176 protein-coding genes, 2 tRNA genes and 2 pseudogenes (1 of these 180 running past the window's edge) are annotated in these 203,711 nt (G+C 70.5%); 106 read left to right on the plus strand and 74 right to left on the minus strand.

Going from position 1 to position 203,711, the window contains the following annotated elements; translation table 11 throughout:
* The 3 genes from BLQ50_RS03825 to BLQ50_RS03835 form a co-directional block, all read right to left on the minus strand.
* On the minus strand, positions 1–795 hold the beginning of the coding sequence (locus BLQ50_RS03825) for an AAA family ATPase (protein WP_093181284.1). 1,209 nt of this gene lie to the left of the window's left edge; the window shows 795 of its 2,004 coding nt (coding positions 1–795); the start codon lies at positions 793–795; the stop codon falls past the left edge of the window.
* An 833-nt stretch (positions 796–1,628) separates the two neighbouring features.
* Positions 1,629–2,288: a hypothetical protein gene (locus BLQ50_RS03830; protein ID WP_093181285.1), complete on the minus strand. Its 660-nt coding sequence runs from the start codon at positions 2,286–2,288 to the stop codon at positions 1,629–1,631.
* A 363-nt stretch (positions 2,289–2,651) separates the two neighbouring features.
* Positions 2,652–2,724, minus strand: a tRNA-Lys gene (locus BLQ50_RS03835).
* A gap of 398 nt (positions 2,725–3,122) precedes the next feature.
* Between BLQ50_RS03835 and BLQ50_RS03840 the strand changes: the two genes are divergently transcribed.
* Positions 3,123–3,407 carry an iron-sulfur cluster biosynthesis family protein gene (locus BLQ50_RS03840; protein WP_093181286.1) on the plus strand — a complete coding sequence of 95 codons (285 nt, stop codon included), beginning with the start codon at positions 3,123–3,125 and terminating at the stop codon, positions 3,405–3,407.
* 150 nt (positions 3,408–3,557) lie between these two features.
* On the opposite strand, the gene BLQ50_RS03845 is transcribed toward BLQ50_RS03840, so the two are convergent.
* Positions 3,558–4,286: a M50 family metallopeptidase gene (locus BLQ50_RS03845; RefSeq protein WP_245700856.1), complete on the minus strand. Its 729-nt coding sequence runs from the start codon at positions 4,284–4,286 to the stop codon at positions 3,558–3,560.
* Between the two features lie 535 nt (positions 4,287–4,821).
* On the opposite strand from BLQ50_RS03845, the gene BLQ50_RS03850 reads away from it, so the two are divergent.
* Together BLQ50_RS03850 and msrB are read left to right on the plus strand one after the other, a co-directional pair.
* On the plus strand, positions 4,822–6,342 hold the full coding sequence (locus BLQ50_RS03850; RefSeq protein WP_342672047.1) for a DEAD/DEAH box helicase: 1,521 nt from the start codon (positions 4,822–4,824) through the stop codon (positions 6,340–6,342).
* Between the two features lie 157 nt (positions 6,343–6,499).
* Positions 6,500–6,904 (plus strand): peptide-methionine (R)-S-oxide reductase MsrB, encoded by a 405-nt coding sequence (gene msrB, locus BLQ50_RS03855; protein ID WP_093181289.1) that lies wholly within the window; start codon positions 6,500–6,502, stop codon positions 6,902–6,904.
* Between the two features lie 68 nt (positions 6,905–6,972).
* On the opposite strand, the gene BLQ50_RS03860 is transcribed toward msrB, so the two are convergent.
* The 3 genes from BLQ50_RS03860 to BLQ50_RS03870 all read right to left on the minus strand — a co-directional run bounded on the left by BLQ50_RS03860 (position 6,973) and on the right by BLQ50_RS03870 (position 10,740).
* Positions 6,973–8,682 carry an MDR family MFS transporter gene (locus BLQ50_RS03860; protein WP_425424074.1) on the minus strand — a complete coding sequence of 570 codons (1,710 nt, stop codon included), beginning with the start codon at positions 8,680–8,682 and terminating at the stop codon, positions 6,973–6,975.
* The gene (locus BLQ50_RS03865; RefSeq protein ID WP_093181290.1) at positions 8,679–9,167 is read right to left on the minus strand and encodes a MarR family winged helix-turn-helix transcriptional regulator; all 489 of its coding nucleotides are present in this window, start codon (positions 9,165–9,167) and stop codon (positions 8,679–8,681) included. Before BLQ50_RS03865 ends, BLQ50_RS03860 begins: the two co-directional genes overlap by 4 nt.
* 97 nt (positions 9,168–9,264) lie before the next feature.
* The gene (locus BLQ50_RS03870; protein ID WP_093181694.1) at positions 9,265–10,740 is read right to left on the minus strand and encodes a sugar porter family MFS transporter; all 1,476 of its coding nucleotides are present in this window, start codon (positions 10,738–10,740) and stop codon (positions 9,265–9,267) included.
* A gap of 220 nt (positions 10,741–10,960) precedes the next feature.
* Between BLQ50_RS03870 and BLQ50_RS03875 the strand changes: the two genes are divergently transcribed.
* From BLQ50_RS03875 to BLQ50_RS03885, 3 genes are all read left to right on the plus strand, one after another.
* Entirely contained in the window at positions 10,961–11,560 is a 600-nt protein-coding gene (locus BLQ50_RS03875; RefSeq protein ID WP_093181291.1) for a hypothetical protein, read from the plus strand.
* A gap of 327 nt (positions 11,561–11,887) precedes the next feature.
* The gene (locus BLQ50_RS03880; protein ID WP_093181292.1) at positions 11,888–12,508 is read left to right on the plus strand and encodes a DUF47 domain-containing protein; all 621 of its coding nucleotides are present in this window, start codon (positions 11,888–11,890) and stop codon (positions 12,506–12,508) included.
* 5 nt (positions 12,509–12,513) lie between these two features.
* Positions 12,514–13,518, plus strand: coding sequence for an inorganic phosphate transporter (locus BLQ50_RS03885; RefSeq protein ID WP_093181293.1), 1,005 nt, complete (start codon positions 12,514–12,516; stop codon positions 13,516–13,518).
* A gap of 106 nt (positions 13,519–13,624) precedes the next feature.
* Here BLQ50_RS03885 and BLQ50_RS03890 read toward each other — a convergent pair whose 3' ends face one another.
* From BLQ50_RS03890 to mshD, 4 genes are all read right to left on the minus strand, one after another.
* Complete coding sequence (locus tag BLQ50_RS03890) at positions 13,625–14,242, minus strand: L-threonylcarbamoyladenylate synthase (protein WP_093181298.1); 618 nt, start codon at positions 14,240–14,242, stop codon at positions 13,625–13,627.
* Between the two features lie 96 nt (positions 14,243–14,338).
* A complete protein-coding gene (locus tag BLQ50_RS03895; RefSeq protein ID WP_093181300.1) occupies positions 14,339–15,373 on the minus strand; it encodes an NUDIX hydrolase in 1,035 nt (344 codons plus the stop codon).
* The gene (locus BLQ50_RS03900; RefSeq protein ID WP_093181302.1) at positions 15,370–17,694 is read right to left on the minus strand and encodes an RNA degradosome polyphosphate kinase; all 2,325 of its coding nucleotides are present in this window, start codon (positions 17,692–17,694) and stop codon (positions 15,370–15,372) included. Before BLQ50_RS03900 ends, BLQ50_RS03895 begins: the two co-directional genes overlap by 4 nt.
* Positions 17,691–18,656 carry a mycothiol synthase gene (mshD, locus tag BLQ50_RS03905; protein WP_093181303.1) on the minus strand — a complete coding sequence of 322 codons (966 nt, stop codon included), beginning with the start codon at positions 18,654–18,656 and terminating at the stop codon, positions 17,691–17,693. Before mshD ends, BLQ50_RS03900 begins: the two co-directional genes overlap by 4 nt.
* A 149-nt stretch (positions 18,657–18,805) precedes the next feature.
* On the opposite strand from mshD, the gene BLQ50_RS03910 reads away from it, so the two are divergent.
* From BLQ50_RS03910 to BLQ50_RS03920, 3 genes are read left to right on the plus strand one after another with little or no spacing between them, the layout of a single operon-like run.
* On the plus strand, positions 18,806–19,606 hold the full coding sequence (locus BLQ50_RS03910; RefSeq protein WP_093181305.1) for an ATP-binding cassette domain-containing protein: 801 nt from the start codon (positions 18,806–18,808) through the stop codon (positions 19,604–19,606).
* Positions 19,607–19,650: 44 nt separating this feature from the next.
* Positions 19,651–22,152, plus strand: coding sequence for a YhgE/Pip domain-containing protein (locus BLQ50_RS03915; protein WP_093181306.1), 2,502 nt, complete (start codon positions 19,651–19,653; stop codon positions 22,150–22,152).
* Positions 22,153–22,165: 13 nt separating this feature from the next.
* Positions 22,166–22,846 carry a TetR/AcrR family transcriptional regulator gene (locus tag BLQ50_RS03920; protein ID WP_245700857.1) on the plus strand — a complete coding sequence of 227 codons (681 nt, stop codon included), beginning with the start codon at positions 22,166–22,168 and terminating at the stop codon, positions 22,844–22,846.
* On the opposite strand, the gene BLQ50_RS03925 is transcribed toward BLQ50_RS03920, so the two are convergent.
* Positions 22,830–23,312 (minus strand): hypothetical protein, encoded by a 483-nt coding sequence (locus tag BLQ50_RS03925; protein WP_139185722.1) that lies wholly within the window; start codon positions 23,310–23,312, stop codon positions 22,830–22,832. The two genes, BLQ50_RS03920 and BLQ50_RS03925, sit on opposite strands and share 17 nt — an antisense overlap.
* Before the next feature lie 94 nt (positions 23,313–23,406).
* Positions 23,407–26,841, minus strand: coding sequence for a proline dehydrogenase family protein (locus BLQ50_RS03930; RefSeq protein ID WP_093181320.1), 3,435 nt, complete (start codon positions 26,839–26,841; stop codon positions 23,407–23,409).
* 235 nt (positions 26,842–27,076) lie between these two features.
* On the opposite strand from BLQ50_RS03930, the gene BLQ50_RS03935 reads away from it, so the two are divergent.
* The 5 genes from BLQ50_RS03935 to BLQ50_RS03955 all read left to right on the plus strand — a co-directional run bounded on the left by BLQ50_RS03935 (position 27,077) and on the right by BLQ50_RS03955 (position 33,696).
* Positions 27,077–28,315 carry an efflux RND transporter periplasmic adaptor subunit gene (locus tag BLQ50_RS03935; RefSeq protein ID WP_245700859.1) on the plus strand — a complete coding sequence of 413 codons (1,239 nt, stop codon included), beginning with the start codon at positions 27,077–27,079 and terminating at the stop codon, positions 28,313–28,315.
* A 7-nt stretch (positions 28,316–28,322) separates the two neighbouring features.
* Positions 28,323–29,147 (plus strand): ABC transporter ATP-binding protein, encoded by an 825-nt coding sequence (locus BLQ50_RS03940; RefSeq protein ID WP_245700860.1) that lies wholly within the window; start codon positions 28,323–28,325, stop codon positions 29,145–29,147.
* Positions 29,144–30,376 carry an ABC transporter permease gene (locus BLQ50_RS03945; RefSeq protein ID WP_093181324.1) on the plus strand — a complete coding sequence of 411 codons (1,233 nt, stop codon included), beginning with the start codon at positions 29,144–29,146 and terminating at the stop codon, positions 30,374–30,376. Before BLQ50_RS03940 ends, BLQ50_RS03945 begins: the two co-directional genes overlap by 4 nt.
* 83 nt (positions 30,377–30,459) lie before the next feature.
* The gene (locus BLQ50_RS03950) at positions 30,460–31,479 is read left to right on the plus strand and encodes a DUF5666 domain-containing protein (protein WP_093181329.1); all 1,020 of its coding nucleotides are present in this window, start codon (positions 30,460–30,462) and stop codon (positions 31,477–31,479) included.
* Positions 31,480–31,509: 30 nt separating this feature from the next.
* A complete protein-coding gene (locus tag BLQ50_RS03955) occupies positions 31,510–33,696 on the plus strand; it encodes an efflux RND transporter periplasmic adaptor subunit (protein ID WP_093181331.1) in 2,187 nt (728 codons plus the stop codon).
* A 70-nt stretch (positions 33,697–33,766) separates the two neighbouring features.
* Here the strand turns inward: BLQ50_RS03955 and BLQ50_RS03960 are convergent, their stop codons facing one another.
* From BLQ50_RS03960 to BLQ50_RS03970, 3 genes are all read right to left on the minus strand, one after another.
* On the minus strand, positions 33,767–34,648 hold the full coding sequence (locus tag BLQ50_RS03960; protein WP_093181332.1) for a hypothetical protein: 882 nt from the start codon (positions 34,646–34,648) through the stop codon (positions 33,767–33,769).
* A gap of 7 nt (positions 34,649–34,655) precedes the next feature.
* Positions 34,656–36,656 (minus strand): acetate--CoA ligase, encoded by a 2,001-nt coding sequence (gene acs, locus BLQ50_RS03965; protein ID WP_093181333.1) that lies wholly within the window; start codon positions 36,654–36,656, stop codon positions 34,656–34,658.
* Between the two features lie 275 nt (positions 36,657–36,931).
* The gene (locus BLQ50_RS03970; RefSeq protein ID WP_093181334.1) at positions 36,932–37,891 is read right to left on the minus strand and encodes a formate/nitrite transporter family protein; all 960 of its coding nucleotides are present in this window, start codon (positions 37,889–37,891) and stop codon (positions 36,932–36,934) included.
* 179 nt (positions 37,892–38,070) lie between these two features.
* Here BLQ50_RS03970 and BLQ50_RS03975 point away from each other — a divergent pair, with 179 nt between their 5' ends.
* The gene (locus BLQ50_RS03975; RefSeq protein ID WP_093181335.1) at positions 38,071–39,150 is read left to right on the plus strand and encodes an NADH:flavin oxidoreductase/NADH oxidase; all 1,080 of its coding nucleotides are present in this window, start codon (positions 38,071–38,073) and stop codon (positions 39,148–39,150) included.
* Between the two features lie 106 nt (positions 39,151–39,256).
* Entirely contained in the window at positions 39,257–39,979 is a 723-nt protein-coding gene (locus BLQ50_RS03980; RefSeq protein ID WP_093181336.1) for an AAA family ATPase, read from the plus strand.
* Between the two features lie 63 nt (positions 39,980–40,042).
* Here the strand turns inward: BLQ50_RS03980 and BLQ50_RS03985 are convergent, their stop codons facing one another.
* The 5 genes from BLQ50_RS03985 to BLQ50_RS04005 all read right to left on the minus strand — a co-directional run bounded on the left by BLQ50_RS03985 (position 40,043) and on the right by BLQ50_RS04005 (position 46,280).
* Positions 40,043–41,428 carry an NAD-dependent malic enzyme gene (locus BLQ50_RS03985; RefSeq protein WP_093181699.1) on the minus strand — a complete coding sequence of 462 codons (1,386 nt, stop codon included), beginning with the start codon at positions 41,426–41,428 and terminating at the stop codon, positions 40,043–40,045.
* Between the two features lie 230 nt (positions 41,429–41,658).
* The gene (locus BLQ50_RS03990; protein WP_093181337.1) at positions 41,659–43,032 is read right to left on the minus strand and encodes an ABC transporter substrate-binding protein; all 1,374 of its coding nucleotides are present in this window, start codon (positions 43,030–43,032) and stop codon (positions 41,659–41,661) included.
* Positions 43,033–43,071: 39 nt separating this feature from the next.
* The gene (locus BLQ50_RS03995) at positions 43,072–43,917 is read right to left on the minus strand and encodes a carbohydrate ABC transporter permease (protein WP_175559004.1); all 846 of its coding nucleotides are present in this window, start codon (positions 43,915–43,917) and stop codon (positions 43,072–43,074) included.
* An 8-nt stretch (positions 43,918–43,925) separates the two neighbouring features.
* Positions 43,926–44,960, minus strand: coding sequence for a carbohydrate ABC transporter permease (locus tag BLQ50_RS04000; protein ID WP_093181339.1), 1,035 nt, complete (start codon positions 44,958–44,960; stop codon positions 43,926–43,928).
* Between the two features lie 486 nt (positions 44,961–45,446).
* The gene (locus BLQ50_RS04005; RefSeq protein WP_093181340.1) at positions 45,447–46,280 is read right to left on the minus strand and encodes an HAD family hydrolase; all 834 of its coding nucleotides are present in this window, start codon (positions 46,278–46,280) and stop codon (positions 45,447–45,449) included.
* 163 nt (positions 46,281–46,443) lie between these two features.
* Here BLQ50_RS04005 and ssd point away from each other — a divergent pair, with 163 nt between their 5' ends.
* The 5 genes from ssd to BLQ50_RS04030 all read left to right on the plus strand — a co-directional run bounded on the left by ssd (position 46,444) and on the right by BLQ50_RS04030 (position 51,543).
* Positions 46,444–47,250, plus strand: a complete 807-nt coding sequence (ssd, locus tag BLQ50_RS04010) for a septum site-determining protein Ssd (protein WP_093181341.1) — start codon at positions 46,444–46,446, stop codon at positions 47,248–47,250.
* Positions 47,247–48,485, plus strand: coding sequence for a TadA family conjugal transfer-associated ATPase (locus BLQ50_RS04015; RefSeq protein ID WP_093181342.1), 1,239 nt, complete (start codon positions 47,247–47,249; stop codon positions 48,483–48,485). The genes ssd and BLQ50_RS04015 overlap by 4 nt, the downstream gene beginning before the upstream one ends.
* Complete coding sequence (locus BLQ50_RS04020; protein ID WP_245700861.1) at positions 48,482–49,276, plus strand: hypothetical protein; 795 nt, start codon at positions 48,482–48,484, stop codon at positions 49,274–49,276. The genes BLQ50_RS04015 and BLQ50_RS04020 overlap by 4 nt, the downstream gene beginning before the upstream one ends.
* Positions 49,273–49,923 carry a type II secretion system F family protein gene (locus BLQ50_RS04025; protein ID WP_245700862.1) on the plus strand — a complete coding sequence of 217 codons (651 nt, stop codon included), beginning with the start codon at positions 49,273–49,275 and terminating at the stop codon, positions 49,921–49,923. The genes BLQ50_RS04020 and BLQ50_RS04025 overlap by 4 nt, the downstream gene beginning before the upstream one ends.
* A 135-nt stretch (positions 49,924–50,058) precedes the next feature.
* Positions 50,059–51,543, plus strand: a complete 1,485-nt coding sequence (locus BLQ50_RS04030; RefSeq protein ID WP_093181344.1) for a mannitol dehydrogenase family protein — start codon at positions 50,059–50,061, stop codon at positions 51,541–51,543.
* 110 nt (positions 51,544–51,653) lie between these two features.
* Here BLQ50_RS04030 and BLQ50_RS04035 read toward each other — a convergent pair whose 3' ends face one another.
* Complete coding sequence (locus BLQ50_RS04035; RefSeq protein WP_245700863.1) at positions 51,654–52,616, minus strand: sugar-binding transcriptional regulator; 963 nt, start codon at positions 52,614–52,616, stop codon at positions 51,654–51,656.
* 215 nt (positions 52,617–52,831) lie between these two features.
* Here BLQ50_RS04035 and BLQ50_RS04040 point away from each other — a divergent pair, with 215 nt between their 5' ends.
* From BLQ50_RS04040 to BLQ50_RS04075, 8 genes are all read left to right on the plus strand, one after another.
* Positions 52,832–54,169 carry an ABC transporter substrate-binding protein gene (locus BLQ50_RS04040; protein ID WP_093181345.1) on the plus strand — a complete coding sequence of 446 codons (1,338 nt, stop codon included), beginning with the start codon at positions 52,832–52,834 and terminating at the stop codon, positions 54,167–54,169.
* 237 nt (positions 54,170–54,406) lie between these two features.
* The gene (locus BLQ50_RS04045; RefSeq protein WP_245700864.1) at positions 54,407–55,243 is read left to right on the plus strand and encodes a carbohydrate ABC transporter permease; all 837 of its coding nucleotides are present in this window, start codon (positions 54,407–54,409) and stop codon (positions 55,241–55,243) included.
* A complete protein-coding gene (locus BLQ50_RS04050; RefSeq protein ID WP_245700865.1) occupies positions 55,240–56,055 on the plus strand; it encodes a carbohydrate ABC transporter permease in 816 nt (271 codons plus the stop codon). Before BLQ50_RS04045 ends, BLQ50_RS04050 begins: the two co-directional genes overlap by 4 nt.
* 441 nt (positions 56,056–56,496) lie before the next feature.
* On the plus strand, positions 56,497–56,664 hold the full coding sequence (locus BLQ50_RS18965; protein ID WP_342672044.1) for a DUF4244 domain-containing protein: 168 nt from the start codon (positions 56,497–56,499) through the stop codon (positions 56,662–56,664).
* 2 nt (positions 56,665–56,666) lie between these two features.
* The gene (locus tag BLQ50_RS04060) at positions 56,667–57,077 is read left to right on the plus strand and encodes a TadE family type IV pilus minor pilin (protein ID WP_093181355.1); all 411 of its coding nucleotides are present in this window, start codon (positions 56,667–56,669) and stop codon (positions 57,075–57,077) included.
* Positions 57,074–57,499 carry an Rv3654c family TadE-like protein gene (locus BLQ50_RS04065; RefSeq protein WP_093181356.1) on the plus strand — a complete coding sequence of 142 codons (426 nt, stop codon included), beginning with the start codon at positions 57,074–57,076 and terminating at the stop codon, positions 57,497–57,499. The genes BLQ50_RS04060 and BLQ50_RS04065 overlap by 4 nt, the downstream gene beginning before the upstream one ends.
* A 222-nt stretch (positions 57,500–57,721) precedes the next feature.
* Entirely contained in the window at positions 57,722–58,459 is a 738-nt protein-coding gene (locus tag BLQ50_RS04070; RefSeq protein WP_093181357.1) for a sigma-70 family RNA polymerase sigma factor, read from the plus strand.
* A gap of 83 nt (positions 58,460–58,542) precedes the next feature.
* Positions 58,543–59,823, plus strand: a complete 1,281-nt coding sequence (locus BLQ50_RS04075; protein WP_093181358.1) for an aspartate aminotransferase type Ic — start codon at positions 58,543–58,545, stop codon at positions 59,821–59,823.
* A gap of 113 nt (positions 59,824–59,936) precedes the next feature.
* On the opposite strand, the gene BLQ50_RS04080 is transcribed toward BLQ50_RS04075, so the two are convergent.
* The 3 genes from BLQ50_RS04080 to BLQ50_RS04090 are packed head-to-tail and all read right to left on the minus strand — an operon-like array spanning position 59,937 to position 61,426.
* Positions 59,937–60,395, minus strand: coding sequence for a GNAT family N-acetyltransferase (locus tag BLQ50_RS04080; protein WP_093181359.1), 459 nt, complete (start codon positions 60,393–60,395; stop codon positions 59,937–59,939).
* Positions 60,396–60,416: 21 nt separating this feature from the next.
* A complete protein-coding gene (locus BLQ50_RS04085) occupies positions 60,417–60,911 on the minus strand; it encodes a hypothetical protein (RefSeq protein WP_139185724.1) in 495 nt (164 codons plus the stop codon).
* Entirely contained in the window at positions 60,908–61,426 is a 519-nt protein-coding gene (locus BLQ50_RS04090; RefSeq protein WP_093181361.1) for a hypothetical protein, read from the minus strand. Before BLQ50_RS04090 ends, BLQ50_RS04085 begins: the two co-directional genes overlap by 4 nt.
* 123 nt (positions 61,427–61,549) lie before the next feature.
* Between BLQ50_RS04090 and dapA the strand changes: the two genes are divergently transcribed.
* A complete protein-coding gene (dapA, locus tag BLQ50_RS04095) occupies positions 61,550–62,530 on the plus strand; it encodes a 4-hydroxy-tetrahydrodipicolinate synthase (protein ID WP_093181366.1) in 981 nt (326 codons plus the stop codon).
* Here dapA and BLQ50_RS04100 read toward each other — a convergent pair.
* The 6 genes from BLQ50_RS04100 to BLQ50_RS04125 form a co-directional block, all read right to left on the minus strand.
* Complete coding sequence (locus tag BLQ50_RS04100) at positions 62,505–63,389, minus strand: oxygenase MpaB family protein (protein WP_245700866.1); 885 nt, start codon at positions 63,387–63,389, stop codon at positions 62,505–62,507. The two genes, dapA and BLQ50_RS04100, sit on opposite strands and share 26 nt — an antisense overlap.
* A 39-nt stretch (positions 63,390–63,428) precedes the next feature.
* Entirely contained in the window at positions 63,429–64,547 is a 1,119-nt protein-coding gene (locus tag BLQ50_RS04105) for a DNA alkylation repair protein (RefSeq protein WP_093181367.1), read from the minus strand.
* A 29-nt stretch (positions 64,548–64,576) separates the two neighbouring features.
* Positions 64,577–65,335 (minus strand): iron ABC transporter ATP-binding protein, encoded by a 759-nt coding sequence (locus BLQ50_RS04110; protein ID WP_093181369.1) that lies wholly within the window; start codon positions 65,333–65,335, stop codon positions 64,577–64,579.
* Positions 65,332–66,420: an iron chelate uptake ABC transporter family permease subunit gene (locus BLQ50_RS04115; protein WP_093181371.1), complete on the minus strand. Its 1,089-nt coding sequence runs from the start codon at positions 66,418–66,420 to the stop codon at positions 65,332–65,334. Before BLQ50_RS04115 ends, BLQ50_RS04110 begins: the two co-directional genes overlap by 4 nt.
* A complete protein-coding gene (locus BLQ50_RS04120) occupies positions 66,407–67,372 on the minus strand; it encodes an ABC transporter permease (RefSeq protein ID WP_093181706.1) in 966 nt (321 codons plus the stop codon). The genes BLQ50_RS04115 and BLQ50_RS04120 overlap by 14 nt, the downstream gene beginning before the upstream one ends.
* A gap of 95 nt (positions 67,373–67,467) precedes the next feature.
* Positions 67,468–68,445 (minus strand): siderophore ABC transporter substrate-binding protein, encoded by a 978-nt coding sequence (locus BLQ50_RS04125; protein ID WP_093181372.1) that lies wholly within the window; start codon positions 68,443–68,445, stop codon positions 67,468–67,470.
* A gap of 190 nt (positions 68,446–68,635) precedes the next feature.
* Here BLQ50_RS04125 and BLQ50_RS04130 point away from each other — a divergent pair, with 190 nt between their 5' ends.
* A complete protein-coding gene (locus BLQ50_RS04130) occupies positions 68,636–69,724 on the plus strand; it encodes a matrixin family metalloprotease (protein WP_175559007.1) in 1,089 nt (362 codons plus the stop codon).
* 54 nt (positions 69,725–69,778) lie between these two features.
* On the opposite strand, the gene BLQ50_RS04135 is transcribed toward BLQ50_RS04130, so the two are convergent.
* The 3 genes from BLQ50_RS04135 to BLQ50_RS04145 are packed head-to-tail and all read right to left on the minus strand — an operon-like array spanning position 69,779 to position 73,834.
* Entirely contained in the window at positions 69,779–72,376 is a 2,598-nt protein-coding gene (locus BLQ50_RS04135) for a DEAD/DEAH box helicase (protein ID WP_093181374.1), read from the minus strand.
* A 60-nt stretch (positions 72,377–72,436) separates the two neighbouring features.
* Positions 72,437–73,582 (minus strand): RNA polymerase sigma factor, encoded by a 1,146-nt coding sequence (locus tag BLQ50_RS04140; protein ID WP_093181375.1) that lies wholly within the window; start codon positions 73,580–73,582, stop codon positions 72,437–72,439.
* Positions 73,583–73,588: 6 nt separating this feature from the next.
* Positions 73,589–73,834, minus strand: coding sequence for a hypothetical protein (locus BLQ50_RS04145; RefSeq protein ID WP_093181708.1), 246 nt, complete (start codon positions 73,832–73,834; stop codon positions 73,589–73,591).
* A gap of 137 nt (positions 73,835–73,971) precedes the next feature.
* Here BLQ50_RS04145 and BLQ50_RS04150 point away from each other — a divergent pair, with 137 nt between their 5' ends.
* Positions 73,972–74,472, plus strand: coding sequence for a DUF2087 domain-containing protein (locus BLQ50_RS04150; RefSeq protein ID WP_175559008.1), 501 nt, complete (start codon positions 73,972–73,974; stop codon positions 74,470–74,472).
* 4 nt (positions 74,473–74,476) lie between these two features.
* Here the strand turns inward: BLQ50_RS04150 and BLQ50_RS04155 are convergent, their stop codons facing one another.
* Positions 74,477–75,661 carry an ROK family transcriptional regulator gene (locus tag BLQ50_RS04155; protein WP_093181378.1) on the minus strand — a complete coding sequence of 395 codons (1,185 nt, stop codon included), beginning with the start codon at positions 75,659–75,661 and terminating at the stop codon, positions 74,477–74,479.
* A gap of 202 nt (positions 75,662–75,863) precedes the next feature.
* Between BLQ50_RS04155 and BLQ50_RS04160 the strand changes: the two genes are divergently transcribed.
* From BLQ50_RS04160 to BLQ50_RS04180, 5 genes are all read left to right on the plus strand, one after another.
* A complete protein-coding gene (locus BLQ50_RS04160) occupies positions 75,864–78,059 on the plus strand; it encodes an alpha-galactosidase (RefSeq protein WP_093181379.1) in 2,196 nt (731 codons plus the stop codon).
* A 67-nt stretch (positions 78,060–78,126) separates the two neighbouring features.
* Positions 78,127–79,452, plus strand: coding sequence for a galactose-1-phosphate uridylyltransferase (gene galT, locus BLQ50_RS04165; RefSeq protein ID WP_093181709.1), 1,326 nt, complete (start codon positions 78,127–78,129; stop codon positions 79,450–79,452).
* Entirely contained in the window at positions 79,449–80,687 is a 1,239-nt protein-coding gene (gene galK / locus BLQ50_RS04170) for a galactokinase (protein ID WP_175558952.1), read from the plus strand. Before galT ends, galK begins: the two co-directional genes overlap by 4 nt.
* 252 nt (positions 80,688–80,939) lie before the next feature.
* Positions 80,940–82,790: a ribonucleoside triphosphate reductase gene (locus BLQ50_RS04175; RefSeq protein WP_093181380.1), complete on the plus strand. Its 1,851-nt coding sequence runs from the start codon at positions 80,940–80,942 to the stop codon at positions 82,788–82,790.
* On the plus strand, positions 82,787–83,488 hold the full coding sequence (locus BLQ50_RS04180) for an anaerobic ribonucleoside-triphosphate reductase activating protein (protein WP_245700868.1): 702 nt from the start codon (positions 82,787–82,789) through the stop codon (positions 83,486–83,488). Before BLQ50_RS04175 ends, BLQ50_RS04180 begins: the two co-directional genes overlap by 4 nt.
* On the opposite strand, the gene BLQ50_RS04185 is transcribed toward BLQ50_RS04180, so the two are convergent.
* Positions 83,481–85,139 carry a hypothetical protein gene (locus BLQ50_RS04185; RefSeq protein ID WP_093181381.1) on the minus strand — a complete coding sequence of 553 codons (1,659 nt, stop codon included), beginning with the start codon at positions 85,137–85,139 and terminating at the stop codon, positions 83,481–83,483. The genes BLQ50_RS04180 and BLQ50_RS04185 overlap by 8 nt on opposite strands.
* Positions 85,136–85,669, minus strand: coding sequence for a sigma-70 family RNA polymerase sigma factor (locus BLQ50_RS04190; RefSeq protein ID WP_093181382.1), 534 nt, complete (start codon positions 85,667–85,669; stop codon positions 85,136–85,138). Before BLQ50_RS04190 ends, BLQ50_RS04185 begins: the two co-directional genes overlap by 4 nt.
* Before the next feature lie 203 nt (positions 85,670–85,872).
* On the opposite strand from BLQ50_RS04190, the gene BLQ50_RS04195 reads away from it, so the two are divergent.
* From BLQ50_RS04195 to BLQ50_RS04215, 5 genes are all read left to right on the plus strand, one after another.
* Complete coding sequence (locus tag BLQ50_RS04195; RefSeq protein WP_093181383.1) at positions 85,873–88,329, plus strand: sodium-translocating pyrophosphatase; 2,457 nt, start codon at positions 85,873–85,875, stop codon at positions 88,327–88,329.
* A 62-nt stretch (positions 88,330–88,391) separates the two neighbouring features.
* A complete protein-coding gene (locus BLQ50_RS04200) occupies positions 88,392–88,850 on the plus strand; it encodes a hypothetical protein (RefSeq protein WP_139185728.1) in 459 nt (152 codons plus the stop codon).
* Positions 88,851–89,564, plus strand: a complete 714-nt coding sequence (locus BLQ50_RS04205) for an endonuclease/exonuclease/phosphatase family protein (protein WP_093181385.1) — start codon at positions 88,851–88,853, stop codon at positions 89,562–89,564. It begins immediately after the preceding gene.
* A 79-nt stretch (positions 89,565–89,643) separates the two neighbouring features.
* Positions 89,644–90,069, plus strand: a complete 426-nt coding sequence (locus tag BLQ50_RS04210; protein ID WP_139185730.1) for a hypothetical protein — start codon at positions 89,644–89,646, stop codon at positions 90,067–90,069.
* Positions 90,070–90,169: 100 nt separating this feature from the next.
* On the plus strand, positions 90,170–91,765 hold the full coding sequence (locus tag BLQ50_RS04215; RefSeq protein ID WP_093181387.1) for a DUF7059 domain-containing protein: 1,596 nt from the start codon (positions 90,170–90,172) through the stop codon (positions 91,763–91,765).
* Positions 91,766–91,908: 143 nt separating this feature from the next.
* Here BLQ50_RS04215 and BLQ50_RS04220 read toward each other — a convergent pair whose 3' ends face one another.
* Positions 91,909–93,501, minus strand: a complete 1,593-nt coding sequence (locus BLQ50_RS04220) for a sensor histidine kinase (RefSeq protein WP_245700869.1) — start codon at positions 93,499–93,501, stop codon at positions 91,909–91,911.
* Complete coding sequence (locus tag BLQ50_RS04225; RefSeq protein ID WP_093181388.1) at positions 93,498–94,289, minus strand: response regulator transcription factor; 792 nt, start codon at positions 94,287–94,289, stop codon at positions 93,498–93,500. The genes BLQ50_RS04220 and BLQ50_RS04225 overlap by 4 nt, the downstream gene beginning before the upstream one ends.
* Positions 94,290–94,424: 135 nt before the next feature.
* On the opposite strand from BLQ50_RS04225, the gene BLQ50_RS04230 reads away from it, so the two are divergent.
* The 5 genes from BLQ50_RS04230 (at position 94,425) to BLQ50_RS04255 (ending at position 102,065) form a co-directional block, all read left to right on the plus strand.
* The gene (locus tag BLQ50_RS04230) at positions 94,425–95,447 is read left to right on the plus strand and encodes a phosphatase PAP2 family protein (protein ID WP_245700870.1); all 1,023 of its coding nucleotides are present in this window, start codon (positions 94,425–94,427) and stop codon (positions 95,445–95,447) included.
* Positions 95,448–95,562: 115 nt separating this feature from the next.
* Positions 95,563–98,424 carry a type I DNA topoisomerase gene (topA, locus tag BLQ50_RS04235; RefSeq protein ID WP_093181390.1) on the plus strand — a complete coding sequence of 954 codons (2,862 nt, stop codon included), beginning with the start codon at positions 95,563–95,565 and terminating at the stop codon, positions 98,422–98,424.
* Positions 98,425–98,576: 152 nt separating this feature from the next.
* Positions 98,577–99,839: a polysaccharide deacetylase family protein gene (locus tag BLQ50_RS04245; protein WP_245700871.1), complete on the plus strand. Its 1,263-nt coding sequence runs from the start codon at positions 98,577–98,579 to the stop codon at positions 99,837–99,839.
* 118 nt (positions 99,840–99,957) lie between these two features.
* A complete protein-coding gene (locus BLQ50_RS04250) occupies positions 99,958–101,016 on the plus strand; it encodes a Gfo/Idh/MocA family protein (protein ID WP_093181392.1) in 1,059 nt (352 codons plus the stop codon).
* A complete protein-coding gene (locus tag BLQ50_RS04255) occupies positions 101,013–102,065 on the plus strand; it encodes a Gfo/Idh/MocA family protein (protein ID WP_093181393.1) in 1,053 nt (350 codons plus the stop codon). Before BLQ50_RS04250 ends, BLQ50_RS04255 begins: the two co-directional genes overlap by 4 nt.
* Positions 102,066–102,086: 21 nt before the next feature.
* On the opposite strand, the gene BLQ50_RS04260 is transcribed toward BLQ50_RS04255, so the two are convergent.
* On the minus strand, positions 102,087–102,302 hold the full coding sequence (locus BLQ50_RS04260; protein ID WP_093181396.1) for a hypothetical protein: 216 nt from the start codon (positions 102,300–102,302) through the stop codon (positions 102,087–102,089).
* A 122-nt stretch (positions 102,303–102,424) separates the two neighbouring features.
* Between BLQ50_RS04260 and BLQ50_RS04265 the strand changes: the two genes are divergently transcribed.
* Complete coding sequence (locus BLQ50_RS04265) at positions 102,425–102,910, plus strand: MarR family winged helix-turn-helix transcriptional regulator (RefSeq protein WP_245700872.1); 486 nt, start codon at positions 102,425–102,427, stop codon at positions 102,908–102,910.
* A gap of 188 nt (positions 102,911–103,098) precedes the next feature.
* On the opposite strand, the gene BLQ50_RS04270 is transcribed toward BLQ50_RS04265, so the two are convergent.
* Positions 103,099–103,764, minus strand: coding sequence for an HAD-IA family hydrolase (locus BLQ50_RS04270; RefSeq protein ID WP_093181719.1), 666 nt, complete (start codon positions 103,762–103,764; stop codon positions 103,099–103,101).
* A gap of 76 nt (positions 103,765–103,840) precedes the next feature.
* Between BLQ50_RS04270 and tmk the strand changes: the two genes are divergently transcribed.
* From tmk to BLQ50_RS04295, 5 genes are all read left to right on the plus strand, one after another.
* Positions 103,841–104,530, plus strand: coding sequence for a dTMP kinase (tmk, locus tag BLQ50_RS04275; RefSeq protein WP_093181397.1), 690 nt, complete (start codon positions 103,841–103,843; stop codon positions 104,528–104,530).
* A gap of 1 nt (position 104,531) precedes the next feature.
* Positions 104,532–105,668 (plus strand): DNA polymerase III subunit delta', encoded by a 1,137-nt coding sequence (locus BLQ50_RS04280; RefSeq protein ID WP_093181406.1) that lies wholly within the window; start codon positions 104,532–104,534, stop codon positions 105,666–105,668.
* Between the two features lie 89 nt (positions 105,669–105,757).
* On the plus strand, positions 105,758–107,404 hold the full coding sequence (locus BLQ50_RS04285; protein ID WP_245700873.1) for an alpha/beta hydrolase: 1,647 nt from the start codon (positions 105,758–105,760) through the stop codon (positions 107,402–107,404).
* A 258-nt stretch (positions 107,405–107,662) separates the two neighbouring features.
* Complete coding sequence (locus tag BLQ50_RS04290) at positions 107,663–108,736, plus strand: Fic family protein (protein WP_245700874.1); 1,074 nt, start codon at positions 107,663–107,665, stop codon at positions 108,734–108,736.
* Positions 108,737–108,903: 167 nt separating this feature from the next.
* Positions 108,904–108,979, plus strand: a tRNA-Thr gene (locus tag BLQ50_RS04295).
* Positions 108,980–109,017: 38 nt separating this feature from the next.
* Here BLQ50_RS04295 and BLQ50_RS04300 read toward each other — a convergent pair.
* The 8 genes and pseudogenes from BLQ50_RS04300 to iolC form a co-directional block, all read right to left on the minus strand.
* A complete protein-coding gene (locus BLQ50_RS04300; protein WP_093181422.1) occupies positions 109,018–109,527 on the minus strand; it encodes a hypothetical protein in 510 nt (169 codons plus the stop codon).
* A 132-nt stretch (positions 109,528–109,659) separates the two neighbouring features.
* Positions 109,660–110,454, minus strand: a pseudogene (locus tag BLQ50_RS04305) (TIM barrel protein); the annotation flags it as partial.
* A gap of 47 nt (positions 110,455–110,501) precedes the next feature.
* A complete protein-coding gene (gene iolG / locus BLQ50_RS04310) occupies positions 110,502–111,491 on the minus strand; it encodes an inositol 2-dehydrogenase (protein ID WP_093181424.1) in 990 nt (329 codons plus the stop codon).
* A 49-nt stretch (positions 111,492–111,540) separates the two neighbouring features.
* Entirely contained in the window at positions 111,541–113,046 is a 1,506-nt protein-coding gene (locus tag BLQ50_RS04315; RefSeq protein ID WP_093181425.1) for a CoA-acylating methylmalonate-semialdehyde dehydrogenase, read from the minus strand.
* A gap of 48 nt (positions 113,047–113,094) precedes the next feature.
* Positions 113,095–115,020, minus strand: coding sequence for a 3D-(3,5/4)-trihydroxycyclohexane-1,2-dione acylhydrolase (decyclizing) (gene iolD / locus BLQ50_RS04320; RefSeq protein WP_093181426.1), 1,926 nt, complete (start codon positions 115,018–115,020; stop codon positions 113,095–113,097).
* Positions 115,017–115,952: a 5-deoxy-glucuronate isomerase gene (gene iolB / locus BLQ50_RS04325; protein ID WP_093181428.1), complete on the minus strand. Its 936-nt coding sequence runs from the start codon at positions 115,950–115,952 to the stop codon at positions 115,017–115,019. Before iolB ends, iolD begins: the two co-directional genes overlap by 4 nt.
* Positions 115,953–115,980: 28 nt before the next feature.
* Complete coding sequence (locus BLQ50_RS04330; RefSeq protein ID WP_093181430.1) at positions 115,981–116,880, minus strand: Cgl0159 family (beta/alpha)8-fold protein; 900 nt, start codon at positions 116,878–116,880, stop codon at positions 115,981–115,983.
* Positions 116,880–117,860 carry a 5-dehydro-2-deoxygluconokinase gene (gene iolC / locus BLQ50_RS04335; RefSeq protein ID WP_245700875.1) on the minus strand — a complete coding sequence of 327 codons (981 nt, stop codon included), beginning with the start codon at positions 117,858–117,860 and terminating at the stop codon, positions 116,880–116,882. The genes BLQ50_RS04330 and iolC overlap by 1 nt, the downstream gene beginning before the upstream one ends.
* Positions 117,861–117,993: 133 nt before the next feature.
* On the opposite strand from iolC, the gene BLQ50_RS04340 reads away from it, so the two are divergent.
* A complete protein-coding gene (locus tag BLQ50_RS04340) occupies positions 117,994–118,731 on the plus strand; it encodes a GntR family transcriptional regulator (protein WP_093181432.1) in 738 nt (245 codons plus the stop codon).
* A 33-nt stretch (positions 118,732–118,764) separates the two neighbouring features.
* On the opposite strand, the gene BLQ50_RS04345 is transcribed toward BLQ50_RS04340, so the two are convergent.
* Positions 118,765–119,382: a DNA-3-methyladenine glycosylase I gene (locus BLQ50_RS04345; RefSeq protein ID WP_093181434.1), complete on the minus strand. Its 618-nt coding sequence runs from the start codon at positions 119,380–119,382 to the stop codon at positions 118,765–118,767.
* Between the two features lie 272 nt (positions 119,383–119,654).
* On the opposite strand from BLQ50_RS04345, the gene BLQ50_RS19180 reads away from it, so the two are divergent.
* The gene (locus tag BLQ50_RS19180) at positions 119,655–119,777 is read left to right on the plus strand and encodes a hypothetical protein (protein WP_281181295.1); all 123 of its coding nucleotides are present in this window, start codon (positions 119,655–119,657) and stop codon (positions 119,775–119,777) included.
* Between the two features lie 42 nt (positions 119,778–119,819).
* On the opposite strand, the gene BLQ50_RS04350 is transcribed toward BLQ50_RS19180, so the two are convergent.
* Positions 119,820–120,971, minus strand: a complete 1,152-nt coding sequence (locus BLQ50_RS04350) for an MFS transporter (protein WP_093181436.1) — start codon at positions 120,969–120,971, stop codon at positions 119,820–119,822.
* 401 nt (positions 120,972–121,372) lie between these two features.
* Between BLQ50_RS04350 and BLQ50_RS18550 the strand changes: the two genes are divergently transcribed.
* The 4 genes from BLQ50_RS18550 (at position 121,373) to BLQ50_RS04370 (ending at position 127,329) form a co-directional block, all read left to right on the plus strand.
* Entirely contained in the window at positions 121,373–122,923 is a 1,551-nt protein-coding gene (locus BLQ50_RS18550) for a hypothetical protein (protein WP_175559009.1), read from the plus strand.
* Positions 122,924–123,162: 239 nt separating this feature from the next.
* Positions 123,163–125,241 (plus strand): sigma-70 family RNA polymerase sigma factor, encoded by a 2,079-nt coding sequence (locus BLQ50_RS04360; RefSeq protein WP_175559010.1) that lies wholly within the window; start codon positions 123,163–123,165, stop codon positions 125,239–125,241.
* A 103-nt stretch (positions 125,242–125,344) separates the two neighbouring features.
* The gene (locus tag BLQ50_RS04365; protein WP_093181439.1) at positions 125,345–125,929 is read left to right on the plus strand and encodes an RNA polymerase sigma factor; all 585 of its coding nucleotides are present in this window, start codon (positions 125,345–125,347) and stop codon (positions 125,927–125,929) included.
* Between the two features lie 35 nt (positions 125,930–125,964).
* Positions 125,965–127,329, plus strand: a complete 1,365-nt coding sequence (locus tag BLQ50_RS04370) for a hypothetical protein (RefSeq protein ID WP_093181440.1) — start codon at positions 125,965–125,967, stop codon at positions 127,327–127,329.
* Positions 127,330–127,403: 74 nt separating this feature from the next.
* Here BLQ50_RS04370 and BLQ50_RS04375 read toward each other — a convergent pair whose 3' ends face one another.
* On the minus strand, positions 127,404–127,922 hold the full coding sequence (locus tag BLQ50_RS04375) for a DUF3806 domain-containing protein (protein ID WP_093181442.1): 519 nt from the start codon (positions 127,920–127,922) through the stop codon (positions 127,404–127,406).
* 50 nt (positions 127,923–127,972) lie between these two features.
* Complete coding sequence (locus tag BLQ50_RS04380; RefSeq protein WP_245700876.1) at positions 127,973–128,641, minus strand: Pr6Pr family membrane protein; 669 nt, start codon at positions 128,639–128,641, stop codon at positions 127,973–127,975.
* 146 nt (positions 128,642–128,787) lie between these two features.
* On the opposite strand from BLQ50_RS04380, the gene BLQ50_RS04385 reads away from it, so the two are divergent.
* From BLQ50_RS04385 to BLQ50_RS04395, 3 genes are all read left to right on the plus strand, one after another.
* The gene (locus BLQ50_RS04385) at positions 128,788–129,228 is read left to right on the plus strand and encodes an OsmC family peroxiredoxin (RefSeq protein ID WP_093181444.1); all 441 of its coding nucleotides are present in this window, start codon (positions 128,788–128,790) and stop codon (positions 129,226–129,228) included.
* An 88-nt stretch (positions 129,229–129,316) separates the two neighbouring features.
* Positions 129,317–129,991: a P-loop NTPase family protein gene (locus tag BLQ50_RS04390; RefSeq protein WP_093181445.1), complete on the plus strand. Its 675-nt coding sequence runs from the start codon at positions 129,317–129,319 to the stop codon at positions 129,989–129,991.
* Positions 129,988–132,084 carry a YhgE/Pip domain-containing protein gene (locus BLQ50_RS04395; RefSeq protein ID WP_093181447.1) on the plus strand — a complete coding sequence of 699 codons (2,097 nt, stop codon included), beginning with the start codon at positions 129,988–129,990 and terminating at the stop codon, positions 132,082–132,084. Before BLQ50_RS04390 ends, BLQ50_RS04395 begins: the two co-directional genes overlap by 4 nt.
* A 134-nt stretch (positions 132,085–132,218) precedes the next feature.
* On the opposite strand, the gene BLQ50_RS04400 is transcribed toward BLQ50_RS04395, so the two are convergent.
* Together BLQ50_RS04400 and BLQ50_RS04405 are read right to left on the minus strand one after the other, a co-directional pair.
* A complete protein-coding gene (locus BLQ50_RS04400) occupies positions 132,219–134,798 on the minus strand; it encodes an ABC transporter permease (RefSeq protein ID WP_093181448.1) in 2,580 nt (859 codons plus the stop codon).
* The gene (locus BLQ50_RS04405) at positions 134,798–135,571 is read right to left on the minus strand and encodes an ABC transporter ATP-binding protein (RefSeq protein WP_093181450.1); all 774 of its coding nucleotides are present in this window, start codon (positions 135,569–135,571) and stop codon (positions 134,798–134,800) included. Before BLQ50_RS04405 ends, BLQ50_RS04400 begins: the two co-directional genes overlap by 1 nt.
* Before the next feature lie 298 nt (positions 135,572–135,869).
* On the opposite strand from BLQ50_RS04405, the gene BLQ50_RS04410 reads away from it, so the two are divergent.
* From BLQ50_RS04410 to BLQ50_RS04420, 3 genes are all read left to right on the plus strand, one after another.
* Positions 135,870–136,982, plus strand: a complete 1,113-nt coding sequence (locus BLQ50_RS04410; protein ID WP_093181451.1) for a lysylphosphatidylglycerol synthase transmembrane domain-containing protein — start codon at positions 135,870–135,872, stop codon at positions 136,980–136,982.
* 94 nt (positions 136,983–137,076) lie between these two features.
* Positions 137,077–140,016: an FAD-binding and (Fe-S)-binding domain-containing protein gene (locus BLQ50_RS04415; protein WP_093181453.1), complete on the plus strand. Its 2,940-nt coding sequence runs from the start codon at positions 137,077–137,079 to the stop codon at positions 140,014–140,016.
* A 52-nt stretch (positions 140,017–140,068) separates the two neighbouring features.
* Entirely contained in the window at positions 140,069–140,740 is a 672-nt protein-coding gene (locus BLQ50_RS04420; RefSeq protein ID WP_093181455.1) for an SDR family oxidoreductase, read from the plus strand.
* An 86-nt stretch (positions 140,741–140,826) separates the two neighbouring features.
* On the opposite strand, the gene BLQ50_RS04425 is transcribed toward BLQ50_RS04420, so the two are convergent.
* Positions 140,827–141,429, minus strand: a complete 603-nt coding sequence (locus tag BLQ50_RS04425; RefSeq protein ID WP_093181456.1) for an acetate uptake transporter — start codon at positions 141,427–141,429, stop codon at positions 140,827–140,829.
* A 171-nt stretch (positions 141,430–141,600) separates the two neighbouring features.
* On the opposite strand from BLQ50_RS04425, the gene BLQ50_RS04430 reads away from it, so the two are divergent.
* Complete coding sequence (locus tag BLQ50_RS04430; protein ID WP_093181458.1) at positions 141,601–141,897, plus strand: MTH1187 family thiamine-binding protein; 297 nt, start codon at positions 141,601–141,603, stop codon at positions 141,895–141,897.
* 30 nt (positions 141,898–141,927) lie between these two features.
* The gene (locus tag BLQ50_RS04435) at positions 141,928–143,001 is read left to right on the plus strand and encodes a restriction system modified-DNA reader domain-containing protein (RefSeq protein WP_139185732.1); all 1,074 of its coding nucleotides are present in this window, start codon (positions 141,928–141,930) and stop codon (positions 142,999–143,001) included.
* Between the two features lie 11 nt (positions 143,002–143,012).
* Here the strand turns inward: BLQ50_RS04435 and BLQ50_RS04440 are convergent, their stop codons facing one another.
* On the minus strand, positions 143,013–144,134 hold the full coding sequence (locus tag BLQ50_RS04440; RefSeq protein ID WP_245700877.1) for an alpha/beta hydrolase: 1,122 nt from the start codon (positions 144,132–144,134) through the stop codon (positions 143,013–143,015).
* On the minus strand, positions 144,131–145,090 hold the full coding sequence (locus BLQ50_RS04445; protein ID WP_093181461.1) for a zinc-binding dehydrogenase: 960 nt from the start codon (positions 145,088–145,090) through the stop codon (positions 144,131–144,133). The genes BLQ50_RS04440 and BLQ50_RS04445 overlap by 4 nt, the downstream gene beginning before the upstream one ends.
* Before the next feature lie 72 nt (positions 145,091–145,162).
* On the opposite strand from BLQ50_RS04445, the gene BLQ50_RS04450 reads away from it, so the two are divergent.
* The gene (locus tag BLQ50_RS04450) at positions 145,163–145,984 is read left to right on the plus strand and encodes a class I SAM-dependent methyltransferase (RefSeq protein ID WP_093181463.1); all 822 of its coding nucleotides are present in this window, start codon (positions 145,163–145,165) and stop codon (positions 145,982–145,984) included.
* 43 nt (positions 145,985–146,027) lie between these two features.
* Here the strand turns inward: BLQ50_RS04450 and BLQ50_RS04455 are convergent, their stop codons facing one another.
* Complete coding sequence (locus BLQ50_RS04455) at positions 146,028–146,759, minus strand: maleylpyruvate isomerase N-terminal domain-containing protein (protein WP_093181464.1); 732 nt, start codon at positions 146,757–146,759, stop codon at positions 146,028–146,030.
* Positions 146,760–146,819: 60 nt separating this feature from the next.
* On the opposite strand from BLQ50_RS04455, the gene BLQ50_RS04460 reads away from it, so the two are divergent.
* Positions 146,820–147,824 carry a hypothetical protein gene (locus tag BLQ50_RS04460; RefSeq protein ID WP_093181465.1) on the plus strand — a complete coding sequence of 335 codons (1,005 nt, stop codon included), beginning with the start codon at positions 146,820–146,822 and terminating at the stop codon, positions 147,822–147,824.
* On the opposite strand, the gene BLQ50_RS04465 is transcribed toward BLQ50_RS04460, so the two are convergent.
* From BLQ50_RS04465 to BLQ50_RS04475, 3 genes are all read right to left on the minus strand, one after another.
* Positions 147,784–148,746 (minus strand): aldo/keto reductase, encoded by a 963-nt coding sequence (locus BLQ50_RS04465; protein WP_093181467.1) that lies wholly within the window; start codon positions 148,744–148,746, stop codon positions 147,784–147,786. The genes BLQ50_RS04460 and BLQ50_RS04465 overlap by 41 nt on opposite strands.
* A gap of 34 nt (positions 148,747–148,780) precedes the next feature.
* On the minus strand, positions 148,781–150,022 hold the full coding sequence (gene metX, locus BLQ50_RS04470) for a homoserine O-acetyltransferase MetX (RefSeq protein ID WP_245700878.1): 1,242 nt from the start codon (positions 150,020–150,022) through the stop codon (positions 148,781–148,783).
* Between the two features lie 123 nt (positions 150,023–150,145).
* Positions 150,146–151,489: a bifunctional o-acetylhomoserine/o-acetylserine sulfhydrylase gene (locus BLQ50_RS04475; protein WP_093181468.1), complete on the minus strand. Its 1,344-nt coding sequence runs from the start codon at positions 151,487–151,489 to the stop codon at positions 150,146–150,148.
* A 493-nt stretch (positions 151,490–151,982) separates the two neighbouring features.
* Between BLQ50_RS04475 and BLQ50_RS18270 the strand changes: the two genes are divergently transcribed.
* A complete protein-coding gene (locus BLQ50_RS18270) occupies positions 151,983–153,428 on the plus strand; it encodes a C40 family peptidase (protein WP_139185734.1) in 1,446 nt (481 codons plus the stop codon).
* A gap of 222 nt (positions 153,429–153,650) precedes the next feature.
* Here the strand turns inward: BLQ50_RS18270 and BLQ50_RS04495 are convergent, their stop codons facing one another.
* On the minus strand, positions 153,651–154,148 hold the full coding sequence (locus BLQ50_RS04495; RefSeq protein WP_093181478.1) for an inorganic diphosphatase: 498 nt from the start codon (positions 154,146–154,148) through the stop codon (positions 153,651–153,653).
* Positions 154,149–154,363: 215 nt separating this feature from the next.
* Here BLQ50_RS04495 and dacB point away from each other — a divergent pair, with 215 nt between their 5' ends.
* From dacB to BLQ50_RS04615, 23 genes are all read left to right on the plus strand, one after another.
* The gene (gene dacB / locus BLQ50_RS04500; RefSeq protein ID WP_093181482.1) at positions 154,364–155,773 is read left to right on the plus strand and encodes a D-alanyl-D-alanine carboxypeptidase/D-alanyl-D-alanine endopeptidase; all 1,410 of its coding nucleotides are present in this window, start codon (positions 154,364–154,366) and stop codon (positions 155,771–155,773) included.
* A complete protein-coding gene (locus BLQ50_RS04505; protein WP_093181483.1) occupies positions 155,770–156,846 on the plus strand; it encodes a zinc-dependent metalloprotease in 1,077 nt (358 codons plus the stop codon). Before dacB ends, BLQ50_RS04505 begins: the two co-directional genes overlap by 4 nt.
* Before the next feature lie 87 nt (positions 156,847–156,933).
* The gene (gene tilS / locus BLQ50_RS04510; RefSeq protein WP_093181484.1) at positions 156,934–158,052 is read left to right on the plus strand and encodes a tRNA lysidine(34) synthetase TilS; all 1,119 of its coding nucleotides are present in this window, start codon (positions 156,934–156,936) and stop codon (positions 158,050–158,052) included.
* 16 nt (positions 158,053–158,068) lie between these two features.
* Entirely contained in the window at positions 158,069–158,623 is a 555-nt protein-coding gene (hpt, locus tag BLQ50_RS04515) for a hypoxanthine phosphoribosyltransferase (protein ID WP_093181485.1), read from the plus strand.
* A 192-nt stretch (positions 158,624–158,815) separates the two neighbouring features.
* Complete coding sequence (gene ftsH, locus BLQ50_RS04520; protein WP_093181486.1) at positions 158,816–160,894, plus strand: ATP-dependent zinc metalloprotease FtsH; 2,079 nt, start codon at positions 158,816–158,818, stop codon at positions 160,892–160,894.
* 7 nt (positions 160,895–160,901) lie between these two features.
* On the plus strand, positions 160,902–161,504 hold the full coding sequence (folE, locus tag BLQ50_RS04525; protein WP_093181487.1) for a GTP cyclohydrolase I FolE: 603 nt from the start codon (positions 160,902–160,904) through the stop codon (positions 161,502–161,504).
* Positions 161,505–161,527: 23 nt separating this feature from the next.
* Positions 161,528–162,442: a dihydropteroate synthase gene (folP, locus tag BLQ50_RS04530; RefSeq protein ID WP_093181488.1), complete on the plus strand. Its 915-nt coding sequence runs from the start codon at positions 161,528–161,530 to the stop codon at positions 162,440–162,442.
* Positions 162,439–164,505, plus strand: coding sequence for a 2-amino-4-hydroxy-6-hydroxymethyldihydropteridine diphosphokinase (gene folK / locus BLQ50_RS18970; RefSeq protein WP_245700879.1), 2,067 nt, complete (start codon positions 162,439–162,441; stop codon positions 164,503–164,505). Before folP ends, folK begins: the two co-directional genes overlap by 4 nt.
* Positions 164,505–164,987, plus strand: coding sequence for a DUF3180 domain-containing protein (locus tag BLQ50_RS04545; protein ID WP_093181489.1), 483 nt, complete (start codon positions 164,505–164,507; stop codon positions 164,985–164,987). The genes folK and BLQ50_RS04545 overlap by 1 nt, the downstream gene beginning before the upstream one ends.
* Positions 164,988–165,164: 177 nt before the next feature.
* Positions 165,165–165,704: a PH domain-containing protein gene (locus tag BLQ50_RS04550; protein WP_093181729.1), complete on the plus strand. Its 540-nt coding sequence runs from the start codon at positions 165,165–165,167 to the stop codon at positions 165,702–165,704.
* Positions 165,705–165,709: 5 nt separating this feature from the next.
* On the plus strand, positions 165,710–167,350 hold the full coding sequence (locus BLQ50_RS04555; RefSeq protein WP_093181731.1) for a PH domain-containing protein: 1,641 nt from the start codon (positions 165,710–165,712) through the stop codon (positions 167,348–167,350).
* The gene (locus tag BLQ50_RS04560; protein WP_093181491.1) at positions 167,347–168,297 is read left to right on the plus strand and encodes a Rossmann-like and DUF2520 domain-containing protein; all 951 of its coding nucleotides are present in this window, start codon (positions 167,347–167,349) and stop codon (positions 168,295–168,297) included. Before BLQ50_RS04555 ends, BLQ50_RS04560 begins: the two co-directional genes overlap by 4 nt.
* The gene (panC, locus tag BLQ50_RS04565) at positions 168,297–169,334 is read left to right on the plus strand and encodes a pantoate--beta-alanine ligase (RefSeq protein WP_093181492.1); all 1,038 of its coding nucleotides are present in this window, start codon (positions 168,297–168,299) and stop codon (positions 169,332–169,334) included. The genes BLQ50_RS04560 and panC overlap by 1 nt, the downstream gene beginning before the upstream one ends.
* Complete coding sequence (gene panD / locus BLQ50_RS04570; protein ID WP_093181497.1) at positions 169,331–169,855, plus strand: aspartate 1-decarboxylase; 525 nt, start codon at positions 169,331–169,333, stop codon at positions 169,853–169,855. Before panC ends, panD begins: the two co-directional genes overlap by 4 nt.
* Positions 169,852–171,570 carry an L-aspartate oxidase gene (locus BLQ50_RS04575; protein ID WP_093181500.1) on the plus strand — a complete coding sequence of 573 codons (1,719 nt, stop codon included), beginning with the start codon at positions 169,852–169,854 and terminating at the stop codon, positions 171,568–171,570. Before panD ends, BLQ50_RS04575 begins: the two co-directional genes overlap by 4 nt.
* A gap of 93 nt (positions 171,571–171,663) precedes the next feature.
* Complete coding sequence (gene nadC, locus BLQ50_RS04580) at positions 171,664–172,590, plus strand: carboxylating nicotinate-nucleotide diphosphorylase (protein WP_093181502.1); 927 nt, start codon at positions 171,664–171,666, stop codon at positions 172,588–172,590.
* 50 nt (positions 172,591–172,640) lie between these two features.
* On the plus strand, positions 172,641–174,173 hold the full coding sequence (gene lysS, locus BLQ50_RS04585; protein WP_093181506.1) for a lysine--tRNA ligase: 1,533 nt from the start codon (positions 172,641–172,643) through the stop codon (positions 174,171–174,173).
* A gap of 125 nt (positions 174,174–174,298) precedes the next feature.
* Positions 174,299–174,493 (plus strand): hypothetical protein, encoded by a 195-nt coding sequence (locus BLQ50_RS04590; protein WP_093181508.1) that lies wholly within the window; start codon positions 174,299–174,301, stop codon positions 174,491–174,493.
* A 92-nt stretch (positions 174,494–174,585) separates the two neighbouring features.
* A complete protein-coding gene (locus BLQ50_RS04595; protein WP_093181510.1) occupies positions 174,586–174,915 on the plus strand; it encodes a histone-like nucleoid-structuring protein Lsr2 in 330 nt (109 codons plus the stop codon).
* A 111-nt stretch (positions 174,916–175,026) separates the two neighbouring features.
* The gene (locus tag BLQ50_RS04600) at positions 175,027–176,145 is read left to right on the plus strand and encodes a lactonase family protein (RefSeq protein ID WP_093181512.1); all 1,119 of its coding nucleotides are present in this window, start codon (positions 175,027–175,029) and stop codon (positions 176,143–176,145) included.
* A 165-nt stretch (positions 176,146–176,310) separates the two neighbouring features.
* Complete coding sequence (locus tag BLQ50_RS04605) at positions 176,311–177,228, plus strand: TIM barrel protein (RefSeq protein ID WP_093181514.1); 918 nt, start codon at positions 176,311–176,313, stop codon at positions 177,226–177,228.
* On the plus strand, positions 177,225–178,367 hold the full coding sequence (locus BLQ50_RS04610; protein WP_175559011.1) for a Gfo/Idh/MocA family protein: 1,143 nt from the start codon (positions 177,225–177,227) through the stop codon (positions 178,365–178,367). Before BLQ50_RS04605 ends, BLQ50_RS04610 begins: the two co-directional genes overlap by 4 nt.
* Positions 178,364–179,056 (plus strand): MgtC/SapB family protein, encoded by a 693-nt coding sequence (locus BLQ50_RS04615; RefSeq protein WP_245700880.1) that lies wholly within the window; start codon positions 178,364–178,366, stop codon positions 179,054–179,056. The genes BLQ50_RS04610 and BLQ50_RS04615 overlap by 4 nt, the downstream gene beginning before the upstream one ends.
* Before the next feature lie 70 nt (positions 179,057–179,126).
* Here the strand turns inward: BLQ50_RS04615 and BLQ50_RS04620 are convergent, their stop codons facing one another.
* From BLQ50_RS04620 to BLQ50_RS04655, 8 genes are all read right to left on the minus strand, one after another.
* Positions 179,127–181,967: a glycoside hydrolase family 38 N-terminal domain-containing protein gene (locus BLQ50_RS04620; RefSeq protein ID WP_093181518.1), complete on the minus strand. Its 2,841-nt coding sequence runs from the start codon at positions 181,965–181,967 to the stop codon at positions 179,127–179,129.
* 49 nt (positions 181,968–182,016) lie between these two features.
* A complete protein-coding gene (locus BLQ50_RS04625; protein WP_093181519.1) occupies positions 182,017–183,291 on the minus strand; it encodes a CehA/McbA family metallohydrolase in 1,275 nt (424 codons plus the stop codon).
* Complete coding sequence (locus tag BLQ50_RS04630; protein WP_093181521.1) at positions 183,288–184,370, minus strand: ABC transporter ATP-binding protein; 1,083 nt, start codon at positions 184,368–184,370, stop codon at positions 183,288–183,290. The genes BLQ50_RS04625 and BLQ50_RS04630 overlap by 4 nt, the downstream gene beginning before the upstream one ends.
* A complete protein-coding gene (locus BLQ50_RS04635; protein WP_245700881.1) occupies positions 184,370–185,272 on the minus strand; it encodes a carbohydrate ABC transporter permease in 903 nt (300 codons plus the stop codon). Before BLQ50_RS04635 ends, BLQ50_RS04630 begins: the two co-directional genes overlap by 1 nt.
* A complete protein-coding gene (locus BLQ50_RS04640; RefSeq protein ID WP_093181523.1) occupies positions 185,269–186,210 on the minus strand; it encodes a carbohydrate ABC transporter permease in 942 nt (313 codons plus the stop codon). The genes BLQ50_RS04635 and BLQ50_RS04640 overlap by 4 nt, the downstream gene beginning before the upstream one ends.
* The gene (locus BLQ50_RS04645; RefSeq protein WP_245700882.1) at positions 186,194–187,609 is read right to left on the minus strand and encodes an extracellular solute-binding protein; all 1,416 of its coding nucleotides are present in this window, start codon (positions 187,607–187,609) and stop codon (positions 186,194–186,196) included. Before BLQ50_RS04645 ends, BLQ50_RS04640 begins: the two co-directional genes overlap by 17 nt.
* 185 nt (positions 187,610–187,794) lie before the next feature.
* On the minus strand, positions 187,795–188,919 hold the full coding sequence (locus BLQ50_RS04650) for a transaldolase family protein (RefSeq protein ID WP_093181526.1): 1,125 nt from the start codon (positions 188,917–188,919) through the stop codon (positions 187,795–187,797).
* 187 nt (positions 188,920–189,106) lie between these two features.
* A complete protein-coding gene (locus BLQ50_RS04655) occupies positions 189,107–189,424 on the minus strand; it encodes a (2Fe-2S)-binding protein (protein ID WP_093181528.1) in 318 nt (105 codons plus the stop codon).
* A 136-nt stretch (positions 189,425–189,560) separates the two neighbouring features.
* Between BLQ50_RS04655 and mshA the strand changes: the two genes are divergently transcribed.
* Complete coding sequence (gene mshA, locus BLQ50_RS04660; protein ID WP_093181530.1) at positions 189,561–190,808, plus strand: D-inositol-3-phosphate glycosyltransferase; 1,248 nt, start codon at positions 189,561–189,563, stop codon at positions 190,806–190,808.
* An 87-nt stretch (positions 190,809–190,895) separates the two neighbouring features.
* The gene (locus BLQ50_RS04665) at positions 190,896–191,633 is read left to right on the plus strand and encodes a phosphoglyceromutase (protein WP_093181532.1); all 738 of its coding nucleotides are present in this window, start codon (positions 190,896–190,898) and stop codon (positions 191,631–191,633) included.
* 239 nt (positions 191,634–191,872) lie between these two features.
* Here BLQ50_RS04665 and phoU read toward each other — a convergent pair whose 3' ends face one another.
* Complete coding sequence (phoU, locus tag BLQ50_RS04670) at positions 191,873–192,544, minus strand: phosphate signaling complex protein PhoU (protein WP_093181534.1); 672 nt, start codon at positions 192,542–192,544, stop codon at positions 191,873–191,875.
* 212 nt (positions 192,545–192,756) lie between these two features.
* Between phoU and BLQ50_RS04675 the strand changes: the two genes are divergently transcribed.
* The 6 genes from BLQ50_RS04675 (at position 192,757) to pstB (ending at position 199,086) form a co-directional block, all read left to right on the plus strand.
* Positions 192,757–193,953, plus strand: a complete 1,197-nt coding sequence (locus tag BLQ50_RS04675) for a sensor histidine kinase (protein ID WP_425424075.1) — start codon at positions 192,757–192,759, stop codon at positions 193,951–193,953.
* Entirely contained in the window at positions 193,950–194,648 is a 699-nt protein-coding gene (locus BLQ50_RS04680; RefSeq protein ID WP_093181538.1) for a response regulator transcription factor, read from the plus strand. Before BLQ50_RS04675 ends, BLQ50_RS04680 begins: the two co-directional genes overlap by 4 nt.
* A 229-nt stretch (positions 194,649–194,877) precedes the next feature.
* Entirely contained in the window at positions 194,878–196,020 is a 1,143-nt protein-coding gene (locus tag BLQ50_RS04685; protein WP_245700902.1) for a phosphate ABC transporter substrate-binding protein PstS, read from the plus strand.
* 153 nt (positions 196,021–196,173) lie between these two features.
* Positions 196,174–197,127, plus strand: coding sequence for a phosphate ABC transporter permease subunit PstC (gene pstC / locus BLQ50_RS04690; protein ID WP_425424077.1), 954 nt, complete (start codon positions 196,174–196,176; stop codon positions 197,125–197,127).
* Positions 197,127–198,218, plus strand: coding sequence for a phosphate ABC transporter permease PstA (gene pstA, locus BLQ50_RS04695; RefSeq protein ID WP_093181542.1), 1,092 nt, complete (start codon positions 197,127–197,129; stop codon positions 198,216–198,218). The genes pstC and pstA overlap by 1 nt, the downstream gene beginning before the upstream one ends.
* A gap of 88 nt (positions 198,219–198,306) precedes the next feature.
* Complete coding sequence (gene pstB, locus BLQ50_RS04700; RefSeq protein ID WP_093181544.1) at positions 198,307–199,086, plus strand: phosphate ABC transporter ATP-binding protein PstB; 780 nt, start codon at positions 198,307–198,309, stop codon at positions 199,084–199,086.
* Positions 199,087–199,362: 276 nt separating this feature from the next.
* Here the strand turns inward: pstB and BLQ50_RS04705 are convergent, their stop codons facing one another.
* Positions 199,363–199,839: a hypothetical protein gene (locus BLQ50_RS04705; RefSeq protein ID WP_093181546.1), complete on the minus strand. Its 477-nt coding sequence runs from the start codon at positions 199,837–199,839 to the stop codon at positions 199,363–199,365.
* A gap of 415 nt (positions 199,840–200,254) precedes the next feature.
* Here BLQ50_RS04705 and BLQ50_RS04710 point away from each other — a divergent pair, with 415 nt between their 5' ends.
* The 4 genes from BLQ50_RS04710 (at position 200,255) to BLQ50_RS04725 (ending at position 202,744) form a co-directional block, all read left to right on the plus strand.
* Entirely contained in the window at positions 200,255–200,737 is a 483-nt protein-coding gene (locus BLQ50_RS04710; protein ID WP_093181547.1) for a CarD family transcriptional regulator, read from the plus strand.
* Positions 200,738–200,800: 63 nt separating this feature from the next.
* Positions 200,801–201,631 carry an IspD/TarI family cytidylyltransferase gene (locus BLQ50_RS04715; protein WP_093181549.1) on the plus strand — a complete coding sequence of 277 codons (831 nt, stop codon included), beginning with the start codon at positions 200,801–200,803 and terminating at the stop codon, positions 201,629–201,631.
* Entirely contained in the window at positions 201,631–202,179 is a 549-nt protein-coding gene (gene ispF, locus BLQ50_RS04720; RefSeq protein WP_093181551.1) for a 2-C-methyl-D-erythritol 2,4-cyclodiphosphate synthase, read from the plus strand. The genes BLQ50_RS04715 and ispF overlap by 1 nt, the downstream gene beginning before the upstream one ends.
* A gap of 91 nt (positions 202,180–202,270) precedes the next feature.
* Positions 202,271–202,744, plus strand: a complete 474-nt coding sequence (locus BLQ50_RS04725) for a VOC family protein (protein ID WP_093181552.1) — start codon at positions 202,271–202,273, stop codon at positions 202,742–202,744.
* A 22-nt stretch (positions 202,745–202,766) separates the two neighbouring features.
* On the opposite strand, the gene BLQ50_RS04730 is transcribed toward BLQ50_RS04725, so the two are convergent.
* Complete coding sequence (locus tag BLQ50_RS04730; protein ID WP_093181554.1) at positions 202,767–203,333, minus strand: manganese efflux pump MntP; 567 nt, start codon at positions 203,331–203,333, stop codon at positions 202,767–202,769.
* A 180-nt stretch (positions 203,334–203,513) separates the two neighbouring features.
* Here BLQ50_RS04730 and BLQ50_RS18795 point away from each other — a divergent pair.
* Positions 203,514–203,711 (plus strand): annotated as a pseudogene (locus tag BLQ50_RS18795) (hypothetical protein); the annotation flags it as partial.

The raw sequence follows: 203,711 nt of genomic DNA on the forward strand, positions 1-203,711 counted from the left end.
AAGTGCGCCTGGTGGATTGTTGACGAGCGCCTCGTCGAACACGTAGGTCGACTGAATCGAGCGGTCGGCCTCATTGAACAAGATGAAGTCAGGCGTGCGGTTCCAGAGGCGGGTGCGTGCCGCGCCCCCAGGATCTCCTTGCTCTGCCCAATCAATCACCCCACGGAGTGTCGCGCGTAGCTGCTCGGCGCCCGCATCTTCTTTTAGTGTTGCCGCGTGAAGTGATCGGGCGGTCTCGACCGCTTCATCTGGAAGTTCGGTCCCCAGTTCAACAATTGCGGTATCGATCGCCTCAATGGTCGCCTGCAATTCTCTTCGATAGTCGCGCGCTGCGTCGCCCTCTGGATCGGCATATGTCGTATTGGGATCGATCCAGTGATCAATCAGTTGGTCGGCTAGTGAGGAATTCAGGTGTTCGACCGCCGATTGAAGGGGCTTTACGGACTTTGCAGGCAGGGGAGATAGACCGACGTAGAGGTTTTCTCCATCCGCCGATCGTGAGATCTCGGCTCGAGTTGGCGGCTCTTGTAGGTGAAGATCGGCAAGCGCATCCTGATCGGATTCTTCAAGGACATAATCGAAGGTGGTGACGCGAGTCTGATCCGTTACCTCTGTGGCCCGAGAACGTTGAGGAATTGGAACGGCTTCGTCGCTGTGGATGTGTGTGAGAGCCTTCAGGAGTGTTGTCTTCCCGGCTTCATTCGGGCCAACGATAGCGATGACCTTCGCGTCAAGGTTGATCTTGGAGTCAACGATGCGGCCGTAGCCGCGGATGCGAGCGGATATGAGCCTCACCGCTGGCCGCCACGGGACATGTAGGACCTGCGATTCGCGCCTTCGACTGTGCCGCGCCGATCGTTCGCTACGCGCAAGATCATTCTCTGAAGTACGGGGCGCTGGGTTGTCTCGGTGGTCGGTGCCATGTCTCGTCTCCTGCGCGTCATCGCGTGACTACGTCGTGCTCGGGCTTATGTCTCAAGGTACCGGCGTCCAGTCGCACGACGGGCGTGCCGCGCCGGACTGGTATCGCGATGCCGACACAGGTGGGAACGTTGTCCATGGGATTTAGCGCTACGGTCTGCGCGGCCTATCTTGTGAACGCCTGCCCGACCGCACGCACGAGCCGGTGTCCAGTGTTCTCCGCTTTCATGGGAGTTGCTAGTGAGCGATCCTGCGGTGTGTTGTCGTGCATGGCCTCGTCGGTGGGCTAGGCGTAGAGAACGAGGCGGCGTCTCAGAGCGCGCCGGGCGCTGAACAGCGCTGGCTGTTGACGCTCCAACTCAAAATGACCATCGATGGCCCGCTACGTCAGGTCACCAACCTTCTTCCTTGACAAGGCGGGGCCGAGACCGAGGGACATAGTCAGGGGTGACCGAACGATACCGGTAGGCTCGCGTCTCCACCGCGACGTAGAGATGCGTGCAGCGCCTTGGATCGGTCAACTCGGCGTAGCGCTAGGCAATACGTTCTTGACGCCTAGCGATCTATCGGTGGGCCCCGTGTGGCTCGAGCTCTCGCAATAGTGCAGGTCAGGGCCAGAAACTGCAGGAATCCGCGGATCTGGATAGCCGCTGATGCAAGGTTGCAGCAAGGTGTAGCCAAAGTGTGCCCAAGGAGTAGGCCGCCGGTCAGGCCCGAGGCGTTCCCAGATCCTCGACGGCACTGGCGACGTACCCCACCGAGGACGTGAGACTAGAGCTGATCTTCTTGATCTCCTCGGCCACCCGGTAGAGGCTGCCACCTTCGTCGACGAACGAGCAGCAGAAGTCACCGAAGTCGACCACGTACTCAAGAGGTGTGAGCTCGCCGAAAGGGCCACGGCCGGTCACCCTGATCGTTCGCGGTGTCGAGCGCTCGGCCTCCACCACGGCGTTGGCGCCATGGTGCTCACCGATTCGCCACCGCATCTGGCGGCCCGGAGCGATCGAGTGGATCCCGTGACGCAAGATCCCGTCGAGGTCCTCGTGCCCGTCGTGGCCTTCTGTAAGGGTCAGCGGAGGATCGATCTGCACGCGGACGTCAGTTGCGACGGTAGGACCGGAGTTCCCCACGACGATCGTCAGGGTGCTTCCGCTTGCGCCGCCGGACTTGATGTCGGCCCAGACGTAGGGCTGAGCTGCATCTTCGCGGAGCTGACGCTGGATGGAAGTTTGTTCGATCGCAGAGTTCGCCTGAGCGATGCTCGCATCTGCCTGTCGCTTGGTGTGGCTTGTCGTTATGCCGACGAAGACCAGCGATCCAGCAGTGAAGAGAGCGGCGGCAATGCTCACGAAGAACTCGGGTGTCATCCCCCGATCTTGGCATGGGTGGGTGCATTTTTATGCCAGATCGGTGCCTATGGGGGCTGAAACGCCACGCGAGCCGGAGGAGAAGAGACACTCCCGGTGGTGAGGTCCGAGCTCGTCGGTGCTGGCGATCCGAACGCCCTACCCTCTTGCGCGGCGGGGAGGTGTCCACCGCGACCGCGATGCGCGGTCACGGCCGACGTGAGTTGGGCCGCGGCGAGGTGGACGATCGCGAGCGCCCGCGGCCGGCGGAACGCCAGCCCCACGCGTTAGCGATGGATGTGGCCCGCTTGCGAGAGGTTGTGCCCAAAACGTGCCCACAGCCGGGTTGATCGGAGGCATTGAGGGCTCAGAATCATTGATGGGTGGGCCCCGTGGGGCTCGAACCCACGACCCGCGGATTAAAAGTCCGATGCTCTGCCAACTGAGCTAGGGGCCCTGGCGCGTTGGCCGCCCCGGTGCTGGCCCGGCGTCGTGCAGGTGGACCTGCGGAGACGCGGGGCAACGTCGGAGGTGCTGACTCGCCGAGTGATCAGGTTACGCGGTCCGCTCGCCGATCGGGTAACTGGAGTGGACGAACGTCCGAAAGATCTGGCCGCGGGTGACATGTGTGCAGGACCTTCACATGCTCCCAGGGGGTCCGGGATGCTGCGGCACAGACCTGGGAGATCGCGTGAATCCGCAGACCAACCCCTGATAATCATGGCGTTCCGGGTTGCGTTATCGGCCAATGATTGTTTCGGTGGGGGAGTCCGTATGACTCCCGGACGTGCTCGTCACCGCTGCGCAACCCGTGGCGTGAGGGGTGGGGAGTGCCCGGCTACGAGAGGAGATCTCGTGCTTACTCTGACTGACAATGCCCGAATCGCTGTGCAGGACCTGGCTACCCAGGCGAACCTTCCGGACGGTGGTGGTCTGCGGATCGCCGCGGCCGACGGGACCCCCGGCGACTTTGACCTTGCCCTCGTGACCGAGGCCCCGGCGACCGACGAGGTGATCGAGCTCGACGGGACCCACGTCTACGTCGAGCCGGTGGCCTCCACGTCGCTCGCCGACCTGTCTCTGGATGCCGACGCGAGCGGTTCGACGACGTCGTTCACGCTCGCTCCGCGTCAGGACTGACCACCTCGAGTCAGGACTGACGCTGCAGGACGGCTAGCCCCCCAGCCGACAACGATGCCCGGGTCAGATCTGACCCGGGCATCGTTGTGTGTCTGTCCATGGGGCCGCATGTCGGCGGCCCAAGCCGTGCTGCGGCGTCGGGCAGGAGGGTCAGAAGCGGGGCAGGTCCTCGATCGACCAGGCGCCGATCCACCAGGACCCGAGCACCAGCGCGCCGACCGTCACGACGAAGAACGTGCAGACCCAGAACAGCCCCGGCAGCGGGGTGAGGCGGGCGAGCATGTCCGCGTCGGAGTTGCGGGCCTGGCCGGCTCGGCGTGAGGCCTGCAGCTCGATGACCGGGCGCGGGGCGGCGAGCAGCAGGAACCACGTCACGAGGTACGCGGCCGCCGTCTGCCACTGCGTGCTCGCGAACCACGAGATGGCCACCAGGGCCGCGGCGCTGACAAGGATCGAGAGCAGCCCGAACCAGTTGCGGATCTGGATGAGCATGAGCGCGAGCACCAGGATGAGCAGCCACAGCAGGCCGACGCCGTAGCCCTGGCGGAGCATGAACGCCGCGCCGAGGCCGACGAGCCCCGGGCCGGTGTACCCCGCAAACGCGGTGAGCACCATGCCGAAGCCGCGTGGCTTGCCATAAGACACAGTGAGCCCGGACGTGTCCGAGTGCAGCCGGATCCCGGAGAGCCTGCGCCCGGTGAGCAGCGCGAGGAGGGCGTGCGCGCCCTCGTGCGCGATCGTCACCACGTGCCGGGCGACCCGCCACGTGGGGCTCAGCACGACGACCAGCGCGACGGCCGCCGTCGTCCACACGACCCACTGCTCGGGAGGGGGCAGCGGCTCGGTCGCGCGGGACCAGATCTCGGAAAGGATCGACACGGGAGACATTCGACCACACCAACCTCTTCCTGCTGTGCCTCCGCCCGCCCTCGGGATCCGTAGGTGCCCGAACTCCGCCCTGTTTCTCGCCGAAAATGGGGCGGAATCCGGACACCTATCGAAGGGGACGAGGGCTGGTGGTCGAAGGGGACGGGGGAGGGGGTTGGGGGACTGGGCTGAGCTGGCCGCGGGCCGGGCCCAGCCGTCCAGCCGTCCAGCCGCCTGGCCGCGGCCGCACCTACCTCCACCGTGCAGGCGCCGTGACGAACCCGGGTGGGAGTCGGGGATCACACCGATAATCTGGACGGGTTTTCCACAGGCGTGAGAGACTGGGTGAAGGCAGCGCGAGTGACGCGCGCCGAGCGTCGAGGGAATCGCCCGACGGCGCATAGAGATAAGGCACCCCTTGACGAATTCACAGCGCTCCGGCGCGCCCGCAACTTCCCGTACACAGAACGCCCCCGCGCGAACCGCAGCAGCTCCGGCCGCCGCAGTCCCCGCCGCGGAGTTCACGGACTTTGCGCTTCCCGCCCCGATCATCAGCTACCTCGCTGACACCGGGATCATCGCACCGTTCCCGATCCAGACGACGACGCTCCCCGACACCCTCGCCGGGCGCGACGTGCTCGGCCGCGGCCGCACCGGCTCCGGCAAGACCCTCGCGTTCTCGCTGCCGACCGTGACCCGCCTCGCGGCGAGCTCCGGTCGCCGCAAGCCGAGCCGCCCGCGTGGCCTCGTTCTTGTCCCGACCCGTGAGCTGGCCAACCAGATCAACGCAGTCATGGAGCCGCTCGCCAAGCTCGTCGGTCTCAAGACCACGACGATCTTCGGTGGCGTCGCCCAGAGCCGCCAGGTCACCGCGCTCCAGGGCGGCGTCGACATCGTCATCGCCTGCCCGGGCCGGCTCGAGGACCTCATCAGCCAGAAGCTCGTCTTCCTCGACGAGGTCGAGATCACCGTGCTCGACGAGGCCGACCACATGGCCGACCTCGGCTTCCTGCCCGGCGTCAAGCGCATCATGGACCGCACGCCCAGCAAGGGCCAGCGCCTGCTGTTCTCGGCCACCCTCGACAACGGCGTAGACCAGCTGGTCAAGCGCTACATGGACGCTCCCACGAGCCACGCCGTCGACAGCGCCGAGTCGCACGTGTCCACCATGACGCACCACATCTTCGAGGTGTCCGACGCTGCCGCTAAGCGCGACGTCATCCAGGCCCTCGCCTCCGGCACGTCCAAGCGCGTGCTCTTCACCCGCACCAAGCACCAGGCCAAGAAGCTCGCCAAGCAGCTCACGGCCGACGGCGTGCCCGCGGTCGACCTGCACGGGAACCTCGGCCAGGGCGCGCGTGAGCGCAACCTGGCGGCCTTCTCCTCCGGCGCAGTCAACGTGCTGGTTGCCACGGACATCGCGGCGCGCGGCATCCACGTGGACGAGATCAGCCTCGTCGTGCACGTCGACCCGCCCGCCGAGCACAAGGCCTACACCCACCGCTCGGGCCGCACGGCCCGCGCCGGGTCCGGCGGCGACGTCGTCACGATCATGCTCCCCGAGCAGCGCGGCGACGTGCGTGACCTGACCCGCCAGGCGAAGATCAACGCCCAGCCGCGCAAGGTCGTCCCCGGCGACGAGGCCATCGCGCGTCTCGTCGGCGAGGTTGCCGCCTACGTCAAGCCCGCTCCCGTCCAGGAGCAGACCGAGCAGCAGCGTTCCAGTGGTGGCGGCGGCGGTCGTGGCCGTTCCGGTGGACGTGGACGCTCCGGCGTCTCGGCGACCGGCGCGCCGCTGACCGAGCGTTCTTCCTCCTCGCGCAGCGGCGGCGGCTCGACCGGCGGCTCCTCGCGCGGCGGGGCACCGTCCCGTGGCGCCGGCGCGGCCGGTGGCCGTTCGGGCGGCAGCGGACGCAGCTCCGGCTCCGGCCGTGGCGCTCCCGTGCAGTACTCCACGAGCACGCCCGGCTCGGGCATGGCCTCCTCGCCGGCTTCTTCGGCCCCCAGCGGCGAAGGTCGCGGCGGCCCGCGTCGCTCGAGCACGCAGGGACGTCGTCGCTCGAACTGAGCCGACTCAGCGGTGGTGAACCGGCCCGGCGCTGACCTCCCCGTCTCGCCGACGCCGCAATGGTGAACACCAGCGCACGACCAAGGCCCGCCGGAATCTTCCGGCGGGCCTTGGTGTTTCCGGGGGAGCGGGATCAGCAACGACGGAAAGGACGACGATGACGTACGACGTGACCAAGACCGATGAGGACTGGCGCTCCGAGCTCAGCGCGGAGGAGTTCGCGGTGCTGCGTCGCGCGGGCACCGAGCGTCCCGGAACCGGCGCGCTGCTCGACGAGAACCGCACGGGCGTCTACCACTGCCGGGCGTGCGGCAACGAGCTGTTCCGGTCGGAGGCGAAGTTCGACTCCCACTGCGGATGGCCGAGTTTCTACGCTCCCAAGGAGTCCGACGCCGTCGAGCTCCTCGAGGACGACAGCCTGGGCATGGTGCGCACCGAGGTGCGCTGCGCCAAGTGCGGCTCGCACCTGGGCCACCTGTTCGACGACGCGCCCCAGACCCCGACCGGCGACCGGTTCTGCATGAACTCGGTGTCGCTCACCTTCGACGACGCCGCTTCATAGTCGCGGAGCCCGAACGCGACGAAGGCCTGGACCGAATTGGTCCAGGCCTTCGTTGTTGGGCAGGCAGGTCAGCGAACGGCTGACTCCAGCTCGTCGTCGTCGGGCGCCGTGATGAGGGCCTCGATGCCTTCGTCGAAGGAAGACATCCCGGCTGATTCCTGCGCGACGGCCAGGGCCTCCGCGAGGGCCATCTCTTCGAGCCGCTTCTCGACGCCAGACATGTTGCCGAGCGGGATCTCCTTGAGGAAGATCACGGCGATCAGGGCGATGATCGCGATCGGCGCGGCGATGAGGAAGATCTCAGCGACCCCGGCGCCGTAGGCCATCTCGACGACCTCCTTGATCGGACCCGGCAGCGTGTTGACGTCCGGGATGGTGCCACCGCTGAGTGCCCCGCCGTCGATCCCTAGGTCGCCAAGACCATGGGTGATCTCGGAGGTGATGCGTGAGCCCAGGATGGCACCCAGGACCGAGACGCCGATCGCACCACCGAGGGTCCGGAAGAACGCGATCGCCGCAGTGCCAGTGCCCATCTCGGAGGGAGCAAAGGTGTTCTGCGCGGCGAGGATGAGGTTCTGCATGAGCATGCCCATGCCGATCCCGACGATGAACATGTAGACACCGATGACGGTCATGTTCGTGTGGTAGTCGATCGTTCCCATGAGGCCAAGACCCGCGACGAGCGCGATGGCGCCGACGATCAGGAACTTCTTGTAGCGACCGGTCCGTGTGATCAAGGCGCCGGCGCCCATCGAGGCGATGAGGTTACCGATGATCATCGGTATGGTCAGTAGGCCGGAGACGGTCGCCGACTTGCCGCGAGAGACCTGCATGTACTGGCTGAGGAAGACGGAGGCGCCGAACAGCGCAACACCGACGGCTGCGCTGCCGATGACCGCGAGCACGAAGGTCCTGTTGCGGAACAACGTGAGTGGGATGATGGGCGCTTCGACCCGGCTCTCCACCCAGATCGCGAGCCCGAGGACGACGAGGGACCCGCCGGCCATCGAGAAGGACTGCCAGGAGGCCCAGTCGAAGTTGTTGCCGGCGAAGGTGATCCACAGGAGCAGGCCGGAGATGCCCACCGAGATCAGGAGTGCCCCCCAGTAGTCGAGGCGGACGCGTACGCGCGGCATGGCCGGCAGGCGCAGCGTGCGCTGGAGGGTGATGATCGCGGCGATCGCGAAGGGGATGCCGACGAAGAAGTTCCAGCGCCATCCGACGGTGTCGGTGAGCGCGCCGCCGAGCAGGGGGCCACCGACCATGCCGACCGCCATGATCCCGCCCATGAGGCCCATGTACTTGCCGCGCTCACGCGGGGAGATGATGTCCGCGATGAGCACGGTCGCGAGGGCCGTGAGGCCACCGGCCCCGATTCCCTGGAAGGCGCGGAAGAGGATGAGGGTGCCCGTGCTCTGGGCGAACCCGGCCGCCGCGGCCGAGAGGACCGTGATCACGAGGGCGATCTGGATGAGGGTCTTGCGGTTGACGAGGTCGGCGAGCTTGCCCCAGATGGGCGTGCTGATCGTCGTGGTCAGCAGCGTCGCGGTGACGACCCAGGTGAAGGCGGACTGCGTGCCGTTGAGGCTGGAGATGATCTTGGGGAGCGAGGACGAGACGACCGAGGTCGCCAGGATCGAGACGAACATCCCCAGGAGGATCCCGGAGAGGGCCACCATGACCTGGCGGTGGCTCATCTTGGCCGGCTCGCCGTCGACGTGGCCGAAGGGTGTGGTCGGATCAGGATCCTGATCGAGGGCCTTAGGTGATCTGGTCATACGTTTTCCTTAGAGTCTTTGTGGTGGGCGGCCTGCGAGGGGTCGCCCTGATGCTGCGTGATCGTCTGCGCGATCGCGGTGATGTGGTCTGTGGCTGTTTTGAGCTCGGCCGGGTCCCAGTCCTCGAAGATCTCCGACATCAAGGCGGTGACCGCCTCGCCGAGCTCGGCGACCTTGGCCCGGCCCTGATCGGTCAGCACGACGGTGCGCGCTCGGCGGTCGTCGTGGTCGACGTCGCGCGTGGCGAGACCCGCGTCGACGAGCACGCTCACCTGTCGGCTGGTGACCGAGAGGTCGACGCGGAAGTGCTGAGCGGCGCAGCCGATCTGGACGGGTCCGTGGGTGTTGAGGTAACGCAGCAGACCGATGCTCGCTCGCGGCACGTCGAGGCTGCGGGTCAGGCGCGAGCCGACCTCGCGCTGGGCGCGGCCGAACTCCTCGAAGGCACGAAGGATGTCGTGTACCGCTGGTGTTTCCGTGGCCATGAGAAGTTCCTTTCAACTCTCACAGCCTAAATCACTTGCTTGCAGTCTGCAACCATTATGGGTGTGGCCGCCGACACATCGTCGGGTGGAATCGGGGTCAGGCGGGCGCCGGCGCTGTGTCTTCCATGTCTTCGAGGTCGCGGTTGCGGGTCTCCTTGATCTTCAGCGCCACGAAGACGAAGGAGAGGAGGGCGAAGGTGCCGTACATCGCGTAGACCCAGGAGAGGCCGAGGCCTGAGGCCATCGGGGGGAAGGACACCGTGATCGCGAAGTTCGCGAGCCACTGTGCCGCGGCGGCCAGGGCCAGGGCCGAGGCGCGGATCCGGTTGGGGAACATCTCCCCGAGCAGGACCCACACGACCGGGCCCCAGGACGCCCCGAAGGAGATGACAAAGACGTTGGCGGCGATCAGGGCGACCGTGCCCCAGGGGGAGGGTAGGGAGACGTTGTCGCCCGTGCCTGTTGCCTGGGTGAAGGCCAGCGCCATCGTGCCGAGCGAGATCGTCATCCCGGCCGAGCCGAACAGCAGCAGCGGTTTGCGCCCGATCTTGTCGACGAGCGCGATCGCGATGAATGTCACGACGACATTCGTGATGGCGGTGATCGTCGAGACCTTGAACGAGTCGGAGGCGTCGAAGCCGACCGAGCGCCACAGGGTGGTCGAGTAGTAGAAGATGACGTTGATCCCGACGAACTGCTGGAACACCGAGAGCAGGATGCCGACCCAGACGATCGGCAGCAGCCCAAACCGTGGCCCGCGCAACGACGTCTGCTTCACGAGCTTGGCGTCGCGGGTGACCGAGTCCTCGATCTGGGTGACCTTGGCGTCTACGTCACGCGGGTTCAGGACGGACCGCAGGACCGTGCGCGCTTCCTCGATCTTGCCCTTGGCCACGAGGAACCGAGGCGACTCCGGGACCGTCAGGGCGACCCAGGCGTAGACGGCCGACGGGATGACCGCGACAAGGAACATCCACCGCCAGGCTTCCAACCCGAAGAGGCTGCTGCCGAGGGCGATCGGCGTACCCGAGTCGACGGAGCCGGCGGTCGTGGCGAAGAGCTGGTCGGAGAGCAGCGCGACGAAGATACCGATCGTGATTGCGAGCTGCTGCAGCGACGCCAGCCGGCCGCGGATGGCCGTCGGTGAGATCTCGGCGATGTAGGCCGGGGTGATCACCGACGCGATGCCAATGCCGATGCCGCCGACGATGCGCCAGAGGATGAGGTCCCATACGGAGAAGGCGAATCCGGAACCGATCGAGGACACGAGGAACATCAGCGCGCCGAGGAGCATGACCCGGGGGCGCCCCCACCGGTCAGCCAGCCGGCCGGCGTACCAGGCGCCCACCGCGCAGCCGAGGAGGGCGACGGCGACGGCGAAGCCGGTGACCGTGGAGCTGAGCGCGAAGTCCTTCTCGATCGCGTCGACGGCTCCGTTGATGACCGAGCTGTCGAAACCGAAGAGGAAGCCGCCCACCGCCGCCGAGACGGACAGTGTGATCGCCTTGCGATGGGCTGATCGGGCAACCCGCGACTCTTCTGGGTCGAGCGGCTGTTCCGTTGAATCGGTCATCTTCGCCTCCGGACGATCGTTGGTCTTCGCGTCGTCGACTACCAGGCGCCGAGGACCTGTGCCCCACATCCCGCAGTGGCTCCCGAGCGCCTGGTTCTCGTAGCGCCGGTGCACCCCGGTCCTTCACACTGTAATGATGAGTGACTTCCACGGCGCGCCCAGTTCCTCCACGAACCGACCCGACCAGCAAGACCAGTCCCGGCACCCGCGCCGGCCTGCCATGTTGGACCCGCGCGATGCGGAGGAGATCCCCGGCGAGCTGGACCCCGCGCTGCGGGGTGAGATTGCGCACACGACGGCGGCCGCGATCGTGCACCGGGCGCGGGCGAGCGAAGACCCCGAGGTGGTCGAGCGTCTTGTGCGGCTCGTCGAGGACGAGGGGCTCGACGTCGTGGCCGCGCTGTGGGCCGACAGCCCCGCCGACACGCTCCCAGGCGCGCTGTGGCGTCTGTACGTGCTGCGCGAGTGGGTGCGCAGAGACCCCGAGACCGTCGCCGAGCGCTTCCGGCTGGGAGTGGCTGCCGCCCCCGTGCACGAGGTGGTCGCGGGGGTCGTCACCCCGACCGGCCCGGGCGACGTGCGCGCCGTGGCCGACGCCGTGCTGTCGGGGGTCTTCGCCGGCGACCTGGCGGTGGCCCTCGAGCGAGGCGCGGCCTTCTGCCGCGTCCTGGCGGTCGGCGCGGCCTTCGACGCCGACTACGTCGACACGGTCGACACGGGTCATGCGGCCCGGATGACCCGCGGTGCGGCGTCCTTGGTGCGCACGGCCGAGGAGCTCGAGCATGCCGCTGGGCTGTGGCGCGTGCGCCGTCTCGACTGATCGAAACCTCGTTTCCCCCTCCGGCGAGAGCCGCGTAAACTAAGAGGTGACGTCGGGCCACGGTAGCCCCGGGCTCCACTTTAAGCCGCTACGAGCGGCCTTCGCGCCGTCAGGCGCTGCGTGGTCCGGCGTCCTTTTTCATGCGCTCCACGGCTCGCCTGCGCTCGGCGTTGCCATGTGTTCACTGTGAATCTGGTGGTACGACACCCCCGGAGTTGTGTGTTCACCAAAGCGCTGCCCTACTCTGGTAACGATCAGTCGATCAACCTGTTTGCTGCTCTGTTCATCACTGTCAGTCAACGTCGCTTCCCCCCTCCGGAGTCTGCTGTGCGCCTGCGCCTCACCCCGCGCGATACCTCGTTCTTCGATCTTCTGGCCGATCTGGCCAGTCACCTCGTGACCGGAGCGAACCTGCTCAGCGAACTCCTCGGAGCTGATCGAGCCGGGCGCAAGGTGCTTGCCAAGAAGCTCGCCGACACCGAGCACGCTGCCGACGACGCGACGCACTCGATCATGCGGCGCCTGAACCAGACGTTCGTCACCCCCTTCGACCGGGACGACATCTCCGGTCTCGCCTCGGCCCTCGACGACTGCATGGACTACATGGAGGAGGCGGGTGACCTCATCGTTCTGTACAAGCTCGACGAGCTGCCGGCCCGTGTCTCCGACCAGATCCAGGTGCTGCAGCGCTGCGCCGAGCTCACGGCCGAGGCCATGCCGCACCTGCGATCGATGGGCGACCTCACCGACTACTGGGTCGAGGTCAACAGCCTCGAGAACCAGGCCGACAAGATCCACCGCAAGCTGCTCGCCCAGATGTTCGACGAGATCACCGACCCGATCCACCTGATGAAGCTCAAAGAGGTCGTCGAGACCCTCGAGTTCGCGGCGGACGCCTTCGAGACCGTGGCGAACATGGTCGAGACCATCGCGCTCAAGGAGTCCTGAGCCCGGTGGAGGTCGCGCTCGTCATCCTTGTTGTTGCGCTCGCTCTGAGTTTTGACTACACCAACGGTTTCCACGACGCGGCCAACGCGATCGCCACGTCGGTCTCGACCCGGGCGCTGACCCCGCGGTCCGCCCTGCTGATGGCCGCGGTGATGAACTTCGTCGGCGCCCTGCTCGGCACGGAAGTGGCCGAGACGATCGCGAAGTCGATCGTCAACCTCGACGGCGCACCATCCCACACAGCACTCGTCGTCGTGGTCGCCGCCCTGCTCGGCGCGATCACCTGGAACCTCATCACCTGGTGGCTCGGGCTCCCGTCCTCCTCCACTCACGCCCTCATCGGCGGGCTGGTCGGCGCGGGTCTAGCCGCTGGCCTAGGGATCTACTGGTCGGCGATCGTCGACAAGGTCGTCCTGCCGATGGTCATCTCCCCGCTGCTCGGCTTCGGTCTGGCCTTCGCCGTCATGGTCGGGGTGCTCTGGATCTTCAAGAGCGCCTCCCCGAGCAAGACCACCCGCCGCTTCCGGCTGGCCCAGACGGCCTCGGCCGCGGCCATGGCGCTCGGGCACGGCCTGCAGGACGCGCAGAAGACGATGGGTGTCATCTTCATGGCGCTGCTCACGGTCGGATGGGCGAACAAGGACGGCGGGATCCCCCTGTGGGTCAAGCTCGCGGCCGCGACCGCGATCTCCCTCGGGACCTACTCCGGCGGCTGGCGCATCATGCGCACCCTGGGCCGCAAGATCATCGAGCTGGACCCGGCGCGCGGATTCGTCGCCGAGTCGGTCTCCGCTGTGGTCCTCTACGTCAACGCCTTCGTCCTGCACGCACCCGTCTCCACGACGCACACGATCACCTCGGCGATCATGGGTGTGGGCGCCACCAAGCGGCTCTCCGCGGTGCGCTGGGGTGTGGCGAAGAACATCGGCATCGCCTGGATCCTGACGATCCCCGCGGCCGCGGCCGTGGCCGCGCTGATGTACTTCATCCTGCACCCGATCCTCGGCTGACCACGAGCCACCAGCTACGCGCGAAGCGCCCCGGGGATATCCTCAGGGGCGCTTCGTCGTCACGGTGGTGGTCGGCGTCGTGGACGGGTCCGACGCCGGCAGCCGGCTACTCGAAACGGCTCGGGTCGCCCAGACCGACCCGCACAACCTCGGGCACCCCGCTCGACCAGTCGACGACGGTCGTCGGTTCGCTGCCGCAGTCTCCGGCGTCGAGCACGCCGTCGATCACGTGGTCGAGCTGCTCCTTGATCTGCCAGCCGTCGGTGACCTGGTCGGCGTCGTCGAGCAGGAGGGTGCTGGACAGCAGTGGCCCGCCGAGCTCGCGCACGAGCGCGAGGGCGACCGGATGGTCGGGGATGCGCACGCCGACGGTCTTCTTCTTCGCGTGGGCGAAGCGCCGCGGCACCTCCTTGGTGGCCGGGAGGATGAACGTGTACGCCCCCGGCGTCGAGGCCTTGATGGCGCGGAAGGCGACGTTGTTGAGCGTGACGAACTGGCCCAGCTGGGTGAAGTCCGCGCACACGAGCGTGAAGTGGTGCTTGTCGCTCAGGTGGCGGATCGACCGGATCCGGTCCGCGCCGGTGTGGCTGTCGAGGGAGCACCCGAAGGCGTACGAGGAGTCCGTCGGGTAGGCGATGAGCGCGTCGTCGCGAAGCATGTCGGCGACCTGTGCGATGGTGCGCGGTTGCGGGTTGAGCGGGTGGACGTCGAAGTATCTGGCCATGGGCTGAGCCTAAACGCCTTCCGCCGACCTTTCAGGTCGACTGGCCTGACGGGGGAGCCGGCGCAGAGCCGGCTCCGCCGTGGCGCCGCGCCGGCGTCAGGTCAGCGTTGGGCGGATGTGCTCGACGCCGACCACGCGCGGCCCCTTAGGGCTCTGCGCGACGTGCGTGACGAGGACCTCGCCCGGCTCGAGAAAGGGGTCCCTCGTGGGCAGCGCGGCGGCGACCGTCCGGCGCGAGTGCTGGCCGAGCACGTCCAGGACGGTCGGGAGCACCGGGCGGTGCGTGCACAGCGCGGTGGGCGTGGCCGACTCGAGCAGGGTGCGGATGACCGCGGCGACCTGGCTGGGTGAGCGCTCGTGGTCCACCTCGGTGAGGTGCTCGCTGCTGATCGGGGAGAGCCTCGCGGCTCGCGTGTACGGCTCGATCGTGTCGGCGCAGCGTCGCCACTGGCTCGTGACGACGGCGTCGACCCCGAAGGCCGCGAGCACGGGTACCAGGGCGACCGACTGCGCGTGCCCGGTGGGCGTCAGGGGACGGTCGATCTCGGTCCCGTGCCAGCTGCTGCGGGCCAGCGCCTTGCCGTGCCGGGCCACCACGAGCGCGGTCGTGGCCAGCCTGCCGTGGTTGTGCTCCTCGATGAGGGCCTCGAGCGGGATGCGGTCGGCGGCGCGGGTGAGCTTCTCGGCGGCCTTGTCGACCGTGAACCACTTCATGTCGTCGATCTCGGCCGGGTCGACCGGGGGAACCGGCGCCCGCGCCTCGAGCGGTGGGCTGCCCGCGGGCGCACGGGTTGCCGCCCAGTAGTGGACGCGCTTCACCGCGCCCTCGGGAGTCAGGTACTGGAGCCCTGGCAGCGGCACCCCGAGGACGACCGGTCGGCCGGTCTCCTCGGCGACCTCGCGCACGGCTGCGGCCGGCAGGGTCTCGCCCGGGTCGAGCTTGCCCTTGGGCCAGGACCAGTCGTCGTAGCGGGGCCGGTGGATCAGCTGGACCTGCAGCTTGTCCTTGCGCACACGCCACACCAGGGCGCCCGCGGACTCGATGACGGCCGTCTGGTCGGTGGCCGGATCGCTCACGCCCGTGGTGCCACGAACGCGGAACCGCGATCCGGTGGGAGAGCTCACGCTCACCTGCCCAGGCTCAGTCGACGCCGCTGCCGGGAGATGAGGTCGTGCTGGATATCGCTCAAGGGGTCGCCGTTCGCGTCGAGGTGGTGTCGGGTCCAGGTGCCGTCGGAGCGCAGGTGCCAGGACGACGTGGAGTCTGCCATGGAGACGTCGATCAACTCGATGAGGTCGTTGATCTGAGACTCGTCCGAGAGCCGGACGAGTGTCTCCACCCGACGGTCGAGGTTGCGGTGCATGAGGTCGGCCGAGCCGATGAACACCTCGGGGCCGGAGGTGGGCCCCTCCCCGAAGGCCGGCCCGCTGGAGTTGGCGAAGGCGAAGATCCGCGAGTGCTCGAGGAAGCGTCCTAGGATCGACCGGACCCGGATCGTCTCGCTCAGGCCGGGCACGCCGGGGCGCACCGCGCAGATGCCGCGGATGACGAGGTCGATGGGCACGCCCACCTGGCTCGCGCGGTACAGGGCGTCGATGATCGCCTCGTCCACGACGGAGTTGACCTTGATCTTGATCCACGAGGGATTGCCCGCGCGGGCCGCAGCGGCCTCGCGGTCGATCCGCTCGACGAGCCCGGACCGCACCGACCGCGGCGCCACGAGCAGCCGGTGGAAGCGAGACTGCGGCGCGTAGCCGCTGAGCTGGTTGAACAGACGGGTGAGGTCCTGGCCGACGTCGGGGTCACAGGTGAGCAGCCCGAGGTCGGTGTACTGCCGCGCGGTCTTGGGGTTGTAGTTCCCGGTGCCCACGTGACAGTAACGGCGCAGGCCGTCCGGTTCCTGGCGCACCACGAGGGAGAGCTTGCAGTGGGTCTTGAGCCCGACGATCCCGTAGACCACGTGCACGCCGGCCTGCTCGAGCTTGCGGGCCCAGGAGATGTTGTTCTGCTCGTCGAAGCGGGCCTTGATCTCGACGAGGGCGAGGACCTGCTTGCCGGCGTCGGCCGCGTCGATCAGCGCATCGACGATCGGGGAGTCGCCCGAGGTCCGGTACAGCGTCTGCTTGATGGCGAGCACAGCGGGGTCGGCGGCGGCCTGCTCGAGGAAGGTCTGGACCGAGGTCGAGAAGGAGTCGTAGGGGTGGTGCAGCAGGATGTCCCGCTCGCGGATGGCGGCGAAGATGTCGGTCGGGCTTGCGCTCTCCACCTCGGCGAGGAACCGGTGGGTCGTGGGGACGAACCGCTGGTAGTGGAGGTCCGAGCGGTCCAGGTCGGCGATGAGGTTGAGGCCCGTGAGGTCGAGCGGAGCGGGCAGGGTGTACACCTCGTCCTCGACGACGCCGAGCTCGCGCACGAGCAGCTGGCGGATCCGCGGGCTGATGCCCTCGGCGAGCTCGAGGCGCACGGGCGGGCCGAAGCGGCGTCGCAGCAGCTCCTTCTCCATCGCCTTGAGGAGGTTCTCGGCGTCGTCCTCCTCGACCTCGACGTCCTCGTTGCGGGTCACCCGGAAGGTGTGGTGCTCGACGACCTCCATGCCCGGGAAGAGGTGGTCGAGGTGGTGGGAGATGATGTCCTCGAGCGGCACGAACGACGTCGGGCCCTTCTTGGACTGGGTTGTGGGCGCGCTCGGGCGGCCCTTGGCGTCGACCGCGATGAAGCGGGGCAGCAGGCCGGGGACCTTGACCCGGGCGAAGTGCTCCTTGCCGGTGGCCGGGTTGAGCACGAGGACCGAGAGGTTGAGCGAGAGCCCGGAGATGTAGGGGAAGGGGTGCGCCGGGTCGACCGCGAGCGGAGTGAGCACCGGGAAGATCTGCTTGCGGAAGAACTTGTGCAGGCGGTCCTGCTCCTGGGTGGACAGCTCCTCCCACCGCACGAGGTTGATGCCCTCGGCGTCGAGTGCGCCGCGGATGCCGCCGGAGAAGGCGCGGGCGTGGCGAGCCATGAGGACGTGCGTTCGTGAGCTGATCGACTCGAGCGTCTCTCGCGGGGTCATGCCGGAGGCAGCCGTCACCGCGAGGCCGGTCGCGATGCGCCGCTTGAGGCCGGCGACCCGGACCATGAAGAACTCGTCGAGGTTGGAGGCGAAGATCGCCAGGTAGCGCACGCGTTCGAGCAGCGGCTGATTCTCGTCCTCGGCGAGCTCGAGCACTCGCTCGTTGAAGGCGAGCCAGCTGAGCTCGCGGTCGCCGAAGCGGTCCTCGGGCAGGTCGGGGAGGTCTTCGAAGGAGAGCGCCGGGACCTCCTCGCCCTCGCCGATGTGCTCGGCGATGTGCGCGGCGAGCTCGGGGTCGTACAGACCGGACCTGGGCTGGACCGTGGCGGCCGCAGCACCGGGACGCGGGGCGGCAGAGTTGTCTGCGCCACGGCGGGATGTCGTCGTCGAATCGCTCATAGGTTCATCGTGACATCACTCGATGAATTTTGGGTGCCGCGGGCGAGGCCGAGCTGCACGTCGACCGCCACCCGGGTGAATCCGACGGCCGAGTAGGTGTGCACGGCCACCGTGTTGTCGCCCTCGGTGTACAGCTCGGCGGTCGCCAGGCCCAGCGCGGCGAGCCGGTCCAGGCTCGCCCGGGTGAGGGCGGAGCCCAGTCGCAGGCCGCGGGCGGACGGGTCGACGCCGAGGGCGTAGATCTCTCCAGTGCCCCCAGCCTTCCCTGCGTCGGTCGCGACGCCGGAAACCTTGAGCCAGCTGAAGCCGAGGAGCTCGGCGCCCCGCCAGGCCAGCAGGAAGGACTCGGGGTCGAACCAGGGCTCGTTCATCCGGGTCGCCAGGTCCGCCGCGGTCAGCCGGCCCTGCTCGGGGTGGCTCGCGAAGGCGCGGGCATTGACCTCGAGCCAGGCGGCGTCGTCGGCCCCGGGGCGGAAGGTGGCCAGGTGGACGCCGCCCGGCAGGTGGAGGGTTTCGGTGCGGTAGGTCGTGAGGTCGAGGTCCATCTTCCAGAGCTCGCGCACGACCGTGAGGCCGGCGCGGTCGGCGAGGGCGCGGGCGGCCGGCAGGTCGCCGTGGGCCCACACCTTCAGGGTGCGCCGACCCGCCTGGGCGAGCAGCTGCGCGCGGTCGAGCAGCCCCGAGCCGACGCCGTGGCGGCGGGCGAAGGGGTGGACCACGAGCTCGGCGGAGGCGGCACCGGCGACCGCGAGGTCGACCTGCGCATAGCCCGCGAGGTCGTCCGCGGCCCGCACCAACAGGTGGGCCACGCGCGCGGCCGGGTCCGTGAGCCACAGCAGCGGCTGCTCGGACAGCGGAGCCACCCCGTCGACGTGCTCGGCCGCGCGCACCAGCCGGCGCACGGCACCCGCGTCGGCCTCGGTCAGGGGGCCGGTCACGACCGCGATCTGGGTGTCATCCACTGGGCAATTCCATCACGGTTCGGTGTGTGGTGACGCAGGTCGCACGGAGAGCGGGGGCGTTCGGCTTGGCAGGACCGATTCACCGGGCGTATCTTCATACTGACCGGTCAGTCTAAAAGTGATCGGATGCCACTCCCGGAGGACCACCCATGAACCAAACCGTCGCACTGCACGCCAGCGACGCGGTCGAGGCGACGCCGACCACACCGGCGCAGCCCACCCCGACCACCCCAGCACAGCCCGTGCGTTCGCTCGCGATCAGGGCGCGCGCCCTCACGCTCGAGGGTGCGCGCGGACTCGTCTACGGACCGCTCGACCTCGACGTCCTGGCCGGCGACCTCATCGTGCTTCAGGGCCCCCAGGGCGCAGGCCGTTCGTCCCTGCTGCTCACCCTCGCCGGCCGGATGGTGCCGAGCGCTGACAGTCGGCTGACCCTGCTGGGCACGGCCCTGCCGGCCCGCCGCGGGGAGAAGCAGCGCCGCCAGGTCCAGCGCCGCGCCGCGATCGCCGGTTTCACCGGGATCGACGAGCTCGACGACGCCGTGACGATCGCCGACACGATCCGTGAGCGGCTCGCCTGGCTGTCCCCGTGGCACCGGCGCACCCCCGCCGTGACCGAGAAGACCTACGCCGCGCTCGCCGACCCCGTGTTCGGCCCGCGCACCCGCCCCGCCCTCGACTCCATGGTGTGGGACCTCGACGAGGTCGACGCCATGCTGCTGCGCATCATGCTTGCGATGGCGCAGGGACCCGAGCTGCTTCTCGTCGACGACCTCGACCAGGTGCACGACAGTGCCCGCCGCCAGCTCGTCTGGGACCGTCTCCACGCGATCACCACGACCGGGGTGACCGTGATCGGCTCGGTCGCCTCCGCCGGCGAGGTCGGCGCCATGGTCTGGCCCACCGCGCCCACCACGGTGTCCCTGACTACCGGTCCGCTGCCGGTCTGACCTCCTCTTCCTTACCTGCTCTCACGATCGGAACCACTCCTGTGATGTCTTTTACCTCGACCGGTACGGAGCTGCGGCGCTTCCGCCGCGGCCTGCTGCCCAAGCTCGGGATCGGGGCGATGATCCTCGTCCCGCTGCTCTACGGAGCCCTGTACCTCTGGGCGTTCTGGGACCCTATGGGCAACCTCGACCTGCTCCCGGTCGCGATCGTCAACTCCGACTCGGGCACCGTGATGGACGACGAGGCGGTCAACGTCGGCGACCAGGTGACCACGAGCCTCGTCGACTCCGGTGATCTCAAGTGGGCCCGGGTCGACGCCGAGGAGGCAGACCGCGGCGTGCGGGACGGCACCTACTACTTCGCGGTGACCATCCCCGCGGACTTCTCCTCGACCGTGGCGAGCGCGGCCGGCGACGACCCCAGCGCCGCCCAGATCATGGTCACCTACAACGACGCCAACTCCTTCCTCGCCACGACCCTTGGCGGCAGCGCGATGACGCAGGTCCAGGGCGCGATCCGGGAGCAGATCGGCGAGCAGGCGGTCGACAAGCTGCTCGTCGGGCTGGGCAGTGCCCGCGACGGGTTCGCCCAGGCCACCGACGGCTCGCTCACCCTCACGGCGGCGAGCGGACAGCTCTCCGACGGGGCCGCGGCAGTCGCCGACGGCGCCACCTCGGCCGCCGACGGCGCCGCCCTGCTCGCGACCGGAACCGGCGCGCTCGCCGACGGTGCGAGCAGCGCCGAGACGGGAGCCGGCCAGCTCGCCGACGGCGCCGGCACGCTCGCCTCCGCCAGCTCCACGCTGAACACCGGCGCGCAGTCCCTCGCGGGTGGCACGACCAACCTCGCGGCGGGCGCGGGGGCGCTCTCCACAGGGGCCTCGACCGTCTCCACGGGCGCTGACGCCCTGGCCACGGGTGCCTCCGGCGCCCTCACCGGCGCCACGACCCTCGCCTCCGGTGCGACCAGCACGCAGGCCGGGCTCGTCCAGCTCGCCTCCGGCGCACAGACCCTGGCCGGCGGCTTCACCGCCGAGACCGGGCTGGTCGCCGGGATGAACCAGGCCGTGACCGGTGCGCAGACGCTGTCCGCCGGCATCGCCGCGGCCCAGACCGAGGTCAACGGCCTCGCCGGCCAGGTGCCGACGCTGCGTCAGCTCGTTCAGGCGAACATCGTGGCGCTCCAGGCGCTGCCCACGACCCCCGAGACCACCGCACTGATCACCACGAACCGGACGGTGCTGACCGCGCTGCCGACCAACGAGAAGCTGGCCGCCTCAGCGGTGGGCTTCCAGACCTTGGTCGATGGCGCGAACCAGCTCGCCACGAGCACGACGGACGGTCTGCCGGCCCTCGCGACCGGCCTGACCAAGGCCTCCGCGGGAGCCTCGGCGCTCAACGCCCAGCTGCAGCCCGGCACCAGCGCGCCCACCGTGCGGGACGGCGTCGACCAGGTTGCGGCCGGGGCGACGAGCCTGCGGGACGGCCTGACCACGCTCAGCTCGGGCGCCACGTCGCTCGCAGACGGCACGACCGCGCTGACCACCGGCGCGAGCCAGCTGGCGACTGGGGCGACCACCCTGGACACCGGCGCGCGCACCCTCGCCGGGGGCTCCGCGCAGCTGAGTGCGGGTGCCTCCACCCTGTCCACGGGCGCATCGAGCCTGCTCACCGGGACCCAGCAGCTCGCGGCGGGAACCGCCGCGGCGGACACCGGCGCACAAGACCTGGCCACCGGGACGGCCACGCTCGCAGACGGCGCCGGGCAGGTCTCTGACGGCTCCGTGGAGCTCACCGCGGGCACCCAGACCCTCGCCGACGCCCTCGGGTCCGGCGCCGACGCGCTGCCCGACGACGGCCAGGCCCTGCGTGAGCAACGCGCCCAGGTCATCGCCGCACCCGTCACGGTCACCAACACCCACATCGCCCAGGCGGAAGGGTTCGGAGAGGGCTTCGCGCCGTTCTTCATCCCGCTCGCCCTCTTCGTGGGAGCCCTCATCACGTGGCTGCTGCTGCGACCGATCCCCTCCCGGGCGCTGGCCACCCCGGCCTCGGGCTGGCGGACCACGCTCGCCGGCTACCTCCCGGCCCTGGTCATCGGCGTGGCCCAGGTCGCGGTGATGCTGGCGGTCATCCACTTCGGGGTGGGCCTGCAGATGACGCACGTCGCCGGGACCATCGCGTTCACGATGCTCGTCGCGGCGGCCTTCCTCGCCGTGCAGCAGGCACTCATCGCGCTGCTCGGCCCGGCCGCGGGCAAGGTCGCGATCCTGGCCCTGCTCATGCTCCAGCTCGCTTCCTCCGGCGGGACGTACCCGGTCGAGACCACAGCGACGTTCTTCCAGGTGATCCACCCGCTGCTGCCGATGAGCTACGCCGTCGACGGGCTGCGTCAGGTGATCACCGGAGGGGTCGACGGTCGCCTCGGCGTCGCGATCGCCTACCTCCTGGGCGTCCTGCTACTGTCGCTGGCAGTCAGCGCCTGGCGGGCAGGTCGGATGCGCACGTGGACGCTCGAGCGCCTGCACCCGGCGCTGGAGATCTGAGCGCCGTGCACCGATGAGCGCTCAGCCGACGAGCAACGAGCCGAAGAGCCCTGTGCTGATGGGCGCTGACGAGAACCGACGAGCGGGACGGGTGGGAATCGTGGGGACCGAGGCATCGGGGACCCGGCGCGAGCAGGCCTTCGCGGCCCGCCGCGCCGGGACCCGGCAGCAGATCATCGACGCGGCGGTCGACCTCATCGCCGACCAAGGCTTCACTGCGACCTCGGTCGACGACATCGCGGCGGCGGCGGGCGTGGCCAAGGGCAGCGTCTACTACAACTTCGGTTCCAAGAGCGACGTGTTCGAGGCAGCGCTGTCCGTCGGCCTCGAACGCCTCACGCGCACCCTGGAGGGTGCGCGTGAGGGGCTCACCGGAAAGGACGCGCTCGCCGCCCTCGTTGCGGCGGTGCTCGAGCAGATCCAGGCCCACCCGAACTTCGCCAAGCTGCTCGCGGCCGAGGTGTTCCGGGTGGGCCGGGAGTGGCAGGAGACGGTGGGGCACATCCGCGCCGAGGTCATCGAGTTCTACGCGGCGGCGCTGCGCCAGACCCGGCCCGGGGCTGACGTGTCGCTCGTTGCCGCCGCGGTCTTCGGGGCGACGTTGGTCGCTGGGCTGGAGTGGTTGGTCTTCCAGCCCGAGCGGGAGTTCGACGACGTGCTCGCGGCGGTGCTCGCCCTCACCATCGGCCTGTGACCGGCTTCCACCATCCGGCGGTGTAGTAGACGCGCACCGTGACCGACCTGAGGCTGGCCCCGAGCGACTCTGCTCCTGGGGCGAGCGCCCCGACGAAGTCTCCGACCGACTCGACGACGGCACCGACGGCGCCAAGGTCACCCGGAGCCGCGACGATGGGCGACCACGGGGCCGCTCCGCCGACGGTCCAGCCGGCGGTCCCACCGGCGGTCGAGCTGAGCTGGGCCGCGGCCGGGCTCTCGTCCACGGGAGGCGAGCCGCCGCCGTGGATCGCCAGGAGCGCGGCGCACGCCCCGGTCGCGAGGATGGCCACGAGCCGCGCAGACCGGGTGCCGGGCGATCTGCGCCTGGTGTCCTGCGACGCACGTGACCGGCCGCGGTGGTGACCGGCCGTCTGAGATCCGCGGGCGGGCTGGGCGCGTTGGTCCGGCTGGGCCGGCGGGATGGTGCACTGGGTGGCTGACATGCGATCGACGCTAGGCACCGGGCCTCCCGGGCGCGGCCCGGGTCGGCCGGCCTGTGGGTTCGCCGCCATGCGACCCGCCCTGTGGGCAACCTCCTCACGGTGCTGCGGGCGGCCTGGCCGGCAGGTGCCCGAACCGGTGCACGGTCTGGGAGACCGCCTGCTCACGCAGCATGGTCACCAGCTCGCGGCGCCCGCTCGCCACGACCGGTGAGTCGAGGACCGTGACGGACCCGGTGCGGGCTGCGGCCGCGGCACGCAGCCCGGGGGCCGCCCCGACGACCCGGATGTGCCCGGTCACCTGCCCGGAGGCCACCCGCCTGGCAAACTCGGCCTCGCCTTCACGGTCGGCGTGGCTGACCGTGGCCGGGACGCCCACGCGGCGCGCGGCGGCCAGCACCCTGTCGACCTCGCACGGCTCCGCCCCCGCCCCGACCCGCACCGTGACGTGGGGCAGCGGGCGGTAGCGCAGCACATTCGATTCTGCGCGCAGCCCCGCCAGCTCGTGGTCGGTCGAGAGCTCGGCCCAGGCCCGTTCGTCGTCGGCCAGCGCCCAGGCAAGCCACGCCGCCGGGTCGGTCTCGCGCGAGGGCACACCGGCGCCGTCGTGCCAGCGGCCGAGCTGGGCGACGTAGCCGGGGCCGCCCGCCTTGGCGCCGGGGCCTACGACCGAGGCCTTCCAGCCGCCAAAGGGCTGGCGACCCACGATCGCCCCGGTGATGTGCCGGTTCACGTAGGCGTTGCCCACCTCGACGCGGTCCAGCCAGGTCGCGATCTCCTGCTCGTCGAGGGAGTGCAGGCCCCCGGTGAGGCCGAAGGGCACGGCGTTCGCCGCCGCGATCGCCTCGTCCAGGGTCTCCACCCGGATCACGCCGAGGACCGGTCCGAAGACCTCGGTGAGATGGAAGAACGACCCCGATGCGACGCCTACCTTGACCCCGGGGGTCCACAGGTGAGGGGAGTCGCCCGAGCTGAGCGCGGGCACCCGGCGCGGGCGCACGAGCCACCGCTCGCCCGGGTCCAGGGTGGTCAGGGCGCGCAGCAGCTTGGCGCCGGGCGGGCCGGTGAGCGGCCCCATGGTCGTGGCGAGGTGGGTCGCCTGCCCGACGGCGAGCGACGCCACCGCGTCCGCGAGCTGGCGCCGCAACCGGGCGCTGCGCCCGGCCGACCCGACGAGGATCAGCAGCGACGCGGCGGAGCACTTCTGCCCCGCGTGCGAGAAGGCGGAGTGGACGACGTCCGCGACCGCGAGGTCCACGTCCGCCGCGGCGGTCACCACGATTGCGTTCTTCCCGGAGGTTTCCGCGAGCACCTGCAGCTCCGGGCGCCAGCGGGCGAAGGCCTGGGCGGTCTCGAGCGACCCGGTGAGCAGCACCCGGGTGACGTCCGGGTGGGTCACCAACCGGCGCCCGGCCTCCTCCTGCGCCCGGACGACCTGCACGACGTCGGGGGAGTGCCCGTGGGCGACCAACGCCTCACGCACCGCGCGGACGGCGACCTCGGTGCAGCGCGGGGTGAGGTGGGAGGGCTTGACGATGACGGGCGCCCCGGCCGCGAGCGAGGCCAGGACCGAGCCGAGCGGGATCGACACGGGGAAGTTCCACGGCGGGGTGACGACCGTCGTGCCGTCCGGGATGAACACAGCCCCGGGCACAGACTCGAGCGCGAGGGCCTGCTCGGCGTAGTACACCGCGAAGTCGACCGCCTCGCTGACCTCGGGGTCCGCCTCAGCCACCGTCTTGTGCGCCTCATGGACCATCGTGGCGACGAGGTCCGTGCGCGCCTCCTCGAGCAGCCGGCCCGCCGTGCGCAGCACCTCCCGCCGCTGCGCCGCCGTCGTCCCTCCCCACGGCCCTACCTGCCCGACGGCGCGCGCCACGACCGCGTCGACGTCGCCGTCCGTGCCCAGCACCTGGGTCGGCGCGGGGTCGGCAAGCAGCCGGCGTGCAGTGGCGCGGGACACCACGCGCTGCGCCCAGGCGCGGCTTGCCGCGAGGGCGGGGTCGGTGTCGGGAGTGTTGGTGAAGGCGGGTGGCGACGGTCTCGGCGGATCCTCCGTCCGGGGGTCTGCGCCGGGCCGGGCCCAGGTGGCCGCCTCCGAACGCGGAACGCGGCGCAGCGCGAGCGAGACGGACCCGCTGGCGCGGACGGCCGCGCGGAACGCGTCCTCCTGCGCGGTCATCTCCGGGGCTTGCGAGCCGCCGGACAGGGCGTGCAGAAAGTTCTCCCCCGAGGCGTTCTCCTCGAGCCGGCGGACCAGGTAGGACACGGCGGTGTCGAAGTCCGCCTCGGCGACGGCGGGCGTGTAGAGCACGAGTGGGCCGACCGTGTCGCGGACCGCCTCGGCCTGCGCGGGGGCCATCCCCTGGAGCATCTCCACGTCGAGGGCGGCGCCGACCCCGCGGTCGCGGGCCAGCAGGTGACCGAGGGCCACGTCGAAGAGGTTGTGGCTGGCCAGCCCGATCCGCACCGACCGGGTCCGCTCGGGGGTGAGCGCCCGGTCGAGCAGGTGGACGTAGTGCGCGTCGACGTCGGCCTTGCTCGGATAGGGCGCCTGGGCCCAGCCGTGCAGCTCGGCGTCGACCCGCTCCATGGCCAGGTTCGCACCCTTGACCAGGCGGACCTTGACCTTCGCGCCGCCCACCGCGCGCCGCCGGTCGGCCGCCCGGGTCACGGTGTCCAGGGCCGCGGTCGAGTCGGGGAGGTAGGCCTGCAGAGCGATGCCCATCTCGGCGCCGGCCAGCTCCGGGTCGGCCATGAGCTGCAGGAAGACCGCGAGGGTGGGGGCGAGGTCGTGGTACTCCTCCATGTCCAGGGTGAGGAAGGTCCCGTGCGCCGCTGCGGTCAGGTAGAGCGGCCGCACGGTCGCTATCACGCGATGCACGGCGTCGGCCGTGTCCCACGCGGAGAGCTGGCTCACGACGGCGGAGATCTTGATCGACACGTAGTCGATGTCGGGTCGTTCGATGAGCTCGCGCAGGCGCCGCGTCCGGTCCGCGGCTTCGCGCTCGCCGAGGACCGCCTCGCCGAGGAGGTTGATGTTCGCCCGGAAGCCCGCCGCGCGCAGCCCCGCGACGTGGCAGGCCAGCCCTGGGCCGGCGTCGGCCACCAGCCCACCCACGAGCTGATGCAGCCGCGCGCGGGCGGCGGGCACGACGACGCCGGGCAGCACGGCGGCGAGCGCGCCACCGGCCAGCAGCAGGACGCGGTCCACCGGGCCGAGGAAGGCGCCGGTCACCGGACTGCCGCCTGTGTTGCCCGTGCCCCGCATCCGGGCGAGCTCGCGGGCGGCCACGCGGTTGTCCTCGGGGCGGGCGACCCGGTCGACGAAGCGGATGGCGAGCTCGAGGCCCGCCGGGTCGGCGACGAGGTGGGCCAGGCGCGCCGACGAGCTGCGCCCGGCGGAAGGTTGGTTGGCGGCCGCAGCCGCCAGCCACTCGCGGGCGAGGTCCACGGCAGCGTCGGTGAATCTTTCGGCAGCAGGCACAGGTCCATCAGGGATCGGTCGATCAGACATCGCTCCATCAGGCATGGGTCCATCGTGCGCCCGCTGACCTGCGCGGGCATCCCACAGGGTCGGCAGGGGGCGGGACGCGTGACCGCGGTCGTGCGCCTCGCGCCCAGGGCGGCCCACGTTTCACAGCGTAGGCACAGCACAGGGCTACTTTCGCCCCAGAACCGGTCCGTAGCGTCCCTACCTGCCACTCGGTGAATCCAGTCCGGATCACTGTGCCCGGCGTCGTGTGAGGGAGAGCATGAGAAGAGTGATGGGGCGCTTGCGCGTCCGGACGTGGATGATCGCCGGTGTCGCGGTCCTGGTGATCGCCGGAGCCTCGGTGTACTGGTTCGTGGTGCGCGACTCGTCCGCCGCTGCCGCGCAGTCCCAGACCCAGACGGTGGCAGCCAGCCTGACGACCCTCGAGAAGAGCGTGACCGGGACCGGGACGCTCACGCCCGGGGTCCAGGAGGATGTCAGCTTCGCCTCCGGTGGGACGGTCACCTCGGTTCTGGTCGCCGCGGGTGACACCGTGACCGCCGGGCAGACGCTCGCGACGATCGACACGCTCTCCCTCGACGCCGACGTGCTCGCGGCACGAGCCACCCTGGCCAAGGCCCAGGCGACCTTGTCCAACAACAGCGACGACGCCGACGGGACCGACGCCTCCGACGCCCAGATCGCGTCGAGCACCAAGCAGGTCGAGCTCGCGCAGTCTCAGGTCACCTCGGCCGAGGACAAGCTGGCCGGGGCGACCCTGATCGCACCGGTCGACGGGATCCTCACGTCGGTGGACCTGGCCGTCGGCGACGTCGTCGGAGGGTCCGGGAGCAGCAGTGGCGGCGCCGGATCTGGCTCCGTCTCTGCGTCCGCGGGTGGCGCTACGACTGCCACGACCTCCTCGGCATCCTCGGCCCAGTTCACGATCGTCGGGACGACCAGCTGGACCGTCCCGGTCACGGTCGATGAGTCCGACATCGCCTCCTTGACCGTCGGTGACCAGGCTGAGCTCACGGTGGACAACCTCTCCAGCACCGTCTTCGGGACGGTCACCGAGATCGGTCTGATCTCCACGAGCACCCGCGGAGTCGCCGGATACCCGGTGACGATCACGGTCACCGGCGACCCCGACGGTCTCAACGACGGGGTATCGGCCGACGTGTCGATCATCTACGAGCGCCGGACCGACGTCCTCACCGTCCCCACGGCCGCCGTGCGTCAGGTAGATGGGGCCTCGGTCGTCGACAAGGTCGCCGCGGACGGTACGCAGGTCGTTACGACCGTGACCATCGGCGAGACGAGCGGTTCCTCGGTCGAGATCACGGACGGCCTTGCCGAGGGAGACGAGGTGCTCGTGACGATCGTGGCGCAGTCGACCGGCCAGACGGGCCGATCGGGTCAGGACACCCAGACCGGCCAGTTCCCCAGCGGCGGCACGATGCCGGACGGCGCGAACTTCCCCGGCGGCCCCGCGATGCCCGGTGGACAGGGAGGGCCCAACGGTGGCTGAGCGCGGCATGGACCTGATGACCTCCGGCAGGTCGGGACGAGGATCGACGGCGACCGAGCCGGCCGTCGACCGCTTCCCGGGTGCCTGGACCACCGACCCGACCGCCCCGGTCATCGAGCTGGACGGCGTGGGCAAGACCTACAGCTCGGGCGCGATCGAGTTCGAGGCGCTGCGTGGCATCGACCTGGCCATCCACCAGGGCGAGTACGTCGCGATCATGGGACCGTCCGGCTCCGGCAAGTCGACCCTGATGAACATCCTCGGCTGCCTCGACACCCTGACCGTCGGCGAGTACCGGCTGGCCGGTGAGAACGTCGGCAACCTTGACGAGGAAGACCTCGCCCAGATCCGCAACCAGCGGATCGGCTTCGTCTTCCAGCAGTTCAACCTCCTGCCGTCGCTGCCCTCGTGGCGCAACGTCGAGCTGCCCCTCGTCTACGGACGGGTCGAGAAGGCCGAGCGCCAGCGGCGAGCCGTGGCCGCGCTCGAGCGGGTCGGGCTCGCGGACCGGGTCGACAACCGTCCCGGTGAGCTCTCGGGTGGCCAGCAGCAGCGCGTCGCCGTCGCCCGGGCCCTCGTCGGGGAACCCGCCCTGATCCTCGCTGACGAGCCGACCGGCAACCTCGACTCGGTCTCGACGGCGGACGTCCTCGCCCTCTTCGACGAGCTGCACGCCCAGGGCCGCACGATCATCCTCATCACCCACGAGCTCGAGGTCGCCCAGCAGGCGAGCCGGATCGTCTGGGTCCGAGACGGCGCCATCCACTCGGACTCACCGTCCGGGCGCCACGGTGGACCGGCCGCTGGCGCACACGAAGGAAGCACCCGATGACCTGGTCAGAGACATTCCGGACCGGCCTCTCGGCCGTCCGCTCCAACGCCATGCGATCCCTGCTCACGGTTCTTGGCATCCTCATCGGGATCGCGGCGGTCATCCTCACGGTGGGACTGGGGCTGGGTACCCAGAAGGACGTGAGCGCGGAGATCAGCTCGCTCGGCTCGAACCTGCTCATCGTCACGCCCGGGTCGAGCACCGACACCTCCGGCATGCGGGGCGGCTTCGGCTCGGCCGCGACGCTCACCCGGTCCGACGCGGTCGCCCTCGCCTCGGCGGTCAACGCCCCGGACGTCTCCGGGGTGGCCCCCGAGAAGACCAGCTCGCTCGCGATCGAGACGAGCTCGACCAACTGGACCACGACCGTCGTGGGGACGACCCCGGCCTGGCTCGACGTGAGGTCCCGCGCACTCTCGAGCGGAGCGTTCTTCACCGACGACGACGAAGCGTCGGGCGCTGCCGTCGTCGTGCTCGGATCCGAGACCGCGACCGAGCTGTTCGGCTCGGTAGACGTGACCGGATACACGGTGACGATCGAGGACATCCCGTTCACGGTCGTCGGCGTGCTCGCCTCCGCCGGGTCGGACTCGACGAGCAACCTCGACGACACGGCCGTCATCCCGCTGAGGACCGCGGCCGACCAGGTCATCGGTGGGACGGACCGCAACTCGGTCTCGACCATCTATCTCCAGGCGGCGTCGGCCGACCAGCTCTCGGCCGCCTACCAGGAGGCGCAGTCGCTCCTGCTCAACCTGCACTCGATCACGGACGCCGACTCGGCGGACTTCTCGATCGCCAGTCAGGACGCCCTCGTGAGCACGGCGACGGCCGTCTACCAGACGCTGACCGTCCTGCTCGTCGGCATCGCGGCCCTGTCTCTGCTCGTCGGTGGCATCGGCGTCATGAACATCATGCTCGTCTCGGTTACTGAACGAACCCGGGAGATCGGCCTTCGCAAAGCCCTGGGCGCACCGCCGTGGGCGATCCGCCGACAGTTCCTCGTCGAGGCGGCCGTTCTCGGCCTGGCCGGTGGCGTGGCCGGTGTGGCGCTCGGCATCGGGGCGGCGAAGATCTTGCCCGGTGTCCTGGACACCTCGATCGTCATCTCCCCGGTCGCTGTGGTCGGGTCCCTGGTGATCGCCGTCGCGATCGGCATCACCTTCGGTGTCTACCCGGCGTCGCGCGCGGCACGGCTCGCGCCCATCGACGCCCTTCGCAGCGAATGACGGTTCCCGCTGCGTCGCGCTCTGCAGCCGTGCCGTCACCTGTTCGTGAGCTCGTTCCCGTTCCCGTCCCTCAGGAGGATTCCATGTCTCACCATCTCGCACCGTCTCGTCCCGCTTCCTCCCGTCCCGCCCCCGGGCGCCGCCTGTTCGCCGCCGGCCCGCTCGTGGCCTGTGCCGCGGGCCTGGCCCTGGCTCTCGCCGGGTGCTCCGGTGGCTCGGGCGACGCAGCGAGCCCGACGACGGCCGCGTCCACCAAGCAGGCCGCCGCCGACCGCGCGGGGGGTGGGCAGGGCACCCGCGGTGCGGCGTCTGGCACTTCGGGTCTCATCGCCTCGCTGACAGGCAGCGTCATCCAGGTGCAGGGCTCCGACTCCCAGACCGCCGTGAGCTTCGGCGACGCCACGACGGTCACGCAGACCCTCGCCGCGACCGCAGCCGAGGTGACGGTCGGCAGCTGCGTCGTGGTCATGGGCGGCGTCGCGACCGAAACGTCGACCGAGTCCACGGCCGCCACCTCGGTTGCGGTCTCCGCGGCCGTCGACGGCGCGTGTACGACCGGCTTCGGGGGAGGGGGCGGCGGCGGCCGCCCGACCGGCGGGGACGACGCAGCGGCCGGAGGCGATATGCCGACGGATATGCCGACGGACATGCCGACCGACATGCCGACCGACATGCCGACCGACATGCCGACCGACATGCCGACCGACATGGCCGGCGGCGCCGGCGGGGGCGGTGGCTTCGGCTCCTTCACGACGGGCGTGGTGACAGCGGTGGACGGCACGACTGTCACGGTTGCGACCACCGCCCAGGACGGGAGCGCCTCGACCGTGACCGTCGCCCTCGACGACGCGACCACGTACACGGCGACGACCAACACCGACACCTCGGCGATCGTCGTCGGGCTGTGCGCCCGGGTCTCCGGTGACGCCGACTCGAGCGGAACCGTGACCGCCACGAGCATTGCGCTGACCGAGGCCGGCGACGACGGTTGCAGCACCCGGGGAGCGGGCGGCATGGGCGGTATGGGCGGGCTGGGCGGCCCCGGAAGCGGCGGAGGCGGCGGAGCTCCCTCCGGCACGGCCAGCTCGAACGCCAAGAACTAGACGGTACGAAAGAGGAAGAGGACACGTCTCATGCCTGAGCAGACAGCACTTACCACGGCCACGCCCACGGCCACGCCCACGGCGGCGCGGCGTCGTCGCCTCCGTCGCCGCCGACGGATCGTCGCCTCCTCCTCGATCGCGGCGGTCATGGTTCTCGTCGTCGCCGGGGTGACCGTGGCCAGCGGCCGCAGCACAAGCGGCTACCGGACCGCCGAGGCGGGTCAGGGATCGGTCGAGCAGCTGGTCGAGGCCGTGGGCACGGTCGCTTCGGCATCCCGGTCCGACGCCGCCTTCAAGGTGGGCGGGACCGTGAGCGAGATCAAGGTCGCCGTCGGCGGGACCGTCGCAGCCGGTGACGTCCTCGCCCTCCTGGACACGACGGACCTGGAGGAGGCCGTCGAGGCGGCCGAGGCGGCGTTGGCCGACGCCGAGCAGGCGTTGCAGGACGACCGGGACTCCCAGACGTCGTCGACCACGACCACGTCCTCGACGACCACGTCGACCTCGTCGACCTCGTCGAGCACGACGACGGCCGGGAACGTCGCCTACACGTCCGGGTCGGCGACCATCGCCACGGCCGGGCACACGACGGCTCCCGCCGCCTCAGCAGACGACGCGACCGAGGCCGCGTCGACGTCGGTCAGCAACGCGGTCTATCTGGTCGCGTCTGCCTCGACAGTCCGGACGGCCGCAACCGCGACCACCGCAACGGATGTCGCGACGGCGCAGCGGGGCGTCGACGACGCCGTGACTGCCGTCACGGCCGCGCAGCAGGCGCTCCTGGACCAGTACGCGGTCGCGAGCGCGGCCCTGGCCACAGCCAGCACCTCGCTGAGCGGCTCGCAGACCGTGTGCCAGGCCTTCCTCGACCTGACACCGGGCGACGACGTCGACCTCGACGCCATCGACCCTGCGGACGCGGCCGCCTACCTGGGCGCGGCTCAGGCGGCACTCGCGGCACAGCAGCAGGCGCACACCGACGCCTCCGCAGCCTTGACCGCCTGCCAGACGGCGATCAGCACGGTCCTCACCGACCAGACGAGCACGGACACGGCTCAGCAGGCACTGTCCTTGCGGGTGACCGATCTCGACGCCGCCGTCGCCCAGGTCCAGACGGCATTCGCGGCTCTGCAGGCCGCCATCGACGCTCAGCCGAGCACGACGGGCCCGACGAGCCCGGCGACCGATCCGTCTGCTCCGGGCACGACCCCGACCGCGCCGGGTGGGAGCACCGGTGGGTCGGTCACGGACGGGGGCACGCCGTCGCAGGGGTCGACCGGTTCGAGCGGCTCCGGTGCACCGTCCGGGAGCCAGTCAGGGGCTAGCTCCGGTTCGACCGGTTCGCCCGGAGGTGGTTCGGCCGCAGGCAGCTCCGCTGCCGGTGGCTCGTCGGGCGGTTCGAGCGCAGGCGCGTCTGGCAGTGCCGGGGGCACCAATGTGGCCTCGGCCGCGGACCTGGTGGCCGACCAGGCAGAGATCGACGTCGCCACATCCGACGTCGCCATCGCCCAGCAGAACCTCACGCTCGCGAGCCTCACCAGCCCGATCGCTGGGACGGTCGCGCAGATCACGCTGGCCGTCGGCGACTCGGTGACGGCGTCGTCGACCACCTCGGTCGTCACCGTCATCGGGGAAGACGGGTACGTCGTCTCCCTGACCGTGCCGTTGACGTCGGTCAACATCCTGGCAGCCGGTCAGGCGGCGACGATCACGACCGCGAGCGCGTCAGCCCAGCTCACCGGGGTGGTGAGCGAGATCGGCATCCTCGACGTCTCGACGACGTCCACGCCGTCCTACGCCGTGACCATCGCCCTCGAGGCGACCGACCAGCCGCTGTTCAACGGGGCATCGGCCCAGGTCGCCATCACTGCGGAGGCCGCCGCTGAGACCCTCACCGTGCCCAGCTCCGCGGTGCACAGGACGGGATCGAAGTACACGGTCCAGGTGCTCAAGTCCGGGGAGCCGACGTCGGTCGACGTCGAGGTCGGGGCGATCGGCCCGGAGCGGACTGAGATCACCTCGGGCCTGTCGGCCGGGGATGCCGTGATCCTCGCGGACCTGTCCCAGCCCATGACGACCGACGACTCGACCACGGACAGCAGCGGTGGTCTCACAGGTCTTGGCGGATCGACCTCTGACTCCGCGACGACCGGAGGAGCCGGTGGCTTCCCCGGTGGCGGCGGATTCTCTGGGGGAGGCACCCCGCCCGGTTTCTGAGACGACAAGAGCTCGCTTCCTCGCATGGCGCGGAAGCGAGCTCAAGCCGTCCAGACCGGGCGGCCTCGGGTCAGGCGGGTTCTCCGGTCACGTAGCCGAGCATCGCCTTGAGGTCTTCCAGCCGGGTGGTAAAGGCCCCGTTCTGCGGGTCGAAGTGGACGAGCTTGACCCCGGCGGCGGTGAAGTTGGCCAGTGCGGCTGCGGCCGCGTGCGCCGGCATGCCCAGCACCTGGTCGGCGTTCTCCAGGTTCTGTGACTGGGCGAAGTGCGCGGCCCGTGCGGGGGTGGAGAACGCCAGGATGGCCGGTCCCAGGTCCATCGTGATCGCGTACGGGTTGAACTGCTCCGCCCCGCCGCGCGGGATGAAGAACCAGTTGTCGAGCGCGAAGACCTCACGCCACATGGCGGACTGGGCAGCGTTCTCGGTCGGCTTGTCCCGGGCGATCACCGCCAGGCGGTCGAGGATCGTCTCCTCGGCAGGGTCGAGGGACATGTTCGAGCGCTGCGCCGCGTTCTGCGCGTTGAGCCGGGCCAGATCGCTCGCGAGGGTCTGGACCACCTCGGGTGGTGCACCGAACGGCGCGTCCTCGATGTTGAAGACGAGCAGGTCGACCCCAGCGGTCGTGAGCTGCCCGGCGGCCGTGAGCATCTGGGCGGGGGGAGAGGCGAACACCTTGTTCGCCCCACCCCGCCCGCCGTCGGCGAAGGCGATGGCCCGCTTGATGTCGGTGAAGACGGGGACCGCGGACTTGCCGTTGAACGTCACCATCCCCGGGCGCAGCACCTCGGAGTCGTCGCGGACGAAGAACCACCGGTCGAGGTCGAGCACCACCCGCCACAGCGCACCCCACTGGATCTGGCTTTCCTCCGGCGAGGCATCCTCGCGGACCTGGACCGCTGCTCTGGCGAGCTCGTCGATGACAGCGGGGTCCGAGACGTTCGTTTCAGTCATGCACCAATCATCCCTCAGACGAGGGCGCCGGTGCGGCAAGGCCGCTCGAGATGAGAGCCATGACCGAGGAGTCGGCCAGGGTCGAGGCGTCGCCGACCACGCGGTTCTCCGCGACGTCACGGAGCAGGCGTCGCATGATCTTCCCCGACCTCGTCTTGGGAAGCTCGGAGACGACGAGGATCCGGCGCGGCTTGGCGATCGGGCCGATCTCCTTGGCGACGTGGTTGCGCAGGAGAGCCTGGACCGCCTCGGGGTCGGCATCCTTGGCGAAGGACGACCGCAGAATGACGAATGCCACGACGGACTGGCCGGTCAGCTCGTCCGCCGCGCCCACCACGGCGGCCTCGGCGACCATCTCGTGCGAGACGAGCGCCGACTCGATCTCGGTCGTGGACAGCCGGTGACCCGAGACGTTCATGACGTCGTCAACCCGGCCGAGCAGCCAGATGTCACCGTCCTCGTCCTTCTTGGCGCCGTCACCGGCGAAGTAGATCCCCTTGAACCGGGACCAGTAGGTGTCCTTGAACCGCTCCAGGTCACCCCAGATCCCGCGCAGCATGGCTGGCCACGGCTGGGTGAGCACCAGGTAGCCGCCGCCGCCGTCGGGAACCGGGTTGGCGTCGTCGTCCACCACATCGGCGATGATTCCGGGCAGCGGGGTCTGGGCTGAGCCGGGCTTGGTCGCGGTGACGCCGGGCAGCGGCGAGATCATGATCGCGCCGGTCTCGGTCTGCCACCAGGTGTCCACGATCGGGGCCTTGTCACCACCGATGACCCGGCGGTACCACATCCACGCCTCGGGGTTGATCGGTTCGCCGACCGAGCCGAGCACGCGCAGGGAGGTGAGGTCGTACTTGCCGGGGATCTCGTCGCCCCACTTCATGCAGGTGCGGATCGCGGTCGGGGCGGTGTAGAGGATCGAGACCTTGTACTTCTCGACGATCTCCCACCAGCGGCCCTGGTGCGGGGAATCGGGGGTGCCCTCATAGATGACCTGCGTCGCACCGTTGACCAGCGGGCCGTAGACGACGTACGTGTGCCCGGTGACCCAGCCGATGTCGGCCGTGCACCAGTAGACGTCGGTGTCGGCCTTGAGGTCGAAGACGTACTTGTGGGTGTACGCGGCCTGGGTGAGGTAGCCGCCGGTCGTGTGCAGGATGCCCTTGGGCTTCCCGGTCGTGCCGGAGGTGTAGAGGATGAACAGCGGGTGCTCGGCGTCGACCCACACGGGGGTGTGCTGCACATCGGCCGCCTCGAGCGCCTCGTGCCACCAGATGTCGCGCCCGGGCGTCCACGCGACATCCTGGCCGGTGCGGCGGACCACGAGCACGTGCTCGATGCTCGACGCCGGAGCGCCCTCGCGCGGGGCGATCGCCTCGTCGACGGCGGGCTTGAGCGCGGAGGCCGATCCGCGACGGTAGCCGCCGTCGGAGGTGATGACGACCTTGGCCTCGGCGTCGGCGATGCGACTGCGCAGCGCGTCGGCGGAGAACCCGCCGAAGACGACCGAGTGCGGGGCGCCGATCCGGGCGCAGGCGAGCATCGCGACGACGGACTCGACGAGCATCGGCAGGTAGATGACCACGCGGTCGCCCTTGGCCACGCCGAGGGAGGAGAGCACGTTGGCCGCGCGGGAGACCTCGCGCTGGAGTTCGGCGTAGGTGACCGTGCGGGTGTCGCCGGGCTCGCCCTCGAACTGGAGGGCGACGCGGTCGCCGCGGCCCTCCACGACGTGGCGGTCGACCGCGTTGTAGGCGGCGTTGAGCGTGCCGTCGGCGAACCACCGTGCGACCGGGGCGTCGGACCAGTCGAGGGTCTGGGTGAAGGGGGTCTTCCACGTCACGAGCTCCTTCGCCTGCTCGGCCCAGAAGCCGAGGTGGTCGGCGGCGGCGCGCTCGTACAGCTCGGGCTGGGCGTTGGCCTGCGCGGCGAAGGCATCGCTCGGTGGGAAGGTCCGGGTCTCGTGGAGAAGGTTCTCCAGTCCTGTGGGCTGGTTGTCCTGTGGCACGACTACCTCCGGTACGCATCGTCTCTGTTGCGGGTAGGACCTACGTCCCACCTGGAGTCTAATGTGCCCTGGCCCACAGCTGAGGACACCGAACAAACTCCGGGCGGATCTGTCTGAAAACCCTCGTGGAGGCCTCCCGGGCGTGGACCTGGCGCGGGTCGGGGGAATACCCCGCATGGATATGGCCGCTCTCCCGTGCGGGAGAGCGGCCATGTCTAGGGGCATTGAGGTCAGGCTCAGTGGCCGGAGCGGCTCACCGCGATGGTGCGATGACCTCAGGTGCGCGCGGCGGTCTCCGCTTCGAGGGCGACAACGGGGAGACCTGGGGATGTGCGTGCGGCGGGGTCCGCGGCGTCGGCCGTGGCGACGGTGTGTGAGGCGGTGCTCGCGGCGGGGGCGGAGACGACGACCGGGAGCGCGGGAACGGCGTCGGGCATCGTCGGCGCGGCAGGGAGCGCCGGGCGCAGCGGGCCGGCCACGACCGCGTAGCCCAAGCCCACGATCAGGCCGCCGCCGACGAGGTTCCCCAGCCCGACGACGCTCATGTTGCGGGCGAACTCACCCCACGTAGCCCCAGGGATGCCGCCGATCAGGCCCAGGCCGAAGGTGGTCATGTTCGCGACCACGTGCTCGAAGCCGGAGGTGATGAAGGCGAGCAGGCACCAGAAGATGACGGCCAGCTTGGCGCCCTCGGAGGTCAGGCGGACCGCGGACCAGGCGGCCAGGCAGACGAGGACGTTGCACAGGATCGCGCGGAAGAACAGCTCGGAGGTGCTCTCGCTGCCCTTCGCCTGGAGCATGCTGGCGATCATCTTGCCGCCGGGGGTCTCGGGGCCGAGCACTCCGGAGTAGTGGACCAGCGCGGCAAAGACGAATGACCCGGCGATGTTCATCACGAAGCAGAACAGCAGCGTCACCCCGCCCTCGCGCCAGGAGATGCGGCCCCCGATCGCGCCCTGGGTGAGGGTCATCATGTTGGAGGTCGCGAGTTCTCCGCCGGCGATGATCACGAGGGTCAGGGCGACTCCGAAGACCAGCCCGGAGATCAGCTTGGTCGCGGGCGAGCCTGCGGCGAGGAAGGGACCGGCCGCGGAGGCCAGCAGGACGACCGCCACCCCGATGTACGCCCCGGCGAGCATCGACTGCACGGCGTAGGCGACCGGGCGGCGGGTCGAGTCGACCTTGGTGCGGGCCGCGGCCCGCTGGTATTCCATGGCTTCTGGGATGGTCAGCACCCACTAAGCATCAAGGAGCCCTACCTGCAAATCGTGGGACCAATGACCCGACGCCGTCGCTGACGGGTCAAAGCCCTGTGTGCTGGCACACGTTCGGGCCCCCGTCCCGACGTCGTCCCGACATCCGGACCGGTGTCCACGCCGGGAATGTCGCTCCCGGGCGTGCGGTTGGACGTGGCATGACCCACCCCCTGCTCTTCGAGCCGCTGACACTGCGCGGCCTGACCATCCCCAACCGCATCTGGCTGGCGCCGATGTGCCAGTACTCGGCCGTGGACGGCCTGCCCGGCCACTGGCACCTCGTGCACCTGGGAGCCCGCGCGCAGGGCGGGTTCGGGCTGGTCCTCACCGAGGCCGCCGCCGTCGTCCCCGAGGGGCGGATCTCCCCGCAGGATGCCGGGATCTGGTCCGACGAGCAGGCCCAGGCATGGGCGCCGATCGTCGACTTCGTCCGCGCCCAGGGTGCCGCGATCGGCGTGCAGCTCGCCCACGCCGGCCGCAAGGCCTCCACCTTCCGCCCGTGGTCGCCCGTCCAGGGCTCCGTCCCGCTGCCCGACGGCGGCTGGGAGACCGCAGGCCCCTCGCCCGAGGCGTTCCCCGGCTACGTCGCCCCGCGCGAGCTCACCCTCGCCGAGATTGCCGACGTCCCCGCGGCCTTCGCCGCCGCGGCCCGGCGCGCGGACGCGGCCGGCTTCGACGTCGTCGAGATCCACGCCGCGCACGGATACCTGCTGCACCAGTTCCTCTCCCCGTTGTCGAACACCCGCACCGATGCCTACGGCGGGTCGCTCGAGAACCGGGCCCGGCTGCTCGTGGAGACCGCTGACGCCGTCCGCGCGGTGTGGCCGGAGTCCAAGCCGCTGTTCGTGCGAGTTTCGGCGACCGACTGGCTGCCCGGCGGGCTCACGGTCGACGACGTGGCGCAGCTCGCCAAGGTCCTCGGCGGGCACGGGGTCGACCTGATCGACGTGTCCTCCGGCGGCAACGCCCCTGCGCAGATCCCCGTCGGCCCCGGCTACCAGGTGCCGGCCGCCCGCGACGTCCGCGGCGTGGCCGGTGTGCCGGTCAGCGCCGTCGGGCTGATCACCGACCCGGTCCAGGCCGAGCAGGTGCTCCTCGACGGCTCGGCCGACGCGATCATGCTCGGCCGCGAGGGCCTGCGCGACCCGCACTGGCCGCTGCGCGCCGCCCACGCCCTCGGCCTGCCCGACGACGAGGCCCGCTGGCCTGCGCAGTACGTGCGGGCAGCCTGGCGGTAGGAGCCCGGCCCCGCGTCGTCTCGCCGTGCGAAGGCCCGCGACGGGGATGGAAGGCGCGCGAGACGGCGATGCCGCTGGTGCGGTCGTCGGCCTGTCAGGATGGGGCATGAGCATCGACAGCGTCCCGATCCGCCGGATCGTCGACCATCCGCTGGTCCCCATGCCGCGCGGGGACTGGCCGGCCACGCTCGCCCCGGTGGCCCAGATCCTGGACGCCGGGCTCGAGCTCGGCCCGGCGACCGTGCTCGTGGGGGAGAACGGGTCCGGCAAGTCCACCCTCGTGGAGGCCGTGGCCGCCGCCTACGGGCTCTCGCCCGAGGGCGGGTCGACCGGGGCGATGCACTCCACCAGGGTCAGCGAGTCCGTCCTCGGAGAGCACCTCGGGATCGAGCGTGACATCGGGGCCACCCGGCGCGGGTACTTCCTGCGGGCCGAGACGATGCACGGGCTGTTCACATACCTTGAGGAGAACCCGTCATCGTCCCGTCCGGACATGAGCTTCCACGAGGTCTCCCACGGGGAGTCCTTCCTCGACCTGATCGTCGACCGCTTCAAGAGGCAGGGGCTGTGGTTGCTCGACGAGCCGGAGTCCGCTCTGTCGTTCTCCGGTTGTCTCTCGCTGCTCGGGATCCTCAAGGACAAGCTCGCCGAAGGAGGGTCCCAGGTGATCCTGTCGACCCACTCTCCCCTCCTTGCGGCGCTGCCCGGCGCGACGATCTACGAGGTCGGCGACTGGGGACTGCGCGAGACCGCATGGGAAGACCTCGAGCTCGTGCGCAGCTGGCGGTCCTTCCTCGACGCGCCGGGGCGGTTCCTGCGCCACCTGTGAGCCGGAGGCCTGGGAGGTGGTCGGCAGGGCGGAGGCCGGCCGCAGTCGGCCGACCGCGCCAACTCAGGCGCGTGCGGCGGCCTCGACCGCCGCGGCCACAAGCGTGGTCACCTGCGGGTTGAAGACGCTCGGGATGATGTACGTCGGGTTGAGCTCGTCGTCGCTGATCACCGCGGCGAGGGCCTGGGCCGCCGCGAGGAGCAGTGCGTCGGTCACCTTGTTGGACTGGGCATCGAGCAGCCCGCGGAACACACCCGGGAACGCCAGGACGTTGTTGATCTGGTTGGCGAAGTCGCTGCGCCCGGTCCCCACGATCTCCGCGAACTGCGCCGCGTCGTCGGGATCGATCTCCGGCTCGGGGTTGGCCATCGCGAAGACGATGGACCGCGGGGCCATCGTGGCGACGTCGGCCCCGGAGATGATGTGCGGAGCCGAGACGCCGATGAACACGTCCGCCCCGGCCATCGCGGCGCGTAGCGTGCCGGTGACCCCGCGCGGGTTGGTGTGCTCGGCGGTCCAGGCGAGGTCGGGGGTGAGCCCCGCGCGCCCGCGACTGACGACCCCGTCGATGTCGGCGACCACGACGTCGACGGCGCCCGCTGCGAGGAGCAGCTTGAGCACCGCGGTCCCCGCCGCGCCCGCCCCGGAGAGCACGATGCGCACCCCGGCGATGGTCTTGCCCACCACCTTGAGCGCGTTGGTCAGGGCGGCGAGCGCGACGATCGCGGTGCCGTGCTGGTCGTCGTGGAAGACCGGGATGTCGAGCTCGGCCCGCAGCCGGCGCTCGATCTCGAAGCACCTCGGCGCGGAGATGTCCTCGAGGTTGATGCCCGCGAAGACCGGCGCGATCGCCTTGACGGTCGCCACGATCTGGTCGACGTCGGTCGTGTCGAGGGCGATCGGGAAGGCGTCGATCCCGGCGAAGCGCTTGAACAGCGCGGCCTTGCCCTCCATGACGGGCAGCGAGGCGAGCGGCCCGATGTCCCCCAGGCCGAGCACGGCCGTGCCGTCGGTGACGACCGCGATCGTGTTGCGCTTGATGGTCAGCCGGCGGGCATCGGCGGGATTCGCCGCGATCGCCTCGCAGACCCGGGCGACGCCCGGGGTGTAGATCATCGACAGGTCGTCGCGGTTGCGGATGGGGACCTTCGACTCGATGCGCAGCTTCCCGCCCAGGTGCAGCAGGAACGTCCGGTCGCTCACCGGCCCGACGACCACGCCGGCGAGGGCCTTGAGATGGGCGACGATGTCTTCCGCGTGGCCGTCCCCGCGGGTCGCGCACGTCACGTCGACCGTGATGCGCTCGTGCCCGGAGGCGGTGACGTCCAGGGCGGTGACGATCCCGCCGGTCTCCTCGATCGCGGTGGTGAGCTCGCTCACCGCGGTGGGCCGAGCCTCGACCTCGAGGCGGATCGTGATCGAGGAGGACACGCTCGGCACTGTCGTCATGACCACACACTAGTGATCGAGGCCGGTGGCACAACCGGGCGCCGCGGTGTGCGAGCCCCGGTCGCGCCACCCCGCCCCGGTTGCGTCGCCCCACCCCACCTCCGGTCGCCGAACTCGTGAATGCGTCGCCGAACTCGTGAGCCACGGGTCGATCGGGCGGCGCGACGGCCGTCGCTCACGAGTTCGACGAGCGGTTCACGAGTTCGGCGGGGAGCGGGAGGGTCAGCGGGTTACTTGATTGCTGTGTTGGCGGCCTCCTGGGCCTGGGAGAGGCCGGTCGCGACGTCGAGGCGGCCGAGGAAGACCTCCTTGAGGACCTCCGCTGCGGCGTTCGCCCCTGGGCCGGCCTCGGCTCCGTGCGGTGCACCGATCGTGGCGCCCTCAGCCGCGTCGAGGAAGGGCGTGACGTCCACGCCCTGTCCAGCCCAGTAGTCGAGGTAGGCCTGCTGCGCGCCGGTGACGGCGGGGAAGGCACTGCCGTCGGCCGCGATGTAGGAGGCACCCTCGTCCGAGCCGATCCACGCGAGGACCTTGGTCACGGCGTCCTTGTGGTCGCTGGCCGAGCTTGCTGCGGCGATGATCCCGTTGGCGACCGTGACGGATCCCGCGGGGCCCTGCGGGACGGTGGTCAGCCCCCAGGTGAAGTCGGCGCCGTCGCGCACGTTGGCGAGGTTGTACGTGCCGGACTGGAAGATCGCGAGCTTGCCCTGGAGGAACTGGTCACGGCTGAAGTCGCCGTTGTCGTTGGTGTCCGCCGCGGACGGGGAGACGTGGTGGGCGTTGATGAGATCGACGACGTACTGGATGGCTTCGACCGACTTGGGGTCGTCCGCGAAGACGTACGCGTCGCTGTCGCTGGCCTGCCAGGCTCCTCCGTTCGATCCGACGAAGGGGTAGTAGATGGCCTGGAGGTCGAGTCCGGCGTTGTAGCCGAACTGGGAGATCGCGCTCGCGTCGAAGGCCGGATCGGCGGCCGTGTGACCCGAGGAGTCGAGCGTGAGGGCCTGCAGCGCGGGCAGCAGGGTGTCCTGCGGGCCTGCCCCGGGAACCCAGGAGAGACCGGCGAGGTCTGCGGGGTCGATCCCTGCGGCGTCGAGCAGGTCGGCGTTGTAGAAGACGCCGTTCGCGTCGGAGAGCTGGGGCACACCCCAGAGCGAGCCGCCGATCGTGTACTGGTCGACGACGGACGCCTGCCACCCGTCGGATGCGGAGCCGAGGGCATCGGTGATATCGACGAGCTGGCCGGCGGCGGCATACCTGGCGACGTTGGATGAGTTGAGCCAGAAGATGTCGTCGATCGTCCCGGCGCCGACGTCGATCGGCAGCTGGTCCCAGTAGCTGGCCCACGGCACGACGTTCACGTCGACCGTGATGTCGGGGTTCTGCGCGGTGAACGCCGCGAAAGACTTCTCGTAGGCCTTGGCGACCTGCTCGTCCCACAGCCGGAACGTCACCGTCGTGGTGCCCGAGTCGTCGGCGGCGGCCGACGAGCCGTCCCCCGACGGTGAGCAGGCCGCCAGCAGCGCGGCCGCCGCGAGGAGGCTCGTTCCCCGCACGAGGCGGCTGTGGCGGGTGGTGGGCGGGGTGGGGCGATGGATGCTCATCGTCGGTTCTCCTGAGTGGTGGATGGATGGGTGGGGGGGCTACTTGAACCCGGTCAGCGAGATCGAGGACACGATCTGGCGCTGGCACAACAGGTACAAGACGATGAGGGGGAGCAGGGCGATCGTGGTGGCCGCGGTGACCAGGGTCCAATTCCCGTTGAACTGGCTCTGCAGCGCCGCGGTCGCGACGGTGAGCACCTGCCACTGCTCGCCCGAGGTGATGACCCGGGGCCAGAGGAAGTTGTTCCACTGCGCCACGATCGTGATGACCGCGAGAGTGGCGATGATCGGCCGGGACATCGGCAGCACGACGTAGCGCAGCACGCGTACCGGACCGCAGCCGTCGATGCGGGCGGCGCTCACGATGTCCTCGGGGATGCCGCGGAAGTACTCGCGCAGCAGGAACACCGCATAGGGGGAACCGAGGAGCGTGGGTAGCACGATGCCCCAGAACGTGTTGCGCAGACCGGCCGAGACCATGATCGAGTAGAGCGGGACGAGCGTGGCGACCTGGGGAATCATCATCGTCGCGAGATAGACCCAGAACAGCAGGTCCCGACCGGGGAAGGTCAGCCGCGCGAAGGCGTAGGCCGCCAGGATCGAGCAGGTCAGCTGGACGACGAGCACGACCAGCGTCACCTGCGCGGTGACCGCGAGCGGGGTGAGGAAGGAGTGCTCGGAGAACAGGCTGCGGAAGCTGTCGAGCGTGACCGGGTCGGGCAGGGCGAGTGACGGCTCGTGGGCGAGCTGTCTCGCCGACTTGAGCGACGTCATCGCGGAGAGCAGGAAGGGCGCGAGGGTGAGGGCCGCGCCCGCGACGAGCACCGCGTAGATGCTCGCGGTGGACAACCGGCTCCGCAGGCGGCGCTGGCGGGGTTGCTTCATCAGGTCTCTCATGACAGGTCGTAGGTGATGCGGCGGCGGAAGTACCTCTGCTGGGCCACGGTGAGCACCACGAGGAGGATCATCAGGAGGACCGACAGCGTGGCCGCGCGCCCCATGTCGAGAGACTCGAAGGCGTCGTAGTAGATGCGAGCTGCCAAGACGTCGGTCCGCCCAGGCACCCCGGGGCCTCCGCCGGTCATGGCGTAGATCGAATCGAAGGCCTGGAACGTTCCGATGATGCCCGTGGCCAGCACGAAGAAGGTCGTGGGACGGAGCAGGGGGACCGTGACGGCCCAGAACAGGCGGGTCTCGCTCGCGCCGTCGAGCCTGGCCGCGTTCTGCAGGTCCTGGGGGACCGCGGCAAGGCCGGCGAGGAAGAACAGGGTGACGTACCCGACGTGCGTCCAGACGTTGACCGCGGCGACGGCGGGCAGGGCGAGCGTGAGGCTGCTCAGCCACTCGATGCGCACGCCGAGCAGCGCGTTGAGCGCCCCGTCGGTCGGGGCGAAGATCCACTTCCACACGATGCCCAGGGTCAGTGGTGCGCAGATCCACGGGATGGCGAACACGATGCGGAAGAACGTCGAGCCGGGCAGCTTCTTGTGCAGGAGCACGGCGCAGAACAGGCCGAGCCCGGTCTGAGTCGGGATGACCATGACCGTGAACGCGATGGTCACGAGCAAGGAGTTGCGTACCTGGGGTGAGCGCAGCACCTCCACGTAGTTGTCCCAGCCCACCCACGTGGCGGGGCTGATGAGGTCCCAGTCCTGAAAGCTGATGACGACGGCGGCGATGACCGGCACCACGAGGAACAGCCCGACGCCGATCAGGCTCGGCGCGAGGAAGGCGTACCCGGTGAGGGCCTGCACGAGCCGGCGGCGTCGGCGGTGCGTGGGGCGGTGCGTGTGGCGGTGATCCACGGGTGCCACAGCGGCCGGCGCGGTTGGTGGGGTCGGCGCGGTCTGGCGACCGGACAGGGAGGCTTCGGCAGTGCGGGGGGCGTCCGTGAGCGTGCGGACCGGCTCCAGGGGAGCAGAGGGCATGACGGGATCCAGCGGCTAGGTGTGTGGGCACCTGCCGCGAGACGAGGTCGATCGCTCGTGGCGGGTCAGGTGCGTGGCGGCAGAGCGCAACTACGACAACAGGGGAAGGAAGCGCCCGGGCGGCTGTGTCCCACGGTGGTCCTCCTTCGTCTGGTCGGGCCGTCCAGGATGGGCGGCTGCTCGTGCGACGGCGTGGTGCGGCCTCGCCACAAGCGGAGAAGATAGAACCGAGTTGACGGCGATGTCAACGGCGCGGGGGAACGTCTCAGTGGGCGGGCGGGGCTGCCGGGCGGGGCGCCGTCGGGCATGAAACAACCTGACGGCGCCCCTTCGGAAGAAGGGGCGCCGTCAGGTCGGCACTAGGGAACGGATATCAGGCGTGCTTCATCAAGTTGTTGTTACGGGACTAGCCCGGTCAACACGTCCTAACGTGGACTGATCGCGCGTGGGTTCCGGTTCGCCTACGTGTGCTGTTGTGATTCCTTTCTACCCCTGTTTCCCGCCCTTGGGAAGTGGTAGCGAGGACCTGTGGACGCGGATGGAGCGGCACACCGCCGCGACCACTATGGCCGCGGCGGCGACCGCCACGATGGTCAGCACGGACGTGCGCGGTGACAGCCTCGGGCTGAGGGCGATCGGCCGGTTGAAGGTCAGCACACCCCAGCCGCGCTCGGCCGCGAGGCGGCGCAGCGTGCGGTCCGGGTTGACCGCGAAGCTGTGCCCGACGACCTCGAGCATCGGGGCGTCGGTGATCGAGTCGGAGTAGGCGTAGGAGCCCTCGAGGTCGTAGCCGGCGCTGCGAGCGAGCTCGGTGATCGCCAGGGCCTTGTTTTCCCCGTAGGCGTAGAAGTCGATCTGGCCCGTGTACTTGCCGCCCGAGATCTCCATCCGGGTGGCGATCGCATGGTCGGCGCCGAGCACCGCGGCGATCGGCTCGACCAGCTCGGAGCCCGAGGCGGAGACGATCACCACGTCGCGGCCCGCGGCGTGGTGACCGGCGATGAGCTCGACCGCCTCGGAGTACACGTAGGGGTCGATGTACTGGTGCAGGGTCTCGGCCACGATCGAGGACACCTGGTCGACCGGCCACCCGGTGACCATCGAGCTCAGGTGCGCGCGCATGCGTTCGGTCTGGTCGGCGTCGGCGCTGCCGACCATGTAGAGGAAGTGGGCGTAGGCGCTGCGCAGCACCGCGCCTCGGCTGATCAGCCCGCCCGCGTAGAACGGACGGGAGAAGGCCGCGGCGGACGACGTCGCGATGATCGTCTTGTCCAAGTCGAAGAACGCGGCGGTGCGACGCTGCTCCGTGTCGTGGTTCACGCAGTGAGCCTAGCCCGGTGGGGGGCGTCCATGGGGCCTCGAAGGTGACAGTCGCGGTGCCCGCACGGGAACAAGTTGCCCCCAGGGTCTGGCGTCAGTGCCTGCGCGCACCGATCGGCCGAGCAGTCAGGTCGGGTGATCTCGGGCCCGACACGATGGCGCAATGGCACACGACAGGACGGGAGACCACCGGACGGGAGGCGACGACGGCAGCGGGGCGGGGCGGCCACGAGGCGGCACCGGCACCGTGATCGGCGTCGTCGGGGCGCGCGGCGGCGCGGGGGCGTCGGTCTTCGCGGCCGCGCTCGCGGCCGTCGCGGCTCGCGAGGGCGCCAGGACAGTCCTGGTCGACGGCGCGCGCGACGGAGGTGGCCTCGACGTCCTGCTCGGCATCGAGGAGGAACCGGGGCTGCGCTGGCCGGACCTGCACTCCGCCCGCGGGGAGGTGGTCGGCGACCAGCTGCACGCACTGCTGCCGCGCTGGCGCGACGCGGGCGTGCTCAGCGCGGACCGCACCCGCCCAGGCGCCCTGCCCGACGACGTCCCCCGGGATGTGGTGGGTGCCCTCACCCTGGTCTGCGACGTCGTCGTGCACGACGTGCCGACCGCGCTCGCGGGGCGGTGGAGCGGGGGCTGCACGGCGTGGGTGGTCCTGGCGTGCCGCGACCTCTCCTCGGTTGCGGGCGCGATCGCCCTGGACGGCGTGCTCGACCGCGGGGTGGCGGCCGGCGTGGTCGTGCGGGGGCCGGCGGCGGGACGGCTCACCGCCCTGGACGTGGCCACCGCGAGCGGTCTTGACCTGTGGGGAGAGCTCAGGCCCGCGCGGTCGATGACGGCCGACCTCGAACGAGGCGCTGGCCCCCGGCTCTCGCGCCGATCCCGCGGGCTCGGCGCTGTGGCGATGGACGTCCTCACCCGGGTCTGCGCCGCAGGTCGGGTGACCGGGACCCGCGACTGGGCCCTGCGATGAGCGGGTCCGCCGACGCAGGCCACTGGGGCGGGGAACCGGTGCTCATCGGTGTCCGCGAGCGGTTGTCCCGGGTGGCCGGGCGGCCGAGCCGGGACCAGGTGGTCGACGCGTTGCGGGCCAGCGGGCTCGTGCTGGGCAGCACCGCGCTCGAGGAGATGATCAAGCAGGTACGCGCGGAGCTGCTCGGCGCCGGAGATCTGCAGCCATTTCTCGAAGACCCGCTGGTCACAGACGTGCTGGTAAACGGACCCACCGAGGTGTGGGTCGACCGCGGGCGCGGGCTGGAGCGGACGGGCGTCGACCTCGGGACCGCACAGGACGTGCGAGACCTGGCCGTGCGGCTAGCCGCGGCGGGTGGACAGCGACTGGACGACGCCTGCCCGACGGTCGACGCGCGCCTGCCGGACGGCACGCGCCTGCACGCCGTGATCGAACCGGTCTGCGCGTCCGGGGCGGTGATTTCGCTACGGGTCATGCGGACGCGGGCCTTCACCCTCGACGAGCTCGTGGCGGTCTGGATGATCCCGCCTGGCTGGGAGCCGGTCCTGCGCGCCGTCGTGGCCGAGCGGGCGAGCTTCCTCATCTCCGGGGCGACCGGCACGGGGAAGACCACGCTGCTCGCGGCATTGCTCTCGATGGTCGACCCGGGCGAGCGGATCGTCACAATCGAGGAGGCCCGGGAGCTGGCGGCCGACCACCCGCACGTCGTCGCGCTCGTGGCGCGCAGGCCCAACATCGAGGGATCTGGGGCGGTCGAGCTGTCCGACCTGGTCCGCAACGCGCTGCGTATGCGTCCCGACCGGATCGTGCTGGGCGAGTGTCGCGGGGCCGAGGTCCGCGACGTCCTGACCGCCCTCAACACCGGGCACGAGGGTGGCTGCGCGACGGTGCACGCCAACACCGCGGCCGACGTCCCGGCCCGCCTCGAGGCGCTCGCGGCCCTGGCCGGGATGGACCGCGAGGCCGTCGCCGCGCAGGCCGTCAGCGCGCTCGACGTCGTGATCCACCTGCGCCGGACCCGGCTGCCGGGTGAGGATGCTCGGCGGTTCGTCAGCGAGATCGCGGCGGTCGGCCGGGACGGGGTGGGCCGGTTGGTCGTCTCGCCGGCCCTGAGCTGGAACGGGGTCGGGGCACCGCAGGAGCACGAGCAGTGGCCGGCGCTGGCCCAGCGGCTGGGGTTCGGCGCAGGTCCTGGTGCTGGGCCCGATGTCGGGGAGCAGGGGCGGGCGTGGTGACGGCGGGCTCGGTTCCCGCGGGGGACCTCCTGACGGTCGCCGCGGACGCGATCACGGGCATCGGGGCGTGGGCCGGGGTGGTCGGAATGCTGGTGGGGTGTGCGGTTCTGGTCGTCGTCGGCCCCCGGGGGCGTCCGGTGGGACGGGTCGCCCGCCCTGATGGACGAGCCGGGCGCTGGCCGGGAACGCTTCGTGGCCGCCTGCGGAGGGCGCCGGCGCGGGGACGCCCGCGGAGCGGGGCCGGGGGCGACCGGGCGAGCGTGCAGGTGATCGTGACGCAGGTGGCCGGGCTCCTGCGTGGTGGCGTCAGCCCCGGTAAGGCCTGGCCGATGGTGGGCGCGGTGCGGGTCGACCGGCTCGGCGTCCCCGACGCCGGCGACCTCACTGCCCTGGTGAGTGCGGGCCAGGGCCCCGGCCGTACGCGCGACGCGGACCGGGCTCAGCGGCAGGTGGCCGCGATCGTGGCGGCCTGCCGCCTCGCCGCCGAGGTGGGAGCGCCCCTCGCCGTCGTGCTGGACGCGATCGTCGGCACGCTCGTGGGCGCGGCCCGGGCGGAGTCGGAGCGTGCGGCCGCCCTGGCAGGTCCGCGCTCGACGGCTCGTGTGCTGGCGTGGCTGCCCGGCATCGGCGCGGTCCTCGGGATGGCGCTGGGGGCCGACCCGCTGGGGCTGTTCCTGGCTGGCGGCCTGGGCGCGGTGGCACCGGCGGGCGGTCTGGTGCTGGTCGGCGTCGGGCACCGATGGACCGCCCGGCTGGTCGCGCGGGCCCGGGCGGCCGGGGAACCGCTGTGATCCTCGACGCCGCAGGGGTGCACCACGCGGCCACGGACCTGGTCGCGTGGTGGGGCACGACCGTGGGCCGCGACGAGCTTCAGCTGGCCGCGGTCGTGGCGTCGCTGGCCTGGGCGGCGCTCACGCCCTGGCGACTGGCGGGCCGGCGCCCGTCGGTCCTGGGCCGGGATCGCACTCCCGTCCGACGCCGTCGCGCGGGACACCCGCGGGCCGCGCCCCGGGTCGAGCTCGCCGTGCTGCTCGACCTCGTCGGGGCGGCGCTGAGCGCCGGGGCGGGGGTCCCACGCGCGCTCGAGGCGACCGGACGGGCCCTGGCCGGACCGGATGGGCTTGCCCTCGGGTCCGTCGCGGCCGCACTTCTGCTCGGGGCGCCCTGGGAGACGGCCTGGGCCAACGCCCCGGACCGCTTCTCGCCCCTGGCGAGCGCGCTGCGACCGGCCTGGGTGCACGGCTCGGCGCCGCGGGAGGCGCTGCGGGTGGCCGGCCTGCAGATCAGCCAGGACGCCGACTCCCGGGCGCGGGCGGAGGCCGCGCGGCTGGGGGTGCGCCTCGTGCTGCCGCTCGGGCTGTGCTTCCTGCCGGCCTTCGTGCTGATCGGTCTGGTTCCGCTGCTCCTGTCCTTGGGGGCCGGGGTCCTTGGACACTGAGGGACTGTGCACCCCCGAGCCGTGCGCTGGGAGAACTCAGCCGTCCTGCTCATATGAGAATGCCACGCGGCTCATCTGATATCGTGAAGCGGTCCACTGCGCTGCGCGCGGAATCTTCTCCGATCGAGGTCCACCATGACAACGCTCAATGACGAGATCGTCCGTCACCTCCCGGCCCCCCTCAAGACGCCCACCTACGATCGCTCCGCGCTGACAGCCGGGATCGTCCACTTCGGGGTGGGCGGCTTCCACCGGTCCCACCAGGCCATGTACCTCGACACGCTGATGAACGACGGCAAGGCGCTCGACTGGGCGATCTGCGGCGTCGGAGTCCTGCCCGGTGATGTCCGGATGCGTGATGCGCTCGCGGCCCAGGACGGGCTCTACACGCTGGTCCTCAAGCACCCGGACGGCACGCTCGAGGGGCGGGTCATCGGGTCGATCAAGGAATACCTCTTCGCCCCCGAGGATCCCGAAGCCGTCATCGAGAAGATGGCGTCACCCGAGATCCGCATCGTGTCGCTGACGGTGACCGAAGGTGGATACAACGTCCACCACGTGACCGGCGAGTTCGACGCGACAACCGAGGCCGTTGCCGCCGACCTGCAGCCCGGCGCCGTCCCCGCCACGACCTTTGGCCTCGTCACCGAGGCGCTGCGTCGACGCCGCGACCGCGGGATCATCCCGTTCACGGTGATGAGCTGCGACAACATCCAGGGCAACGGCAACGTCGCACACAAGATGTTCGTCGCCTTCGCGACGCTGAAGGATGCGGACCTCGGCGACTGGATCGAGACGAACGTCCCCTTCCCCAACTCGATGGTTGACCGCATCACCCCCGTGACGACCGACGCCGACCGAGAGATGGTCTCGGAGCGGTTTGGCGTCGAGGATGCCTGGCCGGTCGTCGCAGAACCGTTCACCCAGTGGGTCCTCGAGGACCGTTTCGCCGACGGCCGTCCGGCCTATGAGGAGGTGGGCGTCCAGGTGGTCGACGACGTGGAACCGTATGAGCTCATGAAGCTGCGGCTGCTCAACGCGAGCCACCAGGGCCAGTGCTACTTCGGGTACCTCGCCGGATACCGGTACGCGCACGAGGTCTGCCAGGACCCGGCCTTCGCGACGTTCCTCCTCGACTACATGGACCGCGAGGCCACGCCCACGCTGTCCGCCGTCCCGGGGATCGACCTCGACCTCTACAAGCGGACGCTCATCGAGCGGTTCTCGAACGAGCACGTGCGTGACACCCTCGCTCGGCTGTGCGCGGAATCCTCAGACCGCATCCCGAAGTGGTTGCTGCCTGTCATCTGGGAGAACCTGGCGACCGGCGGTGAGATCGAGCGGTCCGTAGCGATCGTCGCCAGCTGGGCCCGCTACGCCGAGGGCATCGACGAGCAGGGCGAGCCCATCGAGATCGTGGACCGCCTCGGCGACCGTCTGCATGCCGCCGCACTGCGCCAGCGGACCGATCCGCTCGCGTTCGTCGCCGACCGGGAGGTCTTCGGCGACCTCGTCGACGAGCCGCGTTTCGTGGAGGCGTACACGCAAGCCCTGAGCTCGCTGTACGAACGCGGGGCACAGGCGACGGTCGAGGCGCTGGTGGCCGTTCCGCAGGGATAGCCCCGGGGCAAGGGCGGGCGGTGCGCTGCCGCTCGCCCTTCCTCGGTGCGCTGCCGCCATGACTTCCCCGGGAACGTGGTCGGTTCTGTGTCGAGGATCTCAGCCGGTGATCACTCGCCGCTGACGCGGTGCTGCTCGCTGGCGACGATGGCTCCGAGCTGCTCCGCGGCGGCCTCGTCGATCACCAGCGTCGAGGCGAACCCGCCCCGCGCGGCCCCGAGCAGCCCGATCGCGACGTCGGCCCCGTAGCCGACGGTGATGACCTCTGGCGTGCGGGCGAGCTGGTCGAGCGTGACCCCGATGATGCGCTCGTCGAGAGCGGTGCGCACGGGCCTGCCCTGCGCGTCGAACAGCCTGCCAGAGCACTCCGCGACGGCTCCGGCCGCGGTTGCTGCGGCGCGCTCCTTCGCGCTCACGTGGTCGAAGACGGTCGACGACTGAGGCGACCATGCCCCCACGGCGACGACGGCGACATCGAGGGAGTCGGCCCGGTGCAGCGCCTGGGCGATCTCGGGCTGGCGGCTCAGGCCGGCGGCGGTTGCGGCGTCGTCCACGACGAGCGGCGCCCAGACCGGCCAGGTCCGCACTCCGGCCATGGACTTGAAGTGTTGGATGAGCTCGAGGGAGTTCCCACTGCCGGCCACGGGGAGCGCGCCGACCAGCTGGACGACGTCGCACGGCGGCAGCGTGTCGATGTGATGTGCTGCGGCCTCGATGGTCCGCGACCACGAGATCCCGAGTGTCGAGTCCTGGGTGATGCGTTGGACGGCAACCCGGGCGATCTCGCGGGCAAGGTGCTCGCGGGTGGCGGAGCTGTCTGTGCCTGTCTGGACGACAAGCACCTCGTGGACGCCGAGCGCTGTCGCGAGATCCTGCGCGAGGGACAGGTCAAGGTGCGCGGGTGGGGCGATCTCGATGCGGACGATCCCGAGCTCGCGGGCCTCGGCGAGCATGCGTGCCACCTGGAAGCGGGAGAACCCGCGTTCCTTGGCGATCTCGACCTTCGATTTGCCGTCGAGATAGTGGTCGGTGCTCACCTCGGTGAGCAGGTGAGCGTGGATAGCGTCGATCACAGAGTTACCCCATCTCGGCCAACGGTGACCAAATCGAGACCAGTCTAATGAGCAATAGCACTTGCTCACTTGAGCATATCGGTATTAGCATCCCCACATGAGCGCAGCGTCGCGATCATGTGAGCACGGGGTGTTACGGCCTAGTCTCTCCTCTGGCGGCGTCTCGGCTCGTCGTCATCTTGGATTCCAATTGAGGAGAACCACCGATGGGCTCAATGAAGAGTGTGTCAACGGCTGTTGGCGCTGGCTTGTGCGTCATGGCGCTGGCCGCGTGCGGTGCCGCGGGCGGCGGGGGAGGCGGAGGCGACGGGTCCAAGAACGTGACCCTGACCCTGGCCACCGTCAACAACGGCCAGATGAAGGACATGGAGAAGTTGAAGGGCACCTTCGAGAAGGCGCACCCCGGAGTCACAGTCAACTTCCAGGTCATGGAAGAGGGCGACCTCCGCAGCACGGTCACGGCCGACGTCGCGAACGCCGCAGGGCAGTACGACATCGTGACCGTCGGGTCCTACGAGGTGCCGCAGTGGGGCGCGAACGGCTGGCTCACGGACCTCACAGAACCACTGTCGGACGCCGCGTACGACGTCGACGACCTTCTCCCGCCCGTGCGACAGATGCTGACGGTGGACGACAAGCAGTACGCCGTCCCGTTCTACGGCGAGTCCTCGCTGCTGATGTACAACAAGGACATCCTGGATGCTGCGGGCGTGTCCCTCTCGGACCGCCCGACGTGGCAAGAGGTCGCGGACGTGGCGCGTGCGGTCAACTCGTCCGACACGGCGGGTATCTGTCTTCGTGGAAAGCCCGGATGGGGCGACATGTTTGCCCCGCTGACGACGGTGGTGCAGACCTTCGGCGGCAACTGGTACGACATGGACTGGAACGCCCAGGTGAACTCTCCCGAGTTCGTCGAGGCGGTCACGTTCTACACGGACCTCCTGGCTGACGCGGGCGAGGCCGACCCGGTCTCCTACAGCTTCAACGAATGCCTCACCGCTCTCAAGAACGGCAAGGTCGCGATGTGGTATGACGCATCTGTCGCGGCGTCGATGCTCGAGGCAGACGACTCGCCAGTGAAGGGCAAGATCGGATACTCCCACGCACCGGTGGTCAAGACCGAGGAGGCCGGCTGGCTGTGGAGCTGGAACCTGGCGGTTCCGAAGAACTCGAAGAACAAGGACATGGCAGTCGAGTTCGTCAAGTGGGCGACGAGCAAGGAGTACCACAACCTTGTCGGTGAGGAGCTCGGATGGTCGTTGGTCCCCCCGGGTGCCCGCACGTCGACCTATGAGAACCCCAAGTACCAGGAAGCCGCAGCGGCCTTTGCGCCGATCACGCTTGAGGTGATCAATTCCGTCGACCCGACGCACCCGGGTGTGAACCCGCAGCCCTGGGTCGGTGTCCAGTACGTGACCATCCCGGAGTTCCAGGACGTCGGGAACCAGGTCTCCCAGCTCGTCGCAGACGCGATCGCAGGACGGTCGACGGTGCAGGAGGCGCTCGACAAGGGGCAGGAGATCGCCCAGCGCGGGGGAGACGCTCAGAAGTAGCGGGTCTCGAACGACAGTCGCAGATCCGGCGACATCGCCTATCTGCTCTTTCTCCCACAGCCCGTCGTCCCGGGGCCCTGTCGCAGCGACGCGACAGGTCCCCGGGACGTGCCCGAGATGAATCGAGGCACCATCATGGTGACGACTCTTGCCCCGGCCCGGGAGGGCCAGGTGGTGCGACGCCCTGCGGCACCGCGCGGAATACGCTCGAAGCTCACGCTGCCGAGAATGCTCCTGATGCCCGCTCTGGTCATCAGCATCGCGATAACGCAGATTCCGTTCCTGGTCACGATCTACTACTCCACGCTCCGATGGAACCTGCTCAAGCCCGGTGATCGCGGCTTCGTCGGGTTCGAGAACTACCTGCAAGTGCTGCGCAGCGGTGATCTCTTTCCATCGATCACCGCAACCGTCATGATCACCGGCTTGTCTCTCGTGCTGTCTGTGTTTTCCGGGCTGATCTTCGCGCTCCTGCTCGACCGCAAGTTCATCGGGCAGGCCGTAGCACGCACGCTGCTCATCACGCCGTTCCTGGTGATGCCGGCGGCGGCAGCCCTGATCTGGAAGTACTCGATGTTCGACACGAACATCGGGGTGCTGAACGCGTCCCTCCAAGCGATCGGCCTGGACCCGGTGGCCTGGAACACCCAGTACCCGCTGGCAACCGTGGTCATCGTTCTGACCTGGCAATACACGCCGTTTATGATGCTGATCATCCTCGCTGGCCTGCAGAGCCAGAGCAAGGACATCCTCGAGGCGGCCTCCGTGGACGGGGCCGGGGCGGGGCGGACCTTCTTGTACATCACCATGCCTCACCTGAGGCAATACGTCGAGATCGCCGTGCTCCTCGGGGCGATCACGCTCGTGCAGGTATTCGACCCGATCGCGATCATGACAAAGGGCACCGGCGGGACCAAGACACTCGCCTATCTGCTGTACGAGCGAGCCTTCATCGGACTCAACGTCGGCGAGGCAGCTGCGTACGGCGTCGTCGTCGTGATCTTGACCATCATCGTGGCGTCCGTTGCTCTGCGGACGCTGTTCTCCGTATTCAAGGTCGGTGCATCCAAGTGAACGCTCGAATTCGTTCCACGCTGACGACAGCGATCACGTGGGCGCTCGTCCTTGCCTTCTTCTTCCCCGTGGCCTGGATGATCCTCAACGCCTTCAAGACCGAGGGCGTCGCGGCGTCCTCTCCTCCGGTCATCTTTTTCGACGCGACCCTGGAGAACTTCCGTCGGCTGGGCGAGCGCGGCATAAGCGGCTACATGATCAACTCGGCCGTCGCGAGCATCGGCTCCACGCTCTTCGTGATCGTGCTCGCCTTCCCGGCCGCATACGCGTTGAGCATCCGCCCCGTGGGGAAGGTGCAGGACACCCTGTTCTACTTCATCTCGACGCGCTTCTTGCCGATCGCCGCGGGCATCCTTCCGCTGTACATCATCTTCAAGAACATCGGTGTCCTGGACACCGTCGGTGCGCTGTTCATCGTGTACACGGCGATGAACCTGCCGATCGCGGTGTGGATGATCCGTTCGTTCCTCAACGAGGTCCCGTTCGAGGTGATCGAGGCGTCTCGTCTCGACGGCGCCAACTTCTTCAAGGAGATGACCAACATCGTGCTGCCGATGGTGCTCCCTGGCGTCGCGGCAGCCGCACTCATCTGCTTCATCTTCGCCTGGAACGAGTACTTCGTGGCCACGCTGCTGACGAGCTCCGCGGCCCGGACGGTCCCTCCGTTCCTGGCGAGCTTCGTGGACGGCCGCGGACAGTTCCTGGCGTCGCTCTCCGCGGCGGCGACCGTCGCGGTGCTACCGGTGATCCTCGCGGGCTGGATCGCGCAGAAGCAGCTCGTGCGCGGCTTGTCGATGGGGGCGATCAAGTAGCGGGACGGCCCCCGGGCCGGTTCCTGCTCAACCCACGCAGCCGGACGGCGGCGCACCCGCAGGTGCGCCGCCGTCCGGCTGCGTGGTGCGTACTGCAGTGCGCACTGCGTGTCAGAAGACGTCGACCACGACAGACGTCCACGACGACGCGCGCATCCGCCGGTGGCGTCCACGCCTGACGAAGACAGATTCCCTTGCGCACAAGGCGACGAAGACGGTCGTCCGTGCACACCCGACCGGGTCGGCATGGACGAGGAGAGCGCCTCTGCGCAGGCTCGGGAGAGGCGCACCGACCCCGGTGCGCGAGCGTTCCGGCGTCGACCTGGCCCGGGTGCGCCCTTCGATCGAGAGGACACCGCCATGACAACCACATCCGCCAGAGCGCCGCGACGCCCGCGACCACGAGCGAGGAACCGAGCACGAGCGTGGCGACGCTTGGTCGTGGTCGCCCTGACCACCGGACGGGAGGCGGGGATGGCGACCGCGGAGTACGCCATCGCCACCATCGCGGCGGTGGGCTTCGCAGGCCTGCTCATCCTGATCCTCAAGAGCGAGACGGTGCGGAGCCTGCTGTCGGGGCTCATCGAGTCCGCGTTGAGCGTGGGCTGACGATGATCGACCGCCGCAGGGCCTGGGCGGCGCCCGGACGGACGGGCGGCAACGGCGAACGGGGTGCCGTCACGGCAGAGTTCGCGGTCGCGCTCCCTGCGGTGGTCCTCGTCCTGGTCGCGGTGCTCCTCATCGCGATGGCCGGGACCACCCAGCTGCGGGTGGCGGACGCGGCGCGCGCCGGTGCTCGCGCCGCGGCAGCCGGCGAGAACGACGGCCGGGTCGCTGAGATCGTTCGGCACATCGGAGGTGAGGACCTCACCGTGAGCGTGCTCCGCGCGGATCCGTGGGTCACGGTCCAGGTCCGTGCGCCGGTCGCGGGAGGGTGGTTCTCCGGTGGGCTGACCGCGACCGGTGAGGCGACGGCGTGGCTCGAGAGCGCGATCGCTCCCGTACAGGGCGGCGGTGGATGAACGTCCGGGCTCCGCGCGGGGGGCACCTCCGCGGGGTCCCGGCCGACGGAGCTTCCAGGAGTCCGTGCGGGCCCCGCCCGGGTGGGGACGGCGGGAGCGCGAGCGTCCTGATGCTCGCGATCATCGCCACTCTCGTCACTGGCGCGGTCGCGGTCGCGGTGCTGGCCGGGTCGTCCGCGGCCCGCACGAGAGCGCAGTCCGCCGCCGATCTCGCGGTGCTCGGTGCCGCGACGTCTGCCATGTACGGCGACGCCCCACCGTGCGAGACCGCGCGGGAGACGGCCCTGCGTAACGGCGCCGTGCAGGTCTCCTGCGAGGACGAAGGCGCGGGGGTGTTCACGATTTCGGTTCAGGCCCCGGCGCCGGCCGGAAGGACCGCGCGGGCAACAGCGCGCGCTGGCCCGGCGTCGGCCGCGCCATGAGAGCGACCCGGCAGGTCAAACCGTCTGACGCCCGATGCGGCGATCCTGTGCACCAAGACGTTTTCACCCGCTCGCGCGCGTTAGGTGGGTGAGCAAAGGGCGTCTTCATCAGTGGAAGCACTGAAGGTGCCGCTGTAGAGGCGACGCAGAAGTCATGACAAGAGCGGATGGAGCGCCAAGGTGCCTGCACCTGAACTGAGAAGCCGAACGAAGGTAGATGCCATGGAACGTGCTGGTGTCGGCTCGACGCAACAGTCGCCGGCGGAGGTCGTGATCTCCGACTCCTACCTCGTCGAGCAGGTCCGCGACGGCAATCTCGACGCTTATCTTGAGCTGTGGGACCGGCATGTCGAGTCGGCTCGCGCGGTCGCGTCGACCGCCGACGTGGACGACGGCGAGGTGGAGTCCGTCGTCAACCGCGCCTTCTCCCGCGTGCTCGGGCAGATCACGATCAACCTCGACCCTCTCGGACCGTTCCGTCCCTACTTGTTCCACATGCTGCAGGAGGAGTTCGGCGTCCGGGAGCGAGCCGCACTGCCGCTGACGAACGTCCTGCGGGCGTTCCGCCGCCTGCCCGTGCGGGTGCAGACCGTGCTGTGGTACTCCGTCGTGGAGGAGTTGGAGACGTTGGAGGTCGCGACGCTCACGGGCGAGAAGGTCGAGGACCTGACCCCTCTGCTCATCCAGTCGATCGACCACCTGCGGGCCGAGTGGCTCGTCGAGCTCATCTGCGACCCGACCATCTCCGATACCTGCGCCTGGCTCGTGCAGCGCACCGATGCGCGCGTCCGCGGGGAACTGGGGCAGATCTCTGCCGACCGCTTCGACCGGCACCTCACCGATTGCGAGGTCTGCGCGGAGTTCCTCGCCTCTTTGGAGACCTTCCCCGACGTGCTGCGCCATGCCTTCCTGCCGCTGTTCATCGTGAACGGGCTCACCGGGAGTGCGGCAGACCTCTAGGATCGGTTGGTGGGACCGAACAGGTCCCACCCTCCGCACGTCTGCACATGTCCGGCGCCACGGCCGGTGAGAGGTTGCCACGGATGTCTTCCCAGGTCGCGATCGAGACGCTCAGCCCCGCCGAGATCGTCGTCGAGCACGAGAAGTTGTCAGCGAAGTACACCGAGCTCAAGACCCGGGGGCTGTCCCTCGACCTCACGCGCGGCAAGCCCGCGCCGGCTCAGCTGGATCTGTCGAACGCGCTGCTCGGCCTCCCCGGTGACGGCGACTTCACCGACGCCGGGACAGACACCCGCAACTACGGCGGCACCGCCGGCCTCCCCGGGCTCCGGGCGATCTTCGCCGAGCTGCTCAACGTCCCGGTCGCCCAGCTCCTCGCGGGCAACAACGCGAGCCTGGAGATCATGCACGACCTCATCGTCTTCGCGCTGCTGCACGGCACGCCCGACTCCGAGCGCCCCTGGTCCAAGGAACCGGTCGTGAAGTTCCTCGCGCCGACCCCCGGCTACGACCGGCACTTCGCGATCACCGAGTCCTTCGGCATCGAGATGATCCCGGTGCCGCTGGGCCACGACGGCCCGGACATGGACGTCGTGCGTGCGCTCGTCGCCGCAGACCCCGCCATCAAGGGCATCTGGACCGTCCCGACCTACGCGAACCCCTCGGGTGCGGTGTACTCCGAGGAGGTCACCCGCGCGCTCGTCGAGATGGAGACCGCGGCCCCCGACTTCCGCATCTTCTGGGACAACGCCTACGCCGTGCACACCCTCGTCGAGAACGGTGCGCCGGCCCTGGACATCCTCGGCTTCGCGGCCGAGGCCGGTCACCCGAACCGTCCGCTCATCTTGGCATCGACCTCGAAGATCACCTTCGCGGGCGCCGGCGTGAGCTTCTTCGGTGCCTCCGCGGAGAACATCGCCTGGTACACGACCCACTACTCGAAGAAGAGCATCGGCCCGGACAAGGTCAACCAGCTCCGTCACCTGCGTTTCTTCTCCGACGCCGACGGCGTCCGCGCGCACATGGCCAAGCACCGCGCCATCCTGGCCCCCAAGTTCGACCTCGTGCTGTCCATCCTCGACGAGCGCCTCGCCGGCGCGGGCGTGGCCACCTGGACCCGACCCGAGGGCGGCTACTTCATCAGCCTCGACGTCGTGCCCGGCACAGCCAAGCGTGTCGTGGAGCTGGCTAAGGAAGCGGGCATCGCGCTGACCGGCGCCGGGTCCGCCTACCCCTACGGCAACGACCCGCTCAACACGAACATCCGGTTGGCGCCGAGCTTCCCGTCCATCGAGGACGTCGCTGCGTCGATGGACGGCGTCGCCACGTGCGTCCTCCTCGCAGCCGTCGAGGCCCGGCTCTAGCCTCACTTCCGCCGAGCCCAGGTTCCGCCGAGCCCGGGTTCCGCTGAGTGCGGTCGAACGGCTGCCTTGTGTCCGGTTTGGGCAGCCGTTCGACCGCACTCAGCGGAGCGGGCTCACAGGGTCTTCTTGAAGAAGGTTGCGGAGTCTTCGTAGCCCAGCGCCAGGTAGAAGGGACCCGCACGGCGGCTGGCCAGCGAGATGTAGGCCGCCCCGCTCTCGCGTGCCCACCGTTCCGCCGCGTCCATCAGCATTCCTCCGACGCCGTACCGTCGGTGCTCCGCGGAGACCATCACCTCTTCGATCCACGCCAGCGGACCGTTCGCCAGGAACGAGCGGTGCGTGTGGCTCAGGAGATAGCCGACTACAGCCGCGGATGCGGGATCGACGGCGACGAGGAGCAGTGACAGCGCGCGCCCGTCGGGTGCGCGCTGCTCGCCGACGAGTGCCTCGAAGGTCGCGGTGAACTCCGGCCTCAGGACCGTGAAGGACGTGGCGAAGTCCCTGGCCAGTGGCCACACGCCAGCGAGGTCGTCCAGAGCTGCCGGGCGGACGACGACGGTCGAGGTAGTCATCTGGGAACCGTACCGTCGCGCTCAGCGTTGGATGTCCTCGAGCGCGAAAGGCGCGAGGCACGGGATTGCGAGAAGGTCGCCGCGGTGCAGGTCGTCCGGGAGATGGACCCGGTGGGACAGGTTGCCAGAGCGGTCCGGACGCATGCGGTAGCGGCGCACGTGCGCCGAGCTGTGCCGCCCGAGCAGGCGCACCGCGGACAGGACGGGCAGGCAACCCTCCAGCTCGGCGTCCACCCACACCTCGCGGGACTGGTGATACAGGGAGGGGATCGCGGCGTCGACCCGGACCACGACGATGGTGAGCCGACGGGGCTGCCCCTGCGCGCCGGAGTGCGCGGCGTCGTTGCTGGTGATGTGGATCATGGGCGTGTCCGAGGCACGAGCGAGATCCGCCATGGACACGCCTGCGACGTGCACGTCGCAGGAGGTGAGCACCGTGCCGGCCGGCCACGAGCGGACCTCGACGGTGCGTTGGCCGGCGAGGCGGCTCGAGAGCATCGTATGCAGGAGAGTCATGCGAAGACCTCTGCCATGATCGGTGACACACCGTGGCGCATCTGAACGTCCTTCAAGGACAGGGATCCTGGGTAGGGGACCGCTAGCAGGTCGCCGGTATGGATGTCGGCCGGGATCTGGAGATGGTTGGCGTCCGTGCGTCCCGTCACGATCGCGGGGACCGCGCGTGCAGTCGACGTGCGGCCGATGAGCCGGGCCTCCGACCACAGGGCGTGGTCCAGGTCGGCGTCGGTCATCAGCTCGATGCGACCTCCTTCGACGATGCGCGCGGACGTCACGGTCGTGACGAGGACGGTCGTGACCGTACCGGGTGCGGGGACGCCGCGGGCGCCCGGGCGGACGGCGTCCGCGACGTGCACACACGGTGTGCCGCACAGCGCGACCAGGTGACGCAGCGAGATCCCGCCGACGAGGACGTCGTCGATGGTCGGCCGGGTGGCGACCGGCCAGCGGTCCGTCGTGAGCGGATCGGGGATGCTTGCGCGGAGTGTGGGGATGATCGAGGTGAGGGTCATGGTTTTGGTCTACACGGGTGCTGTTCCACGCGCGACGGGCGTTGATGGAACTCAGATATCACGCCGTGCGATCTTGACGGTTTCACGACAGCCACGGACGATCGGCTCTCGTAGCGTGGAGGCATGCCTCTTCATGAGAACCCATTCGGTCAGCTTCTCGTCGCCCTTGTCACGCCCTTCACTCCCGACGGCGACATCGCATGGACCGACCTGGAATGCCACATCGACGAAGTGGTCCACGGTGGTGTCGAGGGGATCGTGGTCGCGGGGACGACCGGGGAGTCGTCCACGCTCTCCGACCAGGAGAAGATCAGGCTCGTGAAGGTCACGAGCGAGGTCGTGGGGAACCGGGCGACGGTCGTGTTCGGCGGGGGAGCGAGCGACACCGCCCACGCGATCGAGCAGTACCGGGTAAGCGCGGCAGCGGGCGCCGACGCCATCATGGTGGCCGCCCCCGCGTACATCCGCCCGAGCCAAGAGGGGATCCTCGCGCACGTGCGCGCCATCGCCGACGCGGCGGACCGGCCGGTCATGCTCTACGACGTCCCGGCTCGCACGGGCGTCGGTTTCGACCTCTCGACGCTCCTCCGGGCGGCAGAGCACCCAGCGATCTGCGCCGTGAAGGACGCCGCATGCGACCTCGCGCGCGCCGCGTACCTCATCGAGGCAAGCGACCTGCTCTACTTCGCAGGCTCGGACGCCGCAGCGCTGCCCACCCTGGCCATCGATGGCGCAGGCATCGTGAGTGTCGCCGCGAATGTCGCACCGGTGGCGTATCGGCAGCTTCTCGACGCAGTCGCGGCGGGTGAGCTACGGTCAGCGACCGCCATACACCGCAGGATCGAGCCGCTCGTACGTGCCCTCAATGACTTCGCACCACCTGCGGTCGCCACCAAGCTGGTGCTCCATGCTCTCGGGCGGATCGACAGCCCACGGGTCCGACTGCCCCTGGTGGGACCCGACCACGCCGCTGCCGAAGGCATCCACCGGGAGCTGGACCGCGTCCGGTCCCTTCACGGCGCGAAGACCGCGGGGATCCGGCTCGACCTCGCGGCCGCGACCGGCGGCGCTCTGGCGGCTAGTGGTCGCGGACCTCGGGCTTAGCCGGAGCGCCCGGCGCCGGCTGGGCGGAGCTGAGCCACCGCAGGCCGCGGGTGCTGAGATGCCCGGCGGCCCGCCAGAGCGTGCGGTCCACGATCGGCCGGTCGGGCAGGTGCAGCGGGTCCCGCGCCCAGCGGGGCAGAGTGGCCACCGCAGACCGCGCGAGAAGTGCGTAGGGGACCCGTGCCCTGCGCGGAACCGGCGCATCGGCGATGAGGAAGCGCGCGACGTCGAGCGCGGCCGGGGTGCTGGCGAGCTCGCCCCGGAATTCCTGCAGTCGGGCGCGCAGCTCCGCCCGGGTGGTCGGGACGTCGCTCGCGCCGAGCTTCACGGCGACCACGGCCGCCTGCGCGACGTACATGTCGCACTCGTCGGCGGTCAGCGGGGCAGAACCGAAGAGCTGGTGCGCGGTGAGGAAGCTGTCGACCTCGGCGACGTGGACCCAGGTGAGCAGGTGCGGGTCGTCCGCGCGGTAGGGGCGCCCGTCCGGCGCGGTGCCCTTGATGTGCCGGTGCACGGCGCGAACGACCGCGACGGCGCGCTCAGCGTCGTCGGCCGACGCGAAGGTCGTCTCCGCGAGGAAGGTGCTCGTGCGGGCCAGGCGCCCCCACACGTCGTGGCGGAAGTCGGAGAAGTCGTCGACCGCGGCCATCGCGAGGGGATGCAGGGACTGCAGCAGCAGGGCACGGATGCCGCCGATGTACATCGAGGTGTTCCCGTGCACGCGCTGGATGGGGCTGTCGGTGGGGAACCATCGCGGCCCGGGAGCGGTGTGGATGCGTTCGCGCGCCGCAGGTCCGTCGGGGCCGGCGACCATGGCGAACAGGCCGTCGCTGAGCCGGGCACGCAGGGAGGTCGTCACCGTCCCAGTCTCCTCCCGTGGTGCGCGCCGCGACCAGGGTCAGGCGGAGGGTGTCTGCTGGGCGAGCAGCACAAAGGATGCTCGTCCGCTCGCGACGCCGTTCACCTGGAGCTCGATCGCGTGCTCGCCGGGGTGGTAGCGGCGGGTGGAGATCACCTTGAACGAGTGGCGCCGGTCGACTGCGAGATGCTCGCCGGGCTGCAGGGTCGTCGTCGTGATCTTGAAGACCTTGGCCGTCTGGGTGCCGTTCGCCTTGCGGTGATGGACGACGTAGTCGATCACCAACCGGGCCGGCTCGGACCCGGTGTTGCGCACCGTCGCGGTGAAGGCGAGGACCTCGCCGACCTGGACGACCGTCGCCGCGAGGGCGGGGCCGTCCACGACGGCGCCGGGTGCCGGAGCGAAGCCGAGGAGCTCGAGCGCGCCGGGGTTCCCCGCCTTGACGAGGGTGCGCAGGGCGTGACGGACCAGGCGCTCGGTCGAGGCGTCGGGCGCGGCCAGCCAGCGCCGCGCGACCTCGACGACAACCGCCGGGTCGTGCCGGCTGAGGTCGTTGAGGTGGTTGGCGACCGAGCGGCGCACGTAGTCGCTCTCGTCCCGGTAGAGGGCGTCGAGGATCGTCAGGGTGGCGTGCGGGTCGGCCATCAGAGCCGGCACCCGGGTGCCCCAGGGCAGGAACCGGCGGGTGCCTTCGCTCGCGAGCCGACGCACGTGCTCGTCGGGATGGTCCGTCCAGGTGCGGATGGTCGCCAGGGCACGGGGGAGATCGTGGGCGAGCAGCGGGCGGATGGCGAACTCGGCCGTCAGGCGGCCGGTGAGGTCGGCGAGCAGGGCGAGGGCGTCGTCGAAGGCCACTGGGTCGGCGTCGGCCAGTGCGCGGGTGGCGACTGCCTCGGTGACGGGCCAGACCATCCAACCGGAGAGCCGTGGGTCCGCCAGAGTGCGCCGGAGGGTCGTGTCCAAGGTTGCGAAGGACCCGGGCAGGTCGCCCAGGAGCGCGGCGGAGAGGAGATCGGTGCGTTCACGCAGCGTGAGACCGGGCAGGAGGCCGGCGGCGCGGGCCAGCTCGAGCAGGGGCTCGCCCGGGGCTGCGGTCGCGATGACCCGGTGCAGGAGCTCGGCGACGTCGGTCCCGAGCAGCTCGTCGGCGGTAGGCATGGGTCCATCTTCCAGCAGATGACGCAGGGTCAGGCGGCGTAGACGGCGGTCGGGCGGCCGTTGATGTGATGCACCTCGACGGGGGTGTCGAAGACGTCGGTGAGCACGGCGTCGTCCATCATCTCCGCCACGGTCCCGGACGTGACGACCTGGCCGTCGCGCAGGGCGATGATGCGGTCGGAGTAGGCCGCGGCGAAGTTGATGTCGTGGATGACGAGGACGACTGTCTTGCCGAGCTCGTCCGCCGCACGGCGCAGCTGACGCATCATGAGGACCGAGTGCTTGACGTCGAGGTTGTTGAGCGGCTCGTCGAGCAGCACGTACCGGGTGTCCTGCGCCAGGACCATCGCGACGAAGGCCCGCTGGCGCTGGCCGCCGGAGAGCTGGTCGAGGAAGCGGTCGGCCAGGTCGGCGAGGTTGAGGAAGCTGATGGCGCCCTCGACCTTCTCCCGGCACTGCGGGGTGAGCCGACCCTGGGAGTGCGGGAACCGCCCGAAGCCCACGAGCTCACGGACGGTCAGCCGCGCGGTCATGTGGTTCTCCTGGCGCAGGATCGACAGGTGCTTGGCCAGATCGCGCGACTTCGAGGTGCGCACGTCCATGCCGCCGACGGTCACGGTTCCCGACGTCGGGTCGAGGAGACGGCCGATGATGGTCAGCAGGGTCGACTTGCCCGCGCCGTTGGGCCCGACGACCGCGGTGATGCCGCCGTCCTCGATGACGCCGCTGACCGGGCCGAGGACGACCGTGCCCTGGTAGCTCTTGGAGACGTCGGCGAACTCGATCACAGGGTGCCCTTTCGCAGGATCAAGAGGAGGAAGAGCAGGCCGCCGACGAACTCGATGATGACGGTGAGGAAGCCCGCGGCGTAGAAGACGTGCTGCATGAGGAACTGCCCGGCCGCGAGCGTGAACAGGCCGAGCAGGAACGCCATCGGCAGGACGTAGGCGTGCTTGTACGTCCCGGCCAGCTGGTAGGCGAGGGTGGCGACGATGAAGCCGTAGAAGGTCATCGGCCCCACGAGCGCGGTCGAGAACGCGATCATCGTGGCCACCAGCACGAGCATCACGGTCAGCTCGCGCTTGTGGTCGACGCCGATCGCGGTCGCGGCGTCGCGCCCGAGCAGCAGTGCGTCGAGCCTCATCCGGCGCAGCCAGACGACGACGGCGATCACCGCGCAGACGGCGAAGGCCAGCGGCAGGTAGTCGTCCTTGACCGCGCTGAGGCGGCCGAAGAGCTTGACCGAGAGCAGGTCGTACTCGGTCGGGGAGAGCAGGCGCTGCAGGAAGGTGGAGAGGGAGTCGAAGGCCATCCCGATCACCACGCCGACGAGCAGCATGAGGAACAGGCTGCCGAACCTCCCCGAGAACAACCACCGGTACAGCAGCGTGGCGAACAGGACCATGAGAGCCGTCTGGGCCACGAGCTTGGGCAGACCCTCGGTGCTCGCGATGACCGTCCCGCCGAACACGAAGACTATGAGGGTCTGCATGAGCGTGTACATCGAGTCGAAGCCGATGATCGACGGTGTGAGGATCCGGTTGCCCGTCACCGTATGGAAGACGACGGTGCCCACCCCCTGCGTGAACGCGGCGATGACCATCGCCCCGACCATCGTCAGGCGCCGGGGGAAGGTGAAGTCGAAGGACCCCCTGATGAACAGCAGCAGGAAGCACGCGATCGCGATCGCGGTGAGCGCGCCGACGATCCACAGCCGCGCGGCCGGTGTGAGCCGCGCGGTGACGCGCGCCGGGAGGCGGGGGAGGCGGGGCAGGCGAGCCGCGCGCGCGGCGAGCCGACGGCGTAGCCCCGGTTCGGCGTCGGGCAGCCCGGTCGCGGACGGGGCGGACGTGGGGGTGCTAAGCACTGACATGACGACGCTGCCTCAGGACCAGGGCGATGAAGACGACGGCGCCGACGGCGCCGAGGATGACGGAGGCCGGGATCTCCATGGGGGCCACGACCGTGCGTCCGACGAGGTCGCACGCCAGCAGCAGGCCGGTGCCGATAACCGCGACCCAGGGGAGGTTCTTGCGCAGGTCATCGCCCAGGAGCATGGAGACGAGGTTGGGGACGACGAGGCCGAGGAACGGGATGAAGCCGACCACGACGCTCGTGATCCCGGTGGCCAGAGCGACCATGGTCACGCCGGCGAAGACGACTCGTTCGTAGCGGATGCCGATGTTGGTCGCGAGGTCCTTGCCGAGGCCGGCGGCGGTGAAGCGGTCCGCCATGACGACGGCGAGGACCGCGATCACCAGGACCGCCCACAGGGGTTCGTAGAAGCCGCGGACGATGCCGCTGAAGCCGCCCGAGCGCCACGCCGACATCGACTGCAGCAGGTCGAAGGTTCCCGCGAGGAAGGTCGTGACCGCGCCGACCACCGCGCCGAGCATGATCCCCACGAGCGGGACGATGATCGAGGAGCGCACGGTGATCCGGCGCAGCACCCCGAGGAACACCATGGTCCCGGCGAAGGCGAATCCGCTGGCCACGACCATCTTCACGAGGGGTGGGGCGGCCGGGGCGAGGATCAGGCAGGTGAGCACGCCTAGCCCGGCCCACTGGCTGGTGCCCGCCGTCGTCGGCTCGACGAACTTGTTCTGGGTGATCATCTGCATGATGACCCCCGAGAAGCTCATCGCGACCGCCGCGAAGATCAGTGCGAGGGTGCGCGGGACCCGGGAGATGACGAACATGTTCCGGGCCGCGGGGTCGGTGAAGAGGTTCGACACGGTGATGTCGTATCCGCCGACCAGCAGCGACGCGACGATCAGGGCGGCCACCGCCACGGCGACGAGCGGCAGCAGGATTCTGCGAGACATGGAGAAGGCCTTGGGGGAGGAGGCGGGGTGCACGACGGCGGGCCACCGGCCCGCGAGGGGGCCGGGCGGCCCGCCGAGGCGCGGGGCAGGTGGTGCTACTTGGCCGTGAAGGCCGCGGTGACCTGCTCGTAGGCCTGGATGTAGGCCTGGATGCCTTCGCGGGTGTAGAACTGCGGGTCCAGGTAGATGATCTGGTCGTTCTTGGCGAAGGTGGTCTCGGCGAAGGCTTCGGTCGCGTCGATGATGGCCTTGGCGGGCTGCGCGCCCTCGGTCTTGGCGCCGGCGTCGCGGTCGAGCACGATCATCCAGTCCGGGTTGGCCTGCGCGATGGTCTCCGGTGCGAGGCCGGAGTCGCCGTGGATGTCGCCGTCCTTGCCGGCGAAGATGTCGGTGAGGGTGAGCGGCTCGAGGATGCGTCCGATGCGCTCGGCGCCGTTGTCGATCTTGCCGCCGTTGACGACCGAGAGGAAGACGGTCTCGCCGTTGGTGGCCGCTGCGGCGTCGGTCGAGGCGGCGTCGAGGTCGGCGACGAGCGCGGCGGCCTCGTCCTGCTTCTGGAAGATCTCGCCGAGGGTGGTCGTCTGCGCCTGGAGGGAGGCGACGTAGCCGCCGGCGGCCTCGTCGGACCCGGCGATGTCGATGGTCTGCGCGATCGACTCGAGGTCCTCCTGCACCTCGGTGAAGCGGTACCCGCCGAGGATCAGGTCGGGGTCGGCCTCGGAGACGAGCTCGAGGTTCGGCTCGCGGTGGGTGCCGATGTCCAGGATGGACTCGTCGGCGATCCAGTCTTCGAAGCCGGTGCCGGGTAGCAGGCCCTTGGGCACGGCGACGGGCGTGATGCCCCAGTCGCGCAGGGTCTCGAAGGAGGTGTTGTCGAGGGCGACGACGCGGGCCGGGTTGACCGGGACCTCGACGGTCCCAAGGTTGGATTCGATCGACACGGAGGACGGTGCGCCAGCGGACGACGTGGGGTCGCTCGTCTCGGCGGCACCGGCGCCGCAGCCGGTCAGGAAAAGGGCTCCGACCAGGACGGAGGCCGCCCCGACGACGGTCTTCGAGAGATGCAGGGCCATGGTGTCTGGGGTCTCCGTTGCCTGTGAATGAGATGAGCGTCCGCTGTGAAATGCGGAAGCAGAGGGTGGCCTAACTAACGTAAGGCATGCCTTCCTTAGGCTGGCCATATTCGTCATGATCGTGGTGAGCGTCACAGTCGTTTCGCGGTGTGCGCTCAGGTCTTGGCGGGTTCGTGCCGATACGATCTCTGTGACCGCTCCCGACGACTTCCCTCGCTCGCCGACCGGGCGTGTGCCGCTGTGGGTCCAGGACGAGGTCGCCGGCCGCCCGCCCGCTCCGACGGCGTGGCGGACGTCGGGCGGGGTGGAGCAAGGCGGGCGGCGGACCTCCACCCCGCGCAGCTGGAGCGGGGCAGATCCGATGCCCGCCGGGTGGTCGCCGGTGGTGCCGGACCGCCCCCGGCGTGGACGGCGTCGTGCTGCCCGACGCCGCAGCCGTCACCCCCGCGGGGTGGCCGTGCTGACCGTTCTTGTGGTGCTCTGCGGGGTGTGGTGGAGCTGGTCCTTGCAGAACCGGCACACGACGTCAGACCCCCTCGCGGGCCTCCCCACCGGATTCTTCGAGCCGGGCGGCGTCTTCGGGGACCAGCCGCGGCGGGCGTCAGACGGCAGCCTGCTGCCACCAGCTGGGCAGGAAGAGTCCCCGACCCGGCTCCTGCCCGTGGTTTCCCCGGTGGCCGTTTCCGACGAGTACGCCTTCGTGTCGCCGAGCGAGGACGCGCTGCGTCCCTACGGCTGGTCGCCGTGCCGGCCCGTCCACTACGTCGTCGACCTCACCGGCGCACCCGCCGGCTTTGAAGAGAGCGTGGGCGTCGCGGTCGTTGAGATCAGTACGGCCACCGGGCTCCTCTTCGTCGACGACGGCATGGTCATCGAGGCGGCGAACCCCGTGCGGGAGTCGTATCAGCCGGCGGTGTACGGGGACCGGTGGGCTCCGGTGCTCATCCGTTTTGCCGACGACCTCACGGTGCCCGGCCTGGCTGGTGACACGGTGGGTCAGGCTGGCGGCTCCGCGATGACCGGCCCGTCCGGTATCACGCACTACGTCAGCGGCACCGTCTATCTCAACGTCGAGCTGTTGGGCATGCCCGGGCTCGGCGGTGTGCCCGCGTACCTGCCGGTGCTGCGGCACGAGCTGGGCCATCTGGTCGGCCTGGACCACATCGAGGACCCGAGCCAGCTCATGTATCCCACGACCGGCTTCGCCTACACCTTCCAGGCGGGAGACCTTGCGGGTCTGTCGCTCCTGGGTCAGGCCGCCTGCGCCCCCGACCTCTGACCCGGCGGGTGGGGAGCGGGAGGTGAGCAGGTCGTCGCCGGGTCCGGCGCTCGGTCAGGAGCTTGGGGCGTGCGCCAGCAACGCGTCGAGGACCCGCACCGCGGCGGCCTTGTCGAGGGGGTGGTTGCCGTTGCCGCACTTGGGCGACTGGACGCAGCCGGGGCAGCCGTCGGTGCAGGCACAGCGGGCGATCGCCTCCCGGGTGGCGCGCAGCCACTGTTCTGCGAGGTGGAAGCCGCGCTCGGCGAAGCCCGCACCGCCCGCGAGAGCGTCGTAGACGAAGACCGTGGCGCGCTCGGTGTCGATGTGCACGTCGGTCGACACCCCGCCCAGGTCCCACCGGTCGCACGTGGCCAGCAGCGGGAGCAGGCCGATCGAGGCGTGCTCGGCGGCGTGCAGCGCGCCGGGGACGGCGTCGGCCTGGACGCCCGCGGCCTCGAGCACCTCCGCGGAGACCGTCCACCACACCGCCGCCGTGCGCAAGGTGCGCACCGGCAGGTCGAGCGCCTCGGTCCCCAAGATCTCTTGGGCGGGCATCCGGCGCCGCTGGAAGCTGACCACCTGGGACGACACCTCGACCGTCCCCAGGCCCCACTCGACCGGCGATCGGGTCTCGCCCTCCGGCGGCGCCCCCCAGTCCGCGCGCTGCTTCTCCTCGATGACCGCGATCGACGTGATGTCCCGGGACCACGTGCCGTAGCCGACGTCCTTCCGCGTGACGAGCGCGACGGAGCCGACCAGGTCGTAGCTCTCCACGACAAAGCTCTCGCCCTGGTGGACGTACACAGCCCCGGCGTGCACGGAGCCGTCTGCGGACGAGCCGTCGACCGTGCCGAGCAGTCGCCCGGTCGCGGACTCCACGACGGAGACCGGGGTGCCGCCGTCGCCGCGGATGTTCGTGAAACCGGCCGCCGGCTGGTGGTGGGTCCAGTACCAGCCCGAGCTCCGACGCCGCAGCGTGCCGCGCTCGGTGAGCTGGTCGAGCAGCACCCGCGCACCGTCGCCGCCGAAGAGCGGCAGGTCCTCGACCCGCAGCGGCAGCTCGGCCGCCGCCGCGCACAGGTGACCGGTCAGGACGTAGGGGTTGGTCGGGTCGAAGACGGTCGCCTCGATCGGGGCGGCGAAGATTGCCGCCGGGTTGTGCACGAGGTAGGTGTCGAGCGGGTCCTCGCGGGCGATGAACGCCACCAGCCCGTCCGCCCCGGCCCGCCCCGCGCGCCCGGCTTGCTGCCACAGCGACACCCGGGTCCCCGGCCAGCCGATGATGAGCACCGCATCCAGCCCGGAGATATCGACGCCGAGCTCGAGCGCGTTGGTCGTCGCGAGCGCGCGGATCGCCCCCGAGCGCACGGCACCCTCGAGCGCGCGCCGCTCCTCGGGCAGGTATCCGCCGCGATAGGCGGCCACCGCGCGACCGAGCGCCGGGTCGACGGCGCGCAGGTGGTCCGCGGTCGTGGACGCCACGGACTCCGCCCCCCGGCGCGATCGGGTGAACGCGAGAGTCCGTGCGCCGTGCACGGTGAGGTCGGCAAGCAGGTCGGCGGCCTCGGCGGTCGCGGACCTGCGCGGTCGGGGACCGCCGGGTCCGCCGGTGTCGACCGGGTCGGCGTCGTCCACCAGGCCAAGCTCGTCGAGGCCGCTGCCGCCGGACCCGGCGGGCCCGACCGACCACGGGTCGTCGGTGAGCGCCGCGACGGCGGCGCGGCCGGCCAAGCGCGTGAAGCCCGCAGACCCGGGCACGGGCGGCAGCTCGGGCGGCTCCCACAGCACGAAGGTCTTGCGCCCGGCCGGGGAGAAGTCTTCGGTCACCGCGACCACCTCGTCAGGGCCGACGCCGATCAGCCGGGCCGCGCTCGCGGCCGGGTCCGCGGTGGTCGCCGAGGCGACGACGAAGGTCGGCCCGAGCCGCCCGCCCGGCCCTGTCCCCGTCCCCGGCCCTGTCCCCGGCGGGCCGGCCGGGGCATAGTGCACGGCGAGGCGCTGCAGCCGGCGCAGCACGAGGGAGACGTGCGCCCCGAACACCCCACGAAAGGCGTGCCCCTCGTCGACGATCACGTAGCGCAGGGACCGCAGGAACCGGGCCCAGCGGGCGTGGTTGGCGAGCAGGGAGAAGTGCAGGTAGTCGGGGTTGGTGAGCACGACGTCGGCGTGGTCCTGGATCCACTTGCGGGCGGCGAAGGGCGTGTCGCCGTCGCACGTGTCGACCTGCACGTCGCGGGCGCCGCTCGCGCGCAGCAGGCCGCTGACGGCGTTCAGCTGGTCGGCCGCGAGGGCCTTGGTGGGGCTCAGGTAGAGGACCGATCCGCGGTCACGGGCGGACTCGATGCGGCCCGGGTTGAAGATCTGGCCGGCGCGGTCGGAGCGCACACCGGTGAGTGCGGGGAGCCAGAAGGCGAGGGACTTGCCCGAGCCGGTCGAGGTGGCCAGCACGGTGTGCTTGCCCGACCACGCGGCGTCGGCGGCCTCGACCTGGTGCAGCCACGGCCGTTCGACGCCCATCGACCGGTACCCGGCCACTAGGGCCGGGTCGGCCCAGGCCGGCCAGTCGCCCTGGGTGCCGGTGCGCGCTGGCAGGTGCTCGACGTGCGTGAGCCGGTCCGAGCGACGCCCGCCCGCTAGCAGGACGTCGAGGAGCTCATCTACGCGGGGCACGGGGTCGATTCTCCCACCCGCCACCCACGCCGGGTCCTGTGCGGCCGGGGAGGCGCCCGGTCAGCCGCGGAGCTCTGCGTTGAGCCGTGCGGCCTGACGCGCGAGGTGCTCGCGCTCGGGCAGGTTGGGCGCTGATCGGGCGGCTTCGGCGTAGAGCCGTGCGGCGGTCACGGTGTCACCGTCGCGCTCGTGCAGGTAGGCCGCGGCGGCGGTGAGGCGGGGCAGGGACGGATCGAGCCCTTCCAGAGCGGCCAGGCCGGCACGCGGGCCGTCGGCCTCACCGACCGCGACGGCGCGGTTGAGGCGAGCCACCGGGCTGTCGGTGATCCGCAGCAGCTCGTCGTACCACTCGACGATCTGCGCCCAGTCGGTCTCCGCAGCACTGCGGGAGTCGGCGTGCAGCGCGGCGATGGCAGCCTGGACCTGGAACTCCCCGAGTCGGTTGCGCGCGAGGGCCGACTGGAGCACGTCGACTCCCTCGGCGATCAGCCGGGTGTCCCACAGGCTGCGGTCCTGCTCCTTCAACGGGACGAGGCTGCCGTCGGGACGGCTCCGTGCCGGGCGCCGGGCATGGTGCAGCAGCATGAGCGCGAGCAGGCCTGCGACCTCCACGTGCGCGATCTCGGCCGCCAGCTGCCGGGTGAGTCTGATCGCCTCGGCGGCGAGGTCGACGTTGCCGGAGTAGCCCTCGTTGAAGACGAGGTAGAGCACACGCAGCACCGTGGCGACGTCACCGGGCTGGTCGAATCCGACACCCGAGACGGTTCGCTTGGCCCGGCTGATCCGCTGGGCCATGGTCGCCTCGGGCACGAGGTAGGCCTGCGCGATCTGACGGGTGGTCAGACCGCCGACCGCGCGCAGCGTGAGCGCGACCGCCGACGCGGGAGACAGAGATGGGTGAGCGCAGAGAAAGTACAGCTGGAGCGTGTCGTCCACCGCCGTGCCCGGACCGGGCACGGGCTCGTCCCCGACGACCGTCTCGCGCCGCCGCCGGGAGGTGTCTGCGCGGGCGGCGTCGAGGAACTTGTGCCAGGCCACGGTGACCAGCCAGCCCTTCGGGTCCCGCGGCGGATCATCCGGCCACACGCGCACCGCGACGACGAGGGCGTCCTGCATGGCGTCCTCGGCCGCCGCGAAGTCAGCCCCGCGGCGGACGAGGACGCCGATCACCGCGGGGGTGAGGGTCCGCATCAGCGCCTCGTCCACGGTGCGTCACTCCGTGATGGTCGGGGGCATGTCCAGGAAGGGGCGAATCTCGAGCCACTCGTGGATCGGCTTGCCGCCCGGGGACAGCGCCTGTCCGTCGACGAACTCCCCGGTGCCCTCGAGCCGGGCGGCGAAGTCATTCATGTACTGGATGTGCGCCGAGACCTCCTCGGGCGCCCACTGGTCCATCGGGACGTCGTTGATCGCTGCAGGTGCGCCGCGGTAGTGCTTGAGCAGCAGGTACTTGGCCATGATGTTCTCCTTGATGAGGTACGAGCCATTGTGGTCGTGTTCACCCCGGGGACGGAACAGCGGGCGAGATATCGACATCACACCGAGCCGGTCCCGGAACTCAACCCGGCTCTATCGGGTCGGGCATGATGACCTGTATGGCACATGACTGGCGGCCCATCCTGGCGGCGCTCGCGGACGAGCGAACCTTGGCCGTCTACGCGCAGGTAGTCCTGGCCGCCCCACCGGTGACCGCGACGCACCTCACCTCTCTTGATCTTCGCGCTCTGCGGCGCCTCGTTGCCACTGGTCTGGTGGTCGAAGACGGGGAACGCTTCCGCGCCAGGCCCGCCGTCTACTCCGAAGCGCTCGCATCTGCCGCGCAGGTCGATCGCGGCACGGCGGGATCGGCTGACGGTCCTGAGCGTTTTCTCTCTGACGGGAAGCTGCTCAACCTCCCACGCAAGCGCAGCGACCGAGAGGACGTGGTCCGGCTGCTCGCAGGGCGGGTGCTTGCCCGGAGTGAGCGCGTGAGCGAAGGTGAGCTGATGCTTCGTCTGGGTGAGCTGGCCTCCGATCCGGTAGGTCTCAGGCGCGCGATGGTCGACGCAGGCTTCATATCTCGCACCCCGAACGGTTCCGAGTACTGGTCGACCTGACGGGCTAGCGCCCCAGCACGAGCGACTGGATCGCGACGACCGCCGCCCCGCGGGCCCACCGGGCCAGCTCGGGGCTCTGCAGGGCGATCTCGGGGTCGCGGGTGCGAGGGTTGCGGCCGGAGTGCAGACCCTCGGTGACAGCGTCCGCGGCCACCTCCGCGAGGCGCACGCCCTCACCGCCGAGCACGATCCGCTCGGGCATCGTGAGGTTCGCGATCGCGGCGATCATCCGTCCCAGCGCACGGCCGGCGCGCTGCACGAGGGCGACAGCGTCGGGGTCGCCGGCCGCCGCGAGGTCGAGCAGCTGGTCGTAGGTGACCGGCCGGCCCAGCCGCTGGGTGCCCTGGGTGACGAGCGCGTCGAGGGTGAGCATCGCCGTCGCGCAGCCGGTGTGACCGCAGGAGCCGAGCGGCCCGGACGGGTCGAGCGGGAAGTGGGAGAGCAGGCTGAACCCGGCCTCCGGGCTGGTCACCGTCGCGCCGTGGACGACGAGCCCGTAGCCGATCCCCGCGCCGATCGTGAACAGCGCGAAGCGGTCGCAGCCGTGCCCCTCGCCGAACCAGTGAGTGGCCTCGGTGACCGCGACGATGTCGTTCTCGACGACGGTCCGCAGCCCGGTGCGCTCGGTGAGCAGCGCCGCGAGGGGGAGGTCCTGCCAGCCGAGGTAGTCAGCCAGCGTCACTGTCGAGCGGCCCTCGACGTGCCCGCCGAGGCTGATGCCGAGCCCTGTGACCGCGGCGCCGGGGCGCAAGGATGCCAGCCGGGCGACGAGCCTGTCCACGAGGAGCACGACGGTGTCGAGCGCGTCGTCCAGCGAGTGCGAGGGGAGCGGGGCGTCGTCGGCAGCGAGGATGTCGGCGCGCAGGTCGGTCAGTGCGGCGTAGGCGTGGTCGCCGGTCAGCTTGATGCCGACGAAGTGGTGCGAGGAGGGTGCGACGTCGAGCGGTTGGGTGGGGCGCCCCAGCCGCCGGGCGGTCCCGGACGTCGCAGGCGCGGTCTCCGCGGCGGCTTCGACGAGCAGGCCGGAGTCGAGCAGCGGCTTGGTGAGGCGGGTGAGGCTCCCGGGGGACAGGCCGATGCGGCCCGCGAGGTCGCTGCGCGAGAGCGGACCGTCGAGCAGCACCGCGAGCGCGATCTGCCGGGTCGGGCCGGACAGGGGTGTCCAGGGGATCGGGGCCGGAGAGTTCATGATGTGAGCGAGTTTATTCCATCTGTCAAATAAGCTGGCAGCCAGAGTCAGGGCGCACATCCAGTTGATCTGCACTGTGCCCGTGGCGCCTCAGGGGTGAGTCCGGGCGATTGACAGCAGACTAATTTCCAGCGTAGAACTAAAGCATCGACAGTGCCGGGATCGCAACCCGGAGCGAGCCCAAGACGAAGGAGTCACGCACGTGACCACCCCTGCACCCGACCTGCTCCACCTGCGCGCCGCGGGGGTGAGCCTCGTCCTGGACTGTGCGGGGCCGCTGCTGCCCCGCGTCCTGCACTGGGGGGCAGACCTTGGTGACGTCGCCGTCGCCGAGCTCGAGGCCCTGCGGCTGGCGAGCATTCCCCAGATCGCGGGGGCGACCGTCGACCTGCCCGTCCCGCTCTCGGTGGTCCCCGAGCAGTCGGTCGGCTGGCTGGGCACCCCCGGGGTGACCGGCCACCGTCACGGCGCAAGCTTCTCGACTGCCTTCCGCCTCTCTGGCGCCGTCACGCTCGGAGCCGGTGAGCACCCTGGCTCGCAGCGGGTGAGCGTGCGGGCGACCGACGACGACGCCGCGCTCGCCCTGGTCCTGGACCTCGAGCTCACCGCGAGCGGCCTCGTCCGCACCCGCGTTGCACTGACCAGCACCGCGGGCGCCGACGTCCCCGAGTTCATGCTGTCCTCCCTCGATCTGTCGCTCCCGGTGCCCACCGAGGCCGACGAGATCCTCGACTTCACCGGCCGCTGGATCCGCGAGCGCACCGCCCAGCGCAAGCCCTTCACCTTCGGCACCCACCTGCGCGAGGTCCGCAAGGGCCGCGGCCACGACGCGACGCTCATCGTCGCGGCGGGCCGGGCCGGCTTCGGCTACCGCTCCGGGGAGGTCTGGGGCGTGCACGTGGCGTGGTCGGGCAACTCCCGGATCCTCGCCGAGAAGATCCAGGGCGGCGCCCGCCACCTGGCCGCCGGTGAGCTCCTGCTGGCCGGGGAGATCATCCTCGCCGCCGGGCAGACGTACACCTCGCCGTGGGTGTTCGGCTCCTACGGCGACGGCCTGGACGACATGTCAGCACGCTTCCACACCTACCTGCGCGCGCGCCCCCAGCACCCGAGCGTGGCCAACGGGCGCCCCGAGCGCCCGGTCCTGATCAACGTGTGGGAGGCCGTGTACTTCGACCACCGCCTCGACAAGCTCGTGGCACTCGCCGACGAGGCCGCCGCGATCGGCGTCGAGCGCTACGTGCTCGACGACGGCTGGTTCCGTCACCGCCGCGACGACCACGCCGGCCTCGGCGACTGGTTCGTCGACGAGGTCGTCTGGCCGGACGGCCTCTCGCCCCTGATCGACCACGTGCGCGGCCTGGGCATGCAGTTCGGCCTGTGGTTCGAGCCCGAGATGATCAACCCGGACTCCGACCTGGCCCGCGCCCACCCCGAGTGGATCCTCGCAACCGGGAACCGGCTGCCCCCCGAGGCGCGCTTCCAGCAGGTCCTCGACCTGGGCCACGAGGGTGCCTACAACTACGTGCTCGAGCGGATCGACGCGATCCTCACCGAGTACCCGATCGACTACATCAAGTGGGACCACAACCGCGACCTGATCGACGCCGGGCACTCCCCGACGGGTCAGGCCGGGGTCCACAACCAGGCCGCGGCGCTGTACCGGCTGATCGACGAGATCCGCGCCCGCCACCCCCGGGTCGAGATCGAGAGCTGCTCGGGCGGCGGCGGCCGGGCCGACCTCGGCATCCTCGACCGCACAGACCGGATCTGGGCCTCGGACTGCATCGACGCCCTCGAACGCCAGAGCATCGAGGCCGGCACCGGGCTCCTCGTGCCGCCGGAGATGATGGGCTCCCACATCGGTTCCCCGCACTGCCACACGACCGGGCGCCGCCACGACCTGAGCTTCCGCGCCGGGACGGCGTTCTTCAGCCACCTCGGCATCGAGTGGGACCTCACGAGCGCGAGCGAGGCCGACAAGGCCGAGCTCGCTGGGTGGATCGCGTTGCACAAGGCGCACCGCGGGCTGCTGCACACCGGGACGGTCGTGCGCGCGGACCATCCCGAGCCGACGACCTGGGTGCACGGCGTCGTGGCGACCGACGCCGCCGAGGCGATCTTCGCCGTCGTGCAGCTGTCCTCGGGGCCCAACCAGGGGCCCGGCCGGGTGCGCCTGCCCGGGCTCGACCCGACGCGGCAGTACCGCGTCCAGGCGATCGACCCGGCCGACGCGATGGGCAACCGCACCGGCGCGGACCGCCTGCAGTGGTGGGACGACGGCGTGCAGCTCTCCGGCCGCACCCTGGACCGGGTGGGCGTCCAGGCGCCGATGCAGAACCCTGAGCACCTGGTCCTGCTGCACCTGGTCGCGGTCGCCACCGCCAGGGACGCGTGACACCGTGACCGACGACGCGACCGAACTTTTGACCACGAACACGAGAGGCACCATGAGCACCGAAGGCATGAGCACCGACAGCTCGAGCACCGGAACTGCGAGCACCGGCAGCCAGCCGTGGGCCGTCCCCGCCGTCCGTCGCACCCACACCACCCTGGCCGACGGACGCGACCTCTTCTACTTCGACGACTCCGAGCCGTACGTCTCCGGGAAGGCCACCCGCCGCCTGGACGACCCGCGCCCGCTGCCCGGCCGCTTCGAGGCGATCACCACGACCGGCCCCGACGGCGAGCCCGTCACCGCGCCTGTGACCGGCCCGACCATGCGCCTGGACGTGCTCACGGGCGAATGGATCCCGCATGCCGCGCACCGCATGAACCGCACGTTCCTGCCCGCCGCGGACTCGAACCCGCTAGCCCCTGCCAAGCCCGGCGCCGCCTACTCCGACGGTGAGATCCCCGCCGAGGACTACGACGTCGTCGTCTTCGAGAACCGTTTCCCCTCCCTCATGCGGGTCCCCGGGACGGTCGATGAGGTGACCGCCCTCGAGGGTGAGGACCTGTGGAAGGTGCGCCCCGCCGTCGGGCGCTGCGAGGTCATCTGTTTCTCTCCGGACTCCGACAAGTCCCTCGCCCAGGTCGGCCCCCGCCGGATGCGCACGATCATCGAGGCGTGGGCCGACCGCACGACCGAGCTGGGCAAGGTCGACGGCGTCGAGCAGGTGTTCTGCTTCGAGAACCGCGGCAAGGAGATCGGGGTGACGCTCAGCCACCCGCACGGGCAGATCTACGCCTACCCGTACCTCATGCCCAAGACCGACGTCATGCTGCGCCAGGCACGCGCGCACCGCGCCGGGACCGGGCGCAACCTGCTCCGCGATGTGCTCGACGCCGAGCTGCGCTCGGGCCGGCGCATCATCGCCCAGTCTGCGCACTGGGTCGCCTACGTGCCCGCGGCCGCCCGCTGGCCCATCGAGGTGCACCTCGCCCCGCGTCGCGACGTGGCGGACCTGCCGGCCTTGTCCGACGCCGAGCGTGCCGACCTCGCCCTCGTCTATCTCGAGCTGCTGGGCCGGATGGACCGGTTCTTCCCGGCCGCGGCGGACGGCCGCCCCACCCAGGCGCCGTACATCGCCGCGTGGCACCAGGCCCCGGTCCGCGAGGGCCGTGACGATCTGCGCCTGCACCTGCAGCTCTTCTCGATCCTGCGGGCACCGGGCAAGCTCAAGTACCTCGCCGGCTCGGAGTCGGGCGGCGGGGCATGGATCTCGGACACGACGCCCGAGCGCATCGCCGACCGTCTGGCCGAGGTCGCATCGCCGACGTGGGTGGACGTGACCGCAGACGCGCCCGCAGACGTGACCGTGCCCGCCGACGCCGGCGACCACGCGTGAACGCCCTCGACGTGGACTGGCTCGACGCCTGGTCCTTCGAGGAGGGGGCTGCGCGCGCCTCGGCGCTCTTCGAGGTGACCTTCGGCGAAGCGCCCGCCGGGGTGTGGTCTGCCCCCGGGCGCGGCAACCTCATCGGTGAGCACACCGACTACAACGGCGGGCTCGTGCTGCCCTTCGCGCTGCCGCACCGCACCTACGCGGCCATGCGGGCGCGCACGGACGGCCACATCCGACTGGTCTCCGCGCAGGAGGCAGGTGTGGTCCGGGAGATCGCTCTGGCCGACGTCGCCCCCGGCGCGGTCGACGGCTGGATCGCCTATGTCGTCGGCACGGCCTGGGCCCTTGCTCAGGAGGGCCTGACCGTTGGCGGCTTCGACGTGGCCATCACGTCCTGCGTGCCCTACGGCGCGGGTCTGTCCTCCTCGGCCGCGCTCGAAGGCTCGGTCGCGATTGGCCTGGATGCCCTCTACGGCCTCGGCCTCGGAGGCGACGACGCCGGGCGCCAGCGCCTGGTCGCGGCGTGCAGCCGGGCCGAGAATGAGATCGCCGGTGCCCCGACCGGTGGCATGGACCAGGCCGCCGCGCTGCGTACCCAAGCCGGCCACGCGCTGCTGCTCGACTGCCGCAGCCTCGAGGTGCGGCAGATCCCCTTCGACCTGGCGGCGGAGGGCCTGGCGCTCCTGGTCATCGACACCCGGGCCGAGCACCAGCTGGTCGACGGCCAGTACGCCGCGCGACGTACGACGTGCGAGGTGGCCGCTGAGGTGCTGGGTGTGGGCACGCTGCGTGAGGTCACCGACCTCTCCGGCGCGCTGGCCATGCTCGCCATGCCCGACGCCCTCGCGAGGCTGACTGCCGCGGGTCAGGACGGGCAGGTCGTGGCCCGCAGGGTGCGGCACGTGGTCACCGAGATCGCCCGCGTCGAGGAGGTCGAGCGCCTGCTCGACGCCGGCCGGACGGCCGAGGTGGGGCCGCTGCTCACGGCCGCGCACGCGTCGCTGCGGGACGACTACGAGGTGAGCTGCCACGAGCTCGACGTCGCCGTGGATGCGGCGATCGCCGCGGGTGCCCTCGGCGGACGGATGATCGGCGGCGGCTTCGGCGGCTCGGCGATCGCCCTCGTGCGCGCCGAGGACGTCGAGCAGGTCGCCGGTGAGGTGGCCGCCGGGTTCAGCGCGGAAGGCCTGACCCCGCCATCCTTCCTCGTCGCGGTCGCCTCCGCCCCGGCCAGCTGACCGTAGGGGGCGTGCTCTTGACTACGGGGCGTGCTGTCAACCGCACGCCGCGTAGTCAAGAGCACGCCCCGTACCCCGGTCCGGGACCAGTCCGCCGCCGCCGGCACCCGCCGGCACCCGCCGGCACCCGCCGGCACCCGCACAGCGTCCATCGGCGAGGACAAAGGTCCCCGGAAAGACGCTCACTCGGCGGCAAGGATCTATCTAGAGAATCCAGCTAGCAGGCCATCTAGACGTAGGAATTGATCCCCCATGGTGACCATCGACGTCAGCAGCACGATGAAGGAATACCTGGACCGCACCGACTGGCGAGTGAACGCCAACGCGAACCAGGGCTACTCCCTCGGCGGGCTGATCCTCAACACCGCTGGCAAGGTCACCGCGAACTACTGGCTATCCGACGTGTATCCCCTCGCCATCGGAGAGGCCCACCGCTCGGGCGACCTGCACATCCACGACCTCGACGTCTTCGGCGGCTACTGCGCCGGCTGGTCGCTGCGGATGCTCCTCACCCAGGGCTTCAACGGGGTACCGGGCAAGGTCGAGTCGAACCCGCCCAAGCACCTGTCCTCCGCGATCGGGCAGATCGTCAACTTTCTGGGCACCATGCAGAACGAGTGGGCCGGCGCGCAGGCGTTCAGCTCCTTCGACACGTACATGGCTGCCTTCGTCCGCAAGGACGACGTGCCCTACGACGACGTCAAGCAGTCCATCCAGGAGCTCATCTACAACCTCAACGTCCCCTCCCGCTGGGGTACCCAGACGCCCTTCACCAACCTCACCTTCGACTGGACCTGTCCGGAGGACCTCAAGGACGAGGTCCCGATCATCGACGACCGCGCCATGGACTTCACCTACGGTGACCTCCAGATCGAGATGGACATGATCAACCAGGCCTACATCGAGGTCATGACCGAGGGCGACGCCTCCGGCCGGGTGTTCACCTTCCCCATCCCCACGTACAACATCACCGAGGACTTCCCGTGGGAGTCACCGAACGCCACCCGGCTCTTCGAGATGACCGCGAAGTACGGCCTGCCCTACTTCCAGAACTTCCTCAACTCCGAGCTCGAGCCCGGCATGGTCCGGTCCATGTGCTGCCGCCTCCAACTCGACCTGCGCGAGCTGCTCAAGCGGGGCAACGGCCTCTTCGGCTCGGCCGAGCAGACCGGCTCGATCGGCGTCGTGACGATCAACTGCGCCCGCCTGGGCTACCTGCACAAGGGCGACGAGCCCGCGCTGATCGCTGCCCTCGACACGCTCCTGGACCTCGCGAAGAATTCTCTGGAGATCAAGCGGGAGGTTGTCCAGCACTACATCGACGAGGGCCTGTTCCCCTACACCCGCCGCTACCTGGGCACCCTCGACAACCACTTTTCGACCATCGGCGTCAACGGCATCAACGAGATGATCCGCAACTTCACCGCCGACCCGTGCGACCTCGACTGCGCCCACGCCGACGAGGACGTCACGACCGGGGCCGGCCACGCGATGGCCGTCCGCCTGCTCGACCACGTCCGCACCCGCATGGTCGAGTTCCAGGAGGCCACCGGCCACCTCTACAACCTCGAGGCCACCCCCGCAGAGGGCACCACCTACCGCTTCGCCAAGGAGGACCGCGCGCGCTTCCCCGGCATCCTGCAGGCCGGCACCGAGGACAACCCGTACTACACGAACTCCTCCCAGCTCCCGGTCGGCTTCACCGCCGACCCTTACGAGGCGCTCATGCGCCAGGAGGAGCTGCAGAGCAAGTACACCGGCGGGACGGTGCTGCACCTGTACATGTCGGAGAAGATCTCGACCGCGCAGGCCTGCAAGGAGCTCGTCAAGCGGTCGCTGAGCAATTTCCGCCTGCCGTACATCACGGTCACCCCGACGTTCTCGATCTGCCCGAGCCATGGTTACCTCGCGGGAGAGCAGCCCACCTGCCCGCGTTGCGCCCTCGAGCGGCCCGACGCCGAGCCGATCGTCTGCGAGGTGTGGACCCGGGTCATGGGCTACCACCGCCCGGTGAGCTCCTTCAACATCGGCAAGAAGGGCGAGCACGCCGAGCGGCAGATGTTCCAGGAGGCGCGGGCGCGCACCTCGCGCGTCGGGAGGTGACCACGCCGGCAGCCACGTCAGCAGTCATGGCGCACGGCGCCGGCGAGCTGACGATCGCCGGCATGGAGCCCTTCTCTGCCTGCGACTGGCCCGGGCACCTCTCGGCCGTGGTGTTCCTGCAGGGCTGCCCATGGAAGTGCACCTACTGCCACAACGTCTCGATCCTCGACCCGCGTGCCCCCGGTCAGGTCACCTGGGCGGCCGTCCGCGACCTGCTCTCGGCCCGCCGCGGCCTGCTCGACGCGGTGGTCTTCTCCGGAGGCGAACCCACCCGCCAGGCGGGCTTGGTCGACGCCGCGCGCCAGGTCCGGGCGATGGGCTTCGCCGTCGGGCTGCACACCGCCGGGGCATACCCCCGCCGGCTCGCTGAGGTGCTGCCCCACGTGGACTGGGTCGGCCTGGACATCAAGGCACCTGTCGGCAAGTACTCCGCGGTCACGGGCCTGGCCAACAGCGCCGACCCGGCCTTCATCTCCCTGCAACGGGTGCTCGACGCCGGCGTCGCCGTCCAGGTCCGCACGACCCTCGACCCGATGATCCTCAATGCCGACGACGTGGAACAGATCCGCGAGACCGTCACGTCCATGGGGGTCACCGACTACGTCGTGCAGGAGGTGCGCACCGACGGTACGAGCGAGGTCTTCGTCGAGAACCTCACCCGGTTCCGCCGGGCGCACCCGGTCGAGCCGCTCAGCTGAAGTCGCAGCCGACGAAGTCGGTGACCACGCCCACAACCGGCCCGTGCAGGGGTTCCCAGAGCGCCACGAAGGCGTCGGCCGCTGCCCGGGTGGCAAACACGACGGCGACGCCCGAGCCGCTTGATCCGGGTGAGTTCGGAACGATCCCCAGCGCCGCCAGGCCATCCTGGCACCGGAAGGCGAGGTCGGTGGTCACGTATCCCAGGTCGGCGAGATGGTCGCGGGCGGGGACGAGTCCGGGATCGCGGTAGAGGGGGTACTCCATCGTGCTGATCGCCAACCAGACGACCGTCTCGGGTTCGGTGTTGTCCCCCCTGATGGCTGTGGCCTCGTCGAGGTCCGCGGGCCATCCTTCGGTCAGGCCGGGGTGTGCGGCGGGTTGTCCCTTCGCGTCCATCCAGAGCGCCGCGACCTCCTCGACCGCTGTGTATGCCTCTGGTGTGGTGATGGGGTCACCAGCGACGTAGTCCATCTCCGAACGCGGGACGCGCGTCGTGATCGTGAGATCCTGGGCGGCCCAGACCGAGTATCGACCGGCGGGCAGCGGCGTCACGCCGTCCGTGCACACGGTGTGCTCGAGCGACCCGGCGGTCACGAGCGTGGTGCTGTCCAGCCCCGGCAGGGAGAAGGGCACCGTGCCGCTGGACCGGTCCGGGTCGAGGGACCCGACGACCACCCCGTCCTTGACCGCGACGAGGGTGGGATGGGCGGCTTCCCCTGCGAGGTCGTCCAAGGATAGGTTCCATGCGGTCACCGACATGCTCGAGCCGAGCGACAGGTCGGGGAACCCTGCGCTCAGTGCGACCCGCAGCCTCCCGGCGGGCGGGTTCACGAGCGCCCCGCACTGCGGGAAGGTCGCATCCGGGTTGGCCTGGGGGAGTGCGGCCGGAGCCCCGGACACCGTCCCGTCCGGGTTCGTCGTGCGGACCTTCCACGGCCCGCCGACGACGTCGATCGCGGTGGTCGCGGGCTCGACCGTGACAGTGATCGCGCCGTAGGCGTCGTAGTCGCCGGCTGGGATCGAGGTGGGGGTCGTGCCGCCGGCGTCGGGGCAGGCGACGACACGGTCCTCGAGCAGGGGCTGGATCTCTCCGGCCGTGAGCGTGACCTGGGCAGGGGCGCTGGCCGGCGCCTCGCCCACGGCGGGAACAGCGACCACTACGCCGTCCTGGACAAGGTAGATCCCCGGGTTCTCCTGGGTCGAGTAGGTCAGCGGGTCCGCGGTGGTGTTGCGCAGGTACATCGAGATGATCGTGCCGGTCTCGGTCGAGATGGTGACCCGGCTGTCCCCATCGGAGTCGACCATCTCGTTGCCCAGCGCCAGCGGCCCGTCCACGGCAGTGAGGGCGTCCATGCGCGCCCCGCAGGTGAACGCGGCCGGCTCGGGGACCGGAGACTCGACCCCGGGGTACAGGCGGTCGGGGAACGGGTGCGGCGCGGCGTCGTCGTGCAGGAGGGTGTATCCCAGGGCGGCCGCCGCCCCCGCGGTCAGGACACCTATGCCGGCGAGCCCGGCGACGAGCACGGGACGGCGGCGTCGGCGGCGCTCCACGGCGGCGGCGGCTCGGTCGGCGAGGACGTCGGGTGGGGACGCGGCGTCGGTCCCGGAGCCGGCGAGGGAGTGCAGGGCATCGTGCAGGTTGCGGTTCATGAGAGGGGCCTCGGATTCACGATGGGCGAGGGCTGCGAGGTGTCGCTGAGCGGGCCGAGCCGGTCGGCCAGGATCGCGTGGGCGTCGAAGAGGTGACGTTTGACGGTCCCGTCGGCGCAGCCGAGGGCGCTCGCGATCTGCGGCACGGTGAGGTCCTCGAAGTAGCGCAGCACCACGCAGGCCCGCTGGCGCGGGGTGAGCGCGTCGAGCGCGACAGCCACGTCCACCTGGTCGGCGACCGCGCTCTCCCGGCTCTCCTCGCGGTCGGCGATGCCCACCAGGTGCTTGATACCCGACCACCGGCGTCGCCGGCGGTACAGGTCGAGGTAGATCGTCAGGATGGCCCGGCGCACGTAGCCCTCCGAGACTGCGGCGGCTGGCGCAGAGCGCGGGGTGAACACCTTGACCAGGGCATCCTGGACGAGGTCCTCGGCTTCCCGGGTGTTCCCGCTCAGCAGGTAGGCGTAGCCGATCAGCGCGCGGTGGCGGGTGCGCACCAGCTCGTGGAGATCGGCGTTCCAGTCAGGCATGGAGGCCCTTTCGTGGTGGTGGCCCGTCACCCATCATGACGAACGGGTGGGCCGAAACGTTGGGGGCCGCCCATGCTCCCCGCGGCGTGTCGGGACCGGCAGCGCAATCCCTGCGAACCGGTCGTTTGCTGCGTAGACTTCCGGCAACATCGCCGCGGATGTGACCCACGTCACGCGGTGCTTGCGCTCGTCAAGGAGGACGAATGCTCGAGCTCGGATCATCCAGCATCACGATTGTCGCCGTCATCGCCGTGATCGGCGCCCTCTGTCTGGTCGTCGCCGTCGTCCTTCGCAAACAGGTCCTGGCCGCCCCGGAGGGCACCGCGAAGATGCAGGACATCGCCCTCGCGATCCAGGAGGGTGCCTCGGCCTACCTGAGGAGACAGTTCCGCACCCTCGCTCTGTTTGCGGTGATCGTCTTCGGGCTGCTGTTCCTGCTCCCTGGCGACGGCGGCATCCGGATCGGCCGGTCGATCGCCTTCCTCTTCGGGGCCGGGTTCTCCGCCTCGATCGGGTACCTGGGCATGTCCCTGGCGGTGCGCGCGAACGTGCGCGTCGCGGCGTCGGCCATGCGGCCGGGGGCACGCGTGGAAGGCGCCCGGATCGCCTTCCGCACGGGCGGCGTCGTCGGCATGTGCGTGGTGGGTCTGGGGCTGCTGGGCGCGGCCGGGGTGGTGCTCATCTATCGCGGCGACGCACCCTCGGTCCTCGAGGGCTTCGGCTTCGGCGCGGCGCTGCTGGCCATGTTCATGCGGGTGGGCGGCGGCATCTTCACCAAGGCGGCCGACGTCGGTGCGGACCTGGTCGGCAAGGTCGAACAGGGCATCCCCGAGGACGACCCGCGCAACGCCGCCACGATCGCGGACAACGTGGGCGACAACGTCGGCGACTGCGCGGGCATGGCCGCAGACCTCTTTGAGTCTTACGCCGTCATGCTCGTCGCGGCCCTCATCCTCGGCAAGGCGACTCTCGGCGAGGCGGGCCTGGTCTTCCCGCTCATCGTCACCGCGATGGGCGCCTTCGTCGCGCTGCTCGGGGTGTTCATCACGCGGGTGCGCGGGCAGGAGAACGGGCTGCGCGCGATCTACCGCGGCTTCTACACGTCGGCGCTGCTGGGCGCCGTGCTCTCCGCGATCGCCGCCTTCGTCTACCTGCCCTCGACCTTCGCGGAGTCCCCCGGGACCGCGGACCTGTCCGACGTCGCGAGCGACCCGCGCGTCGTGGCGAGCCTCGCGGTGCTCATCGGCGTCGTGCTCGCGGGCATCATCTTGTGGGTCACCGGCTACTTCACCGGCACGACGTCCAAGCCCACCCTGCACGTCGCGGCGACGTCGCGGACCGGGGCCGCGACCGTGGTGCTCTCCGGGATCGGCGTCGGCTTCGAGTCCTCGGTGTACACCTCCGGGATCATCGCCGCGGCGATCTGCGGGGCGTTCCTGCTGGCCGGGGGGTCCATCTGGCTCTCGCTCTTCCTCATCGCCCTGGCCGGCTGCGGGCTGCTCACCACGGTCGGGGTGATCGTGGCGATGGACACCTTCGGTCCTGTCTCCGACAACGCCCAGGGCATCGCGGAGATGTCCGGGGACGTCGACGCCGAGGGCGCCCAGGTGCTCACCGACCTCGACGCCGTGGGCAACACGACGAAGGCCATCACCAAGGGCATCGCGATCGCGACCGCGGTGCTCGCCGCGACCGCGCTGTTCGGCTCCTATGCCGATGCCGTGAGCGGGGCGCTGCGCGACATCGGGACGACGGCCGCCTCGAACGGCATCGTGAACTCGATGCTCAGCTTCGAGATCATCTCCCCGGTGACCCTGGTGGGGGTGATCCTCGGCGCCGCGACCGTCTTCCTCTTCTCCGGCCTGGCGATCGACGCGGTGACCCGGGCGGCCGGCGCGATCGTCTTCGAGGTGCGCCGCCAGTTCCGTGAGCACCCGGGGATCATGACCTACGAGGAACGGCCCGACTACGGCAAGGTCGTCGACATCTGCACCCGCGACTCCCTGCGTGAGCTCGCCACTCCGGGGCTGCTCGCGGCGTTCGCGCCGATCGCGGTGGGCTTCGGCCTGGGGGTGGGGCCGCTCGCCGGCTTCCTCGCCGGGGCGATCGGGGCCGGGGTGCTGATGGCGGTGTTCCTGGCGAACTCCGGCGGCGCGTGGGACAACGCGAAGAAGATCATCGAGGACGGGAAGTACGGCGGCAAGGGCTCGCCCGCCCACGAGGCCGTGGTCATCGGGGACACGGTCGGGGACCCCTTCAAGGACACCGCCGGCCCCGCGATCAACCCGCTGATCAAGGTGATGAACCTGGTGGCGCTGCTGATCGCGCCGGCCGTGGTGACCATGAGCGTGCCGGCGGACGCCAACCACGTGCTGCGGATCGGGGTGGCTGTGGTCGCCGCGGGCATCGCCTTCGGGGCGATCATCATGAGCCGGTTGCGGGTGGCCAAGATCGACGCGGAGTCGGCCGACGAGGCGCCGGGGGAGGCGCACATCCGGCCCGGCCCGGCCGGTCACCTGGCGGCGCCCAGTCCCGCGGCTCCATCGGCTCCCGCGGCTCACACCGGTGCGCCGACCTCGGTGCCGGCTCCGTCCCCGGTCCAGGCACAGTCCCGGTCGCGGCACGCGAGCGAGGAGAACTCCACGCAGCAGGGGCAGTAGCTGGGGCCGGTATCCGGGCCGCCCCGGTTGCGCAGGGGCGGGTCCGCGCCCACGATGCGGTTATGAACCTTTCGCGTCGCAGGCCGCGGGTCGGAGCACTCATGGGCGCGGGTCTGGTGTGCGCCGTCCTGGTCACCGGGTGCACGGGCACGCGGTCGCCCGCGATCGTGTGCCCGGCCGGACGCGACATCCGTGACCTCGAGTCGTCGGCGTCGGACGCGACCTCCACCGCGACGATCGCCGACGTCAACAACCTCTACATGATGCTGATCGAAGGTCGCCCCCCGGCCGAGATCAAGGCCGAATGGCAGACGACGACCGACTTCATGAAGCATGCGAACACCGAGCTCCAAGCCCTGGACAACCCGGCCGACCAGGCCGCCTTCGAGAAGGTCTGGGACCCGTTGGTAGCTGAGTTCACCGACCAGGGCACGAGCGTCGGCACAGCGGTCGGGAGAATCGTCGCGTACACCGACGCCGAGTGCAGCGAGACCGCGACCCCGACGGACGGGGCTGGCTGAGTGCGGCTGCTCAGCTACAACGTCAAGAGTCTGCAGATCGATGCGGATGCGGTCCGCCGTGTCATCGTCGAGACCTCCCCGGACGTCGTCGCCGTCCAGGAGGCCACGCGCTACCTCACCGGTGGCCGACGCCGGATGCGCCGCCTCGCGGCGGAGACCGGGATGGTCTGCGTCATCCCCGGTGGCAGCCCCTTCGGGGCCTACACGACGGCGCTCCTGGTCTCGGCCGAGCTGGCGCCCACGGTTGTCGGGACGCGCGGACGGCCGTTGTCGTGGCGCTGGTGGCGCCGGCGCGACCTGGTGGCCTGGCCCACCCGGCGCGGCTGCGCCGTCGTCGACCTCGGTGACGTGGTGGTGATCTCGGTGCACCTGGGACTGGACGCGCGTGAGCGCGCGGACCACTGCGACGAGATCAACGCGCTCCTCGAGCGGTACGGCCCGCATCGGTGCATCGTCGCCGGCGATCTCAACGAGACCCCGGATGGCCCGTCCTGGGCCGCGTTGGGCCGTCACCTCCGGGACATGGCGGCCGGGTCGACCGAGGGCACCTTCCCCGTTCCGACCGCCCGACGCCGCATCGACGGCGTGCTCGTCGGCTCCGCGATCGCGGGGGGTGAGGTCCGCGTGGTCCGGTCCGACGCGGCACTGCGAGGCAGCGACCACTTCCCGTTGCTCTGCGCGGATCTGCAGGTCGGCCCGGTGCCGAGGGGGTGAAATCGCGCGACGGGCATGGGCACAAGTACCCGTGGGTGCCCCTTGCAGGCAGTACACAGGAACCGGGAGTATGGCTGCCATGACCACTCACACGAAGCGCAAGTCCGTGTCCGCCACCGCAGGCGTTGCCGTCCTCCTCGGGGCTCTGCTCGCCGGATGCAGCGGCGGCGCGTCGATCGAGGACTTCTGTGCCGACGGACAGGCCATCCAGGATGGCGCGTTCCTCGACGATGTCGACTCCACCGACACCGAGGCGGTCAACAAGGCCGCCGCGGACGGGCTCGCCCAGATCAAGGCGATCAAGGCACCCAAGGAGATCGCCGACGACTGGAGCACGCTCACCGACGCCATGGACGAGTACCTCGGCGCCCTCAAGGACGTCGACGTCACCTCCGACGAGGGCATGGAGAAGATGGCTGAGATCTCGAAGACTATGACCTCCGACGAGGTCACCGCGGCCTCGAAGAGCGTCGAGACCTTCATTTCCGAGAACTGCGAAGCCTGAGCCTTTTCGTTCCAGCGCTTCGTCTGACTGGAGGCGGTCCCCGTATGGGGGCCGCCTCCAGTCGTCTCCGGGGGAAGAGGGTCCGGGGGAAGATAGGTGCATGCCCCTCGGTGACCCCACGATCGACCCACGCCTGCTCCCGCTGCTGCGCGACGACCTCGCGGCCGCCTCCTACACGGTCGACGGCGTGGAGGACTTCCTCGGTCCGCTCGCCGCGGCGGCTCTCCACCGCGAGCAGGCCGTCCCCGCGCTGCGCGTCGCGCGGGCCGCGCTCGGCGGCGCGACCGAGACGGCGTCGGGCCAGACGGAAGCCAGCCGAGAACCCCGCGCGGTGCTCACCGCGCTCTTCCTGCTGGGCCTCGAGGTCACCCGCGCGGATGTCGACGCGGCCCTGCCCACGGTGGGCACCGACGGCGCCACCCGCCTGGGCCTGGTCGTCGCGGCCGGCACGGGGCCCGGCGACGGCGTCCGCGCGCTCCTCGACCTGCGCCCATACGACGCGGCTGACGCGACCGGCCCCGTGTCCTGGTGGCTCGCCTCGGACCTGGGAGAGCTCGCGACGGGCCGCCGCCTCGCAGGCGACCACGTGCTCGGAGCCGGTGGCGCGTCGATCACGCTCGCCCAGGTGACCATGCGGACCCCGGTCGGCCGGGTGCTGGACCTGGGGACCGGCTGCGGCATCCAGGCCCTGCACGCCTCCCGGCACGCGGGAGCGGTCGTCGCGACCGACATCTCCCGGCGGGCGCTGCGCTTCGCCGAGTTCAACGCCGCCCTCGACCAGGTGCACCTCGACCTGCGGGAAGGGTCGATGCTCGAGCCCGTCGCGGGGGAGCTGTTCGACCTCGTCGTGTCGAACCCGCCGTTTGTCATCACCCCGCGGGCTGCGGGCACCGGGACCATCCCGGACTACGAGTACCGCGACGGCGGCCGCGCCGGGGACGACCTGGTGCGGGACCTGATCCAGGGCGTCGGCGACGTGCTCGCCCCGGGCGGGGTCGCCCAGCTGCTCGGCAACTGGGAGCACCGCCGCGGCGAGGGGTGGACCGAGCGGGTCGGCGGGTGGCTGGACGAGGCCGGGCTGGACGGCTGGGTCATCCAGCGCGAGGTCCTCGACCCGGCCGAGTACGCCGAGACGTGGATCCGCGACGGCGGCACCACCCCCGAGCGCGAGCCCGCGGAGTGGGCCGCGTCCTACGAGGCGTGGCTCGACGACTTCGCGACCCGCGACGTCGAGGCGGTCGGCTTCGGGATCGTGACCCTGCGCAAGCCGGTCGCACCGAGTGGCACCAGCCTGCGCCGACTCGAGGAGCACACCGGCTCCGTCCGCCAACCCCTCGGCGGGCACCTGGCCGCCTCCCTCGCGGCCCACGACTGGCTCGAGGCCACCGACGACGCCGCGCTGGCCGCCGCGCGGCTGACCGTCGCCCCCGACGTGAGCGAGGAGCGCTACCTCACCCCGGGAGCCGGTGACCCGAACGTCGTGATCATCCGTCAGGGCGACGGGCTCGGTCGCGGGATCCAGGCCTCGGCCGGGCTGGCCGCACTGGTCGGGGCGAGCGACGGCGAGCTCTCGGTGGGCCAGCTCACGGCGGCCATCGCCTCGCTCTTCGAGGTGCCGGCTGGCGAGCTGGCGGGCGAGCTCCTACCAGCCGTCCGCGGCCTTGTCCGCGACGGCTTCCTCACCCCCGCCCCCTGAACGCCGCCGAACTCCCCGAGCCCCGCCGAACTCCCCCGAGCCCCGCCGAACTCCCGCCAAACTCCCGCTGAGTGCGGTCAAGTGGCTGGACAAACCGGGCGCCGGGCAGCCGTTCGACCGCATTCAGCGGGAAGGGGAGTGGTTCAGCGGGGAGTTGGCGTGGCTTGGCCGGGGGCAGGCGTGCGGGGGAGGCGCACCTCGAAGGTCGCCCCGGTGGCCGGGGGACGGGCCGCCCGGACCGTGATCTCGCCGCGGTGCGCGGCGACGATCGCCTGGGCGATCGCCAGACCGAGGCCGGTCGACCCGCCGCCGCGGTTGCGGGCGGAGTCCCCGCGGCTGAAGCGCTGGAACAGCGACGACGCGAGCGACGGCGGGATGCCCGGCCCGTCGTCGGTCACGGCGATGACGACCTGGTCGCGTTCGGGGCGCACCGACAGGACCACCGTGGTCCCGGGCGGGGTGTGCACCCGGGCGTTGCCGAGCAGGTTGGTGAACACCTGGCGGAGCCGGGCCTCGTCGCCGGTCACGACCGCGTCGGTCGACTCGACCGGCGCGGCCCCGTCCTCGTCGTCGGGCAGCTCGAGGCGCCACACGTGGTCGCGGCTCGCGGCGTGGGCGTCGGCGGCCGCGTCGATCGCCAGGACGGTGAGGTCGACGTCGGCTCGCTCGAGCGGGCGACCGGCGTCCAGCCGGGCGAGCAGCAGCAGGTCTTCGACGAGCGCCCCCATCCGCAGCGCCTCGGACTCGATCCGGTCCAGGGACCGCAGGGTGTCCGCCGGGACCACGTCGGGGGAGCGGCGGACCAGCTCGGCGTAGCCGCGGATGGAGGCGAGCGGGGTGCGCAGCTCGTGGCTCGCGTCCGCGACGAACTGACGCACCTGGGTCTCGGACTCGTGACGGGCCGCGAGGGAGCTCTCGACATGGCCGAGCAGTCGGTTGAGGGCCGCGCCGACGGTGCCGACCTCTGTCCGTTCGTCGGTGTCGCCGGGTTCCACACCTTGGATCTGCACCACCTCGCCGCGGTCCAGCGGCAGCTCCGAGACGCGCATGGCGGTCTCGGCGACTCGTTCCAGGGGGCGCAGTGCCCGCCGCACGAGGATCGTCGCGGCGGCCGCTGCGACGCCGGCGGCGAGCACGATGAGCATGATCTCGACGACAAGATAGGAGCGCAGCGGCTCGTCGGCGGTGGTCGTCGGCAAGGCCGTGATCACCCGGTTGCCGGTGACGTTCGTGGCGGAGATCGCCCGGTAGGACCCAAGATCGCTGAGGTGGACCGGGTGGATCCTCCCGTCGGTGGGGATCGCCATGAGCTCGGCGAGCTGGGCGTCGGTCAGCGGGGTCGAGGTTCCGGCGTTGTTCGGATAGGACGCCTGGATCACCTCCGTACCGGAGAAGAACACGTCGATCGTGCCCGCGCTCTGTCCGGGGATCTGTCCGGGGAGCTGGTCCGGGCCCAGGATCTGGTCGCCGGGTTGTCCAGTGTCCGACGGCCGGTCCATCATCCGTGGGCGGATCACCGCGCGATCGCTCGCCGACTTCAGCTGGGCGTCGACCTGGTCGAGGAGCTGGCTGCGCAGCGCGAGCGTGCTCACGACCGCCAGGACGGTGCAGATCACCAGGACGAGGCCGATGAGCAGCGCGACGAGCTGGCGGCGCAGGGTCCACGGACGCCGTCGGCGCTGCTCGGGGGCCGGTGCCAGCGCCGCTGTCTGGGCCGCGGTGGGGGCGGCGGTCACGCAGCCGGTCCGGCGGGCTTGAGCACGTACCCCACCCCGCGCAGCGTGTGGATCATCGGTTCGCGTCCGGCGTCGATCTTGCGCCGCAGGTAGGAGATGTAGAGCTCGACGATGTTGGCCTGCCCGCCGAAGTCGTACTGCCACACCCGGTCCAGGATCTGCGCCTTGGACATCACCCGTCGGGCGTTGCGCATGAGGTAGCGCAGCAGCTCGAACTCGGTCGCGGTGAGCGCGATCTCATCCCCTCCCCGGGTCACCTCGTGGGAGTCCTCGTCGAGCACGAGGTCGCCGACGACGAGGGTCGCGTCCTCGCGCGCGGCGTTCGCCCCGGCGCGGCGCAGCAGCCCCCGCAGCCGCGCGACGACCTCCTCGAGGCTGAACGGCTTCGTGACGTAGTCGTCCCCGCCCGCGGTGAGCCCCGCGACGCGATCCTCGACCGAGTCGCGGGCAGTGAGGAAGAGCACAGGCACAGCCGACTGGTGCTGGCGGATGCGGCGCAGCACCTGCAGCCCGTCGATGTCGGGGAGCATGACGTCGAGCACGATCACGTCGGGAGACACGTCGCGGGCGAGCTTGACCGCGCTCTGCCCGGTCAGCGCCGTCGAGACGTCCCAGCCCTCGTAGCGCAGCGCCGAGGTGAGCAGCTCGGCGAGGTTCGGCTCGTCGTCGACCACGAGGACGCGCAGGGGGCTGCCGTCCGGCCGGGCGAGGCGCGGCTGCGCCGCGTGGGTGAGGCGCGGCTGCGCGGCGCGGGGGGCGTCGGCGGGCGCGGAGGAGGGGGTGACCATGTGTTCATGGTGCACCTCCGGTCTCTGCGTGTCCTGAGATGAGCCTATGAGAACCCTGTGAATTGGAGCCGATCGTGCTCACCGCATCGACGCGATCTTCGCCGGACCGCCACAGGTCTGGCATATCGTTGTTGGGTGAGACCCGACGACGCGACCCGACTGCTGCCCGTAACCGGGCCCCCGGTGCCCCCCGCGCTCGCGGTCCTGGCAGGCTCGACGGCTCCCCCCGACGCTGGCCGCACGCCCCCCACCGCCTACGCAGTTCCGGTCCGACCCCGCATCCTGGCGCTTCTCGTCGCAATCGCCGCGGCGGTCGCGACCATTGCCGTCTGGCGTGGTTTTGTGGGGACGCACCTTGGCCAGGTCGTCGAGGAGATCACCTACGACGGTGCGCTCTACGGGCGGACCCGCCTGTGGACCCTCGCCGAGCCGCTGCTCGACGTCGTCTCGGTCAGCTTTGTGGTGCTGGGCACGATCGTCGCGATGGGAGTCGCGCTCGTGCGACGCCGATGGAGCCTGGCCGCGCAGGTCGCGGTCGTCATGGTCGGCTCGAACGTCTCGACCCAGCTGCTCAAGAACTATGTCTTCGACCGGGCGGACCTGGGCACCGAGAGCTGGTGGGGGAACAGCCTGCCGAGCGGTCACACGACCGTGGCCGCCTCGGTCTCGGTCGCGCTCGTGCTCGCCGTGCCGCGCGTGGCCCGGCCCGTCGTCGCGCTGCTCGGTGCCGCGTACACCGCGGCGACCGGCATCTCCACGCTCGTCGGGCAGTGGCACCGGCCCAGCGACGTCGTCGCGGCCGTGTGCGTCGTGCTCTTCTGGGGGGCGCTGGCCTGCGTCCTGACCACCCGGTCCGCGCTAGACCCGGCCCGCCCAGGGGTGACGGGCGGCAACCGCTACGCACCGCGCGGCTCGGGCACCGGATGGACCCTCACGGTGCTCGGTCTGGTCGCGGTCGTCTGCGGCGTGGTGGCGGGGTGGGCGCTCTACCAGACGGCCTCGGTCGTGGAGTCCGCGGCCGAGGTCACCAGCCGCGTGGAGCTCGTCGCATACCTGGGTGGGGCCTGCGCTGTGGTCGCCGCGACGGCCATGGCATTCGCCCTGCTCCTGGCGCTCCGCCAGGCTGTGGCGCGTGCCACTGCGGGAGTTTCGGTGTGACGAGCGTGCCCTGAGGCCGTAGGCTGCCGAGTTGAACGCCTCTCGCAGCAGACGCTGCTGCTGACCGAGCGCAGATCGATACCACGCAGTCCTCGTCACGGAAGCAGGCCCTTGTATGTCCGCAGGTCGCAAACTCGTCATCGTGGAGTCGCCGGCCAAGGCGCGCACGATCGCCGGCTACCTCGGCGATGACTACGCGGTCGAGGCGAGCGTTGGTCACATCCGCGACCTGCCTCAGCCGTCCGACATGCCGGCAGACATGAAAAAGGGCCCCTTCGGCAAGTTCGCGGTCAACGTCGACGGCGGCTTCGAGCCGTACTACGAGGTCTACGCGGACAAGAAGAAGAAGGTCGCCGAGCTCAAGAAGCTCCTCAAGGACGCCGACGAGCTCTACCTCGCAACCGATGAGGACCGCGAGGGCGAGGCCATCGCCTGGCACCTGCTGCAGGAGCTCAAGCCCAAGGTCCCGGTCAAGCGCATGGTGTTCCACGAGATCACCCGCGAGGCCATCAACCGGGCGCTCGAGAACACCCGCGAGCTCGACACCCGGCTCGTCGACGCCCAGGAGACGCGCCGTATCCTCGATCGTCTCTACGGCTACGAGGTCTCACCCGTCCTGTGGCGCAAGGTCCGTCAGGGTCTGTCCGCCGGGCGTGTGCAGTCCGTGGCCACCCGCCTCGTCGTCGAGCGCGAGCGTGAGCGGATGGCCTTCGTCTCCGCAAGCTACTGGGACGTCTCGGGCGAGTTCACCACGCTTGCCGGCCCCGATGCGGGGGAGTGGTTCTCCGCAAAGCTCACGCAGGTCGACGGCGCGCGCGTGGCCTCCGGCCGCGACTTCTCAGACGCCGGCGTGCTCAAGACGCCTCAGGGGATCGTGCACCTCGACGAGACGGCCGCCGCCGCGCTCGTGACCGCCCTGGCCGACCAGCCCGCCGTGGTCCGCAGCCTGGAGACCAAGCCGTACACCCGTCGCCCGGCGGCCCCGTTCACCACCTCGACGCTCCAGCAAGAGGCCTCCCGCAAGCTGCGGATGTCGTCCCGCCAGACGATGCGCACCGCGCAGTCGCTGTACGAGAACGGGTACATCACCTACATGCGTACGGACTCCCCGTCGCTGTCAACGCAGGCCACGGACGCCGCGCGCCGTCAAGCCGCCGAGCTCTACGGTCCCGAGTTCGTCCCGTCCGCCCCCCGCGTCTACACATCCAAGAACAAGGGCGCGCAGGAGGCCCACGAGGCCATCCGCCCCGCCGGGGACGCCTTCCGCACCCCGGCCCAGGTGTCCCGCGAGATCAGCGGCGACCAGTTCAAGCTGTACGAGCTCATCTGGAAGCGCACGGTCGCCTCCCAGATGGCCGACGCCCGCGGGTCGACCGCGTCGGTGCGCCTCGCCGTGACCGGCACGCTCGGGTCCGACGCACCGACCATCGGGCGCGCCTCGGCCGGGTCGACGACCGAGGCCGTCTTCGCGGCGTCGGGCACGGTCATCGCGTTCCGCGGCTTCCTCGCCGCCTACGAGGAAGGCCGCGACACCGACCGCTACGACGCGCCCGCGACCGCGAAGAAGACCGACGATGAGGCCCGGCTGCCGCAGATGGCCCAGGGCGACGACCTCAGCTCTCGTGACCTCGCGGCCGACGGCCACGCGACCTCCGCCCCGCCCCGATTCACCGAGGCGAGCCTGGTCAAGGCCCTCGAAGAGCGGGGGATCGGTCGCCCGTCGACGTACGCCTCGACGATCTCCGTCATCCAGGACCGCGGCTACGTGCTCAGCCGCGGCCAGGCCCTCGTGCCCAGCTGGCTCGCCTTCGCGGTGATCCGGCTGCTCGAGGAGCACTTCGGCCAGCTCATCGACTACGACTTCACCGCCGCGATGGAGGCCGACCTCGACGCGATCGCCGCGGGCGAGACCGAGCGTGTGGCCTGGCTGACGAAGTTCTACTTCGGCGACGACGGCTCCGGCGCGACCAGCGGGGAAGGCCTGCACGAGCTCGTCGAGAACCTCGGCGACATCGACGCCCGCGAGATCAACTCGATCTCGATCGGTGAGGGCATCACGCTGCGCGTGGGCCGCTACGGCCCCTATATCGAAGACACCGCAGCCGAGGTCGCCGAGGGTGAGAACCCCCCGCGCGCCTCCGTGCCCGACGACGTCGCACCCGACGAGCTGACCGTCGCCAAGGCGCGCGAGCTGCTCGAGACGCAGGGCGAGGGCGACCTCGTCCTGGGGACCGATCCCAGCACTGGCACGACCATCGTGGCCAAGGGCGGACGCTACGGACCGTACGTGACCGAGCTGCTGCCCGAGCCAGAGTTCGAGGAGGGCCTCTCGGCCGCCGCGCTCAAGCGCGCCAAGGCCGCGCTGCCCAAGCCGCGCACGGGCTCCCTGCTCAAGACGCAGTCCCTGCAGACCATCACGCTCGAGGACGCGCTGCAGCTGCTGTCGCTGCCCCGGGTGGTCGGCGTGGACCCCGAGACGGGTGCGGAGATCACCGCACAGAACGGCCGCTACGGCCCGTACCTGAAGAAGGGCACGGACTCCCGGACGCTGCCGAGTGAGGAGGCCATGTTCACGGTCACTCTCCCCGAGGCGCTCGAGATCTACGCCCAGCCCAAGCGCGGCCGCGGGGCCACCGCTGCGCCGCCGCTCAAGGAGCTCGGCGAGGACCCGACGTCGGGCAAGCCGATCGTCATCAAGGAGGGCCGCTTCGGGGCCTACGTGACCGACGGGGCGACCAACCGGACGCTGCCCAAGGACATCACCATCGAGGCGATCACCCACGAGCAGGCGGTCGAGCTGCTCGCGGAGAAGCGCGCCAAGGGACCGGTCAAGAAGACCACCCGCGCGGTTGCGGCCAAGAAGGCGCCGGCGAAGAAGGCCGCGACGACGAAGGCGGCGGCTGCTTCGAAGACTGCTGTCGCGAAGGCTCCGGCCAAGAAGGCTCCCGCGAAGAAGGCTGCTCCCGCCGCGGAGTGAGCATGCGCCGGGACCTGACGCCGAGGGCGTCGGGGCCCGGACGCTCGTGAGACGGGGCTGAGCCACCCCGGGCGTGTCGCGACGTAGCGCGGTCGGGGCACGGCCGTAGGGTCGATGCACTGGATTCTCTGGGCGCGCTCACAGGAGGTCCGATGACATCGACGTCATCGTCTGTTCCGCTGTTCCTCACGTCTGTCCCGTCCCGCCGCCGGTGGGCCGCGGTCGTCGGTGCGTTCGCGCTCGTGGGCGTGGCCGGGTGCTCGGGGACGGCCGCCGAGCCACCTCCCGCGGCAGCCTCACCTTCGACGGCAGCCTCACCATCGGTGGTTCCGGAGCCGAGCCCGAGTCTGACTCCCTCGCCGAGCCCGACCCCCACTCCCAGCCCGACCCCCAGCCCGACGCCGACGCCCCCTCCCGCGCCGGCGCGCGCCGCGACCAACGTCCCGATGACCAAGCTGGCGCCGGGGGAGATGCCTCCGCAGTTCGTGATCTTCTCCTTCGACGGGGTGGGCTGGCACGAGCGGTGGACGGAGTTCTCCGAGGCGGCCGCCCAGGTTGATGCCCGGTTCACGGGATTCCTGACCGGTATCTACCTGCTCACCGACGACCAGCGCGGTGCCTATACCGGCCCCGGGCACACCAGCGGCAAGGCGTCGGTCGGCTTCGGTGGTAGTGCCGACGACGTGACGACGCTCGTGGGCGACCTCAACACCGCCTACCTCGCCGGCCACGAGATCGGCACGCACTACAACGGGCACTTCTGCGCGGACAACGCCCCTGGCGGGGGCGCGTGGTCCACCGCGGACTGGAACAGCGAGCTCGACCAGTTCTTCACGTTCTGGGACGACTGGCAGACCATCGACTCCCTGCCCGACGCCCCCGCACTGCAGGTGCCACGCTCCTCCGTCACAGGCGGACGTACCCCCTGCCTGGAGGGCGACTGGGGGCAGATCGCCCCGGCCTGGGCTGCGCACGGGCAGACCTACGACTCCTCGATCCCGGGCAACGGCATGGCCTGGCCCAAGCAAGAGAACGGCCTGTGGGAGTTCCGGATGCAGAGCACACAGTCCCCGACGCTGGGGAACGTCATGGCCATGGACTACAACTTCTGGTACAAGTTCAACAAGGCCACGAACGAGCCGGCGCGCGCCACTGAGATCCACGACGCGGTGCTGGGCACGTACCGGCACATGTATGAGGCGGTCTCGACCGGCAACCGGGCTCCGATGCTCGTCGCGAACCACTTCAACCAGTGGAGCGGGAACGCCTTCAACCCGGCCGCCCGGGACTTCATGCTCGAGGTCTGCGGTCAGCCTGGCACGATCTGCGCCACCTACCAGGACGTCATCGCCTGGATGGAGCTGCAGGACCCGGCGGTCCTCGCCGAGCTCCAGGGCAGGGCGCCGGTGTTCTGAGGCCGCGGCCGCGGCGGGGACGGGAGCGCGCGGACGGGGCTCGCAAGGCCCGGCCGACAGCGACTTCGCTGGTGAAAGCGATGTCACAGGTGACGGCGGTGTCGGCTAGCGTTGTTCCATGACTTCCCACACTGACGTGACGACCGCCTCCTCCTCCGTGCCCAACCCCGACCAGGCGCCCGCCGTGCGCTGGGGCATCCTGGGGGCGGGAGGGATCGCCGGAGCTTTCGCCGAGGCCGTCACCACGGCGACCGCGTCTTCGATCGTCGCCGTGGGATCACGCTCGGCCGACAAGGCCCGCTCCTTCGCCGACGCCCACCTGGGTGCCGACGCCGCTGCCTCTCGCGTCCACTCCTCCTACGAGGCGCTCGTCGCCGACCCTGACGTCGACGTCGTCTACGTCGCGACGCCGCACTCACACCACCGCGAGCACGCCCTGCTGGCTATCGCCGCGGGCAAGCACGTGCTCGTGGAGAAGGCATTCGCCCGCAACACGGCCGAGGCGACCGAGGTCTTCGAAGCCGCGCGTGCGGCCGGGGTGTTTGTCATGGAGGCCATGTGGACCCGCTTCCTGCCGCACATCGCGGCGATCCGCGAGGTCCTCGCGAGCGGGGAGATCGGCGACGTCATCACGCTCACTGCGGACCACGGCCAGTACTTCGACATTCCCGACACCCACCGGCTCCTCAACCCGGACCTCGCCGGCGGCGCCCTGCTCGACCTCGGGGTGTACCCGGTCTCCTTCGCCCACGACATCCTCGGCGTCCCCGAGTCGATCACCGCGGTGGGTACGCTCACCGAGACCGGGGTCGACGGCCAGGTATCGATGATCTTCGACTACCCCGGACGCACGCAGGCCGTGCTGAACTGCACGCTGTGGGCCGCGACACCGACGGCCGCCACGATCACCGGCACCAAGGGGCGCATCGAGATCGACGGCGCCTTCTACGCGCCGACCGGTTACCGCGTCGTGCTGCGAGACGGAGGGACCCGCGAGGTGCCGCGCGCCGACGTGGCGGGGCTCGCCTTCGAGGCGGCCGAGGTCGCGACGCGGGTGCACGCCGGTGACACCGAGTCCGAGCGGATGAGCTGGCAAGGGACGCTCGACGTGCTCGCGGCGATGGATGACATCCGCCGCCAGGTGGGCGTCGTCTTCCCCGGTGAGGTGGTCGCATGACCTCCCGGCCGGTCCTCGTCTCTGGCGTCGCGGGCGACCCACGCCTCGCGCCGTCGCTGCGCTGGGGCGTGCTCGGTGCGGGCAACATCGGCGGCTCCTTCGCCGACGCCGTGGCCCAGCACACGGCCGGCACCGTCCTGGCGACCGGGTCTCGTGACGTGGCCAAGGCCGTGACCTTCGCGGCCAGGCACGGCATCGATCGGGCCTACGGCTCCTACGAGGAGCTCGTGGCGGACCCGGATGTCGACGCGATCTACGTCGCGACCCCGCACTCCCACCACCGTGACCACGCGCTGCTCGCGATCGGCGCAGGCAAGCACGTCCTCGTGGAGAAGGCCTTCACCCGCAATGCCGCCGAGGCGCGCGCGGTCATCGACGCTGCCCGCGGCGCCGGGGTGTTCGCCATGGAGGCGATGCTGACCCGGCACCTGCCGCACGTGGCAGCGATCCGGGAGATCATCGGCCGGGGTGACATCGGCGACGTGCGTGAGATCCGCGCAGGCTTCGACGTGGACGTCCCCTTCGACGCCCAGCACCGGATGTTCGATCCGAACCTGGCCGGCGGGGCGCTGCTCGACCTGGGCATCTACCCCTTGGCCTTCGCGGTCGACCTGCTCGGGTCCCCCGACGAGGTCCGCGCGACCGGCCTGCTGACCTCGACCGGGGTCGACGCGCAGGAGACGATCGTGCTGCGGTACGGCAATCACGCCCTCGCGACGTTGAGCACGTCCATCCGCACGAGCGCACCGAACACCGCCACGATCGTGGGCTCGGCCGGGCGGATCGAGATCGCCGAGCGGTACCTCATGCCCACGACCTTCACCGTCACGGCGGCGGACGGCAGCGTGACGGAGTATGACGGCCGCGTGCGCGACGCCGCCGGCGACCTCCTGGACGAGGGCAAGCAGTTCGAGGCCGCCGAGGTGGCGCGCTGCGTCGCGGCGGGGCTGACCGAGAGCCCGCGGATGACGCTCGACCAGAGCCTGGAGCTCATGGAGATCATGGACAGCATCCGGGCGCAGATCGGGGTGCGCTACCCGGGGGAGTAGATCCGGAGCGGGCCGCGCTGCCTACGCGGCGTCGGGCGGGGTCGGGGCGCTCGGCCCCGGCTCGACCGGTGTCGCCACCACATAGCTGCTGCCGTCCGGTCCGACCACCCGGGTCAGTTCGGTGCGCAGGGCAATGTCGCGACCGCGCTCGGCCTCGGTGGCCGCGCGCAGGGGCGCCGTCGAGTCGCCGACCTGGGCCGGTCCGAAGATCGGCAGCAGTCCCTCGGTGATCCGCATGCCAGCGGACCTGCGGTCAGCACGTTTGGTCGAGCGACGTCCGAACATCTCAGCTTCCCCACTGCTTGGTGCACAAATGATTTGTGTACCAAGATTAGCCGCACCGTGCCTACGATGTCACTGTGACCTCTGTCCAGACCCCTGTCGCCTCCGCTGGCCTCGACCCCGCGGTCGACCCGCTCGCCCTCGAGAGCCAGGTCTGCTTCGCCCTCTCGGCAGCCGCTCGCGCGATGGTGGCGATCTACCGACCGCTCCTGGAGCCGCTGCGCCTGACCCACCCGCAGTACCTCGTCATGCTTGCGCTGTGGGAGCACGGCGACCTGTCGATGAGCGAGATCTCGGCGATGGTGCACCTCGACCCGGCCACCGTGACCCCGCTCGTGCGGCGGCTGGACACCCTAGGCTACGTCCACAAGACTCGCTCTGAGCGCGACGCGCGAGTCGTGACCATCTCGCTGACCGACGTCGGGCAGGCCCTGCGCGCGGTGGCCGAGGGTATCCCCGCCCAGGTCGTGGCACGCACCGGGATGTCGGTCGTTGAGCTCACCGAGATCCGCGTCATGGTGGCCAAGGTGGTCGACGCCGGTCAACGCGCCGGGGCGCTCTAGCCCGTCCACACCCGCCCTCCGTCCTCCGCCGAACTCGTGAGCGCGCTGGCGAACTCGTGAGCCACGGGACGTTCGCGGTCCTGAACCGCCCTGGCTCACGAGCTCGGCGAGCGGCTCACGAGTTCGGCGGAGGTCGGGCGAGCGGGGGCCGCGGACCGGGGGTGGCCGGGCGGCGGTCGGCGGGTTTTCTAGAGGTCGACGATCCGCAGGGTGCCGTCCGCGGCGACCACCACGCCTACCCGAGCAAGTCCGGGCGCGTGCGCGTCGGCGTCGAGCTCGGTCAGGTCGTGGGTGCCGTTGACCGCGAGGGTCGCGCAGCCCGCTGCCCGGCCGGAGGCCAGGCCCGCCGGCGCGTCCTCGACGACCAGGCAGCGGGATGGGGCGAAGCCCAGCAGGGCGGCCCCGAGCACGAAGGGCTCCGGGTCCGGCTTGCCGTGCGCCACGTCGTCGGCTGTCACCACGACGCCGGGAGCGGTGATGCCTGCCGCGGCGATGCGAGCGAGTGCGAGGTCCCGCGTGCAGGACGTGATGATCGCGTGGCGATCGGCGGGCAGTGCCTCGAAGAGCGATCCGGTCCCAGGTAGGAGCAGCACACCGTCCGTGTCAGCCAGCTCGATCGCGTTGATCCGGGCGACCGCCTCCTCGACCTGCTCGGGCGGGACGAGCTGCTCGACGAGCGTGCGCGCGGGGGTGCCGTGCGAGATCTGGAACGTCTCGGAGTCGTAGCCGTACTCGCCGGCCCACCGCGCCCACGAGCGGTCGACCGCGGCGATCGAGCTGATCAGCGTCCCGTCCATGTCGAAGAGGATCGCGTCGAAGGTGCGGTCGGCGAAGGCGAGGCCGGGAGTGAGCATGCCCACGACCCTACGTCGCCTCCGAGCGGGCGTCGCGACAGACCGGAGTGTGGGTGGTCGCGGATAGGCTGGGGCCGTGAGTTCACAGGAGCAGTCAGGGTTCTTCATCTCCTTCGAGGGCGGCGACGGAGTCGGCAAGTCGACCCAGTCGCGCCTGCTGGGGGAGTGGCTGCGGGAGGTCACCGGCCGCGAGGTCGTCTGGACGCGCGAGCCCGGCGGGACCGACCTTGGGCTGGTGCTGCGCCAGGCGGTTCTGCACGGGGACCACATGGACCCGCGCACCGAGGCGCTGCTCTACGCCGCGGACCGCGCCCACCACGTCGCCTCCCTCATCCGCCCGGCGCTGAGCCGCGGGGATGTCGTCATCACCGACCGCTATCTCGACTCCTCGATCGCCTACCAGGCGGGCGGGCGCACCCTGGCTATTGACGAGGTCGAGAACCTCTCCCTGTGGGCGACGCAGGGGCTGCTGCCGCAGGTCACCATCCTGCTGGACCTCGACCCGAGGGCGGGGGCCGCGCGCCTGACCGAGGCCCCGGACCGGCTCGAGAGCGCCGGCGACGAGTTCCACCAGCGCACCCGCCAGGCCTTCCTCGACCGCGCCGCCCAGGACCCGGGCCGCTGGGTCGTGCTCGACGCCGCCGCGTCGATCGAGACGATCGCGACGCAGATCCGGCGTGCTGTCACCGACCGCCTCGGCCTCGCCGCCGCTCAGCCCAGCGCCGCGCAGCCCGCCGCCCACCCGCGCCCCACCCAGGTCGGCTGACATGTCGGTCTGGGACGACGTCGTCGGGCAGGAGAGCGCGGTCGCTGTGCTGCGCGGGGCGATCGCGGACCCCGCGGCCATGACGCACGCCTGGCTGCTCACCGGGCCGCCCGGGTCCGGGCGCTCGAACGCGGCGCGCGCCTTCGCCGCCGCGCTGCAGTGCGAGCAGGGCGGCTGTGGTCACTGCCAGGCATGCACGACGACGCTCGCCGGCACTCACGCCGACCTCACCGTCGTCGCGACCGAGAAGGTGACGATCGCGATCGACGAGGTGCGCTCGCTCATCATGTCCGCCTCGCGCACCCCCTCCCAGGGACGCTGGCGGGTCATCCTCATCGAGGACGCCGACCGCATGGCCGAGCGCACCACGAACGTGCTGCTCAAGGCGATCGAGGAGCCGCCGCCGCGGACCGTGTGGTTGCTCTGCGCGCCGAGCCCGCAAGACGTCATGGTCACCATCCGGTCCCGCTGCCGTGGCGTGACGCTGCGCATCCCGCCGGTCGAGGACGTCGCGGCGCTGCTCGTAGCCCGCGACGGCATCGACCCGGCGACCGCCCTGACCAGCGCGCGCGCCGCGCAGTCGCACATCGGCCTGGCCCGGCGCCTGGCCCGCGACGCGGGCGCGCGCGACCGGCGCGCGGCCGTGCTCGCCATCGCCCGGCGGATCCGCGGCGTGCCCGACGCCGTGATCGCCGCAGGCGAGCTCGTCGAGGTCGCCCAGACCGAGGCCAAGGCCGCGACCGAGGAACGGGACGCGACCGAGAAGGCTGCCCTGCTGCGCTCGCTCGGCGCCGAGGCCGGGCAGACCCTCCCGCCGTCGCTGCGGTCCCAGGTCAAGCAGCTCGAGGATGACCAGAAGCGCCGGGCCACCCGGCGACAGCGGGACGTGATCGACCGGTCCATGATCGACCTGCTCTCCCTCTACCGCGACGTGCTCATGGTCCAGCTGCGGGCCGAGGTCGACCTGGTCAACGTCGAGCTCGACGAGACCGTACGCACCCTCGCGGAGGAGTCGACGCCGGAGCAGACGATCCGCCGGATGGACGCGATCGGGGTGGCACGCACCCGGCTCGGTGGGAATGTCTCGCCGGTGCTGGCCCTCGAGGCGATGGCCATCGCGCTTCGCCCGCAGGGCTGAGGCGACCAGGGGCGGGACCGGAGGGCTTCTCTCCAGGACCTCCCCACCTGTGAGTGTCGATTGACCTCAAGGTTCGTTACGTTTGGGTCGTGACTTTCGTTCGTAACGCCTCGACCGCGCCCGCAGACTCCTCACCGCCCACAGATTCGGCGGGCTCGTCGTCCCTCGAAGCCGCGCCGCATCGGCTGGGGAGCCGGCGCGGGCGCGCGGCGGCGGTCCTGGTGGGCGCCGCGCTTGTGCTCGCCGGGTGCACGTCTCCCGCGGCCAAGGTCCAGACCGGTGTCACCCCCGGCGCCGACCCCACCTCGACCTCAACCGACCCGGGGCTGTCCGTCGACGGGATCCCCGCCGAGCTGCTGCCCTTCTACGAGCAGACGGTCGACTGGACCTCCTGCGGATCGGGCTTCGAGTGCGCCGACATCATGGTCCCCCTGGACTGGGACAACCCGACCGGAGACACCATCACGATCGGCGCCAAGCGTCACCCCGCGAAGGGGACGTCGATGGGCACCATCCTCATCAACCCCGGCGGCCCGGGCGGTTCCGGCGTGGACTTCGTCGACTACACGCCGTTCTTCTTCGGCACCCCGCTCCTCGACAACTTCGACATCCTGGGCTTCGACCCGCGCGGGGTCGGGGAGTCCAGCCCCGTCGCGTGCCTGACCGACGCCGAACGGGACGTCGCCGACGCAAAGACGTACACGACCGACGACGCCGGACTAGCCGCCATGGAGGCGGACGCCACGGCCTTCGGCGAGGCGTGCCTGGCCAACACCGGCGCGGTGCTCGGAGAGGTGGACACCCAGAGCGCGGCCCGCGACATGGACGTCATCCGTCAGGTGGTGGGCGACTCGAAGCTCAACTACCTCGGGTTCTCCTACGGGACCCAGCTGGGTGCGACCTACGCCGGGATCTTCCCCGAGAAGGTCGGGCGGATGGTGCTCGACGGCGCGATCGACCTGCGCCTGACGTCCCAGGAGCAGAGTCTGCAGCAGGCCGTCGGCTTCGAGAACGCGCTGCGCGCCTATGTGACCGACTGCCTCGGGGGCAGCGACTGCCCCCTGACCGGCTCGGCCGACGACGGCATGGCGCAGGTGAAGGCGCTCTTCGACCAGATCCTGGCGAACCCGCTGCCCACCGACGACCCGGCACGCCCGCTCACCCAGACGCTCGCCTTCTACGGCATCGCCCAGCCGCTGTACTCCCAGTCCCTGTGGAGCAAGCTCACGACAGCGCTCACCGACGCCATGAACGGTGACGGAACTTCGCTGCTGGCCAGTGCCGACAGCTACAACTCCCGCAACGCGGACGGCACCTACTCCGACAACCAGGGTGAGGCCTTCAGGGCGATCAACTGCCTCGACGACCGCGGCGAGACCGACCGGGCAGTGATGGACGCCGAGGCGGCCGAGATCCTCGCGGCCGCACCGACGATGGGCGAGTTCTTCGGCTACGGCGGTCTCGGCTGCAAGAACTGGCCGTTCCCGCAGGTGGAGAAGAACTTCGACCTGGCCGCTCAGGGCGCGCCACCGATCCTGGTGGTCGGCACGACGAACGACCCAGCGACGCCCTACGTGTGGGCGCAGGGGCTCGCCGAGCAGCTCGACTCGGGCGTCCTGGTGACGTACGACGGCGAGGGTCACACCGCGTACGGCACGTCCAACGCCTGCGTCCTCGACACGGTCGACGACTACTTCGTCAAGGGCACGGTGCCCGCGTCGGACCCGATGTGCTGATCGGCACGGCTTCGGCCTAGGCGGTCGAGTGCCTCACCCGTCATGAGGAGACTTTGGCACATTTAGCCTTCCGTAAGTGAGCCGCTTACGGAAGGTTAAGGTGTTAGCCTTCCGTAAGGATCGACGGTAGGGAACGTTATGACCACTGGGACCTGGCCTGCGATCGGCACGGAACCGCGCGAATGGACCTCGCGCATCGACCCGGGTCACCTCGATGTGTGGCAACGCCATCGCACGGAGCGCCCATATGGGGCGGCCGTGCCTGCCTTCATCGCCGACCTGCAGGTCAGGCTGGCGCCCGAGACGCTCGCCGAGGAGTTGCGCGCGAGCGCCGAGATCATCCGCTTCGATGCCGAGATGGCCGTGCTCCCCGTCCCGATGCCAGCAATCCTCCTGCGCAGCGAGTCCGCATCCTCTTCGCAGATCGAGAGGCTGACGTCCAATGCGCGGAACATCGCGATCGCCGAGCTGGACCTCGCCTCGAAGCAGAACAGCGAGCTGATCGTCGCGAACGTCCGTGCCATGCAGCGCGCCCTCGATGCAGGGCCGCGCATCACCGGCACGACGATCCTGGATACCCACGAGGCGCTCCTTGGGCATTCCGATCCCGACATCGTGGGCGCGTGGCGCACCGAGCAGGTGTGGATCGGCGGGTCTGACATCAGTCCCCATGGTGCGGAGTTCATCCCTCCGCACGCTGACCGAGTCCCCGAGCTCATCGACGATCTCGTCGCATTCGCCGGCCGGAATGACCTTCCGGTGCTTGCCCAGGCTTCTCTCGTGCACGCCCAGTTTGAGACCATCCACCCGTTCCTCGACGGTAACGGACGGACCGGACGTGCCATCATGCACACGCTTCTGCGCGGTAGCGGCCTGACACGTCACTCGACCGTACCGGTCTCCTCCGGGCTGCTGCGGGACACGACCCGTTACTTCGATGCGCTGACCGCATACCGCGAGGGGGACCCGGATCAGATCGTGGTCCAGGCGAGCAAGGCTGCCTTCGCCGCGGTCGTCAATGGTCGTCAGCTCGCCGCTGACATGACCGCATGGCGCGAGACGGCGCGAGAGAGCCTGGTCGCACGGTCTGACTCGGCAGCCTGGCCACTCATCGATCTGATCGTGCGTCAGCCCGTCGTCAACGCCGACCGCGTCGCCGCGGAGCTGGGGATCGGTGTCCGAGCGGCGCGTAATGCGCTCGACCGTCTCACTGACGCGGGAGTTCTGACGCTCGTCACCACGGCCAGGCGTGACCGCATCTGGCAGGCGCCAGCTGTCCTCGAAGCGATGGACGATTTTGCCCGGCGAGCCGGACGCAGGGCGCACGGATAGGCGATACATCGGCTCTTCGTCGGTCAGAATCGGCCCAGGGAGGATCCCAGCAGCGGATCGGCGCATCGCTGCTACGGGGTGATTTTGGCGTGTGGCGATTGGGCTTGTAGAGTTAGCGCCGGTTCTTCACCTGGGTCAGTGACTCGCTCCGGACACAGGAGAAGCCAGCCGCCTTAGCTCAGTCGGTAGAGCGTCTCACTCGTAATGAGAAGGTCAACAGTTCGATTCTGTTAGGCGGCTCCACACTTCAGGCCAGACCGGGTTTCCGGTCTGGCCTGAAGTCATTTCCCGGTCTCCGACCCCAGAGTTGAGCGCTGCTCGAATGGCCCCAGCGTGAGGGACGCCAGCTGGGCTTGGGAGATCATCAGCACAAGCGTCTCTCCAGCGATCGCGCCGCGGGCGCCGGTTCCGTCAACCGAGATGGACAGTCCGCGGCGGGGTTCTCCGTCAATCGTGAGGCAGGCCGCCTCGTCCCGGACCTGCGCTGCGTTGACCCACCGGATGGCCTCAACCGTGGCTTCTCGTGATGCGCCACCCATCACGAGACGCTCCATGATCGTTCCGGACAGTGCATCAGCCACTCTCTGACCAAGACTCAGAGCAGAATCCGAAGAGACCGGGGACGTCCTCGTCCGGATCTCTGCCCCTGAGTCGGCGACCCACGTCCGGTAGCTCTCGAGCGGAGACTCCTCACTATCGGCAGACCACGTGTCCTCGACCAGGAGGAGGGGTTTGCCGTCAAGACAGACACCAGACACCACGCGGGCGGTCTTGTGGTTTGACGACTGCATCGAAGTCTCCTTCTCAGAACGCTCTTCCACGTGTGGCCGCGGTGACGGGCAACAGTCCCGCCATGGTCATGCGGACAGGGAACGCAGGTACGCCATCGACATGCGCACGTCTGCGACGGGGCCTTCGTCGTCGGGTGCGGTCGCCAGGATCGTATCTTGTTCGAGCACGTACCAGCCGTCGAAGCCGGCCGCCTCGAGCGCGTGCACGATGCGCGGCAGGTCGACGTCGCCCTGGCCGAGGGGGACGTAGATCCCGGCGCGCACTGCGTCGGTGTAGGTCAGCTCCCCGGAGCGGACCTTCGCGGCCAGGTCGGCGCGCACGTCTTTGGCGTGGACGTGGTTGATGCGGGCCGCCCAGGTCTCGGCGAGCTGCGCCGGGTCGCTGCCGCCGATGAGGAGGTGGCCGGTGTCCAGGCACAGCTGGATGGTGCTGCCGCGCAAGACCTTGTCGACGTCGTCCGCCGTCTCGACCATCGTGCCCACGTGCGGGTGGAGGGTCGCGCGGATGCCGCGATCTGCCGCGATCTGCTGCAGCCGGTCGAGGTTGGCCAGCAGCGTGGTCCAGCCGGCTGCGTCGAGCTCGGGGCGGGTGTCGTAGCCGTCGGTGCCGGTCGCGGCGGCCAGGACGAGCACGTCGCCGCCGGCGGCCTCGAAGCTGTCCAGCTCGAGCTCCACGGCGGGGGCGGGATCGTGGGCGGGATCGTGCAGCAGCACGGGCACGAACGCTCCGACGGCCTTGAGACCGAACGGCGCGATCGCGGCCGCGCGCTCGGCGGGGGCGATCGGCAGCCAGCCCTGGGGACCGAACTCGGTCGCGGTCAGGCCGAGGTCGGCCATCTCGCGCAGGACGCGGTCGGGGGCCAGCTGGAAGCCCCAACCGGGTACCTCGCACACGCCCCAGCTGATGGGGGCTCCGGCGATGTTCATATAACTAGCTCCTTCGGTGCGTGATGACGTGGAGGGACGTGAGCGGGTCAGGCGACCTTGACCGGCTGGCCGGTGTTCGCCGAGAGGGTTGCGGCGTCGGCCAGAGCGAGGGCTTCGCGGCCGTCCGCCAACGACGGGCTGGGCGCCACGCCGTCGCGGATCGACGTCACGAAGTGCTCGAGCTCGGCCGCGTACGCCTTGGTGTACCGCTCGAGGAAGAAGTCGAGGTAGCGACCGCGGGCCCCCGACGTCGTCGCGCTGTGGTGCACCACTGCCGTGGCCGTGTGGTTGAGCGCCTCGAGCGAGCCGAGCGGCCCGAAGGCCTCCAGGCGCTGGTCGTAGCCGGTCGCGCAGTGCCGCGAGTTGATGATCGTCGCAACGGCGCCGCTCGCCGCGGTGAGGGTGAGCACCGCGGCGTCCCAGTCGCCCGCTGCTTCGATGTCGGCGTCGAGGTGCTGTCCGACGGCGTGGACCTGGGTGATGTCCCCGAGCATGAACCGCGCCATGTCGAGGTCGTGGATCGTCATGTCGCGGAAGATCCCTCCCGACCCGGCCACGTAGGAGGCGGGCGGCGCCGCCGGGTCCCGGCTGATGATCGTGAGCTGCTCCACGGGGCCGATCACGCCGTCGCGGACGTGAGCGTGGATCTCGGCGAACCCGGGGTCGAACCGCCGGTTGAAGCCGACCATGATGCGGTGCGCCTGGTCGCCGATGGCGGCCAGGCAGGCGTCCACCCGAGCCAGGTCGAGGTCCACGGGCTTCTCGACCAGCACAGCCTTGCCCGCGGCGACGGCCGCCACGATCTGATCCACGTGGAAGCGGGTGGGGGAGCCGACGATGACGGCGTCCACGCGGTGGTCCGTGAAGACGTCGTCCACGACGCCGGTCGCGCGCCCCCCGGAGGCTGCCGCCAACCGCTGCGCAGACGCGAGGTCGGGGTCGGCCACGAGGACAAGCTCGCAGTCGGGGTGCTGCGCGATGGACGCGGCGTGGACGGCGCCGATGCGCCCGGCACCGATCACGGCAAATCTGAGCATGATGTGTGTCTCCATTGACAGGAAGGAAGGAAGGGCGGGAGAGGGAGGGCTACTTCTGGGAGTCCGCAGAGAAGTGGAAGGACGCCGCGGTGCGTTCGGCCTCGCGGTGCGGCCAGCGCTGCGTGGTGACCTTGCCGCGGGTGTAGAACCGCACGCCATCGGGGCCGTACACGTGGCTCTCGCCGAACAGCGAGTCCTTCCAGCCGCCGAAGGAGTGCCAGGCCACGGGCACGGGGATCGGCACGTTCACGCCGACCATGCCGACCTTCACGCTGCGGCGGAAGGTGCGGGCCGCCTCGCCGGAGGCGGTGAAGATCGCGGTGCCGTTGCCGTAGGGGTTGGCGTTGATGACCTCGATCGCCTCGGCCAGGTCGCGGACGCGCACGATGTCCAGGACCGGTCCGAAGACCTCTTCCACATACACGGTGTGCTCGGCATTGACGTGGTCCACGATCGTGGGACCGACGAAGAAGCCGCCCTCGTAGCCCGGCACGCTGATCCCGCGGCCGTCCACCACGACGGTCGCGCCCTCGGCCTCAGCCGAGGCGATGAGGCCCTCGATGCGCTCCTTGGCCGCGGCCGTGATGACCGGGCCCATGTCGGCGCCGTCCTGGTCACCAGCCGTGACCTTCACGGCGCGCGCCTTGGCGGCGAGCTTGGCCACGAGGATGTCGGCGACGGAGTCTTCCACGACCGCGACGGACAGCGACATGCACCGCTCGCCGGCGGCGCCGAATGCGGCCGCGGTGAGGTGGTCGACGGCGTCGTCCAGGTCCGCATCGGCCAGCACCACGCCGTGGTTCTTGGCCCCACCGAGCGCCTGGACCCGCTTGCCGCGGGCGGACGCAGTCGCGTGGATGTACCGGGCGATCGGGGTGGAGCCGACGAAGGAGACGGCGGCGACGTCGGGGTGGTGGAGGAGGGCGTCCACGACCGTCTTGTCGCCCTGGACCACGCTGAACACGCCGTCGGGCAGGCCGGCCTGCTTCCACAGGTCGGCGAGGAAGAGCGCGGCGCTCGGGTCCCGCTCGGAGGGCTTGAGGATGAACGCGTTGCCGCACGCGATGGCCATGGGCGCCATCCACAGCGGCACCATGACGGGGAAGTTGAACGGCGTGATCCCGGCGACGACGCCGAGCGGCTCCCGCACAGAGAACACGTCGATGCCGGTCGCGGCCTGCTCGGAGTACTCGCCCTTGAGGAGCTGGGCGAGGCCGCACGCGAACTCCACGACCTCCAGGCCACGCCCGATCTCGCCCTTGGCGTCAGAGACCACCTTGCCGTGCTCCCTGCTGACCAGCAGGGCCAGCTCGTGGGTGTTGGCCACTAGCAGCTCACGGAAGCGGAAGAGCACGGTCGAACGCTTGGACAGGGAGAACTGTGACCACGTCGCGAAGGCGGCGGCTGCGGAGGCCACGGCCACGTCGACGTCGGCGACCGTCCCCAGCTCGAGCTGGGCGATCACCTCGCCGGTGGCAGGGTTGTGCACGGGCTGGGTGGCGTCGCCGGAGGCGGTGCGGGTGGCGCCGTCGATCCAGTGGCTGATGGTGGTCACGGATGCTCCTTGGTGAGGGTGGCAGACAGAGGAAGGTGAGGGGACGGCCTACAGGTAGCGGCGCTGCGCGGTGCGCGCCTGGTCGTACTCCGTGCGTGCGGCCTGCGTGCTGGCGAGCGTGGACACCTCGGACACGGGCACGTCCCACCACGCCGACCCTGGGGGGTTGGGGCCCTCGAGGTCGGTCTCGATGTGGATGACGGTCGTGACGGGGGAGGCAGCCGCGTCGGCGTACGCAGCGCGGAAGTCCTCGATCGTGCGGGCCCGCAGCACGCGGGCCCCGAAGGACGCGGCGTTCGCGGCCAGGTCCACCGCGGGGACAGCGCCGTCGTGCGCGCGCTGGGCCCCGCGCAGGCGGAACTTGGTGCCGAAGCGCTGCGAGCCGCGGGACTCCGACAGTGCCCCGATCGAGGCGTACCCGTGGTTGTCCAGCAGCACCACGATGACCTTCATGCCCTCGGACACGATCGTCGCGAGCTCCTGGGGGAGCATCTGGTACGTGCCGTCGCCCACGATCGCGACGACCTCGGACTCGGGCCGGGCGAGCTTGGCGCCCAGCGCCGCAGGGATCTCGTACCCCATGCAGGAGAAGCCGTACTCCAGGTGGTACTGGACCGGGCTGGAGGCCCGCCACAGTGCCTGCAGGTCGCCCGGCATGGAGCCGGCGGCGTTGATGAGGATGTCCTCGGGCGCCATGAGGTCGTTCAGGGCCCCGAACACCTCGGTCTGGGCCGGCAGCGGGCCGTGCCCGCGGTGGTAGCACTCGTCGGTGACGCGCTGCCAGGCTGCCACGCGCTCGGTGACCTCCCCGCGGTAGGCCTCGTCCGTGCGCCAGCCGGCCAGTGCCTGGGTGAGCGCCTCCAGGCCGTGGCGCGCGTCGGCCACGACCATCTCGGCCCCGTGCTTGGCGGCGTCGAAGGCAGCGACGTTGATGTTGACGAAGCGGACCGACGGATCGGCGAAGACGGTGCGGCTCGCCGTCGTGAAGTCGGTGTAGCGGGTGCCGATCCCGATGACGACGTCGGCGCTCGCGGCCAGCGCGTTGGCGGCGTCGTTTCCGGTGGATCCCACGCCGCCGACGGCGAGCGGGTGGTCCCAGCTGATCGCGCCCTTGCCCGCCTGGGTGTCCGCGACGGGGATCCCGGTGGCCGACGCGAAGGCGCGCAGCGCCTCGGCGGCCTCGGAGTAGACGACTCCGCCGCCCGCGACGACGAGCGGCCGCTTGGCGGATCGGATCACGTCGACGGCGCGCGCCAGGGCGGCGGGCTCGGGAACCGGACGTGCCACGTGCCACGTGCGGTCGCGGAAGAACTCGAGCGGCCAGTCGTAGGCCTGCGCCTGCACGTCCTGCGGCAGCGAGAGCGTGACGGCTCCGGTCTCGGCCGGGTCGGTCAGCACGCGCATAGCCTGCGGCGCGCTCGCGAGCAGCATCTCGGGGCGCCAGATCCGGTCGAAGTAGCGGGACACGGGCCGGAAGGCGTCGTTCACGCTGACGTCGGGTCCGCCCGGGTGCTCCAGCTGCTGCAGGACCGGGTCGGGGAAGCGGGTGGCGAACACGTCCGAGGGCAGCAGCAGCACGGGGATGCGGTCGACGGTGGCCAGCGCCGCACCCGTGATCATGTTCGTCGACCCGGGGCCGATCGACGCGGTGCAGGCGAAGGTCTGCAGGCGGTTCATCGTGCGGGCGTAGGCGACGGCGGCGTGCACCATTCCCTGCTCGTTGCGGGCCATGAAGTAGGGCAGCTCGTCGGGTCCGTGCTCGTCGCCGTCGAAGCCGGCGTCGACCGCCTCGACATGGGCCTGCAGCAGGCCCTGCCCGAGGCCGGCCACGTTGCCGTGCCCGAAGATCCCGAAGGCCCCGGCGAAGAGAGGCCGGGTCGTGCCGTCACGCTCGCTCCGCTGGTGGGCGAGGAACCGGACGAGGGCCTGGCCGACCGTGAGGCGGACCGTCGTTGACTCGGTGGGCGTGCTCATGGCTGTTCCTTCTCCTTCGAGGGGGTGCCGTCGTTGTCGGGGCGGGTGGCCAGCGGCAGCCGCGGGTCGAGCTCCTGGTGCTCCCAGGTCGCGCGCACCCAGTGCAGGTGCGGGTCGTCAGTCGAGAGCCAGGTGCCGTCCGGTGCCGGACCCGCCATCACGTTGAGGTAGTAGAGGTCGTAGCCCGGGGGTGCGGTGCACGGGCCGTGGAAGCCGTGCGGCACGAGCGCGACGTCGCCGGTGCGGACCTCGGCCAGCACGTCGATCGGGCGCTCGGGGGTGCCGTAGGTGCGGTGGTATCCGACGCCAGGGCCGTCCGGCCCGTCCGCGACCTCGAAGTAGTAGATCTCCTCGAGGACCCGCTCGTCACCGGAGTGCACGTCGTGCTTGTGGGGCGGGTACGAGGACCAGTTGCCGCCCGGCGTGACGACCTCGCACACGAGCAGGTGGTCGATTGCGACGTCGGTGCCGAGCGTGTAGTTGTTGACCTGCCGGCTCGCGGCGCCCGCGCCCCGCAGGTCCACGCGTACGTCCTGGGCCGCGACGACCCGCAGCGGGAGCGTCCGGGTGGCCCGCGCGGTCGCGAGGGCGATCCTGCTTCCCGACGCCGCACCCTTCGGCGCTGTGACGGTCACCGTGGAGCCGAGCGGGAGGTAGGCGAAGTCGGTCGGTCCGGAGAAGACGTCGGGGCGACCGGTCAGCGTGAGGCGGGTCGCGCCGTCGGGCAGGTCGACGAGGAGCTCGGCGCCGCCGCGCAGCGGGATGAGGGCGGCCTCGTCGCGCTCGAGGTGCCACGTGAGGGACGCGCCGGGGGCGAGGGTGACCACGCGCAGTCCGCTGAAGTCCCAGCCCGCGCTCTCGGGTGAGACGTCGGTGACGACCGGGCCGGAGGTCGCGGCGCGGACGACATACCGCTCGGTGTCCGTGCTCATCGGGGTGCTCCTTGCGGGTCGTTGCGGGTCACAGCAGGCTGACTGCGGCGTCGACGGCCGCCGTGACGTCGTCGTCCGGCGGGTAGAGCAGGGATCGTCCGATCACGAGGCCCTTCACTCCGGGCAGGCGCAGGGCCGACTCCCAGCCGGACAGAGCCGCGTCCTGGTCCTCGCTGACCTCGCCGCCCAGGATCAGGGCGGGCAGCGTCGAGGCCGCCATCACCCGCTCCATCTGCGCCACGACCGGCAGCTTGAGCCAGGTGTAGGCGGAGGTGCTGGCCAGGCCGGAGGCGATCGCGACCGAGCGGATCACGGCGTCGGTCGTGAGCTGGTTGACGAGGGCGCCGTCGACGCGTCGGGCGAGGAAGGGCTCGACCATGGCGATCAGGTGGTGGCTGGCCAGGTCTCCGACGGCTCGTGCGCACGCCTCGAGGGTGAGCGCCGAGGCTGGGTCGTCCAGGCAGATCCGCAGGAGCATCTTGCCGCCGTCGAGGCCGGCGCTCGCGATCCCAGCCGGGTCGTAGCCGGTGAAGCGGTCGTCGATCTCGAAGGTGGATCCCGCGAGGCCGCCGCGGTTCATCGACCCGAACACGACCTTCCCGTCCAGGGCGCCGCGCAGCGTGAGGTCCTCGATCATGTCCGCCGTGCCGAGGAAGCCGTGTACCCCCGGACGGGCCAGGGCGTCCTGCGTGCGGTCGAGGAGGTCGCGCCGGTCGCCCATCGCCACGGGCCGTCCTCCGATCGCCAGGGCGCCGCGTGCCGGGTGGTCAGCGGCAATGATCAACAACTTGGCCCCAGCCGGGATGCCGGTGAAGGCCGGGCGCGCGGTGAGGGCGTCGGTGATCGCGGCGGGGCGGGAGAACCGCAGGTCGGTCAGGTCGTCGTAGCGGGTGCCATCCGCTGCGGACTCCTCGGACGGGGAGGTCATCACATCCCCTCCGGGACATGGCCGAGGGCCAGCACGCGGTCGATCTCACCGCGACTGGGCATCGCCGTCGAGCACTCGAGGCGCGACGCGACGATCGCACCCGCCGCGCTCGCGAACGTGATGGTGCGGTGCAGGTCCCACCCGGAGAGCAGGCCGTGGCACAGCGCGCCGCCGAAGGCGTCGCCGGCCCCGAGCCCGTTGACGACCACGCACGGCGTGGCCGCGACCTCGACGCGCTCGTCGGCCGTGAGCGCCAGCACACCCCGGGGACCTTGCTTGACGATTGCGATCTCGACCCCGGACTCCAGCAGTGCGCTCGCCGCACGCTCGGGATCGCTCTCCCCGACGGCAACCTCGCACTCCTGGAGGTTTCCGACGGCGACGCTCACCTGGGGCAGGACCGCCTGGACCGCGGCGGCGGCGTCCTCGGGGCGGTCCCAGAAGCAGGCCCGGTAGTCGAGGTCGAGGATGGTGGTGGCTCCGGCGCGGGCGTCGAGGGCGGCCTGGTGCGCCGCCAGGCTCGGCTCGAGGGACAGGCCGGTCGCGGTGACCCAGAGGATCCGCGCCTGCTCGATCGCCTGGAGGTCGAGGTCTTCGACCCGCAGGCGCAGTTCGGGGGAGGGGGTTGCGCGGTAGAAGTAGAGAGGGAAGTCGTCGGGCGGGAAGAGCTCGCAGAAGGCGACGGACGTGGCGACGCCGGGCAGCGTGAGGATGCCGGCGACGTCGACGCCCAACCGGGTCAGCTCGCGGCGGACGAACGAGCCGAAGGGGTCCGCTCCGACGGCCGTGACGACTCTCGCGCGGGACCCGAGCCGGGAGGCCGCGACGGCCACGTTCGTGGGGCTCCCACCGAGGAACTTGCCAAAGGTCTCGACGTCCTCGATGCCGACGCCGGTCTGCAGCGGGTAGATGTCCACGCTGCTGCGGCCGATCGTCACGACGTCGAACGCATCGCCCGACGGGTGTGCCGTTAGCATCATGCCGACTCCTATGTCTGGCCCTGTGGTGAGTGGCTCCAGTTAACCCTATGTCCTGACATATGTTCAACCTGCAATTCTGACCTCGGGTGCCCTATGATGCAGGCAGTTCTACTCTGAGCCGAGGAGTATCAGCGTGGCCGAACCGTTGCGTATCGATCTGGACCGCTCGAGTCCCGTCCCTCTCTATCACCAGATCGCGACGGCCATCGAGTCTCGCATCGCGGGTGGTGAGCTCATTTCTGGCGCCTTCCTGGAGAACGAGATCGCTCTGGCGGCCCGGCTCGGCATCTCGCGCCCGACGGCGCGGCGGGCGCTGCAGGAGCTGGTCGACAAGGGCCGGCTCGTGCGCAAGCGCGGTGTCGGCACGCAGGTGGCCCCCGAGCGCATCCATCGTTCTGTGGAGCTCACCTCCCTGCAGGCCGACCTGGAGCGCGCCGGGCGTCGCCCGACCACCAAGATGCTCTCCTACGAGACTGTCCCGGCCGACCGGGACGTCGCCGCCGCGCTCGAGGTGGCCGAGGGGGAGGAGGTCGTCTGCATCCGTCGGCTGCGGTACGCCGAGGAGGAGCCGCTCGCGCTCATGACGAACTACCTGACCCTCGCGCTCGCGCCCAGTGAGTCGGAGCTCGTGGCGCACGGCCTCTACGACGCGCTCCGTGCTCGTGGGGTGCAGCCCAGGGTGGCGCGGCAGCGCATCGGAGCGCGTGTCGCGACGGCCCAGGAGGCGCGCTCCCTCGATGAGGTTGCCCGCGCTGCGCTCCTGACGATGGAGCGGACGGCCTATGACGATGCCGGTCGGGTCATCGAGTTCGGTCGGCACATCTACCGGGCGTCGCGCTACATGTTCGACACCACGCTCTTCTCCCACTGACGGCATTGCTCGTCTCCCGCTGACCCGACGACCTCACGCCCGCGGCCACACCCCGGAGGTGCCGCGTCGATGGCTCGTGACCAGATGGGTATCGATGATCCCGACGGCTTCCATGAGGGCGTGCATGGTGGTCGGCCCGACGAAGGCGAAGCCCCGGACGCGCAGCGCCTTGGACAGGGCGAGAGACTCCGGCGACCGGGTGGGGATCTCCTCGTGCGAGCGCGGGGCCGGAGTGACGGAAGGCTGGTAGGACCAGACGAGCTCGACGAGCCCGCCGTCCTCGCGCAGCGCGATCGTGGCCCGGGCGTTGGTGATCGTGGCGAGGATCTTGGCTCGGTTGCGCACGATGCCCGCGTCGGCCAGGAGCCGGGCGACGTCGTCGTCGTCGAAGCGGGCCACGGCGTCGGGATCGAAGCTGGCGAAGGCCGCGCGGAATGCGGGGCGCTTGCGCAGGATCGTGGCCCAGGAGAGCCCGGCCTGGAATGCTTCCAGGCTGATCCGCTCGTACAGGCCGCCCTCGTCGCGCACGGGCAAGCCCCACTCGGTGTCGTAGTACTCACGCAGCATCGGGTCGAGGGACGCCCAGGCGGGCCGGGCGAGCCCGTCCTCCCCGACGACGACGCCGGCTGCCGCGCTCGCCGCAGGAGGCATTCCATCGCCCCCCGGGCCTGGCTCCACGGAAGCGTCCGTGCTCATCGACCCTCCGACGCTCATGCGCGTCCCCTCTCAGGTGGTGCTTCCGCTGGCCGTCGATCATGAGGGAGACGACTCGCTTGCGCGAAACGTGAGGTGCTCGTCGCCATCATCCATCGTGACCATCGTTTTCACCCGCTGTCATGCGTCAGGCTGCGGCCCGCTGGAGGTCTTCCAGGTAGAGCCGCGCCGGCTCCGACCGTCACCACCTCGCCGAAAGAGGACGCATCGTGGTTTTCTATCGTCTGCCTATATCTGGAACCGTTGCCCGCCACCCGCACGTGTTCGCCGCGTGCGCCGTCATCGTCGGCCTCGGTGCGGGGCTGCTCACGGGTGCGCTCGTCGGCGGGTGACAGGTTCGGCGTCGGGCAGGCGGCCGCTCGAGCAGACTGTCCTCACACGGCTTCGGGCCGGCGGGTGCTCGCCGCGATGAGCCCGCTCACCGTCATGACGGCCAGCGCCCCGAGCACCACGAGGAGCGGCGCGGTCCACCCCGCAGTCCGGGTGTGGATGGCTCCGATCGCGAACGGCCCGACGGCGGCCGCCGCGTAGCCGAGCGACTGCACCATGGCGGACATCCGCCGCGCCTCGCTCTGGGCGCGCGAACGCTGCACCACGAGCGTGAAGATCACCGTGAAGTTGCCGCCCTGGGAGATGCCGGCGAAGGCCGCCCACACCGGCCACAGCTGGGGCGCGACGAGGAGGCCCACCGGGAGCGTGAGCCACAGGACGCTCATGCCCGCGAACACGGCCCGCAGCGAAGCCCCGCGTGCGACGAGGAGCGGTACCCCGACGCCGCCGACGATGCCGCAGAGCTGGAAGATCGAGGCGGCACCGCCTGCCCCGGAGTCGCTCATGCCCTGCAGATCACCGAGGATCTCGGGCAACCATGTGGTGACCGCGTAGTAGGAGAATGCCTGACCGGCGAAGGCCAGCATCAGGCACCAGGCGATCCCGCGGCGCCAGACCGGGCCCAGAGCGTCTGCTCCACCCGCGGCATGTCCGCGGACGAGTGCCGGTGGGGTGTGCACCCGGCCCGTCGTTGCACGGCGCCACAGCACCCCGGCCGCAAGCATGAATACGGACCACGCCACGAGGGCCCACCGCCAGCCGACGGCCGCGGCGAGCGGGGCCGTGATCAGGGTGGTGATGACCGATCCGAGGTTGAGGGCTGCGGTATACATGCCGGTGACGGCACCGGCTGACTGGGCGAAGTCGCGACTGATGAGCACCGGTACGGCCACGTTGCCGATCGTGATCGCCGCGCCGATGACGACCGTTCCCACGAGGGCCAGCTCGAAGCTGCCCGCGGACCGGATGCAGGTCCCGATGAACACCCCGAGCAGCGAGAACGAGATCGCGCGCTCGATGCCGACCTTGGCCAGCAGGATCGAGGCGAAGGGGGCGAAGATCGCGAAGCACAGGACCGGGATGCCCGTCAGCAGCCCCACCGACGCCGGGCTGACGCCGAGGCCGTCGGCGACCGTGTTGACGATCGGGGCCAGGGAGACAAAAGGCGCTCGGAGGTTGAGCGCGTACATGAGCATCGCTGCCAGGAGGAGGCCGCTCGTGCCGTAGATCTTCGTGCGGCTTGTGATGACAGCTCCCCGTGACGCGCGACCTCTGGACCCGTCCAGGCTACGTCAGTTGAGCGCAGGACGGCCCGGCCGTTCATGCCCAGACACAGATCTTAGACGGGCGGGGTGGTCTGCCGGAGTCGTGCACAGGGTGGGCATCAGGGTGAGGCGGCGGGTGAGGTGTGTGCCGCATCACGGCCGATTCGTAATCACCTCTGGGTCACCCAGGAATGCCGTCATCGCGGGAGCGGTGAGCTGTCTCATCAATAGGTGACTGGACCAAGGGCGCCGGTGATTGCTTCCGGCTCCCTGACCAGTCGATCCGTGGATCGAAGGGATGGGGTGGCGTGATGCATAAGGTAGGAAGTCGAATGTTCGGTGCAGCTCGGTCTGCGGGGCGGTTCGTTCCGGAGGGGCACGAGGTGCGCAGGGTGATCGCCGGTACGGCGGCCGTCGTGCTGGCGATGGCGTGGGTCGTCGTCGGGCTCGGCCAGGCTGAGGCCGCACCGGGTGCAGTCTTGCCCGTCGCCGCCTTCGAAGCCCCTCGCTGCCCCGGCGAGACGGACCTGGACCCTACGGACCCGACTGCTCACCAGGGGCTGGACAACCTGCTCTCCGTGAGCGGCGCCCGCCTGGATGCCTACGACGCCGGTGCCGTGGTGCCGTTGTACGACGCGTCTGGAGAGACCACAGACGCGCCGTTGTGCGGCACACGCTATGTCGCTGGTGCGGGCGGGACCGCGGGCGCCGTCTCGCAGTGGATGTTCTGTACCTCCTGGGCGGACGACCTGTGCGGTGACGTCAACGAGGACGGCCAGGCGACCGACAGCGACGGCAACCCGATCGACCCCATGGATAGCCTTGCCAGCAACCCTGACCTGGCCGGCACTGATGCCGAACGACTCATCGCTTATCTCATCGAGAACGGTCACACCTACGAGGGAAGTGGAGCTGGGTACCAGTTCGGTGGAATCGCCTACGCCAACGCAGACGAATCGACCAATACCCGCAGGGCGCTCCAGGTGTTGGTGTGGTGCATCAGCGACCCGACCACCATCCCGGACCCTAACTTCACGGCGACCTGCGCGCTCAACTTCCCGGACGGAGAGCAGGCGCGCCTGCTGGCGCTCATCCCTGCGACCCCGGTTGCCGACCTGAGCTTCGACGTCTCCGGAGGGACCGTCAACGTTGGGGAGACCGCGCGGTTCACCATGAGGACCAACGTCTTCGATTCGCCGATCATGCTCACGGCCTCTCCGCTGGGCGCCTTCTCGGTCTGTTCGGGCGACGCGACCATCACGGACTCGGTCCTCACCGTGGCGCCACCTGCCGATGGCTCGTCGGACGTGCTCGTCGAGCTGTGCGTGACTGCGACCGAGGCCGGTCCTGCAACCGTGACAGCGACCACCTCGCCGCCGTCCGTGCGCCGCATGTCCTGGAACCGTTCGGTCGCCTCGCCGCAGGCACGGCCCTGCCAGATCTACGCGGCGTTCGCGGACTATCCCGTCACGCCGACGACGTCGTCCGCGGACGCCACCTTCGTCGCGGTTCCGGAGCCGACCCCTGACCCGACGCCGACGTCTGACCCGACGCCGACGTCTGACCCGACGCCGACGTCTGACCCGACGCCGACGCCGGAGCCGACGCCGACCGACCCTCCGACCCCGACGCCCAACCCCTCGGCGAACCCCTCGCCCACTCACAGCCCGAGTGCCGTTGTCTCAGTGCTGCCGCTCACACCGGCCAAGGTGGCCGGTGTGGCCAGCGCTTTCGGGAGCCGCTCGCGCGTGACGGCACCGCACCCCGCATTGGCGCACACGGGCGCGGACGAGGGGTCGATGCTGCTGCTGGCAGGAGCATCGGGCCTCGCCGGTGTCGTGCTGGTCTTCGCCAGCAGGCTCCGTCGTCGAGGACAGCGGTAGAGCCCTCGGGAGGCCGGGATTTTTCACCCGGTTGAATCTCTCAAGTTCGCGTCATGTTTGGCATCAAGTCATGTCTTCATTGGTAGTGGCCCCTTGTTCTCACCCGCAGCCACCGAGGTCGCGGGTGAGAACTGGGCCCGCCGGATGTAGTTCAGGTCGACGATCGGGTACTGCTTTTTATGTCAGACAGCAATGCGCGCACCCCAGGATGGACCCCGCACGACGCGGGGTCTGCTCCCATGCGCAGCCATGCCGTGAGCCTGGCAGCGGGAGAGAACGACCTGGGTGACGAGGGCCTGATCGAGGAGAGTCGGGCTGGATCGACGGCCGCCTTCGAGGAGCTGTGGCGACGTCACTCTGCGGCAGGCCGGCGCGTGGCTGCCCGGTTCACCCAGGCGAGCGACCCCGACGACCTGGTCCAGGAGGCGTATCTGCGGATCTACTCCGCGATCCAGAAGGGCAAGGGGCCGGACGCGGCATTCCGCCCGTACCTCTACCAGACCATCAGAAATATCGCGATCACATGGGCAGGGAAGCCGGCCGAGCAGTCGATCACCGTCCTGGCTGAACTCTCCGACGGAACGGACATGTCGGGGACGGTCCTGGAGAACTCGGTCACGGCCAAGGCGTTCCGCAACCTCCCAGAACGCTGGCAGTCGGTCCTGTGGTACTCCGAGGTCGAAGGTCTTGAGCCCGCTGAGATCGCCCCGCTCCTGGGGATCAAGGCCAGCGCAGTCTCGGCGCTCGCCTACCGCGCCCGAGAAGGACTGCGCAAGGAGTGGCTCCAGGTCCACGTCAACTCGGCGGCGGTCCCCCCCGAGTGCACCTGGGCCGCGGAGCGGATGGGTGATTTCAACCGTGGCGGGCTGCGCGGCGCCGCGAAGTCGCGGTTCGAGGAGCACGTCCGTGGCTGCTCGCGATGCATGGTGCTCGTCGACGAGGTCGACGAGGTGTCGCGCAAGCTCGGCCTGATCATGATCCCGCTCGTGGCGGGTATCCCGTGGGCGGCGTTCGCTGCGGCCCGTGACGCCGCGTTGGTCCAGCCTGTCGCCGACGCGACATCGATGACTGACCTGCGGGACGGTCCCGTTGACGGCTCGGGGGCATCGTCCGCAGCCCAGGCGAGGAATCTGTGGACCCGGCCGGGCGCCGTTGCCGTCGCGGTGGCGGCATCGGTCGCACTGTTCGCGATGGTCGGCGCGGCCGCGCTGTTCGGCCCGTGGTCCGGTTCGTCGCCGAGCGCGTCGCCGTCGGTAGTCCCCAGCACCGACCCCACCGACTCGACACCGGCCCCCACGGATGCTCCGACGATGAGCCCGAGCACGACGCCGACCGACCTCACGGACCCCGTCATTGTTCCCGAGGTGCCCGTGATCGCCCCGACAGTCGAGCCGACGCTCCCGCGCCCGCAGCCCTCGAAGGAACCCGTACCGGACGTGACGGCCCCCGTCGTCCCCGCGCCGATCCCGGACCCTTCGACGGAGCCGACCACGGGGCCGACGACTGAGCCCACAACGGACCCGACCACTGGGCCGACAACGGAGCCGACGACCGATCCCACGACCGAGCCGACGGACCCGCCCGGCCCGAGCGTCCCTGTGCTCAATGGCCCGTCGACCGCAGCAGAGCGCACCTTTCTCCCCAAGATGTTCGGAACCGCCGATGCGGGAACGACGGTCGTTCTTGTGGACGCCAAGGGGCAGATGATCGCCCAGGCGATGGCCGATGACGAGGGAGTCTGGTCGGCCATGATCGGCGTCGACGGCGCACCCGCAGTAGGAGCGGGCAGGTGGCCCGACGTCCTGTCGGCCGAGAGCCTCGCAGGCAGCCTGACCATCACGGCCCATGCCGTCGACGGCGAAGGGCGGACCTCGGCGTCGAGTACCGCGGTCGGTCCGTACACCTTCGCCGAAAGTGCCGAGATCACCTCTCCGGCAAAGGGGGACCAGGTCAGGTTCCGGGGGAACCTGCCCGAGAACGCGCTCGCCGGCGCCATTGACGTCAAGATCTCCGGGACGAAGGATGCTTACGTGCGTGTCTTCGTCGACGGGAAGACGTCCGGCGCGCTGCACAAGCTGGACACCGACCCGATCCTGCGGCAGAGCGGGACACTGACCCTGGGCGATCACACGATCGGAATCCAGTACGTCAAGACTGACGACGAGACCACCGTCCTCGAGGCGGGCCCGGTCTTCACCCACAGCTTCACCATCATCGCTACGCCGGGCGTACCGACGCCCGGCGGTGCCACGCCTCCGGGCGACGACATCCCGGTGTTGCTCGCAACACAAGACCGTTACCCAACCGTCATCGTCTGACCTGCAAGATCGGCCTGGCACGCGACACTTCTCACGTAGGACGCACCTTCCGGTGCGTCCATACCGTGCGCTGCCGCGCGCTCGCCGAATATGGAGCACCTCTGTGACGCTGACCGGCCCGACCGGCCCGAGCGGTCCCCCCAGCGGTCCCGTACGAGACGATGCGTGGTTCGACGCGCTCTTCCGTGATCACGCCCGCAGCGTCTTCCGCTTCGTCGTGCGCCGCGCCGCCCGGGACGACGCCGACGACCTCACCGCCGAGGTGTTCACGACCGCGTGGCGCCGGCGCGAGGACGTGCCCGAGGGCTTCGAGCTGGCCTGGCTCTACCGCACCGCCGGGTTCACGGTTGCTAACCACCACCGCAAAACCCGCCCGGTCCTCGTCGAGACCCTGCCCGAGGCGGGCGACCCGACCTCCCCCGAGCTTCTCGTCCTCGCGGACCTCGAGGTCCGCGAGGCCTTCGCCCGGCTGGGTGAGCGGGACCAGCAGATCCTGCTGCTCGCCGCCTGGGAGGGCCTCCAGGGGGAGGCTCTCGCGAGCGTCCTGGAGATCTCCCGTTCGGGGGCCGACGCCGCGCTCTCGCGGGCACGCAGCCGCCTGCGCCAGGCGTGGGACGACTCTGCGGCTGCCACGGTGCCCGGAGAGCCCGCTGCAAGATCGACCGACGCCACGACACAGACCAGGTAGCCGACCCGCCCTGGGTCCCTCACCTGGAGGTCCCCATGAACACCAGCAACAACGACCCTCGCGACGAGCGGCTGTCAGACCCCGCCTACGAACGCCTGAGCGCGGGAGACCCCGCCGCAACCGCTGAACCGGATGTCGCGGTCATCAAGGCGAAGGTCGATTCCGCGACCGCTGGGGTCCTGGCGGGCGCCCCCGAGGTCGTGACAGAGGCAGCCGTCGTCGACCTCGCCGCCCAGCGGGCCAGACGACGTCCCGCTCGCTGGCTGCAGATCGCCGCGGCCGCCGTCGGCGTCGTCGCGGTGGGTGGCGGGGCTTTCGTCGCCGGACAGCACTCCTCGAACGCTCCGATCAGCGCCGAGGTGCCCAGCGCGCTGATCGGCCCCAGCCGCGCGGACGCCGTGGCACCCGGGTCAGCATCCGCCGGTCAAGCAGGCGCGGGCAGCTTCTCGATGGGCGCCCAGGACGGCGTCGGGGAGAGCAAGATGGCCGCCGGGGCGACGGACATGGTCGGCTCGAGCTTCGGCCGGACGGTCTTCACGTCCTCGGGGCTCTCGGATGCCACCGGCAGCGGTCAGACCTGGGGATACGACCCGGCGTCGGTCTTCTCCGCCGAGACCGCGGCCCGTCTGGCCGAGGCACTCGGTGTCAGCGGCGACCCGACCCCGAACTACGGCTCGTGGCACGTCGGATCCCTCGACTGGACCTCAGCCGCGCTCGACCTCAGCTCCGACGGCACGACGAGCTTCTACTACTCCGATCCCGCGTACACCCCGTGGGCGGAGAACTCCTCGGCGGCCCCGGCCACGCCCGAGGCGGCCACCGCCGCCCTGACGGACGTCATGACCGCGCTCGGGATCGACCCCGCCGGCTTCACGATCACGGTCGACGCCGCCCAGGACCCGCACTCCACCACGGTCTCGGCGGCCCCGGTGCAGGGAGGCGGCGGGTGGACCGGCATGTGGTCCGCTACTGTCACCGCCGACGGTCTATACAGCCTGAACGGCTCCCTCGCCCCGCTCGTCGATCTGGGGATCTATGACGTGGTCAGCCCCCAGACGGCCGTCGAGCGTCTCGGTGACGCGCGTTTCGGCGCGTCCCAGGACTTCTCCGCCTACAACGGGACCGACATCGGTGTTGCTCGGGGCATGACCGACGTCATGCCCATCCCGGACGACCCGGCGGCGATCCCGACCCTGCCCGGCGTGCCTGCCCCCGGGTCCAGCTTCGCGTGGCCGGTCTCGAACGTGACGATCACCGCCGCGACCCTGGGCGCGAGCACCTACTACCAGCCGGACGGTTCCGTCGCGCTGCTGCCCACGTACACGCTGACCGGATCGGACGGCAGCGCGTGGACGGTCATCGCCCTGGCCGATGCGCACCTGGACTTCGCCGCGAGCTGAGACGCGCACGACATAGGCAAGCAGGGGGCTGCAGGGGGACAGCGTGACGCGTGATCGGGCGGGGCGATGAGGTTCTAGCCCCGCCCGATCGCCGATCGCGTCAGGGCACGGTGCAGCGTCACGCTCATCGACTCGATGAACGGCGCCATCCACCGGGTCTCGGCGGTGATCCATCGGCGCGCCACAGCGTCGACGGGGAAGATCGTGCCGCGGAACAGGTCGTTGCGGACCGCGACGGTCGTGCTCGACTGCCCGGCGGTGACCATCCACCGCGAGCCGCCCGACTGTGCCACGAGCACGTCGCCGAGGGCGACCCCGAGCGCGGTGATCACGTAGTTGGGGTCCCACCGATCGCTCTCGATGGCGGCGTGCCAGGCGAGGCAGTACGTGTCGAAGAGATGAGACAGCTCGTGGACGGACGTCACGTCCACCTCGGGGGAGCGCAGGTGGTTGCGCAGCTCTTCCATCCAGACGAGCTCGACCGGGGTCGGGTCCGCGAGGATCACCTGGCCGTCAGCGCGGGCGGCGTCGAGGTCTGCCACCGACGACGGGGCGTCGCGATCCTGTTCGGCGAGACGCGACTGAGGCTTCATACCTGATTCATCGGCTCGAGAGCGGACTTTCTGAAGGAATCACACCTGCTTCACCCCCGTCGCGCCACCGCGACGGGGGTCTGCGCGGTCGCCGGGAGCGACCGGTCCACCAGACCGGCGAGGGCCGCGAGCACGAGGAACACGACCGCGACGATGCCCGTGTGCAGCAGCGCCCGGCCGTATCCGATCTCGCCGACGTCGAGGAAGGGGTAGGGGTACCAGTCGACGATCGCGCCGCGGACGAAGGTGTAGGCGACCCAGGCCAAGGGGTACAGCACGACCAGCCCCGTCGTCAGCCGGTCGACCCGGGGCCGCGGACCGAACAGCAACCAGCCGGCCACCGCCAGGACCGGAACCGCCACGTGCAGCAGGGCATTCGAGAAGGCCCCGGCCGGAGCAAGGTCAGCCCCGTTGCCGCGAAGCACCGTGTTGTAGACGATCCCGGTCACCGTGATGCACAGCACCGCGACCAGGCGCAGCACCCGAAAGGCGGCCCCGTCCAGCTGCGGGCGCCAGACCAGGAGCGCGCACGCCACCCCGATCAGCACATTCGACTGGATCGTGAAGTAGCTGAACAGCCGGATCAGGCGTTCGAGCATCGACCCGGCGATCCCCGGACCGTCGACGAGAGCGGTGCTGAGCTCCATGAGCACGGCGACGACGACGAGCGCGGCGACCAGGGCGTTCCAGACTCTGCTGAGGGGGACGCTAGAGGGCACGGGAGCTCCTGACGTGGGGACCAAAGGTGACCAAAGTCTAGGGCCGCCCCCATCCTGCCGCTGGTCCGGATCTCATGCGCGGGACGTGTGTCGTGGAAGCGATTACGGTGGTCATGTCATGTCCGCCGTCTTGAAAGAGGTCTCTCATGCCTACTCGTACCGCCCGCACAGCCTGGAACGGAACGCTCAACGAGGGAGGCGGCCAGGTCGAGCTCTCCAGCTCGAAGGCAGCGACCTTCGACGTATCCTTCCCCAAGCGCGCCGCTGACGAGGCCGGTGGCACCACCAGCCCGGAGGAGCTCATCGCGGCCGCACACTCCGCCTGCTACGCCATGCAGTTCTCCGCGCTCATCGCGGAGGCCGGTGGCACGCCGGTCGCGCTCGACGTCTCCGCAGACGTGACCCTGGCCCCCGACCCGGCCGGCGGCTTCCAGATCACCGGGATCGCGCTCACCGTGCGCGGTGAGGTCGAGGGTCTCGACGAGGCCACCTTCCTCAAGGTCGCCCAGGACGCCAAGGCGACGTGCCCCGTGTCCAAGGCCCTGACCGGCACGACCATCACGCTGGACGCAGCACTCGAGAAGTGAGCCGACCGGTGGGTGCTGGTGGGCCGCGGCCTGCCAGCACCCATCGGTGCGCGCACCACCCCAGGCTCGCAGCAACGACGAGGGACCCATGAGCGACACCGACCACACCTCAGCGATCTCCCTGCGTGCCGTGCGCGTCCAGGGGCGCCGCGACGCCATGCTCGACCCGGTGACCCTGCGTCTGGAGGCGGGTACCCGGCTGCTCGTCGTCGCCGAACCAGGCCACGGCCACACCGCGCTCGCGCTCGTGGCCACGGGCCGCTTCGTGCCGGACGACGGCGACGTCCTCCTCGACGGGATCCCCGACCCGGCGCTGCTGCGCCAGGTGAGCGCCGTCGTCGACGCCCCGAACATCACCGAGCCCGACGACGCGCTCACCGTGGCGGGGATGGCCGCGGAAGGTCTCTCCCTCGCTGGCCATCCGGCCTCGCCGCGGGCCGTCACCCGGTGGCTGACCACCAACGACTTCGTCGACCAGCGTGGCCTGCGCATCGATCAGCTCGACCCGCCGACCCGACTGTCGCTGCTCATGGGCCTCGCGGCCGCTGACCCCACGGTCCGCTACCTCGTGCTCACGCTGCCCGACAGGCACGGCGGCAACCCCGCCGACTGGTGGGACCTCGCCGGCCAGTACGCCGCCCTCGGCTACGGGGTCCTGGTCGAGTGCACCCCGGCCTCGGCGCACGTGCTCGAGGACGGGGGCCACATCGAGCGCCCCGACGAGGGCACCAGCAACCACGCCGCCATGGAGGTGCTGCGATGAAGTCTTTCCGGCTGAGCCTGTCCGAGTTCCGACGGATCTCCGCCGGCAACCTGCCTAAGCTGGCGATCCTCGCCCTCGCGCTCATCCCGACGCTGTATGCCGGGCTGTACCTCTTCGTGAACTCCGACCCCTACTCCCGCCTGGACCAGATCCCGGCCGCACTCGTCGTCGAGGACACCGGCGCCTCCGCGCAGCAGGTCGCCGACAACCTCATGAAGAACGGCGGGTTCGGGTGGGTGCGGACCAACCGCGCCGATGCGGAGGTGGGCGTGCGCTCGGGGGAGTTCGACGCCGCGCTCGTCATCGGCCCGACCTTCAGCGCCGACCTGGCCTCCTCCGGAGAGTTCAAGCCGCAGCAGGCCAGCCTCATCCTCATCACCAACGACGCCAACAACTACCTGGCGCGCACGATCGCCGACACGATCGTCGGCAAGGTCCGCGACTCGATCGCGAGCGAGGTGGGGACCGAGGCCGCGAACCAGTTCCTCTCCGGCTTCGCCGACATCCGCACCCAGCTGGTCAAGGCTGAGTCCGGCGCGACCGAGCTGGCCGACGGCGCCGCGAAGCTCGTCGAGGGTGCAGAGAAGCTCAAGACCGGCGCGGCGGACCTGGCCACCGGCGCGAGCAGCGCCGCGACCGGTGCGTCCTCCCTGGCCGACGGCGCCGCGAAGCTCACGACCGGGTCCTCGACTCTCGCGACGGGTGCCGGCGACCTCAAGACCGGGGCCGCCACCCTCAGCTCGGGCCTGTCCACCCTCAAGACCGCGACGACGGACCTGCCCACCCAGGCCCAGCAGCTGGCCGACGGCGCCAAGCTCGTCGCGGACGGCAACGCGACTATCGCCGGCTACGGCCAGACCGCGGCCACCGGCGCCCAGGAACTCGTCGACAACCTCGGATCCATCCGTGCGGACATCCTCGCCGAGCTCACCGCGCTCGACCCGACCCTCACCCAGGAACAGCTCGCTGGCGTCGTCGCGGCCCTCGACGAGGCCGGCCAGCCGATCACCGACGCGGCCACCGCCGTCGCCGGCGCCTCGACCAAGCTCGACGAGCTCTCGACCGGGGCCACACAGGTCAGCGACGGTGCGGCGGCCCTCGCGCTCGCCGCCCCCGCCCTCGCCCAGGGCATCTCCGACGCCTCTGCGGGCGCAACACAGCTCTCGACCGGGGCCTCGACCCTCGCGACCGGCGCGGACACGCTCGCCTCGGGGGTCGCGACGCTGTCCGCCGGCGCCACCGAGCTCGCGACCGGGACGAAGACCCTCTCCGAGGGCGCCGGCACCCTGTCCACGGGGATGGTCAGCCTCTACGACGGCACGGTCACGCTCAGCAACGGGATGGTGAGCCTGCGGGACGGGCTGGGCGCGGGGGTCACCTCGATCCCCGACGTCGACGCCGCGACCCAGGACGCGACCGCCCAGAACATCGGCAACCCGGTCGTGGTGACGAGCGAGTCGCTCACCACGGCGGGGACCTACGGGGCCGGTCTCGCGCCCTTCTTCCTGTCCCTCGCCTCCTGGATCGGCGCGTACGTGCTCTTCCTGCTCGTCAAGCCGCTGTCCCGGCGGGCCTTGGCCGCGGGGCGCAAGGTCTGGTACGCGAACCTGGCCACCGCCCTGGGCGGGTGGCTCACCCCGGCGATCATCGGCGTCGTGCAGATGGCGTTCATGTTCACGGTGACCAAGTTCGCCCTGGACATCGTGCCGGCCTACCCCTGGTACACAGCCCTGTTCCTGGTCCTCATCTCGGCGACCTTCGTCGCGATCCTCCAGGCGCTCAACGCGTGGCTGGGCGCGGTGGGGCAGTTCCTCGGGCTGGTGCTCATGCTCACCCAGCTCGTCACGGCCGGCGGCACGTTCCCGTGGCAGACCATCCCCGAGCCGCTGCGGTCCCTGCACGGGGTGCTGCCGATGAGCTTCGGGGTCGATGGCCTGCGCCACCTGCTGTACGGCGGGTCGCTCACCCAGGTCGCCCGCGACACGGTCCTCCTGCTCGTGATCGGTGTGGGAGCGCTGCTGCTCACCGCGCTCGCCGCCCGCCGCCAACGCATCTGGACCATACGCACCCTGCAACCCGAGCTAGTCCTCTAACGCCCGTCCAACTCGTGAACGGTTCGCCGAACTCGTGAGTCAGGGCCGTTTCTCACGTGAGAGGGACCGTGGCTCACGAGTTCGACGGCTCGTTCACGAGTTCGGCGAGGGGGAGCGAGGGGTGAGGGGGTGGATCAGTCGACTGTGACTGCCTCGAGGACGGGGAGGCGCGCGGCTCGGATCGCCGGCCATCCGGCGGCCAGCACCCCCACGACGACCGCGATCACGAGCATCGTGACGAGCGACCCCCACGGGATGACGAGATCGGTCAGCCCGCTGCTGGAGAACACCGTCGGGATCCCGGCGGCGAGCGCCACCCCGACCACGAGCCCCAGGACGGTCCCGAACACGGCGGTGAGCACTGACTCGATCGCGATGGTCGTGGCGAGCTGGGCGCGGCCCAGGCCGACCGCGCGCATGAGCCCGATCTCTCGGGTCCGTTCGATCACGGACAGCGCGAGGGTGTTGATGATCCCCAGGATGGCGATGACGATCGACAGCCCGAGCAGCGCGTAGAGGATCGTCAGCATCTGGTCGACCTGGCTGGCCAGGCCCGAGACGAACTCCTCGTTGTCCTGCACCGAGACGATCACGTATGGCGCCGCCGCCGCGGTGACCGCCGACTTGAGCTCCTGCACGCTCACTCCGTCCGCGCCCTTGACCAGCAGGATCGTCACCTGGTCGGCTGGAGCTACGGAGAGCTGGTCGAAGCTCGTGTCGGCCATCACGAGCGGGGTGTCCAGGGCCGCCGAGCTGAAGATCGCGCCGATCGGCGCAGTGACCGTGCCCCGCTGGGAGGAGACCGTCAGGACGTCGCCGATTCCCCAGTTTTCGGCGGTTGCGGTCTTCTCCTGGACCGCGATCGACCCGTCGGCCAGGGTGGCCAGGTCGCCCTCGACCGTGGTCGTCTGCCAGGTACGGCCGAACGTCGACGGGGAGGAGCCGAGCGCGTAGAGCATCGCCGGTTCCTCGGTCGCCGACGCCTCGGAGACGAAGAAGGAGTCCAGCGTGACCGCGTCGGCCACGCCTACCTCGGGCAGCGCAGCGATGTCGCTCACGGCGCCCGAGGGCACCATCCCGGAGGCGGACTGGATCACGAGGTCGGCGAGCGACTCGTTCTCCACGACCGAGCGCATCGATGCCTGGGTCGAGGCCGCGAGCACGGAGGCCGCGCCGACCAGGCACATCCCGATCATCAGGGCGCTCGCGGTGCTCGCCGTCCGGCGCGGGTTGCGGGTGACGTTGCCCTGGGCGAGCTTGCCGAGCGGCTTGGCCCACGCCACGAACGGCGCAGACAGGACCGTCAGGACCGGGCGGGCAAGGACCGGTGCGAGGACGAGCGCGCCGATCACGACCGCCACGGCGCCCAGCCCGAGCAGCCCCCCGGTGCTCGCGGAGTCGTCCGCGGCGGCCTGGACCACCGCGGCCACGACCGCTCCGGCCCCGGCTCCGGCGAAGACGACGCCGATGATGCCCCGGACCCGCAGCGAACCGGCAGGGGCGGGGGAGTCCTCACGCATGGCCTCGACCGGCGGGACGAGCGCGGCGCGCCGCGCCGGCACGGCGGCCGAGACGACCGAGACGACCACGCCGAGCACGAGCGAGATGACGACGATCGACGTGGTGATGGGGATGTCACCGGCCAGGTCCATGCCCATCGCGGCGAACATCGACTTCAGGGCGGTCACCAGCCCCAGGCCGCCCGCGATCCCCAGGGCCCCGCCGAGCGCGCCGACGACGGCCGCCTGGACGAGGATCGAGGAGAACACCTGCAGGGGCGAGGCGCCCACGGCCCGCAGCAGCGCGAACTCGCGCTGACGCTGGCGGACGGTCATGGCGAAGGTGTTGGAGATGATGAAGGCGCCGACGAAGAGGGAGATGCCGGCGAAGATGAGCAGGAAGGTCTCGACGAAGCCGAGCATCGTCTCGATGTCGGAGCGTGCCTCCTCGCGCATGTCGGTTCCGGAGACCGCCTCGACCGGGGTCGCGGATCCGGCGGCCTCGACGGCGTCTCGCACCCGCTCGGTGAGCACCTGGTCGCTGGTCGAGCCGTCTCCGAACACCGAGATGGTCGCAACGAGGCCGTCGGGGGCGTAGGTCGCCGCGGCGGTGGCCTCGTCGAGGAAAACGATCGTCGCACCGGCCATCGAGGCACCCATGTCGATCAGCCCGGTCAGCGTTGCCTCGTGCAGCTCTCCGCCGATCACGAGGGTTGTGCTGTCCCCGATGCTCAGCCCGGCGGACTCCGCGCTGGCGACCTCGAGCGCAAACTGGGTGGCGTCGGTGGGCGCGGCCCCCTGCGAGATCTCCGACGTCGGGTCCGCCTCGGAGTAGGCGACGGCGAAGCTCGGGGCCCCCGCGCCGGTCACTGCGGTGCCGTCGGCGCCCACGAGCACGATGGGGCCGGTGAAGTCGGCCAGCGCGAGGTCGACGCCGTCGACGCCCGTCGCGACGTCGGCGAGGTCGGCCGGGATGGTGTTGCGAACGGCGCCGGCGCTCGAGCCGGTCTGGACCATCGCCGAGGAGTCCTCGGTTCCGCGCAGGTACACGTCGCCGACGTAGCCGGCGTCGACGATTCCGTCGAAGGTTGTCGAGAGCATCTCGCGCAGCGCGAAGGTCCCGGCGACGAAGGAGACGCCGAGCACGACGGCGAGGATGGACAGCCCGAGCCGCACGAGGTGCGCCCGGACGTTGCGGAGGGCGACCCTGAGCATCAGGCGCTCGCCTTCTGGCGGGTCAGCGAACCGAGGACCTCCAGGACGCTGTCCGGCGTCGGCTCGGTGAGCTCGGCGACGATCAGGCCGTCCGCGAGGAACAGCACGCGGTGCGCGTAGCTCGCCGCGACGGGGTCGTGGGTGACCATGACGACGGACTGGTCGAGCTCGTCGACCGAGCTGCGCAGGAAGGTCAGCACCTCGCGGGAGGAGACGGAGTCGAGGTTCCCGGTGGGCTCGTCGGCGAAGACCACGGAGGGCTTGGACACCAGGGCGCGGGCGCAGGCGACGCGCTGCTGCTGGCCGCCGGAGAGCTCGCTGGGCCGGTGCTTCAGCCGGTCGGCCAGGCCCACGGCCTTCACGACCGCAGCCAGGTGCGCCCTGTCCACGGGACGCCGGGCGATGTCGAGCGGCAGCGTGATGTTCTCCAGGGCGGTGAGCGTGGGGACGAGGTTGAAGGACTGGAAGATGAAGCCGAGCTGGGTCCGGCGGAGCTTGGTCAGCTGCCTCTGGTTCATGGTCGAGACGGTCAGGTCGTCGACCACGACGGTCCCCTCGGTGGGCGTGTCCAGGCCGGCCATGCAGTGCATGAGCGTCGACTTGCCCGAGCCGGAGGGGCCCATGATCGCGGTGAACTGCCCGCGCGCGAAGTCCACGTCGACCCCGGCCAGGGCGTGCACGGCCGTGGTGCCCTTCCCGTAGGTCTTGACGAGGCCGCGCGCGGAGGCGATCGCGGCGCTGCGCGTCGGCGAGCTGGCGGGAGTGGAGGACATGATGGGTCTCATTCTCTTCGGTCGGTGGAACCGGGCGGTCTGCGGTCGATCCTGGGCGCAGGGGTCAATGTGTCTGCCTCCATCGTTGCGCGGGCCGCTGACCTGCGTCGATGGGGGAACCCCCTGATTTCCCCCTGAGAACAACCTGAGGGCGGGGTAGGGGTGCCCCCCGCGCGTCCCACAGGGACGGTATGCCCAGTGCCACACCCCGGACAGGGCATCTGGTCCCCCGCGGTGCCCGCCTTCCGCGCGCGCTACAGTGCACCTGCTCGTTCTGGTCACGACTCAGGAGTCCCGCATGTCCCAGCAGAACCCCCGGCGCATCCGGGCCCTGGTCGTGCGCGTGATCGTCTGGGCGCTCGTGGTCGCCCTCGTCTGGTACCTCGTGCGCGTGCTGCGCCGGGTCGACTGGTCCCAGGTGTGGGACGCGCTTGGTCACCTGTCCTGGTGGCAGGTGGTGACACTGCTCGTGCTCGTCGTGGTGCGTGCGGCCCTGTCGTCGGCCCCGCTGGCCTTCTTCGTCAAGGATCTCGGCCTGCCTCGGGCGATCGGCAACGACCTCGTCGGCAACCTCGCGGCCACTGTCACCCCGGCACCGGCCGACATCGTCGCGCGCGCGGCGCTGTTCCGGTCCTGGGGGGTCGACGTCGGGCAGGGGATGGCTGGCCTGGTGCTCAACTCGATCCTTTACTACGTCGTCCGCCTGGCCGCGCCGGTCGCCGGTGCGCTGCTCATGCTGTGGACCGTGGGCGACGAGGGTGCGGTCGGCTGGGCCGCCGTGATCAGCGGCCTGGTGAGCGCCGCGATCGTCACGGTGCTGGTCATCGGTTCGCGCAGCTCCGCCTCGGCCGGGGCGGTGGGCCGGTTCCTGGGGCGCTGCGCCATCAAGATCCGGCGCTCCCTGCCCGGGCCGGACCGGATGGAGAAGCTCGTCGTCGACTTCCACGCCCGGATCGCCGGCCGCTGGCTGCGCTTCTGGCCGCACTCCCTGATCGCCCTGGTGGCGATGGTCCTCGTGGAGTCGGGCATCCTCGTGCTGGCCATCCGCTTCGTGGGGGTCCCGCCGTCCCAGGCGCCGCTCCTGGTCATCGTCGCGTCCTTCCTCAGCGTGTACCTGCTCATGGCCACCCCGTTCCTGGGCCTGGGGGTGCTCGACGCCGCCGTCGTCGCGCTCATCGCGGACCGCGCCGGGGCGACGGCCTCCGAGCTTGTCGCCGGGGTCATCATCTGGCGCGTCTGCGTCCAGCTCGTGCCGCTGCTCGCCGGCATCGCGCCGCTGCTCACCGCCCGCGCCTCCGGGCTGGTCGACGGCGGGGCTTCGGATAGCGGGGCTTTGGACGGCGGGACTTTGGACGGCGGGACTGCTGCCGGCGCGGAGAACTCGCAGTCCTCCGAGGTCGAACCCGCCTGAGCCCTGACCGGCCCTGACCAGCCCCGCGTCGTGTCTGCGACCGCCAGGTGGAGGTCCCCGCCGACCATCGCGGCGGCAGTGGGAGAATGTCCGCGTGGCAAGCCCTGTAGATGTTGAGATCACCGGACCCGGCGCTCAGCCCGCCCGATCCGCCGCCGATGCCCGCGCCGCCCTCGTGGCCGCGCTGCGCGCATCCGTGGACGGGGAGGTCTCCGACTCCTCCCTGCGCCGCGCCGAGTACACGACGGACGCCTCCAACTATCGCGTCGTCCCCCAGGTCGTCGTCATCCCCAAGGACGTCGACGACGCGCTCGCCGCGATCACCGTGACTCGTGAGGCGGGCGTGCCGATCACCGCCCGCGGCGCGGGCACGTCCTGCGCGGGGAACTCGATCGGCCCCGGGGTGGTCATCGACTTCTCCCGGCACGTCAACACGATCCACGAGGTCGACGTCGAGAACCGCACGGCGCGGATCGACCCCGGCGTCATCATGTCCTCACTGCAGAAGGCGGCCGCCCCGCACGGCCTGCGCTTCGGCCCCGACCCCTCGACCCAGAACCGCGCGACCCTCGGCGGGATGATCGGCAACAACGCCTGCGGTCCGCACGCCGTCGCCTACGGACGTACGTCGGACAACGTCGTCGACCTCGACGTGGTCGACGGCCTCGGTCGGCGTTTCGCCGCGGGAGCGAACGGTCAGGGCGTCGATCGGGTCCCCGGCCTGGGCGAGCTCGTGACCGCGAACATGGCGCTGCTGCGCACCGAGCTCGGCCGCTTCGGCCGGCAGGTCTCCGGCTACTCCCTCGAGCACCTGCTGCCCGAGAACGGCACCAACCTCGCCCGCGCGCTCGTGGGCACCGAGGGCACGGTCATGTCCATCCTCGGCGCAACCGTCCGCCTCGTCCCGATCGCCGGCGCACCGACCCTGGTCGTGCTCGGCTACCCCGACATGCCGTCCGCGGCCGACGCCGTCCCCGCCCTGCTCACCCACTCCCCGCTCGCGATCGAGGGTCTCGACGCCCGCCTGGTCGACGTCGTGCGGCGCGCCAAGGGCGCGGCCACCGTCCCGGCGCTCCCCCCGGGCGGGGGCTGGCTCATGGTCGAGGTCGGCGGGTCGACCGCGGCCGAGGCGATGGCCAGCGCGGAGGCGATCGTGCGGGACTCGGGCACGACCGCGTCCCGCATCCTCCCCGCCGGCCCCGAGGCCACCGCCATGTGGCAGATCCGGGCCGACGGCGCGGGCCTGGCCGGGCGGACGCCGTCGGGCGCCCAGGCGTGGCCCGGCTGGGAGGACTCGGCCGTGCCGCCCGCCAAGCTCGGGGCGTACCTGCGTGACCTCGACGTGCTCATGGCCGAGTTCGGCGTCGACGGCCTGCCCTACGGGCACTTCGGCGACGGCTGCGTGCACCTGCGCATCGACATCCCGCTCGAGGCGTCGGGGGACATCCTGCGGTCCTTCATGACGCAGGCCGCCGCGCTCGTGGGCAAGTACGGGGGTTCGCTGTCAGGTGAGCACGGCGACGGCCGGGCTCGTTCGGAGCTGCTGCCAGCGATGTACTCGCCCGCGGCGATCACGATGTTTGAGCAGTTCAAGGCGCTCTTCGACCCGAACGACCTTCTCAACCCGGGCGTGCTGGTGCGTCCCAATGCGATCGACGCGGACCTGCGCCGCCCGCACGCCAAGCCGATCCTGGCCAAGACGGGCTTCAGCTTCTCCCACGACGACGGCGACTTCTCCAAGGCGATCCACCGCTGCGTGGGCGTGGGCAAGTGCCGCGCGGACTCGACCGCGGCGGGCGGCTTCATGTGCCCGTCCTACCTGGCCACCAAGGACGAGAAGGACTCCACCCGCGGGCGCGCCCGGGTGCTCCAGGAGATGGCCAACGGCACCCTGGTGACCGGCAGCTGGCGCTCGCCCGAGGTGCACGCCGCCCTTGACCTGTGCCTGAGCTGCAAGGCCTGCTCGAGCGACTGCCCGGCCGGGGTGGACATGGCCCAGCTCAAGTCCGAGGTGCTGCACAACACCTACAAGGGCCGGCTGCGCCCGATGAACCACTACGCCCTCGGCTGGTTGCCGCGCTGGGCCCGCCTGGCCAGCTACCTGCCCAAGATCGCCAACTTCGCGCTGAGCATCAAGCCGCTCGCCACGGTCGTCCTCACCCTCGGTGGCATGGACACCCGCCGGTCGATCCCGTCCTTCGCCGACGTGCCCTTCCGCACGTGGTGGAAGCGCGAGGGTGCGGCGCTCGCCGCGACCTCGCGGGCCGGCGTCGGGCAGGCCGGTGGGCAGGTGACTGAAGCGAAGCGCAAGCCGAAGGTGGTCCTGTGGACGGACTCCTTCAGCGACTCCCTCGCGCCCAACGTGCCCGAGGCAGCCGTGAAGGTGCTGCTCGCGGCCGGCTACGACGTCGTCATCCCGGAGGACGAGGCGTGCTGCGGGCTGACCTGGATCAGCACGGGCCAGCTCGACGGCGCGAAGAAAAAGCTGTCCACGCTCATGGACACCCTCGGGCCCTTCGCGGTCAACGGGATCCCGATCGTCGGGCTCGAGCCGTCCTGCACCGCGGTGCTGCGCTCGGACCTGCTCGACCTCTTCCCCGAGGACCCTCGGGCGCACGCGGTCTCGGCTGCCACGCACACTCTCGCCGAGCTGCTGACCGACCCGGAGACGGCGCCGGGTCCGGACTCCGGCTGGGCCATGCCGGACCTCTCGGACGTGACCGCGGTCGCGCAGCCGCACTGCCACCAGTACTCCGTCATGGGCTACCAGACGGACGAGGCGCTCCTGCGCGGGGCGGGCGCCACGATCACGACGCTCGCCGGGTGCTGTGGGCTCGCGGGGAACTTCGGCATGGAGAAGGGGCACTACGACGTGTCGGTCGCGGTCGCTGAGAATGCGCTGCTGCCCGCGTTGCGTCAGGCTGGGGAGGGCGACATCTTCCTCGCGGACGGTTTCTCCTGCCGCACCCAGGCCGACGACCTCGCGGGGGTCAAGGGCAAGGCGCTCGCGGAGCTGTTGGCCGAGCGGCTCTGAGCCGGCGGTGACGGCGCCGCGGCGTCCGCAACGGTCATCTGAGAGGACCACCATGTCACGCATCGCGATCATCGGAGGGCACGGCAGGGTGGCGCTGCGCCTGGCGCACCTGCTGAGCGAGTCCGGCCACGACGTCACGTCGATCATCCGCAGCGCCCGCCAGCGCAAGGACGTCGCCGAGACCGGCGCCGCGCCGGTCGTGGCCGACGTCGAGCGGCTCGGCCCGGACGCCCTGGCCAAGACCCTCGCCGGGCACGACGCCGTCGTGTGGGCCGCGGGGGCGGGCGGCGGTTCTCCCGAGCGGACCTACGCCGTCGACCGTGACGCGGCGATCCGGTCGATGGATGCCGCGCTCGCCGCGGGGATCCCGCGGTACGTCATGGTGTCCTACAAGGGCGCCCGGCTCCAGCACGGGGTGCCGCCGGAGGACAGCTTCTTCGCCTACGCCGAGGCGAAGGCCGCGGCCGACGAGCACCTGCGGGTGTCGACGCTGGCCTGGACGATCCTGGGACCCAGCGCGCTGACCGACGACCCGGGGACCGGCCAGATCGAGGTCGGCGCGCACCTGGAGTCCACCTCGGTCCCGCGCGACGACGTCGCCGCCGTGGCCGCGGCGGTCCTCGACCTGCCCGGCACGATCGGCCGCTTCATCGAGTTCAACTCGGGTTCCATCCCCATCCCCAGAGCCCTCGAGTCCTACACCCAACCCCCACCCACCCTCTGACCAACTCGTTGGGTGTACGAAAATGCGGGTGTCGCACCGGCGCGTCGCGTACAAGATCGTGCACTCAGCGGAGGGGGTGGGGTGGGTCAGCGGGGGCCGAGGGGGAGGACTATGCGACCCCAGGTGGTGTTGAGGACGCCGGCGAAGGAGTTGTACCAGGCGGTCGCAGCGGTGATCAGGCCGAAGATGCCGGCGACGTGCGTGACCCCAGGAGCCTGGGCGAAGGCGCCGATGGTCAGCAGCAGGAAGGTCACCGACAGCGGCACGAACACCGCCATGAGACCGACCGAGACCCGCAGGGTCACCACGGTCATGTAGAGCGTGAAGATGGTCCAGGCGAGCAGGAACAGCCCGGTGGCCTGGTGGGCGGAGTCCGCCGGCAGCCCCGGGACGATGAACTTCACGTAGGCCGCGAAGGACATCCAGAACGCGCCGTAGGAGGAGAAGGCGAGCGCGCCGAAGGTGTTGTTCTTGGTGAACTCCCACATGCCGGCGAGCAGCTGCACGAGGCCGCCGTAGAAGAGGGCGAGCGGCAGCACGACCGGCTCGAGGTGGGAGTCGAGGATCCCCGCGTTGAACACCGACAGCACAAAGGTGGTCAGTGCGAACCCGGCCAGGCCCAACGGACCGGGGTCGGCCACCAGCCAGCGGGCCGGAGCGGGCGAGGTGGGGGCAGTGGGAGGAGTCACGAGGGACCTTTCAGGAGAGCGCGCCGGTGGATCAGGCGCCCGGAGAACACGGCGCCGCCGGCGAGCCTAGGCGCGGTATTCCGCGGGCCGGCGGGAGGAAGGTCCCGATCGGGGGGTCGTGCGACGCACGTCACGCTCGACTTCGACGCCGCGGGGTGACAGGTTGGGGGCATGCTCTTTGCCTTCTCAGTTGCCCCGCTCGGTTCCGGCGAGTCCGTGACCGACGCCGTGGCCGACGCCGTCCGGATCGTCCGCGAGTCCGGCTTGCCCAACCGCACCGACGCCATGTTCACCACGATCGAGGGTGAGTGGGACGAGTGCATGGACGTCATCAAGCGCGCCACCGAGGCCGTCGGCGCCGGTGGGCACCGCGTCTCCCTCGTCCTCAAGGCGGATATCCGCCCTGGTCACACCGGTGAGCTGACCGGCAAGGTGGAGCGCGTGGAAGCCCGGCTCGCCCAGGGCTGAGCCCCTGGACGGTAGGTCTAGGCTGTGGCCATGCCGTTGTTCGACATCCGTGGGGCCGGGCGCGCGCATCCCGTGACACCCACCCTGCCCGACGACGCGTCCTTCGCCGCTGCGGCCCGCGCCGTGGTCTCCGAGCACCTCCCGGCGCTGCTCGGTGAGCCCCTGTTCACGGTGGCCGAGCGGCCAGCTGCGAGCGTCGAGCAGCGTGCGAGCGTCGAGCGGCAGGCGACGGCCGACCTTCTCGCGCTGGACACCTCGGGGCTGCCCGTCGTCGTGCAGATCATGGCGCGGCTGACGGCGCAGGGACTCCTCGAGGCGCTCGACATGGCGGGCCGGGCGTCACGCCTGACCCGCGCGGACCTGGCCGCGAAGCATCCCGGCGGTCCCGACCGCTTCCGTGCTGGGCTGCGGGCATTCTTCGACGCGGCCCCGGCGGCCCGTCCCGAGACACCGTCGCCTGGGACGGTGCGGCTGGTGATCGTGTGCGCGGACGTCGAGGACTCCCTGCTGCACGCCCTGGCCTTCCTGCGCTCGGGAACGACCCGGATCGAGGTGCTCCACGTGGGCCTGCTCGCCGGCCGGGGCGGACAGCGACTCATCGACGTCTCCCCGCTGCGGCCTGAGCAGGCCGCCGCCGGGCGCGCCGTCGAGTCCGTCCTGACCGGCACTGTCCCGGCCGTGCCCGCTCCGGCCGACGCCTACGTCCCGGTCTTCCTCGACCTCCCACCGGACGACCTCCCCGAACGACCGTCAGACCTGCCGGCCAACGGCCTCGGCCCGTATGCCGCTCCCGTCTCGCCGGTGCTGGACCTGCTCGCCCCGCCGCGTGAGCTGTCCGACGTCGTCGGGCCGGTCGACGCCGCGCTCGCCGCGCTGGCCAGCGGGCTGGATGCGCCGCTACAACTCGTCTGGGTCCGCCATCGGCGCGGGGAACGGTTCGAGATCGTGCTGCACCCGGACGGGTCGCTGCACACCGAGGGCGGCACGCGCTACGCCGACCCCACGTGGGCGGCCAGCGCCGTCTCGGGCGGCACAGCCTCCGACGGCTGGCGCGTGTGGCGGGTCGGCGACGAGGGGCGCACCCTCGCCGAGCTGCGCGAGTAGACCCACAAAACTCAGTCCTGCGACCACCCGTACGCGGTCGACCATCGCGCGATCTGGGCGTAGTACTGCGCCCGCACCGGCGCCGTGGACAGCGCGAGGTCGTGCAGGCCGCCCTCGATCCTGCTCACCGTGACCGTCGGGCCGAGCTGGATGGCGCGGCGGGCGAGCAGCTCGACGTCGAGCACGATGTCGCTCCCGCGCATGTCCTCCGACCAGCGCGGGGACATGACCGAGCGGGACGAGGCGAGCATCAGGACGGGCTGGGTGATCCGCAGGCCGCGGGCGACCTCGGAGTGTCCGGAGATGATCGCGTGCAACCAGCCGGCGCGGACCGGGAACGCGGGCGTCGGGCGCCACGTCTCGTTGAACTCCCACTCCCCGCCGTCGATCTTGCGGACGGTGCGGGCGTAGTACCCGGCGTCGATGTTGGGCAGCGGGGTCTTGGGCTGGAAGCGGGCGAGGCGGTTGATCGCGGGGGCGGAGACGGTGCGCAGCACGGATGATCCCTGCAGCTCGAGCCATGGGCTGTTGAGTACGAGGCCCGCGGTCGCTCCGGGGTTGCGGTGTGCCCACAGGACCGATGTGAGGCCGCCGGTCGAGTGGCTGTGCAGCATGATCGAGGTGTTGTGGCCAAGATCGGCGCGGATCGCGTCGAGGGCCGCCTCAAGGTCTTCGTCGTAGACCCGCAGGTCGTCGGTGTATCCGGGCGTCTGCCCCGGGCGCAGGCTGCGCCCGTACTTGCGCAGGTCGATCGCGTAGAACGCGACCCCCAGCCGGTCCCAGAAGTACGCGGTCTCGGTCTGGAAGAAGTAGTCGCTCCAGCCGTGGATGTACAGCACGGCCCGGGCTGAGCGGATGGAGCCGGCGGGGCGGAACCGCACGAGGGAGGCTACGACCTCACCCTCGTCGTCCGGGGCGAGCGGGAGGGTCTGCATCTCGAAGCCGGCCCCGAGCACGTCGGGCGCCCACGCGGCGTGCGCGCCGCGGGTGGTCACGACGTGGGTGTGCCCGCGGAGCTCGTCGGCGATCACATCGGCGAGGTGGGCGTCCAGGGCGGGGACCACGCCGTCGGGCACCATGACCGCGGGCGTCACGCGGGCGAGGAACCGGGGCAGCGGCACACGTTCGGTCACGGAGTGAGCACGATCTTGCCGATGTGCTCGCCCGAGGCGAGGCGAGTGATCGCCGCGGCGGCGTCGGCGAGGTGCATCGAGCGGTCGATCCGCGGGCGGATGTCCGCGCGCACCATGAAGGCGAGGACGTCGGCGAGCTCGTCACGGCTGCCCATCGTCGTGCCAGCGACGGTGATCTCGTTGAAGAAGATCCGGGTGAGCTCGGCCGCGGTGGGGTCGCCCGACGTGGCGCCCGCGACGGCGATGACGCCGCCGGGGCGCACGGACCGGACCGAGTGCGACCAGGTCGCGGCGCCCACGCTCTCGATCACGGCGTCCACCCGGTGAGGGAGGCGGCCACCCGGCTCGACCGCGTGGCTCGCGCCGAGCGCGAGGGCCGCCGTGCGCTTGGCGCCGCTGCGGCTGGTCGCGAAGACCTCGATGCCGGCCGCGGCCGCCAGGGTGATCGCGGCCGAGGCGAGACCGCCGCCGACACCCTGGACGAGCACGCTCTGGCCGGGCTTGAGCCCGGCGGTGCGGAACAGCATGCGGTAGGCGGTCAGCCATGCGGTCGGCACGCAGGCGGCCTCCTCGAAGGTCAGGTCCGGGGGTTTGGGCACGAGGTTGTGGGTGGGGACGACCACCTGCTCGGCCAGCGTGCCGTCGTACTTCTCCGAGAGCAGGGTCCGCGTCTCACCCGGCCCGACGCCGTGCCCGTCGGCGCCGATCACTGCGTGGACCACAACTTCCTGGCCGTCTTCGGTCATGCCGGCGGCGTCTGTGCCCAAGACCACCGGGAGCTGTTCCGGGCGCAGTCCCACCCCGCGCAGCGACCACAGGTCGTGGTGGTTGAGACTGGCGGCCCGAACCGTCACGATTGTCCAGTTCTTTCGGCCCGTCGGGGCTGGGCGGTCTCCGACCGACAGCCCGTCGACGGGAGAGGCGGGGGAGAAGCGCGAGACGTAGGCAGCCAGCATGCTGCCAACCTACCGCTCCGGACCACGCTCCGTCGGGTGGCGAAGGTCCCCCACGTGGGAGAAGGTTCGCGTATGGATATCGACAGGGACGGCGTCCGCCGGGCGCCGGACGGCGGGTACGCGCACCTCACATCGCCCGAGATCAGGGTCGAGACTCACCGGCTCTTCAGCCGTCGCGACGATGACGTCGAGGCGGCTGTGCTCGGCGCGCTGGCCCTGACCGGCACGGAGACCGTGCTCGACGTGGGGTCGGGGACGGGGACTTTCGTCCAGAACCTCATCGACCGTGGCCACACCGGCCGGGTGATCGCCCTCGACCTCTCCTTCTCGGCGTATCTCACCGCGCGCGCTGTACCCGGCGTCGAGGCCATCCATGCCTCCGCTGACGAGATCCCGCTCCCCGACGGCTCGGTCGACGTCGTGCTCTCTCGGCAGATGCTTGTTCACTGCCCCAGCCCCGAGATGATCGTCGCCGAGTGCGCCCGGGTGCTCACCGCCGACGGCGTGTTCGTCGCGACCGTCAACCACGCCCGCACGGTGCCGATGATCCGGCACGTGATCGAGACCGAGCTCGGGTCGCTCGGCCTGCGGGTGCCGGACTCAGCCAGCTGGGTCACCACGGACACCGTCGCCGAGCTCGTCGGGCGCTTCTTCGAGACGGTCGACGTGGTGCGTCACGACAACGAGCTCGTCTTCACCGGGCCCGGGCCGCTCGTGCGGTACGCGACCTCCTTGTTCTCGCTCTACGGGGTCGACGACGACCCGGCGACGAACCAGCTGCTGGTCGACCGCGTGACCGCACGGGTCGAGGACTGGTTCAGGGCGACCTCCGAGCCCTGGCTCGAGCCGAAGGGCTACTCCGTCTGCTCCGCCCGCGGGCTCCTGCCCGTCTGATCACGGGCGCGCCGGGTCCGCCGGGTCCGCCGGGTCCGCCGGGCTAGAGGATCGGGAGCATCCGGCCCAGGTCGGGGACCCCGCCGGCGGTGTAGTCCGTCGTGATCGCCCGCGCGAGGTCGTCGACGTTGTACCGGGCGCGCCCGGTGGCCAGCCGGATCCACAGCCCCGGGTCGGTCACCTCCAGGTCCCACCCGCCGCGGGTCACCACGATGTCGAGCAGCTCCTCGGCCACGATCCGCTGGGCCTCGCGGTCGATAGGGTTGGCCGGTCCCGCAGAGTCCACCACGCCCTTGAGCGAGGCGACCAGGTCCTCGGCGTGCACAACAAGCTCGATCAGGCGCGACATGGCCATGTCGCGCAGCGTGATCGCTCCGCGCCGTGCCTGCACGACGACGACCTGGTCCAGGCTCAGCTCGTCCAGCGTGGCCAGGGCCCGGGTGGCCAGGGCGTCGACCGCGGCGAGCGGGGCGTCGGCGATCTCGACGGCGAGGTCGCGGGTGAACTGGGAGATGTCGTCGGCGCGCTCGGGGTAGGAGCCCAGGTACTCCGCCAGCTCGATGGGCCGGGTGCCAGCCGGGGCCGGGGTGCACACCGCGAGGGCGTCCATCGCGCGTCCCAGGTGCGCGACGAGCTCGCCGACGGTCCAGCCGGGCAGGGCCGAGGGCTTGTTCCGGTTGCCGAGCAGGTTGTCCCCGAGCGGACCGACCCAGGAGCGCAGGCGCGCCCACTGGGTGTGCAGGGCTGACGTGATCTGGGGGAGGTCGGCGGTCATGGCCTCATCCTGCCGCACACGGGCGGCACCGTCACGCGTGGTGGCCGTACTGTTCGTCCTATGGCTGACGGACACCACCACCGGGGGCGCAGCGCGGCGGTCGTCGCGCTCCTGCTCATCGGCGCCCTGCTCACCCCGGTCGCGCTGCTGGCGCACTGGGCGCGCGACACGATCACCAGCACCGACGGCTACGTGGCCGCGGTCGACGACCTGGCCGCCGACCCGGCTGTGCGGTCGGCGCTCGTGGACCATCTCACGACCGTCACACTCGAGCAGATCGATGCCGACGCGCTGGTCTCCTCCGCGCTCGCGGCCCTGGGCGGCTCGGGCGACGGCGACTCCCGCGTCGATGCCCTCGGGGTCCCGCTGCGCTTTGCGATGGAGTCCCTCGTGCGGGACATCATCACCCGGGTTGTCGACAGCGACGCCTTCCGTACCGTGTGGATCCAGGCCAACCGCAGCGCGCACACCACGGTCGTCGCCCTGCTCACGCACGACGGCGGGGGCAAGCTCAGCCTCAGCGCCGACGGCCAGGTGACCCTCAACCTCGGACCGGTCGTCGATCTCGCCCGCGCCGAGCTCGTCGCGCGCGGGGTCACCCTCGCGGCGTCCATCCCGCAGGTCGACGCGAGCGTCCCGCTGTTCTCCAGCCAGGAGCTCGTCAAGGCCCGGGCCTACTACGCCGTGCTCGACGCCGTCGCGGGCTGGCTGCCGTGGGCCGTCGCCCTCCTGCTGCTCGCCGCGGTCGCCCTCGCCCGGTCGCGGGCGGTCGTCCTGGCCTGGGAGGCCGGGATCATCGTGGTCCTGACGGCGCTGGCGAGCCTCGCCGTCGTCGTCGTGCGGGCGTCCTACATCGGGTCACTGACCGGCTCCCGGCTGCGCACCGAGCTGACCGTCTCGGTCGCGAACATCCTCGGCGATTCCGTGCTCGGTGCGCTGCGGGTGGGCTACACGGTCGGCGTGGTCCTCGTCGTCGGTGCGGTGGGCGCGTGGCTGGTGAGCCGGCGCCGCAAGCGCGCAACGGTCACCACGGCTGGTCCAGAGCCGCGACCTGCTCTGGGGTGAGGCGGAGGCGGGCCCCCGCGACGGCGTCGGCGAGCTGGGCCGGGGTGCTGACCCCGAGGACCGGGCGGACCTGCGGCGTCGAGGCGAGCATCCAGGCGATGACGACCGCGGACCGGCTCACGCCGAGATCGCCGGCCACCGTCGCCAGCGCGGCGAGGCGGCGCGTCGTGCCCGGGTGGTCGTACGCCTCGGGGACGGGGCGGTCGTCGCGGTCGTAGGCGCCGCCGAGCAGCGGGCTGTAGGCCCACAGCTTCCAGCCGGGATCGGTCGCGGCGTAGTCGAGCACCTCGTCGGTGATCCACCCGAAGCGGTGGTCGTGGACGGCGTTGCGCACGAGGGGGCGCGGCTGGAGGTAGGAGTAGCTCAGCTGGAGGGCCGACGGCGCGGCCCAGCCGTGCTGGGCGGCGATCCCGCGGGCCCGCTCGGCCCGCCACAGGGCGTAGTTGGACAGCCCCAGCCGCCCGACCTTCCCGGCCGCGACCTGCGCGGCGAAGGCCTCGGTGCTTTCCTCGAGCGGGGTCGTGCGGTCGTCCCGGTGGGCCCAGAAGAGGTCGACGTGGTCGGTGCCCAGGCGGGTCAGCGACTCCTCCAGGGCGCGTGCGACGGTGGCCGCACCGACACCCTCGGTCGACTCGGGGTACGTCCCGGAGCCGGCCGGCTCGCAGCCGACCTTGGTGGAGATCTGCACCCGGTCGCGGGCGCCGGGGCGAGCGGCGAACCAGCGCCCGAGCATCGTCTCGCTGGCCCCGCCGCGGCCGTCCGGTGACTGCCAGAACGCGTAACAGTTGGCGGTGTCGACCCACGAGCCGCCGGCGTCGAGGAACTGGTCGAGGAGGGCGAAGGAGGCCGTCTCGTCGTGACGGGTGCCGAAGGCCATCGCCCCGAGGGCGATCGGGAGCGGTGCGGTGTGTGCGGAGGTCATGGCGCTTATCCAAGCACGTCGAGCGCACTCGAGGTCAAGCAGACCGGTTGGCCTCGGCGAGGAAGGACGCCACGATCGGGCCCAGCTGGTCGAACTCGATGAGGAAGCCGTCGTGACCGAAGTCGGAGTGCAGCAACCGTGCCTGTGCGCCCGGCACGTACCGGGCGATGCGCTCGGACTCGGCGGGCAGGAACAACCGGTCGGTGTCCACGGCGACCACGAGCGTGCGTGCGGTGATCGAGGCGAGTGCGGTGTTCACCCCGCCGCGGTCGCGGCCCAGGTCATGGGTGAGCATCGACTCGGTGAGCACGACGTAGCTGTTCGCGTCGAAGCGCTTGGCGAGCTTGCTCGCGTGGTGGTCGAGGTAGGACTGGACGGCGAAGCGGCCGCCGCGCATCGGGTCCTCCCCGCCCTGGGAGATGCGTCCGAAGCGCTCGTCGAACTCGTGGGCGCTGCGGTAGGTCGTGTGGGCGATCGACCGCGCGATGCCCAGGCCGACATGCGGGCCGTCGCCGGGGGCGGCGTCGTAGTAGTCGCCGCCGCGGAACTTGGGGTCGGCGTGGATCGCGGTGAGCTGGGGGTGCGCCCAGGCGATCTGGTCGCCGGGGGTCTGGGCGGCCGAGGCGATGACGCCGACGGACTCCACGCCCACGCCCGCCTCGGGGCCGAGCAGGGCCCACTCGAGCACCCGCAGGCCACCCATCGAGGCGCCGACGATGAACTGCCAGGACCGCACGCCGAGCGCGCGGGTGAGCTCGATCTCCGCGGCCACCTGGTCGCGAACGGTGATGATCGGGAAGTGGCTGCCCCACGGCTGCCCGTCCGGGGCCAGGCTGGAGGGGCCGGTTGACCCCTGGCAGCCGCCCACGACGTTGGGTGCCACGACGAAGTACCGGTCGGTGTCGATGGGGGCGCCCGGGCCGACCATCTGCGACCACCAGCCGGCAGTCGCGTGGCCGTTGCCGGCGTCGCCGACGACGTGGCTGTCACCAGTGAGGGCGTGCAGCACGAGGACGGCGTTGTCGCCCGCCTCGTTGAGCGTCCCCCACGTCTCGTAGGCCATCCGGACGGCGGGGATGTGCCCGCCGGCCTCGAGCTCGAGGGCCCCGATGTCGGCGAAGCGCCGCCCGCCGACCGGGTCGCCGTCGCGCCAGGCGCCGCTCACCGGGAACGCCGCGTCCAGGCGCCGTGACTGCGCGCGGGAGGGGCCGCCGGTGCGGGTCCACTGCGGGCCGGGACGCGAGGAGGCGCCCGAGCCTTGGGAATCGTGACTCATTACTGACCAATGTACGGACGATCCGGCGCCGCGCGCGGGCATGTCCATCTCCAGGCCCCAGTGCGCAGGCACCGACCCTGGGATGCTGCCGCGGCCGGGCGCCGGATCGTTCGTCATGTCAGCTCACGCGCCCGCGGTGGCGGTCTCGGCGGCTGCCTTCGCGGCGATGAACCCGTTCTCGAGGTCGGCGAGGATGTCGTCGATGTGCTCGATGCCCACGCTGAGGCGCACCAGTCCGGGGGTCACCCCGGAGAGGAGCTGCTCGGCCTCGCTCAGCTGGGAGTGCGTGGTCGACGCCGGGTGGATCACCAGGGAGCGCACGTCACCGATGTTGGCGACGTTGGAGTGCAGCTCGAGGGCAGAGACGAAGGCCTGGCCGGCCGCGGCGCCGCCGTCGACCTCGAAGCTGACGATCGCGCCGGGTCCGCGCGGGGTGTACTTCTGGGCGTTGGCGTACCAGGGGCTCGAGGGCAGGCCCGCGTAGCCGACGGAGATGACGTCGTCGCGCGAGTCGAGCCAGGAGGCGACCTTCTTGGCGTTCTCCACGTGGCGCTCCACGCGCAGGGACAGCGTCTCGATGCCCTGGGCGATGAGGAAGGCGTTGAACGGGGAGATCGCGGCACCGAGGTCACGGAGCAGCTGCACGCGGGCCTTGAGGATGTACGCGAGGTTCGCGCCGAGGATCCCGTTCACACCGAGGTCGCGGGCGTAGACGATGCCGTTGTAGCTCGGGTCGGGGGTGTTGAAGTTCGCGAAACGCTCAGGGTCCTTGGAGAAGTCGAAGTTCCCCGAGTCGACGATGACGCCGCCGATGGCCGATCCGTGCCCGCCGAGGTACTTGGTCGCGGAGTGGATGACGATGTCCGCGCCGAACTCGATCGGGCGCAGCAGGTACGGGGTCGCGACAGTGTTGTCGACGATGAGCGGGACGCCCACCTCGTGCGCGGCTGCGGCGACGGCCTCGATGTCGAGGATGTCGGCCTTGGGGTTCGGGATCGTCTCGGCGAAGAAGAGCTTCGTGTTGGGACGGGCCGCGTCACGCCAGGCCTGCGGGTCGTGCGGGTCGCTGACCCAGGTGGTCTCGATGCCCAGCTTGGCCAGGGTGTACTGGATCAGGTTGTAGGTGCCGCCGTAGAGCGAGGGGCTGGCCACGATGTGGTCGCCCGCCTCGGCGAGGTTGAGGATCGCGAAGGTCGTCGCGGACTGGCCGGAGGCGAGCAGGAGCGCTCCGACACCGCCCTCGAGGCTCGCGATGCGGTTCTCTACGACCTCCTGGGTCGGGTTGCCGATGCGCGTGTAGATGGGCCCGAGGTCCTTGAGCGCGAAGCGGTCGGCGGCGACCCCGGCGTCGGGGAAGACGAAGGAGGTGGTCTGGTAGATCGGCAGCGCGCGGGCGCCGGTCGTGGGGTCGGGCGTCTGCCCGGCGTGGATCTGGCGGGTCTCGAAGGACCAGTTGGGGGTGCTCATCGGATGCTCCTGGAGAAAGGGTCGGGGGGCGTGCGTGCTGCGCCTGAGTGTGCTCCGTGCCGGCTGCCGCTGCTCACGTCGCCTCCGCAGGCGGAGCGGGGGCGAGGCCGGCGGGTCGTTCCGCCGGACGCGGGCTGGTGGGGCAGGTGGGACGAAGCGCAGGGCGCGGGAGGGGCTGAGGGGATTTGGTCAGCAACACATTCGCTTCGTCATAGGTAGAGCGTAGGCAGGCCTGCCGACCGGGGATAGCCCCGAGCAGGGAAGTTCTCACACTGTGGACGCCCAGTGGGCAGATCTGTTCCAATATGCGGGATTCTCGGCCACGGAACCTCTCGGACGAACCCTCAGGGCGCTGTGCCCAGTCCGTGGTGCGGGTGATACTCCTGTGAATGATGTGACAGGAGTTCACTCTGGGCCCGTACCTGGGTAGTCTCGGGGGAGACTTCTTCGCGGCGGGTCCGAACCGGCTGCGCCCTGCTTGAGAGGACCCCTGATGGCGTCGTACCCGCGAGCGTCCCGTGGCGCGGCCCGCCGCAGGTTCTTGGCGCTCCTGACCGTGACCGCCTTCCTCGCGGGGGGCACCGCCCTCCCCGCCATGGCCGACCCCACCCCACCCTCCCAGGACGACGTCGACGCAGCTCGGCAGTCCGTCGTCGACGCCGCGGCCTCGGTGGCCGCCATGGACGTGGAGATGGCCATGCTCACCGCGACGCAGGACGCGGCGTTCAACGCGGCGGCCGCGGCGGGGGAGGCCTACAACCAGGCGATCGTCGACCTCGATGCCGCGACCGCCACGGCCACGGCCGCCCAGACCCGGAGCGACGCCGCGAAGCTACGCGCTGAGGAGTCACGCAAGCTCCTCGTCGGTCTCGCCCGCGACACCTCCCGCAACGGCGGCGGGCTCGAGCAGATCGGCATGTATCTCACGGCAGACGGCGTGAGCGACGCGGTCAGCACCGCCAACGCGATGGAGCTGGTCGGCTCCAAGGCGGACAAGGCTGCCCAGCAGTTCCAGGCCGACTCCGTGGTGTCCGCGACCCTCGAGGGTGTCGCCACGCGGGCGGTCGCCGACCAACAGGTGAAGAAGGATGCGGCGAACACGGCCCTCGAGGCGACCCAGACCACCCAGGCTGCCGCGGACAAGGCGGTCGCGACGGCGAGCGTCAACCGCGAGTCCCTGCTCATCAGGCTCGCCGCGGCGCGCAGCACGAGCATCGAGGTCGAGCAGGCTCGTCAGCAGGGGCTGCAGGCCGAGCGTGACCAGGCGGCCGAGCGGCTCGCCCGCGAACGCGCGGCCGCCGCGGTAGTCGTGCCCGTGGCCGCGCCGGTCGCGCCCGCGCCGCCCGCCACGAAGCCCGTGACGCCGACCGATCCCGCGCCCACGACCGCGCCGGTCACGCCGCCGCCGACTGCTCCGACGACGCCGCCGACCACTGCTCCGACCACTGCTCCGACCACGGCACCGACAACCGCTCCGACGACCGCGCCGACCACTGCTCCGACGACCGCTCCCACGACACCGCCGGTGACCGGTGGTGGCCTCGGGAGCGGGTCCTCTCGCGGCAGCGCCGCGCAGGGCCAGGCCGCGGTCGACTGGGCCAAGACGAAGCTGGGGCTGCCCTACGTCTGGGGGGCTACGGGACCGGCCGCCTATGACTGCTCGGGTCTGACCAGCCGGGCCTGGTCGGCCGCGGGGGTGTCCATCAACCGAACCTCCCGGGACCAGTACAAGCAGGTCTTGAAGATCAGCCTGGGCTCCCTGCGCCCCGGCGACCTCGTGTTCTGGGGAGACAACCCCAACGACTCGTCGAGCGTCACCCACGTGGCGATCTACGCAGGCAATAACCAGATCGTCGAAGCGGCCCAGCCCGGCATCGCGTCCCGAGTCACCGCAATGCGCTGGGACAGCCGCCTCATGCCCTACGCCGGCCGCCCCTGACGAAGCCACCCCACCCCTGTTCCCCCGCTGAGTGTACGAAAATACGCGTGTCGCACCGGCGTGTCGCGTGCATTTTCGTGCACTCAGCGGGGTGGGACGGGTGCACTCAGCGGGGTGGGACGGGTGCACTCAGCGGGGTGGGACGGGGACCTGGGGGGGCCGGGCGCACGAACGGCCGGCACCTGGGGTGCCGGCCGTTCGGGTGATGCGGGGGAGCGGGGCTCAGTGGTTGTAGTACCCGGCGTCCTTGGCGCGCTGGAAGGAGCGCTCGACCTCGATCTCGGCCTCGGCCTTGCCGGTCCAGTGCGCGCCCTCGACCGACTTGCCCGGCTCCAGGTCCTTGTAGACCTCGAAGAAGTGCTGCACCTCGAGGCGGTGGAAGTCGGAGACGTCGTCGATGTCCTGGCGCCACGCGGCGCGCTGGTCACCGGTGGGCACGCACAGGACCTTGTCGTCGCCCCCGGCCTCGTCGCGCATGCGGAACATGCCCAGGGCACGGCAGCGGATCAGGCAACCGGGGAAGGTCGGCTCTTCGAGCAGCACGAGCGCGTCGAGGGGGTCGCCGTCTTCGCCGAGAGTCCCTTCGATGAACCCGTAGTCGTCCGGGTAGCGGGTCGAGGTGAACAGCATGCGGTCGAGACGGATCCGACCGGTCTTGTGGTCGACCTCGTACTTGTTGCGCTGCCCCTTGGGGATCTCGATCGTGACGTCGAACTCCACTGTTCTTCCTCCAGTTGCACCCTCTGCGCGGGTTCCGCGCCCAGACAGGGTCGTGTATGTCGCATGCGTGGTCGGTGTAGCCACTCGCCAGACTAGACGACATCGTGACGATTCGCGGAAGAGAGCCGGTGTGACGCTGGTCGTGACCTAGTGTGGCCACGGGTGCGTGCAGCTGAGCGCGGACCATATCCTGGAGGCGTGAAGGTGACTGTTTCATGGCGCTGATGGCTCGCGTCGTCGCGGGGACGATCGCGGCCGGGCTCGTCGTGGCAGGCGGCTACGCCTGGGCCGACGCCCACGACGTCGTGCCCGGGATCCTCACCCTCGGACCGGAGCCCGCAGCGGCGGCACCGTTCCCCACCGCCCCGGCGGCGATCCCCGGACCGGCCCTCCAAGACACCCTTCAGGTGCTCGACGCCGCGGCGCCGGTCCCGGACGCGGCCACCGTCCAGGCCGCGGTCGACGCGCTCGTCGCCGACCCGGCGATGGGCGCCTCGACCGGGGTGGTCGTCTCCGACGCACTCACCGGGGACGTGCTGGCCTCGGCCTCACCCGAGGTGGCGCGCGTACCCGCCTCGATCCAGAAGCTGCTCACCGCGACCGCGGCCCTGAGCGCGGTCGGCTACGACCGTGTTCTGACCACGACCGTGACACAGTCCGCCTCAGGTGCCATCACCCTCGTCGGAGGCGGGGACATGATGCTCTCTGCCGGCGCTGGCGACCCCGCGGCCGTCACGGGTCACGCCGGCCTGGACGACCTCGCCACGCAGGTCGCCAAGGAGCTGGCCCTGGCCGGCACCACAACCGTCAAGCTGGCCCTCGACGACACCCTGTTCACCGGCTCGCCGACCGGCCTGTGGGCGGAGGAGATCCCGTCCCTGGGCTACGCCGCCCCCGTCTCCGCGATCGCAGTGGACACCGGCCGGCTCTCGGCCGGGGAGTACGCCCCTCGCCAGGGTGACCCCGCGCTCTCGGCCGCCAACGCCTTCGTCACTGCGCTCGCCGCGCACGGGGTGACTGTGGACGGCGCGCCGTCGCGCGGCACGTCGGTCAAGGCTGCCCGGGTCATCGCCTCGGTCGACTCCGCCCCGATGGGCGAGATCGTCCAGTACTTCCTGCACACCTCCGACAACACGATCACCGAGGTGGTCGGGCGGATCGTGGCTCTCGATGCAGGCCTGCCCGGGTCCTTCGAGGGCGCGACCAAGGCGGTGCTCACCGAGCTCACCGATCTGGGGATCGATACGTCCGGTGCGGTCATGGCCGACTGCAGCGGCCTGGCCGACGGTTCGCGGATCTCCGCGACGACCATGCTCGAGGTCCTTGACCTCCTGGCCGACCCCGCCCACCCACGGCTGCGCCCGGTCATCATCGGGATGCCGATCGCCGGGCTGGACGGCACGCTCAACGACCGCTTCCTGACCTCCGAGGCCCGCGGTCTGGTCCGCGCCAAGACCGGCTCTCTCCCGCACGTCACCTCGTTGGCCGGGACCGCGTTGAGCGCGGACGGCCGCCAGCTCACCTTCGTCATCATGGCCGACCAGACGCCCGACGGCGGGCAGTGGGGACCGCGACGGGCGATCGACGCCTTCGTCTCCGACCTCGCGGCCTGCGGTTGCCGATGACCGGCTCCGAGCACGAGCTCATCGACGGGGCCGACGCTGCCCGGGTCGCCGGGCGGCTCGTGCACCCCGGCCCGACGGCAGGGCGCCGGGAGATCGAGGACCTCGTCACGTCGCTGCGCCGGGCAGCCGGTCGTGCGGTCGCGCCGGTCGTGACGATCACCGGTCTGCTCCCTGCGGACGGACGGGACCTGTCAACGGTTCCGTTGTCCACCGTGCGGGTCGTCGACCGGGCCCGCTGGGCCCGGTCGGGCGCGGCATCCATGGCCGCGATGACCTCCGGAGCCCTGCGCGCGCCGTCGGGCAGACCCGTGCCGCTGGTCGCCGAGCTTGCCTCGAGCGCGGAGGTCGGCGCGGCGCTGGCCTTCATGTCCACGAAGATCCTCGGCCAGTTCGACCCCTACGCAACGGCGCCTGGGGAGCCGGGGGAGCTGCTGCTGGTCGCGCCCAACGTGCTGCAGGTCGAGCGGGAGATGAAGGTGCGCCCCGAGGACTTCCGACTCTGGGTGTGCCTGCACGAGCAGACCCACGCGCTCCAGTTCGCCGCCGCACCGTGGCTGACCGAGCACCTGCGAACGCGTACCCAGGAGCTGGTCCGCGGGATCGGCGACGTGTCGATGACGCCGTGGCAGACGACCGTCCGGGTGGGTTCCTTCGTCCGCGCGGTCTACGCCGCCGTGCGCGGGCGGGAGGGTGCCCCGCTCATCGACGGGCTGCTCACCCCCGCCCAGCGCGTGACCTTCGACGAGGTCACGGCGATCATGTCGCTCCTGGAGGGCCATGCCGACGTCGCGATGGACGAAGTCGGACCGTCCGTCGTGGCGAGCGTGCGCTCCATCAGGGCCGCGTTCGACAGGCGCCGCGCCGCGCCCGCGGGACGCGACGGCGTGCTGCGCCGGCTCATGGGCATGGACGCCAAGATGGAGCAGTACCGGGGCGGCGCGGCCTTCGTGCGGGCGGTGACCGCCGAGATCGGCACTCCCGGGTTCAATGCGGTCTGGTCCGGGCCGCAGACGCTGCCGACCGCCCGGGAGATCACCGACCCGATCGCCTGGGTGCGCCGGGTCCATGGCTGAGACGGAGCTGGCCACATGCTCCGCAGGGCTGGCTGAGACGGAGCTGGCCACATGCTCCGCAGGGCTGGCTGAGATGGAGCTGTCCGCGTGAGCGGGCCGCCCCGTGCCGTCGCCCAGGCCCGGCTTGCGCTCCGCGCTGCGCTCGCCGACCTGGTGGGTGCTTCAGTTCGCGATCGGAAGACCGCGGATCCCGCGCCAGCCCCGCCGTTGGTCCTCGTCGCGTGCTCGGGCGGTGCGGACTCCCTCGCGCTCGCGGTGACGGTGGCGTTCGTCGCCCCGCGCCTGGGTCTGCGGGTCGGCGCGGTGACCGTCGACCACGCGATGCAGGCCGGGTCGGCGGAGGTCGCCCGGAGGGCGGCCGACCAGTGCCGCTCGCTTGGCCTCGACCCCGTCGAGGTCGTCCGCACCGAGGTGCCCACCGGCCCCGGCCACGGCGGCCCGGAGGGAGCGGCCCGCACGGCCCGCTACCGCGCCCTGCACGAGGCAGCCGAGCGACTCGGCGCTCGGGCCGTCCTGCTCGGACATACTGCGGACGACCAGGCCGAGACGGTCCTGCTCGGTCTGGCGCGCGGCTCGGGCGCCAGGTCCCTCGCGGGGATGCGCGCCGAGGCTGGCATGCTGCGCCGACCGTTCCTGGACCTGCGCCGCGTCGACACCGAGGAGATCTGCCGGGTGGCGGGCCTGGACTTCTGGCAGGATCCCACCAATGCTGGCGACCACCCGGGTGCGCCCCTACGCTCCCAGGTCCGGTCTCGGGTCCTTCCCCTGCTCGACGACGTGCTCGGCCCGGGCGTGGTCGCGGCGCTCACTCGCACCGCCGCCCAGCTCGACGAGGACGACGCCGCGTTGGTGACCTTCGCCGCACTGCTGCTGGACCGCGCGCGGGCCGTCGCCAGCGGGCAGCGTGAGGTCGGTGGCCAGGACCCGAGCATGGACCCGAGCATGGCTGCGCGCTCAGGTCGACCTGCCCGGGACGTGCTCGACGTCGCCGTGCTGGCGGATTCCCCCGCGGCGGTGCGGACCCGGGCGCTGCGCCGGGCGGCGCTGGAGGTCGGCTGCCCCGCCGGTTCGCTCGCCCGATCTCACGTCCTCGAGCTCGACCGCCTCGTGACCGACTGGCGCGGCCAGGGCCCCATCCAGCTGCCCGGGGCGGTCGAAGGACGCCGGGACTGTGGCACGCTAGTGCTTGAACACCTTCACAACTGATCAAGGAGCTCTCCCCGTGGGATCTGCCCAGACCGGCGACATCGACCACGTCCTGTTGAGCGAGGAGCAGATCACTGCCAAGCTCGACGAGCTGGCAGAGCGCATCGACGCCGACTACGCGGGCAAGGACCTGCTTCTTGTCGGAGTCCTCAAGGGGGCCGTGATGGTCATGGCCGACCTCTCACGGCGCATCCAGCACCAGGGCGTCGAGATGGACTGGATGGCGGTGTCCTCCTACGGGTCGGGGACCAAGTCCTCGGGCGTCGTGCGCATCCTCAAGGACCTCGACGCAGACCTGACCGGTCGCAACGTGCTCATCGTCGAAGACATCATCGACTCCGGCCTGACGCTGTCGTGGCTCATCTCCAACCTGCGCAGCCGCGGGCCGGCATCGGTCGAGGTTGCGGCGATGTTGCGCAAGCCGACGGCGGCCAAGGTCGAGGTGGACGTCCGCTACGTGGGATTCGACATCCCCAACGAGTTCGTCGTCGGCTACGGCCTCGACTACGCCGAGAAATACCGCACGCTGCCGTTCGTCGGCACGCTTGCGCCGCACGTCTACTCGAGCTGAGCGCTTTTCAACCAGTCGCTGAACGACTGCTGAACGTGCACTGAACCTCCTTCGAATCGCTCACGGACGGGCACCACCGTCCTGCCCTGGGCGAACAGGGGCCCACCTGGCAGTCAAATGTCAGGTGGGACGTGTATTTTCAACGACGTATCAGTGCGCGAGCGGAAGGATGCGGGGCACGCCCCGTCGACGATGAACATGAAGCGTCTTTTGAGCGGGCCATTCTTGTGGATCGTCCTGGGCATGGTGATCCTCGGTTTCGCCCTCACCACGTTGTTCGGGGCGAAGGTGTCCAAGATCGACACATCAGCCGGCCTCGCGCTGCTCAAGGGTGGGACGGTCGAGCAGGCCCTCATCGTCGACGGTGACCAGCGCGTCCAGCTGACCCTGTCCGAGGCCTACAAGGTCGGTGACAAGGACCTCGGCAAGAGCGTCGAGTTCTACTACGTCCAGCCGCAGGGCGAGCAGGTCGTCGACGCGGTGACCGCCGCGGACCCGTCGAAGGGCTTCAACTCCGAAGTCGCCCGCGCCGGGTTCCTCTCCTCGATGCTGTCGGTGATCATCCCCTTCCTCATCATCGGTGTGGTCTTCTACTTCATCCTGTCCCGCATGCAGGGCGGCGGCTCGAAGGTCATGGGCTTCGGCAAGTCGAAGGCCAAGCTGGCCACGAAGGACACCCCGCAGGTGACCTTCGACGACGTCGCCGGCGCCGACGAGGCCGTCGAGGAGCTCCGCGAGATCCAGGAGTTCCTCTCCGAGCCCGCCAAGTTCCTCGCGGTCGGCGCGAAGATCCCCAAGGGCGTCCTGCTCTACGGTCCGCCCGGAACCGGTAAGACGCTGCTCGCCCGGGCGGTCGCCGGCGAGGCCGGCGTCCCGTTCTACTCGATCTCCGGCTCCGACTTCGTCGAGATGTTCGTCGGCGTGGGTGCCTCCCGCGTCCGCGACCTCTTCGCCCAGGCCAAGGAGAGCGCCCCCGCGATCATCTTCGTCGACGAGATCGACGCCGTCGGGCGCCACCGCGGCGCCGGGATGGGCGGCGGGCACGACGAGCGCGAGCAGACGCTCAACCAGCTCCTCGTCGAGATGGACGGCTTCGACGTCAAGGCGAACGTCATCCTCATCGCCGCGACCAACCGGCCCGACATCCTCGACCCGGCGCTGCTGCGCCCGGGACGCTTCGACCGCCAGATCGCCGTCGAGGCCCCCGACCTGCAGGGCCGCACCGACATCCTGCACGTGCACGCCAAGGGCAAGCCGATCGTCGAGGGCGTCGACCTGCGGGCCGTGGCCCGCCGCACGCCCGGCTTCTCCGGCGCGGACCTGGCCAACGTCCTCAACGAGGCGGCCCTGCTCACCGCGCGCTCCGGTGCCCAGCTGATCGACGACCGCGCCCTCGACGAGGCGATCGACCGCGTCATCGCCGGACCGCAGAAGCGCACCCGGATCATGAACATCAAGGAGCAGAAGATCACGGCGTACCACGAGGGTGGTCACGCGCTCGTCGCGGCCGCCATGCGGTACACCGACCCCGTCACCAAGGTGACGATCCTGCCGCGCGGGCGTGCCCTCGGCTACACGATGGTCATGCCGACCGAGGACAAGTACTCCACGACCCGCAACGAGCTGCTCGACCAGCTGGCCTACGCCATGGGCGGGCGCGTCGCGGAGGAGATCGTCTTCCACGACCCGACCACGGGTGCCTCCAACGACATCGAGAAGGCCAGCGCCACGGCCCGCAAGATGGTCACCGAGTACGGCATGAGCGAGCGGGTGGGCGCCATCAAGCTCGGCCAGGGCTCGGCCGAACCGTTCATGGGCCGCGACCTGGGTCACCAGCGCGACTACTCCGAGTCGGTCGCCGGGACTGTCGACCATGAGGTCCGCAAGCTCATCGAGGCCGCGCACGACGAGGCATGGGAGGTGCTCGTGGAGTACCGCGACGTGCTCGACCATCTCGTCCTGGAGCTCCTCGAGAAGGAGACGCTCAACCAGGCCGAGCTCGCCGCGATCTTTACCCCGGTCGTCAAGCGTGCCCCGCGCGAGGTGTGGCTCTCGAGCGAGCAGCGCGCCGTCTCCGACCGCCCGCCGGTGCTCACCGAGGCGGAGCGGATCGCGCACGGCGACGGTCCCGTGATCCCCGAGGACGAGGCCGCGGCCGCCCGCGAGGAGCACCCTGCGCAGGCCGTGGGTGAGATCCCCGAGGGCGGGGCGGTCGGCCCGGTGAACGTGACCAAGTCCGAGTCCGACCAGCCCGACGCCGCGAGCGAGTGAGGACGACATGACCGACCCGAACGAGTCCCCGATGCCCGCCGCCGAGGTGGACTTCGCCCGCGCCGAGGCCGCCGTCCGGGAGCTCCTCATCGCGGTCGGGGAAGACCCCGACCGTGAGGGCCTGCTCGACACCCCCGGGCGGGTGGCCCGTGCCTACGCGGAGACCTTCGCGGGGCTGCGCCAGAACCCGGGCGACGTGCTCAACGCGGTCTTCGACATCGGTGGCCACGAGGAGATGATCCTGGTCAAGGACATCGAGGTGTACTCCACGTGCGAGCACCACCTGGTGCCCTTCCACGGGGTGGCTCACGTCGGCTACATCCCCGGGCTGGACGGACGGGTCACCGGGCTGAGCAAGCTCGCCCGCCTCGTCGACGTCTTCGCTCGGCGTCCCCAGGTCCAGGAACGCCTCACCGCCCAGATTGCCGACGCCCTCGTGGAGTTCCTGGCGCCGCGCGGCGTGATCGTCGTCATCGAGTGCGAGCACCTGTGCATGTCGATGCGGGGCGTGCGCAAGGCGGGCTCACGCACCGTCACCTCCGCGGTCCGTGGGCAGATGCGCGACGGCGCGACCCGCGCCGAGGCCATGAGCCTCATCATCGGCCGCTGACGGCCCGACCGATACGACCTGACATGCCGTCCGCCATGCCGTTGCCGGAACGCCTCACGGCGGCTCGCCGGACCCTCGTCATGGGGGTCGTCAACGTCACCCCCGACTCCTTCTCCGACGGGGGGGAGTGGTTTGAGCCGTCCGCGGCCATCGCCCACGGCGCGGCGATGCTGGCCGAGGGCGCCGACATCCTCGACGTCGGCGGGGAGTCGACCCGACCGGGCTCAGCGCGCGTCTCGGTCGAGGACGAGCTGGCCCGGGTGATCCCGGTCATCAGCGCGCTGTCTGCGAGCGGCGCCGTCGTCTCCGTGGACACCACCCGGGCCCGCGTCGCCGAGCAGGCGGTCGCGGCGGGAGCGCAGATCATCAACGACGTGTCCGGTGGCCTCGCCGACCCGGGCATGGCGGCCGTCGTCGCGCGGACCGGTGTCGTCTACGTCGTCATGCACTGGCGCGGGCACGCCGACGTGATGAACGACCTCGAGCAGTACGACGACGTCGTCCAGGACGTGCGTGCCGAGCTCGCCGAGCGGGTGGCCGCGCTCGAGGCCGCGGGAGTCGTGCGGTCGCAGATCGTGCTCGACCCTGGTCTGGGGTTCTCCAAGTCGGGCGCGGCGAACTGGCCGTTGCTGGCCCGGCTCGGCGAGATCACCGACCTCGGGCTGCCCGTGCTTGTCGGTGCGTCGCGCAAACGGTTCCTCGGACACCTGCTCGCCGGGGACGACGGCGTACCGGTCCCGCCGCTCGCGCGTGACGGAGCGACCGCTGCAGTGAGTACGCTGGCAGCGACGTCGGGCGCATGGTGTGTCCGGGTGCACGACGTCCCAGGAACGCGCGACGCCGTCCGGGTGGCCCAGGCTTGGCTGGACGCACGCGGCACGCATGCTCCCGAGACCACTGTTGACCGACGACGACCACAGGACAGGAAGACCCCATGAGCACGCTGGCGCAGCGATCGGTTCTTGGCAGCAGCGGCTACCCCCTCGACCAGATCCACATCGCCGGGATCGCTGCCCGCGGCTTTCACGGTGTGCTCGAGAGCGAGCGCAAGGCAGGGCAGGACTTCAGCGCCGACGTCACGCTCTACCTGGACACCCGCGCTGCCGCGCGTGGTGACGACCTCACCGAGACCGTCAACTACGCCACCGTCTCCCAGGACGTCGCCGACATCCTCAGCGGTGAACCGGTCAACCTCATCGAGACGGTCGCCGAGCAGATCGCCGCGGCCGTGCTGGCCCGCCCGGCCGTCATCTCCGTCGACGTCACGGTCCACAAGCCGCAGGCGCCGATCCCGGTGCCCTTCGTCGACGTGGTGGTGAGGATCCACCGTGACCGGATCAACGCGCCGGTTGTCGCCTCGCCGCTGGATGTTGCGGCGCCGGATGTTGCCGCGCCGGCCGACTCGGTCGACGACATCGGAGCGGATGCCGCGGTTGGAGTCGGCGAGACCGAGCCGGAGGCGGCAGCGGTCGTCGAGGAGACCGTCGCGCCGCGGTGGCAGGCGCCGGTCCCGACGTCGACCGCAGCCCTCCCCGTCGTCATCTCGCGCTCGGCGGAGACAAACGGTGAGCCGCTCGACGCTCCTCTCGATGCGCCGTTGGATGCGGCTCTTGCTGCGTGGGCCGCACCCGCGCCTGTTCTCGCGCCCGCGCCTGTTCTCCCGCTCGCGGCGGTCCTCCCGACCGCCGACACATTGCCCGAGCCCGTCGAGGAGCATGCACCCGAGCCCGAGCCCGAGCCCGAGCCCGAGCCCGAGCCCGAGCCCGAGCCCGAGCCCGAGCCCGAGCCCGAGCCCGAGGCCGTCGAGCCTGCCTCGGCCTTCGAGATCGGCGCCACGGCCGTCCTGCCCCCGCTCGACGAGCAGGCGCTTGCCGAGCAGGCGCGACTGTCCGAGCAAGCCCGCCGCCCCGAGGTCTTCGGCATGGTGGACGTGGCCTCCGTGATTCCGACCACCCGGGTCCGGGCGTATGATCCGGCCGCGTTGGGATCCGACGACGTCGCTGACGCACCCGAGCCGATCGCCCCCCGTGAGCCGGTCGCGGTCGACGAGCCGGTCGCCACGCACGAGCAGGCCGTCCCCGACGAGCAGGGCGAGGCGCAGGAGCTCTCCGCCGAGCACGCTGAGCAACCGGTCGAGCCGGTCGCGCCGCTCGAGCCGCTCGAGCCGCTCGAGCCGCTCGAGTCGCTCGACGCAACCGTCGTGCTCACTGCGGTCCCGGCCACAGCCGGAGCTCAAGACTTCTTCACCCGGTCCCCGAGCGTCGAGGGCTCCCAGAACGCCTCCGCGGCCCCGGTGCTCCCCCAGGAACCGTCTCTTGGCGCCGGATCTCCGGACGAGACGACGGTCCTGTCCCGGACCTTCGACCGGATGGACACCCCGCCGGACGAGCCGGTCGAGGTGGTCCTCGCCCTCGGCGCGAATGTCGGCGACGCGCAGGACACCCTGCGCCGTGCGGTCTCCGAGCTGGGCGCCGTCAACGGGCTGACGATCATGGCAGTCGGCCCGCTGGCCCGCACGGCCGCGGTCGGAGGACCCGAGCAGCCGGACTTCCTCAACACGGTTGTCCTCGCGACGACGACGCTCTCCCCACGTGACCTGCTGCATGCCTGCCAGGCCATCGAGGCCGACCACGGACGCGAGCGGCTCGAGCACTGGGGACCGCGGACGCTCGACATCGACCTCATCGCCTTCGGGGCGCTGGTCCACTCGAGCGACGACCTGGAGGTCCCGCACCCTCGCGCCAACGAACGGGCCTTTGTCCTCGCACCGTGGGCGCACATCGCTCCGGACGCGGTCCTGCCCGGCCTGGGCGGCGGTCCGGTCGGCGCGCTGGCCGCGACCGCTCCCGACCGCGACGGGATCCGTTGGCTGGCCCTCGACTGGTTGCACGAGCCCGACACCGCGGCCCAGCCACCCGCCTCGATCACCCCGCAGGGAATGGTCCGGCCCGACACGTCCGGGGTACCGGCCGTCGCCGCACCGCCCGCCCCACCTGTCTGATGAGCCGCACCAAGATCTCCCTGCTCGCCCTCGTGGCTGGTGTCTCGGTGGTGCTCACGTGGGGGATCCTGCTCGTTCTCGAACGTCAGGGAACACACCTCGGTGCGGTGCCCTGGGTCGTCGGGCCGGTGCTCGTGGTGCTCGCCGTCGTCGTGCTGTGGATGGCTCTCGCGGTCCGGGCCTACCAGCGCGGTCGACGCCCCTCCCTGGACGCCCTGCGCGCTGCGCGCACGGCGGCGCTGGCCAAGGCCGCGGCGCTCACCGGTGCGCTGCTGGTCGGCTGGTACGGCGGGCAGCTGTTGCTGACGCTGGGCCGGTTGCAGTTCGAGTCTCAGCAGTCCCGGGCCCTCGCGGCCGGGACTGCGACCTTGTGCGCGATCGTGCTGAGCGTCGTGGGCGTGATCGCCGAACGGTTCTGTCAGCTACCCCCGCCGAGCGAGGGCACGCCGGCCAGGCTCGGTGACGGGGACTCCCGGGGCTGACCGACCGCCCCGACCGACCCGACCGACCGACCCGACCGACCGCCCCGACCGACCGCCCCGACCGACACCCCCGACCGACCGCGCGGGCAGCCACCGCCGGTCTTCCTGGTCGACGACTTGTCGCCGCCCGGCCCGTGGATGCCCGGTGTGTGGATGGTCGGTGGAATGATGAACACCATGACCGAAGAATCAGCGAGCTACCCGCCCCTCTCCGCGTCTGCGCCGACGACGAGCCCCTTCGAGCCCGAGGGGATCGTCTGGCAGGGGGTCTCGGCCCGGTTGGCGACCGCCCGATTCATCATGCTCGGTATCTTCTTCGGCATCCCGCTGGTCACCCTCGTGGTCCTGGCCGTCGCCCTCCCCCCGGCCGCACCGTGGCTGTGGATCGCCGCCGCGGTGGTCGTCGTCGTCACGGCGTGGATCGCCGTGATCATCAAACGACAGGTCCACGCGATCGGCTTCGCCGAGCGCGACGAGGACCTGCTCATCCGCAAGGGCGTCATGTTCCGAAGCCTCGTGGTGGTTCCCTACGGGCGCATGCAGTTCGTCGACGTGACCGCAGGCCCGCTCGCGCGCAAGCTCGGCATCTCCTCCCTCCAGCTGCACACGGCCTCGCCCGGGACCGACGCGACGATCGACGGGCTCGTCCCGAGCGAGGCGGCCCGGTTGCGTGACCGCCTGGCCTCACGCGGCGAGGCCAGGTTGGCCGGGCTGTGAGCGACATGCTTCCGCCGTCCGACGCGCCCTCCCCGCGCTCGGCACCAGTGCCCCCGCCTCCGACCTCACTGAGCAAGGCCACCGGCGTACCGATCCCGGGCTCGTCGGGCCTCACGACCGACGGCTCTGCAGGCCCGGACACCCCGCCGCCCGGCCTCGAGTGGAAGCGCCTGCACCCGGTCACCCCCTTCGTGCGCGGCTGGGCCGTCATCGCTGTCCTGCTCGTGGTCTTCGGCCGGCAGTCGATCGAGAGCGCCCCCGAGGGCGGGATCCCGGTCGACGGTGGAAACTGGTGGATCTTCGCGGTGGGGATCGCGGCGGCGGGCGTCATCGGCGGCGTCTACGCCTGGCTGTCCTGGCGGGTGACCCGCTACGCCTACGACTCCGACGCGGTCTACGTGCACTCCGGGATCCTTTTCCGCCAGCAGCGCAAGGTCCGCCTCGACCGGCTCCAGGCCATCGACATCGTCAAGCCGCTGCTGGCCCGGTTCTTCGGCCTCGCCGAGCTCAAGCTGAGCGTGGCCGGCGGCGGGGACTCCGGTGCCAAGCTCGGCTTCCTGCGCGACGCCGACGCGAACCAGCTGCGCAACGTCCTGCTCGCGCGGGCCGCGGGCCTCGAGGAGGCGCCGGACGGTGAGATCCTCCCTGAGGCCCCTGAGAGCGAGGTGCTCCAGGTCCCCCCTGGCCGCCTCATCGCCTCGCTGCTGCTCTCCGGAGCGGCGATCTTCCTCATCATCTTCGTGGCCGCGACCATCGTGGCGATGATCGTCTCTCGCAGCATCAGCCCGATCGCCACGATCTTCCCCGCCCTCATCGGTGTGGGCGCGTACGTGTTCTCGCGTTTCACCAGCGAGTTCAACTTCACCGGCGCCATCTCCCCGGACGGCATCCGGCTGCGTCACGGGCTGCTCGAGACACGCTCTCAGACCATCCCGCCCGGCCGGGTCCAAGCGATCCGGCTGACCCAGGGTCTGCTCTGGCGCAAGGCCGACTGGTGGCGCGTCGAGGTCAACGTCGCCGGTTACGCCGACTCCTCGGACGGCAACCAGACCGGTACGGTGCTGCTCCCGGTGGGCTCCCGCGACGACGCGCTGCGCGCGCTCTGGCTCGTGCTGCCCGACCTCGGCGTCGACGACCCGCGCCCCTTGCTCGAGGCGGCCCTGAGCGGATCCGGCCCGAGGGAGGAGTTCACGACGAGCCCGCGCAGCGCCCGCTGGGTCGACCCGCTGGCCTGGCAGCGCAACGGCTACCGGGTGACCAGCCGCGGCCTGCTCATCCGCCGCGGTCGGCTGACCCGGCGCCTCGAGGTCGTCCCGCACGAGCGGACCCAGTCGCTGGGGCTCGCCCAGGGACCGATCCAGCGGCGCCTCGGGATCGCGACCTTCGTGCTGCACTCCACCCCAGGCCCCGTCTCGCCCCGGGTACCGCACCTGTCCGACGCCGACGCCGCGCACCTCCTCCACGCCCAGGCCGCCCGCGCCCGCGCCGCCCGCACGCTGGCGGGTCCCGAACGGTGGATGCAGGCACCCGCCCAAGCGGCCGGGCTGGCGCTCGACCGGGCACCGGACGACGAGGCGACCCCGGCCTCAGCACCGGTGCGACTCGACATGCCGGACGAGAACCGACCGACGAAGGACCTCTTGTGACCCAGACCCAGGACAGCCCGGGCGCCCCCCGCAAGCCGGGCCGCCTCGGTGTCGGCATCGTCGGCGCCGGGCGGGTCGGTGCGGTGCTAGGCAGCGCACTGCGCGCGACTGGGCACGCCGTCGTCGGCGCGAGCGGCATCTCTGCGGAATCCCTCGAGCGCATCGACACCCTCCTGCCCGGGGTCCCGGTCCTGGAGGTCCGGGACGTCGTCGAGCGCAGCGAGCTCGCCCTCCTCGCCGTGCCCGACGACGTGTTGCCCGGCCTGGTCGCTGGCCTCGCCGAGCTCGGCGCGTGGCAGCCCGGGCAGCTCGTGGTGCACACCTCGGGTCGCTACGGCACGGATGTGCTCGCCCCGGCCCGGGCTGCCGGCGCCATCCCGCTGGCCATCCACCCCGCGATGACGTTCACCGGCACCTCCCTCGACCTGTCCCGGCTCGAGGGCACGACCTTCGCGGTCACGGCCCCCGGGCCGGTGCAGCCGATCGGCCAGGCGCTCGTCGTCGAGCTGGGCGGGGAGCCGGTCGTGATCGACGAGGCGGACCGCGGGCTCTACCACGCGGGGCTCGCGCACGGTGCGAACCACCTGGTGGTCCTCGTCGCCCAAGCCGCCCAGGCGCTCCAGGTCGCCGGGATCGAGAACCCCGGTCGTGCGCTCGCGCCCCTCCTGCACGCAGCCCTCGACGGGGCGCTACGCGCCGCGGACGGGGTCTCCGACCCGATCCGGACCCTGACCGGTCCGGTGGTCCGTGGCGACGCGGGGACCGTCGCTGAGCACCTCGCGGTGCTCGCCGACCTCGCCGCGCACCGGGACGCGAGCGACACCGTGGAGGGCTATCGCGTGCTCAGCCGCGCCGCGACCGTCCGGGCGCTGGGCGTCGGGCGGATCAAGGACTCCCAGGCCCAGGCGCTGCTCGACGTGCTCAACGACCCCCAGACGGAGATCTGATGGTCACCCACCACGCCCAACCCCTCGTCGTCACGACCCGAGCCCACCTGGCCCGAGCCCTCGCCCCGAACCCCCCAACCAGTTCCGCTGAGTGCGGCCGAACGGCTGCCCAAACCGGACACGAGGCGGCCGTTCGCCCGCACTCAGCGGACGGTTCGGCTGGCCGTTCGGTGGATAACTCATCCGACAACTCAGTGGACGGTTCCGGCAAGGCGGCACGGGCCGTCGTCATGACGATGGGGGCGCTGCACGCCGGGCACCTCGAGCTTGTCCGCGAGGCGGGCCGGCTCGCCGACCAGGTCGTCGTGACCATCTTCGTCAACCCCCTGCAGTTCGGCCCCGGCGAGGACTACGAGCGCTACCCGCGCACCCTCGACGCCGACGTCGCCCTGCTGGCCACGGCCGGCGCGGACGTCGTCTTCGCCCCGACGCGTGAGGAGATGTACCCGGGCGGTGACCCGATCGTGAGCGTCACCTCGGGGCGGATCGGCACGGTTCTGGAAGGGAAGTCCCGCCCGGGGCACTTCGACGGTGTGCTCACCGTCGTGCTCAAGCTCCTCCATCTCACCGCCCCCGACGTGGCCGTCTTCGGCGAGAAGGACGCCCAGCAGCTGCTGGCCATCACCCGGACGGTCGCCGACCTCAACGTCCCCGTCGTCGTCCACGGCGTGCCGATCGTGCGCGACGACGACGGCCTCGCCTTGTCCTCGCGCAACGCCTACCTCTCCGCGGCCGATCGCGCCCACGCCCTCGCGCTCTCCGGCGCGCTGCTCGCCGGGCGCGAGGCAGCGGCGTCGGGCAGGGACGCGGCCGCGGTGCGCGCGGCCGCGGAGGGAATGCTCGCCGCGACCCCCGGCGTTGTAGTGGATTATCTGGCGCTCGTGGACCCGACTACGGTTGAGGATGTTCCCCAGACCTACGTCGGTCCGGCCCTGCTGCTCGTGGCGGCCAGGGTGGGGGCCACACGACTGATCGACAACATGGCGGTGGAGCTGCTCGCGGCTCCCCGGCCCGCCAACCCAGGAGGCACCCAGTGACGTCCTTGCAGCGTCCGATGATGATCGGCAAGATCCACCGCGCGACCGTGACGCAGGCGGATCTGCACTACGTCGGCTCGGTCACGATCGACGCGACCCTGCTCGACGCGGCGGACCTGTACCCCGGGCAGCAGGTCGACATCGTCGACGTGACCAACGGCTCCCGCCTGACGACGTACGTCATCCCGGGCGAAGCCGGTTCCGGGCAGATCTGCATCAACGGGGCCGCGGCGCACCTGGTGCACCCCGGTGACACCGTCATCATCATCGCCTACGGCATGATGGCCGACGTCGAGGCCCGCCACTACCTCCCGCACGTCGTCTTCGTCGACAAGTCCAACGCGATCGTCGAGGTGTCGGGTGAACCCGGGCTCGTCCCGACCGGCTACGACCTCGAGGCCAGCGGCCTGCCCATCGCCCCCTTCCAGGCGCTTGCCGCCCCACAGGCGCTTGCCGCCCCACAGGCGCTTGCCGCCCCACAGGCGCTTGCCGCCCCACAGGCGCTCGGCGCCGACGCGTGAGCGCGCCGGTCACCCTCGTCACGACCCTCGCGGCCCCCGAGCCGGGGTGGACCGCCGAGGCCGACGTGATCGTCGTCGGCTCCGGGATCGCCGGGCTGACTGCCGCTCTTGAGCTGCGCTCCCGGGTGCCCCGGGTGCTCCTGGTCACCAAGGGCGAGCTGGCCTCGGGGTCGACCGTGTGGGCGCAGGGCGGCATCGCCGCAGCGCTCGCCCCGAGCGACTCCCCGGCCGCGCACCTGGAGGACACGCTCGTCGCCGGCGCAGGGGTCTGCGACCCCCGTGCCGTGGAGGTGCTCGTCACCGAGGGCCCCGCGCGGGTCCGTGAGCTCGTCGCGCTCGGCGCGCACTTCGACACCGACGGCGGCGGAGAGATGTCGCTGACCCGCGAGGGCGGCCACCACGCGGACCGCATCGCCCACGCGGGCGGGGACGCGACCGGCGCGGAGATCTCCCGGGCCCTCGTCGCCCAGCTCGAGGCCGTCCGCAACGACCCCGGCATCGAGATCATCGAGCACGCCCTGGTGATCGACCTGCTCACGAGCGAGGGACCGGTCACCCCGCTCACGCCCGACGGCGACCGCCGCGCGGTCTGCGGGGTCACCCTGCACGTGCGCGGGGCGGGCAGCCGAGACGGCGTCGGGGCCGCCCGGGCGCGCGCCGTCGTGCTCGCGACCGGTGGCATCGGGCAGATCTACGTGTCGTCGACGAACCCGCCCCAGGCCACCGGCGACGGCATCGCCGCCGCGCTGCGGGCCGGCGCCCCGCTCGGCGACCTCGAATTCGTCCAGTTCCACCCGACCGTGCTGTGGCTGGGCAGCGGCGCCCGCGGGCAGCTGACGCTCATCTCCGAGGCGGTCCGCGGGGAGGGCGCCTACCTCATCGACACCGACGGGCACCGCTTCATGCCCGCCGTCCACGAGATGGCCGAGCTCGCCCCACGGGACGTCGTCGCGCACGCGATCGTGCGGCAGATGGCCAAGACCGGCTCGGACCACGTCTTCCTCGACGCCCGGCACCTGGGCGCGGACTTCCTGCGCAAGCGGTTCCCGACGATCACCGAGCGGCTGCTCGCCCAGGGCTTCGACATCACCGAGGAGCCGGTCCCGGTCGCACCGGCCCAGCACTACCACTCGGGCGGGGTCATCACGAATCTGGACGGGCGCAGCGGGGTGCGCGGGCTGTACGCGATCGGGGAGGTCGCGTGCACAGGCGTGCACGGGGCGAACCGGCTCGCGTCCAACTCGCTCCTGGAGGGCCTCGTCTTCGCCCACCGGGCTGCCGAGGACATCGCCGCCCGGATGGCGGCGGGGGAGCTGCCGCTCAAGGAGCCGGTCACCCGGACTGGGCCGACGGGGCTGGTCATGGCCGCCACGCGATCCCGGATCCAACGCGTGACGACCGACGGGTCGGGGGTGCTGCGCTCGGCGGAGACCCTCGCCCTCGCCGCACGCAAGCTTGCCGCGGTACGCACCGATGCCAACCTTCCCGAGGCGATCGCGGGCGACCTCAGCGCCCAGCCGCAGACCGCGGAGTGGGAGACGAGCAACGTCCACCAGGTCGCCTCGGTCCTGACGGCCGCAGCCGCCCTGCGCACGGAGAGCCGGGGTGGGCACTTCCGCACCGACTTCCCGGCCCCGGACCCCTCCTGGGAATGCCGGGTGGTCGTCCAGCTGGACGACGACGGCACCCTGACCGTCACCGCCCCGAATCGCTGAGTGCGGTCGAACGGCTGCCTCGCGTCCGATTTGGGCAGCCATTCGACCGCACTCAGCGAGGGGCAGGTAGCGAGGGGCAGGTAAGTTGGGCGGGTGACTTCGACCTCGCCCTCCGCCACGTCCACCGCTGATCTCGCCTCCGGGCTCGACCCGGCGTGGGTCACCGACGCGGTGAGACGCACCCTCGACGAGGACCTTGGCGGCTACCCGGGACGTGACGTGACGAGCCAGGCGACGATCGCCGCGTCGTCGGGCGCGATGGCCCACCTGATGGCCCGTGCGGACGGCGTGGTCGCCGGCCTGGCCGTCGTCCAAGAGACGGTGACGCAGGTCAGCGACCGTTTTGGGCTTGCGCCCGTCACAGTCGTCCTCGACGTGGCCGACGGCGCGAGGGTCACCGCCGGCCAGCGCCTCGCCGTCCTTACCGGCCCGGTCCAGGCGATCCTTATTGCCGAGCGCTCCCTGCTCAACCTGGCCAGCCGCGCCTCCGGGGTCGCCACGGCGACCCGCGCGTGGGCGGACCGGCTCGCCGGAACCGGCGCGATGGTCCTGGACACCCGCAAGACCACCCCCGGGCTGCGCGCGCTGGAGAAGTTCGCGGTCCGCGCAGGTGGCGGGACCAACAAGCGCATGGGCCTCTACGACGTCGCGATGGTCAAGGACAATCACGTCGTCGCTGCCGGGTCGGTCGCGGGCGCGATCGAGGCCGTCGCCGCGGCCTTCCCGGGCGTGCTTGTCCAGGTCGAGGCGGACACCCAGGCCCAGGCCCTCGAGGCCATCGGTGCGGGCGCCCGCTTCCTCCTGCTGGACAACATGGCGACGCCGGTGCTCGCGGCCACGGTCGCCGCCGTCCGCGCACTCGAGGCGGAGGTCGGCCCGGTCGAGCTCGAGGCGACCGGGAACCTCACCCTGGACCGCGCCGCCGAGGTGGCCGGCACCGGGGTCGACTATCTCTCCGTCGGCGCGCTCACCCACTCCGCGCCGATCCTTGACCTGGCGCTCGACCTCGTGTCGCGCTGATCGGGACGCGCGCCGTCCATTCTTCGTGGACGCGCGTCTAAGATTGGCGAGTGACTTCTGAGCAGACCGCAGCCCCCACGCAACCCACCCCCGCCACCGGTGACGAAGACCTTCCCGAGCAGCTGAGGGTGCGCCGGGAGAAGCGCGACCGGCTGCTCCAGCGCGGTGAGGAGGCCTACCCGGTCTCGGTGCCCCGTACGCACACGATCGCCCAGGTCCGGGAGCAGTACGCCCACCTCGCCCAGGGCGAGGAGACCGACGACCTGGTCGGCGTCGCCGGCCGCGTCGTCTTCCTGCGCAACTCCGGCAAGCTGTGCTTCGTCTCCCTGCAGGACGGCGAGGGCAACCGGCTGCAGATCATGCTTAGCCTCGCGGTCGTGGGGGAGGAGTCCCTCGCGGCCTTCAAGGCGGACGTCGACCTCGGTGACCACCTCTTCGCCCACGGCCGCGTGATCAGCTCCAAGCGTGGGGAGCTGAGCGTCTTCGCCGACTCCTGGCAGATCGCCGCGAAGGCCCTGCGTCCACTACCGACCCTGCACAAGGACCTGTCCGAGGAGGCCCGCGTCCGCCAGCGGTACGTCGACCTCATCGCCCGCCCGGCCGCCCGCGACGCCGCCCGCATGCGCGCCGGGGTCGTCCGGTCGCTGCGTGACAATCTCCACCGTCGCGCGTACATGGAGATCGAGACACCGATGCTCCAGACGATTCACGGTGGGGCCGCCGCGCGACCATTCACCACCCATATGAATGCATTCGATATGGACCTCTACCTACGGATTGCTCCCGAGCTGTTCCTCAAGCGGGCCGTCGTCGGAGGAATCGAGCGAGTCTTCGAGATCAACCGAAACTTCCGCAATGAGGGCGCCGACTCGACGCACTCACCGGAGTTCGCAATGCTCGAGGCCTACGAGGCCTACGGCGACTACAACACGATGGCCGCGCTCACGAAGGACCTCATTCAGACGGCCGCCGAAGAAGTTCTCGAGACGACCGTCGTCACGTTGCCGGACGGTTCGGAATACGACCTCGGCGGGGAATGGGCCGAGTTGACGATGTACGGCTCGTTGTCGGAGGCCCTCGGTGAGGAGATCACCCCCGAGACGACCGTTGCGGAGCTCCTCGTTCATGCGGAACGTGCCGAGATCTCGATGGATCCCACGCGGGTCAGCCACGGAAAGCTCGTCGAGGAGCTCTGGGAGCACCACGTCGGAGATGCTCTTTACGCGCCGACCTTTGTCCGTGATTTCCCGGTCGAGACAAGCCCGTTGACGCGCGACCACCGTTCGGTCCGCGGGCAGGTCGAGAAGTGGGATCTGTACGTCCGCGGCTTCGAGCTGGCGACCGCCTATTCCGAGCTTGTGGACCCGGTGATCCAGCGTCAGCGTTTTGAGGCGCAGGCGCTGCTGGCCGCGGCCGGCGACGCCGAGGCGATGGCGCTTGACGAGGACTTCCTCACAGCGATGGAGTACGCCATGCCGCCGAGCGGCGGGATGGGCATGGGCCTGGACCGTCTGCTGATGGCTATGACCGGTCTGGGGATCCGCGAGACGATCCTGTTCCCGCTGGTCAAGCCGCAGCGCTGACGGCAGCGCTGACGGCAGTGGGCCAGCCCGGGCGAACGGACTGGTGCTGATCGTGGCGCACGGCCCACGGGCCGTGCGCCATTTGCATGGTGGGAGTTCTCAGGTGCGGGTCGTAGAGTGGACGCGTGAATACGTTCTGGACTGCCGTCGCTGCGCTGGTGCCCTCGATCGGTGTGGGTGCCATCTTCTACTTCGCGATGCGCTTTGTGGTGCGCGCCGACCGGAACGAACGTGCCAACCTCGCCGAGCTGGACCGCCTCGATGCGCAGGCGCGCGAGGGCCGCTCGGAGACCCCGACGGGAACTGCGACCACCGCTTAATCGACTCGCTAAATCTCTGAGCATTTGACGCCCATTGATTTAGGGTGTGATGATTGCCTCTCGACGATCTACGAAATTGTGAGGTGTCCACAGTGGCTCAGAAGGTTCAGGTCATTCTTATCGATGACCTCGATGGTGGAAGTGCTGACGAGACCGTCACGTTCGCTCTGGACGGCGTCTCCTACGAAATCGATCTCTCGACGGAGAATGCGGCAGCCCTGCGTGACTCCCTCGCGACGTGGGTCGGTCACGCTCGGAAGATCGGCCGTTCTCCCGCCGCCCGCCCGGTGCGTCGCGCAGGCCGTTCTGGTGGGTCCGACGCGAACGCGATTCGTGAATGGGCTCGCGCGAACGGTATCGCCGTGAGCGAGCGTGGACGTATCTCCGCAGGGACCAAGGCGGCATACGAGGCCGCTCACTGAGAGCTGCTCAGCCGGACGAGTGGGTGATGAGTCCTCGGACTCGTCACCCACTCGTGCGTGTAGTGACTTTCTTCCCGCCGGCGTCGGTCCCCGATCTATAGAGGTGTTGTTGTGCAACGGTTGATCATCGGTACATATCCCGTCGGCGAGACCGCAGGCTCGGGCGAAGGCCTCTGGGAGGTTTACCTCGACCAGGCCTCCGGCACGCTGACCGGGGCACGCCTGCTCGTGGAGACGCCGTCACCGTCCTTCGTCGCGCTCCACCCGGACGGCGGGACCGTGTTCGCGGTCGCCGAGCTGGACGAGGGACGCGTGACCGCGTTCGCGCTCACCGGTGACGCCCTCGAGGAGCGGGAGAGCCGCCCGACGCGCGGGGTGCACCCCTGCCACGTGGTGGCGCGGGAGCGTGTCCTGTGGGTCGCGAACTACAGCTCGGGCACCTTCACAGTGCTTGGGCTCGACGCCGACGGAGCCTTCACCGACGAGGTCGCCTCGTTCGGGCATGCCGGGTCGGGGCCCGACGCGAGCCGCCAGGAAGGACCGCACGCCCACTACTGCCTGTCCGCGCCGAACGGGGACGATGCGTGGGTGGTCGACCTGGGGACCGACGAGATCCGCCGGTACACGACCGACGAGATCCGTCGGTACACGACCGCCGCCGGGACGGACGGGACTGCCGGGGCCGGTGCCGCCGTCCCGCTCGACGGGATCGCCGCGGCCGGCATCGCCGCGCGGCTGCCCGCCGGAGCCGGCCCGCGCCACGCGGTGGCGCACCCGAGCGGGACGGTCTTCGTCGTCGGTGAGCTGGACTCGCGGGTGCACCTGCTGCGCACCGACCCAACCGCGGTGGACGCTTGGGAGGCCTACGCCTCGCTCCCCGCCTGCGTGACCGCGGACCCGGGGACCGGGTCCTACCCCTCGCACATCGCGCTCAGCGCCGACGGCTCGCGGTTGTACGTCGCGGTCCGCGGGCCGGACGTGCTCTCGACCTTCGCGGTCACGGCCGACGGCACGTCGATCACCCACCTCGCCGACACCCCGATCGGTGGGGTGTGGCCGCGCCACTTCGCCGTTGTGACCGGAGACGCCGGTCACGACGGTGACCTCGTGGTCGTGGCGAACCAGAACTCCTCCAACCTCGCGGTTCTCCGCATCGACCCCGTCACCGGAGTCGGCGAGATCGCCGACCATCTCGACCTGCCGGCTCCTGCCTGCGTGCTGCCGGTCTGAGTCGACCAGCCAGCACGAGCGCCCGGCCGACTCTGCGAGCATGTCAGGACATATGCTTGACCTGATGCCCCGTAGGGGGCATGCTCGGAGCCTGGTCAGGCGCGCCTGCCAGCATCTGGTCTGCAAAGGTGCGCACCGATGGGCGGCGATGAGAGGTGACGATCGATGACGAGCGAGATCTGGGTTGCAGACGCCCCGGTGAACTATGGAGTCTTCGAGCTGGGCGCAGACAAGGGCGGGAAGACTCCCGACGGTGAAGAGTGCGCGGCCTTCGTCGCCCAGGCCGGGTACGAGGGCATCGATCTGGGCCCGAGCGGATTCCTCGGCCGCGGTGGTGACTTCCAGGACCGGCTGCGACGACATGGCCTCGCCCTCGCCGGGGGGTGGCTCGACTACCCGTTCCGCAGCAACGAGGACTTCCGGGCGGCTGTCGGGAACCTCGACGACAGGATCGCCAACTTCCTCGAGGGGGCGGAGGTGAACCCGGACCGCCCGCCACGACCGACCCTTGCCTGCTCGGGCTCACCCGTGCGGCAGGCCAACCCGGGCGGCGCCGCGCCCGGGATCGGGCTCACGGACGAGGAGTGGAAGGTGTTCGCCGAGAATCTCCAGCACGTTGTCGACCGCTTCCGCGCCGCCGGCCTCGAACCGACCTTCCACCACCACGTCTGCACGTACGTCGAGACCCCCGAGGAGATCGACCGGCTCCTCGCCCTCACCGACGTCGGGCTGTGCCTGGACACCGGGCACCTCATCCTCGGCGGCGGTGACCCGCTCACGGCCCTGCGGGCCTGGGGGGACCGGATCAACCACATCCACCTCAAGGACGCCGACAAGTCTGCGCTCGACGCGGTCGTCAAGGGGCGCGGGGACATGCGAGCAGCCTGGGCCGGGAACGTGTTCGTTCCCATGGGGACCGGCGACTTCCGGACAGCCGATTTCATGCCCGATCTGCTCGCCTCGGACTACCGGGGCTGGGCGCTCGTCGAGCAGGATTACATCCCGGCTCCGGAGGACCCCTTCGACACGGCCTTCCGGGCGCAGAAGGCCAACCGTGAGGCGCTGCGCAGGTGGCTCCCGTGAGCAAGCCGACCGCCGCCCCGCTGCGCCTGGGCGTCGTCGGCCTGGGCGGGATCGCGCAGACCGCGCACCTGCCGCTGCTGCGTCGCCGCTGGGACCTCTTCGACGTCACGGCGATCGCTGACCTCTCCCGGCAGCGACGGGACATGGTCGGAGCCGGCCTGGGCATTCCCCAGGAGCGTCGCCATAGCGACCTGGTCTCCATGCTCGACGCCGGCCCGATAGACGGCGTCGTGCTGCTCACCGGCGGCTCGCACGGACCCGAGACCCTCGAGTGCGTGCGTCGCGGGATCCCCGTCCTGTGCGAGAAGCCGCTCGCCTTCACCCTCGCCGAGGCGGACGCGATCGCGACGGCCGAGGCCGAGCAAGGCCGCCCGCTCGTCCTGGTCGGGTACATGAAGGAGTACGACGACGCCGTCGTCCAGGCGCGCTCGGCGATCCCCGCTACGGGCATCAGGGCAGTCGACGTCGAGGTCCTGCATCCCGCCGACGGTGCCCAGCTGGCTTTCGCCAACCTGCTGCCCGCCCCCTCCGACGTCGACCCCGTGACGCTCGCAGCGCTCACGGACCGGACGGCGCTCGTCGTCGACGCGGCCGTGGGCGTCGCGGCACCGGCGATGCTGCGGACCCTCTACACGAACGTGCTGCTGGGCTCGATCGTCCACGACGTGTCGCTGCTCCGGCACCTGCTCGGCGGCATCGAAGACATCGACGGCGCGCGGCACTGGCCGCCGGACGTGATGCCCGGATCGGTCGAGGTGTCCGGGAGCATCGCGGGCGGTGCCCGCCTGCACATCGGGTGGCACTTCATCCCCGGCTACCCGGCCTACCGGGAGACCGTGACGATCCACCACGGGACCGGAAGCGTCCAGCTCGTCTTCGGGGTCCCGTACGTGCTCAACCTGCCGACCGAGCTCACGGTCGTGAGCGCCACGGGCACGGGCGAGGAACGGGCCGTGTCGCGCGCGTCGACGGAGGCCTTCGAGAACGAGCTCGTGGCCTTCCATGCGATGGTCGTGGATGGTACCGCCCCACGGTCGGGAGTCGCCCACGGGCGGGCCGACATCGCCACGGCACAGCTGATGGCCCACGCCCTCGCGCAGTCGGCAGGTGTGGAGCTCGGTGGGGAGTGTTCCCCTTGATTCTCACGCAGGCGTCACCGGAGTGGATGCAGGGAGTCTGCCTGCTCATTGCCCTTCTGCTGTCGGCGCTGATCGGCCTCGACCGCAAGATCCGCCACAAGCAGGCGGGCTTGCGGACCCATACCCTCGTCGGGCTTGGCGCGGCGCTGTTCATGGTCGTCTCCAAGTACGCCTTCGACGACGTCCTCCAGGTCGATCTGGTCCGCCTCGATCCCTCGCGTGTGGCGGCCCAGATCGTCTCGGGCGTTGGTTTCATCGGCGCGGGGCTCGTCTTCGTCCGGCGCAACCAGGTCCGCGGTCTGACGACCGCCGCCTCCATCTGGCTCACGGCAGCGGTCGGGACGGCCGCGGGGGGCGGGCTGGTCTACCACGCGATCTTTGTGACCGCGGCGTACTTCGCGGTCATCCACGGATACCCGCTGCTCTCGCGACTGCTCGGGAAGACATACGGGAGCCGGATCACAGTCAAGGTGCGCTACCGCGACGGCGCCGGCGTGCTCCGGCGAGTCATCTCGGAGTGCACGGCGAGCGGCTTCGTCGTGCACGAGTTCAACGTCGAGGAACCCGCCGGTGCCAGCGACACCGTCGAGGTCGAGCTCCAGCTCGTCGGCAGCGCCGAGCAGCCGGCGCTCGTGAGCTCACTCTCCGAGATCGACGACGTCCTCGGGGTCGAGATCGACGAGGACTGAGTCCCCACACCCGCGAAGGCCCAGGACCGCTCCCCGAAGGAGAAGATCCTGGGCTGTCTTCGTGCGGCGCCTAGGAGACGGGAGAGGCGTGGGGCGCTCGGACCGTGACGATCTCCCACGGGGTGATCGTCACGGTGCCCTCGACCGGCTCGTCGCCGCGGCCACGGAGATCGGTGCGGCGGGTGCCTGCACCGAGGGAGAGCGCGACCTGCGCGCGATCCGGTGTGAGCGCCACGACGCGCGCCTCGATCTCGCCGCCGCGCGAGCCGTCACCGCGCCCGCTGTCGCGTGGCACGGGCCGCAGGCTCGTGAGGACGACGACGTCGGAGTCGATCTGCGGCCCGGTCCCGTCCGCCGGCAGCGGACCGCCGAGCGGCGCGGAACCGCGGACGGCGAGGCCCGGGTGCCGGAACGTCTCCGCCTGCCGGGGAGCGCCGGCCGCGAGCCACGAGGGATCTCCCGCGGACGGCAGCACCGCGAGCCGCGTGGTCACCGATCGCCCGATGTACTGGGCGCCGGGCACGGGGATCTGAGAGCCGGCCGGCTCGTCGCGCAGCGGGTGCACGTTGACGCTCATGAGGCCGACAGCACGGACGAGGGTGAAGGCGAGATCGGCCGAGCCGTCGGTGTCGACGAGCTCGAACTCCATGACGCGGTCCGTGAGGACGGACACCGAACCGGCCGAGGCGAACGTCTCCGCTGGGAACGTCGGCAGCGGGTACTCGCCCCAGCCAGCCTCGCCGAGCCGGCCTCGTTCGGTCACTGTGAAGGCGGAGGACGCCCACGAGGTGGCCGGTGACCCGACTGCCGCGGTCGGGACGTGCAGCCGCAGCCGGTGGTCGGGGACCGGGTTGACGACGGTCGTGGCGAGCCGGACGAACGGCTCACCGGCTCGTAGCTCGACCTCGGTGGTCACCGTCATCGGAACGGTCCGGGGGGAGCGCTCGTCGTGGTCCTCGGCCAGTCCGGCCGGGACGTCGAGCACGCGGTCGTAGCGCAGGACGGCCCGTATCGGTCCGGTGTGCGCCACGGTGATGTCGCTCGCGGCGAGCGGGTGCGCCGTGTCGACGACGCCTCCGCGGGCGCAGGGACCGAAGTTGTAGGAGTCGCCGCGGTCGCCCTCGTCGACGAGCCGCCCGACGCCGTCGAGCACCGTTCCGTCCGCCCCTTCGACCCGCAGCGTGCCGTCGGGTTGCACGGTCACGGTCACCAGCGGTGACGTGAGCTGCGGCCAGCCGTTGGCCGCGCGGCCGACCTCGACGTCGCCGGCTGAGCTCTGCGACCGACCGGGGTCCGCCCCGGCAGGTGTGTGGCCCAGGTGCACGCTCGTGTGGCCGAGCGCGGGGACCGGCACCTCGACGAGCACCCGGCGGCGCGGCCGGGCGATGGTCCGCACCGCCCACGGCCCGGCCTGCTCCATGGCCTGCAGGATCTCGGCCCGCAGCTCCGACACGTCGAACGCGTCCGTCTCGGGTACCTCGGCGACGATGAACTCGAGGGTGTCCTCCCCCCAGGTGTAGCTCTCGACGAGCTGCCCGAACAGCTCCCGGCCGTGCACCCGGGCCAGCAGCCGGATCAGGTCCGACGAGGCCAAGGTCTCGTCGCCGAGCACGGTCTCGAGGTCCTCGAACGGCTGCACCACGAGCGGCGTGCCGTCTGAGGCGGTGGCCGTGACCTGGTCGGAGGCATGCCGGAGCGCGACCTCGGCCTCGACCTGGACGGTGCGCGCGGCCGGCAGGGTGTTGGCGACCAGCAGCGCGTCGGCCGGGACGTCCTGGGCGAGCCGGGCCAGGACCCGGTCACGGACCGCCCGTGCCACGTGCCTCGCGCCGGCCAGCCGGGACTCGACCTGCTCGGCCGTGTCGTCGACGCCGCAGCCGGTCACGGAGTCGTGCGCCGTCGACTCGATGATGCGCCGCCAGGCGAGGGCGAGGAAGGTGTCGTGGTCCTCGTCCGACCACAGCGCGCTCAGGCGTTCCGCCTGCGTCACCATGAGCTCGGCACGGGCCATCGCCTCCTTGATGCCGGTGCGGATGGAGAAGACACCTGGCAGCAGGTTCCCGCGGGCGTGCGATCGCAGCTCACCCGTGTGCACCGCCAGGTCCGGTCCGGGAACTGGCAGGCCCGCCAGGTACTCCCACAGCGTGGCGACCGTGAACTGGAAGTCGGGGTTCTCGGCATTGTGCTGGCGTACGAGGTCCATCAGGTCCGGGCGGGGGCTCGTGTGGTCTGACCCGACGAGACCGAGGACGGGCTCGTCGTCGTACCAGGACGCGGTGCGCTCGCGGTACTCGTGGGCCAGCCCGGTCAGCTTCCCGTCGACGGCGAACAGGTCGAGCGCGCTGGCATAGCCGTCGAAGAGGTTCTCGAAGCGCACGGTCGACCCGTCCGGGGCCTGCCAACGGAAGGCGTGCTTGTCGACGGCGGCGGGAACTCCGCGCCAGCCTGCCGCGTGCTCGATCCCGAAGCGGCGCAGGATCTGAGGCATCTGAGCCGTGTGGCCGAACATGTCGGGGAGATAGCCGACCGGCATCGGGGTCCCCAGCTCGGCGGCCGTGCGCCAGCCGAGCTCGAGGTTGCGGACGATCGTCTCGCCCGAGCACAGGAACTCGTCGAGCAGGATGTACCAGGGTCCGACTGCGAGCCGACCCTCGCTGGCCAGGAGCTCGAGGTCGGCGCGGCGCTCGGGCCGCATCTCGAGGAAGTCGACCGCGGCTGCAGCCTGGCCGTCGAGGGTGAAGCGGAAGTCAGGGTCGGCCAGGGCCGTGTCGAGGATCGACCCGAGGACATGGGCGAGGCGGAGCCGGAAGACGTCGAAGGGCTCGTACCACTCGCGATCCCAGTGCGTGTGCGGGACGAGGACGATCTCGGGGGCGGCGGGGCCTGCTGGGTCGCGCGGTGCGGTGCTCATCGAGCTCCTTGGGGTGTGGGCGCCCGGTCGAGCGCGCGGGATGGGCGGGTCAGGAGCACAGGGCGAGGATCTCGCGGTCTGGAGTCTCGAGGCGGTAGGGACCGCGACCGGCGCCGGGGACGCCGTCCGAGGACCCGACCACGTCGGCGCGGAGCCGGACGTGGTCGCCGTGCAGTATCCGGCTGCGGCCGTCGATGTCGATGAGGACGGCTCCGTCGGCGTCGATCGCGTGGAGCTCGTCATCGGTGCGCAGCAGGACCGCGGCTCGCACACCGATCGACACGGCGGTACGACCGAGCCGCAGGGCGTCCAGGACTCGGTCGTTGGTCAGCGCACCCTCGTCGACTGCGAGCCAGGTCGTGGGCCGGGCCAGCTGGTCACCGCGGGCCGGGGAGTGGAAGTCGGAGCCGCCGATCGGCACGGCGTCCAGTCCCCAGACCGGCCACAGCGCCCAGGGACCGGTCCAGGTCCGGTCCTTGAGCCAGGTCGAGTGGAGCACCTCGAGGCAGCCCGGGTGCGTAGACAGCGGGTGCTGCCAGGAGCAGTCGCCGCTCAGGGGATGGTTGACGGAGGCGACGCCGTCACGTGCGGCGACGACGGAGAACCAGTCGTCGGCGGGAGTCCGGAAGTCGATCCACCCGATGTCGCCGAAGGCGTTGGAGTGCCCGCGCGACGTGGTGACCTCCTGCCCGGGGAGCAGGTGCACCCCGTACTCGGCGCCGACCCCGGGAAGGTGGCGGTGGTGGCTCGTGGTGTTGTGGTCCGTGACCGCGAGCACGTCGAGCCCCTCCTGGGCTGCCAGGTGGGTCAGCTGACGGATGCTCAGTGCGCCGTCGGAATGAAGGGTGTGCGCGTGGAAGTCGCCTGCGACCCAGCGTAGGCCCGGGGCCGCTGGGAGCCCCCGGGCTGAGCCGCGCGGAGCCTCGACCGGGGTCGGAGCCGCAGGCTCCTCCTCGATGCGGGCGCTCGCCCCGGTGCGGATCGTCACCGTGATCTCGAGCCCGTCGGACGGGAGCTGGTGCAGACCCAGGACCACCGCCCAGGTGCCCGCAGTGACCTCCCCGGGCAGGTATCCGGGTGTTGCGTCGTCCCGGGTGATCGCGAACCGTGAGCGTGCGCCACCCGACCAGCCGCGCCATAGCGTCGGCTCACCGGAGGCGTCCGCGCCGAGGCAGCCGAGGTCGACGACCCCGCGGGCGCGGTCGAAGTCGAGCTCGACCTCGACCGCCTCCTCGTGCGGGGTGACCTCGAAGGGAACCAGCGGCCAGATCGCGGTCGCCCGGTCCTCGAGGGTGAACCGACGGCGGATCATCTGGGTCCTCATGGCGTGATGCGTTCCGTCGTCTCGGTGTCGAAGAGCAGCGAGTGCCGCTCGGAAGCGGTCACCCAGACCTTGGTACCGGGGGCCGGCTCGTCGTCCTCGGACACCACGACCTGCAGCCGGGTGTCGCCGACCAGGACCGAGACGAGGCAGGAGGCGCCGAGGTTCTCGACGACGGTCACCTCTCCGGTCAAGGACACATCGAGGGGGTCCTCGGACAGCTGGAGATACTCCGGCCGGACCCCCCAGACGATCGAGCGGCCGGCGTCGAGGCCGGGCAGGTCCGCGAGGGAGCTGGGCAGGGGGATCTCCTGCTCGCCGATGCGGATCGTCCCGGTGCCCAGCGTCGTGGTCACGAGGTTCATCGGGTTGGACCCGATGAACCCGGCGACGAAGGTGTTGGACGGGCGCCGGAAGACCTCCCGCGGGGTGCCGAGCTGTTGGAGCTTGCCTGACTTCATGACCGCGATGCGGTCCGCCAGGGCCAATGCCTCCGCCTGGTCGTGCGTGACGAAGACCGTCGTCACCCCGAGGTCACGCTGGAGCTCCTTGAGGAACGTCCGCGCCTCGAGGCGGAGCCGGGCGTCGAGGTTGGACAGCGGCTCGTCCAGGAGCAGGACGTCCGGCCTCGTCGCGACGGCGCGGGCCAGCGCCACTCGTTGTTGCTGGCCGCCCGAGAGCTGGTTGGGGCGCCTGGCCATGAGTCCGTCGAGGGCCAGTCCCGAGCCGGTCTCGTGGGCGACCTTGTGGCGGGCCTCCTTGGCGACCTTGCGTACCCGCATCGGGTAGGCGATGTTGTCCTCGACGTTCATGTGCGGGAACAACGCATAGTCCTGGAAGACCATCGAGACACCGCGGTCGCCCGGGTTGAGGTCGGTCACGTCCCGGTTCCCGATCGAGATCGTCCCGGAGGTGGTCTCCTCGAGGCCTGCGATCGTGCGCAGGAGGGTCGTCTTGCCGCATCCGGACGGGCCCAGCAGTGCGAAGAACTCGCCGTCGTTGATGGTCACGTCCATCTCGTCGACGCCGCGCACCCCGCCGGGGTACTCCTTGACAAGTGACTGTGTGGTGATGGCAGCCATCAGCTCTTGATACCTCCGTGGAATCGGAACCCGAACTTGCGGTTGACGAAGAAGTACATCGCGACGACCGGAACCGAGAACAGCAACGAGAACGTCGAGATGAGTGCGAGGTTGGGTTGTCCGCCCTCGGTGTAGAACGTGTACATCACCACGGCAGCGGGTTGTTTGTCGGGGCTGCGCAGCAGGATGTACGGGATGAGGAAGTTGCCCCAGACCTGGACGACGGCCCAGACCGCGATCGTCGCGAGCCCGGGACGGGCGATCGGGACCACGACGTCGATCAGGATGCGCAGCGGTCCGGCTCCGGCCAGCCGTGCGGACTCCTCGTAGGACCGGGGGACGGAGTCCATGAAGTCCTTGAGGATGAAGATCACGGTCGGCATGACGCCCGCCGCCATGACGAGGATCACCCCGAGCTGGGAGTCGATGAGCCCCAGCTGGTTCATGAGCTGGAAGGTCGGCACCATGGCCGCCGTTCCGGTGACGATCGACGACAGGAGCAGGAGCGCGTACAGCAGCGTGTCCCGGCCGGGAATCCTGACCCGGGACAGTGCGTAGGAGGCGATCGACCCGAAGACGAGCACGATGACCGTGACGCCCAGGGCCAGGATGATCGAGTTGGCCAGGCTTCTCAAGGCGTAGGGGTTGTCGATCAGCACCTTGAAGTTCTTGAGCGTCCATTCCGGCCAGGCCAGGGACAACGAGGGGGCCGAGTCGAAGGGCGCGGTTGCCAGCCACAGCAACGGCAAGGCGAAGAAGGCGAGCATCAGGGCGCACATGAGGGCCTTGAGGACCGATCCGACGTAGTGCATGACGGAGCGGTTCGAGCGGATGCGCCGGGGCAGCGAGGTCACGTCGGGGCGTGCCCCTGGCGCGCTGACCGGAGTCTGGGTAGTAGTCACTTTCGCTCCCTGAGAACTCGCAGGTAGACAGCCGCGATCACGAGGTTGATGAGCAGCATGATCAGCGAGATCGCTGCGCCGACGCCGAGGTGGCCACCGGCGATCGCGACCTTGTAGATGTAGACCGGCAAGATCTCCGACCTGTGGTTGGGGCCGCCGGCGGTGAGCAGGTACGGCGTGAAGGTGTTGAACGTCCACAGCGTGATGAGAAGGGTGTTCGTGAGGATGTGCCCCCGGATGTGGGGCAGGACGATGTCACGCAGCACCTGCCAGGTGTTGGCGCCGACCATCCGTGCGCTCTCCATCTGGCTCGGGGGAACCGAGGCCAGCGCCGAGCTGAACAACAGCATCGAGAAGGCGGTGCCGATCCAGATGTTGAACAAGATGATCGATTGCATCGGGTACTCGGTGAGCCACGAGGTCCCTTGTGTCCCGAGGATGGCGTTGAGCGTCCCGTCGCCCCGGTCCAGCAGTGCGACCCAGAGGAAGGACACGACCGAGCTCGGGATGATCCAGGCGAGCAGGACGAGGAACTCGATGAGGCTCTTGACGACCTTGTTCGTCGTGCGGAGCACCCAGGCGGCGGCGAAGCCCAGGAGCGACTGCCCGAGGATCCCGGAGAAGAGCACAAAGACGAGCGTGAGCTTGAGGGACTCGTGGAATGCCGGGTCGGTGAGCGTGTCCGTGAAGTTCTTGAGCCCGACGAAGTCGGGCGCCTTCGCGCTGAGCCCCGTGAGCTTGTAGTTGGTCATCCCCAGGTACGCGGTCCAGACCGCGGGGAAGACGAGGAAGAGTCCGACGAGCGCCAGGGCAGGGGCGACGAAGAACCCGGCCCGGAGCTTGCCGAGGCCGGCGACGTCGTCGTGTCGCACGGGCCTGCGCCCGGTTCCCTTGCGGGAACCGGGCGTAGCCACGAGCGGGTCAGCTACTTGCGACATTTTCACTTCCAACGATCTTCTCCACGGCGGTCTGGTAGGCCGCTGCGGCATCGTCGACCGACGTGCCGGCGACGACCTGGGCGGTCGCCTCCTGGAGGGCGAGGGAGACCTCGGGGTACTCGGCGAGGCCGGGACGGTACGCCGTGATGGGCAGGACCTCGGTCGCGACGAAGTTCAGCATCGGGTTGTCCTTGAGGACGATCTGGTTGACGTCTGCACGCGGAGTGATGATCGGGCTGGACGCGACGCGGTTCTGGAAGGCTTCCTTGGAGTTGATGAAGGCCAGCAGCTCCCAGGCCTGCTGCGGGAACTCCGTGTTCGGGTTGAGCACTCGGGCGGCGCCGCCGGACATGGACACGAAGTCCTGGCCGTCGACTCCCGAGCCTGGGGTCTGTGCTGGGATCTTGGTGTATCCCACGACGGAGTCGCGGTCCGGCATCGGGGCGGTGCCGCTGTCCGGGTTGATCACCGAGCGCCACAGGTAGTCGCTCTCGATGAGGATGCCGACGTCGCTCGAGGCGAACTCGCTGAATGACTTGTCGCGGCCCGCGGTCTCCTGCTGCAGGACGGGGTCGCCGAGGCCCTCGTCGACGTAGATCGTCTTGTAGAGGGTGAGCGCGTCCCGCAGCCCCTGGGAGTTGCCCATCCATTTGCCGTCCTCCCAGACCTTGGTCCCGGTCCCGACGAGGAGGGGGAGCAGGCCCTGCATGGTCGTGGCCTCACCCATGGCGGTCCCGGCGTTGAGCTGGATCGGCACGGAGACACCGGCGGCCTTGAGCGCTCGGGCCGCGGCGAGGATGTCGTCCCAGCTGGCCGGGGCCCAGTCGGCAGGCAGCCCCGCCTTCTCGAAGAGCGTCTTGTTGTAGTAGAGGACCCGGCCGTCGGCCCCCTGGGGGATGCCGTAGCGCTTGCCGTCGAAGGCCGCGGCCTGCTGGACGGCCTCGGACATCTGGTCCCAGCCCTCCCAGCTGTCCACATCCGCCCCGGCGACATCGGTCAGCGGCTTGATGTACCCGGCCTCGGCGAACTCGCCGACCCAGATGCCGTCCATCCCGATCACGTCGGCGCCGCTCTTCGACTGCAGGTCGAGGGCAAGCTTGGTCTTGTACTTCTCGTCGTCGACCCCGTTGGGCTCGAAGGTGAGCGTGACGTCGATGCCCTTGGCCTTCTGCTGCTTGGTGAACTCGGGGATGATGTAGTCCTGGTACCACTGCGCCTCGGCTTCGTTCTTGCCACCGAGGATCGCGTTGGACGTGAAGCTGAGGGTCACCTTGGTGGCCTCGGCGTTCTTGGTGGTGTCGATGGTCTGCTCGGGTCCGGATGTTCCCCCGCAGGCAGTGAGCGCCAGGGAGAGCGCCACGAGGGATCCGACGAACAAGGATTTTCTGTGCTGAGTCACGTCGTGCTCCAAGGTGTGTGTCGTGGTCACCGGGGCGATTCCGGTGCGGGTCGTGAACCTGCTGGAGTGTGGCTGCGTGCGGGGGCCGCGTCGTTGCGGCCCTGGTGGTGCGAATACCTCCTGCTCTGCGTCTCTGCAGCTCATCGGGGTGGTAGAAGTCAGGGGATGTCGGGTGGTCGCGGGCGTCAGGATCCGGGTTCAGGGACGAGCAGGTCGCGGACCAGGGAGTCGAGCTCTGCGCTCGCCTGGAGGAACTGGCGCATCGTACGCCGGCTTGCCCCGAACTCCTCGAACTCCTCGACGGTCATGCCGTCTTCGTCGTAGGCCTTGCGGAACTCCGGGCACCGCTCGTGCAGGGCGCCCACGATGGCCGGGTCGACGGGCACGTCGATGCGCGCCTCGGGGGAGAGGTGGTTCTCGTTGATCCGCAGCTGCCAGTCGAAAGGCGGGGAGACGACGAGGTCGCCCCCGAGCAGCTCGCTCCACTGCAGGTGGTTGCGGAAGGCCGCCGAGAGGATACGGGTGCGCAGGCCGCGTTCGCGGAGCAGGTGGTAGGCCTTCTTGAGGGCGGCGACCCCCGCCCACTCGAAGTATCCGGGGTCGATCAGGACCCGGTCGCGGACCGCCGACTCTTTGATCCAGTCGTCGAGCCGGCCGCCCATGATCGTGCACACGGGTCCCATGGTCGTGGTGTCCAGGCCCTCGGCCTCGCGGCGCAGGAGAGACTCCTCGACCGCCTCGGCGACGGCGACGGCCTGCGCGACTGAGAAGGACACCGTGGCATTGATGCTGATGCCGAGGTACGTCGCTTGGCGCATGGCCTCGATCCCGGCCTGGGTCGCGGGGATCTTGACGATGATGTTGGGGGCGAGGGAGTCGAAGTGCTGCGCCTGGGCCACGAGCGCGTCGGTGCTCCGGTGCAGACGGGGGTCGGTCTGCACCGAGAGGCGGCCGTTGCGGCCGTGGTGGGCGTGGAAGACCGGCTCGAGGAGCTTGGCGGCGTCGATGGACATCTGCTCGATGGCGAGCCAGCCGATGGTGTTCTCGCTGGCGTGGGGGTTCTCGTTGGCGAGGCGGGCGAGCCGGGGGCCCCACATGCCGGGGTTCCCACGGATGGTGGTGAGCGCGATGACCGGGTTGCACGTCGCTCCGACGGCTCCGTGGTCGATCGCACGGATGAGCTCGGCGGGGTCCGCCGAGTCGTTCCAGAGAGCGGTCGGGGTGGTCCGGGCTGCGACGAGTGTGGCTCTCCCGTCGTCGAGCGAGCCGAACGTGGGAAAGGAGGGGGGTGCTCCTGCGGGGTCCGTCATGGTCGACCTCCGTTGGTCGTGAGCGCCCTCGTTGGCACTGCCCATAATCTAGACACCACCGTAGCAACCTGTCAACAGATTGTCAGGACAAATGAACAACGACGCTCATCATGATGAGCGTCGCATCGACGGACCTGGGGTGTGCGGGATGAGGCCCATGGGCCACGAGTGAGGAGGGGGCGGAGCGTCAGCCGATCCGGGCCCGGCTCAGCTCGACCTCGACGAGCCCGGCGACGACCGGCAGGCAGTGACCGCAGCCGCCTCCGGCACGGGTGGCTACCTGGACGTCGTCGAGGCTGGCGCACTGCCCGGACCGTAGGGTTTCCCGGATCTCCCCGGCGCTGACGTTGTTGCAGCCGCACACCAGGTGATCGTCGGTCAGGGCTTCACACTCGGCGGCGGGAGCGGGCACAACCGGTTCGGGCTGTTCCGGGCTCTCGTCGAGCATGAGGCGCAGGGCTGCGAGAGGGTCCGCGATGCGCTGAGGCGCTGCCTGCTGTTCCATGAATCAATCGTCGCTTACGCACCGAGTTCGGCGTAGGACCTTTGGCCCGGATGAGCGGTCCGGACCGCTCCACCAGCGTCCGCCGCAGCGTCCGGAGGTGCGAGACTGGGACCATGCGTACAACCCCGGGACGGCTATGACGAGCGACTCGCCTCGCGTGGCGATGCTCTCCGTCCACACCTCCCCGCTCGCCCAGCCCGGCACGGGTGACGCCGGCGGCATGAACGTCTACATCACCGAGCTGTCCGCAGCCCTCGCCCGGCGCGGGGCGAGCGTGGAGATCTTCACGCGGCGCACCTCCTCGGCCCAGCCCGACCTCGTCGAGGTCGCCAGCGGCATCCTCGTGCGGCACATCACCGCCGGGCCCTTCGAGGGGCTCGACAAGAATGACCTGCCGGGCCAGCTCTGCTACTTCTCGGCCGGTGTGCTGCGCACGGAAGCCGCCCGTCAGGTCGGCTGGTACGACGTGGTGCACTCCCACTACTGGCTTTCTGGGCAGGCGGGGTGGTTGGCCGCGGACCGGTGGAACGTCCCGCTCGTGCACGCGATGCACACCATGGCCCGCGTGAAGAACCTCACGCTCGCCCCCGGCGACACCCCCGAACCCATGGGGCGGATCATCGGCGAGGAGCAGGTCGTGACGGAGGCGGACGCGCTGATCGCGAACACCCCGGCGGAGGCCCAGGACCTCATCACGCAGTACCAGGCCGACCCGGCCAAGGTGCACGTCGTCACCCCCGGCGTCGACCTGGAGATCTTCTCCCCGACTGGTCCGGGCGGAGCGGACAAGGCCGCCGAGCGCGCCGGGCTCGGCCTGGCGGCCGACGCCAAGATCGTCGTCTTCGCCGGTCGGGTCCAGCTGCTCAAGGCGCCGGACGTGCTCATCCGCGCCCTCGGTGTGCTCACCGACCACGGCGAGGAGGTGCCGACCCTGGTCATCATCGGCGGCGCGAGCGGGCGCCCGACGGCGTTGCGCGAGCTCGAGGCGCTCGCCTACCAGGTGGGGGTCAGCGAGAACGTCGTCTTCCGGCCGGCGGTCCCGCGGACCGAGCTCGCGCGCTGGTTCCGCGCCGCGGACCTCGTCGCGGTGCCCTCGCGGAGCGAGTCCTTCGGCCTCGTCGCGGTCGAGGCGCAGGCGTGCGGCACGCCGGTGGTCGCGGCCGACGTCGGCGGGCTGCGCACGGCCGTCGAAGATGGTGTGTCCGGCGTCCTCGTCCCCGACCACGACCCGCACCGCTGGGCCAAGGTCCTGGCGGAGCTGCTGCATGACGACGTCCGTCGCGCCGCGCTCGCGCGCGGCGCACTCACCGTGGCGGCCCGGTTCAGCTGGGACACCACGGCCGAGGAGACCCTCAAGGTCTACTCCCTCGCCGCGCGCGGCTGACAACGTGAGCGGTGGCCCGCCCACCAGCGGTGTCCATCGGTCGAAAGGCCCACGCGCACCGGGCCCCGGATACGGCAAGATAGGGATATGACATACACCCTTGTGCTGCTCCGCCACGGCGAGAGCGACTGGAACGCAAAGAACCTGTTCACCGGCTGGGTCGACGTGCCGCTGTCCGAGAAGGGCGTCGAAGAGGCCACGCGTGGAGGCGAGCTCCTCAAGGAAGCCGGCATCCTGCCCGACGTCGTGCACACGTCGCTCCTGCGCCGCGCGATCACGACCGCGAACCTCGCGCTCGACGCAGCCGACCGCCACTGGATCCCGGTCAAGCGCAGCTGGCGCCTCAACGAGCGCCACTACGGTGCGCTCCAGGGCAAGGACAAGAAGCAGACCCTCGACGAGTTCGGCGAGGAGCAGTTCATGCTGTGGCGTCGTTCCTACGACGTTCCGCCGCCCGCGGTCGAGCTCGGCTCGGAGTTCTCTCAGGACGCCGACCCGCGCTACGCCGGTGAGCCGCAGGTGCTCACCGAGTGCCTCAAGGACGTCCTCGAGCGCGAGATGCCGTACTGGGAGTCCGACATCATCCCCGACCTCAAGGCCGGCAAGGTTGTGCTCGTCGCCGCGCACGGCAACTCGATCCGCGCGATCGAGAAGTACCTGGACGACATCTCCGACGAGGACATCGCCGGGCTGAACATCCCGACCGGCATCCCCGTCGTGTACGAGCTGGACGAGAACTTCAAGCCGACGGTCAAGGGCGGTCGCTACCTCGACCCCGCCGCAGCTGCTGCCGCGGTGGCCGCGGTCGCGAACCAGGGTCGCTGACCGGACTCGCACAACGACAAGAGGCTCGCTACCACCAGGTAGCGAGCCTCTTGTCGTCTCTGCTGTCGATCTGCGCCCGGTGGCCGCCCCGAATGCGCCACCACCCCGCCGAACTCGTGAATCCTTCGCCGAACTCGTGAGCCAGGGGCGTTGGATGGCGGGAACGGCCATTGGCTCACGAGTTCGGCGACTCGCTCACGAGTTCGGCGACTCGCTCACGAGTTCGGCGAGCGAAGGGGCTAGGCCGAGACTGCCGGCGTCCCGCGATCCTCGGCGAAGTCCCCGGTCACCAGGTACACAACCCTTCGAGCCACCGACACCCCATGGTCTCCGAACCGCTCGTAGTAGCGCCCGACGAGCGTCACGTCGATCGTGGCCTGGGCGTCGCCGGTCCAGGAGTCGGTGAGCAGGGCGGCGAAGGTGTCCTGGTGCAGCTGGTCCAGGAGGTCGTCGTCGCGCTCGATGTTGGCCGCGACCGTGAGGTCGCGGGTCTGCAGGAGCGTCGTGGTGCGACGCGCGACGCGGGTTGCGGCGTCGTGCATGGAGGCGAAGGTGGCCTCGACGCTCGGGTCGATCGCGTGGCGGGGGAAGCGGCCGCGGGCCACCTGGGCGATGTGCCGGGCGAGGTCGCCCATCCGCTCCAGGGTCGCGCTCATCCGCAGGGCGCTGACCACGACGCGCAGGTCCGTGGCGACCGGCTGCTGCTGGGCGAGCAGCAGCACGCACCGCTCGTCGAGATCACGCTCGAGCTGGTCGATCGCTCGGTCGTCGGCGATGACCGACTGGGCAAGCTGCAGGTCCGCGGTGAGCAGCGCCGTTCCCGCGCGGCTGATGGCAGAGTCGACCAGGCGGCTCATCTCGGTCAGGTCATCACCGACCTGCTGGAGTTCGGCTTCGAAGATCTCGCGCATGTGTTCCCTCTCGTGGTGTGGTGCAGCCGCAACGATGACAACCTCAGGTGTGGGGCGGGCAGCGCAAGGGTGAACGCCGCACCGACTCTAGATGAACACTGTGCGACGCCGGCCCGCCGGCTCCCCGGATTGCCGCGGATCCGCGCCGCCCGACGGGGGAGAGAGTCCCGGTATGCGAGGGGTGGCAGGGCGAGGACCGTAGGGTGGTCGGCGTGGACGGACTTCAGATCGTGGTCGCGGGGCTGCTCGGACTTGTGACCGGGGTGGCCGCGACCCTTGCTTTTCGGGTGAGCGAGCACCAGCAGCGCAGGGTCCCCGAGACGGCTCCGGCCGAGCTCGACCCGGGCGTCGTGCGGGTGCTCGCGATCCTGCGCTCCGCGGCGGTCGTGCTCGGCCCGGACGACACCGTCATCCGCGCGAGCGCGCCGGCCTACGCGCTCGGCCTGGTCCGCGGGGACGCCATCGCTCACCCGTCCATCCAGGACATGATCGACGCGGTCCGCCGCGACGGAGTCATCGCCGACGACGAGCTCGAGCTGCCGCGCGGCCCGGTCGGACGCGGCCGCGTCATGCTCCAGGTCCGCGTCGCGAACCTCGACACCGAGCACGTCGTCGTCCTCGCCGAGGACCGGACCGAGGCGCGGCGCATAGAGGCCATCCGCCGGGACTTCACGGTCAACGTCTCTCATGAGCTCAAGACGCCCATCGGAGCGATCTCCCTGCTCGCCGAGACCATGCAGGACGCCGCGGACGACCCCGATGCGGTGCGCCACTTCGCGGGCCGCATGCAGCAGGAGTCGACCCGGCTCGCCGCGCTCGTCCACGAGATCATCGAGCTGTCCCGGCTGCAGGTCGCCGGGGCGCTGCCAGAGGTGTCGGTGATCGACATCGACGCGGTGATCGACGAGGCCGCCGACCGGGCCCGGGTGGTCGCCGCGGCCAAGGAGATCACGCTCTCCCTCGGCGGCGACAGCGGCCTGACCGTGTACGGGGACCACTCCCTGCTGGTCACCGCCGTGCGCAACCTGCTCGACAACGCGGTCGCCTACTCCGGTCCCAACACCCGTGTCGGGGTGGGCGTCAAGCTGGCCGGCGATCTCGTCGAGATCGCGGTCGTGGACCAGGGCATCGGGATCTCCGCCGCGGAGCAGAGCCGCGTCTTCGAGCGCTTCTACCGGGTGGACCCGGCGCGCTCCCGCGACACCGGCGGGACCGGCCTCGGTCTGAGCATCGTCAAGCACGTCGCGGCCGACCACGGGGGAGACGTGAAGATCTGGTCCGAGCCCGGCCGCGGGTCGACCTTCACCCTGCGGATCCCGGCCGCCCACCCGGGATCGGCCCCGCCCGGCCCCACCGACCCGCACGACCCGAACGATTCACCCGACCCGCACAAGGAGGTGGATGCGTGATCCGCATCCTGGTCGTCGAGGACGAAGAGTCCTACCGCGAACCGCTCACGTACCAGCTGACCCGCGAGGGCTTCGACGTCGTCGCCGTGGCCACCGGCCCCGAGGCGCTCGCCGCCTACGACGCAGGCGGCGCGGACCTCGTGCTGCTCGACCTCATGCTGCCCGGGCTCTCGGGCACCGAGGTGTGCCGCGAGCTGCGCCAGCGCGGGGACGTCCCGGTCATCATGCTGACCGCCAAGGACGGGGAGATCGACAAGGTCGTGGGCCTCGAGCTCGGCGCCGACGACTATGTCACCAAGCCCTACTCCTTCCGCGAGCTGCTGGCCCGGGTGCGCGCCGTGCTGCGCCGTCGCCAGCCCGCGCCAGAGCCCGGCGACGACCCGGCGGAGGACCTGCTCACGGCCGGCCCGGTGCAGATGGACGTCGAGCGGCACGTCGTCACGGTGCGCGGGGAGGTCGTCTCCCTCCCGCTCAAGGAGTTCGACCTGCTCGAGTTCCTGCTCCGCAACGCCGGCCGGGTGCTCACCCGCGGCCAGCTCATCGACCGCGTGTGGGGGTCCGACTACGTCGGCGACACCAAGACGCTCGACGTGCACGTCAAGCGGCTGCGCGCCAAGGTCGAGGCCGACCCTGCCACCCCGGAGCTTCTGCTGACCGTGCGCGGCCTCGGCTACAAGTTCGTCGAGATCGCCTGACCGGTCCCACCTCGATCACCCGCAATGCCCGACGACGCGCGCCCACCCTGGGCACGCGTCGTCGGGCATTGCCGGAGTCGGCGCGCGCTCGAGCGACCGCGCTTCGAACTGTCTGTGCACTGTTCATCTTCCGTTCACCCTCGGCACCTCGCGGCGTCACTCGGGGTGCCTAGCGTCATCGGTGATCGCAGAACCTGCTGTGACCGAAGACTTGAGGATGGGTAAGACAGTGAAGCGTGTGAACAACCGCAGCCTCGCCAGCATCGCGCTGGTCGGAGCACTCGCAGCAACCCTCACCGCATGCGGTGCCGACGCCACGACGTCGGGCAAGACGACCGACGCAGGTAAGGACGCGGCTACCACCGAGGCTGCCGCAGACCTCTCCGGCAACCTTGCCGGCGCAGGTGCCACCTCGGTCGAGAAGGCCATGGGCGGCTGGATCGCGAAGTTCGGCGAGACCGCCCCCGACGTGACCGTCAGCTATGCGGGCGGCGGCTCCTCTGCCGGTCGTGAGCAGTTCCTCGCCGGCGGCATCCTGTTCGCCGGCTCCGACTCGGCACTCAAGCCCGAAGAGGTCACGTCCGCCGTCGACCGCTGCTTCGGCGGAGAGGCTATCGAGCTGCCCCTCTACATCAGCCCGATCGCTGTCGTCTACAACCTCCCCGGGGTCGACGCCGCCAACATCAACATGTCCGCCTCGACGATCGCCAAGATCTTCAGCGGCCAGATCACGAACTGGAACGACGCCGCGCTCGCGGCCGAGAACGAGGGCACGACGCTCCCCGACCTCGCGATCATCCCGGTCAACCGGTCCGACGCGTCCGGCACGACGAAGAACTTCACGGACTACCTGGCCAAGGCGTCCGACGGCGTGTGGACCCACGAGGCCAGCGACGACTGGCCCATCTCGGGCACGCAGTCCGGCAACGGGACCTCCGGCCTCATCGACACCGTCACCGGAGCCGAGGGTGCCATCGGTTACGCCGACGCCTCGCGCGCCGGTGACCTCGGGACCGTCGCGCTCAAGGTCGGCGACGCCTACGTGCCGTTCTCGACCGAGGCCGCGGCCAAGGTCGTCGACGCTTCCCCGCGGGCCGACGACGCGACCGACAAGCGCCTCGTCGTCAAGATCGACCGCACCACGACCGAGGCTGGGACCTACCCGCTCGTCCTCGTCTCGTACTCGATCGCCTGCTCGACCTACGACGACGCCGCGGACGCCGCGAACATCAAGGCGTTCCTGAGCTACATCGCCAGCCCCGAGGGCCAGGAGCTCGCCTCCGACGCGAAGGTCGCCGGATCGGCTCCGATCTCCGACGCGCTGCGCACCGAGGTCCAGGCGGCGATCGACTCGATCACCGTCAAGAGCTGACACAGCAGTTCCGGGGCCGCATCCGGGGGAGACCCCGGGTGCGGCCCCTGCATCACAAGCGCGACCCGCACCACCGCTTGACTCGCACCACCTCCACACAACCGAGCTGACGGAGTTCCCGTGGCTGTTCTTAGCCCCGCCAAGACCACCAAGCTGACATCAGAGGATGAACCTGCCGTGAAGCGCAGCAAGGGTGGGATCGCCGGACGTCTCTTCCAGTGGCTGTCGACCGCCGCTGGACTGACGATCCTGGTGACCCTCGCTGCCGTCGCCGGCTTCCTCATCCTGCGGGCTTGGCCCGCGCTGACGGCCTCCCCCGCCGAGCTCCAAGAGATCTCCTGGTTCAAGGCGGACTCGCTGCTCTCTTACGTGGGCCCGCTGATCTTCGGCACCCTCTTGGCCTCTGTGCTGGCGCTGCTCATCGCGGTGCCGCTGTCGGTCGGGATCGCGCTGTTCATCTCGCACTACGCCCCCCGGCGCCTCGCGCAGGGTCTGGGCTACATCATCGACCTGCTGGCCGCGATCCCCTCGGTGGTCTACGGCCTCTGGGGCGCGCTGTGGCTCGCGCCCGTGCTCAACCCGATCTTCGAGTGGCTGACCAGCTCGCTCGGCTTCATCCCGCTCTTCGCGGGATACCAGCCGCCGGCCAAGAACATCCTCACCGCCTCGATCGTGCTGGGCGTGATGATCTTGCCGATCATCACGGCCGTGGCGCGCGAGGTGTTCCTGCAGACGCCGCGCCTGCACGAGGAGGCTGCCCTCGCCCTCGGCGCGACCCGCTGGGAGATGGTCCGCATGGCCGTGCTGCCCTTCGGCCGCTCCGGCCTGGTCAGCGCCTCGATGCTCGGCCTGGGCCGCGCGCTCGGTGAGACGATGGCCGTGCTGATGATCCTCTCGCCCGGTTTCCTCTACTCCTTCTTCCTGCTCGAGCCGGGGCAGCACCAGTCGATCGCCGCGAACATCGCCGCCAAGTTCCCCGAGGCCTCAGGTCTCTCGGTCAGCGCGCTCATCGCGACCGGCTTGGCATTGTTCGTGATCACGCTCGTAGTCAACATGTTCGCCAGGTGGATCATCTCCCGCCGCAGCGAGTTCTCAGGAGCCAACTGATGACGACTCTTCCCCTCAGCTCCACCCCGGCTGCGCCCGCGCCGCCCGGGCGCGGCGCGGCGTCGGGCACGGCCCGGCGTTCCCGGCTGAAGCCGTGGGCGCCCTGGGCAGCCGCGGGAGGCTCCCTCGTCCTGGCCTTCCTCGTGACCCTCGTCGCCGGGACCCCGAGCTTCGCCTCGGTCGTGGCGCTGGCCGCCGTCTTCTACCTCGTCGGGCTGACCGCCTGGTCGAGGATCGTCGAGGGACCGCGGTGGGCCACCGACCGGCTCGCGACGACGCTCGTCACCTTCGCCTTCGGGCTCGCGCTCGTCCCGCTGATCTCGCTCCTGTGGACCGTGGTGTCCAAGGGGTCCAAGGTCTTCAGCCTGACCTTCCTCAACACGAACATGGTCGGCGTCTTCGGTGACATGACCGAGGGCGGCGTCTACCACGCCATCATCGGGACGGTGCTCATCACGGCCGCCGCGGCCGCGATCTCGGTGCCCATCGGCATCCTCACCGCCATCTACCTCGTCGAGTACGGCCGCGGCCCGATGGCCCGAGGGATCACCTTCCTCGTCGACGTCATGACCGGCATCCCCTCGATCGTGGCGGGCCTGTTCGCCTTCTCGCTGTTCACGCTGATCTTCGGGCCGGCCTACCGGGCGGGCATCATGGGCGCCGTCGCGCTCTCCCTGCTGATGACCCCGGTCGTCATCCGGTCGGTCGAGGAGATGCTGCGCCTGGTTCCCAACGAGCTGCGCGAGGCTGCCTACGCGCTCGGTGTGCCCAAGTGGCTCACCATCATCAAGGTGGTGCTGCGCACCGCGATCGCCGGAATCGTCACCGGCGTCATGCTCGCCGTCGCCCGCGTGATCGGCGAGACCGCACCGCTGCTGCTCACGGTCGGCATCATCACCAAGGTCAACTGGGACCTCTTCGACGGGCTCATGACGACGCTGCCGGTCTACGCCTACAACCAGTACTCCCAGGGCGGGGCCGGTGTGGACCGGGCGTGGGCCGCGGCGCTGACCCTCATCCTCATCGTCATGGTGCTCAACCTCATCGCCCGCCTCGTCAGCAAGTTCTTCTCCCCGAAGGCCGCCCGCTGAGGGTTCTCCCCGCACGCACCGTCCGCTCGGCCCCGCACGTACCGTCGAACCAGTCATGCTGGGGGCGGCGAAGAAAGAAAGGCTCCACATGTCCAAGCGCATCGAGGTCAACGACCTCAACGTCTACTACGGCGACTTCCTTGCCGTCGAGGACGTCTCCATGACGATCGAGGCGCGGTCGGTGACCGCGTTGATCGGCCCGTCCGGGTGTGGCAAGTCCACGTTCCTGCGCACGCTCAACCGCATGCACGAGGTGATCCCCGGCGCGCGGGTCCAGGGCAAGGCGGTCATGGACGGCCAGAACCTCTACGCCGACGACGTCGACCCGGTCGAGGTCCGCCGCCAGGTGGGCATGGTCTTCCAGCGCCCCAACCCCTTCCCGACGATGTCCATCGCGGAGAACGTGCTGGCCGGTGTCAAGCTCAACAACAAGCGGATCTCGAAGTCCGACGCGAACGACCTCGTCGAGTCCTCGCTGCAGGCCGCAAACCTGTGGAACGAGGTCAAGGACCGCCTCGCACGTCCCGGGTCCTCGCTCTCGGGCGGGCAGCAGCAGCGCCTGTGCATCGCGCGGGCCATCGCGGTGCGCCCCGATGTGCTGCTCATGGACGAGCCGTGCTCGGCCCTCGACCCGATCTCCACGCTCGCGATCGAGGACCTCATGTCCGAGCTCAAGAACGACTACACGATCGTCGTGGTCACTCACAACATGCAGCAGGCCGCGCGGGTGAGCGACCGGACGGCGTTCTTCAACATCGCCGGGACCGGCAAGCCGGGCAGGCTCATCGAGATGGACGACACCTCGACGATGTTCTCCTCCCCGTCCCAGCAAGCGACGGAGGACTACATCTCCGGCCGCTTCGGGTGACCTGACCTCCAACCACCCCGCCAAACCCGCCCCTCCCTCCAACTCGTGAGCAAGCCGCCGAACTCGTGAGCCACCGGGGTTCCCGGGGGAGAAACGGGCCTGATTCACGAGTTCGGCAAACGGCTCACGAGTTCGGCGACGGGGCACGAGTTCGGCGACGGGGCACGAGTTCGGCGAGGGGGCATGAGGTCGGCGGTGTTTTTTGGGGATACGACGACGGCGCCGGCTCCCCGAAGGGGGCCGACGCCGTCTGGCGTGCTGCTGGGACCTGAGCGGTCAGCCCTGGGTCGGGACTGCGTCCGCGTAGTCGGGCCACGCGCCGTCGAGCACGGGGACGTAGACCGTCTTGGACTGCCCGTCGAGGTCGGTCACGGTGACCGTGAGGTTCTGGCCCGGAGCGGCCGGGACGGAGGCGATGAACCCCAGCTCCTTGCCGTCCTGGAAGAAGTTGACGGTCGAGTTCGCCTTGATCGGGACGGGGATGTTGACAGATCCGTCCTCCGAGGTCAGGGTCACGCTGCCGGCCGTGAAGGCGGTGTTGGTCGCGCCGCCGAGCAGCTGGCCCGGCTCGCCCTTGCCCAACGTCACGATCGAGAGGTTCTCGAGAGTGAAGTCGCCCAGGGTGGCACGGATGCCGTCGGAGGCGGCGTAGGGCTTGTTCGTCGTCGCAGGGGAGCACGCGGACAGGGCCAGGCCCAGCCCGACCACGCCGACGACCAGTGCCGCTCGGGACTTCTTCAGCTGACGAATCACTCGAACTCCTGTGTTGACGCTTAAGCGGATAGACATCCTGCGGACCCAAGAGGTCCGCCGGCGTACGGCCGCGTCCATGCTGCCCGGTGACGCTGCGGGATCGTCCCGGATGTCGCTGAGCGGCAGGTGCTGCGAGGGGGCTCGCGCTCACAACAGCTAGGCGGGGGGACACGCAGGGAACAGGCCGTATGGCGCTAGCCTAGTGCGTGAGCCCTGCCTCCACGAAGTGAATTCCGTATGGTTCGCGACACACTGGCCCGTCGCGGGGACGGCTGCGGGCCGGGTGTCCCTCGCAGATCAGAGGCCGGCGGACCGCTCGAGCGGGCGGGGTGCGCGTGTGAGAAAGTACGTCGGGCGCGGAATTCCAACGATCTGACGTGGTAAGATGGGGTTCCGCGAAAGGGGACATCCACAGATGACGTTCACAGTTGGGGAGACAGTTGTCTACCCGCACCACGGTGCCGCTCTTATCGAAGAGATCAAGACCCGCACCATCCGCGGCGAGGACAAGGTCTACCTGAAGCTCAAGGTCACTCAGGGAGATCTGACCATCGAGGTTCCGGCAGAGAATATCGACCTCGTCGGCGTCCGCGACGTAGTTGGGCAGGAGGGCCTCGACCGAGTGCTCGAGGTCCTGCGTGCTCCGTACACGGAAGAGCCGACCAACTGGTCGCGCCGCTACAAGGCCAACGTCGAGAAGATCGCCTCGGGCGATGTCATCAAGGTGGCCGAGGTCGTTCGTGACCTCTCCCGTCGTGACGCTGACCGAGGACTCTCGGCCGGCGAGAAGCGGATGCTCGCTCGCGCCCGTCAGATTCTGGTCTCCGAGCTCGCGCTCGCCGAGCACACGGAAGAAGAGAAGGCAGAAGCCATCCTTGACGAGGTTCTGGCGTCCTGACGTCGTCGTCAGTGTCGTCTCACTCGGTTTCGGTCAGATGACATGGTCGATCGAGGCCTGCGTATGAGCTCCGGAGCGGTCGCCGTCCTGACGGCGGCCGGGTCCGGGAGCAGGTTGGGCGCCGGTTATCCCAAGGCGCTCGTCGAGCTGGCGGGGTGCTCTCTCGTGGGGCACGCCGCCAGCCGTCTGTGCGCGACCGGTGAGATCGAAGGCCTCGTCGTCACCGCGCCCGCCGAGCACCTCGCCACGTTCCACGCCGCGCTGGCGGCCGCGCCCGGGCTCACCGTGCCCTGGCAGGTGGTGCCGGGTGGGACGAGCCGGCAGGCGTCGGTCGCCGCCGGCCTGGCCGCGCTCGACGAGGCGCGGGACCCGGCGAGCGTCTACGACGTCGTCCTCGTGCACGACGCCGCCCGCCCCCTCGCTCCGCCGGCGATGATGAGGCGCATCATCTTCGCCGTGCGCTCGGGCCACTCGGCCGTCGTGCCGGGCCTGGCGGTCACTGACACGATCAAGCGGGTCGACGCCGCGCTGCCCGGCTCGGCTGTCACCGTGCCGGCCGCGCTCGGCGCCACTGCGCACGGTACTGCTGCGTACGGTGCTGCTACCCCCGACGTCGCTGGCGGCGTGCTGCTGGTCGCCGGAACCGTGGACCGGACCACCCTCCGCGCCGTGCAGACCCCGCAAGGCTTCGCGTGGGACCTGCTGCTGCGCGCGCACGCCGCCGGCGCGGGGCGTGCGGGGGCTGAGGCCACCGCCGCGACCGACGACTCGGCGCTCGTGGAGGCGCTCGGCGAGAGCGTGTGGATCGTCGACGGAGACGCCCGCGCCATGAAGATCACCACGTCCCAGGACCTGGCGCTCGCCCAGATCCTGGTCCAGACCGAGGAGACCTGATGGACACCGCTTCACCCGTGACGCCCGCGTCCGACGCCGCGGCGCCCGCAGTCCCCGCACCCCCCGCCGCGCTGCCCCGGATCGGGATCGGCTCCGACGTCCACGCCTTTGCCGACCCCGCCGAGGGGCGGGCCCTGTGGATGGCGGGACTGCTCTGGCCCGGGGAGAACGGCCTGGCCGGCCATTCCGACGCCGACGTCGTCGCGCACGCAGCGGCCGACGCGATCTTCTCCGCGACGGGCCTGGGGGACCTCGGCTCCAACTTCGGGACCAGCGCCCCCGAGTGGGCCGGCGCGAGCGGTGCGAGCCTGCTGGCCGAGGCGGCGGCGCGGGCGCGCGCCGCCGGTTTCCGGATCGGGAACGTCGCCGTGCAGCTCGTGGGCAACCGTCCCCGGCTCGGCTCCCGCCGCACGGAGGCCGAGGCAGTCCTCAGCGCGGCCGCGGGCGCCCCGGTCACGGTGACCGCCACGACGACCGACGGACTGGGCCTCACCGGGCGCGGCGAGGGCGTCGCAGCCATCGCGACGGCGCTCGTCATCGCGCTCTGATCAGGCAGGGTAACCCTCGCCCTCCGCGATTCCGGCGACGGGCATAGGCTGGGATTCCAGCTGTTCCTCGCCGCACACCGTGGAGCCCATCATGAACTCGATCGTGCCCTGCCTCTGGTTCGCGGACCAGGCCGAGGACGCCGCGAACCTCTACGTCTCGATCTTCAAGAACTCCTCGATCGTGAACACTTCTCGCTACGGGGAGGGTGCGCCGGTGCCCGCGGGGACGGCGCTCATGGTCGACTTCATCCTCGACGGCACGCGAATGCAGGCGCTCAACGGCGGTGAGGACTTCCCCTTCACTGCGGCCATCTCCCTCTCGGTCGCGGCCCAGGACCAGGAGGAGGTCGACCACCTCTGGGACTCCCTGATCGCGGACGGCGGCGAACCGGGGCAGTGCGGATGGCTCAAGGACAAGTTCGGGCTCTCCTGGCAGGTCGTGCCGAGCGTGCTGGGCACGCTCATGGGAGGCTCCGATCCGGTGAAGGGCAACCGGGTCATGCAGGCGCTCATGGGCATGACCAAGCTGAGCGTCGCCGAGCTGCAGGCCGCGTACGACGGCTAGAACCTCGCGGCAGGGGAGTGCGTCACCAGACGCCGAGGTGCTCGAGCAGTATGTGCAGCCCGATGAAACAGAGAATGAGGCCTCCCGCGATCTCTGCCGGGGCGCCGAAGCGCGCTCCCATCCTCCGCCCGAGCACGATTCCGACGAAGGCCGTCACCATGGTGGTGACACCGATCAGGGTCGCCGCCCCGCCGATCGAGACCGAGAGGAAGGCGAAGCTGATACCGACCGCGAGAGCGTCGATGCTCGTGGCCACGGCGAGCACCAGAAGTTCACGCACGTCGAGCGCATCACTGTCCTTCTCTGTGTCCTCATGGCTGGAGAACGCCTCCCACAGCATCTTCCCGCCGATACCCGCGAGCAGCCCGAATGCGACCCAGTGATCGATGCTCGTGATGTAGTCCGAGAGCTGTGTCCCCAGCAGCCACCCGAGCAGCGGCATGACGGCTTGGAAGAGCCCGAAGGTCACAGCGATGATGATCGCGTGACGAAGATTGAATTTCTTCATGTGCAAGCCCTTGCCGAGCGCAACGGCAAATGCGTCGGCAGACACGCCGAGGGCAATGAGGAACAAGGGCCAGAAGCTCATGGGGAATTGCCTTTCGTCACGCGCGGGCGAAAGCGACAAGAATGCGCTCCGGTATAGTGGCTCATCAGAGTTGCGGTGGGAGGAGCGTGACGCGCCGATGCGCACGGGGTCCGTGGTGACGTAGGTCGAGGCCCTCAGGATCAGTAGTGACTAAGCCACTGCTCCACGAGGACCTCGACGTTGACCAAGCCTACTGTGACCTGCTGCACCACGTCCGATTCGTACTGCTCGCGCTCGGACACGATCGTCGACCTGGACGGCGTCCATGTGGTTGCCGTCGTCCGCTCGGGCGGTGAACTGACGATGACTATCGAGACGCCCTGGGAGCGGCAAGGGTGCCGGCGGTGCGGGACGGTGGCCCTCAGTCATGGACGCCGG

Origin of the sequence: Sanguibacter gelidistatuariae, assembly GCF_900096585.1 — a bacterium.
GTDB lineage: Bacteria > Actinomycetota > Actinomycetes > Actinomycetales > Cellulomonadaceae > Sanguibacter > Sanguibacter gelidistatuariae.

Coding starts and splice junctions, on each gene's coding strand:
- BLQ50_RS03830 (WP_093181285.1), bottom strand. CDS start 2,288: ATGACACCCGAGTTCTTCGTGAGCATTGCCGCCGCTCTCTTCACTGCT.
- msrB (WP_093181289.1), top strand. CDS start 6,500: ATGACGTACGACGTGACCAAGACCGATGAGGACTGGCGCTCCGAGCTC.
- BLQ50_RS03860 (WP_425424074.1), bottom strand. CDS start 8,682: ATGACCAGATCACCTAAGGCCCTCGATCAGGATCCTGATCCGACCACA.
- BLQ50_RS03865 (WP_093181290.1), bottom strand. CDS start 9,167: ATGGCCACGGAAACACCAGCGGTACACGACATCCTTCGTGCCTTCGAG.
- BLQ50_RS03870 (WP_093181694.1), bottom strand. CDS start 10,740: ATGACCGATTCAACGGAACAGCCGCTCGACCCAGAAGAGTCGCGGGTT.
- BLQ50_RS03875 (WP_093181291.1), top strand. CDS start 10,961: ATGTTGGACCCGCGCGATGCGGAGGAGATCCCCGGCGAGCTGGACCCC.
- BLQ50_RS03890 (WP_093181298.1), bottom strand. CDS start 14,242: ATGGCCAGATACTTCGACGTCCACCCGCTCAACCCGCAACCGCGCACC.
- BLQ50_RS03900 (WP_093181302.1), bottom strand. CDS start 17,694: ATGAGCGATTCGACGACGACATCCCGCCGTGGCGCAGACAACTCTGCC.
- BLQ50_RS03910 (WP_093181305.1), top strand. CDS start 18,806: ATGAACCAAACCGTCGCACTGCACGCCAGCGACGCGGTCGAGGCGACG.
- BLQ50_RS03915 (WP_093181306.1), top strand. CDS start 19,651: ATGTCTTTTACCTCGACCGGTACGGAGCTGCGGCGCTTCCGCCGCGGC.
- BLQ50_RS03920 (WP_245700857.1), top strand. CDS start 22,166: ATGAGCGCTCAGCCGACGAGCAACGAGCCGAAGAGCCCTGTGCTGATG.
- BLQ50_RS03925 (WP_139185722.1), bottom strand. CDS start 23,312: ATGTCAGCCACCCAGTGCACCATCCCGCCGGCCCAGCCGGACCAACGC.
- BLQ50_RS03930 (WP_093181320.1), bottom strand. CDS start 26,841: ATGCCTGATGGAGCGATGTCTGATCGACCGATCCCTGATGGACCTGTG.
- BLQ50_RS03935 (WP_245700859.1), top strand. CDS start 27,077: ATGGGGCGCTTGCGCGTCCGGACGTGGATGATCGCCGGTGTCGCGGTC.
- BLQ50_RS03940 (WP_245700860.1), top strand. CDS start 28,323: ATGGACCTGATGACCTCCGGCAGGTCGGGACGAGGATCGACGGCGACC.
- BLQ50_RS03945 (WP_093181324.1), top strand. CDS start 29,144: ATGACCTGGTCAGAGACATTCCGGACCGGCCTCTCGGCCGTCCGCTCC.
- BLQ50_RS03950 (WP_093181329.1), top strand. CDS start 30,460: ATGTCTCACCATCTCGCACCGTCTCGTCCCGCTTCCTCCCGTCCCGCC.
- BLQ50_RS03955 (WP_093181331.1), top strand. CDS start 31,510: ATGCCTGAGCAGACAGCACTTACCACGGCCACGCCCACGGCCACGCCC.
- BLQ50_RS03960 (WP_093181332.1), bottom strand. CDS start 34,648: ATGACTGAAACGAACGTCTCGGACCCCGCTGTCATCGACGAGCTCGCC.
- BLQ50_RS03975 (WP_093181335.1), top strand. CDS start 38,071: ATGACCCACCCCCTGCTCTTCGAGCCGCTGACACTGCGCGGCCTGACC.
- BLQ50_RS03980 (WP_093181336.1), top strand. CDS start 39,257: ATGAGCATCGACAGCGTCCCGATCCGCCGGATCGTCGACCATCCGCTG.
- BLQ50_RS03985 (WP_093181699.1), bottom strand. CDS start 41,428: ATGACGACAGTGCCGAGCGTGTCCTCCTCGATCACGATCCGCCTCGAG.
- BLQ50_RS03990 (WP_093181337.1), bottom strand. CDS start 43,032: ATGAGCATCCATCGCCCCACCCCGCCCACCACCCGCCACAGCCGCCTC.
- BLQ50_RS03995 (WP_175559004.1), bottom strand. CDS start 43,917: ATGAAGCAACCCCGCCAGCGCCGCCTGCGGAGCCGGTTGTCCACCGCG.
- BLQ50_RS04000 (WP_093181339.1), bottom strand. CDS start 44,960: ATGCCCTCTGCTCCCCTGGAGCCGGTCCGCACGCTCACGGACGCCCCC.
- ssd (WP_093181341.1), top strand. CDS start 46,444: ATGGCACACGACAGGACGGGAGACCACCGGACGGGAGGCGACGACGGC.
- BLQ50_RS04015 (WP_093181342.1), top strand. CDS start 47,247: ATGAGCGGGTCCGCCGACGCAGGCCACTGGGGCGGGGAACCGGTGCTC.
- BLQ50_RS04030 (WP_093181344.1), top strand. CDS start 50,059: ATGACAACGCTCAATGACGAGATCGTCCGTCACCTCCCGGCCCCCCTC.
- BLQ50_RS04040 (WP_093181345.1), top strand. CDS start 52,832: ATGAAGAGTGTGTCAACGGCTGTTGGCGCTGGCTTGTGCGTCATGGCG.
- BLQ50_RS04045 (WP_245700864.1), top strand. CDS start 54,407: ATGCCCGCTCTGGTCATCAGCATCGCGATAACGCAGATTCCGTTCCTG.
- BLQ50_RS04060 (WP_093181355.1), top strand. CDS start 56,667: ATGATCGACCGCCGCAGGGCCTGGGCGGCGCCCGGACGGACGGGCGGC.
- BLQ50_RS04065 (WP_093181356.1), top strand. CDS start 57,074: ATGAACGTCCGGGCTCCGCGCGGGGGGCACCTCCGCGGGGTCCCGGCC.
- BLQ50_RS04070 (WP_093181357.1), top strand. CDS start 57,722: ATGGAACGTGCTGGTGTCGGCTCGACGCAACAGTCGCCGGCGGAGGTC.
- BLQ50_RS04075 (WP_093181358.1), top strand. CDS start 58,543: ATGTCTTCCCAGGTCGCGATCGAGACGCTCAGCCCCGCCGAGATCGTC.
- BLQ50_RS04080 (WP_093181359.1), bottom strand. CDS start 60,395: ATGACTACCTCGACCGTCGTCGTCCGCCCGGCAGCTCTGGACGACCTC.
- BLQ50_RS04085 (WP_139185724.1), bottom strand. CDS start 60,911: ATGACTCTCCTGCATACGATGCTCTCGAGCCGCCTCGCCGGCCAACGC.
- BLQ50_RS04090 (WP_093181361.1), bottom strand. CDS start 61,426: ATGACCCTCACCTCGATCATCCCCACACTCCGCGCAAGCATCCCCGAT.
- dapA (WP_093181366.1), top strand. CDS start 61,550: ATGCCTCTTCATGAGAACCCATTCGGTCAGCTTCTCGTCGCCCTTGTC.
- BLQ50_RS04105 (WP_093181367.1), bottom strand. CDS start 64,547: ATGCCTACCGCCGACGAGCTGCTCGGGACCGACGTCGCCGAGCTCCTG.
- BLQ50_RS04115 (WP_093181371.1), bottom strand. CDS start 66,420: ATGTCAGTGCTTAGCACCCCCACGTCCGCCCCGTCCGCGACCGGGCTG.
- BLQ50_RS04120 (WP_093181706.1), bottom strand. CDS start 67,372: ATGTCTCGCAGAATCCTGCTGCCGCTCGTCGCCGTGGCGGTGGCCGCC.
- BLQ50_RS04125 (WP_093181372.1), bottom strand. CDS start 68,445: ATGGCCCTGCATCTCTCGAAGACCGTCGTCGGGGCGGCCTCCGTCCTG.
- BLQ50_RS04145 (WP_093181708.1), bottom strand. CDS start 73,834: ATGGCCAAGTACCTGCTGCTCAAGCACTACCGCGGCGCACCTGCAGCG.
- BLQ50_RS04150 (WP_175559008.1), top strand. CDS start 73,972: ATGGCACATGACTGGCGGCCCATCCTGGCGGCGCTCGCGGACGAGCGA.
- BLQ50_RS04155 (WP_093181378.1), bottom strand. CDS start 75,661: ATGAACTCTCCGGCCCCGATCCCCTGGACACCCCTGTCCGGCCCGACC.
- galT (WP_093181709.1), top strand. CDS start 78,127: ATGAGCACCGACAGCTCGAGCACCGGAACTGCGAGCACCGGCAGCCAG.
- BLQ50_RS04175 (WP_093181380.1), top strand. CDS start 80,940: ATGGTGACCATCGACGTCAGCAGCACGATGAAGGAATACCTGGACCGC.
- BLQ50_RS04185 (WP_093181381.1), bottom strand. CDS start 85,139: ATGAACCGCAACCTGCACGATGCCCTGCACTCCCTCGCCGGCTCCGGG.
- BLQ50_RS04190 (WP_093181382.1), bottom strand. CDS start 85,669: ATGCCTGACTGGAACGCCGATCTCCACGAGCTGGTGCGCACCCGCCAC.
- BLQ50_RS04195 (WP_093181383.1), top strand. CDS start 85,873: ATGCTCGAGCTCGGATCATCCAGCATCACGATTGTCGCCGTCATCGCC.
- BLQ50_RS04200 (WP_139185728.1), top strand. CDS start 88,392: ATGAACCTTTCGCGTCGCAGGCCGCGGGTCGGAGCACTCATGGGCGCG.
- BLQ50_RS04210 (WP_139185730.1), top strand. CDS start 89,644: ATGACCACTCACACGAAGCGCAAGTCCGTGTCCGCCACCGCAGGCGTT.
- BLQ50_RS04215 (WP_093181387.1), top strand. CDS start 90,170: ATGCCCCTCGGTGACCCCACGATCGACCCACGCCTGCTCCCGCTGCTG.
- BLQ50_RS04225 (WP_093181388.1), bottom strand. CDS start 94,289: ATGGTCACCCCCTCCTCCGCGCCCGCCGACGCCCCCCGCGCCGCGCAG.
- topA (WP_093181390.1), top strand. CDS start 95,563: ATGTCCGCAGGTCGCAAACTCGTCATCGTGGAGTCGCCGGCCAAGGCG.
- BLQ50_RS04245 (WP_245700871.1), top strand. CDS start 98,577: ATGACATCGACGTCATCGTCTGTTCCGCTGTTCCTCACGTCTGTCCCG.
- BLQ50_RS04250 (WP_093181392.1), top strand. CDS start 99,958: ATGACTTCCCACACTGACGTGACGACCGCCTCCTCCTCCGTGCCCAAC.
- BLQ50_RS04255 (WP_093181393.1), top strand. CDS start 101,013: ATGACCTCCCGGCCGGTCCTCGTCTCTGGCGTCGCGGGCGACCCACGC.
- BLQ50_RS04260 (WP_093181396.1), bottom strand. CDS start 102,302: ATGCGGATCACCGAGGGACTGCTGCCGATCTTCGGACCGGCCCAGGTC.
- BLQ50_RS04270 (WP_093181719.1), bottom strand. CDS start 103,764: ATGCTCACTCCCGGCCTCGCCTTCGCCGACCGCACCTTCGACGCGATC.
- BLQ50_RS04280 (WP_093181406.1), top strand. CDS start 104,532: ATGTCGGTCTGGGACGACGTCGTCGGGCAGGAGAGCGCGGTCGCTGTG.
- BLQ50_RS04300 (WP_093181422.1), bottom strand. CDS start 109,527: ATGCAGTCGTCAAACCACAAGACCGCCCGCGTGGTGTCTGGTGTCTGT.
- iolG (WP_093181424.1), bottom strand. CDS start 111,491: ATGCTCAGATTTGCCGTGATCGGTGCCGGGCGCATCGGCGCCGTCCAC.
- iolD (WP_093181426.1), bottom strand. CDS start 115,020: ATGAGCACGCCCACCGAGTCAACGACGGTCCGCCTCACGGTCGGCCAG.
- iolB (WP_093181428.1), bottom strand. CDS start 115,952: ATGAGCACGGACACCGAGCGGTATGTCGTCCGCGCCGCGACCTCCGGC.
- BLQ50_RS04330 (WP_093181430.1), bottom strand. CDS start 116,880: ATGACCTCCCCGTCCGAGGAGTCCGCAGCGGATGGCACCCGCTACGAC.
- iolC (WP_245700875.1), bottom strand. CDS start 117,860: ATGATGCTAACGGCACACCCGTCGGGCGATGCGTTCGACGTCGTGACG.
- BLQ50_RS04345 (WP_093181434.1), bottom strand. CDS start 119,382: ATGCCTCCTGCGGCGAGCGCGGCAGCCGGCGTCGTCGTCGGGGAGGAC.
- BLQ50_RS04350 (WP_093181436.1), bottom strand. CDS start 120,971: ATGCTCATGTACGCGCTCAACCTCCGAGCGCCTTTTGTCTCCCTGGCC.
- BLQ50_RS18550 (WP_175559009.1), top strand. CDS start 121,373: ATGTTCGGTGCAGCTCGGTCTGCGGGGCGGTTCGTTCCGGAGGGGCAC.
- BLQ50_RS04360 (WP_175559010.1), top strand. CDS start 123,163: ATGCGCAGCCATGCCGTGAGCCTGGCAGCGGGAGAGAACGACCTGGGT.
- BLQ50_RS04370 (WP_093181440.1), top strand. CDS start 125,965: ATGAACACCAGCAACAACGACCCTCGCGACGAGCGGCTGTCAGACCCC.
- BLQ50_RS04375 (WP_093181442.1), bottom strand. CDS start 127,922: ATGAAGCCTCAGTCGCGTCTCGCCGAACAGGATCGCGACGCCCCGTCG.
- BLQ50_RS04385 (WP_093181444.1), top strand. CDS start 128,788: ATGCCTACTCGTACCGCCCGCACAGCCTGGAACGGAACGCTCAACGAG.
- BLQ50_RS04390 (WP_093181445.1), top strand. CDS start 129,317: ATGAGCGACACCGACCACACCTCAGCGATCTCCCTGCGTGCCGTGCGC.
- BLQ50_RS04395 (WP_093181447.1), top strand. CDS start 129,988: ATGAAGTCTTTCCGGCTGAGCCTGTCCGAGTTCCGACGGATCTCCGCC.
- BLQ50_RS04400 (WP_093181448.1), bottom strand. CDS start 134,798: ATGCTCAGGGTCGCCCTCCGCAACGTCCGGGCGCACCTCGTGCGGCTC.
- BLQ50_RS04405 (WP_093181450.1), bottom strand. CDS start 135,571: ATGTCCTCCACTCCCGCCAGCTCGCCGACGCGCAGCGCCGCGATCGCC.
- BLQ50_RS04410 (WP_093181451.1), top strand. CDS start 135,870: ATGTCCCAGCAGAACCCCCGGCGCATCCGGGCCCTGGTCGTGCGCGTG.
- BLQ50_RS04420 (WP_093181455.1), top strand. CDS start 140,069: ATGTCACGCATCGCGATCATCGGAGGGCACGGCAGGGTGGCGCTGCGC.
- BLQ50_RS04430 (WP_093181458.1), top strand. CDS start 141,601: ATGCTCTTTGCCTTCTCAGTTGCCCCGCTCGGTTCCGGCGAGTCCGTG.
- BLQ50_RS04435 (WP_139185732.1), top strand. CDS start 141,928: ATGCCGTTGTTCGACATCCGTGGGGCCGGGCGCGCGCATCCCGTGACA.
- BLQ50_RS04445 (WP_093181461.1), bottom strand. CDS start 145,090: ATGCTGGCTGCCTACGTCTCGCGCTTCTCCCCCGCCTCTCCCGTCGAC.
- BLQ50_RS04450 (WP_093181463.1), top strand. CDS start 145,163: ATGGATATCGACAGGGACGGCGTCCGCCGGGCGCCGGACGGCGGGTAC.
- BLQ50_RS04455 (WP_093181464.1), bottom strand. CDS start 146,759: ATGACCGCCGACCTCCCCCAGATCACGTCAGCCCTGCACACCCAGTGG.
- BLQ50_RS04460 (WP_093181465.1), top strand. CDS start 146,820: ATGGCTGACGGACACCACCACCGGGGGCGCAGCGCGGCGGTCGTCGCG.
- BLQ50_RS04465 (WP_093181467.1), bottom strand. CDS start 148,746: ATGACCTCCGCACACACCGCACCGCTCCCGATCGCCCTCGGGGCGATG.
- metX (WP_245700878.1), bottom strand. CDS start 150,022: ATGAGTCACGATTCCCAAGGCTCGGGCGCCTCCTCGCGTCCCGGCCCG.
- BLQ50_RS04475 (WP_093181468.1), bottom strand. CDS start 151,489: ATGAGCACCCCCAACTGGTCCTTCGAGACCCGCCAGATCCACGCCGGG.
- BLQ50_RS18270 (WP_139185734.1), top strand. CDS start 151,983: ATGGCGTCGTACCCGCGAGCGTCCCGTGGCGCGGCCCGCCGCAGGTTC.
- dacB (WP_093181482.1), top strand. CDS start 154,364: ATGGCGCTGATGGCTCGCGTCGTCGCGGGGACGATCGCGGCCGGGCTC.
- BLQ50_RS04505 (WP_093181483.1), top strand. CDS start 155,770: ATGACCGGCTCCGAGCACGAGCTCATCGACGGGGCCGACGCTGCCCGG.
- ftsH (WP_093181486.1), top strand. CDS start 158,816: ATGAACATGAAGCGTCTTTTGAGCGGGCCATTCTTGTGGATCGTCCTG.
- folE (WP_093181487.1), top strand. CDS start 160,902: ATGACCGACCCGAACGAGTCCCCGATGCCCGCCGCCGAGGTGGACTTC.
- folP (WP_093181488.1), top strand. CDS start 161,528: ATGCCGTCCGCCATGCCGTTGCCGGAACGCCTCACGGCGGCTCGCCGG.
- folK (WP_245700879.1), top strand. CDS start 162,439: ATGAGCACGCTGGCGCAGCGATCGGTTCTTGGCAGCAGCGGCTACCCC.
- BLQ50_RS04545 (WP_093181489.1), top strand. CDS start 164,505: ATGAGCCGCACCAAGATCTCCCTGCTCGCCCTCGTGGCTGGTGTCTCG.
- BLQ50_RS04550 (WP_093181729.1), top strand. CDS start 165,165: ATGACCGAAGAATCAGCGAGCTACCCGCCCCTCTCCGCGTCTGCGCCG.
- BLQ50_RS04555 (WP_093181731.1), top strand. CDS start 165,710: ATGCTTCCGCCGTCCGACGCGCCCTCCCCGCGCTCGGCACCAGTGCCC.
- panC (WP_093181492.1), top strand. CDS start 168,297: ATGGTCACCCACCACGCCCAACCCCTCGTCGTCACGACCCGAGCCCAC.
- BLQ50_RS04605 (WP_093181514.1), top strand. CDS start 176,311: ATGACGAGCGAGATCTGGGTTGCAGACGCCCCGGTGAACTATGGAGTC.
- BLQ50_RS04620 (WP_093181518.1), bottom strand. CDS start 181,967: ATGAGCACCGCACCGCGCGACCCAGCAGGCCCCGCCGCCCCCGAGATC.
- BLQ50_RS04625 (WP_093181519.1), bottom strand. CDS start 183,291: ATGAGGACCCAGATGATCCGCCGTCGGTTCACCCTCGAGGACCGGGCG.
- BLQ50_RS04630 (WP_093181521.1), bottom strand. CDS start 184,370: ATGGCTGCCATCACCACACAGTCACTTGTCAAGGAGTACCCCGGCGGG.
- BLQ50_RS04640 (WP_093181523.1), bottom strand. CDS start 186,210: ATGTCGCAAGTAGCTGACCCGCTCGTGGCTACGCCCGGTTCCCGCAAG.
- BLQ50_RS04650 (WP_093181526.1), bottom strand. CDS start 188,919: ATGACGGACCCCGCAGGAGCACCCCCCTCCTTTCCCACGTTCGGCTCG.
- BLQ50_RS04655 (WP_093181528.1), bottom strand. CDS start 189,424: ATGGAACAGCAGGCAGCGCCTCAGCGCATCGCGGACCCTCTCGCAGCC.
- mshA (WP_093181530.1), top strand. CDS start 189,561: ATGACGAGCGACTCGCCTCGCGTGGCGATGCTCTCCGTCCACACCTCC.
- BLQ50_RS04665 (WP_093181532.1), top strand. CDS start 190,896: ATGACATACACCCTTGTGCTGCTCCGCCACGGCGAGAGCGACTGGAAC.
- phoU (WP_093181534.1), bottom strand. CDS start 192,544: ATGCGCGAGATCTTCGAAGCCGAACTCCAGCAGGTCGGTGATGACCTG.
- pstA (WP_093181542.1), top strand. CDS start 197,127: ATGACGACTCTTCCCCTCAGCTCCACCCCGGCTGCGCCCGCGCCGCCC.
- pstB (WP_093181544.1), top strand. CDS start 198,307: ATGTCCAAGCGCATCGAGGTCAACGACCTCAACGTCTACTACGGCGAC.
- BLQ50_RS04710 (WP_093181547.1), top strand. CDS start 200,255: ATGACGTTCACAGTTGGGGAGACAGTTGTCTACCCGCACCACGGTGCC.
- BLQ50_RS04715 (WP_093181549.1), top strand. CDS start 200,801: ATGAGCTCCGGAGCGGTCGCCGTCCTGACGGCGGCCGGGTCCGGGAGC.
- ispF (WP_093181551.1), top strand. CDS start 201,631: ATGGACACCGCTTCACCCGTGACGCCCGCGTCCGACGCCGCGGCGCCC.
- BLQ50_RS04725 (WP_093181552.1), top strand. CDS start 202,271: ATGAACTCGATCGTGCCCTGCCTCTGGTTCGCGGACCAGGCCGAGGAC.
- BLQ50_RS04730 (WP_093181554.1), bottom strand. CDS start 203,333: ATGAGCTTCTGGCCCTTGTTCCTCATTGCCCTCGGCGTGTCTGCCGAC.